Origin of the sequence: Micromonospora sp. CA-249363, from assembly GCF_050950185.1 — a bacterium.
Taxonomy (GTDB): domain Bacteria; phylum Actinomycetota; class Actinomycetes; order Mycobacteriales; family Micromonosporaceae; genus Micromonospora.
This window is the reverse complement of the sequence record NZ_CP192020.1, coordinates 1,189,449-1,418,938: the sequence shown is the minus strand read 5'-3', so window position 1 is coordinate 1,418,938 and position 229,490 is coordinate 1,189,449. Positions and strand designations below refer to the sequence as shown.

205 protein-coding genes, 7 tRNA genes and 3 pseudogenes (2 of these 215 cut by a window edge) are annotated in these 229,490 nt (G+C 71.8%); 89 read left to right on the top strand and 126 right to left on the bottom strand.

What is annotated here, in order from left to right; all coding sequences use genetic code 11:
* Both smc and ACQPZK_RS06695 read right to left on the bottom strand, forming a co-directional pair.
* A protein-coding gene (gene smc / locus ACQPZK_RS06700) for a chromosome segregation protein SMC (protein WP_433537452.1) crosses the window boundary here: on the bottom strand, positions 1–497 show its 5' portion. The gene continues 3,118 nt to the left of window position 1, outside the view; the window shows 497 of its 3,615 coding nt (coding positions 1–497); the start codon lies at positions 495–497; its stop codon lies off the left edge, out of view.
* A 373-nt stretch (positions 498–870) separates the two neighbouring features.
* Positions 871–1,065 (bottom strand): hypothetical protein, encoded by a 195-nt coding sequence (locus ACQPZK_RS06695; protein WP_007456482.1) that lies wholly within the window; start codon positions 1,063–1,065, stop codon positions 871–873.
* A 373-nt stretch (positions 1,066–1,438) separates the two neighbouring features.
* Here ACQPZK_RS06695 and ACQPZK_RS06690 point away from each other — a divergent pair, with 373 nt between their 5' ends.
* Complete coding sequence (locus ACQPZK_RS06690) at positions 1,439–2,530, top strand: CAP domain-containing protein (RefSeq protein ID WP_433537451.1); 1,092 nt, start codon at positions 1,439–1,441, stop codon at positions 2,528–2,530.
* Between the two features lie 109 nt (positions 2,531–2,639).
* The gene (locus ACQPZK_RS06685; protein ID WP_433537450.1) at positions 2,640–3,482 is read left to right on the top strand and encodes an endo alpha-1,4 polygalactosaminidase; all 843 of its coding nucleotides are present in this window, start codon (positions 2,640–2,642) and stop codon (positions 3,480–3,482) included.
* A gap of 78 nt (positions 3,483–3,560) precedes the next feature.
* Here the strand turns inward: ACQPZK_RS06685 and ACQPZK_RS06680 are convergent, their stop codons facing one another.
* The 9 genes from ACQPZK_RS06680 to rsmD form a co-directional block, all read right to left on the bottom strand.
* The gene (locus ACQPZK_RS06680; protein ID WP_433537449.1) at positions 3,561–5,780 is read right to left on the bottom strand and encodes an MMPL family transporter; all 2,220 of its coding nucleotides are present in this window, start codon (positions 5,778–5,780) and stop codon (positions 3,561–3,563) included.
* 221 nt (positions 5,781–6,001) lie between these two features.
* Complete coding sequence (gene mutM, locus ACQPZK_RS06675) at positions 6,002–6,859, bottom strand: bifunctional DNA-formamidopyrimidine glycosylase/DNA-(apurinic or apyrimidinic site) lyase (protein ID WP_433537448.1); 858 nt, start codon at positions 6,857–6,859, stop codon at positions 6,002–6,004.
* Positions 6,852–7,751, bottom strand: coding sequence for a ribonuclease III (gene rnc / locus ACQPZK_RS06670; protein ID WP_433537447.1), 900 nt, complete (start codon positions 7,749–7,751; stop codon positions 6,852–6,854). The genes mutM and rnc overlap by 8 nt, the downstream gene beginning before the upstream one ends.
* Positions 7,748–8,734, bottom strand: a complete 987-nt coding sequence (locus ACQPZK_RS06665) for a phosphate acyltransferase PlsX (protein WP_433537446.1) — start codon at positions 8,732–8,734, stop codon at positions 7,748–7,750. The genes rnc and ACQPZK_RS06665 overlap by 4 nt, the downstream gene beginning before the upstream one ends.
* A gap of 114 nt (positions 8,735–8,848) precedes the next feature.
* Entirely contained in the window at positions 8,849–9,022 is a 174-nt protein-coding gene (gene rpmF, locus ACQPZK_RS06660; protein ID WP_030335284.1) for a 50S ribosomal protein L32, read from the bottom strand.
* 5 nt (positions 9,023–9,027) lie between these two features.
* Positions 9,028–9,591, bottom strand: a complete 564-nt coding sequence (locus tag ACQPZK_RS06655) for a YceD family protein (protein WP_433537445.1) — start codon at positions 9,589–9,591, stop codon at positions 9,028–9,030.
* A 110-nt stretch (positions 9,592–9,701) separates the two neighbouring features.
* Positions 9,702–10,199 (bottom strand): hypothetical protein, encoded by a 498-nt coding sequence (locus ACQPZK_RS06650; RefSeq protein ID WP_234590503.1) that lies wholly within the window; start codon positions 10,197–10,199, stop codon positions 9,702–9,704.
* Between the two features lie 292 nt (positions 10,200–10,491).
* Positions 10,492–10,968, bottom strand: coding sequence for a pantetheine-phosphate adenylyltransferase (coaD, locus tag ACQPZK_RS06645; RefSeq protein ID WP_433537444.1), 477 nt, complete (start codon positions 10,966–10,968; stop codon positions 10,492–10,494).
* Positions 10,965–11,528 carry a 16S rRNA (guanine(966)-N(2))-methyltransferase RsmD gene (rsmD, locus tag ACQPZK_RS06640; protein ID WP_433537443.1) on the bottom strand — a complete coding sequence of 188 codons (564 nt, stop codon included), beginning with the start codon at positions 11,526–11,528 and terminating at the stop codon, positions 10,965–10,967. Before rsmD ends, coaD begins: the two co-directional genes overlap by 4 nt.
* A 305-nt stretch (positions 11,529–11,833) precedes the next feature.
* On the opposite strand from rsmD, the gene ACQPZK_RS06635 reads away from it, so the two are divergent.
* Positions 11,834–13,357, top strand: coding sequence for a cell wall anchor protein (locus ACQPZK_RS06635; RefSeq protein WP_433537442.1), 1,524 nt, complete (start codon positions 11,834–11,836; stop codon positions 13,355–13,357).
* A gap of 223 nt (positions 13,358–13,580) precedes the next feature.
* Here ACQPZK_RS06635 and recG read toward each other — a convergent pair whose 3' ends face one another.
* On the bottom strand, positions 13,581–15,779 hold the full coding sequence (gene recG, locus ACQPZK_RS06630) for an ATP-dependent DNA helicase RecG (RefSeq protein ID WP_433537441.1): 2,199 nt from the start codon (positions 15,777–15,779) through the stop codon (positions 13,581–13,583).
* Entirely contained in the window at positions 15,776–17,389 is a 1,614-nt protein-coding gene (locus ACQPZK_RS06625; RefSeq protein ID WP_433537440.1) for a DAK2 domain-containing protein, read from the bottom strand. Before ACQPZK_RS06625 ends, recG begins: the two co-directional genes overlap by 4 nt.
* A 248-nt stretch (positions 17,390–17,637) precedes the next feature.
* Between ACQPZK_RS06625 and rpmB the strand changes: the two genes are divergently transcribed.
* Positions 17,638–17,829, top strand: a complete 192-nt coding sequence (rpmB, locus tag ACQPZK_RS06620; RefSeq protein ID WP_091671657.1) for a 50S ribosomal protein L28 — start codon at positions 17,638–17,640, stop codon at positions 17,827–17,829.
* A gap of 93 nt (positions 17,830–17,922) precedes the next feature.
* Here the strand turns inward: rpmB and ACQPZK_RS06615 are convergent, their stop codons facing one another.
* Together ACQPZK_RS06615 and ACQPZK_RS06610 are read right to left on the bottom strand one after the other, a co-directional pair.
* Positions 17,923–18,384, bottom strand: coding sequence for a GNAT family N-acetyltransferase (locus tag ACQPZK_RS06615; protein WP_433537439.1), 462 nt, complete (start codon positions 18,382–18,384; stop codon positions 17,923–17,925).
* Between the two features lie 29 nt (positions 18,385–18,413).
* Positions 18,414–19,346, bottom strand: a complete 933-nt coding sequence (locus ACQPZK_RS06610) for a thiamine-phosphate kinase (protein ID WP_433539126.1) — start codon at positions 19,344–19,346, stop codon at positions 18,414–18,416.
* 153 nt (positions 19,347–19,499) lie between these two features.
* Between ACQPZK_RS06610 and ACQPZK_RS06605 the strand changes: the two genes are divergently transcribed.
* A complete protein-coding gene (locus ACQPZK_RS06605; protein ID WP_007456453.1) occupies positions 19,500–19,733 on the top strand; it encodes an Lrp/AsnC ligand binding domain-containing protein in 234 nt (77 codons plus the stop codon).
* A gap of 9 nt (positions 19,734–19,742) precedes the next feature.
* Positions 19,743–20,426, top strand: coding sequence for a DUF3515 family protein (locus ACQPZK_RS06600; RefSeq protein ID WP_433537438.1), 684 nt, complete (start codon positions 19,743–19,745; stop codon positions 20,424–20,426).
* A gap of 52 nt (positions 20,427–20,478) precedes the next feature.
* On the opposite strand, the gene ACQPZK_RS06595 is transcribed toward ACQPZK_RS06600, so the two are convergent.
* Positions 20,479–21,579 carry a D-alanine--D-alanine ligase family protein gene (locus tag ACQPZK_RS06595; protein WP_433537437.1) on the bottom strand — a complete coding sequence of 367 codons (1,101 nt, stop codon included), beginning with the start codon at positions 21,577–21,579 and terminating at the stop codon, positions 20,479–20,481.
* A gap of 175 nt (positions 21,580–21,754) precedes the next feature.
* Positions 21,755–21,973 carry a hypothetical protein gene (locus tag ACQPZK_RS06590; RefSeq protein WP_433537436.1) on the bottom strand — a complete coding sequence of 73 codons (219 nt, stop codon included), beginning with the start codon at positions 21,971–21,973 and terminating at the stop codon, positions 21,755–21,757.
* Between the two features lie 274 nt (positions 21,974–22,247).
* On the opposite strand from ACQPZK_RS06590, the gene ACQPZK_RS06585 reads away from it, so the two are divergent.
* Together ACQPZK_RS06585 and ACQPZK_RS06580 are read left to right on the top strand one after the other, a co-directional pair.
* A complete protein-coding gene (locus tag ACQPZK_RS06585; RefSeq protein WP_433537435.1) occupies positions 22,248–23,093 on the top strand; it encodes a helix-turn-helix domain-containing protein in 846 nt (281 codons plus the stop codon).
* Between the two features lie 7 nt (positions 23,094–23,100).
* Positions 23,101–23,301: a DUF397 domain-containing protein gene (locus ACQPZK_RS06580; protein WP_433537434.1), complete on the top strand. Its 201-nt coding sequence runs from the start codon at positions 23,101–23,103 to the stop codon at positions 23,299–23,301.
* Positions 23,302–23,384: 83 nt separating this feature from the next.
* Here ACQPZK_RS06580 and ACQPZK_RS06575 read toward each other — a convergent pair whose 3' ends face one another.
* From ACQPZK_RS06575 to ACQPZK_RS06555, 5 genes are all read right to left on the bottom strand, one after another.
* On the bottom strand, positions 23,385–24,434 hold the full coding sequence (locus tag ACQPZK_RS06575; protein WP_433537433.1) for an ROK family protein: 1,050 nt from the start codon (positions 24,432–24,434) through the stop codon (positions 23,385–23,387).
* Positions 24,435–24,784: 350 nt separating this feature from the next.
* Positions 24,785–25,570, bottom strand: a complete 786-nt coding sequence (locus ACQPZK_RS06570; RefSeq protein ID WP_433537432.1) for a putative protein N(5)-glutamine methyltransferase — start codon at positions 25,568–25,570, stop codon at positions 24,785–24,787.
* Entirely contained in the window at positions 25,571–26,689 is a 1,119-nt protein-coding gene (locus tag ACQPZK_RS06565; protein ID WP_433537431.1) for a cystathionine gamma-lyase, read from the bottom strand.
* Between the two features lie 7 nt (positions 26,690–26,696).
* Complete coding sequence (locus ACQPZK_RS06560; RefSeq protein ID WP_433537430.1) at positions 26,697–27,704, bottom strand: NAD(P)H-dependent glycerol-3-phosphate dehydrogenase; 1,008 nt, start codon at positions 27,702–27,704, stop codon at positions 26,697–26,699.
* Complete coding sequence (locus ACQPZK_RS06555; RefSeq protein WP_433537429.1) at positions 27,701–28,435, bottom strand: lysophospholipid acyltransferase family protein; 735 nt, start codon at positions 28,433–28,435, stop codon at positions 27,701–27,703. The genes ACQPZK_RS06560 and ACQPZK_RS06555 overlap by 4 nt, the downstream gene beginning before the upstream one ends.
* Positions 28,436–28,564: 129 nt before the next feature.
* On the opposite strand from ACQPZK_RS06555, the gene cofC reads away from it, so the two are divergent.
* Genes cofC through ACQPZK_RS06530 form a run of 5 tightly spaced genes read left to right on the top strand, consistent with a single transcriptional unit; the run spans position 28,565 to position 34,267 of the window.
* Positions 28,565–29,212, top strand: coding sequence for a 2-phospho-L-lactate guanylyltransferase (cofC, locus tag ACQPZK_RS06550; RefSeq protein WP_433537428.1), 648 nt, complete (start codon positions 28,565–28,567; stop codon positions 29,210–29,212).
* Positions 29,213–29,264: 52 nt separating this feature from the next.
* The gene (locus ACQPZK_RS06545; protein WP_433537427.1) at positions 29,265–29,462 is read left to right on the top strand and encodes a cold-shock protein; all 198 of its coding nucleotides are present in this window, start codon (positions 29,265–29,267) and stop codon (positions 29,460–29,462) included.
* 54 nt (positions 29,463–29,516) lie between these two features.
* Positions 29,517–31,856 (top strand): RNA degradosome polyphosphate kinase, encoded by a 2,340-nt coding sequence (locus ACQPZK_RS06540; protein WP_433537426.1) that lies wholly within the window; start codon positions 29,517–29,519, stop codon positions 31,854–31,856.
* Positions 31,857–31,880: 24 nt separating this feature from the next.
* Positions 31,881–33,401: a CHAD domain-containing protein gene (locus ACQPZK_RS06535; protein ID WP_433537425.1), complete on the top strand. Its 1,521-nt coding sequence runs from the start codon at positions 31,881–31,883 to the stop codon at positions 33,399–33,401.
* On the top strand, positions 33,389–34,267 hold the full coding sequence (locus tag ACQPZK_RS06530) for an NUDIX hydrolase (RefSeq protein ID WP_433537424.1): 879 nt from the start codon (positions 33,389–33,391) through the stop codon (positions 34,265–34,267). Before ACQPZK_RS06535 ends, ACQPZK_RS06530 begins: the two co-directional genes overlap by 13 nt.
* 25 nt (positions 34,268–34,292) lie before the next feature.
* Here the strand turns inward: ACQPZK_RS06530 and ACQPZK_RS06525 are convergent, their stop codons facing one another.
* The 4 genes from ACQPZK_RS06525 to leuC form a co-directional block, all read right to left on the bottom strand.
* Positions 34,293–36,353 carry an endonuclease/exonuclease/phosphatase family protein gene (locus ACQPZK_RS06525; protein ID WP_433537423.1) on the bottom strand — a complete coding sequence of 687 codons (2,061 nt, stop codon included), beginning with the start codon at positions 36,351–36,353 and terminating at the stop codon, positions 34,293–34,295.
* 146 nt (positions 36,354–36,499) lie between these two features.
* On the bottom strand, positions 36,500–37,159 hold the full coding sequence (locus ACQPZK_RS06520) for an HU family DNA-binding protein (RefSeq protein WP_433537422.1): 660 nt from the start codon (positions 37,157–37,159) through the stop codon (positions 36,500–36,502).
* A gap of 171 nt (positions 37,160–37,330) precedes the next feature.
* The gene (leuD, locus tag ACQPZK_RS06515; RefSeq protein ID WP_433537421.1) at positions 37,331–37,918 is read right to left on the bottom strand and encodes a 3-isopropylmalate dehydratase small subunit; all 588 of its coding nucleotides are present in this window, start codon (positions 37,916–37,918) and stop codon (positions 37,331–37,333) included.
* Positions 37,919–37,932: 14 nt separating this feature from the next.
* Positions 37,933–39,378 (bottom strand): 3-isopropylmalate dehydratase large subunit, encoded by a 1,446-nt coding sequence (gene leuC, locus ACQPZK_RS06510; RefSeq protein ID WP_433537420.1) that lies wholly within the window; start codon positions 39,376–39,378, stop codon positions 37,933–37,935.
* A gap of 49 nt (positions 39,379–39,427) precedes the next feature.
* On the opposite strand from leuC, the gene ACQPZK_RS06505 reads away from it, so the two are divergent.
* Positions 39,428–40,114, top strand: coding sequence for an IclR family transcriptional regulator (locus tag ACQPZK_RS06505; protein WP_091671614.1), 687 nt, complete (start codon positions 39,428–39,430; stop codon positions 40,112–40,114).
* Between the two features lie 396 nt (positions 40,115–40,510).
* Here the strand turns inward: ACQPZK_RS06505 and ACQPZK_RS06500 are convergent.
* The 4 genes from ACQPZK_RS06500 to ACQPZK_RS06485 all read right to left on the bottom strand — a co-directional run bounded on the left by ACQPZK_RS06500 (position 40,511) and on the right by ACQPZK_RS06485 (position 42,146).
* Positions 40,511–40,583 (bottom strand) — tRNA-Glu (locus ACQPZK_RS06500).
* 372 nt (positions 40,584–40,955) lie between these two features.
* A tRNA-Glu gene (locus tag ACQPZK_RS06495) sits at positions 40,956–41,028 on the bottom strand.
* 134 nt (positions 41,029–41,162) lie between these two features.
* Positions 41,163–41,234, bottom strand: a tRNA-Gln gene (locus ACQPZK_RS06490).
* Positions 41,235–41,342: 108 nt separating this feature from the next.
* A complete protein-coding gene (locus ACQPZK_RS06485) occupies positions 41,343–42,146 on the bottom strand; it encodes a fumarylacetoacetate hydrolase family protein (protein ID WP_357131201.1) in 804 nt (267 codons plus the stop codon).
* 174 nt (positions 42,147–42,320) lie between these two features.
* Here ACQPZK_RS06485 and ACQPZK_RS06480 point away from each other — a divergent pair, with 174 nt between their 5' ends.
* Together ACQPZK_RS06480 and ACQPZK_RS06475 are read left to right on the top strand one after the other, a co-directional pair.
* Entirely contained in the window at positions 42,321–43,787 is a 1,467-nt protein-coding gene (locus tag ACQPZK_RS06480; protein WP_433537419.1) for a hypothetical protein, read from the top strand.
* 34 nt (positions 43,788–43,821) lie between these two features.
* A complete protein-coding gene (locus ACQPZK_RS06475; protein WP_433537418.1) occupies positions 43,822–44,685 on the top strand; it encodes a 3-methyladenine DNA glycosylase in 864 nt (287 codons plus the stop codon).
* A 24-nt stretch (positions 44,686–44,709) separates the two neighbouring features.
* On the opposite strand, the gene ACQPZK_RS06470 is transcribed toward ACQPZK_RS06475, so the two are convergent.
* The 9 genes from ACQPZK_RS06470 to ACQPZK_RS06430 form a co-directional block, all read right to left on the bottom strand.
* Positions 44,710–45,303 carry a TetR family transcriptional regulator gene (locus ACQPZK_RS06470; RefSeq protein WP_433537417.1) on the bottom strand — a complete coding sequence of 198 codons (594 nt, stop codon included), beginning with the start codon at positions 45,301–45,303 and terminating at the stop codon, positions 44,710–44,712.
* Positions 45,304–45,376: 73 nt separating this feature from the next.
* Positions 45,377–46,375, bottom strand: a complete 999-nt coding sequence (locus ACQPZK_RS06465) for an aldo/keto reductase (protein WP_433537416.1) — start codon at positions 46,373–46,375, stop codon at positions 45,377–45,379.
* Between the two features lie 110 nt (positions 46,376–46,485).
* A complete protein-coding gene (arfB, locus tag ACQPZK_RS06460) occupies positions 46,486–46,911 on the bottom strand; it encodes an alternative ribosome rescue aminoacyl-tRNA hydrolase ArfB (RefSeq protein ID WP_433537415.1) in 426 nt (141 codons plus the stop codon).
* A 34-nt stretch (positions 46,912–46,945) separates the two neighbouring features.
* Positions 46,946–47,242, bottom strand: a complete 297-nt coding sequence (locus ACQPZK_RS06455) for a hypothetical protein (RefSeq protein ID WP_433537414.1) — start codon at positions 47,240–47,242, stop codon at positions 46,946–46,948.
* 99 nt (positions 47,243–47,341) lie between these two features.
* Positions 47,342–48,202, bottom strand: coding sequence for a S1C family serine protease (locus ACQPZK_RS06450; protein ID WP_433537413.1), 861 nt, complete (start codon positions 48,200–48,202; stop codon positions 47,342–47,344).
* A 34-nt stretch (positions 48,203–48,236) separates the two neighbouring features.
* Positions 48,237–49,196, bottom strand: a complete 960-nt coding sequence (locus ACQPZK_RS06445) for a VWA domain-containing protein (protein WP_433537412.1) — start codon at positions 49,194–49,196, stop codon at positions 48,237–48,239.
* On the bottom strand, positions 49,193–50,218 hold the full coding sequence (locus ACQPZK_RS06440) for a DUF58 domain-containing protein (RefSeq protein ID WP_433537411.1): 1,026 nt from the start codon (positions 50,216–50,218) through the stop codon (positions 49,193–49,195). Before ACQPZK_RS06440 ends, ACQPZK_RS06445 begins: the two co-directional genes overlap by 4 nt.
* Complete coding sequence (locus ACQPZK_RS06435) at positions 50,215–51,264, bottom strand: AAA family ATPase (protein ID WP_433537410.1); 1,050 nt, start codon at positions 51,262–51,264, stop codon at positions 50,215–50,217. Before ACQPZK_RS06435 ends, ACQPZK_RS06440 begins: the two co-directional genes overlap by 4 nt.
* 230 nt (positions 51,265–51,494) lie before the next feature.
* Entirely contained in the window at positions 51,495–52,004 is a 510-nt protein-coding gene (locus ACQPZK_RS06430) for a hypothetical protein (protein WP_433537409.1), read from the bottom strand.
* Between the two features lie 293 nt (positions 52,005–52,297).
* On the opposite strand from ACQPZK_RS06430, the gene ACQPZK_RS06425 reads away from it, so the two are divergent.
* A complete protein-coding gene (locus tag ACQPZK_RS06425; protein ID WP_433537408.1) occupies positions 52,298–53,299 on the top strand; it encodes an endonuclease/exonuclease/phosphatase family protein in 1,002 nt (333 codons plus the stop codon).
* Positions 53,300–53,366: 67 nt separating this feature from the next.
* Here ACQPZK_RS06425 and ACQPZK_RS06420 read toward each other — a convergent pair whose 3' ends face one another.
* The 4 genes from ACQPZK_RS06420 to cimA all read right to left on the bottom strand — a co-directional run bounded on the left by ACQPZK_RS06420 (position 53,367) and on the right by cimA (position 59,400).
* Positions 53,367–55,115: an ABC transporter ATP-binding protein gene (locus ACQPZK_RS06420; RefSeq protein ID WP_433537407.1), complete on the bottom strand. Its 1,749-nt coding sequence runs from the start codon at positions 55,113–55,115 to the stop codon at positions 53,367–53,369.
* Complete coding sequence (locus tag ACQPZK_RS06415) at positions 55,112–56,635, bottom strand: ABC transporter transmembrane domain-containing protein (protein ID WP_433537406.1); 1,524 nt, start codon at positions 56,633–56,635, stop codon at positions 55,112–55,114. Before ACQPZK_RS06415 ends, ACQPZK_RS06420 begins: the two co-directional genes overlap by 4 nt.
* Positions 56,636–56,646: 11 nt before the next feature.
* A complete protein-coding gene (locus tag ACQPZK_RS06410; RefSeq protein ID WP_433537405.1) occupies positions 56,647–57,696 on the bottom strand; it encodes an ArsR/SmtB family transcription factor in 1,050 nt (349 codons plus the stop codon).
* Between the two features lie 120 nt (positions 57,697–57,816).
* Entirely contained in the window at positions 57,817–59,400 is a 1,584-nt protein-coding gene (gene cimA, locus ACQPZK_RS06405) for a citramalate synthase (RefSeq protein ID WP_433537404.1), read from the bottom strand.
* Positions 59,401–59,646: 246 nt separating this feature from the next.
* Between cimA and ACQPZK_RS06400 the strand changes: the two genes are divergently transcribed.
* The 3 genes from ACQPZK_RS06400 (at position 59,647) to ACQPZK_RS06390 (ending at position 61,589) form a co-directional block, all read left to right on the top strand.
* Positions 59,647–60,177, top strand: a complete 531-nt coding sequence (locus tag ACQPZK_RS06400) for a carboxymuconolactone decarboxylase family protein (protein WP_433537403.1) — start codon at positions 59,647–59,649, stop codon at positions 60,175–60,177.
* 144 nt (positions 60,178–60,321) lie between these two features.
* Positions 60,322–60,780, top strand: a complete 459-nt coding sequence (locus ACQPZK_RS06395) for a PRC-barrel domain containing protein (protein ID WP_433537402.1) — start codon at positions 60,322–60,324, stop codon at positions 60,778–60,780.
* 50 nt (positions 60,781–60,830) lie between these two features.
* The gene (locus ACQPZK_RS06390; RefSeq protein WP_433539125.1) at positions 60,831–61,589 is read left to right on the top strand and encodes a tyrosine-protein phosphatase; all 759 of its coding nucleotides are present in this window, start codon (positions 60,831–60,833) and stop codon (positions 61,587–61,589) included.
* A 36-nt stretch (positions 61,590–61,625) separates the two neighbouring features.
* On the opposite strand, the gene ACQPZK_RS06385 is transcribed toward ACQPZK_RS06390, so the two are convergent.
* Complete coding sequence (locus tag ACQPZK_RS06385; RefSeq protein WP_433537401.1) at positions 61,626–62,723, bottom strand: branched-chain amino acid aminotransferase; 1,098 nt, start codon at positions 62,721–62,723, stop codon at positions 61,626–61,628.
* A gap of 165 nt (positions 62,724–62,888) precedes the next feature.
* Positions 62,889–63,920, bottom strand: coding sequence for a 3-isopropylmalate dehydrogenase (locus ACQPZK_RS06380; protein ID WP_433537400.1), 1,032 nt, complete (start codon positions 63,918–63,920; stop codon positions 62,889–62,891).
* A gap of 225 nt (positions 63,921–64,145) precedes the next feature.
* On the opposite strand from ACQPZK_RS06380, the gene ACQPZK_RS06375 reads away from it, so the two are divergent.
* Positions 64,146–64,988: an FAD:protein FMN transferase gene (locus ACQPZK_RS06375; protein WP_433537399.1), complete on the top strand. Its 843-nt coding sequence runs from the start codon at positions 64,146–64,148 to the stop codon at positions 64,986–64,988.
* 13 nt (positions 64,989–65,001) lie between these two features.
* On the opposite strand, the gene ACQPZK_RS06370 is transcribed toward ACQPZK_RS06375, so the two are convergent.
* A complete protein-coding gene (locus ACQPZK_RS06370) occupies positions 65,002–65,949 on the bottom strand; it encodes a hypothetical protein (protein ID WP_433537398.1) in 948 nt (315 codons plus the stop codon).
* Between the two features lie 455 nt (positions 65,950–66,404).
* Between ACQPZK_RS06370 and ACQPZK_RS06365 the strand changes: the two genes are divergently transcribed.
* The gene (locus ACQPZK_RS06365) at positions 66,405–66,761 is read left to right on the top strand and encodes a hypothetical protein (protein WP_355052173.1); all 357 of its coding nucleotides are present in this window, start codon (positions 66,405–66,407) and stop codon (positions 66,759–66,761) included.
* Between the two features lie 115 nt (positions 66,762–66,876).
* On the opposite strand, the gene serA is transcribed toward ACQPZK_RS06365, so the two are convergent.
* The 5 genes from serA to ACQPZK_RS06340 form a co-directional block, all read right to left on the bottom strand.
* Positions 66,877–68,475 (bottom strand): phosphoglycerate dehydrogenase, encoded by a 1,599-nt coding sequence (gene serA, locus ACQPZK_RS06360; protein ID WP_433537397.1) that lies wholly within the window; start codon positions 68,473–68,475, stop codon positions 66,877–66,879.
* Between the two features lie 398 nt (positions 68,476–68,873).
* On the bottom strand, positions 68,874–69,887 hold the full coding sequence (gene ilvC, locus ACQPZK_RS06355; RefSeq protein ID WP_433537396.1) for a ketol-acid reductoisomerase: 1,014 nt from the start codon (positions 69,885–69,887) through the stop codon (positions 68,874–68,876).
* Positions 69,888–69,943: 56 nt separating this feature from the next.
* The gene (gene ilvN / locus ACQPZK_RS06350; RefSeq protein ID WP_030337232.1) at positions 69,944–70,459 is read right to left on the bottom strand and encodes an acetolactate synthase small subunit; all 516 of its coding nucleotides are present in this window, start codon (positions 70,457–70,459) and stop codon (positions 69,944–69,946) included.
* A gap of 82 nt (positions 70,460–70,541) precedes the next feature.
* On the bottom strand, positions 70,542–72,422 hold the full coding sequence (locus ACQPZK_RS06345) for an acetolactate synthase large subunit (RefSeq protein ID WP_433537395.1): 1,881 nt from the start codon (positions 72,420–72,422) through the stop codon (positions 70,542–70,544).
* 188 nt (positions 72,423–72,610) lie between these two features.
* Entirely contained in the window at positions 72,611–74,965 is a 2,355-nt protein-coding gene (locus ACQPZK_RS06340) for a putative bifunctional diguanylate cyclase/phosphodiesterase (RefSeq protein WP_433539124.1), read from the bottom strand.
* 130 nt (positions 74,966–75,095) lie between these two features.
* Here ACQPZK_RS06340 and ilvD point away from each other — a divergent pair, with 130 nt between their 5' ends.
* Positions 75,096–76,943, top strand: a complete 1,848-nt coding sequence (gene ilvD, locus ACQPZK_RS06335; protein ID WP_433537394.1) for a dihydroxy-acid dehydratase — start codon at positions 75,096–75,098, stop codon at positions 76,941–76,943.
* A 538-nt stretch (positions 76,944–77,481) separates the two neighbouring features.
* On the opposite strand, the gene ACQPZK_RS06330 is transcribed toward ilvD, so the two are convergent.
* The 4 genes from ACQPZK_RS06330 to ACQPZK_RS06315 form a co-directional block, all read right to left on the bottom strand.
* Positions 77,482–78,672 (bottom strand): tetratricopeptide repeat protein, encoded by a 1,191-nt coding sequence (locus tag ACQPZK_RS06330; RefSeq protein WP_433537393.1) that lies wholly within the window; start codon positions 78,670–78,672, stop codon positions 77,482–77,484.
* Positions 78,669–80,933 carry a CHAT domain-containing protein gene (locus ACQPZK_RS06325; protein WP_433537392.1) on the bottom strand — a complete coding sequence of 755 codons (2,265 nt, stop codon included), beginning with the start codon at positions 80,931–80,933 and terminating at the stop codon, positions 78,669–78,671. The genes ACQPZK_RS06330 and ACQPZK_RS06325 overlap by 4 nt, the downstream gene beginning before the upstream one ends.
* Positions 80,934–80,960: 27 nt before the next feature.
* Complete coding sequence (locus ACQPZK_RS06320) at positions 80,961–82,166, bottom strand: tetratricopeptide repeat protein (RefSeq protein WP_433537391.1); 1,206 nt, start codon at positions 82,164–82,166, stop codon at positions 80,961–80,963.
* Positions 82,167–82,520: 354 nt separating this feature from the next.
* A complete protein-coding gene (locus ACQPZK_RS06315) occupies positions 82,521–85,001 on the bottom strand; it encodes a glycoside hydrolase family 2 protein (protein ID WP_433537390.1) in 2,481 nt (826 codons plus the stop codon).
* 110 nt (positions 85,002–85,111) lie between these two features.
* Between ACQPZK_RS06315 and ACQPZK_RS06310 the strand changes: the two genes are divergently transcribed.
* Positions 85,112–86,131 carry a LacI family DNA-binding transcriptional regulator gene (locus ACQPZK_RS06310; RefSeq protein WP_433537389.1) on the top strand — a complete coding sequence of 340 codons (1,020 nt, stop codon included), beginning with the start codon at positions 85,112–85,114 and terminating at the stop codon, positions 86,129–86,131.
* Between the two features lie 9 nt (positions 86,132–86,140).
* Here ACQPZK_RS06310 and ACQPZK_RS06305 read toward each other — a convergent pair whose 3' ends face one another.
* Positions 86,141–88,489, bottom strand: a complete 2,349-nt coding sequence (locus tag ACQPZK_RS06305; RefSeq protein ID WP_433537388.1) for an EAL domain-containing protein — start codon at positions 88,487–88,489, stop codon at positions 86,141–86,143.
* Positions 88,490–88,745: 256 nt separating this feature from the next.
* Here ACQPZK_RS06305 and ACQPZK_RS06300 point away from each other — a divergent pair, with 256 nt between their 5' ends.
* Entirely contained in the window at positions 88,746–89,138 is a 393-nt protein-coding gene (locus ACQPZK_RS06300) for a PH domain-containing protein (protein ID WP_433537387.1), read from the top strand.
* Positions 89,139–89,167: 29 nt separating this feature from the next.
* On the opposite strand, the gene ACQPZK_RS06295 is transcribed toward ACQPZK_RS06300, so the two are convergent.
* Complete coding sequence (locus ACQPZK_RS06295) at positions 89,168–90,094, bottom strand: 2-hydroxyacid dehydrogenase (RefSeq protein WP_433537386.1); 927 nt, start codon at positions 90,092–90,094, stop codon at positions 89,168–89,170.
* Between the two features lie 159 nt (positions 90,095–90,253).
* Here ACQPZK_RS06295 and ACQPZK_RS06290 point away from each other — a divergent pair, with 159 nt between their 5' ends.
* The 3 genes from ACQPZK_RS06290 (at position 90,254) to ACQPZK_RS06280 (ending at position 94,924) form a co-directional block, all read left to right on the top strand.
* Positions 90,254–92,071, top strand: coding sequence for a SpoIIE family protein phosphatase (locus ACQPZK_RS06290; protein WP_433537385.1), 1,818 nt, complete (start codon positions 90,254–90,256; stop codon positions 92,069–92,071).
* A gap of 47 nt (positions 92,072–92,118) precedes the next feature.
* Positions 92,119–93,291 (top strand): PQQ-dependent sugar dehydrogenase, encoded by a 1,173-nt coding sequence (locus tag ACQPZK_RS06285; RefSeq protein ID WP_433537384.1) that lies wholly within the window; start codon positions 92,119–92,121, stop codon positions 93,289–93,291.
* Between the two features lie 61 nt (positions 93,292–93,352).
* Positions 93,353–94,924: a metallophosphoesterase gene (locus ACQPZK_RS06280; RefSeq protein ID WP_433537383.1), complete on the top strand. Its 1,572-nt coding sequence runs from the start codon at positions 93,353–93,355 to the stop codon at positions 94,922–94,924.
* A 436-nt stretch (positions 94,925–95,360) separates the two neighbouring features.
* Here the strand turns inward: ACQPZK_RS06280 and ACQPZK_RS06275 are convergent, their stop codons facing one another.
* From ACQPZK_RS06275 to ligA, 6 genes are all read right to left on the bottom strand, one after another.
* Positions 95,361–97,718, bottom strand: a complete 2,358-nt coding sequence (locus ACQPZK_RS06275) for a transketolase-like TK C-terminal-containing protein (protein WP_433537382.1) — start codon at positions 97,716–97,718, stop codon at positions 95,361–95,363.
* A 123-nt stretch (positions 97,719–97,841) separates the two neighbouring features.
* Positions 97,842–99,341 (bottom strand): Asp-tRNA(Asn)/Glu-tRNA(Gln) amidotransferase subunit GatB, encoded by a 1,500-nt coding sequence (gene gatB, locus ACQPZK_RS06270; protein WP_433537381.1) that lies wholly within the window; start codon positions 99,339–99,341, stop codon positions 97,842–97,844.
* Positions 99,342–99,354: 13 nt separating this feature from the next.
* Positions 99,355–100,830: an Asp-tRNA(Asn)/Glu-tRNA(Gln) amidotransferase subunit GatA gene (gene gatA / locus ACQPZK_RS06265; RefSeq protein WP_433537380.1), complete on the bottom strand. Its 1,476-nt coding sequence runs from the start codon at positions 100,828–100,830 to the stop codon at positions 99,355–99,357.
* Between the two features lie 76 nt (positions 100,831–100,906).
* Positions 100,907–101,212, bottom strand: coding sequence for an Asp-tRNA(Asn)/Glu-tRNA(Gln) amidotransferase subunit GatC (gatC, locus tag ACQPZK_RS06260; protein ID WP_088991147.1), 306 nt, complete (start codon positions 101,210–101,212; stop codon positions 100,907–100,909).
* Between the two features lie 123 nt (positions 101,213–101,335).
* Positions 101,336–104,002, bottom strand: coding sequence for a putative bifunctional diguanylate cyclase/phosphodiesterase (locus ACQPZK_RS06255; protein ID WP_433537379.1), 2,667 nt, complete (start codon positions 104,000–104,002; stop codon positions 101,336–101,338).
* A 153-nt stretch (positions 104,003–104,155) separates the two neighbouring features.
* Positions 104,156–106,291, bottom strand: a complete 2,136-nt coding sequence (ligA, locus tag ACQPZK_RS06250) for an NAD-dependent DNA ligase LigA (protein WP_433537378.1) — start codon at positions 106,289–106,291, stop codon at positions 104,156–104,158.
* Between the two features lie 300 nt (positions 106,292–106,591).
* Between ligA and ACQPZK_RS06245 the strand changes: the two genes are divergently transcribed.
* Positions 106,592–107,164, top strand: coding sequence for a type II toxin-antitoxin system PemK/MazF family toxin (locus tag ACQPZK_RS06245; RefSeq protein ID WP_433537377.1), 573 nt, complete (start codon positions 106,592–106,594; stop codon positions 107,162–107,164).
* Between the two features lie 264 nt (positions 107,165–107,428).
* Here ACQPZK_RS06245 and ACQPZK_RS06240 read toward each other — a convergent pair whose 3' ends face one another.
* The 7 genes from ACQPZK_RS06240 to ACQPZK_RS06210 all read right to left on the bottom strand — a co-directional run bounded on the left by ACQPZK_RS06240 (position 107,429) and on the right by ACQPZK_RS06210 (position 114,318).
* The gene (locus tag ACQPZK_RS06240; RefSeq protein WP_433537376.1) at positions 107,429–108,442 is read right to left on the bottom strand and encodes an ADP-ribosylglycohydrolase family protein; all 1,014 of its coding nucleotides are present in this window, start codon (positions 108,440–108,442) and stop codon (positions 107,429–107,431) included.
* A 28-nt stretch (positions 108,443–108,470) separates the two neighbouring features.
* Positions 108,471–108,836 (bottom strand): VOC family protein, encoded by a 366-nt coding sequence (locus tag ACQPZK_RS06235; protein WP_433537375.1) that lies wholly within the window; start codon positions 108,834–108,836, stop codon positions 108,471–108,473.
* 37 nt (positions 108,837–108,873) lie between these two features.
* Positions 108,874–109,878, bottom strand: coding sequence for a methionine synthase (locus ACQPZK_RS06230; protein ID WP_433537374.1), 1,005 nt, complete (start codon positions 109,876–109,878; stop codon positions 108,874–108,876).
* A gap of 284 nt (positions 109,879–110,162) precedes the next feature.
* On the bottom strand, positions 110,163–111,236 hold the full coding sequence (gene mnmA, locus ACQPZK_RS06225; RefSeq protein ID WP_433537373.1) for a tRNA 2-thiouridine(34) synthase MnmA: 1,074 nt from the start codon (positions 111,234–111,236) through the stop codon (positions 110,163–110,165).
* A gap of 321 nt (positions 111,237–111,557) precedes the next feature.
* A complete protein-coding gene (locus ACQPZK_RS06220; RefSeq protein ID WP_433537372.1) occupies positions 111,558–112,733 on the bottom strand; it encodes a cysteine desulfurase family protein in 1,176 nt (391 codons plus the stop codon).
* Positions 112,734–112,840: 107 nt separating this feature from the next.
* On the bottom strand, positions 112,841–113,491 hold the full coding sequence (locus tag ACQPZK_RS06215; protein ID WP_433537371.1) for a class F sortase: 651 nt from the start codon (positions 113,489–113,491) through the stop codon (positions 112,841–112,843).
* Complete coding sequence (locus ACQPZK_RS06210; protein WP_433537370.1) at positions 113,488–114,318, bottom strand: DUF4397 domain-containing protein; 831 nt, start codon at positions 114,316–114,318, stop codon at positions 113,488–113,490. The genes ACQPZK_RS06215 and ACQPZK_RS06210 overlap by 4 nt, the downstream gene beginning before the upstream one ends.
* Positions 114,319–114,548: 230 nt before the next feature.
* Here ACQPZK_RS06210 and ACQPZK_RS06205 point away from each other — a divergent pair, with 230 nt between their 5' ends.
* Both ACQPZK_RS06205 and ACQPZK_RS06200 read left to right on the top strand, forming a co-directional pair.
* Positions 114,549–115,151, top strand: a complete 603-nt coding sequence (locus tag ACQPZK_RS06205) for an RNA polymerase sigma factor (RefSeq protein ID WP_433537369.1) — start codon at positions 114,549–114,551, stop codon at positions 115,149–115,151.
* Positions 115,105–115,905 carry an anti-sigma factor gene (locus ACQPZK_RS06200; protein ID WP_433539123.1) on the top strand — a complete coding sequence of 267 codons (801 nt, stop codon included), beginning with the start codon at positions 115,105–115,107 and terminating at the stop codon, positions 115,903–115,905. The genes ACQPZK_RS06205 and ACQPZK_RS06200 overlap by 47 nt, the downstream gene beginning before the upstream one ends.
* Positions 115,906–116,000: 95 nt before the next feature.
* Here ACQPZK_RS06200 and ACQPZK_RS06195 read toward each other — a convergent pair whose 3' ends face one another.
* From ACQPZK_RS06195 to ACQPZK_RS06180, 4 genes are all read right to left on the bottom strand, one after another.
* Positions 116,001–116,960: an electron transfer flavoprotein subunit alpha/FixB family protein gene (locus ACQPZK_RS06195; protein WP_433537368.1), complete on the bottom strand. Its 960-nt coding sequence runs from the start codon at positions 116,958–116,960 to the stop codon at positions 116,001–116,003.
* 14 nt (positions 116,961–116,974) lie between these two features.
* Positions 116,975–117,754: an electron transfer flavoprotein subunit beta/FixA family protein gene (locus ACQPZK_RS06190; protein WP_433537367.1), complete on the bottom strand. Its 780-nt coding sequence runs from the start codon at positions 117,752–117,754 to the stop codon at positions 116,975–116,977.
* 188 nt (positions 117,755–117,942) lie between these two features.
* Positions 117,943–118,350, bottom strand: coding sequence for a hypothetical protein (locus ACQPZK_RS06185; protein ID WP_433537366.1), 408 nt, complete (start codon positions 118,348–118,350; stop codon positions 117,943–117,945).
* Between the two features lie 2 nt (positions 118,351–118,352).
* Complete coding sequence (locus ACQPZK_RS06180; protein WP_433537365.1) at positions 118,353–119,150, bottom strand: GNAT family N-acetyltransferase; 798 nt, start codon at positions 119,148–119,150, stop codon at positions 118,353–118,355.
* Between the two features lie 42 nt (positions 119,151–119,192).
* On the opposite strand from ACQPZK_RS06180, the gene ACQPZK_RS06175 reads away from it, so the two are divergent.
* The 3 genes from ACQPZK_RS06175 to ACQPZK_RS06165 are packed head-to-tail and all read left to right on the top strand — an operon-like array spanning position 119,193 to position 120,331.
* Positions 119,193–119,585, top strand: coding sequence for a YidH family protein (locus ACQPZK_RS06175; RefSeq protein WP_433537364.1), 393 nt, complete (start codon positions 119,193–119,195; stop codon positions 119,583–119,585).
* Positions 119,582–119,887, top strand: coding sequence for a DUF202 domain-containing protein (locus ACQPZK_RS06170; RefSeq protein ID WP_433537363.1), 306 nt, complete (start codon positions 119,582–119,584; stop codon positions 119,885–119,887). The genes ACQPZK_RS06175 and ACQPZK_RS06170 overlap by 4 nt, the downstream gene beginning before the upstream one ends.
* Before the next feature lie 27 nt (positions 119,888–119,914).
* Entirely contained in the window at positions 119,915–120,331 is a 417-nt protein-coding gene (locus tag ACQPZK_RS06165) for a PLD nuclease N-terminal domain-containing protein (RefSeq protein WP_433537362.1), read from the top strand.
* A 48-nt stretch (positions 120,332–120,379) separates the two neighbouring features.
* Here the strand turns inward: ACQPZK_RS06165 and ACQPZK_RS06160 are convergent, their stop codons facing one another.
* Positions 120,380–122,002 (bottom strand): acetolactate synthase, encoded by a 1,623-nt coding sequence (locus ACQPZK_RS06160; RefSeq protein WP_433537361.1) that lies wholly within the window; start codon positions 122,000–122,002, stop codon positions 120,380–120,382.
* A gap of 93 nt (positions 122,003–122,095) precedes the next feature.
* On the bottom strand, positions 122,096–122,869 hold the full coding sequence (locus ACQPZK_RS06155; protein ID WP_433537360.1) for an enoyl-CoA hydratase/isomerase family protein: 774 nt from the start codon (positions 122,867–122,869) through the stop codon (positions 122,096–122,098).
* A gap of 98 nt (positions 122,870–122,967) precedes the next feature.
* Between ACQPZK_RS06155 and ACQPZK_RS06150 the strand changes: the two genes are divergently transcribed.
* From ACQPZK_RS06150 to ACQPZK_RS06140, 3 genes are all read left to right on the top strand, one after another.
* Complete coding sequence (locus ACQPZK_RS06150; protein ID WP_433537359.1) at positions 122,968–123,447, top strand: DUF6232 family protein; 480 nt, start codon at positions 122,968–122,970, stop codon at positions 123,445–123,447.
* A 224-nt stretch (positions 123,448–123,671) separates the two neighbouring features.
* Positions 123,672–124,154 carry a DUF6232 family protein gene (locus ACQPZK_RS06145; RefSeq protein WP_433537358.1) on the top strand — a complete coding sequence of 161 codons (483 nt, stop codon included), beginning with the start codon at positions 123,672–123,674 and terminating at the stop codon, positions 124,152–124,154.
* Positions 124,151–124,522, top strand: a complete 372-nt coding sequence (locus ACQPZK_RS06140) for a hypothetical protein (RefSeq protein ID WP_433537357.1) — start codon at positions 124,151–124,153, stop codon at positions 124,520–124,522. The genes ACQPZK_RS06145 and ACQPZK_RS06140 overlap by 4 nt, the downstream gene beginning before the upstream one ends.
* Positions 124,523–124,551: 29 nt before the next feature.
* Here the strand turns inward: ACQPZK_RS06140 and ACQPZK_RS06135 are convergent, their stop codons facing one another.
* Complete coding sequence (locus tag ACQPZK_RS06135) at positions 124,552–126,084, bottom strand: alpha/beta hydrolase (protein WP_433537356.1); 1,533 nt, start codon at positions 126,082–126,084, stop codon at positions 124,552–124,554.
* Positions 126,085–126,174: 90 nt separating this feature from the next.
* On the opposite strand from ACQPZK_RS06135, the gene ACQPZK_RS06130 reads away from it, so the two are divergent.
* Entirely contained in the window at positions 126,175–126,903 is a 729-nt protein-coding gene (locus ACQPZK_RS06130) for a hypothetical protein (protein ID WP_433537355.1), read from the top strand.
* A 17-nt stretch (positions 126,904–126,920) separates the two neighbouring features.
* Here ACQPZK_RS06130 and ACQPZK_RS06125 read toward each other — a convergent pair whose 3' ends face one another.
* Entirely contained in the window at positions 126,921–127,376 is a 456-nt protein-coding gene (locus tag ACQPZK_RS06125; RefSeq protein WP_433537354.1) for a rhodanese-like domain-containing protein, read from the bottom strand.
* A 167-nt stretch (positions 127,377–127,543) separates the two neighbouring features.
* On the opposite strand from ACQPZK_RS06125, the gene ACQPZK_RS06120 reads away from it, so the two are divergent.
* On the top strand, positions 127,544–128,476 hold the full coding sequence (locus tag ACQPZK_RS06120; RefSeq protein WP_433539122.1) for a helix-turn-helix domain-containing protein: 933 nt from the start codon (positions 127,544–127,546) through the stop codon (positions 128,474–128,476).
* Positions 128,477–128,501: 25 nt separating this feature from the next.
* Here ACQPZK_RS06120 and ACQPZK_RS06115 read toward each other — a convergent pair whose 3' ends face one another.
* Together ACQPZK_RS06115 and ACQPZK_RS06110 are read right to left on the bottom strand one after the other, a co-directional pair.
* A complete protein-coding gene (locus ACQPZK_RS06115; RefSeq protein WP_433537353.1) occupies positions 128,502–129,398 on the bottom strand; it encodes a ribokinase in 897 nt (298 codons plus the stop codon).
* Between the two features lie 10 nt (positions 129,399–129,408).
* Positions 129,409–130,251, bottom strand: a complete 843-nt coding sequence (locus ACQPZK_RS06110; RefSeq protein ID WP_433537352.1) for an ABC transporter ATP-binding protein — start codon at positions 130,249–130,251, stop codon at positions 129,409–129,411.
* 131 nt (positions 130,252–130,382) lie between these two features.
* On the opposite strand from ACQPZK_RS06110, the gene ACQPZK_RS06105 reads away from it, so the two are divergent.
* Positions 130,383–131,393 (top strand): ABC transporter ATP-binding protein, encoded by a 1,011-nt coding sequence (locus tag ACQPZK_RS06105; RefSeq protein WP_433537351.1) that lies wholly within the window; start codon positions 130,383–130,385, stop codon positions 131,391–131,393.
* The gene (locus ACQPZK_RS06100) at positions 131,390–132,403 is read left to right on the top strand and encodes an ABC transporter permease subunit (RefSeq protein WP_433537350.1); all 1,014 of its coding nucleotides are present in this window, start codon (positions 131,390–131,392) and stop codon (positions 132,401–132,403) included. Before ACQPZK_RS06105 ends, ACQPZK_RS06100 begins: the two co-directional genes overlap by 4 nt.
* An 81-nt stretch (positions 132,404–132,484) precedes the next feature.
* On the opposite strand, the gene ACQPZK_RS06095 is transcribed toward ACQPZK_RS06100, so the two are convergent.
* Positions 132,485–133,660 (bottom strand): ROK family transcriptional regulator, encoded by a 1,176-nt coding sequence (locus tag ACQPZK_RS06095; RefSeq protein WP_433537349.1) that lies wholly within the window; start codon positions 133,658–133,660, stop codon positions 132,485–132,487.
* A gap of 165 nt (positions 133,661–133,825) precedes the next feature.
* On the opposite strand from ACQPZK_RS06095, the gene ACQPZK_RS06090 reads away from it, so the two are divergent.
* From ACQPZK_RS06090 to ACQPZK_RS06075, 4 genes are all read left to right on the top strand, one after another.
* On the top strand, positions 133,826–135,280 hold the full coding sequence (locus ACQPZK_RS06090) for a glycoside hydrolase family 3 protein (RefSeq protein WP_433537348.1): 1,455 nt from the start codon (positions 133,826–133,828) through the stop codon (positions 135,278–135,280).
* Between the two features lie 104 nt (positions 135,281–135,384).
* On the top strand, positions 135,385–135,915 hold the full coding sequence (locus ACQPZK_RS06085) for a hypothetical protein (protein ID WP_433537347.1): 531 nt from the start codon (positions 135,385–135,387) through the stop codon (positions 135,913–135,915).
* Entirely contained in the window at positions 135,912–136,406 is a 495-nt protein-coding gene (locus tag ACQPZK_RS06080; protein ID WP_433537346.1) for a thiol-disulfide oxidoreductase DCC family protein, read from the top strand. Before ACQPZK_RS06085 ends, ACQPZK_RS06080 begins: the two co-directional genes overlap by 4 nt.
* Positions 136,369–137,067, top strand: a complete 699-nt coding sequence (locus ACQPZK_RS06075) for a TetR family transcriptional regulator (protein WP_433537345.1) — start codon at positions 136,369–136,371, stop codon at positions 137,065–137,067. Before ACQPZK_RS06080 ends, ACQPZK_RS06075 begins: the two co-directional genes overlap by 38 nt.
* A gap of 222 nt (positions 137,068–137,289) precedes the next feature.
* Here ACQPZK_RS06075 and ACQPZK_RS06070 read toward each other — a convergent pair whose 3' ends face one another.
* Positions 137,290–137,952: a GNAT family N-acetyltransferase gene (locus ACQPZK_RS06070; RefSeq protein WP_433537344.1), complete on the bottom strand. Its 663-nt coding sequence runs from the start codon at positions 137,950–137,952 to the stop codon at positions 137,290–137,292.
* A gap of 169 nt (positions 137,953–138,121) precedes the next feature.
* On the opposite strand from ACQPZK_RS06070, the gene ACQPZK_RS06065 reads away from it, so the two are divergent.
* The gene (locus ACQPZK_RS06065) at positions 138,122–138,307 is read left to right on the top strand and encodes a DNA repair protein (protein ID WP_433537343.1); all 186 of its coding nucleotides are present in this window, start codon (positions 138,122–138,124) and stop codon (positions 138,305–138,307) included.
* A gap of 136 nt (positions 138,308–138,443) precedes the next feature.
* Positions 138,444–138,962, top strand: a complete 519-nt coding sequence (locus ACQPZK_RS06060; protein ID WP_030331132.1) for a hypothetical protein — start codon at positions 138,444–138,446, stop codon at positions 138,960–138,962.
* A 9-nt stretch (positions 138,963–138,971) separates the two neighbouring features.
* Here the strand turns inward: ACQPZK_RS06060 and ACQPZK_RS06055 are convergent, their stop codons facing one another.
* Together ACQPZK_RS06055 and ACQPZK_RS06050 are read right to left on the bottom strand one after the other, a co-directional pair.
* Positions 138,972–139,433: a hypothetical protein gene (locus tag ACQPZK_RS06055; protein ID WP_433537342.1), complete on the bottom strand. Its 462-nt coding sequence runs from the start codon at positions 139,431–139,433 to the stop codon at positions 138,972–138,974.
* A gap of 188 nt (positions 139,434–139,621) precedes the next feature.
* Complete coding sequence (locus tag ACQPZK_RS06050) at positions 139,622–140,374, bottom strand: Clp protease N-terminal domain-containing protein (protein WP_433537341.1); 753 nt, start codon at positions 140,372–140,374, stop codon at positions 139,622–139,624.
* Positions 140,375–140,508: 134 nt separating this feature from the next.
* Between ACQPZK_RS06050 and ACQPZK_RS06045 the strand changes: the two genes are divergently transcribed.
* Positions 140,509–141,324, top strand: a complete 816-nt coding sequence (locus ACQPZK_RS06045) for a DUF72 domain-containing protein (protein ID WP_433539121.1) — start codon at positions 140,509–140,511, stop codon at positions 141,322–141,324.
* Between the two features lie 10 nt (positions 141,325–141,334).
* Here the strand turns inward: ACQPZK_RS06045 and ACQPZK_RS06040 are convergent, their stop codons facing one another.
* On the bottom strand, positions 141,335–143,167 hold the full coding sequence (locus ACQPZK_RS06040; protein ID WP_433537340.1) for a glycoside hydrolase family 15 protein: 1,833 nt from the start codon (positions 143,165–143,167) through the stop codon (positions 141,335–141,337).
* Positions 143,168–143,308: 141 nt separating this feature from the next.
* On the opposite strand from ACQPZK_RS06040, the gene ACQPZK_RS06035 reads away from it, so the two are divergent.
* Positions 143,309–143,734, top strand: coding sequence for a VOC family protein (locus ACQPZK_RS06035; protein WP_433537339.1), 426 nt, complete (start codon positions 143,309–143,311; stop codon positions 143,732–143,734).
* On the opposite strand, the gene ACQPZK_RS06030 is transcribed toward ACQPZK_RS06035, so the two are convergent.
* Positions 143,717–144,865 carry an FUSC family protein gene (locus tag ACQPZK_RS06030; RefSeq protein ID WP_433537338.1) on the bottom strand — a complete coding sequence of 383 codons (1,149 nt, stop codon included), beginning with the start codon at positions 144,863–144,865 and terminating at the stop codon, positions 143,717–143,719. The genes ACQPZK_RS06035 and ACQPZK_RS06030 overlap by 18 nt on opposite strands.
* Before the next feature lie 216 nt (positions 144,866–145,081).
* On the opposite strand from ACQPZK_RS06030, the gene ACQPZK_RS06025 reads away from it, so the two are divergent.
* On the top strand, positions 145,082–145,531 hold the full coding sequence (locus ACQPZK_RS06025; protein WP_433537337.1) for a hypothetical protein: 450 nt from the start codon (positions 145,082–145,084) through the stop codon (positions 145,529–145,531).
* A 20-nt stretch (positions 145,532–145,551) separates the two neighbouring features.
* Here the strand turns inward: ACQPZK_RS06025 and ACQPZK_RS06020 are convergent, their stop codons facing one another.
* From ACQPZK_RS06020 to ACQPZK_RS06010, 3 genes are all read right to left on the bottom strand, one after another.
* Complete coding sequence (locus ACQPZK_RS06020; RefSeq protein ID WP_433539120.1) at positions 145,552–146,076, bottom strand: kinase; 525 nt, start codon at positions 146,074–146,076, stop codon at positions 145,552–145,554.
* 67 nt (positions 146,077–146,143) lie between these two features.
* Positions 146,144–146,494: a nuclear transport factor 2 family protein gene (locus ACQPZK_RS06015; protein WP_433537336.1), complete on the bottom strand. Its 351-nt coding sequence runs from the start codon at positions 146,492–146,494 to the stop codon at positions 146,144–146,146.
* 106 nt (positions 146,495–146,600) lie between these two features.
* Positions 146,601–147,209 carry a CGNR zinc finger domain-containing protein gene (locus ACQPZK_RS06010; RefSeq protein ID WP_433537335.1) on the bottom strand — a complete coding sequence of 203 codons (609 nt, stop codon included), beginning with the start codon at positions 147,207–147,209 and terminating at the stop codon, positions 146,601–146,603.
* Between the two features lie 51 nt (positions 147,210–147,260).
* Between ACQPZK_RS06010 and ACQPZK_RS06005 the strand changes: the two genes are divergently transcribed.
* Entirely contained in the window at positions 147,261–147,986 is a 726-nt protein-coding gene (locus tag ACQPZK_RS06005; RefSeq protein ID WP_433537334.1) for an AzlC family ABC transporter permease, read from the top strand.
* Positions 147,983–148,291, top strand: a complete 309-nt coding sequence (locus ACQPZK_RS06000; RefSeq protein WP_433537333.1) for an AzlD domain-containing protein — start codon at positions 147,983–147,985, stop codon at positions 148,289–148,291. Before ACQPZK_RS06005 ends, ACQPZK_RS06000 begins: the two co-directional genes overlap by 4 nt.
* A 398-nt stretch (positions 148,292–148,689) precedes the next feature.
* Here the strand turns inward: ACQPZK_RS06000 and ACQPZK_RS05995 are convergent, their stop codons facing one another.
* The gene (locus ACQPZK_RS05995) at positions 148,690–149,370 is read right to left on the bottom strand and encodes a YdcF family protein (RefSeq protein WP_433537332.1); all 681 of its coding nucleotides are present in this window, start codon (positions 149,368–149,370) and stop codon (positions 148,690–148,692) included.
* A 143-nt stretch (positions 149,371–149,513) separates the two neighbouring features.
* Complete coding sequence (locus ACQPZK_RS05990) at positions 149,514–149,744, bottom strand: hypothetical protein (RefSeq protein WP_433537331.1); 231 nt, start codon at positions 149,742–149,744, stop codon at positions 149,514–149,516.
* Positions 149,745–149,804: 60 nt separating this feature from the next.
* Between ACQPZK_RS05990 and ACQPZK_RS05985 the strand changes: the two genes are divergently transcribed.
* The 5 genes from ACQPZK_RS05985 (at position 149,805) to ACQPZK_RS05965 (ending at position 153,186) form a co-directional block, all read left to right on the top strand.
* A complete protein-coding gene (locus ACQPZK_RS05985) occupies positions 149,805–149,990 on the top strand; it encodes a hypothetical protein (protein WP_433537330.1) in 186 nt (61 codons plus the stop codon).
* 22 nt (positions 149,991–150,012) lie between these two features.
* Positions 150,013–150,354, top strand: a complete 342-nt coding sequence (locus tag ACQPZK_RS05980) for a hypothetical protein (protein WP_433537329.1) — start codon at positions 150,013–150,015, stop codon at positions 150,352–150,354.
* Between the two features lie 1,109 nt (positions 150,355–151,463).
* Positions 151,464–151,862, top strand: a complete 399-nt coding sequence (locus ACQPZK_RS05975) for a hypothetical protein (protein ID WP_433537328.1) — start codon at positions 151,464–151,466, stop codon at positions 151,860–151,862.
* A gap of 213 nt (positions 151,863–152,075) precedes the next feature.
* Positions 152,076–152,828 (top strand): DUF429 domain-containing protein, encoded by a 753-nt coding sequence (locus ACQPZK_RS05970; RefSeq protein ID WP_433537327.1) that lies wholly within the window; start codon positions 152,076–152,078, stop codon positions 152,826–152,828.
* A 13-nt stretch (positions 152,829–152,841) separates the two neighbouring features.
* Positions 152,842–153,186, top strand: coding sequence for a DUF6361 family protein (locus tag ACQPZK_RS05965; protein WP_433537326.1), 345 nt, complete (start codon positions 152,842–152,844; stop codon positions 153,184–153,186).
* Positions 153,187–153,314: 128 nt separating this feature from the next.
* Here the strand turns inward: ACQPZK_RS05965 and ACQPZK_RS05960 are convergent.
* A pseudogene (locus ACQPZK_RS05960) lies at positions 153,315–153,686 on the bottom strand (hypothetical protein); the annotation flags it as partial.
* 410 nt (positions 153,687–154,096) lie between these two features.
* Between ACQPZK_RS05960 and ACQPZK_RS05955 the strand changes: the two are divergent.
* A pseudogene (locus ACQPZK_RS05955) lies at positions 154,097–154,462 on the top strand (phosphotransferase family protein); the annotation flags it as partial.
* A 45-nt stretch (positions 154,463–154,507) separates the two neighbouring features.
* Here ACQPZK_RS05955 and ACQPZK_RS05950 read toward each other — a convergent pair.
* The 6 genes from ACQPZK_RS05950 to ACQPZK_RS05925 are packed head-to-tail and all read right to left on the bottom strand — an operon-like array spanning position 154,508 to position 161,677.
* Positions 154,508–155,188: a hypothetical protein gene (locus ACQPZK_RS05950; RefSeq protein WP_433537325.1), complete on the bottom strand. Its 681-nt coding sequence runs from the start codon at positions 155,186–155,188 to the stop codon at positions 154,508–154,510.
* Positions 155,189–155,228: 40 nt separating this feature from the next.
* Positions 155,229–157,877 carry a M48 family metalloprotease gene (locus ACQPZK_RS05945; protein WP_433537324.1) on the bottom strand — a complete coding sequence of 883 codons (2,649 nt, stop codon included), beginning with the start codon at positions 157,875–157,877 and terminating at the stop codon, positions 155,229–155,231.
* Positions 157,867–158,406: a hypothetical protein gene (locus ACQPZK_RS05940; RefSeq protein ID WP_433537323.1), complete on the bottom strand. Its 540-nt coding sequence runs from the start codon at positions 158,404–158,406 to the stop codon at positions 157,867–157,869. Before ACQPZK_RS05940 ends, ACQPZK_RS05945 begins: the two co-directional genes overlap by 11 nt.
* An 18-nt stretch (positions 158,407–158,424) precedes the next feature.
* Positions 158,425–159,219, bottom strand: a complete 795-nt coding sequence (locus ACQPZK_RS05935; RefSeq protein ID WP_433537322.1) for a hypothetical protein — start codon at positions 159,217–159,219, stop codon at positions 158,425–158,427.
* Positions 159,216–160,556 (bottom strand): hypothetical protein, encoded by a 1,341-nt coding sequence (locus tag ACQPZK_RS05930; protein WP_433537321.1) that lies wholly within the window; start codon positions 160,554–160,556, stop codon positions 159,216–159,218. The genes ACQPZK_RS05935 and ACQPZK_RS05930 overlap by 4 nt, the downstream gene beginning before the upstream one ends.
* A 32-nt stretch (positions 160,557–160,588) precedes the next feature.
* On the bottom strand, positions 160,589–161,677 hold the full coding sequence (locus ACQPZK_RS05925; protein WP_433537320.1) for an OmpA family protein: 1,089 nt from the start codon (positions 161,675–161,677) through the stop codon (positions 160,589–160,591).
* Positions 161,678–162,090: 413 nt separating this feature from the next.
* On the opposite strand from ACQPZK_RS05925, the gene ACQPZK_RS05920 reads away from it, so the two are divergent.
* The 3 genes and pseudogenes from ACQPZK_RS05920 to ACQPZK_RS05910 all read left to right on the top strand — a co-directional run bounded on the left by ACQPZK_RS05920 (position 162,091) and on the right by ACQPZK_RS05910 (position 167,060).
* On the top strand, positions 162,091–164,211 hold the full coding sequence (locus ACQPZK_RS05920) for a tetratricopeptide repeat protein (RefSeq protein WP_433537319.1): 2,121 nt from the start codon (positions 162,091–162,093) through the stop codon (positions 164,209–164,211).
* A pseudogene (locus tag ACQPZK_RS05915) lies at positions 164,193–164,471 on the top strand (toll/interleukin-1 receptor domain-containing protein); the annotation flags it as partial. The gene ACQPZK_RS05920 and the pseudogene ACQPZK_RS05915, both read left to right, overlap by 19 nt.
* A 30-nt stretch (positions 164,472–164,501) precedes the next feature.
* Positions 164,502–167,060, top strand: coding sequence for a tetratricopeptide repeat protein (locus ACQPZK_RS05910; protein WP_433539119.1), 2,559 nt, complete (start codon positions 164,502–164,504; stop codon positions 167,058–167,060).
* On the opposite strand, the gene ACQPZK_RS05905 is transcribed toward ACQPZK_RS05910, so the two are convergent.
* Entirely contained in the window at positions 167,045–169,930 is a 2,886-nt protein-coding gene (locus ACQPZK_RS05905; RefSeq protein ID WP_433537318.1) for a TIR domain-containing protein, read from the bottom strand. The two genes, ACQPZK_RS05910 and ACQPZK_RS05905, sit on opposite strands and share 16 nt — an antisense overlap.
* A 139-nt stretch (positions 169,931–170,069) precedes the next feature.
* Between ACQPZK_RS05905 and ACQPZK_RS05900 the strand changes: the two genes are divergently transcribed.
* Genes ACQPZK_RS05900 through ACQPZK_RS05885 form a run of 4 tightly spaced genes read left to right on the top strand, consistent with a single transcriptional unit; the run spans position 170,070 to position 174,524 of the window.
* Complete coding sequence (locus ACQPZK_RS05900; RefSeq protein WP_433537317.1) at positions 170,070–170,249, top strand: hypothetical protein; 180 nt, start codon at positions 170,070–170,072, stop codon at positions 170,247–170,249.
* Positions 170,249–170,941, top strand: a complete 693-nt coding sequence (locus tag ACQPZK_RS05895; protein WP_433537316.1) for a TauD/TfdA family dioxygenase — start codon at positions 170,249–170,251, stop codon at positions 170,939–170,941. Before ACQPZK_RS05900 ends, ACQPZK_RS05895 begins: the two co-directional genes overlap by 1 nt.
* Entirely contained in the window at positions 170,935–172,074 is a 1,140-nt protein-coding gene (locus tag ACQPZK_RS05890; RefSeq protein WP_433537315.1) for a hypothetical protein, read from the top strand. Before ACQPZK_RS05895 ends, ACQPZK_RS05890 begins: the two co-directional genes overlap by 7 nt.
* Positions 172,075–172,076: 2 nt before the next feature.
* Positions 172,077–174,524, top strand: a complete 2,448-nt coding sequence (locus ACQPZK_RS05885; protein ID WP_433537314.1) for an ATP-binding protein — start codon at positions 172,077–172,079, stop codon at positions 174,522–174,524.
* Positions 174,525–174,754: 230 nt separating this feature from the next.
* Here the strand turns inward: ACQPZK_RS05885 and ACQPZK_RS05880 are convergent.
* Positions 174,755–174,830 (bottom strand) — tRNA-Lys (locus ACQPZK_RS05880).
* Positions 174,831–174,897: 67 nt separating this feature from the next.
* On the bottom strand, positions 174,898–175,194 hold the full coding sequence (locus ACQPZK_RS05875; RefSeq protein WP_433537313.1) for a DUF6582 domain-containing protein: 297 nt from the start codon (positions 175,192–175,194) through the stop codon (positions 174,898–174,900).
* A 156-nt stretch (positions 175,195–175,350) separates the two neighbouring features.
* Here ACQPZK_RS05875 and ACQPZK_RS05870 point away from each other — a divergent pair, with 156 nt between their 5' ends.
* Positions 175,351–176,541 carry a DUF1996 domain-containing protein gene (locus tag ACQPZK_RS05870; RefSeq protein WP_433537312.1) on the top strand — a complete coding sequence of 397 codons (1,191 nt, stop codon included), beginning with the start codon at positions 175,351–175,353 and terminating at the stop codon, positions 176,539–176,541.
* A 44-nt stretch (positions 176,542–176,585) separates the two neighbouring features.
* On the opposite strand, the gene ACQPZK_RS05865 is transcribed toward ACQPZK_RS05870, so the two are convergent.
* The 3 genes from ACQPZK_RS05865 to ACQPZK_RS05855 all read right to left on the bottom strand — a co-directional run bounded on the left by ACQPZK_RS05865 (position 176,586) and on the right by ACQPZK_RS05855 (position 183,253).
* Positions 176,586–179,276 (bottom strand): RICIN domain-containing protein, encoded by a 2,691-nt coding sequence (locus ACQPZK_RS05865; RefSeq protein ID WP_433537311.1) that lies wholly within the window; start codon positions 179,274–179,276, stop codon positions 176,586–176,588.
* 323 nt (positions 179,277–179,599) lie between these two features.
* Positions 179,600–182,584, bottom strand: a complete 2,985-nt coding sequence (locus ACQPZK_RS05860; RefSeq protein WP_433537310.1) for a glycoside hydrolase family 3 C-terminal domain-containing protein — start codon at positions 182,582–182,584, stop codon at positions 179,600–179,602.
* 198 nt (positions 182,585–182,782) lie between these two features.
* Positions 182,783–183,253 (bottom strand): S26 family signal peptidase, encoded by a 471-nt coding sequence (locus ACQPZK_RS05855; RefSeq protein ID WP_433537309.1) that lies wholly within the window; start codon positions 183,251–183,253, stop codon positions 182,783–182,785.
* 162 nt (positions 183,254–183,415) lie between these two features.
* On the opposite strand from ACQPZK_RS05855, the gene ACQPZK_RS05850 reads away from it, so the two are divergent.
* The 6 genes from ACQPZK_RS05850 (at position 183,416) to ACQPZK_RS05825 (ending at position 188,403) form a co-directional block, all read left to right on the top strand.
* Complete coding sequence (locus ACQPZK_RS05850) at positions 183,416–183,961, top strand: MauE/DoxX family redox-associated membrane protein (RefSeq protein ID WP_433537308.1); 546 nt, start codon at positions 183,416–183,418, stop codon at positions 183,959–183,961.
* A 66-nt stretch (positions 183,962–184,027) separates the two neighbouring features.
* On the top strand, positions 184,028–184,552 hold the full coding sequence (locus ACQPZK_RS05845) for a TlpA disulfide reductase family protein (protein WP_433537307.1): 525 nt from the start codon (positions 184,028–184,030) through the stop codon (positions 184,550–184,552).
* Complete coding sequence (locus ACQPZK_RS05840) at positions 184,549–186,363, top strand: ABC transporter ATP-binding protein (RefSeq protein ID WP_433537306.1); 1,815 nt, start codon at positions 184,549–184,551, stop codon at positions 186,361–186,363. Before ACQPZK_RS05845 ends, ACQPZK_RS05840 begins: the two co-directional genes overlap by 4 nt.
* Before the next feature lie 20 nt (positions 186,364–186,383).
* Positions 186,384–187,130, top strand: a complete 747-nt coding sequence (locus tag ACQPZK_RS05835; RefSeq protein ID WP_433537305.1) for an AfsR/SARP family transcriptional regulator — start codon at positions 186,384–186,386, stop codon at positions 187,128–187,130.
* Between the two features lie 175 nt (positions 187,131–187,305).
* A complete protein-coding gene (locus ACQPZK_RS05830; protein WP_355052094.1) occupies positions 187,306–187,524 on the top strand; it encodes a hypothetical protein in 219 nt (72 codons plus the stop codon).
* 135 nt (positions 187,525–187,659) lie between these two features.
* Positions 187,660–188,403, top strand: coding sequence for an SDR family NAD(P)-dependent oxidoreductase (locus tag ACQPZK_RS05825; protein ID WP_433539118.1), 744 nt, complete (start codon positions 187,660–187,662; stop codon positions 188,401–188,403).
* A 124-nt stretch (positions 188,404–188,527) separates the two neighbouring features.
* Here ACQPZK_RS05825 and ACQPZK_RS05820 read toward each other — a convergent pair whose 3' ends face one another.
* Complete coding sequence (locus ACQPZK_RS05820) at positions 188,528–191,596, bottom strand: VWD domain-containing protein (protein ID WP_433537304.1); 3,069 nt, start codon at positions 191,594–191,596, stop codon at positions 188,528–188,530.
* Between the two features lie 168 nt (positions 191,597–191,764).
* Between ACQPZK_RS05820 and ACQPZK_RS05815 the strand changes: the two genes are divergently transcribed.
* The gene (locus ACQPZK_RS05815; protein WP_433537303.1) at positions 191,765–192,970 is read left to right on the top strand and encodes a DUF418 domain-containing protein; all 1,206 of its coding nucleotides are present in this window, start codon (positions 191,765–191,767) and stop codon (positions 192,968–192,970) included.
* 47 nt (positions 192,971–193,017) lie between these two features.
* Here ACQPZK_RS05815 and ACQPZK_RS05810 read toward each other — a convergent pair whose 3' ends face one another.
* The 3 genes from ACQPZK_RS05810 to ACQPZK_RS05800 form a co-directional block, all read right to left on the bottom strand.
* Positions 193,018–193,677: a PIN domain-containing protein gene (locus tag ACQPZK_RS05810; RefSeq protein ID WP_433537302.1), complete on the bottom strand. Its 660-nt coding sequence runs from the start codon at positions 193,675–193,677 to the stop codon at positions 193,018–193,020.
* Between the two features lie 4 nt (positions 193,678–193,681).
* Positions 193,682–194,212 (bottom strand): helix-turn-helix domain-containing protein, encoded by a 531-nt coding sequence (locus ACQPZK_RS05805; protein ID WP_433537301.1) that lies wholly within the window; start codon positions 194,210–194,212, stop codon positions 193,682–193,684.
* Positions 194,213–194,478: 266 nt separating this feature from the next.
* Positions 194,479–194,554 (bottom strand) — tRNA-Lys (locus ACQPZK_RS05800).
* A 187-nt stretch (positions 194,555–194,741) separates the two neighbouring features.
* Here ACQPZK_RS05800 and ACQPZK_RS05795 point away from each other — a divergent pair.
* Positions 194,742–196,013: an Ig-like domain-containing protein gene (locus ACQPZK_RS05795; protein WP_433537300.1), complete on the top strand. Its 1,272-nt coding sequence runs from the start codon at positions 194,742–194,744 to the stop codon at positions 196,011–196,013.
* A gap of 253 nt (positions 196,014–196,266) precedes the next feature.
* Positions 196,267–197,544: an Ig-like domain-containing protein gene (locus ACQPZK_RS05790; RefSeq protein ID WP_433537299.1), complete on the top strand. Its 1,278-nt coding sequence runs from the start codon at positions 196,267–196,269 to the stop codon at positions 197,542–197,544.
* A 116-nt stretch (positions 197,545–197,660) separates the two neighbouring features.
* Here ACQPZK_RS05790 and ACQPZK_RS05785 read toward each other — a convergent pair.
* Positions 197,661–197,736, bottom strand: a tRNA-His gene (locus ACQPZK_RS05785).
* A gap of 108 nt (positions 197,737–197,844) precedes the next feature.
* Entirely contained in the window at positions 197,845–198,402 is a 558-nt protein-coding gene (orn, locus tag ACQPZK_RS05780; protein WP_433539117.1) for an oligoribonuclease, read from the bottom strand.
* Positions 198,403–198,508: 106 nt separating this feature from the next.
* On the opposite strand from orn, the gene ACQPZK_RS05775 reads away from it, so the two are divergent.
* Positions 198,509–199,786, top strand: coding sequence for a glycosyltransferase 87 family protein (locus ACQPZK_RS05775; RefSeq protein WP_433537298.1), 1,278 nt, complete (start codon positions 198,509–198,511; stop codon positions 199,784–199,786).
* Between the two features lie 165 nt (positions 199,787–199,951).
* On the opposite strand, the gene ACQPZK_RS05770 is transcribed toward ACQPZK_RS05775, so the two are convergent.
* From ACQPZK_RS05770 to ACQPZK_RS05760, 3 genes are all read right to left on the bottom strand, one after another.
* Positions 199,952–200,956: a hypothetical protein gene (locus ACQPZK_RS05770; protein WP_433539116.1), complete on the bottom strand. Its 1,005-nt coding sequence runs from the start codon at positions 200,954–200,956 to the stop codon at positions 199,952–199,954.
* Positions 200,957–201,107: 151 nt separating this feature from the next.
* On the bottom strand, positions 201,108–201,842 hold the full coding sequence (locus ACQPZK_RS05765; RefSeq protein WP_433537297.1) for a YcnI family copper-binding membrane protein: 735 nt from the start codon (positions 201,840–201,842) through the stop codon (positions 201,108–201,110).
* A gap of 17 nt (positions 201,843–201,859) precedes the next feature.
* Entirely contained in the window at positions 201,860–203,524 is a 1,665-nt protein-coding gene (locus ACQPZK_RS05760; protein ID WP_433537296.1) for a copper resistance CopC/CopD family protein, read from the bottom strand.
* Between the two features lie 201 nt (positions 203,525–203,725).
* Between ACQPZK_RS05760 and ACQPZK_RS05755 the strand changes: the two genes are divergently transcribed.
* From ACQPZK_RS05755 to ACQPZK_RS05740, 4 genes are read left to right on the top strand one after another with little or no spacing between them, the layout of a single operon-like run.
* Complete coding sequence (locus ACQPZK_RS05755) at positions 203,726–204,316, top strand: sigma-70 family RNA polymerase sigma factor (RefSeq protein ID WP_433537295.1); 591 nt, start codon at positions 203,726–203,728, stop codon at positions 204,314–204,316.
* A 32-nt stretch (positions 204,317–204,348) separates the two neighbouring features.
* The gene (locus tag ACQPZK_RS05750) at positions 204,349–204,873 is read left to right on the top strand and encodes a MauE/DoxX family redox-associated membrane protein (protein WP_433537294.1); all 525 of its coding nucleotides are present in this window, start codon (positions 204,349–204,351) and stop codon (positions 204,871–204,873) included.
* Entirely contained in the window at positions 204,866–205,582 is a 717-nt protein-coding gene (locus tag ACQPZK_RS05745) for a DsbA family protein (RefSeq protein ID WP_433537293.1), read from the top strand. The genes ACQPZK_RS05750 and ACQPZK_RS05745 overlap by 8 nt, the downstream gene beginning before the upstream one ends.
* Complete coding sequence (locus ACQPZK_RS05740; protein ID WP_433537292.1) at positions 205,579–206,658, top strand: hypothetical protein; 1,080 nt, start codon at positions 205,579–205,581, stop codon at positions 206,656–206,658. The genes ACQPZK_RS05745 and ACQPZK_RS05740 overlap by 4 nt, the downstream gene beginning before the upstream one ends.
* A 96-nt stretch (positions 206,659–206,754) precedes the next feature.
* On the opposite strand, the gene ACQPZK_RS05735 is transcribed toward ACQPZK_RS05740, so the two are convergent.
* Genes ACQPZK_RS05735 through ACQPZK_RS05720 form a run of 4 tightly spaced genes read right to left on the bottom strand, consistent with a single transcriptional unit; the run spans position 206,755 to position 209,433 of the window.
* Positions 206,755–207,513: an energy-coupling factor ABC transporter ATP-binding protein gene (locus ACQPZK_RS05735; RefSeq protein ID WP_433537291.1), complete on the bottom strand. Its 759-nt coding sequence runs from the start codon at positions 207,511–207,513 to the stop codon at positions 206,755–206,757.
* Positions 207,510–208,280, bottom strand: coding sequence for a cobalt ECF transporter T component CbiQ (gene cbiQ / locus ACQPZK_RS05730; protein ID WP_433537290.1), 771 nt, complete (start codon positions 208,278–208,280; stop codon positions 207,510–207,512). The genes ACQPZK_RS05735 and cbiQ overlap by 4 nt, the downstream gene beginning before the upstream one ends.
* 14 nt (positions 208,281–208,294) lie before the next feature.
* Positions 208,295–208,714, bottom strand: coding sequence for a PDGLE domain-containing protein (locus ACQPZK_RS05725; RefSeq protein ID WP_433537289.1), 420 nt, complete (start codon positions 208,712–208,714; stop codon positions 208,295–208,297).
* Positions 208,711–209,433: an energy-coupling factor ABC transporter permease gene (locus tag ACQPZK_RS05720; protein ID WP_433537288.1), complete on the bottom strand. Its 723-nt coding sequence runs from the start codon at positions 209,431–209,433 to the stop codon at positions 208,711–208,713. Before ACQPZK_RS05720 ends, ACQPZK_RS05725 begins: the two co-directional genes overlap by 4 nt.
* A 217-nt stretch (positions 209,434–209,650) precedes the next feature.
* On the opposite strand from ACQPZK_RS05720, the gene bcp reads away from it, so the two are divergent.
* From bcp to ACQPZK_RS05700, 4 genes are all read left to right on the top strand, one after another.
* Positions 209,651–210,127 (top strand): thioredoxin-dependent thiol peroxidase, encoded by a 477-nt coding sequence (bcp, locus tag ACQPZK_RS05715; protein WP_433537287.1) that lies wholly within the window; start codon positions 209,651–209,653, stop codon positions 210,125–210,127.
* Between the two features lie 31 nt (positions 210,128–210,158).
* Positions 210,159–210,755, top strand: a complete 597-nt coding sequence (locus ACQPZK_RS05710) for a hypothetical protein (RefSeq protein WP_433537286.1) — start codon at positions 210,159–210,161, stop codon at positions 210,753–210,755.
* Positions 210,746–210,819 (top strand) — tRNA-Leu (locus tag ACQPZK_RS05705). The genes ACQPZK_RS05710 and ACQPZK_RS05705 overlap by 10 nt, the downstream gene beginning before the upstream one ends.
* 69 nt (positions 210,820–210,888) lie before the next feature.
* On the top strand, positions 210,889–211,416 hold the full coding sequence (locus ACQPZK_RS05700) for an N-acetyltransferase family protein (protein WP_433537285.1): 528 nt from the start codon (positions 210,889–210,891) through the stop codon (positions 211,414–211,416).
* A 20-nt stretch (positions 211,417–211,436) separates the two neighbouring features.
* Here the strand turns inward: ACQPZK_RS05700 and ACQPZK_RS05695 are convergent, their stop codons facing one another.
* Positions 211,437–212,471, bottom strand: coding sequence for an expansin EXLX1 family cellulose-binding protein (locus ACQPZK_RS05695; protein ID WP_433537284.1), 1,035 nt, complete (start codon positions 212,469–212,471; stop codon positions 211,437–211,439).
* Positions 212,472–212,567: 96 nt separating this feature from the next.
* Positions 212,568–213,386, bottom strand: coding sequence for an MOSC domain-containing protein (locus ACQPZK_RS05690; protein ID WP_433537283.1), 819 nt, complete (start codon positions 213,384–213,386; stop codon positions 212,568–212,570).
* A 146-nt stretch (positions 213,387–213,532) separates the two neighbouring features.
* Between ACQPZK_RS05690 and ACQPZK_RS05685 the strand changes: the two genes are divergently transcribed.
* On the top strand, positions 213,533–214,612 hold the full coding sequence (locus tag ACQPZK_RS05685; RefSeq protein WP_433537282.1) for an LCP family protein: 1,080 nt from the start codon (positions 213,533–213,535) through the stop codon (positions 214,610–214,612).
* Between the two features lie 79 nt (positions 214,613–214,691).
* Here the strand turns inward: ACQPZK_RS05685 and ACQPZK_RS05680 are convergent, their stop codons facing one another.
* The 6 genes from ACQPZK_RS05680 to ACQPZK_RS05655 form a co-directional block, all read right to left on the bottom strand.
* Complete coding sequence (locus ACQPZK_RS05680) at positions 214,692–216,146, bottom strand: sugar transferase (protein ID WP_433539115.1); 1,455 nt, start codon at positions 216,144–216,146, stop codon at positions 214,692–214,694.
* Between the two features lie 174 nt (positions 216,147–216,320).
* Positions 216,321–217,547, bottom strand: coding sequence for an endo-1,4-beta-xylanase (locus ACQPZK_RS05675; RefSeq protein ID WP_433537281.1), 1,227 nt, complete (start codon positions 217,545–217,547; stop codon positions 216,321–216,323).
* Complete coding sequence (locus tag ACQPZK_RS05670; protein ID WP_433537280.1) at positions 217,544–218,722, bottom strand: polysaccharide pyruvyl transferase family protein; 1,179 nt, start codon at positions 218,720–218,722, stop codon at positions 217,544–217,546. The genes ACQPZK_RS05675 and ACQPZK_RS05670 overlap by 4 nt, the downstream gene beginning before the upstream one ends.
* Positions 218,712–220,034, bottom strand: a complete 1,323-nt coding sequence (locus ACQPZK_RS05665) for a lipopolysaccharide biosynthesis protein (protein ID WP_433537279.1) — start codon at positions 220,032–220,034, stop codon at positions 218,712–218,714. The genes ACQPZK_RS05670 and ACQPZK_RS05665 overlap by 11 nt, the downstream gene beginning before the upstream one ends.
* A gap of 40 nt (positions 220,035–220,074) precedes the next feature.
* Positions 220,075–220,977, bottom strand: a complete 903-nt coding sequence (locus tag ACQPZK_RS05660) for a glycosyltransferase family 2 protein (protein WP_433537278.1) — start codon at positions 220,975–220,977, stop codon at positions 220,075–220,077.
* Complete coding sequence (locus ACQPZK_RS05655) at positions 220,974–222,446, bottom strand: hypothetical protein (RefSeq protein WP_433537277.1); 1,473 nt, start codon at positions 222,444–222,446, stop codon at positions 220,974–220,976. The genes ACQPZK_RS05660 and ACQPZK_RS05655 overlap by 4 nt, the downstream gene beginning before the upstream one ends.
* A gap of 450 nt (positions 222,447–222,896) precedes the next feature.
* Between ACQPZK_RS05655 and ACQPZK_RS05650 the strand changes: the two genes are divergently transcribed.
* The gene (locus ACQPZK_RS05650) at positions 222,897–223,718 is read left to right on the top strand and encodes a glycosyltransferase family 2 protein (RefSeq protein WP_433537276.1); all 822 of its coding nucleotides are present in this window, start codon (positions 222,897–222,899) and stop codon (positions 223,716–223,718) included.
* A 20-nt stretch (positions 223,719–223,738) separates the two neighbouring features.
* Here the strand turns inward: ACQPZK_RS05650 and ACQPZK_RS05645 are convergent, their stop codons facing one another.
* Positions 223,739–225,736 (bottom strand): trypsin-like peptidase domain-containing protein, encoded by a 1,998-nt coding sequence (locus ACQPZK_RS05645; RefSeq protein ID WP_433537275.1) that lies wholly within the window; start codon positions 225,734–225,736, stop codon positions 223,739–223,741.
* 126 nt (positions 225,737–225,862) lie between these two features.
* Here ACQPZK_RS05645 and ACQPZK_RS05640 point away from each other — a divergent pair, with 126 nt between their 5' ends.
* The 3 genes in view from ACQPZK_RS05640 to ACQPZK_RS05630 are tightly spaced (at most 14 nt apart) and all read left to right on the top strand, a layout consistent with a single transcriptional unit that may run on beyond the window.
* The gene (locus ACQPZK_RS05640) at positions 225,863–226,714 is read left to right on the top strand and encodes a MurR/RpiR family transcriptional regulator (protein WP_433537274.1); all 852 of its coding nucleotides are present in this window, start codon (positions 225,863–225,865) and stop codon (positions 226,712–226,714) included.
* Between the two features lie 14 nt (positions 226,715–226,728).
* Entirely contained in the window at positions 226,729–228,387 is a 1,659-nt protein-coding gene (gene hutU / locus ACQPZK_RS05635; RefSeq protein ID WP_433537273.1) for a urocanate hydratase, read from the top strand.
* Positions 228,384–229,490: the 5' portion of an allantoate amidohydrolase gene (locus tag ACQPZK_RS05630; RefSeq protein WP_433537272.1), read on the top strand. 96 nt of this gene lie beyond the right edge of the window; 1,107 of the gene's 1,203 nt are visible here — the first part of the coding sequence; the start codon lies at positions 228,384–228,386; the stop codon falls past the right edge of the window. The genes hutU and ACQPZK_RS05630 overlap by 4 nt, the downstream gene beginning before the upstream one ends.

The following is a 229,490-nucleotide window of genomic DNA, read 5'->3' as shown; positions in this document are numbered from 1 at the left end:
CCGGCGGCCTCCTCGATGAACGAGCGGCGGTCCTCCGGCTTGGCGTGCAGCATCCCGTCCAGGCGGCCCTGCCCGACGATGATGTGCATCTCCCGGCCGATGCCGGAGTCGGACAGCAGCTCCTGGATGTCGAGCAGCCGGCAGGTGTTGCCGTTGATCTCGTACTCGCTCTCGCCGGAGCGGAACATCCGGCGGGTGATGGAGACCTCGGTGTACTCGATCGGCAGCGCGCCGTCGGTGTTGTCGATGGTGAGGGTGACCTCGGCGCGGCCCAGCGGGGCACGGCCGGCGGTGCCGGCGAAGATGACGTCCTCCATCTTGCCGCCGCGCAGCGCCTTGGCGCCCTGTTCGCCGAGCACCCAGGCGATGGCGTCGACGACGTTGGACTTGCCGGAGCCGTTCGGGCCCACCACGCAGGTGATCCCGGGCTCCAGCTTCAACGTCGTGGCGGAGGCGAAGGACTTGAAGCCCTTCACCGTCAGGCTCTTGAGATACACCTTCTCGATCCTCGTCCGGTGGCCGCCGTACCGTCGCCGGCTGCGGGGACCTGGGTGAACCCGCAGACTAACCCGGTGACGGCACCCGCCCGGCACGCGACCCGCCCCGGGCCGTGCCGACGGCCCGCGCCCGCCCGTGGTCGAGGTGGCAACGCGCTGTCGTCACGGTGGTGACGGAAAGGCAAGCACCCTTCATGATCGGAATGCGGTTCGGCGCGTTCCGCGAAAACTGCGGGAGCGCCGAAACGCGAATCCAGTTACAAGATCATAAATCGTCGGCCGCGAAAGGGGCCGGACAGCGTTGCGCGCCGGCACACGGGTGTCGGCGCGCATTTTTGCGGTGGTGCTGCGATTCAGTTTTCCGACCCGAAGATCAGGTCAGCGCCGGCTCGGCGAGACGGAGCAGGTCGTCCGCTTCCGCCGCAGCCGCCGCGAGCCGATCATTGTCGGCACGCAGACGCGTGATCTCGAACTCCAGTGCCTGAACCCTGGCACGCAGTCGGGTGACCTCGTCGAGCAGACGCCGGTCGGGCGCTGCACCTACGTGGCCGTAGAGGGCCTTCGCCATGCTGACTCCTTGATATGCGCTGCCGGAAAGGCCGGCCAAGCGCGCGCCCATTAAGTACGCGGCTGTCATTCCAGTTGTATCTGGGCATGACCGGGCGCGACTGGCGACACCTATATATTGAGCCGCAAACCCCTCCTTCGTCAAGTTCTCGCAGGCCGTAGATCATCTCCACGTCGACCTGTCCACTTGTCGGGGGGCTGCCGCAAGGCACGGACACGCTCTGTCCGGACGCCTTTACTGTACGCCCGTATTCCCGGAAGTCACCGCCTTGGCGTCCGACTTGCTCTTAACTCTTCCTTAGCCACGTTGCCGCAGGTCGCGGGCGAGTCGTAGCGTCACCCGGGCCAACAACCGACCCCGTGGAGGCAGAGGCGTGTACGGCTGGACCGACCCGATGGACCCGAACGGCGCCTCCCGGCGCGCCGAGCGGCCGACCGACGAGCCGGACTGGCTGAGAGACCGCCCGGAGCCCCGCTCGGCGTACCTGTTCGGGGACGACCCCGACCAGCCCGGCGACGAGTGGCACCGCGCCGAGCCCTCTCCCCGCTGGCAACCCGCCCCGGTGGACGCGTCGACCACAGGCCGGCCGGGCCAGGAGTGGGGCGACGAACCGAACGCCGACACGCGGCCGACAGAGGTCACGGACGGGTGGCGCGCCGAGACCGACGCGTACACCACCGGAGGCAGGAACGCGGCGGAGACCGCCGCCGACGGGCGGACCGGCACCGGCCGGCACCGCTCCCCGCGGAACTGGCGTCGCCCGCTCATGATCGGCGGCGCGGCTGCGGCGGCCACCCTCGTGGTCAGCGTCGGCGTCGGCGCGCTCGCGATGCCCGGCGGCAACGGCCCGGCCGACGAGCCGACCGCCGTCGACGACACCGTCGCCGCCGCGCCCGCGGTCCCCACCGAGCAGGAGACGGCTGCCCCCTCCCCGACCAGCTCGCCCAGCCCGGCCCGGCCCAGCCCGTCGCCGAGCAGGGTCGCCAAGCCCACCCCGGCCGCGTCACGGACCACCGCCACGTCGCGCCGCAGTGTCGAACGCAGCAAGGCCCCCAGCACGGCCAGCAGTGCCAGCGGCAGCGTCAGCGCGCAGGCCCGCGAGGTGGTGGACCTGGTCAACGCGGAGCGGGCCAAGGCCGGCTGCAAGGCGCTGAGCATCGACGACAAGTTGATGACCGCCGCGCAGCGGCACAGCCAGGACCAGGCCGACCACAGCAAGATGTCGCACACCGGCAGCGACGGCAGCGACACCGGCGTCCGGCTGGACCGCGTCGGCTACGCGTGGCGCACCTACGGCGAGAACGTGGCGTGGAACCAGAAGACGCCGGCCGCCGTGATGGACGCCTGGATGAACAGCTCCGGGCACCGCGCCAACATCCTGAACTGCGCGTTCACCGAGATCGGCGTCGGCATCGCCAGCAGCAACGGGCCGTACTGGACGCAGGTCTTCGCGGCGCCGCGCTGACCGCGCGTCGTCCGTGCCCCCGCGCTCGTTGACCCGGGTGGGCACGCCGGGGTAACGGCGGCGTGCCGGTGGGGGCGGCGACGGGCCGCCCGGGACCCGGGAGCTGCCGATGCGGATCCGGCCACGGCGACGTCGCGCCGCACGCGCGCTGCGCCGGATCGTGTCGGCCGGCGTCGCGCTCGTCCTGGTGGTGCCGGTGTACGGCTGCCGGCGCGAGCTGACCCCGCCCGGCGCGCCCACCCCGTGGCCGGCCGCCCAGTCCCGCCACTGGCAGTGGCAGTGGCAACTCGACGGCCCGCTCGACGAGACGGTCGAGGCGGACGTCTTCCTCCTCGACCCGGTGGCGACCACGGCGGCGCAGACGGCCGAGCTGCGCGCACGGGACCGACGGTTGATCTGCCAGGTGGCGGTCGGCTCGGTGCGCCCGACCGACCCGGACGCCAGCCGGCTGCCCGCCGTCGTGCTCGGCGCTCCCGGTCGACAGCCCGGCAGCCGGTGGCTGGACGTACGGGCCTGGGACGCGCTGGAGCCGGTGCTGGCCGACCGGTTCCGGCTGTGCCGGGGCAAGGGCTTCGGCGCGGTGGCGCTGGCCGACGCCGACGGGTACGCGCACCGCAGCGGCTTCCCCCTGGGCTTCGACGACCAACTGCTGTTCAACCGCCGGCTGTCCCGCCTGGCCCGGTCACTGGAACTCTCCCCCGGGCTGGTCAACGACGTGCCGCAGCTCGCGGCCCTGGCACCGGACTTCGACTTCGTGGTCAACGAGGAGTGCGTCCGCCTGGACCAGTGCGCCAAGCTGCTGCCGTTCGCGGACGCCGGCAAACCGGTCTTCCACGTCGAGTACGTCGGCACGACCGACGACTTCTGCGTCACCACGGTCGGCTACGGCTTCGCGTCGATCCGCAAGGACCGGGAGTTGGACGCCTGGCGGGAGCCCTGCCCGCTGCCGTGACCGCCCGGCGTCCCGGCGTTTCCTGGACGGCCGTGCCGGGCCGCTGTTCGCGGCCCGGCACGCAATGCGGTCGGCTGCTCAGGAGACGGGCACCAGCTCCGGGGCGGGCGTCGGCGGATCGGTGGGAGCGGGCGTCGGGCGTCGGCGCAGGAACCGCGGCGCCCACCAGTTCGCGTCACCGAGCATGGTCATGAGGGCCGGCAGCACCACGCCCCGGATGATCGTGGCGTCCAGCAGGATCGCCGCCGCCAGACCGATGCCGAGCTGCTTCATGTCGATCGTGCTCAGCGTGGCGAAGATCGAGAACACCCCGACCATCACGATCGCCGCACTGGTCACCACCCCGGCCGACGACGTGATGCCGTACGACACCGCGTCGCGGTTGGACATGCCGGCCCGGACCCCCTCGCGGATCCGGCTCACCACGAACACGTGGTAGTCCATCGAGAGGCCGAACAGCACCACGAACAGGAACAGCGGCAGCCAGGAGACGATCGCCCCCATCGACGTGAAGCCGAGCAGGCCCTCCGCCCAGTCACCCTGAAAGACCAGCACCAGCAGCCCGTACGCGGCGCCGGCCGAGAGCAGGTTCAGCACGATCGAGCTGGCCGCCACCACGACCGAGCGGAAGGTGAGCGTCATGACGAGGAACGTGAGCACCAGCACGAAGCCCATCACCAGCGGCAGCTTCTCGCGGACGTGCGCCGCGTAGTCCTCGCTGTCGGCCACGCCCCCGCCCACCGCGTACTCGATGCCGGGGATGCCCCGCAGCTCGGCCGGCACCAGGTCGGTGCGCAGCTTCTCCAGCGACTTCACCGACCGGTCGTCGCGGCTGGCGTACGGGGTGGCGACATCCAGCACCGACACCCGCCGGTCGGCCGACACCTTGATCTTCGGGCCATCCGCCTCGGTGGGGGCGAACAGCGGATCGGCGGAGGCGCGGGCGGCCAGGTCGGTGAGGGCCGCGCCCACCCGGTCGGCCTGGTCGGCCGGCGCGCGGACGGCCACCACGTGATTGGTGCCGGTGCTCGGGAAGGCGGCGGTGAGCCGGTCGTACGCCTGCATGGCCGGTGTCGTGCGCGGCAGGTCCTCCATGCCGGGGAACTTCAGCTTCATGCCGAGCGCCGGCGCGGCCAACGCGAGCAGCAGGCCGACCGAGATGACGAGCGTCGCCACCGGCGCCCGCAGCGCGGGCCGCAGCACCGCCGGCCAGAGCCGGGGGGTACGCGCCTCGCCGTGCCGTCCCGTGCGCGGCGCGGTGAGGCGCCACAGCAGCGGCACCCGGGGACGGTCGACCCAGCGGCCCAGCCGGGCCAGCAGGGCGGGCAGCACGGTCAGCGAGCCGGTCACCGCGACCGCCACCACCAGGATCGAACCCACGGCCAGGGACGAGAAGACCACGTCACCGGCGAGGAACAGCCCGGCCATCGCAATGATCACCGCGACCCCGGAGACCACCACGGCGTGCCCGGAGGTCTCCGCGGCGATCTCCACGGCGTCCAGGCCGGAGCGGCCCTTGGCGCGTTCCTCCCGCTCCCGGCGGATGTAGAACAGCGAGTAGTCGACCCCCACCGCCATGCCGATCAGCAGGATCACCGGTGACGTGGTGTCGGTGGCCGGCACCAGGTGCGAGGCGAGCGTGGACAGACCCATCGCCGCGGCGACCGAGGAGAGCGCCAGCAGCACCGGCACGCTGGCCGCGATCAACGCGCCGAACGCGATGATCAGGATGGCCAGGGTCACCGGCAGGCTCAGCAGCTCGGCCCGCTCGAAGTCCTTGCCGAGGGTGTCGTCGAGCGCCTGACCGATCGACGGCCCGCCAACCTGCTCGACGCGGACCTGGGGGTGCGCGCTCTGCACCCCGGCGGTGGCGTCCCGCAACGGCTGCACCCGGTCGGACGCCGTCTCCGGGTCACCGGACATCGTGATGGGCAGCAACAGCGCCGACCCGTCGCGCGCGGTGACCGGCGGGCCGATCTCGGCAACCCCGGTGACCGTACGCAGCCGGGCGGCGGCATCGTCGGCGGCCGCCTTCGCCGCGGCGGGATCCAGGGCGCCGCCCCGGGAGGTGATGAGGACGTTCTCCACGGCCGGGTCGTCGAAGGCCCCTCCGTCCACGATGAGGCTGGCCCGTCCGGCCTCGCCGATCGCCTGGTCGCCACTGGTGGCCTCGTTGAGACCGGCGGCGTTGCCCCCGACGAAGCACACCGCCACGAACACGACCCACAACGCGATCGCCCGCCACGGATGCTCGGCGCTCCACCGCGCCATCCGCACCGTCACCGGTCTGCTGCCCATCAGTGCCCCCCTGTCACGTCGACCCCCTGCCGACCGTGCTGACGTTAGGGGCGTGACGAGGCGGTCACATCGGGGAACGGCCCCGGCCCACCCCGGAGTCGTCCGACCGGGGGCGGTGGGTCCGCCGGGCGGGCATCAACCCGCGATTCGGACGTACGCCGGGGAACTGCCCGGAGCGTCCGACCGCGACCCGCCGGTGCCGCCCCGGAGCCGACTCCGGGTCATCCCCGAAGGGCACCCCGAGGCCGGGGCTGGCAACGCGGGCAGCTGTACGAGGACCGGTTCATGAAGGACTCGCGCCGGATCGGCGTACCGCAGCGCCGACACGGCTCGCCCTCGCGGCCGTACGCGTTCAGCGCGCGGTCGAAGTACCCACTCTCGCCGTTGACGTTGACGTAGAGGGCGTCGAAGCTGGTGCCGCCCTCCTTGGTGGCCTCGGCGAGCACGTCACGGACGTGGCCGAGCAGGCGCTGGGCGGCCGGGCCGGTGAGCGCGTCGGTGGGACGGGCGCCGTGCAACCGCGCGCGCCAGAGCGCCTCGTCAGCGTAGATGTTGCCCACGCCGGAGATCAGCGTCTGGTCGAGCAGGGCCCGCTTCACCTCGGTCCGCCGGCGGCGCAGCGCAGCGACGAACGCCGCATCGGAGAACTCCGGGTCCATCGGGTCACGAGCGATGTGCGCGATCTCGGCTGGCAGGTCGGCGCCGCCCTCGCTCACCGCGAGCCCACCGAACGTGCGCTGGTCGACGAAGCGCAGCTCGGGCCCGTCGTCGTCGAACCGGAACCGGACCCGCAGGTGGGTCTCGTCGGGGGTGCCGGGCGGCTGGAGCAGCAACTGGCCGGACATGCCGAGGTGCCCGACCACCGCGTCGCCGCTGTCCAGCGGGAGCCACAGGTACTTGCCGCGCCGCCGGACGTCCAGGATCGTCCGGCCGGCGAGCACGTCGGCGAAGTGCGCGCCACCGGGTACGTGCCGCCGGACGGCACGCGGGTGCCGGACCTCGACCGAGGCGATCCGCCGGCCGGTGACCCACTGGGCCAGCCCCTGCCGGACGGTCTCCACCTCGGGCAGCTCAGGCACGACGGGACCCCTGCTCCTGCGCCACGTCGGCCGGCATGACCTGCGCCAGGTGGTCGGCCACCTCGGCCTGGGCCGCCTGCTCGGCGCGCTCCAGCGGCCCGGCCGCGTCGCCCTGGTCGGCCGTCGTGTTCTGGTCGGCCGAGTCACCCCGGTCGGCCGTGGTGTTCTGGTCGGCCTGCTCGTGCTGGTCGGAGAGCATCCGCCAGGCCGCCTCGGCGGCGCGCTGCTCGGCCTCCTTCTTGCTGCGCCCCTCCGCGCCGCCGTACCGGTTGCCGGCCACCACGACCCAGGCCGTGAACGTCTTGAGATGGTCCGGCCCGGTGCCCTCGATCCGGTACTCGGGCACGCCGAGGCCGAGCGCGGCGGTCAACTCCTGCAGGCTGGTCTTCCAGTCCAGGGCGGCGCCCCGGCCGGCCGACTCGGCCATCAGCGGGTCGAAGAGGCGGTGGATCACGATCCCGGCGGTGTCCAGCCCGTACTGGAGGTAGATCGCGCCGAGCAGCGCCTCCAGGGTGTCGGCGAGGATGCTCGCCTTGTCCCGGCCACCGGTGGTCTCCTCGCCCTTGCCGAGCAGCAGGTACGCCCCGAGGCCGTCCGGGCCGAGGCCACGGGCCACGTCGGCGAGCGCCCGCATGTTGACCACGCTCGCCCGGAGCTTCGCCAGCTGCCCCTCGGGCAGGTCCGGGTGGTTGTGGAACAGGGCGGTGGTGATCACGACGCCGAGCACCGAGTCGCCGAGGAACTCCAGTCGCTCGTTCGTCGGCAGGCCGCCGTTCTCGTACGCGTACGAGCGGTGGGTCAACGCGCGTTGCAGCAGGTCCGGTTCCAGGCTGACGCCGAACGCGGCTTCCAGGTGACCGACGGACGCCCGCCGCCGCTTGTCATTGCTCATGATGTGCGTACCTCGGTGTCGGTGGAGCGGTCGGTGCGGTCCGTCCCGGCGTCGCCGTCGAGCAACGCGGAGACCAGATCGGTGGCACGCCGTCGCCACAGGTGGGCGGCGAGGGCGATGCCGGAGGCCACGTCGGCGGCGCGGGCGGAGCCGTGACAGACGACGACGGTCCCCGCGACGCCCAGCAGGGCCGCCGCGCGGGGCGCGCCACCCTCGGCGGGTGGACCGCCGGCCATGGCGTACGCGCCCTCGATGGCCTTGAGCAGCACGTTACCGGTGAAGCCGTCGGTGACGACCACGTCGGCACGCGCGCCGACGGCCACGTCGTACCCCTCGACCAGGCCGACGTAGCGTGCCCCGGCGGGCAGCGGTTCGACGGCGAGCAGGGGGTCGGTGGCCCGGCGTACCCGATCGCCCTTGCCGGCCTCGGTGCCCACCGAGAGCAGGCCGACCCGCGGCGCGGCGATCGAGTGGGCCACCGCGGCGTACGCGGCGCCGAGCACGGCGTGCCGGGCGAGGGTGGCGGGGCGGGGTTCCAGGGAGCCGCCCACGTCGAGCAGGATCACCGGCCCGGCGACCGCGGGCAGGGTGGCGACCAGGGCGGGTTGGCGGATCTCCGACCAACGCCCGAGTCCGAGCACGGCGGCCGTGACCGTGGCGCCGGTCGCGCCGGCGGAGACGAGTGCGTCGGCGGTGCCGTCGCGGACGGCGGTGACGGCGGCCCGGACGGTGCTTTCCGAGCGGGCGGCGCTGGGATGGTCGGCCATGCCGACGGCGGCGCGGACCGGCCGGACCGTGATGCGGCTTCGTTCGGCCGGGGCGAGGGCAGCGATCAGCGCGTCGGCGACTTCGGTCGGGCCGACGAGCAGCAGGTGCAGATCGGGGTCGGCGCGCATGGCCCGCAGAGCGCCGTCAACCACGACGGCGGGAGCGTCGTCCCCGCCGAGGAGGTCAACGGCGATCCGCGCGGTGCCCGGCTCCACCGGAACACCGGCCGGGTTGGGCCGGCCGGTGTCGGAGGGAGCCGGGGCACCGGGCGAATGCCAGGGTGCGCGCGCCGCCCGACCCGGGGTCGGGGGCGTCACTCGGCGTCCAGGTCAGACCTCGAGAACCTGGCGGCCGTTGTAGGTGCCGCAGACGGAGCAGGCGGCGTGCGGCAGCTTCGGGGACTTGCACTGCGGGCACGCGACGGTCGCGACCACGGTCGCCTTCCAGTTCGCCCGGCGGGACCGGGTGTTGCTGCGCGACATCTTGCGCTTGGGGACGGCCACGGTTCTTACTCCTCTGTACGGGTCAGTTGCGACAGGCCCGCCCAACGCGGGTCGATCTGCTGGTGACTGTGGTCGGCCGGCAGATCGTCCCAGTGCGCCCCGCAGTCGGGGCACAGTCCTGGGCAGTCCTCCCGGCAGAGCGGGTTGGTCGGCAGCGTGAGCACCAACGCGTCCCGCAGCGCCGGCTCCAGGTCGATCAGATCGCCCTGCATCCGGCCCACCTCGTCCTCGTCGGTCGTGGCGTCCGTGGTGCTGTTCTCGTACGCGTACAGCTCCTGGATCGTCACGGCCATCGATTCGTTGATCTCGCGCAGGCAGCGCCCGCACTCGCCCCGGACGGGACCGGTGATGGTCCCCGAGACGAGCACGCCCTCGGACACCGACTGCAACCTCAGGTCGAGGTCGAGGTCCGCGCCCTCCGGCACGCCGATCAACTCCACACCGAGGTCCACCGGTGCCGGCACGACCCGCTGGACCTCACGCAACGCACCAGGGCGGCGCGGCAGGTCTCTCGTGTCGAGGACCAGCGGCGACCTGGGGTCGAGTGTCGATGGCGAGTGCTTGGGCATAGTAAGACTCCGGCCGGTGAGAGGCCGACAAAAAAGGTTACCTGGGCGACCCCCGGACCGTCGAACCGGGGGCGACGCCCTCCCGCGAATGTCGGCTGGTGAGGTGCCGCTCAGAAGGGTAGCGGGCGTTCGGCCTCATCCCCACCGAAGGTGCCGATCTCCCGCAGCGCGTGCATCTTGTCGCGGCCACGCTCTATCGAGGCGAGGGCCCGGGTGAGGAACTGCTCGAAGTTGGCCAGCGCCGTGTCGACGTAGTCGTCGACCTCCTCACGAAGGCGCTGCGCCTCGGCGCGGGCCTCGGCGATGATCCGGGCGCCCTCGTGCTCGGCCGACACGGTGATCTCGTTCACCGACACGAGGCGGGCGTGTTCTGCCTCACCCTCGCTGATGATCCGGTCCGCCTCGCGCTTGCCCGCGTCCATGATCTTGTCACGTTCCTCCAGGAGCGCGGCGGCGCGGCGCAGGTCGGCGGGGAGGTCCGCGCGCATCTCGTCCAGGGCGGCGATCATCTCGCCCCGGTCGACCATGCAGTTGTTCCGCGACATCGGGACGGAGCGCGCCTGCTCCACCATGGCGATCAGTTCGTCGATGCGATCGAGCGGGTCCACCGGTACCTCACTCCTGTCGTTCGTCGGCCGACCTCCATGATGCGGGTTACGGCCGGTTCCCCGCTGTGCTCATCATGGCGTGCCCGCCCCACACGATCCCCCACCACCCCAACCCGGCGAGTCGCGACCCCGTCACTCCCGGCTCCCCCTCGCCGTCCCCTCGCCTCCCTGCCCCGCCTCCCCCTCGCCGATCTTGCAGTTTCTGTCGCGACAAACCGCCATGAAAGGAGCAATACGTCGACAGAAAGTGCAAGATCGCGGGGAGGTGGGGTGGCCTGGGGTGCGGGGGGGGTCAGGGGCGCAGGCGGGCCTGGAGGGCCTCGCGGACCGGGTCTGGGACGTGCGCCGAGATGTCGCCGCCCCACTTGGCCACGTCCTTGACGAGGCTGGAGGAGAGGAACGAGTAGAGCGGATTGGTCGGCATGAAGAGCGTCTCGACGCCGGCCAGCCCGATGTTCATCTGGGCCATCTGCAACTCGTAGTCGAAGTCGCTGACCGCCCGCAGCCCCTTGATCAGGACGCTCGCCTGCTGCGCCCGGCAGAAGTCGACGAGCAACCCGCGGAACGACTCGACCCGCACGTTGCCGTACGAGGAGGTCACCTCGCGGAGCATCTCGATCCGCTCGTCGACGGTGAACAGGCCGCTCTTCGACTGGTTGACCAGAACGCCGACGATCACCTCGTCGAACAGCCGACTCGCGCGGCCGATGATGTCGAGGTGTCCGTTGGTGACCGGGTCGAACGAGCCGGGACAGACCGCACGTCTCATGATCGGCGACCGTACCAAAGGGTGGTCTCGCCGTACCGGCGACTGCGCTCCGGGGTGATCCCCTCCACCCACTCGAAGTCCCTGGTCCGGCGCGACCGCTCCACCACCACGAGGGCGTCGGGCGCCAGCCAGCCGCCCTCGACGAGCGTCGTCAGCAGCGCGGTGATCTCCGCGTCCGGCACGGCGTAGGGCGGGTCGGCGAAGACCACGTCGTAACCGCCACCGTCCGGACCGGCGGCCAGCACCGTCGCCACCTTGCCAACCACCAGGCGTACGGCGGCGCCGGCCCGCAGGGTCGCCACGTTCTCCCGGATCACCCGAGCCGCCCGCGGGTCGGATTCCACCAGGAGGACGTGCCCGGCACCCCGGGACAGCGCCTCCAGCCCGACCGCGCCGGAACCGGCGTACAGGTCGGCGAAGCGCGCGCCGTCGAGGTCGACCTCGGATTCGACGGCACTGAACAGCGCCTCCCGGACCCGGTCGGACGTGGGTCGGGTGCCGGCCCCGGGCGGTGCGGCGATCCGCCGACCCCCGAGCGTCCCGGCCACGATCCGGGTCACCGTCTCCTCCTGCTCATGACCACGACGCTACGCGACCGGCTGGACCAGCCCGTCGACACGGTCGGTACCGCCCCGCCAACCATGTGATCACTTCTCGTATATCAATGATCTCAAGTTCATAACATCAGTCTTAGCAAATCCTGAGCGCTGTATCACGACGGGCGATATCGCTAGGGTCTGCCGGGTGCCGGCGACAACCCGCCGGCCCACGGCTCGGGAGGGCGCCTCTCCGATCGGACGTGCGGTGACCGTCCACTGTCGCTCCCGTGCCACACCCCTGACGCTTCAGCACTCCAGGAGTACCCGTGATCCGTCCCAAGCTGTCGCTCCGGCGACCGCTGGCCATCCTGGGAGCCGCCATCGTCGGCCTCACCGGGGTCGTCGCGGTGGCCGCCCCAGCCAGCGCACACCACACCACGATCAGCGCCACCGCCGAGTGTGACCGGCTCACCGGCGAGCGTGTGATCACGTGGAAGGTGGTGAACAGCGAAGCCAACAAGGACGCGACCATCCAGAAGGTGACCACCGACCCTGGCACCCCGGTGACCTCGCTGGTCGAGGGGGTGAAGGAGGCGCAGCCGCTGCAGGGGCTGATCGTCCCCATGGCCTCCTACAAGCTGGCCACTCAGCGCGTGCCCGGCAACACCACCAAGGCCCACCTTCAGGTGTACGCGGAGTGGATCAAGGAGGGGAAGGTCACGGCGAATCACACTGCCGACGGTGACATCAACCTCGCCGCGGACAGGTCCTGCACCCCGGCCCCGAAGTGCGTCGAGCTCGACAAGGCCAAGTACAGCCACACGTTCGACGGTCCGAAGGGCACCGCCACCGTCAAGCTCGACGGTGACCTGCCGCTCTGCGGTGACGGCAAGCAGTACTTCACGCTGGTGTCGTACTTCGCGCCCCGGCCGCAGTTCGCCACCCCGCAGTACGTCTACGGCACGCCGGACAGCGACTGGATCGGTGGCACGCAGACCGAGATCACGCTGAACGTCGAGATCCCGGACTGCCACACCCAGGTCGACCTCATCTGGGGCGACAAGGACCAGGTCATCGATGAGATCGTCGACGGCGGCAAGCGCTACGACAACAAGAAGCTCGGCTCGCCGGGCGCTCCGGGCAACCGGTCCAAGGGCCCGCAGGGCTGGTACAACGGCGGCAGCAAGAGCTGCGTCACCCCGGCCTCGACCTTCGCGTCCAACTGCGACGGTTCGGTCGCCGTGTCGCTGAGCAACGACGGAAAGATCAGCAAGTACGCCGTCGAGTTCGAGGTCAAGGGCGAGAACGGCTTCACCAAGAAGGTCTCCGTCGCCCCGGGCAAGGCCGACACCAGCATCGTGGTGCCCGCCGCCGACGCCGGCAAGATCGAGGTCCTGGTCGACGGCAAGGTCATCGAGAACGGCACGTACTCCTGGACGCGCCCCGAGGACTGCCCGCTGCCGGCCGTCACCACCAAGGCCGACTGCAAGGAGTTCGCCCTCACCGTCACCAACCCCGAGGGTGGCCTGCCGGTGAAGACCACCTTCACCTACGGCGACAAGACCGAGACCCGTACGGTCGCGGCCGGCGCGTCGGAGACGGTGACCTTCAAGGCTGGCAAGGACAAGACGGCGATCGTCGCCCTGCCGGACATGGACCTGGAGCTCGAAGCCATCTACACCCCGGAGGGCAACTGTGGCGGTGGCGGTGGCGGCGGCGAGGACGAGCCGGGCCTCCCGGTCACCGGTGCGGCGGCGGGCGGCATCGCCGCCGGCGCGATCGCCCTGCTGATCGCGGGCGCGGTGCTCTTCGTCATCGCCCGTCGGCGTCGGGTGACCTTCACCGCCTGAGCTGACCTGCGCTGAAGCCCGAGGGCGCGTCGACCATCCGGTCGGCGCGCCCTCGGCGCGTCGGTGCCCGGCGCCGGAGGACCCGGCGCGCTCGCAGCCCGGCATGATCGACTCGGCTTTCCGGAAACCGGGCGGTCAACCCGCCAGGACACCACGCCTTCCGGAAACCCGAGTGGATCAGCGCCACGCCAAGCCAGCACCGCCGCGAGCAGCCGCGATGAGGTCAGCCCTTCTCCAGGTACTCCGCGCGGTCCTCGTCGACCAGCGCCGCCACCGATGCGGCCAGCGCCGGGTTGCGGGTCAGCTCCGGATCGTCCTCGATCAGGGTGATGGCCTCGACGCGGGCGTCGCGGATCAGGTCGGCGTCGCGGCGCAGGGACAGCAGCCGCAGGTGCGAGCGGTGACCGGACTGGGTAGCCCCGAGCACGTCGCCCTCGCGGCGCTGCTCCAGATCCAGTTCGGCGAGCTTGAAGCCGTCGCTGGTGGAGGCCACCGCGTCCAGACGCTCCCGCGCCGACGAGCCCTCGGCGGCCTCGCTGACCAGCAGGCAGAGCCCGGCGGCGGCACCCCGGCCGACCCGGCCCCGGAGCTGGTGCAGTTGCGAGACGCCGAAGCGGTCGGCGTCCAGCACGATCATCACGGTGGCGTTGGGCACGTCCACACCGACCTCGATCACCGTGGTCGCCACCAGCACGTCCAGGTCACCGGCGGCGAAGGTACGCATCACCGCGTCCTTCTCGTCGGCCGGCAGGCGGCCGTGCAGCACCCCGATCCGCAGCCCGTGCAGCGGCCCCTCGGCCAGCAGCGGCGCCACCTCGGTCACCGCCAGCGGAGGCCGCCGGCCGTTGTCGTCCTCGGGCGGCGGCTCGTCGTCCGACGTCGGGCCGTCGCCGATCCGCGGGCACACCACGTACGCCTGGTGACCGGATGCCACCTCCTCGCGCAGCCGACGCCACGCCCGGTCCAAAAAGGCCGGCTTCTCGGCGGCCGGGACCACGTGCGAGGCGATCGGCGACCGGCCCCGGGGCAACTGCGAGAGGGTCGACACCTCCAGGTCGCCGTAGACGGTCATGGCCACCGTGCGCGGGATCGGCGTCGCCGTCATCACCAGCGTGTGCGGCGGCTGGTCGGCCTTGGCGCGCAGCGCGTCCCGCTGCTCCACGCCGAAGCGGTGCTGCTCGTCGACCACCACGAGACCCAGGTCGGCGAAATCGACACCCTCGTAGAGCAGCGCGTGGGTGCCCAGCACGATCCCGGCGGCGCCGCTGGCCACCTCGCCGAGCGCTCGTCGGCGGGCCGCCGCGCCCAGCGAGCCGGTCACCAGCTCGACCCGGGTGGCGTGCTCGGCGGAGTCCAGCTCGCCGGCCCGGCCCAGCGGCCCGAGCAGGTCGAGCATGCCGCGGTGGTGCTGCGCGGCCAGTACCTCGGTGGGTGCCAGCAGCGCGGCCTGCCCGCCCGCGTCGACCACCTGCAACATGGCCCGCAGGGCCACCACCGTCTTGCCCGAGCCCACCTCGCCCTGCAGCAGGCGGTGCATCGGGTGCGCGGCGGCCAGGTCCTCGGCGATCTCCGCGCCCACCTCGCGCTGGCCGGCGGTCAGCTCGTACGGCAGACGGGCGTCGAACGCGTCCAGCAGCCCACCGGCGCGCGGCGGGCGGGGCCGGGCCGGCCAGTCGGCGGCCCGGTGCTTGCGCTGCACCAGCGTCAACTGGACGGCGAACGCCTCGTCCCACTTGAGCCGCCGTCGCGCCCGGTGCAGGGCCTCCTTCGTGGACGGCCGGTGGATCTCCCGCAGCGCCGGGCCCAGGTCGACGAGGTTGCGGCTGGCCCGGACGGCGGCCGGCAGCGGGTCGTCCGGCGGGGTGAACGTGTCCAGGACGACCCGTACGCAGCGGGCGATGACCCAGGTCGGTACGGCGGCGGCGGCCGGGTACACGGGGATCAGCGCGCCCGCGAACTCCTCGATCTCGTCGTTGACCGCCGCCTCGCCCTCGCCCCCCTCGCCGAGCAGGACGTACTCCGGGCCGTTGAGCTGCCGTTTGCCCCGGAACTCGGTGACCTTGCCGGCGAACAGCCCCCACCGGCCGGGCCGCAGCTCGCGTTCGCGCCACGCCTGGTTGCCGAAGAACGTCAGCGTCAGCACACCGCCGGAGCCGTCGCCGACGGTCACCTCGAGCAGGTTGCCCCGACGTTGGCGCATCGGCCGTACGGCGGTGCGCTGCACCTGGGCCAGCACGGTGACCTGCTCGCCGACGTCCAGCGAACGGATGTCGGTGTGCTCGCCGCGCTCGTCGTAGCGGCGCGGGAAGTGGTAGATCAGGTCACCCGCCGTGTGCAGATCGAGCTGGGCGGCGAGCGCCTTGGCCGTCTTGTCGCCGACGAGCTTCTTCAGGGGCGTGTCCACCGTGGCCGGCTCACTCATTCGACCCCCACCAGGAGCGGATAGAACGGCTGACCGCCCGGGTACGCCTGCACCTCGACGAACGGCCAGCGTCGCGCGACGTGCGCGCGGACGGCATCGGTGAGCCCGTCGGGGGCGTCCACCCCGGCGAGCAGGGTGACCAGTTCCCCGCCACCGCCGAGCATCCGGTCGACCACGGCGGCGCAGGTGTCGGTGAGGTCGGTGCCGATCAGGTGCACCTCCCCCTCGACCAGCGCCAGCACGTCACCGGGACGGCAGGGGCCGGCGACCGTGAGCGCCTCGCGGCTGGCGTGGCAGACCTCGGCGTAGCGGCAGGCGCCGGCCGCCTCGGCCATCGCGATCACGTCGTCCTCGAACCGGCGGGTGCCGTCGCGGACCGCGAGGGCCGCGAGCGCCTGCACCGGGGAACGGGTGGGCACCACGCTCACCTTGACACCGTGCCGGTGCGCCTCGCGGGCCGCCGCGCTGGCGACCGCCTCGGTGTTGGGATCGTTCGGCAGGACGACCACCCGGGTCGCCCCCGTGCTGCGCACCGCGGCCAGCAGTTCACCCGTGGACGGGTTGCCGGGCACCACCGTCGCGCCCTCGGCGGCGAACAGCGCGGCGATCCCGGCGCCGGTGGCCACCACCACGGCGGCACGACCGTCCTCGGTCGGGCCGCCGGACGGCTCCGGCTGGTCGGCGAAGCGGGTCACCGAGATCCGGTACGGGCGGCCGGCGGCGATCCCGGCCTCGACCGCCGCGCCCACGTCGTTGACGTGCACGTGCACGGTCCAGGTGCCGTCCGGCTCGCGCCCGTCACCGACGACGACCAGCGAGTCGCCCAGCGCGGCCAGGGTGCGGCGCAGCTCGGCCACCGCATCGGGACGCGCGTCGAGCAGGTACTGCACCTCGTAGGCGTACTCCTCGGAACCGGTCTCGCGCGCGACGGCGGCCGCCGGACGGGCGGTGCGCGGCGGCGGCGCGGGCGGGGTTGCGCTCTCCCCCGTGAGGACTTCGACCAGGGCGTCGAGCAGGACGCAGAGCCCTCGCCCGCCGGCGTCGACGACGCCCGCGCGGGCCAGGGCCGGCAGTTGCTCGGGCGTACGGGCCAGGGCCTCGGCCGCCGCCCGCGCCGCGTCCCGGGCCACCACCGCGAGGTCGTCGCTGGCCGCCCGCTCGGCTCCCGTGGCCGCGGCGGCGACGACGGTCAGCAGGGTGCCTTCGACGGGACGACCGACCGCGGTGTACGCGGCGGTGGTCGCCGCCCGCAGCGCGACGGCCAGGGCCCGCCCCCGTACCGCCGGCACGGCGACGACCGCGTCGGCGAACCCGCGCAGGATCTGCGAGAGGATGACCCCGGAGTTGCCCCGCGCGCCCAGCAGCGCGCCCTGCGCCATCAGTCGCAGCGCGTGCCCGTGGGCGGTCGAGCCGCTGTCGGGAAGGGTGTCCAGGTCCATCGACAGGGCCTGCTGCGCCGACGTGAGGGTGAGCACCAGATTGGTGCCGGTGTCGCCGTCGGGCACCGGGTAGACGTTGAGCTGGTCGATCTCGCCCTGGTTGCGCTTGAGCGCGACCAGGCCGCTCGCGCACCAGCGGCGGACCGTGGCGGCGTCGAGGGTGTCCAGCACGGGCAGAAGCCTACTGGCGCGCACCGACACGCGTCGGACTCGTCCGGCGTGTCCGGTTGACGGCGTCTGACGGGCCCGCCCTGCCGGCCCGACCGGGCGGGCTCCGCCTGCCAGGTACAGTGGCCGCCGGAGCCAACCCCCCGGTCAGGGCGGTTGGTCACCTCGGCGGGGCATCGGGTAGGCTGACGCGGTTGCCCGGGCAGCACCTGCCGGCGACCTCATGAACGTTTCAATCCCAGGAGTATCCCGTGGCTAGCGTGTGCGACGTCTGTGGCAAGGGACCGGGCTTCGGCCACAACGTGCCCTGGTCCAAGAAGAAGACCAACCGCCGCTGGAACCCGAACATCCAGTCGGTGCGCACCCCGGCCGGTGGTGGCAACACCAAGAAGCTGCAGGTCTGCACCTCGTGCATCAAGGCCGGCAAGGTCACCCGCGCCTGACGCGGCGGCACCAACTCTTCTCGTTCGGCTCAGCCGGCGGGCCTTTCGGCCCGCCGGCTCTGTCGTGTCCGCAGCCGGCGTGACGCTCGTCGCTCAGAGCGTGCGGCCGAAGGAGACGCAGCCCTCCGCGTCCTTGTAGAAGCCGAAGTTGGGGATCCGGTCATAACCGGCGGACGCGTACATGGCGATCGCCTCGGGCTGTTTGTCCCCGCACTCCAGGACCATCCGCTTGCGGCCGTGCTCCCGGGCCGAGCGCTCGACGGCGGCGAGGACCGTGCGGGCCACGCCGCGCCCCCGGGCCGCCGGGGCCGTGTACATCCGCTTCAGCTCGGCGGTGTCCGTTCCGTGGCTGCGCCAGCCGCCGCAGCCGACCGGCTCACCGGCCAGGTAGGCGACGAGGAACGCGCCGTCCGGCGGCTCGAACTCGGTCGCCGCCACCGGGGTCTCGTCGCCGGTGCCTCCGTACCGGGTGGCCAGGTCGGCCAGGGTTGCCTTGATCAACTGCTGCGCCACCGGCGCGTCGAACCGCACCAGCCGGATCTCGATCTCACTCACGGTGTCCAGAGTACGGCCGCCGAGTGGCCTCAACGGAAGTGGTCCCAGCCCCGGGGGCCTTCGTAGACGCCGCCGTCGACCGTCACCCCGACACCGTCCGTCACCGTGCCGATGGGACGCCACTGCGGCGGCAACGCCACCGTCGGGGGAAAGGTCGCGGCCAGCGCGTGGTCCTCGCCACCCGCCAGGATCCAGGTGTACGGGTCGACGCCGAGCGCCTGCGCGGCGTCGGCCATCTGCCGGGGCACCTCGAAGGCGTCGCGGCGCACGTCGATCGCCACACCGCTGGCCCGCGACACGTGCCCCAGATCGGCGAGGAGCCCGTCCGAGACGTCGATCATCGAGGTCGCGCCGAGCTGGGCGGCCTGCGGACCGGCCGGGTAGGGAACCTGCGGCCGGCGGTACGCCTCGACCAGCAGCCGAGGAGTGCGGAAGCCCCGGCTGAGCACGGTCAGCCCGGCCGCCGCGTGCCCGATACGACCGGCCAGGGCCAGCACGTCGCCGGGACGGGCGCCGGAGCGCACCACGGGCGCCCGGCCGCCGAGGTCGCCCAGCGCGGTGACCGCGATGGTCAGGGTGGGGCTCGACGACATGTCCCCGCCCACCACGCTCGCGCCGACCGTGGCGGCCTCCGCGGCCAACCCGTCGGCCAGCTCCTCCGCCCAGCTCGTCTCCAGGTCGGCGGGCATGCACAGGGCGACCAGCAGGGCGGTCGGGACGGCGCCCATCGCCGCGACGTCGGCCAGGTTGGCCGCGGCAGCCCGGTGGCCGACGTCGCGCGCCGAACCCCAGTCCCGCCGGAAGTGCCGCCCGTCGACGAGTACGTCCGTGCAGGCGACCACCCGGCCGTCCGGCGCGGCGACCACCGCGGCGTCGTCACCGGGCCCGAGCACCGTCGTCGGGCCCATCGACAGGCGAGCGGTGACCCGCCCGATCAGCCCGAACTCGCCGATCCCGGCCACGCTGGCGGCACTGCCGGCGTTCGACCCGTTCTGCCCGGCACCGCCGCGCTCGCTCACCGCTGCTCCTTGACCACCGATAGGGATCAGACCTGGTCCGTAAGGTAGTTTCACCCTTCGGGCCGCCTCCGGGCGGCGACGGACGGAGGTCGAGTCGTGGTACAGGCGTACATCCTCATCCAGACCGAGGTCGGCCGCGCACGGGACGTGGCGGGTCTCATCGCGGACATCGCCGGCGTGGTACGCGTCGACGCCGTCACCGGGCCGTACGACGTGGTCGTCCTCACCGAGGCGAACACCGTCGACGAGCTCGGGAAACTCATCGTCAGCAAGGTGCAGATGGTGCCCGGCATCACCCGCACCCTCACGTGTTCGGTGGTGCGGCTGTAAGTGGACGAGATGACGACCCCCTCGGCGGTGCGGGACGACGACGGCGAGCGGAAGCCGGCGGACACGTCGCCCGAGCCGGCTGACGGTACCCGCGCGGACGCCGATCCGGCCGCCGACGCGCCGGCCGGCCGGGACCGGACCGTCCGCGGAGCGGCCCTGCTCGCCACGGTGATCGCCCTGCCCGTCACGCTGCTGGTGGCCGTGCTGGCCTTCACCAAACTCGCCCCGGACACGCCGGCCGCAGCGCCGAGCCCGTCGGCGAGCACCGCGCGGACGCAGTCCAGCGCGCCGGTCGAGATGCCCGCGCCGGCACTGGCCGACCGCCCGGCCACGGTGTGCCGGGCGCTGCTCTCCCAGCTCCCGCAGACCATCCGTGACCTGACCCAGCGTCCGGTGACGGCCGGCCCGGAGCAGAACGCCGCGTACGGCGACCCCGCGCTGACCGTGGCCTGCGGAGGCGCCGAGGCGACCGTTCCGGCCACCGACGAGGTCTGGATGGTCAACCGGGTCTGCTGGCACCCCGTCGAGGGGACCGACGCGACGGTGCTCACCACCGTCGACCGGGAGACGCCGGTGACGGTCAGCATCCCGCGCTCCTACCCGCAGCCGTTGCAGTGGGCCGCCCCGATCTCCAGCGCGATCGTGGCGTCGGTGCCCTCGGGCGGGGCCGTCCCCGCCGGCTGCAAGGGCTGAACGCGCCGACGCGTGGCCCGTGCGGCGGGCCACGCGTCGCGGACGCGTCGGTTCAGTGCAGGCCGACGCCGCGCCGCTGGGCGGTACGGATCAGCCGGTTGACCAGCTTGGGGTACTCCAGGCCGGAGGCCGCCCACATCCGGGGGAACATCGACGTCGGAGTGAACCCGGGCATCGTGTTGATCTCGTTGAGGTAGACGTCCAGCTCGGGGGTGACGAAGAAGTCGGCCCGGGCCAGGCCGGCGCAGTCCAGCGCGGTGAACGCGCGGATCGCGTACTCCTGCACCTGGCGGGTCACCTTGTCGGGCAGGCCGGCCGGGATGTCGTACTCGCAGGAGTCGTCGAGGTACTTGGCCTCGAAGTCGTAGAAGTCGTGACCGGTCACGACACGCACCTCGGCCAGCACGGACGCCTCGGGGGTGCCACCGGCCTCGCCCTCCAGCACACCGCACTCGATCTCGCGGCCGACGATCGCGGCCTCGATGATGACCTTGGGATCGAACTGCCGGGCGGTGGCGACCGCCTCGTCCAGTTGCGCCCAGTCGGTGACCCGCGTGATGCCGAACGAGGACCCGGCGCGGGACGGCTTCACGAAGACCGGCAGGCCGAGCCGCTTCTTGTCCTGCTCGCTGAGCGTCATCCCGTTGCGCAGCACCGCGTACGGGCCGACCGGGATGCCCTCGATCGCGCAGAGCTTCTTGGTGAACTCCTTGTCCATCGCCGCCGCGGAGGCGAAGACGTTCGCCCCCACGTAGGGGATGCCGGCCATCTCGAGCATGCCCTGGATGGTGCCGTCCTCGCCGTACGTGCCGTGCAGGACGGGGAAGACCACGTCCACGTCGGCCAGCGCGCGAGGGCCTTCGGTCGGGTCGAGGACCATCAGCCCGTTGCCGGTGGGGTCGGCGCGCAGCACGATGTCCGCGCCGGAATCGGCGGTGATCTCCGGGAGCTGGCGGGCGTCGATGGCGAGCTGGGCGGGATCGCCACTGGTCAGCACCCACTGGCCGGCGCGGGTGATGCCGACCGGCACCACCTCGTACTCGTCCGGGTCGAGAGCGCCGAACACACTGCCGGCACTGACGCAGGAGATGCCGTGCTCCGGGCTGCGGCCGCCGAAGACGATCGCCACGCGGGTCTTGCCTGGGGTGGTCACTCCGGTCACCTCTTCGTACGCGACTGCGGCTGGTCGTGCTCGCCGGTGGCGCTCACCCGGTTGACCTTACTGTGCGTGGCGATCAGGCGCGGCGATACCCGGCGAGCCACGGAGCGACACGGCAATCGGTCAGCAGAGCATATACGGTGCGTGACGGAATGGTGAGGGTCGAATCTCAGTCCCGGGCGTGCCGGCGACCGACCGCGATCACCTTGACCCGCTGCCGGCCGGCCCGGACCATGCCCAGCGCCATGAAGGCGCCCGCGATCCGGTCGGCGGCCTCCCTGCTGCTCGCGCCCACGACCTGGCGGCGACGCTCGGGGGCGACCCGCTCGTTGCGGTCGATGCCCTCGACGGGACGCACGTCGGTGAGCACGACCAGGAAGCGGGTCATCGCCGGCCCCCGCGGCGCGGGGGCGGAGACTTCGGACCGGTACGCACGTCGTCCCCTTCCGGCGGGCGGGCACGGGCGGCACGCGGCGATCGGGTACGGGGGAGAAACCCGATCGCCGCGCGCCCTATCCCCTCCGGTCGCTCACCACCACCGTCGCCACGACAACCGGCGGTGAGGACGCGATAACAGATTGACACGTCTACAGCCATGAATGCAACTCTCATCGGCCATCTCTCATGTACCCGTTCCCGTAAATGTGTGCGACCATCGATGCATGGCCCCCAAGACCGCCCGTGCCCGCCGACTCGGCATCGCCCTACGCCAGTTCCGGGAAGCCGCCGGGCTGACACTGGAGTCCGCCGCAGACGAGATCAACAGCACTCGCAGCACGCTCTCGCGCTACGAGAACGCCCAGACACTGATCAGCCCGGCCACCGTGCGCGCCCTGCTCACCTCGTACGGGGTGACGTCCGAGGAGGTGGCCGCCGCGGTGCAACTCGCCAAGGACGCGCGCAAACCGGGCTGGTGGGTGTCGTACTCGTACCTGCTCGACCCGCGCACCATCGACTTCATCGCCCTGGAGGCGGAGGCCACTGCGATCTCCAACTTCGAGCCGTCGGTGGTGCCCGGCCTGTTGCAGACCGCCGACTACATCCGCGGAGTGATGCGCGGCGGCCCGCACACCCTCGGCGACGAGCTGGTGGAGCAACGGGTCAAGATCCGGCTCGACCGCCAGCAGCGGCTCACCGCCGAGACCCCACCCATCCTCGACGCGATCATCGACGAGGGCGCGCTGCTCCGCCCGGTCGGCGACGAGTCGGTGATGGAGGGCCAGCTCCGGCACCTCGTCAAGATGGCCGAGCTGCCGAACATCACCGTCCAGGTGATCCCGCTCTCCGCCGGTTACCACCGGGGCACCCGTGGCTCGCTGCACATCCTGGAGTTCGCCGATCCGGAGGACCCGATCATCGCGTCGGTGGAGACCGTCGCCGGTCAGATGATCCTCGACCGGGCGGGCGAGACGCGTACCTGCACCAAGATCATGGAGCATCTGCGCAGCGTGGCGCTCAGCCCGGCGGACAGCCGGGCGATGCTCCTGTCAGTCCTGAAGGGACGGTAGGAGACCGATGACACCGACGATCACAGCGGCGTTGGCCGCGGCGGCGTGGCGCAAGAGCAGCCGCAGCGGCGACGAGGGAGCCTGCGTGGAGGTGGCCGCGATCCCCCGACTGGTGGCCGTCCGCGACTCCAAGGACCCGGCCGGCCCGGCCCTGCTGTTCCCCCCGGCGGCCTGGGCCGCCTTCGCTCAGGCCCCACCACGCCGCTGACCACTACGCCCGCCGTACGACCCGCGCCCCGCCGACCGGGCTGACACAGCCCGGAACGCGGGGCGCGGCCAGGTGGGAGAGGGTCAGGCGACCAGGGGGCGGGGCTCCGGCGCGGCACGTACGGCTTCCAGAGCGGCGATCGCCACGCCACGGGCGCCGGCCATGTCGCGCTCCGGCACGAGCGCGAAGGTGGCGACGGCGGCCTGCTCCGCACGGAGCACGGTGTGCTCGCGGACCGTCGCCAGGAACCAGTCCCGGAACGCCGGCGCGGCCTCCACCACGCCGCCACCGACGAAGTACGCGTGCGGATCGGTGAAGTTCGCCGCCAGGGTGAACAGGCGGCCCAACGCCATCGCCTGCTGGGTGAAGAGGTCCCGGGCCAGCGCGTCACCTCGCTCGCCGTAGCCCCGTACGAGCTTTGCCGCCCGCGCCAACGGCTCGGCCGCGAGGGGGTGGCCGGGATACCGGGTCAGCCAGTACGGCAGCAGGTTGCGCTCGATGCCGGTCAGCGACGCGATGCTCTCGACGTCGCCGATGAAGCCACAGGCGCAGGTCGGTTCCGACTGCTCCGGGCCGAGCAGGCCGCCGAGCGGGATGTGCACGTGACCCAGCTCGCCGGCCATGCCGGCGGCGCCGGCGATCACCCTGCCGCCCTCGACCACCCCGCCGCCGAGGCCCGTGCCGACGATCGCGGAGACCGACGACCGGGTCATCGCCTCGTCACCGAAGTACACGTGGTGGGCGTAGAGCGCCGCCGCGTTGCCGTCGTTGTGGTAGATCACCGGCAGGCCGAGCCGCCGCTCCAACGCGCCTCGGACGTCGAAGCCACGCCAGGCCGGTTGCGAGAAGTTGGTCGAGCCGCGCGATGAGATCACGCCGGTGGCGCTGGCGGGACCGGGGGTGTCGAGCCCGACCGCCCGGACCAGCTCACGGGGAACACCGGTCTGCGCCAACGCCCCGTCGAGCGCCCGCGCCAGCGCCTCGATCGCCGCCTCCGGGCCGGCCTGCACCTCGCTGGGGATCTCCAGCAGGCCGTCGACCAGGAAGTGGCCGTCCACCGTCAGCACGGTGGCGTTGTTGCTGGTGCCACCGTTGTCCAGGCCGACGACCACCGGCACCCCTGCGCTGCCCACCGCAACCGCCTCCCGCCCTCATGAGTGTGAGCCGAGGCTAGTGCCAACCCCGCTCCCCCGCCACGCCCACTCCCCACCCCGTGCCTCACGGCACCCCTACGGCAGGGAGCAAGGGTGCCCGTTCCGCCCTTTGCTCTGCTTCAACCCAGGAGACACCCGGCGTCCGATAATCGGACAGCAGGTGTCTCCTCCGCTGAAGCAGAGCAAAGGGCGCGATGCAGCAGGTGTGCCCGGAGCCGGCACCACCGGCACTACCGGCACCACCGGCACTACCGGCAGCACCGGTTCCACCGGCAGCACCGCAGACAGCCCGGTCCGCGCCCCACGATGACGCTGGCGGGGCGGGCAGCTCAGCTCGGGCGGCGAGCCGTCACCGCAGTGGCGTCGAGGTCCTCGTCCGTCCGGACGGTCGGTCGCAGGCCTGCGGCCTCGAACGAGCGGCACAGATCGTCCACCTGCGTCTCGCCGGCCTCGACCACCAGGTTGCCGCCCGGAGCCAGCCAGCTCACCGCCTCGACGCCCACCCGGCGCAGCACGGCCAGCCCGTCCGGCCCGCCGTCGAGCGCCACCGGAGCCTCGTGCAGCCGTGCCTCCGGCGGCATCAGGGCCACCGCGTCGGTCGGCACGTACGGTGCGTTGGCGACCACCAGGTCGAGCCGCCCCCGCCAACGCTTTGGCAGCGGGGCGAAGAGGTCACCCTCGTACACCTCGGCGGCCAGCCCGGCGAGGTTGCGCCGGGCGCACGCCACTGCCACCGGATCGATGTCGGCGGCCGCCAGCCAGCGCGGCGCGAGCCGGTGGGCCAGCGCCACGGCGGCAGCCCCGGAGCCGCAGCAGAGGTCGACCACGGCCGGGGCGGGACCGGTCAGCTCGACCGCCACCTCGACCAGCAGGGCCGTCCGGCCGCGCGGCACGAAGACGCCCGGGTCGACGGCGATCCGCAGGCCGCAGAACTCCGCCCAGCCGAGCAGGTACTCCAGCGGCTCACCGGCCACCCGGCGGTCGGTCAGCTCGGCCAGCGTCACCGGATCGTCGGTGGCGGCGAGCAGCAGCTCCGCCTCGTCCTCGGCGTACACACAGCCGGCGGCCCGCAGCCGGCCCACCAGGGCGGACCGCTCGATCGGCGGTGACTGCACTCAGGCCCCTGCGCTGGCGTCCAGCGCGGCGGCGATGTCGGCCACCAGGTCGGCCGTGTCCTCGGCGCCGCAGGAGAGCCGGACGAAGCCGGGGGCCGTGTCGTCGCCCCACTGGGCGCGCCGGTCCGCCGTGGTGTGCAGACCGCCGAAGGAGGTGGCGGCCGCCACCAGCTGGGCGGCCTCGACGAAGCGGGCGACCCGATCCGCATCGCCCAGGTCGAACGACAGCACCCCGGGCACCCGGCGCATCTGCGTCGAGGCCACCGCGTACGCGGGATCGTCGGGCAACCCCGGCCAGCGCACCCCGGTCACGTCCGGACGGGCCGCCAGCAGGTCGGCGACGGCGGCGGCGTTCGCGCTCTGCCGGGCCAGCCGCAGGTCGAGGGTCGCCAGCGACCGGTGGGCCAGCCAGGCGTCGAACGCCCCCGGCACCGAACCGGTGCTGGTACGCCAGAGCGTCGCCGCCTCCACCACCTCGACGGACCGGCTGGCCAGGTAGCCGAGCAGCAGGTCGGAGTGGCCGGTGAGCGCCTTCGTGCCGGACGCCACCACCAGGTCGGCGCCGAGGTCCAGCGGACGCTGCCCGAGCGGGGTGGCCGTGGTGTTGTCGACCGCGAGCAGGGCACCGGCGGCGTGCGCCCGCTCCGCCAGGGCGGCCACGTCGACCACGTCCAGGCCCGGGTTGGCCGGGGTCTCCACCAACACCAGCCGTACGCCCTCGAACGACGGGTACGGGCCGACGGTCGGCACGAGGAGCACCCGTACGCCGATCGTCTCCAGTACGTCGGTGGCGAACGCCCGCACCGGAAAGTACCCGTCGGAGGGCAGCACCACGGTGTCCCCCGGGCGCAGCAGGGTGAACAGCGCCGCCGTGATGGCGGCCTGCCCGCTGGCGAAGACCAGAGACTCCCCGCCCTCCAACTCGCCCACCGCGGCCTCCAGCAGCCGCCGGGTCGGGTTGTCGGGGCGGCCGTAGCCGTTCGGCGACGCGTCCGGCCCCTGCCGCGGATCGAGGTGGTACGGCGCGGCGAACACCGGCCCCGGCAGGAACGGGTCGCCCGGCGCCGGCTTCGGCAGGCCCGCGCGTACGCAGCGGGTGCCGTCTCCCCACTCGCTCATCAGGTCCTCACTCGTACGACTCGGGCTTGGCGGTGCGGCTCATCAGCGCCTGGACGGCGAGGCGCGGGTCCATCCCCTCGTGACAGATCCGTTCCACGTGCTCGGTGATCGGCATCTCGACGCCGTGGGCCCGGGCCAGGTCGCGGATCGCGAGGCAGCTCTTGACGCCCTCGGCCGTCTGTCGCGTGGCGGCCTGGGCCTGTTCCAGCGTCTCGCCCCGGCCCAGGTGCTCGCCGAAGGTGCGATTACGGGCCAGCGGGGACGAGCAGGAGGCGACGAGGTCGCCCATGCCCGCCAGGCCGGCGAAGGTGATCGGGTCCGCGCCGAGCGCCACGCCCAGGCGGGCCGTCTCGGCCAGCCCCCGGGTCATCAGCATGGCCCGGGTGTTGTCGCCGAAGCCCATCGCGGTGGCGATGCCGTACGACAGCGCGATCACGTTCTTGACCGCGCCGCCCAACTCGCAGCCGATCACGTCGTCGTTGGTGTACGGGCGCAGGTACGGCGTCCGGATCGACGACTGCACGAGCGTGGCCCGGTGGGCGTTCGTGCCGGCCACCACCGTGGCGGCCGGCTGCTCGGCGGCGATCTCGGGGGCCAGGTTCGGGCCGGAGACCACCACCACCCGGTCCGCCGCCACCCCGGCGGTCTCCACGATGACCTCGCTCATCCGCCTGGTGGTGCCGAGTTCGATGCCCTTCATCAGCGACACCAGCGTCGAGTCGGGGTGCAGGTGCCGGGCCCACTCGGCGAGGTTGCCGCGCAGGGTCTGCGACGGCACGGACAGCACCACCACCTCGGCGTCGGTGATCGCCTCGGCGGCGTCGGTGGTGGCGGTGACCCGGGACGGCAGCAGCAGGTCCGGCAGGTACTCCGGGTTGCGACGCTCGGTGCGGATGCTCTCGGCCACCGGGGCCCGGCGGGCCCACACCGTCACGTCCCGACCGGCGTCGGCCAGGATCTTGGCGAAGGCGGTGCCCCAGGAGCCGGCGCCGAGCACCGCGACGTGGCCGCTCATGCCGCTTCGCCCTGTCGCCGCTCGACGGACGGTCGGGCCGGTCGTTCCCACAGCGGCGGCGGGGTGCCGCCCCGGATCTCGGCGAGCATGTCCCGCAGCCGCAGCATGATGGCGTCCGTCATCTCTTCGAGGGTTTCCCGGGTCGGCGGCGCGTCCGCCCAGCGGCTGAGGTCGACCGGTTCGCCGGCCACCACGGTGACCGGAATCCGGGGGCGCGGGTCGAGGCGGGTGGTCCGCGGGTCGAAGATCCGCTCCGGCCCCCACATGACCAGCGGCACCACGGGCGCGCCGGTCGCCAGCGCCAGCCGGGCGGCGCCGGTCTTGGCCTTCATCGGCCACAGCTCCGGCTGCCGCGTGGTGGTGCCCTCCGGGTAGATCACGACGGCGCCGCCCTCGTCGAGCGCGGCGACCAGCTTGTCCAGCGAGCGGACCGCCTCGACGCTGCCCCGCTCCACCGGGATCTGTCGGCACCGATGCAGGATCCAGCCGACCACCGGTACCCGGAACACGCTGGCCTTGCCCAGGTACTGCGGCCACCGGCCGGAGTCGTAGATGAAGTGCGCGGAGACCAGCGGGTCGGCGTGCGAGATGTGGTTCGCCACGATGATCACGCCGCCGTCCCGGGCGAGGTGCTCCTGGCCCCGCCAGGTCCGCCGGGTCCAGACGGTCATCACCGGCTTGACCAGCCCCACGGCGAACCATTGCCAGAACCCCAGCCTCCGCCGTGCCACTGTGCCTCCTCGTCGCGCCCCGACCCCACCGCGCGCGCCCCACCCGCGACACCCGCAGCGGAAATCATGCCTGCTCGCCCCCGGTACGGCCAGCGAGGGTCCCGTCGTCCGGCTGGCAGGATTGCGGACGTGAGTCAGCCGAGGTGGGCCGTCGTGGTGCCGGTGAAGCGTCTGACCGTGGCCAAGAGCCGGCTGCGGGGCGCGCTGCCCGGCGTACCCCACGAGGAGCTGGCGCTGGCCCTGGCGGCCGACACCCTGCGCGCGGTGCTGGCCTGCCCGGCGGTCGCCGAGGCTCTGGTGGTGACCGACGACCACCGGGTGGCGCAGGCGGCGCGTGCCCTCGGCGCGCGTACCGTCGCCGACCTGCCGGACGCCGGCCTGAACGCGGCGTTTCGGCACGGCGCGGCACAGAGCCCGGCGCGGTGGGTGGCCGGGCTCACCGCCGACCTGCCGGCGCTGCGCCCGGATGACCTGGCCGCCGCGCTGCTCGCGGCGCAGCACGGCCCCGAGGGGGTACGCCGGTTCGTGGCGGACGCGCCCGGCACGGGGACCGTGCTGCTCGCCACTCCGCCGGGCGTGGACCTCGACCCGCGGTTCGGGATCGACTCGGCGGTGGCGCACGAGGCGAGCGGAGCGCTGCCGCTGACCGGCGCCTGGCCGAGCCTGCGTCGTGACGTGGACACCGCGGACGATCTGGTCGAGGCCGCCCGCCTGGGTCTGGGACCGCGCACGGCCGCGCTGTTCGCCACGGTCCGCCCGGCGCGCTCCACCAGCTGAGGGCGCCGGCCGCGCAGCGCCGAGGTGACCCCCGCCGGTGTACGGTGCCAGCATGCAGGGCACGGTGGCCAGCTACGACGCGACGACACGCAGCGGTGTCCTGCTGCTCGACGACGGCACCGAACTGCGCTTTCCCACCCGGGCGTTCGACGCCTCCGGCCTGCGGCTGCTCCGGCTCGGCCAGCGGGTCCGCATCGACACCGATCCCGACGGCGAGGTCGTCCGGGTGACATTGCCGACGATGAACTGAGCTGGCGGGGCCAAGTTCATTTTGCGTTAACTCGAATCGGGTGATTATGAGCGGGTGAGCACCCCTCGCGAGCACCCGGTCACCCCACCCGCCACCGACCCCCGCAACGGCGCCCGCATCCGCGGCACCGATGGCCGTTTCCGCCCGTCCCGGGCCGAACGGGCCGGCGCCGCCCGCGCCGACACGCTCGCCGACGACCCGGGCGGAGCCTCCTCCGGGCTGGACGAGGTCCTCGACCCCGCCGTCGCGACCACCGAGGCGGACGGCCCGGCGGCCGGCGGCGTCCAGCCCGCCCCGCCCTTCGCCAGGGATGACGACGAGCCGCCGGCCCCCCTTCCGGAGGACCGCTTCCTCAACCGGGAGCTGTCCTGGCTCGACTTCAACGCGCGGGTGCTCGCCCTCGCCGAGGACCGGAGCACTCCCCTGCTGGAGCGGGCCAAGTTCCTGGCGATCTTCGCGAGCAACCTGGACGAGTTCTACATGGTGCGGATCGCCGGCCTGAAGCGGCGGCTCTCCGCCGGCCTGCCGGTACGCGGAGGCGACCGCCTCCCCCTGCGTACGCAGCTCGAACTGATCTCCGAGCGGACCGCCGAGCTGGTCGCCCGGCACGCCGCCTGTTTCGTCGACGACGTCCTGCCCCGGCTGGCCGAGGAGGACGTCCGCATCCTGCGCTGGGGTGACCTCGGCGACCCCGAGCGGGAACGGCTGCGCACCTACTTCCGGGAGCACATCTTCCCGGTGCTCACCCCGCTCGCGGTGGACCCGGCGCACCCGTTCCCGTACATCTCGGGACGGTCGCTGAACCTGGCGGTGGCCGTCCGCGACCCGGACGGCGGTTCCGAGCTGTTCGCGCGGGTGAAGGTGCCCAACAACGTCCCGCGTTTCGTTCGCGTCGACCGGGACCAGCCGGGCGTACGGATGCTGCCGGTCGAGGATCTGATCTCGGTGCACCTGGGTCAGCTCTTCAGCGGCATGCAGGTGGTCGAGTGCCACCTGTTCCGAGTGACCCGCAATGCCGAGGTGGAGGTCGACGAGGACCGCGACGAGGACCTGCTCCAGGCCTTGGAGCGGGAGCTGGCCCGACGCCGGTTCGGGCCGCCGGTACGCCTGGAGGTCGCGGCGTCCATCTCCGACCACATGCTGGAACTGCTCGTCCGCGAGTTGGACATGGACGACCAGGACGTGCTGCGGGTGCCCGGCCTGCTGGACCTGTCCGCGCTGTGGCAGGTGTACGGCGAGGCCGATCGCCCGGACCTGAAGGACCCGCCGTTCGTACCGGCCACGCACCCCCGGCTCACCGAGGGTGAGGTGCCGCGCAGCGTCTTCGCCACGTTGCGGGACGGGGACATCCTGGTGCACCACCCGTACCACTCGTTCGCGACGAGCGTGCAGCGCTTCATCGAGCAGGCCGCCGCCGACCCGAACGTGCTCGCCATCAAGCAGACCCTCTACCGCACCAGCGGTGACTCGCCGATCGTGGACGCGCTCGTCGACGCGGCCGCCGCCGGCAAGCAGGTGGTGGTGCTGGTCGAGGTGAAGGCCCGCTTCGACGAGGTGGCCAACATCGGTTGGGCCCGCACGCTGGAACGCGCCGGCTGCCACGTGGTGTACGGGCTGGTGGGGCTCAAGACGCACTGCAAGACCGCGTTGGTGGTCCGGCAGGAGGGCAACCAGATCCGCCGGTACTGCCACATCGGCACCGGCAACTACCACCCGAAGACCGCGCGGCTGTACGAGGACTTCGGCATGCTCACCGCCGACCCGGAGATCGGAGCGGACCTCACCGACCTGTTCAACGTGCTGACCGGGTACAGCCGGCAGACCGCGTACCGACGGCTGCTGGTCGCCCCGCAGGGCATCCGCAGCGGATTGATCGAACGGATCGAGCGGGAGATCGCGCACGTCCGCCTCGGCATGCCCGGCCTGGTCCAGTTCAAGGTCAACTCACTGGTCGACGAGGGCGTGACCGACGCGCTGTACCGGGCCTCCCAGGCCGGCGTCCACGTCGACCTGCTCATCCGGGGCATGTGCACGCTGCGTCCGGGGGTGCCGGGACTGTCGGACAACATCCGGGTCCGCTCGATCCTGGGCCGCTTCCTGGAGCACTCCCGCGTCTTCCGCTTCGGCAACAACGGCGAGGCCGAGTTCTGGATGGGCTCGGCGGACCTGATGCACCGCAACCTGGACCGGCGGGTGGAGGCGCTGGTGCAGGTGAGCGATCCGGTCGCCCGTGCCGAACTGGACTACGTGCTGACGGCCGCCATGAGCCCGGACGTCGACGCGTTCGAGCTGGCCGGCGACGGCACCTGGACCCGGCGTACCGGCGACGACGACGGGGCCCGTGTGCATCTCCAGGAACTGTTGCTGCGCCGCGTCGGTGGCACGGCCGGCTGAGCGATCACCGCCTAGGCTGAGCTGATGGTCGAGGAGGAGCAGAAGTACGAGGTGGACGACACCTTCGTGCTGCCCGACCTGTCCGCCACCGCACCGGCCGGCGGTCGGGTGCGGGCGCTGCCGCCGGTGACGCTCGTCGCCCGCTACCTCGACACGGTCGACCTGCGGCTGGCCCGCGCCGGGGCGTCCCTGCGCCACCGGGACGGGGACGAGCCGCCGTGGACGGTGAAGCTGCCCACCGGCACGCCCGGCGTCCGACACGAGATATCCCGTCCCGGACCGGACGGGCAGCCGCCGGCGGACCTGGTCGAGCTGGTCACGGCCCTGCACCGGGACGCGCCGCTCACGCCGCTGACGGTGGTACGCACCGTTCGGCACGCCCACGAGGTGTGCGCCGGGGACGGCACGGTGCTCGCCGAGGTGGTGGACGACCGGGTGAGCGTCCTCGACGACACCGGCGCCGTCACGAGCTCCTTCCGCGAGGTGGAGGTCGAGCGGAAGGCCGGCGACCGCGACCTGCTGGACCGTGTCGGCGCGGCGCTGCGCGACGCCGGGGCCCGGTCCGGGGCGTTCACCCCGAAACACGTGCGGGCGCTGGGGACGATGGCACAGGGTGAACCCGACCTGGTCGCGCCGGGCGAGCTGGCCGACGACCCGAGCGCCGGGGACGTGGTCACCGAGGCGGTCCGCAAGGAGGTACGCCGGCTGCTGGCGAACGATCCCCTCGTACGCCTCCGTGATACGACGGGCGACGGAGACAGCGCCGTACACCAGATGCGGGTGGCCTGCCGACGGCTGCGCAGCGACCTGCGGACCTTCCGTCCACTGGTGCGCCGGAGCTGGGCCCGTCCCCTGCGCGACGAGTTGCGCTGGCTGGCCGGGGTGCTCGGCGGGGCGCGCGACGCCGAGGTGCTGCGCGAGCGGTTGCGACGCACCGCCACCGCCGATCCGCTCGGCCCGCTCGACGCCGGCGCGGTCGACCGGCTGGACGACGCCCTCGCGCAGCGGCAGCGGCAGGCGCTCGCCGCCATCGACGAGGCGCTGCGCTCCCCGCGCTACCTGGCCCTGGTGGACGCCCTGGTGCTGGCCGCCCGGGCGCCCCGGCTCACCCGACGGGCGGCCACCCCGGCGGCCCGGACGCTACCGAAGCTGGTGGCCCGCCCGTGGCGGCAGCTCACCGGCCCGGACGGCGTCGACAGGCTCGACCCGCTCGCCCCCGACGATCGCTGGCACGCCGTCCGCAAGCAGGGCAAGCAGGCCCGGTACGCGGTCACCGCCGTCCTCCCGGCGGTCGGCAGGGACGCGCGACGGCTGGCCCGTGCGCTGGCCCGGGTCCAGGACGTGCTCGGTGAGCACCAGGACGCCGCGGTGGCCGCCGAGACCTGGCTCGCCCTCGCCGCCCAGCGGCCGGACGACCACGAGCTGGCCGTCACCGCCGGGCGGCTGGCCGAGCGGGAACGCGACACGGTCCGGCGGATGCGGGCCCGGTTCCCCGACGCGTGGCACCGGGCGACCCGGCGACGGCGGACCCGATGGCTACCGTGACGGGCATCCGGGCCGCCGGCGGAGTCTGCTGGCGACCGACCGACGACGGCGTACGGGTCTGCGTCGTGCACCGCCCGCGCTACGGGGACTGGACGCTGCCCAAGGGCAAGCTGGAACCGGGCGAACACCCGCTCGTCGCGGCGGTCCGCGAGGTGGCCGAGGAGGCCGACGTGCGGGGCGTACCGCAGGTGCGGCTGCCGTCGGTGCGGTACCGCAGTGAGGGGCAGGCCAAGCTCGTCGACTACTGGTCGATGCTCGCCGTCGCCGAGGGTGGTTTCCAGCCGGGCACCGAGGTCGACGACATCCGGTGGCTGACCGTCGACGACGCGATCCGACTGGTCAGCTATCCACACGACGCCGAGGTGCTGGCCGCGTTCGCCGCGCTGCCGCCGGTGACCGCGACGATCGCGCTGGTCCGGCACGGGCACGCCGGCAAGCGGGCCACGTGGACCGGGCCGGACACCGCCCGTCCGCTCGACGACGAGGGGTGGGCCCAGGCGTACGCGCTGGCGCCGTTGATCGCCCTGGTCCGGCCCGCCCGGCTGCTGTCGGCGTCGGCACGCCGCTGCGTGCAGACCCTGGACCCGGCCGCCGCGCTGCTCGACCTGCCCATCGAGGTGCGCGGCGACCTGAACGAGCCGCAGCCCGGCCAGCAGCACGACGAGCGGGTGCTGGCCACCGCCGCGCAGGTGCTGGAGCTGGCCTGCGCCGGCGGGCAGGTGGCCGTGTGCAGCCAGGGCAAGGTGCTGCCCGGCGCGTTGGAACGGCTGACCGGCCGCGCCGACGAGGACTTCACCACTCCCAAGGGCGGCGGCTGGCTGCTCGCCTTCGCCGGCGACCGGCTGCTCGCCACCGACCGCCTCTGACGCGGGCCGTCCGAGTCGATCGGCGTCAGCGAGGCGGCAGCGTGACGGTCACCGCCACCGGCAGGTGGTCGCTGGCCTCGCCGCGTGGCGCGACCGGGTCCGCGGCCGTCAGACCGGGTGAGACGAAGACGTGGTCGATCTGCTGCCGGGGGTCGTCGGCAGGGCTGGTCGCCAGCGGTCGGCCAGCCGCCAACGCGTCCACCAGACCGGCCAGCGTGAACTGCCCGAACGCCTCGTCACCCGGCTCGGTGTTGAGGTCACCGGCAACGACGAGCGGCCGGCCCGCCGCGTACCGGATGGCGAAGTCGGCGACCGCGCGGGCCTGGACCACCGGGTCCCGGCCCGGCGGCGGCTGGAGGTGGGTGCTCACCACGGCGGTACGCACGTCGTCACCGAGGTCAAGGGTCACGGCGAGCGCCTGCGCGCCGGTCGGCGCCCCGACGGCCGGCAACGGCAGGGATTCCGGCGCGGTCATCGGCCAGCGGCTGAGCACCGCGTCGCCCCACACCGGGTCGGCGGCCGGCCCGAAGACGTACGGCATGCCGAGCCGGTCGGACAACAGATCCAGCGTGTCGTGGCCACCGTTGAGCAGCCAGCCCCGGTCCACCTCGCTGAGCAGCACCACGTCCGGCCGCTGCCGGTCGATCGCGGCAGCCAACCCGGCGAGGTCGAACCGGCCGTCCAGGCCGAAGCCCATCCGGATGTTGTAGGCCACCACCCGCAACCGCTCCGGCGGGCCTTCCCGGTTGCTGGCCACCGGAAGTTCCTCGGCCACGAGCGGCGCCAGCAGGGCCAGCGCGGTCACCGCGGCCGTGGTCCGCAGGGGCGGCAACGGTCCGGGGAGCCGGAGGCGGATGGGACGGGCCGTCAGGGCCACCACCGCGACAACCCCGGCCACCACCACCGGCACGGCGGCGTTGGGGTAGCCGAGGTCGTAGGCGGAGTAGTAGCCGATCGAGCCGACCACAAAGACGAGCATGCCGGCGGCCACCGCGTACCCCCGTCGGGCCGCCGCTCGCCATCCATCGCCCGCCTCACCCGCCCCGACCCGGTCGGGGCCGGCGTTCTCGGTCGGGTCGGCGCTGTCAGTCGGGCCAGCGTTGTCGGCCCAGCCGGCGTTCTCAGTCGGGCCGGCGCTGTCGGTCCGACCGGCGCTGTCGGTCCGACCGGCGCTGTCGGTCCGACCGGCGTACTCGGTCCGGCTGACGTTGTCGGTCGGGCCGGCGCTGTCGGTGAGGGCCAGGCAGGCGCCGAGGCCGACGGCGCTGAGCAGCATGGCCGCGACCAGCAGATCGCCACGGTCGAGGGCGAAGAGCACCGCGCCCGCCAGCAGGGCCGCCGGCCCGAGTGGACGGGCCCAGCGCCGGTTCGGGCCCGTCAGCGCGGCCAGCAGGAATCCGGCGACCGCCACCGGCACCGGCGCCAGGCCGAGCAACGGCGAACGGGCGACGGAGCCCTCCGCTTGCAGGTACGACATCCCAGCCTGCGCCAGAGCCGGCGCGAGAGCCACCATGCCGGACAGCAGCAGGGCCGGCCCGAACAGCAACCACGAGCGGGCGCCGGCGGGGCCGGGAGGCGCGGCGGGCAGGGCCGCGTCGAGCAGGAACAGCGCCACCGCGACGGCGCTGAGCAGCCACGCCACCCAGCCGCCCCGCCAGACGAGGTCGTAGGTGTCCAACAGCGCGTGCCCGACCGCGTTGACCGCCAGCCCGAGCGCCAGCCCCGGCACCGGGCGGTCGGTGCCGGCGGCGACGCCGACCAGCCACACCAGCCCGGCCAGGAGACCAGCGGTGGCCAACCAGAGCTGCGGACGGCCGCCGGGGGTCGCGGTGAGCGCGAGACGGGCCACGGCCAGCACGACGGCCGCCGCGACGGTCACCGGGCGGGTACCGATTCGGCGGACCAGCGCCGGCGCGGCCAGCGCCAGAACGAACCAGCCGAGCGCGAACGCGCCCATCAGCTCGGCCGGAGTGGAGGCGGCCTGCCCGAAGATGGTGATGATGCCGGGCAGCCAGACGCGCAGCACGTCGATGAGCAGGATGACGCCCAGAGCGAGCGATGAGGTGGTGAGCTGGCGGTAGCGCACCGGCGCCCCACTTCCCGTCGACGGACCGGCCCGAAGGGGGAGCCGGCACGGCGATTCTGCGCGTACCGCCCGGTCGGGTCAACGCTTCCGACACGGACGAGGGGCGTCCACCACCGGTGGACGCCCCTCGCAGCTCGGTCAGTCGGTCAGCGCTTGCTGGCCGCCTTCTTGGCCGGAGCCTTCTTCGCCGGAGCCTTCTTGGCCGCCGTGCTCTTGCTCACCGCCGCGGTGGTCTTCTTCGCCGTGGCGGACTTGGTGGCCGCGGCGCTCTTCTTCGCCGGGGCGGTCTTCTTGCTGGCGGCCGTCTTGGTCGCCGTGGTGGTCTTGCTCGCCTTGGCCGGGGCGGTCTTCTTGCTGGCCGCCTTGGTGGCCGTGGCGGTCTTGCTCGCCTTGGCCGGGGCCGTCTTCTTGCTGGCCGCCTTGGTGGCGGTGGCCTTCGTGCCCGTCGCCTTGGTGCCGGCCGCCTTGGTACCGGCCGCCTTGGCCGTGGTGGTCGCCGTCTTCTTCGCCGCCACCGTGGCCTTCGGCACCTTGCCGCTGGCCACCATCTCCTTGAACCCGGCGCCGGGACGGAAGGTCGGGACGGACGTCTTCTTGACCTTCACCGCCTCGCCGGTACGCGGGTTGCGCGCTGTTCGTGCGCCACGGACACGCTTTTCGAATGCTCCGAATCCGGTGATCGCCACCTTCTCGCCCTTGGTGACCGCCGCCTGGACCTCAGTGAGGACCGCGTCGAGCGCGGCCGTCGCCGTTTTCCGGTCCCCCAGGCGAACGGCGAGCGCCTCGATGAGCTCGGCCTTGTTCACGACTTCCTCCCGATTGTGCAACTGACTCGACGCGAGCCATTCTGCGCGCACCGTATGCCCTGTAGTGCCTGGACACAAACATTCGGCGGAAAAAAGCCCTTGTGTCGTAACGGATTCGCCCCCACCGGTTGGACCGGTGAGGGCGAAATCCGATGTGGGGTACGCGTACGGCTATGCCACCGAGGGCAGGAACGGCAGTCGGGAGGCCTCGTACGAGTCGATGTCGGCGGCGTGTCGAAGGGTGAGTCCAATGTCGTCCAGGCCCTCGATCAGCCGCCAACGGCTGAAGTCGTCCAGCGGGAACGACCAGGTGGCATCCCCCGCCCGGAGCTGTCGGGCGGTCAGGTCGACAGTCACCGGCGTGGTCGGATCGGCCTCGACGAGATCCCACAACTCCTCGACGGCTTTCAATTCCAACTCGACCGGCAGCAGGCCCTCCTTGAGTGCGTTGCCGCGGAAGATGTCACCGAAGCGCGGGGCCACCACCGCGCGGAAGCCCCAGTCCCGCAGCGCCCAGACGGCGTGCTCACGCGAGGATCCGGTGCCGAACTCCGGCCCGGCGACGAGGATCGACGCCCCGGAATAGGATTCATCGTTGAGCACGAATGCCGGGTCTTCCCGCCAGGCGTTGAACAGCCCGTCGGCGAAGCCGGTACGGGTCACCCGCTTGAGGTACACGGCCGGGATGATCTGATCCGTGTCCACATTGGACCGGCGCAGTGGCACGGCCGTACCGGTGTGGGTGGTGAACTTGTCCATCTCGTCGGTCCCTTCTACAGGTCGGCGGGGGCGGCCAGCCGGCCGACCACGGCGGTGGCGGCGGCGACCGGCGGGGACACCAGATGCGTACGCCCGCCCCGGCCCTGCCGGCCCTCGAAGTTGCGGTTGGAGGTGGAGGCGGAGCGCTCGCCCGGCTTGAGCGTGTCCGGGTTCATGCCCAGGCACATCGAGCAGCCGGCGAACCGCCATTCGGCGCCCGCGTCGGCGAAGACCTTGTCCAGCCCCTCCGCCTCGGCGGCCTCCCGTACGGCGGCGGAGCCGGGCACCACGAGCATCCGCACCCCGTCGGCGACCCGGTGGCCGCGCAGCACGTCGGCGGCGGCCCGCAGGTCCTCCAGGCGGCCGTTCGTGCAGGAGCCCACGAAGACCACGTCGATCGGCAGTTCCCGCAGCGGGGTGCCGGGGCGCAGATCCATGTACTCCAGGGCCCGGCGGGCGGCAGCGCGCTCCGCGTCGGTGGTGAACTCCTCCGGGTCGGGCACCGGTGCGCTCAGCGGCGCGCCCTGCCCCGGGTTGGTGCCCCAGGTGACGAACGGCGTGATCCGGCTGGCGTCCAGCGTCACCTCGGCGTCGAAGCGCGCGCCCTCGTCGGTGGGCAGCGTCCGCCACCAGTTGAGCGCCGCGTCCCAGTCGGCGCCCTGGGGCGCGTTCGGTCGACCCTTGAGGTACGCGAAAGTCGTCTCGTCCGGCGCGATCATGCCGGCCTTGGCGCCCCACTCGATGGACATGTTGGCGATGGTCATGCGCCCCTCCATGGAGAGGGCGCGGATGGCCTCACCGCGGTACTCCACGATGTGCCCCCGACCGCCGCCGGTGCCGACCTGGGTGATCAGCGCCAGCACCAGGTCCTTCGCGGTGACGCCCGGCGCGAGCTGGCCGACGACGTTCACGGCCATCGTCTTCGGCCGGCTCTGCGGCAGCGTCTGGGTGGCGAGCACGTGCTCGACCTCGCTGGTGCCGATGCCGAAGGCGAGCGCGCCGAACGCGCCGTGGGTGGCGGTGTGCGAGTCGCCGCAGACGATCGTCATGCCCGGCTGGGTGAGCCCGAGCTGCGGGCCGATGACGTGCACGATGCCCTGGTTGTCGTCGCCGAGCGGGTGCAGCCGCACCCCGAACTCGGCGCAGTTGCGGCGCAGCGTCTCGATCTGCGTACGCGACGTCGGGTCCGCGATGGTGAGCAGGTCACCACGGCGGGACCGGAACGCCGGATCGGCGTACCCGGTCGGGGTGTTGTGGTCCTCGGTCGCGAGGGTCAGGTCGGTACGACGCACCCGACGCCCGGCGAGCCGGAGCCCGTCGAACGCCTGCGGGCTGGTCACCTCGTGCAGCAGGTGCAGGTCGATGAAGAGCAGGTCCGGCTCACCAGCGGCGGACCGTACGACGTGCGCGTCCCAGACCTTCTCGGCCAGGGTCCTCGGCTCAGGAGTGACTCCCACCATCTGGACATCCTAAATTCTGGGAGGTAAGTTTCGGCTTGTGGGACACAGTATGAGCGGTGTCGGCGTTCTCGACAAGGCGGTGGTCATCCTGGCCGCCTGTGTCGACGGCGCCAGCCTTGCCGAACTCGTTGAACGCACCAAGCTGCCCCGGGCCACCGCGCACCGGCTGGCGCAGGCCCTGGAGATCCACCGGATGCTGGTCCGGGACACACAGGGCCGTTGGCGCCCCGGGCCTCGGCTCGGCGAGCTGGCCAACGCCGCACCGGACGTGCTGCTGACCGCCGCCGAGCCCCTGCTCGCCGCGCTGCGGGACGCCACCGGTGAGAGCGCCCAGCTCTACCTCCGCCGCGCCGACGAGCGCATCTGCGTGGCCGCCGCGGAGCGCGCCAGCGGCCTGCGGGACACCGTCCCGGTCGGCTCGGTGCTGCCCATGACAGCCGGCTCGGCGGCGCAGATCCTGCTCGCCTGGGAGCCGCCGGAGGCGGTCATGCCGCTGCTGCCGCGCAGCAAGTTCACCGGCCGCACCCTGGCCGAGGTACGCCGCCGGGGCTGGGCGCAGAGCGTCGCCGAGCGGGAGGCCGGTGTGGCGAGCGTCTCCGCGCCGATCCGTGATCGCACCGGCCGCGTGATCGCCTCGATCAGCATCTCCGGCCCGATCGAACGCCTCGGCCGCCGCCCCGGCGAACGCCACGCCATGGCAGTGGTCCGAGCCGGCCAACGCCTATCCGGCCTCTAACCCCACCCCCACCCGCCCTCGCCCTCGCCCCGCCCTCGCTCCGCCCTCGCCCCGCCCCCGCCCCGCCCCGCCCTCGTCCCGTTGATCATGAAGTTGTTGTCCCGACACGCCGATGCAGGTGGCAATAACTTCATGATCAACAGCACGAGAGGAAGCCGGGCCGGGGGCGGCCGGGCACCCAGATCGGGTCGCGCCGGCTTCCTCGCTCGTCCCCCGTGATCAAGAGGTTTGCGTCACGACACGCCGGTTCCGGTGACGCAAACCTCTTGATCACCGGGGGCGGGCCGGACCGGGGGCTGAGTGGGGCCGGGGCCGGATGGAGCACGGGCGGGGCCGGGAGGGCCGGGTGGGATATGGAGAAGGCTCACCCCGCTGGGCGAGGTGAGCCTTTGGTTGTAGCCCCGACCGGATTCGAACCGGCGCTACCGCCTTGAGAGGGCGGCGTCCTGGGCCGCTAGACGACGGGGCCAGAACTTTCCTGTTCACCACCCTCGCGGGCGGTGCGGCTTGTAGTCTAGCGGCACCGTTGGCGAGGGCGAGAACCGGGTACGGGCGACGGCCGCACCGGCGGCGGCCCAGATCGACTCGGGTTCCGTGAACTCGGCCTGTCGGCCGGCTCAGGACACCACGGTTTCCTGCAAGCCGAGTCGATCAAGCCGGGCCACGACCGGGCAGACCACGACCCGCAAGCCACGACCGGCAGACCACGACCCGCAAGCCGCGACCGGCAGGCCACGACCCGCAAGCCACGACCGGCAGGCGACGACCGACAGGCCAGGCAGGCAGGCAGGCGGACGCGAAACAGCCCGCCTCACCGTAGTGAGACGGGCTGTACACGATGTAGCCCCGACCGGATTCGAACCGGCGCTACCGCCTTGAGAGGGCGGCGTCCTGGGCCGCTAGACGACGGGGCCAGAACAACTTTCGCTCCCCCACCCATACGGATGGAGGAGCTGCACTCTACCGAAGACCACTCTCCGCCCCCGCAGGGACGGAGTCGAACTCCGTCAGAATCCAGCGTCCGGGATTCTCGCGAATCCCAGCTGCGCTGGGGTACCAGGACTCGAACCTAGACTAACTGAACCAGAATCAGTCGGGCTGCCAATTACCCCATACCCCATCGGCCCCTTGCGGCGCCGGGAGTGAACATTACCCTCCCGGTGCCGGCAGGCCAAATCCGATCCCCCCGAAACACCCTTGAGCTGCGGAAACAGGGGCATCAGACCGATCAGGCGACGGGGACCACCGGGTTGCTGAGCTCGCCGATGCCCTCGATCCGCACGCTGACCGTATCCCCCTCGACGAGCGGACTAACCCCCGCCGGGGTACCGGTGAGCACCACGTCGCCGGGCAGCAACGTCATCACGTGCGAGATGTACGACACCAGGCCGGGCACGTCGAAGACCATGTCCTTCGTCCGGCCGAGCTGGCGTACCTCCATCTCGTCGGGGTTGCGACCGACCTCACACCGGATCTCCAGGTCGGACACGTCCAGCCCGGTGGTGATCCACGGCCCGATGGGGCAGAACGAGTCGAAGCCCTTGGCGCGGGTCCACTGCCCGTCCGAGCGCTGGAGGTCCCGGGCGGTCACGTCGTTGGCGCAGGTGTAGCCGAAGATGGCGCGTTCGGCGGCGGCGCGGTCGGCCCGCCGGGCGCCCGGTGCGCCGATCACGACGGCCAACTCCGCCTCGTGCTCGACCTGCTTGGAGAAGATCGGCAGCCGGATCGCGTCGCGCGGACCGATCACCGAGGTGGACGGCTTGAGGAAGAGCAACGGCTCCTTGGGTACGTCGTTGCCGAGTTCGGCGGCGTGGTCGGCGTAGTTGCGGCCCACGCAGACCACCTTGCTGGGCAGGATCGGCGAGAGCAGCCGGACGTCGGACAGGGCCCAGCGGGCCCCGCTGAAGGAGAGCTGACCGAACGGGTGACCCTCGATCTCGGCGATGGTCAGGCCCTGCGGCCCGGCCTCCGGCTCGCCTTCGACGGCTCCGAACGACATTCCCTTGGCATGAGCGAAACGAGCGATACGCACCCGGCCAATCTAGCGCCGCCGACGTGCCCACCGGCCACAACGCCCGCCGGGTGTGCGCAACCCGTCAGTGGCGCGGCACCCTAGCGCAGGTCGGGACGACCGAGGCGGGTTTCCGCACTTCGTACCCGCACGGAGGCCGGGCAGCCCTAGCGTCGGTTCCGGAGGTTCGTTCGTATGCCTGCATCGACACGACACCACAGAGCCCTCGCGGTGTTCGTACACTGCCTCGGCATCCTCGCCGCCGTGCCGGCCCTGCCCGCGGCGGCCCCGGAGGCGGCGGCCGCGCCACGACCGGCGGCCGGCACGCCATCGCCAGCCGTGCCACCTCCGGTGGACGGCATGCCACGACCAGCCGCGCCGCCGCCCACAGCCGCGCCGCCGCGCACGACCGGGCCGACGGCGGTCGGACCGGCGGTGCCGGTGGCCGCGCGGGCGACCAGCGCGGAGCCCACACCGCCCTCGGCGCCACCGGCGGTGGCGACGCCCACGCGGGCGGTCGTGCCGGCGCCCCCGCCTCCGGTCACGGTGGCGGTCGCGCCGGAGAGCAGTCCGGCGCCGCGTTACCGGATCCACGTCCGCAACGTGGGCAACTCACCTGTCGACACCACGGTTCGTCAGGAACTGCCCTCGGGTTCGTCGGCGACCGCGATCAGCGCGGGCGGACGGTCCAGCCGCTCCGGCGGGTCGACGTCAGAGGTGACGTGGCGGTTGCGACTGCCGGCCCACAGCAGCACGACGCTGGGCACGGCCCTGACCGCGACCGCGCCGGGCCAGCCACTGACCGCGCCGGCCTGCGCCTTCACCAGTGACGGCAGCCGGCCGTACGACTGCGCCACCGCCACCTGGCAGGCGGCAGTGGCGGCCCCGGCGGCGGAGGTCACCGAGGCGCCGCCGTGGCGGCGGTACCCGGTGCTGCTGGCCGGGGTGGGGATCCTGCTGCTGATCAGCGCCGCCGTGGTCTGGGTGTGGCGGCGACGACGTGGACGGCGGGTGACCGCCGCCGCCCTGGCCGACGGAGCGGCGAATGGTGGACGCGGAACGGTCTACCCCCGCCCGGCGACGCCGAGTCCGAGCCGACGTCGGCGTACCCCGCCGGTCTGGCTGCTGGTCAGCGGCGCGGTGGTGGTCCTGGCGGGGGTGATCGGCACGGCCGGCTGGACGGCGACCCGGCAGGTCTCGTCGATCGACACCCAGAAGCAGCCGACCAGTGGCGCGTGGCGGGGCACCGGGGTCGCCGGACCGATGGGCGTGCCGCTGCGGGAGTCCGCGTTCGAGTTCACCGTCTACCGGATGACGTGCGGTGCGGCGGGCAGCGCGGCCACCGCCCCGGGGGCGAGCGCGCCGCCGCCGGGCGCACGCAGCTGTCAGGCCACCGTGGGCGTGCGCAACCTGAGCGGCGCCCAGCAGCCCTGGCACGGCGAGTTGCAACGCGCCTACCTGCCCGGCAACCGATGGGTGAGCACGGACGAGTCGGCGACCCGGGCGGCCAACCTGGGGCGGGATGTCTTCGCCAACCCGGTGGCCGCGGGCAGCCGGGTGGTACTCCCGCTGGTCTTCACCGTCGACGGGCGGGACCCGCCCCGGCAGCTGGAGCTGCGCAGCGGGGTGTTCTCCGCCGGCGTCCGGGTGCAGATGCCCTGACCGGGCAGCGGGCGGCGGTCGTACCCTGGGTGCCGTGACCGCCGCCCTCGCCCCCGCCGTGCTCGACGTGGCGACCTGGCAGGCCCGTCGCCGGGCCCACGAGGAGCGGGCGGACGCCTGGCTGACGCCGCACCTGGCGCGGCGGCGTCGGGGTGAGCGGCATCCGGTGGAGGACTTCCTCTTCACCTACTACTCGCACCGGCCGGCACAGCTCCGCCGCTGGCATCCGGGCGCGGGGGTCGAGCTGCGCGACGCCGACCCGGCCGAGTTCGGCCGGGACTACCGCGCCACGTCCGTCGGGGTCACCGTCGACACCGAGGGGGTACGCGTCAGACGCGGCGATTCGATCGCGTGGATCCGTTCGCTGCTGGCGTCCACGGCGGGTCGGACGCCGCACTTCGGCTGCTTCGGGATGCACGAGTGGGCGATGGTGTACCGGCAGACCCGCGAGGAGCTGCGCCACAACGCCTGGCCGCTGCGGTTGGCCCCGGAGCGGACCGCCGAGGTCGTCGAGGAGCGCGGTGTGCGGTGCAGCCACTTCGACGCGTACCGGTTCTTCACCCCGCCGGCCCGGCCCCTGAACCTGCTCAACCCGACGCGCGAAACCCAGCACGCGAACGAGCAGCCGGGCTGTCTGCACGCCAACATGGACCTCTACAAGTGGGCGTACAAGCTGTCGCCGCTGGTCCCGTCCGAGCTGGTGGCGGACTGTTTCGAGTTGGCCCGCGAGATCCGCACGCTGGACATGCGGGCCAGCCCGTACGACCTGGCGGCGCTCGGTCACCCGCCGGTGCGGGTGGAGACTCCGGAGGGTCGGGCCGAGTACGCGACGGCCCAGCGGGGGTTCGCCGACCGCGCGGCCGTGCTCCGCGACCGGCTGCTCGCCGCCGTCCCCTAGACGCTCCGCGGCCCATGGGCGGCGTCAGCGCGGGCGGGCCCGCAGGCCGTCGAGGAGCAGCGCGACCACCGCGGCCAGGTCGTCGTCGAGGCCCGGCTCGTCCCACTCCGTCCGGTGCGACGGGTGGTGAAAGCGTGCGGTGGCCTGGAGCAGCGCGCGGCCGGCCACCGCCGGGTCGGGCACGGTGAACTCGCCGGCGGCCACCCCGTCGGCGACGATCAGGCTGAGCTGACCGGCGAGGACCTCCAGGTGGTTGGCGACGGCCCCCTCGGAGAGCGTGGCGAGCTGGTGGAAGTTGTCGAACAACTCCGGGTCCTCGCGGGCCATCCGCCGCTTGGTGCCGCTCAGTTCGGCCAGCCACCGGCGTAGCCGCTCGGCGGCCGGATCGGAGCCCGTGGCGACCTCGATCAGCGGGGTGGAGACCCGGGCCAGCCAGCGTTCGGCGACCGCCTCGCGCAGGGCGGCCTTGCTGGCGAAGTGCCGGTAGACGCTGCCGTGGCTGACGCTCAACGCGCGGGCCACGTCGAGCACGGTGGCCTTCGCCGGGCCGTACCGGCGCAGCACCTCCTCGGCGGTGTCGAGGATGCGGTCGGCCGTCAGGGCGGTGGCGTCGCTCATCGTCCCAGCCTCCCTGACGACGTCGCCGGTCGTGGCGCGACCCCCGGCCCGGCGTCGCGCCACGACGGGACGGTCATGCCCGCTCGCTGTCCAGCATGGCCATCTGCGCCTCGCCGTAGCGGCTGCCGGCCACCGCGCCGGACGGTACGGCGGCCTCGATCGCCGCCAGGTCCGCCTCGGTCAGGGTGACCGTGGCCGCGCCGAGCGCCTCGGTCAGCCGCTCCCGGCGACGCGCGCCGATCAGGGGCACGATGCTCTCGCCCCGGGACAGCACCCAGGCGATGGCGATCTGCGCCACGGTGACGCCCCGCGCCTCGGCGACGGCGCGCAGCGCGTCCACCAGGGCGAGGTTGCGGTCCAGGTTCGCGCCCGTGAACCGGGGCAGGTCGGTGCGGAAGTCGCGGGCGGTGGTCTGGCGCTGCGGCGTCCAGTGACCGCTGATCAGGCCCCGCGACAGCACCCCGTACGCGGTGATGCCGACCCCCAGTTCGCGGGCCGTGGGCAGGATCGCGGCCTCGGGGTCGCGGGAGATCAACGAGTACTCGATCTGGAGGTCGGCGACGGGGTGTACGGCGTGCGCGCGCCGCAGCGTCTCGGCGTTCACCTCGGACAGGCCGATGTGCCGGATGTGGCCCGCCTTGACCAGGTCGGCCAGGGTGCCCATCACGTCCTCGACCGGCACGTCCGACGCGAGCCGAGCGGGGCGGTAGATGTCGACGTGGTCGGTGCCGAGTCGGCGCAGCGTGTACGCCAGGAAGTTCTTGATCGCAGCGGGTCGCAGGTCGTGGCCGATCCAGTTGCCGTCGACGTCGCGCAGGGCGCCGAACTTGACGCTGATCACCGCGTTGTCGCGGTTGCGGCCGCGCAGGGCGTCGCGCAGCAGCATCTCGTTGTGGCCCATGCCGTAGAAGTCGCCGGTGTCGAGCAGGGTGATGCCGGCGTCCAGGGCGGCGTGGACGGTGGCGATGCTCTCGGCCTCGTCGGCGGGGCCGTAGAGGTCCGACATGCCCATCAGGCCGAGCCCGAGGGCGGAGACGGTGGGGCCGTTGCTGCCGAAGGTGCGGGTGTCCATCGGTCTTCCTCTCACGCGGGGTACGCGAGTGACAGTACACCGATCGGCTGACAGATTCCAGATTCTGTCATTCAAAGGCAGGAGGGTCCGGGAAAGCGATCCCGGTTCCGCTACTCGCCGTCGACGCGGCGGTCGCGCTTGCGCTGCGACTGGCGTTTCTTCTCCGCCAACCGGCGCTCCTTCGCGCCCCGCGACGGTCTCGTGGCACGGCGCGGAGGTGGCGGCGGGGCTGCCGCCTCGCGCAGCAGCGCGGCCATCCGCTCGCGGGCCGCCTCCCGGTTGGCGAGCTGCGCCCGGTGCTCGCTGGCCGCGATCGTCAACACGCCGTCCACCAGGCGGTTGGCGAGGCGCGCCATCGCCCGCGCCCGCAGCGACTCGGGCACGGCCGGGGAGTTCGCCAGGTCGTAGCTCAGCTCGACCCGGGAGTCAGCGGTGTTCACACCCTGCCCGCCGGGGCCCGACGAGCGGGAGAAACGCTCCCGCAGCTCCCCGGCGGGGACGACCCACCGGTCGGTCACCCGCAGTCCGTCGTCCACGCCCCGAGGCTAGCCCGCCGGAGGTCGCGCCGGGTCACCGGCGCGAAGGCTCACCCTGCGTCGTGGACGAGGTGGGCGCCGGGCCGGCGGTCTCGTCGTCGGAACCCACAGCGGCGTACGCCACCGCGCCGAACAGCAGCAGTCCCACGACCGCGGCCTTCACGGCGACACCGCGGATCAGCAACCACGCGCCCCGGCGAGCGCCGGGCACCGATTTCTTCGCGGTCTGGTAGTCGGTCCACCCGCGCCGTGCCCGGGCGTACGCCGACCCCACCGCCCATCCGATGAACAGGCCCACCAGCAGGAGGACCGTGAGAAGAGGACGCTCCACCTCAGCCAGTATCCATACCGAGCGTCATATTTCCATCCTCCGATGACCTCGGGCCGGATATCCGACACTGGAGGCGGCCGGCAGGGCCGTTCATGCAGGTCAGCCGCCCTTGCCGATGATCGTGTCGGCGGTCTGCTGGACCTGCTCGATGGGGATGGCGAAGCCGATTCCAATCGAGCCGTTGCCGTCGATGGTGGCGATGGCGGTGTTCACCCCGACCACCTCACCCCGGGCGTTGACCAACGGGCCGCCCGAGTTGCCGGGGTTGATGGACGCGTCCGTCTGCACCGCGCGGTGCCGGTTGTTGCCCAACCGCACCTGGCGGTCCAGGGCGCTGACGATGCCCGCGGTGACGGTCCCGGACAGGCCCAACGGTGAGCCGACCGCGAGCACCGGCTCACCGACCCGGGTGGCGCCCGGCTTGGCCAACGGCAACGGGGCGAGTCCGGCCGACGGTGGCACCTTCAGCACCGCAAGGTCGCTGCGGGCCTCCCGGCCGACCACCTCGGCCTCGTACCGGCGGCCGTCGGGCAGCTCCACCGTCACCGGCCCGCCACCGCCCTTGGCCAGGATGTGGTCGTTGGTGACCAGGTGCTGCTGGTCGTCGATGGCGAATCCCGAGCCCGTCGCGGACGCGCCGTTCGCGCCGCCGGCGAGCACCGACACCACACCGGGCACGGTCCGCTCGGCGGCGGTGACCAACTCCGCCGGCACCGGAGCGGCGGACGCCGCGGCCGGCCCGCCGGCGCCGTCCCGGCTGGCCACCACACCCCCGGCCAGCGCGCCCGAGACGGCCGAGACCGCCACGATCGCCAGCGCGGCGAGCAACCGACCCGGCCGTCCCCCGCCGGGGTCACGGCCCGAGCCGGGAGCGTCCCACCACCCGCGCCCGTCCGGGTCCAGGTCCGGCGAGATGAACCAGGGACCGCGCGGTTCGCCCAGTCCGGTCTGCACTGCCATGCGTACTCCTCACGGTCGACGTCGGCGCTGCGGGTCAGGGCAGTCGGGAGAACCAGCGCATCGATCCGGCGGCGGCCCCCATCGCGAACACCAGTCCGAGGCCGATGAACCGCGCCGACACGTCCTGGCGTTCCGTGCGGTAGCCGACCGAGCTGCCGATGTCGTCGTAGACGGCGCGCAGTTCGTCGACGGTGCTGGCCTCGTGGAACATCCCGCCGGTCTCGTCGGCGACGGCCCTGAGCGTCTGCCCGTCGACCGGCACCTGGATCGGCCGTCCGCCCCGGTCCACGAAGCCGGACGGGGTGCCGAAGGAGATCGCGTGCACCGGCACCTTCGCCGCGACGGCCTCCGCCGCCGCCTCCATCGGATCCATGCCCGAGGTGTTGGCCCCGTCGGAGAGCAGGATGATCCGGGCCGGCGGTGGTTCCTTCGCGGCCTCGCTGTCCAGGCTCTTGACCGCTCCGAGCGAGGTGTTGATGGCCTCACCGATAGCGGTGCCCTGGACCCCGGTCACCCCCTCGGCCAGGCGGCCGATGCCCTCGTCCAGGGCGTTCCGGTCGGTGCCCGGCGGCACCAGGACGGCGGCGCTGCCGGCGAACGCGACGAGCCCCACGTTGAACTCGTCGGGCAGGCCGTCGACGAATCGTCGGGCCGCCTGCTTGGCCGCCGCCAGCCGGTCCGGCTCGACGTCGGTGGCGAGCATCGAGGTGGACACGTCGACGGCCACCATCACGGTGGCGCGCTCGCGGGGTACCCGGACCTCGGCGGAGGGCCGGGCGAAACCGACCACCAGCAACGCCAGCATGGCCAGGAACAGCCCGGCGGGTACGTGCCGTCGCCAGGCCGGCCGTTCGGGCGCCACCCGGTCCAGCAGCCGCAGGTTGGTGAAGCGGACGGCGTAGCGGGCGCGTCCGCGCTGCATCACCAGGTACGCGACGACAAGCGCGAGCACGCCCACCAGCAGCCAGAGCCGCAGCGGGGACTCCCAGTTCACGCGGCACCTCCCCGGGCGGCCCCGGCCGGCGCGGTGGCCATCCGTCGCTGGGCGTGCACGTGGCGGACGATGTCCGCGCTGACGTCGCGGTCGGTACGGAGCCCCAGGTGTGTCGCCCCGCTCCGACGCAGCGCCGCTCGGACCTGATCCCGCTGGGCGGCGGCTGCCGCGGCGTAGCGCTCCCGCAGGCGACGGTCCGATGTGCACACCTCGCGGCGACGGCCGGTCTCCGGGTCGACGAGCGTGATCAGGCCGACGTCGGGCAGTTCCAGCTCGCGGGGGTCGGTCACCTCGATCGCCAGCACCTGGTGGCGCGCGGACAGCCGACGCAGGGTCCGCTCCCAGGGCGGCGGCTCGGCGGGGTCGTCCGGGAGGCCGTCGAGGAAGTCGGAGACCACCACGACGAGTCCACGCTGGTTGGCCACCCGTTGCAACGCGTCGAGCCCGTCGGCCAGCTCCGGAGCCGGCGGGGTCGAGGGACGCCCCGGCCGATGGCTGGGCGCGCTGGCACGCGGGGCCGCGAGCAGCGCCCGCAGCAGACCGAGCAGATGGGTACGCCCGCGGCGGGCCGGGAAACGGCGCATCCCGTCGGCGCTCAGCACCTGGGCGCCCAACCGGTTGCCCACGCCCGCGGTCAGGAAACCGACGGCCGCCACCGCGGTCACCGCTAGCTCCCGCTTGTCCAGCTCGGCGGTGCCGAACTCCATGCTGGCGCTGGAGTCGACGAGCAACCAGGTCGTCAGCTCCCGATCGGCGTCGACCTGCCGGACGTGCGGTACGGCGGTCCTGGCCGTCACCGCCCAGTCCATCCGCCGGACCTCGTCCTCCCCGGGCCGGTACTCCCTGCTGCCGGCGGGTTCGCTACCCGGCCCGGGCAGCAGGCCACGGTACTGGCCGTGCAGCAGACCGTCGAGTCGCCGGGTGACGGTCAGTTCGAGTCGGCGCAGTCGCTGGTCGGGAGTCAACTCGGCCAGGCCGGGGTCGGGTGCCGTGGTCACCGACGTACGGCCGGCGCGTCTCATGCCGCCGCCAGGTCGGGTGTCTGCTGTGGATGCCCGGTGGCCACCCGGGGCGGGGGCACCGCCTCCACGAGCCGCCGGACGATGCTCTCGGCCGAGACCCCGTCGGCCACGGCGTCGAAGGAGAGCACCAGTCGGTGGGACAGGACGTCCACCGCCAACTCCCGGACGTCCTCGGGCAGCACGTACTCCCGCCCGCGCAACAACGCCTGCGCCCGGGCGGCGGCGACCAGGCCCAGCGTGGCCCGGGGGCTGGCGCCGTACGCGAGCAGCGGCGCGATCTCCGACAGGCCGAAACGGCTCGGGTCGCGGGTGGCGAGGATCAGCCGGACCACGTACTCGGCCAGGGCGTGGTGGACGAAGATCCGCTCGGCGAGCCCCTGGAGGTGTTGCAGTCGTTGCGGGTCGAGCACCTGGCGCGCGCTGGGCCGGTCGCTGCTCATCCGGTAGAGGATCGCCAGCTCGTCGGCGTCGCTGGGGTAGTCGACGACCACCTTCATGAGGAACCGGTCGCGCTGCGCCTCGGGGAGCTGGTAGACCCCCTCGGACTCGATCGGGTTCTGGGTGGCCAACACCAGGAACGGCGCCGGTACGGGCCACGTGCGCCCGCCGATGGAGACCTGCCGTTCGGCCATCGCCTCCAGCAACGCCGACTGGACCTTGGCGGGCGCCCGGTTGATCTCGTCGGCCAGCACCAGGTTGGCCATGATCGGACCCAGCTCGATGTCGAAGGTCTCCTTCGAGGCCCGGTAGATCCGCGTGCCGACGATGTCGGAGGGGACCAGGTCCGGGGTGAACTGGATCCGGGAGAAGGTGCCGCCGACCACGGTGGCGAGGGTCTGCGCGGCGAGGGTCTTGGCCACGCCGGGCACGCCCTCCAGGAGGCAGTGACCGTTGGCGAGCAGTGCGGTGAGCAGACGCTCGACGAGCCGATCCTGCCCGACGATCACGCGTTTGACCTCGAAGAGGGTCTGTTCCAGCTCGGCGCCGGTCGGCTCGGGATCGACCGAGGTGGGCATGCTGGCCAGGGTGTCCGAGATGTCCGTCACGGTGCTTGCTTCCCGGGCGGACCCCCCGGCAAACGTCGGATTGTGCGGGCCGGACCGGCCCGGAGCGCCCGCAACGGGCACGGGCCGCGCGAAAGAGTGACGAGCCACGCGAGTCGGCCGCTGGGCACCCAATCACCCCGGGCGGACCGGGAGGACGCCCGGTCGACCTTCTCGAGAGCGCGATCCGGCCCCCGCGCGGGATGCGCGGGGGCCGGGCCTTCTCAGGTCGCTCAGAAGGTGTGCGTCAGCAGTGTGAAGCCCAGGTCGGCCGGCACTCCGGACGAGTTGTAGGTCTGGACGAAGACCGCGTTCGGGGTGCCCAGCCGTGGGGCGACCGTGGCCTCACCGGCGGGCGGGATGCAGCAGGAGTTGGCGCTCGAGATGGTCGCCAGGTAGGCGCCGGTCGAGACGTTCACGCCGAACTGCACCTCGTACTGGCCGGCGCCGTACTTGATGACGGTGCCGGTGCCCCGGACCTTGGTGCCGTTGGCGTTGACGACGGTGAAGTAGGTGGCCGTGGCCAGGGTGCTGGCGTCGCCGGCCTTCAGCGCCGCCTTGGCCTTGCGGGCCGACTCCGCCGTCACCGGTGGCTGGGTGTTCGTGGCGCGGGACGCCGGCTGGACGGCCGCCTGCGGCGCCTTCGCCGACGGCTGGGCGACGGCGATGCCCCCACCCGCCAGGGTGAGTGCCGCGACCGCGAACCCGATCGCTGCCGCCTTACGTCGGAAGGATGTACTCATGACAGGTCCCCCTTGTGTGACCGTGCGAATTCGGCCGACCCGCGGGGCGGGACGGATAACTGCCGACAAATGAATCAGACGGTTGATTCCTCGATGATTGACACCCGCTCTGAGCTGCGATTACTACTCAGAGTTGCGTCGTTTCAACCAGGTGGAACGTAGCACCGGCAAAAGCCGCAGGTCAATAGTTGATCTCGCATTATCGGCCCTGTCATCCAACTGTCAGATAATTATGAAAGGTGAACGAAGAACCATTCACAAATTGTTGGGGAGGGCGCCGCTAGGCTGACGTCATGATCGTCACCGACGACCCGCCCGCGCCGACCCGCAGCCGGACGCTGGTCGGCACCGCCCTCTGCTGGGTGCTCGTCGGGCCCACGGCCGCCTGGGCCGCCGTACGTCTGGCCGGGCTGGACCGGGGACCGTTGGTGCAGGCGCTCGCCTTCACCCCGTACGTCGCGGCAGGAAGCGTGCTGGTGCTCGGGCTCAGCGTCGCCCTGCGGCGCTGGTGGCCGGCGGCGGTCGCGGCCCTGGCCGTGGTGGCGCTACTCGGCGTGGTCACGCCCCGGGCGCTGGCCGCGCCGCAGCCGACGGCGACCGGCCCGACGATCCGGCTGCTCACCGCGAACCTGCTCGCCGGCTCCGCCGACGCGTCGGCACTCGTCGAACTGGCCCGGCGGCACCGGGTCGACGTGCTCACCGTGCAGGAGTTCACGCCCGACGCGCAGGCCGCGCTGGACCGGCTCGGCCTCGACCGGCTGCTCCCCCACCGGCAGCTCAACCCGCAGATCGGCACGCCCGGCTCTGGGCTCTACTCGCGCTGGCCGCTCAGCGACGTCGGCATCCGGCACAACCGGGGCCAGGGCGGCTGGGGGTTCACCCAGGCGTACGGCACCGTGGCCGTCCCCGGGGCGCCACCGGTCCGTGTCGAGTCGGCCCACCCGTCGGCGCCGTCCGCGCTGGACCAGGTCGACGCGTGGCGTACCGACCTGACCGCCCAACCACCCGCCATGCCCGACGGTGAGCTGCGGATCCTCGCCGGGGACTTCAACGCCACCCTCGACCACGGTCCACTGCGGGCACTGCTGCGCACCGGCTATGTCGACGCCGCCGACGCCACCGGCAAGGGGCTGACCGGCACGTGGGGCCCGTACGACGGCGACCTCATCCCCCCAGTCACGATCGACCACGTGCTCGTCGACCGCCGCATCGCCGTCGACGAGGTCACGGTGCTGCCACTTCCCAAGTCCGACCACCGCCCGGTCCTGGCGACCCTCCGTCTTCCCAGCCCCTGACCCTGCCTGACGCGGGCCGCCGTCCGGTGGACGGCGGCCCGCTGCCGCCCAGAGGGTGCGGGCAGGGTCAGGTCGTTGACGTCGCCGAGTGCGACCACGCCGACCACAGAGCGGTGTAGGGGCCACCGCGCGCGATGAGGTCGTCATGCGTACCGATCTCGACGATGGTTCCGCCTTCCAGGAGAGCGATGCGGTCGCAGGAACGGGCCTGGGTCAGCCGGTGCGCGATCACCACGGCCGTACGGCCCTCGATCAGCGCCGCGGCCGCCCGGTCCAGGTCACCGGCACCCGTGCTGCCGGCTTCGGCGGTCGCCTCGTCGAGCACGACGACGGGCGGGTCGCGCAGGAGCAGCCGGGCCAGCGCGAGGTGCTGCGCCCGCGCGGGTGGCAACGGGCCGGCTGCCGTGTCCAGCAGGTCGCGCGACGCCCAGTCGCGCGCGCCGACCGCCGCCAGGGCGCTGAGGAGGCGGTCGTCGTCGGCGTCCGGCGCGGCGTAGGTGAGGTTGTCGCGCAGGGTGCCGGTGAAGACGTGTGTCTCCTGCGACACGAGGCCGACCCAGTGGCGCAGTACGGCGGGGTCCAGGTCGGCGACGTCGACCGTGGTGTCCGGGCCGGTCAGCGTGATCCGGCCGGCGCGGGCGGGGAAGGTGCCGGCGATCAGGTTCGCCACTGTCGTCTTGCCGGCGCCGCTGCCGCCGACCAGCGCCAGCGAGGTGCCCGCCGGCACGTCGAGGTCGATGCCGGCCAGGACGTCGGGTTCCCCGCCGTACGCGTGTCGCAAGCCGCGGACCGTGACCGCGACCGTTCCCGGCGTGCCCGGTCGCTCCCGCCTGCCAGCGGCGGGCGGAGGCACCAGCAGAACTCCGGCGGTACGCGCCAGCGAGGCCTGGGCGCGCTGCACGTCGTCGAAGGAGAGAAGCAGGGTGCCCAGCGGTGTGAACAGGCGGTGGAACAGCAGGGCGGCTGCCGTCACCGCGCCGACGGTGACCAGGTCGGCGCGGACCAGCCAGTAACCGGTCAGCAGGACGGCGGAGAGCCCGATCGCCTCGGCCGCGTTCATGCTCTTGCTGAACCACAGGAAGCTGCGGGCGGCGCGCAGGGATGCCGCCAGGTTGTCCCCCGACGCCGTGGCCAGCCGCCGGGTCTGGAGCGCGGCCATCCGGTACGCCGACACGGTGTCCCGTCCGGCTAGTGACTCCAGCAGAACCCGTCCGCGCTCGGCGGCGAGGGATCGCTCCTGTGCGTAGAGGCGGGCTGCGCGCGGCAGGTAGGCACGCAGGCTGAGTGCGTAGATCGGAAAGACCACCAGGAAGGCGAGCGCCAGCCGCCAGTCCAGGGTCAGGAAGCCCGCGACGGACAGCAGGACGGTGATCAGCGCGCGCAGGACCTCGGCCACCAACGGGACCGAGGTGACGACGTTCTCCAGGTCCTCGGTCACCCGGGACGCCACCTCGCCGCGGCCGGCGTTCTCCAGTACGGCCGGCGGCAGCTCGAGGGTGCGGTGGACCGCCTGGGCGCGCAGGTCCGCCGCGACATGCGCGCCGAGGTGTTCGGTGGCGCGTAGTGCCAGCGCGGTGGTGGCGGCACCGGCCAGGACGACCGCGCCGAGCCCGGCTGTCAGACCGGTCGCGTGCGGTGCCCGGCCGGCGCGGACCGCGTCGACCAGCCAGCCCAGGAGCAGCGGGGCGGAGACGGTGGCGGCGGCGCTCAGCGCGGTCCAGAGCAGGGCGGCGACGACCGCGGCTCGATGCGAGCTCAGGACCCTGGCAAGCAGAGTCAGGCTCTGCCGGCCGGTGGCGATCGGCAGCGCCGTCATCGCAGGACCGCCGCGGCGTATTCGGCGTCGGTGACGAGTTGGTCATGGGTGGACACCCGCGAGGTCCCGAGGCCGGGCAGAAAGGCGACGCGGTCGCATCGGGCGAGCAACGTGGGGGACGTGGTCACGACGACGGTGCTGCCGCGACCGTCGCGTCGCATGGCGGCCAGGCCCGCGCCGACCCGGTCCTCGGTGACCGCGTCGACAGCGGTGAGGGGATCGCGCAGGATCAGCAGCGACGGCTGGGCTGCCAGGGCGCGGGCGAGCGCCACCCGCTGGCGCTGTCCGCCGGAGAGGTTGGCGCCGCCGTCGAGCAGCGCCGCGCTCACGTCGGTAGCCTGTGCCGCGCCGACAGCCCGACGCAGCGTCGCTGGGTCGGTGTCGTGGCCGGTGTCGAGGGCATCGGCCAGCGTGCGGCCGAGGAGGTGCACCAGGTGCGGCTCCACCAGCACGTCCGGGTGCGTCGCCGCCAGTGTGGCGATCAGGGTGTCGGCAGAGTCGGGGTCGGTGGCGACGACGCCGAGCAGTTCACCCTCTCGTACGGCGAGATCCGCGTCCGTGGGTGCCGGGTCAGCGCTGCGCGGCCGCACACCGTCGAGCAGGACGGCGATGCGGACGGCGCTGGCCCTGGAGATCGCCAACTGCTTGATGCCGGCGGCGATCCGGTCGACCGGCTCGCCGGCGAACGCGACCATGGCCACGACCGTGACGAAGCCGCCAACGCCGATGCGCCCGGAGAGCGTCATGGCGGCCGCTACGGCGGTGGTGCCGACCAGCACAAGGCCGCTGGCCACCGCGCCGATGCCCTCGGCGGCCGCCGACGCCGTCGCGCTTCGCAGCGCGGCGTCACGGGAGGTCAGGTTCACCCCACGGTAGCGGCGGATCGCCTCTCCGACGCCGCCGAAGCCGCGCAGCGGTCGTAGGGCCTGGACCAGCTCGGCGGCGAGGGCGGCGGCGGATCCGGCGGTGTGCTGGCGATCGGCGATCCTGCGCTCGAGCAAGGGGCTGATCCGGTTGACGGCCAGCCCGAGCGCGGGCACCCCGGCGGCGACGCCGAGGCCGAGCCAGGGGTCGATCGACAGCAGCACGGCCACCGTGACGAGCAGACCAGCGGTCCCCGAGATCAGCAGTACGGCCGCCCGCAGCACCTCGGCGACGGCTCTGGTGTCGGAGACCAGGACCGTCGACAGGTCCCCGGGCCGTCGCTGGGCGCCGACGCCGTCGGTCAGGATGCGGCTGGCCGCGCGGATGCGCAGATCGTGGGCTTCCCGGGTGGTGGCGGAGGTCAGCCGCCAGTAGTTGACCCCACCGCCGGCGGCCAGCACAGCGAACAGAGCCAGCACTCCCCCGACAGCCAACACGATCGACATCGGCGAGCCACCGTCGACGGCGTGGTCGACGGACAGTCCGATGGCCAGCGGGATCAGGGCCTCGCAGATCTGATGACCGGCCGAGGCGACACAGGCAAGCGCGAGCGAACGCGCCCTGCGATGCAGAACGCCCGCGAGTACGGGATGCATGACTCCGGACGCTAGGAGTCGCCCGCGGCCGCTTCCAACTGCTCGGCAGATGCCGAATCCTCGAACGTCGCCAGGAGCATGTCACCCTCCGGCCGGCGCGCGTAGAAGACCTGCCGCCCGAACCGCGCCCGGCTGACGGCACCGGCCTCCCGCAGGGCACTGAGGTGCTCGGAAACCGTGCCGGACGACAGGCCGAGGGCCGCGGCCAGGCTCGTCGTGGTCGTGGGCCGGGTCAGGGCCCGCAGCACGGCGGCGCGCCCCGACCCGATCAGCCGGGCCAGCCGGTCGCGCTCGCCATCGGGTGGCGCCGGATGCTCGGCCAGCGCCGCCGCACCCCGGGCCTGATAGGTCACCATCAGGATCTCGGGGTGATCGGTCGAGCAGGTCATCCTGTCCTGCAGGAGCAGCACGGGCACGAGCACCAGACGCCGCCCACGCGCATCGAGCACCGACTCGTGCTGCCTCGACAGCGACAACACGGGCCGCTCCCACCACGCGGCCCCGCGCAGGCCGCTCAGCAGAGCCTCGGGGCCGGCCACGGCAAGCGTACGGGCGCGCAGAAGCACCTCCTCGTCGAGTGCGGCCCGCATGGCCGGCCAGTGCGCGGCGGTCGTGAGCTCCCAGAACGCGGCGAGGGCATCGCCGAGCCGGCCGAAAGCGCGATCCGGGTCGTCCCGGTAGGGCGCGAGAAAGCCGGGCAGCTCCTGCGGATAGTGCTTCGCGAACTGCTCCCGCACCACGACGGGCGGCGTACGGCGCAGCTCGTCGAGCTGCCCACCGAGAGTCGGGGTCGCCGCCGACGGCACCGGCGTGAAGACATCCGGGGTCGGTCGGTTGTGACTCTCGCCGTACAGCTGCGCGTAGAGCCTCAGCGGAGCCGTCTCGGGGACCGTCCGCAGCACCTCACGGGCCCGCTGGACCCACGCCGTGTACGGCCACGGCGCGGCCCGCCGAACCCGCTCCCGATGCACCATCTCCAAGCCGCCGACCAGCTCGGTAATCGGGCTGACGGCGATCCGGGTACGGTCGATCGAGGAGTCGTCGAACCGGATCCGGATCACGCCGAAAGCCTAGCCCCGCACCACCACCCCGTCGATCTTGCACTTTCTGTCGCCGCATCAGCGACAAAAGCCGCGTTTCGTCGACACAAAGTGCAAGATCGCGGAGATGGGGTGGAGGGGTCAGACCGGGGTCTTGGCCAGGCCGTAGGTCAGGGCGTCCACCAGGGCGTGCCAGCTCGCCTCTACGACGTTGGGGTGGACACCTACCGTCGTGAAGTCCCGGCCGGTGCCGTTGGCGGTTTCCAGGAGCACGCGCGTCACCGCTCCGGTGCCGTGGCTGCCCTCCAGGATGCGCACCTTGTAGTCGGCCAACTCGAACTCGCGCAACTGCGGATAGTGCCGGGTCAGCCCCACCCGCAGCGCCTCGTCCAGCGCGTTGACCGGGCCGTTGCCCTCGGCCGTGGCGATGACCCGCTCGCCGCGTACCCGGATCTTGACGGTCGCCTCGGAGACGACCGCGCCGTCCTCGCGGTGCTCGACCAGCACCCGGTACGACTCGAGGGTGAACGGCCGCGCCGGGCCGCCCTCCGGGAGTTCGGAGCGGACGAGCAGCTCGAACGAGGCGTCGGCGGCCTCGAAGGACCAGCCTCCGGCCTCCAACTCCTTGACACGCTTGGTGACCCGGGTCAGCGCCTCCGGACGGTCGGCCAGGTCCAGGCCGAGCTCTCGACTCTTGAGCTCGACGCTGGCCCGGCCGGCCATCTCGGTCACCAGGATCCGCATGTCGTTGCCCACCACCGACGGGTCCACGTGGTTGTAGAGCAACGGGTCGACCTTGATCGCGCTCGCGTGCAGCCCCGCCTTGTGGGCGAAGGCGGCGGCCCCGGCGTACGCCTGGTGGGTGTCGGGGGCGATGTTGGCGATCTCGGCGATGGCGTGCGAGACCCGCACCATCTGCGCCAGGCAGCCCTCCGGTAGGACGGGCATGCCGAGCTTGAGTTGGAGGTTGGCGACGACCGCGAAGATGTCGGCGTTGCCGGGGCGTTCGCCGTACCCGTTGGCGGTGCCCTGCACGTGGCGGACGCCCGCCTCGACGGCGGCGATCGTGTTGGCGACCGCGCAGGAGGTGTCGTTCTGGGCATGCATGCCGAACAGCGCGGCGTCGACCCCGAGCCGGTCGGTCAGGTCGTTGATCGCGGCGGTCACCTGGGACGGCAGCATCCCGCCGTTGGTGTCACAGAGGACCATCCGCTCGGCGCCCGCGGCGAGCGCGGTCTGCACCACGGCGGCGCCGTACGCGGGATCGTGGCGGTAGCCGTCGAAGAAGTGCTCACCGTCGACGAACACCCGGCGTCCCTCGGCGACCAGGTGGGCGACGGTGTCGTGGATCATCGCCAGGTTCTCCGCGCCGGTGGTGCGCAGGGCGCGCTCGACATGGCGGATGTCGGCCTTGGCGACCAGGGCGACCGCCGGGGTCTGCGCGTCCAGCAGGCCGCGCACCTGCGGGTCCTCGGCGACCGCCACGCCGGCCTTGCGGGTGGCCCCGAACGCCACCAGCACGGCGTGGCGCAGGGTCAGCTCGGTGCGGGCGCGACGGAAGAACTCGGTGTCCTTGGGCACGGCGCCCGGCCAGCCGCCCTCGATGAACCCGACGCCGAACTCGTCGAGCAGCCGGGCCACCGCCAGCTTGTCGACCACCGAGTAGGTGAGCCCCTCGCGCTGGGCGCCGTCTCGCAACGTCGTGTCGTAGACCTGGAACGTCATCAGGATCCTTTCTCGGAGCAACAAAAAGACCCCCCGCGGGATGCGGGAGGTCTGCGCGCTCGGCGGAGGGGAGAGCCGGCGCGCTAGGTCGCAATAATCAGGGCGGTGCTGGTCACGATCGCCACTCTGCCACCCGCTCCCGCTTTTGGGAGGGACAATCCATATGGTGGGACATCCCGCCCGCAAGGAGGTTCCGTGCTCACCGTGTCGCGCGACACCGACGCTCCGCCCGCCGAGGGCTGACCCGTGGGACTGGACACGATCCGGGCGGCCCTGCCCGCGTACGCCGCGGACATCGCCCACAACCTCGACTCCACGCTCGGCGCGTCGACACTGACCCCGGCGCAGACGTGGGGCACGGCGCTGGCCTGCGCGGTGGCCGCGCGCAACCCACTGGTGCTGCGCGAGATCGCCGCCGAGGCGCTCGACCGTCTCGGGCCGAACGGCGTCGAGGCGGCCAAGGGCGCGGCGGCCATCATGGCGATGACCAACATCTACTACCGCGCCACGCATCTCGTGGGCGACGAAGAGTACGCCTCGATACCGGCCCGCCTCCGCATGCAGATCATCGGCCGACCGGGCGTGGACAAGGGTGACTTCAAGCTGTGGTGCCTCGGCGTCTCCGCGATCACCGGCTGCGAGATCTGCCTCCAGACGCAGGAGAAGGCACTGCGACGCCGTGACTTCACCCGCGAACAGGTGCACGAGGCGCTGCGCATCTCCGCGGTCGTCCACGCGGCGGCGGTCACGCTGGACGCCGAGGCCGCCCTGGCCTGAGGTGCCTCGTGCGGTCACGCGCGCCCGGACCGGCGCCCCCGTTTCGGCCCGGCCGTCGTTTCCGGGCCCCCGGAGCCGGGTAGCTCCTCAACGGGACGCGGGCACGCGAGCCCGGACGATCGGCGACAGTCAGGAGCGAACGGCATGGACAGGATCGACCCGCACGCCGCCCACGCCGGGCCGGACCCGCTGCGCGGCGGAGACCAGGGCGCCGTGCCCGGCGGGGCGCCGGCCGGCACGTTCGACCCGTGGCGCTACCGCGACACCGCCGGCGTGGCCGACGCCGACCTGGTCGGCTACAAGGTCGAGGCCAGCGACGGCGGTGTCGGCAAGATCGACAGCGCCAGCCACGAGGTCGGCGGCAGCTACCTGGTCGTGGACACCGGGCCGTGGATCTTCGGCAAGAAGGTGATGCTGCCCGCCGGCACGGTCAACCTGGTCGACCACGACCAGCGCACCGTCTCGGTCGACCGCACCCGCGACCAGATCAAGGCCGCCCCGGAGTACGACGAGGCCAGCCACAGCGACCCGACGTACCGGGACCAGCTCGGCGGTTACTACGACGAGACGTACGGCGCGCTCCCCCCGGGCACCGCGCGCTGACCGATCCGATCCGACGGCCGGTGGGACACGAGCCCGCCGGCCGTTACCGTGTGCACGTGGACGCCATCGACGACGAACGTCACATCACGCTGCCCGCGACCTTCAACTTCCGCGACGTCGGCGGCTACCTCGGCCACGACGGCCGCACCGTACGCCGTGGTCGCCTCTACCGCTCCGACTCCCTGCACCGGCTCGACGAGCAGGACCGCGACGCGTTCGCCGCGATCGGCATCCGCACCGTCGTCGACCTGCGCCGCCCCAGCGAGGTGGAGCGCGACGGTCGGGTGCCGGCGTACCAGGGGCTGACGTACCGGCACATCCACCCGGAGCACGAGGACTGGTCGCTGACGCCGCACGAGAAGGGCACCGACCTGGCGCGCTACCTCGCCGACCGCTACGCCGCCCTGGCCCAGACCGGCACCGCGGGTCTGGGCGAGGCGATCGGGCTGATCGCCGACTCGGCGAACGCCCCGGTCGTCGTGCACTGTGTGGCCGGCAAGGACCGCACCGGCATCGTGTGCGCCCTGACGCTCGCCGTTCTGGGCGTCGACGACGCGGACATCACCGCCGACTACGCCTTGAGCACCGAGGCGTCCGCCCGGTTCAGCGCCTGGCTGGCCGCCACCATGCCGGACGCCGCAGAGGTGCCGGCGCCGTTCCTCGCGTCGCCCGTCGAAGCCATGCAGATCTTCCTGGACGAGCTGCGCGAGGGGTACGGCTCGATCGAGGCGTACCTGCGGCATGGCGGGGTGACCGACGCGCAGCTCGCGGCCCTGCGCGACCACCTGCTCGACGAGGACCGGGGCTGACCGGCCCGTCTCGACGGGCCGGCCAGCCGACGGACGTCACAGAACCTGGTGCACCCAGCCGTGCGGGTCGGCGGCCTTGCCGCGCTGGATGTCGACCAACTGCTGGCGCAGCGACATGGTGACCCGACCAGGCTCGCCGCCACCGATCAGGAACTCGCCGTCGGGGAAGCGCACCCCGCCGATCGGGGTGATCACCGCGGCGGTGCCGCAGGCGAAGACCTCGCGGAGCCGGCCGCTGGCCGCGTCGGCCTGCCAGTCGGCGAACGACACCGGGCGCTCCTGCACCTGGTGCCCGGCCTTGCCGGCCAGCGTCATGACCGCGTCCCGGGTGATGCCGGGCAGGATCGTGCCGGTCAACGGCGGGGTGACCACCGAGTCGTCGTCGTAGACGAAGAAGACGTTCATGCCGCCCAGCTCGTCGACGAACCGGCGCTCCACGGCGTCGAGGAAGACGACCTGGTCGCAGCCGGCGTCGATGGCCTCGGCCTGGGCCGCCAGCGACGCGGCGTAGTTGCCACCGCACTTGGCCGCGCCGGTGCCGCCGGGCGCCGCCCGCGTGTAGTCCGGGGAGACCCAGACCGTGACCGGCTTGACGCCGCCGGTGAAGTACGCGCCGACCGGCGAGGCGATCACCATGTAGAGGTACTCATTGGCCGGACGGACGCCGAGGAAGACCTCACTGGCGAACATGAACGGCCGCAGGTAGAGGCTGCCGTCCTCGCCGGTCGGGATCCACTCCCGGTCGATCTCGATGAGCCGGTGCAACGAGTCGACGAACACCTCGGGCGGCAACGCCGGCATCGCCATTCGCCGCGCCGAGTCGACGAAGCGGGCGGCGTTGGCGTCCGGCCGGAACATGGTCACGCCGCCGTCGGCCGTCCGGTACGCCTTCAGCCCTTCGAAGATCTCCTGCGCGTAGTGCAGCACCGCGCTGGCCGGGTCCATCGGGATCGGCCCCCGCGCCTCCACCCGGGCGTCGTACCAGCCCTTGCCGTCGGCGTACCGGACGGTGACCATGTGGTCGGTGAAGACTCGGCCGAACCCCGGGTTGGCCAGCAGGGCAGCCCGGTCGGCGGCGGATACCGGCGCGGGATTCGGACGGATCTCGAAGTCGAGCTTGTCACCACCGCTCATCGCGCTGACCTCCCTGCGGGACAACGGCATGCGGGATCGCACACCGACATGGCTGTGCCAGAAACTTACCCCGAACGACCGTTCAGAAGGTAGCGCCGCTCGGGACCGGGTGGGCTGCCCGGACAGGCGGATACCGCCCCGGCCGCGGTGCGCGGCCCGGGACGGTCAGGCTACGGCGTGGGCGGCGAGCCGGTCGCCGACCTCGGCGGTGCGCAGCGCCGTGCCCGGGGTACGGCCGGCCAACTCGGCGGCGACCGCCGCGTTGACCCGGGCCGCCGCCTCGGCGTGCCCGAGCTGCTCCAGCAGGAGCGCCACCGAGAGCACCGCGGCCACCGGGTCGGCGATGCCCTGCCCGGCGATGTCCGGCGCCGAGCCGTGCACCGGCTCGAACATCGAGGGGTACGCGCCCTCGGGGTTGATGCAGCCGCTGGCGGCCAGCCCGATACCGCCGGTGACGGCGGCGGCGATGTCGGTGAGGATGTCGCCGAAGAGGTTGTCGGTGACCACCACGTCGTAGCGCTGCGGCTGGGTCACCAGGAACATCGCGGCGGCATCGACGTGCTGGTACTCCGTCGCGACGTCCGGGTGCTCGGCGGCGACGGCCGCGAAGGCACGCGACCACAGCGACCCCGCGTGGGTCAGCACGTTGGTCTTGTGCACCAGCGTGACCTTGCGCCGCTCCCGGCGACCGGCCCGCGCGAACGCGTCGCGGATCACCCGCTCCACGCCGTGCCGGGTGTTGAGGCTCTCCTCGGTGGCGACCTCGGCGGGCGTGTCGCGGTGCAACGTACCGCCCGCGCCGGCGTACAGCCCCTCGGTGCCCTCGCGGACCACCACCAGGTCGACCTCGCCCGGCTTCACGTTGCCCAACGGCCCGGCGACGCCGGGCCAGAGGCGCGAGGGACGCAGGTTGACGTACTGGTCGAAGGCGAACCGGAGCTTGAGCAGCAGGCCGCGCTCCAGGACACCCGGCGGCACCGTGGGGTCGCCCACCGCGCCGAGCAGGATCGCGTCATGCCCGGCCAGCTCGGTCAGCACCGAGTCGGGCAGAACCTCGCCGGTGCGGTGCCAGCGGGCGGCGCCGAGGTCGTACTCGGTGGCCTGCACGCCGGGAAGCACCGCGTCGAGGACCTTGCGAGCCTGCGCGACCACCTCGGGCCCGATGCCGTCTCCGGCCACCACCGCGATCCGCGCCACGCCCGCTCTCCCCACGCTCGACTGCCCTGTTCGGCAACGGTACGTCGCCGTCCCGCCCCCCGGTACGATGCTTCCAGCATTCGGGATTACCGGATGCACAGCACCCTCTCAGGCGGGACTCATGTAGCGATCATGTGCGCTGCCTACGGTAGGGGTCAGCGGGTCAGGGGGGCCCGCGCACGGTGATCGTGACGACGTGACGTCAACTGCGAGGGGGCAGGCGCGATGCGCATCGACGAGCAGCCACGGACCCGCTGGCCGGAGCTGTCGACGTTCCGGCACCGCAGGCCGGACCTCCGCCTCGGCAGCCGCCGTCGCCGGTTCGACCCGGCCAGCGCGACCCAGGGCCGCATCGCGGTGCAGCACACCGTCCGCACCGCCACGGCGGAGTACACGCTGCTGCTCAACGCCCCCGAGTCGCTCGGTCGTCGGGGGGTCGGCGAGGCGCTGCGGGACGCCGTCGCCGAGCTGCGCGCCGTCGACCTGACCTACGGCCCGAACCGCCCGGAGAGCCTGGTCTCCCGCCTGCGTCGGGGCGAGATCAGCCCGGAGTCGTACCCCCCGCTGGCCGACCTGGTGGACCGCTGCGCGGCGATGCGCGCCGCCACCGACGGCTGGTTCGACGCCTGGGCGGTGCCCGGCGGCTTCGACCCGGGCGGCCTGCTGGGCGGCTGGGCCGTCGAGCGGGCCGCCGCCCGGCTGCGCGCGGCGGGCGTGCACGACTACGCCGTACTCGCCGGCGCCGACCTCGTGGTCCGGGGCCGCGCGCCGCACGGCGGACCGTGGCGGGTCGCGATCCACCACCCGACGGCGCCGGACCGCGCGCCACTGGTGCTGGAGATGACCTCTGGGGCGGTCGGCACCTCCGGGGTGTCCGGACGGCAGGGGCACGTGGTCGACCCGCACACCGGTGAGCCGGCCCACCACCTGCTCGCCGCGACCGTCGTCGGCCCGGACCTGACGGTCGCCGACGCGTACGCCACCGCGCTCTACGCCGCCGGCCCCACCGGCCTGACCTGGTTCCGGGGTGGCTCCGAGTACCGCGCGCTCTTCGCCCACCGACGCTGAGCCCTTACCGCCATCAGCGTCCCGTGCTGGGGTCCGGCACGGTCACCCGTGCCGGGGTCCGTGCCCCGAAGACGGTGGCGACCAGGTCGCTCACGGCATGCACTCCCACGTCGATCCCCTTGCCGGGTGGGAGTTGGTACATGATGGCGACGACGTAGCGCTGGTCGTCGCCGGCGAACCCCACGGTGTTGGTGACCCAGTGCTCTCCGCCCGGGTCCGGCTCGATCGACCAACCGTCCTTGGTGCCGGGGTGCATGTCGCTGCCGGCCGCCCAGACACCCCACCGCTGGATCGAGCCGACCGACCGCATCGCGCCGACGAGATAGGCCCGGTCGGTCGGATCGAGGTCGTCCAGCACGTACGACATCAACCGCTGGAGATCCTCGGCCGTGCACTTGAGGTGCCCCCAGAAGCGCGCGTAGCCGGCGACGGTGGTCAGCCCGGTCATGCCGTAGCGCCCCCGGAAGCGCTTGAGCTGTCCGTCGCGCCCATAGCGGTTCCACAGCGCGGTGGCCGCGTCGTCGGAGGAGAAGTTCAGCATGTCGGCGATCTGTCGACGCGCGGTGGTGTCGAGCGTGATCTCGCCCGCCCACGAGCGCTCCAGCAGCCCGACGGCCATCGCCAGTTTGATGGTGGAGGCCGTCCAGATCGGACGGTCGGTCGTCCCCGCCCGCCAGGACCTGCCGGTGCGCCGGTCCCGTACCAGGATTCCGAGGACTCCCGGCTTGCTCCTGAGAAGGGTGGCCGCCGCCGCGAAACGGCGGCGTTGGGCCTCGTCCGCGCCGACCGTACCGGGTTGCCGGCCCCCGGCCGGGCCCAGCCCACTCGTCGACCTCGGCTCGACGCTCCCCGTGGCCGACGAGGAGTCGCGCCCAGTGGGCGAGCCGGTCGGATCGGTCGAGCAGGCGGCCAGCACGAGCACCGCCACCAGGGCCGCGAGGAGCCGCGTCGAGCCCGGCACTCGTCGTGGCGGCGCAGGTCGCCGCCGCCGGGCGGCCCAGCGACCACCCCGACGGCCATCGCCATTCGACAACTGGGCGCTTGTCACGGCGGCCGATCATAGCCGCGTGGCGAGCGTCTGGTCGCACGTCAGAAGGGCGACCCCGGAGCGCCTGGATTGCGATCGGCCCCCACGGCCTCGGCAACGGCTGTGGGGGCCAATCAGCGACGAGTGCGCGTGGCTCGCACAATCGAGGGGTGCGGACCGGTCGGGCCGGACGTCGGCCACGCCACCCGAAGACGGGCCGGCGTCACGGCCTGGCGGCCAGTAACCGCAGTCGTACGCTAGCGAATCGACGCAACTCGACGCAAGAGTCTCCACAGCGGACTCCTTCCGACGCCTCCGCAGAGGTTCGGCGATTGGCCTGCGGCGAGGCAATTTCGACATGGTGAACGACGGATGGCACGCTGTCCGCCGTGAGTTTCGATCTGAGTGTGTGGGCCCTGGAGGACGGGGCGACGCCCGAGGACGTGCGGGCAGCGGTCGAGGGTTGCCGGCAAGGGCGGCACGTGGACCGATACCCGGACCCGCGCGTCGTCGGCTTCTACCGGGCGATCACCGCGTCCTATCCGGACCGGCACCCCGGCCCGGACAGCCCCTGGGCTGTCGCGCCGCTGCACGCCGCCCACGATCACGTCGAGCTGAACCTGCACCCGACCTGCCCGGACCAGGTACTGCTGGACATCGAGCGGCTGGCCGGCGAGCACGGGCTGATGCTCTTCGACCCCCAGGACGGCTCGGTCTATCCGCCTCCGGCCCGGTTGCCGAACTGACCACTTCCGGGGCGAACCACCTCCCGGCGTACGACGAAGGGGCCCGGCGCAGTCGCCGGGCCCCCCGTGGTGCTGTCGTCCGTGCCGCCACCGCCCGTCGGGCGGCGGCCGTTCACTACTCGTCGCGCAGGTCAGCCGCGCTGGCCGCGGTCGCGCCGATCGAGTCGGCCGCCGAGGTGAGCAGGTCGGCGCCGAGCGCCTGGTCGACGGTGAGGGTCATCAGCGTCTCGCCGCCCGCCTCGCGCCGAGCCACCTGCATCGCGGCGATGTTGATGCCCGACTCGCCGAGCAGCGTACCGACGGTGCCGACGACGCCCGGGCGGTCGGCGTACCGCAGGAACAGCAGGATGCCCTCGGCGGCGATCTCCACGTCGAAGCCGTCCACCTCGGTCAGCCGCGGGACGTCGCGGCTGCCCGCGTGGGTGACCGTCCCGGAGACGCTGACCGCCCGGCCGTCCGGCAGGGCGCCACGCACCGTGACGAGCAGCGGCTGGTCGGCCGACTCGACCTGACTGTCCAGAGTGACCTCGACGCCGCGCTCGGCGGCGAGGTGCGGGGCGTTGACGTAGGTGACCTGCTCCTCGACCACCGAGCTGAACAAGCCCTTCGTGGCGGCCAGCTTGAGCACCGACACGTCGTGGCCGACGACCTCGCCACGCACCTCGACGGTGACGCTGGCCGCGATCCCGCCGGCGACGGCGGTGAAGGCCCGACCCAGCTTCTCGGCCAACGGCAGCAGCGGGCGGACGTCCTCGGCGACCACGCCGCCGGCCTGGACGTTGACCGCGTCCGGCACGAACTCGCCCTGCAGCGCCAGCTTCACGCTCTTGGCGACCGCCAGACCGGCCTTGTCCTGTGCCTCGTGCGTCGAGGCGCCCAGGTGCGGGGTGGCCACCACGTTGTCGAAGGCGAACAGCGGCGAGGAGGTGCACGGCTCCTTCGAGTACACGTCGACGCCGGCGCCGGCGACCCGCCCCTCGGCAATCGCGTCGGCGAGCGCCTGCTCGTCGACCAGACCACCGCGGGCGGCGTTCACGATGCGGACGCCGGGCTTGACGAGCGCCAACTCCTTCTCGCCGATCAGGCCGACCGTCTCCGGGGTCTTCGGCAGGTGGATCGAGATGAAGTCGCTCTCGCGCAGCAACTCCTCGAGCCCGACCAGGCGTACGCCGAGCTGCGCCGCCCGAGCCGGCTGGATGTACGGGTCGTACGCGATCAGTCGGGTGCCGAACGCGGCGATGCGCTGCGCGAACAGCACCCCGATGCGGCCGAGCCCGACCACGCCGACAGTCTTGCCCTGTACCTCGACGCCGGTGTACTTGGACCGCTTCCACTCGCCCGCCTTGAGCGCCGCGCTGGCGCTGGCGGTGTTGCGGGCGACGGCGAGCAGCAGTGCGACGGCCTGCTCGGCGGCGGAGACGATGTTCGAGGTGGGCGCGTTGACGACCATCACACCCCGCGCGGTGGCTGCCGGCACCTCGACGTTGTCGAGCCCGACGCCCGCGCGGGCGACCACCTTGAGTCGCGGCGCGGCGGCGACCGCCTCGGCGTCGATCTGGGTCGCGCTGCGCACGATGACGGCGTCGGCCTCGGAGAGCGCCGAGAGCAGGGCCGGACGGTCGGTGCCGTCGACGTGACGGACGTCGAAGTCGTGAGCTAGCACCTCGATGGCGGCGGGGGCGAGTTCTTCGGCGATCAGTACGACAGGATTCATCGGTCCTCGTAGAGGTCGTGTTTGCGATCGGCGCGGGTGGCGGGGCGCCGCACTGCACCCCGTGCTGATCCGCGCCGTGGCCGTCAGGTGCCGGCTCAGCGCACCTACCCGCGATCGTAGGGGCCGCGCTGGCCGGCGTGTTCCGGTCTACGGGGTGAGTGCCCTCACACGCCCGGACACCAGTAGTTCACCGCCCCGAAACGCACCCCACCCCCGCCCCGCGCACTCCAGCCTGCGCGATCTTGCACTTTCTGTGGCGACGTAAGGGGTAGAGGCCCACAAATCGACATCCGAAAGTGCAAGATCGACGTGGGGCGAGGGGCGAGGGCGGGGCGGGGCGGGGTTGCCCCGGGACGCGCTGGGGAGAGCGCGGCCCGGGGCCCGAGGACGTGGGTGGGTCAGGCGGTTTCGGTGATCGGGCGGTCGACCCAGCTCATCATGCCGCGCAGCTTCCTACCGGTCTCCTCGATCGGGTGCGCTGCACCCTCGGCCTGCCACTTGGTGAAGTTGGGGCGGCCGGCCTCGTCCTCGGCGACCCACTCGCGGGCGAACTCGCCGGACTGGATCTCGCCGAGGATCTTGCGCATCTCCTCCTTGACCCGGGAGTCGATGATGCGCGAGCCCCGGGAGAGGTCGCCGTACTCGGCGGTGTCGGAGATGCTGTACCGCATCTTGGCGATGCCGCCCTCGTACATCAGGTCGACGATCAGCTTCAGCTCGTGCAGGCACTCGAAGTAGGCCACCTCCGGGGCGTAGCCGGCCTCGGTGAGCACCTCGAAACCGGTCTGCACCAGCGCCGAGGCGCCGCCGCAGAGCACCGCCTGCTCGCCGAAGAGGTCGGTCTCGGTCTCCTCGGTGAAGGTGGTCTTGATCGCGCCGGCCCGGGTGCCGCCGATCCCCTTGGCGTACGCGAGGGCGAGCGCGAACGCGGTGCCGGTGGCGTCCTGCTCGACGGCGACCAGACAGGGCACGCCCTTGCCGTCGACGTACTGGCGACGCACCAGGTGACCGGGGCCCTTGGGGGCGACCATGGCGACGTCCACCTCGGCCGGCGGCTTGATCAGGCCGTACCGGATGTTGAAACCGTGGCCGAAGAAGATGGCCTTGCCGGGGGCCAGGTGCGGCTCGATCGACTCGGCGTAGATCTTGCGCTGGGCGGTGTCCGGCGCAAGCACCATGATCACGTCCGCCTCGGCCGAGGCCTCTGCCGGCGTGACCACCCGCAGGCCCTGCTCCTCGGCCTTGGGACGGCTCTTCGAGCCCTCCGGCAGACCGATCACCACGTCGACGCCGGAGTCGCGCAGCGACAGCGCGTGGGCGTGGCCCTGGCTGCCGTAGCCGATCACCGCGACCTTCTTGGCCTGGATCAGGCCGAGGTCGGCATCGTCGTCGTAGTACACCTCAACGCTCATGAGAACTTCCCTTTCGTACGACGGCCTGAGTGCCCGTCGTGGTCTGTGCGGATGGGTCAGGCGGCCCGCAGCGCGGGACCGGCGGTGATCGAACGCGAACCGCGCCCGATGGCCACCAGCCCGGACTGGACCATTTCCTTGATGCCGAAGGACTCGAGGTCGCGCAGCAGCGCGTCGAGCTTGTCCGGCGTGCCGGTGGCCTCGATGGTCAGCGTGTCCGGTGCGACATCCACCACCCGGGCGCGGAACAGGTTGACGGTCTCCAGCACCTGGGACCGGGCGGCCCGGTCGGCGCGGACCTTGACCAGCAGCAACTCCCGGGCGACCGAGACCTGCGGGTCCAGCTCAACGATCTTGAGCACGTTGACCAGCTTGTTGAGCTGCTTCGTGACCTGTTCCAGAGGGGACGACTCCGCGTTGACCACGATCGTGATCCGGGAGACGTCCGGGTTCTCGGTCTCGCCGACGGCGAGGCTGTCGATGTTGAACCCGCGCCGGGAGAACAGGCCGGACACCCGGGCGAGCACGCCGGGCTTGTTCTCCACGAGCACGGACAGCGTGTGCATCGTCATGCCACGACCTCGCTTCGCTCGGTCGCGCCCTGACGACCCGCATCACTGAGCTTGATGATTCGTTCGCTTTGCTCACTCATGGTCAGATGTCATCCTCGTCGAAGACCGGGCGGACGCCACGGGCGAACATGATCTCGTCATTGCTGGTGCCGGCGGCCACCATCGGCCAGACCATGGCGTCCTTGCCGACCACGAAGTCGATCACGACCGGGGCGTCGTTGATCTCCATGGCGGCGGCGATGGTCTTGTCCACGTCCTCGGCGGTCTCGCAGCGCAACCCGACGCAGCCCAGCGCCTCGGCGAGCTTGACGAAGTCGGGGATGCGGTGCTTGTGCGTGCCCAGCTCTGTGTTGGAGTAGCGCTCGTTGTAGAAGAGCGTCTGCCACTGCCGGACCATGCCGAGGTTGCCGTTGTTGATGACGGCGATCTTGACCGGGATGCCCTCCAGCGCGCAGGTCGCCAACTCCTGGTTGGTCATCTGGAAGCAACCGTCACCGTCGATCGCCCACACCACGGCGTCCGGCTTGCCGACCTTCGCGCCCATGGCCGCCGGCACCGCGTAGCCCATGGTGCCGAGACCGCCGGAATTCAACCAGGTGTACGGCTTCTCGTAGGAGATGAACTGGGACGCCCACATCTGGTGCTGCCCCACCCCGGCCACGAAGATCGTGTCGGGACCGACGATCTCTCCCAACCGCTTGATCACGTACTGCGGGGAGAGCGTGCCGTCGGCCGGCTCGTCGTAGCCCAGCGGATAACGGTTGCGCAGGTCGTCGAGCTGGGTCCACCAGTCGGCCAGATCGGTGACGCGCCCCGCCGCGCGCTCGACGGTGACCGCCGCGATCAACTCGTCGATGACGTGCTTGGCGTCACCGACGATCGGCACGTCCGCGTGCCGGTTCTTGCCGATCTCGGCGGGGTCGATGTCGGCGTGCACCACCGCCGCGTCCGGAGCGAACGAGTCGAGCTTGCCGGTGACCCGGTCGTCGAACCGCGCGCCCAGCGCCACGATCAGATCGGCCTTCTGGAGGCCGTACACGGCGGCGACCGTGCCGTGCATGCCGGGCATGCCCAGGTGCTGCGGGTGCGAGTCGGGGAACGCGCCGAGCGCCATCAGGGTCGTGATGACCGGAATGCCGGTCAGGTCGGCGAGCCGACGCAGCCCCTCGGTGGCGCCGGCCTTGAGCACGCCGCCGCCCACGTAGAGCACCGGCCGCCGGGCGCTGGCCAGCAGGCGGGCCGCCTCGCGGATCTGCTTGCCGTGCGGGTGCAGGGTGGGCCGGTAGCCGGGCAGGTCCAGCGTGGGCGGCCAGGTGAAGGTGGTCGACGCCTGGAGCACGTCCTTGGGGATGTCGACGAGCACCGGGCCGGGCCGGCCGGTGCTGGCCAGGTGGAACGCCTCGGCCAGCACCTGCGGGATCTCCTCGGCGGTCTGCACGAGGAAGTTGTGCTTGGTGATCGGCAGCGTGATGCCCTGGATGTCCGCCTCCTGGAAGGCGTCGGTGCCGATCGACGGACGGGCCACCTGGCCGGTGATCGCCACCATCGCGACCGAGTCCATGTACGCGTCGGCGATCGGCGTCACCAGGTTGGTCGCGCCCGGGCCGGAGGTGGCGATGCAGACGCCGACCTTGCCGGTGGCCTGCGCGTAGCCGGTCGCCGCGTGACCGGCGCCCTGCTCGTGGCGGACCAGGATGTGCCGGACGGTGGAGTCGTAGAGCGGGTCGTACGCCGGCAGGATCGCGCCGCCCGGGATGCCGAAGACGACGTCGACGCCGAGCGCCTCGAGGGACCGCACCAGCGAGCCGGCGCCGGAGACCTGGGCCGGGGCGGTTGTCCGTACGGCCGGGACTGCCGGCGTGGCCGCGGCGCGGGCGGCGGGGTCGGCGGCGCCGGCCGGGTCGGCGGTCGCGCGGGCCCGCCGGGCGGTGTGGGCGAGGGTCTCGGGCGTTGGTCTCGTCATGGTGGTTCTGGCCTTCGGCTGGAGTGGCTGGGGCTTGTTCAGCGATGCGACGCGGGCGTGGGCCCGTCGCGACAGGTTCCGACGGCAATAAAAACGGCCCTCGTGCAGATGCACGGGGCCAGCGCACTCTCGACGGAGGAGAGTGCGCTCAGATAAGTACTCGCAGCGACCGGTACGACGACATGCGGCTAAGCCTGACGCATCTCACGCGATGAGTCAACTGATCCCACATGTTGGTTAACGGACGGCGGCGTTTCGGACGACGCCGCGCCGCCGCCAGGCGGCATGACCTGCCCCGACCCACTCGCTGGCCGGCGCTGGGCGGGCACCGCACCGGGCCGCGCGCCCGGCGAGGTGGCCGCCTCCAGCATCGCCTCCAGGTGCTCCGCGGGCACCCCCCAGCCGAACAGCGCTCCCTGACCGAACCGACAGCCCGCCGCGACCACCGCCGCCAGCTCCGTCGGCGTGGTGACGCCCTCGGCGATGACCTCCATGCCCAACTGGTGGCCCAGCCGCATGACGATGTCGACCATGGGCGCGAACGCCGGACCGTCCCGGCCCACCGGCCGGACCGGCTCGTGCTCGGCCACCAGGCTGTGATCGATCTTGAGAATGTCGATGGGGAGCCGGCGTAGCTGCCCCAGGGACGAGTACCCGGCGCCGAAGTCGTCCAACGCGATCCGTACGCCGGTCAGCCGCAGCGCGGTCAACCGCCGGATCAGCTCGTCCAGGTCGGTGGCGACCGCGTGCTCGGTGACCTCCAGCACCAGCCGCTGCGGCGGTACGTGGTGGGCGCGCAGGGCGTCGGCGACCTGGACCACGTACTCCGGGGCGTGCAGCTCACGCGGCGAGACGTTCACCGAGACCCAGACGTCGTGCCCGTCGGCCAGCCAACGGGAGAGCTGGTAGCAGGCCTGGTGCAGCACCCAGGCGCCGAGCGCGGAGATCATCCCGCCCTCCTCGGCGAGGGGGATGAACTCGTCCGGGCGGACGTTGCCCAGCTCGGGGTGGTGCCAGCGCAGCAACGCCTCGGCGCCGACGGGCCGTACGGACGGCAGCGACGCCACCGGTTGGAAGGCGAGCCGCAGCTCGTCGCGGTCGATCGCGCCCCGCAGCTCGTGCTCGACGGTGGTACGGCGGCGCAGCAACTGGTCGTACGCCGCGTCGTAGCGCTCGATCCGGTTCTTGCCGCGTTGCTTGGCGTAGCGCAGCGCCAGGTCGGCGTGGCGCAGCAGCAACTCCACGTCCGGCTCGGCGGCCCACCCGGCCACGCCGATGCTCACGGACAGGAAGACCGGGCCCTCCGGCTGGTCGTACGGGCGGTTCAGCACCCCGAGCAGCCGCTCGGCCACGCGGTCCGCCTCGGCGGGCCGGGCCGGCATGAGCACGGCGAACTCGTCGCCGCCGAGCCGGGCCGCCACATCGCCCGGACGCAGATTGCCACGCAGCCGGCGGCCGACCTCGGCCAGCACCGCGTCACCCACGTCGTGGCCCCGCATGTCGTTGACGTTCTTGAAGCCGTCCAGGTCCAGACCGAGCAGGACGCACGGCGTGCCCGCCGCCGCGCTGTCGTGCAACGCCCGCAGCAGCCCGCGCCGGTTGGCCAACGACGTCAACGGGTCGGTGTGCGCCAGTTCACGGAAGTGCGCCTCCCGCTCGACCAGGCGGCCCGCGTAGTCCCGGACGTCCTTGAGGGTGAGGTACTGCCGGGCCACCAGGGCGAAGCCCTCCACGCTGCCGGCGAGAATGCCCGGCGCGGTGAAGCGGCCGTCCTGGAGCAGGTGGTACATCGCCGAGGCCGCCATCGCCAGCATCGGGGCGAGGGCGTACTCACCGTCCCGACCGATGAGATCCAGCGCGACCTCGCCCGGCTGGTCGGCCCGGCGCACCTCGAGCGCGACGGTCAGCAGTCCGGCCGACAGCAGCGCCGCGCCGGTGAGCGCCATGGTCGGCCCGGACTGACAGAGCCCCGCGCTGAGGCCCAACCCGCCGCAGCTCACCGCGGTGATTCCGGTCGCGAGCACGGCCAGCCGGCGACGCGGGGCGGCGGCCCGGAAGACGACGATCACGGCGAGGCCGGCGCCGAGCGCCGCGCTCACCGTCGTCACCAGGATCGCCGGGCAGGCCATCGGGGTGGCGGCGCCGAGCAGGCGGGTCGGCTCGGAGAAGAGCACCCAGCCGACGAACCACAGCGCCGCCGCCACGGTGACGCCGTCCAGAGCGAGCCGGGCGGTCCCCGCGGCGGTGGCGGCGACCCCCGGCAGCCGGAGCAGACCGGCCGCGAAGGCCAGCCCGGCCAGCGCCGTACCGATCGCCGCCGCGGTGGCCCATCCGGTCCGCTGCCCCTGCTCGTGAGCCCAGTGGTCGCTCGCCGACAGCACCGCCGCCACCCCGGCCAGCAGGCTGACCAGGGACACCCCGGCGGCTGCCGCGAGCAGCAGGTGCGCCGGACGACGCGGCCCGGTCCGCTGCCGGGCGACCACGGTCAGCAGCGCGGTGGCCACGGTCGCGACCAGCCCGCTCAGCGCCGCGACGGCGACCATGCCCGGGGGGAGATGCACGACAACAAGAGTGCCGGATGAGCGCACATCGCGGGAGACCGCATGTGCATCTGTTGGGACACGGCCCCTCTACCGCAGGCTGCTTCGCGGCGGCGGTGTCATGCTGGTACGCATGCCTGAGCTGCGATCGAGGACGTCCACACACGGTCGGACGATGGCCGGCGCCCGGGCCCTCTGGCGGGCCACCGGGATGACCGATGACGATTTCGGCAAGCCGATCGTCGCCATCGCCAACAGTTTCACCCAGTTCGTGCCGGGTCACGTACACCTGAAGGACATGGGCGGCCTGGTCGCGGACGCGGTGGCCGAGGCCGGCGGCGTCGGTCGGGAGTTCAACACGATCGCGGTCGACGACGGCATCGCGATGGGGCACGGCGGCATGCTCTACTCCCTGCCGAGCCGGGAGCTGATCGCCGACGCGGTGGAGTACATGGTCAACGCGCACTGCGCGGACGCCCTGGTCTGCATCTCGAACTGCGACAAGATCACCCCGGGGATGCTGCTGGCCGCGCTGCGCCTCAACATCCCGACCGTCTTCGTCTCCGGCGGCCCGATGGAGGCCGGCAAGACGGCGGCGATCGAGGGCATCGTGCACAGCAAGATCGACCTGATCGACGCCATGATCGCCTCGTCGAACGAGGCGGTCACCGACGACCAGCTCGGCGAGATCGAGCGCTCCGCCTGCCCCACCTGCGGCTCCTGCTCCGGCATGTTCACCGCCAACTCGATGAACTGCCTCACCGAGGCCATCGGGCTCGCGCTCCCCGGCAACGGCTCCACGCTGGCGACCCACGCCGCGCGCCGGTCGCTGTTCGTCGAGGCCGGCCGGACCGTCGTCGACATCGCCAAGCGGTGGTACGACGGCGACGACGACTCGGTGCTCCCCCGCACCGTCGCGTCCAAGGCCGCCTTCGAGAACGCGGTCGCCCTCGACGTCGCCATGGGCGGCTCCACCAACACGGTGCTGCACCTGCTCGCCGCCGCCCGCGAGGCGGAACTGGACTTCGGCGTCGCCGACATCGACGCCATCTCCCGGCGGGTGCCCTGTCTGGCCAAGGTCGCCCCGAACTCCCCCAAGTACCACATGGAGGACGTGCACCGCGCCGGCGGCATCCCCGCGATCCTCGGTGAACTGGACCGGGCCGGGCAACTCAACCGGGACGTGCACGCCGTGCACTCCCCCTCCCTGGCCCAGTGGCTGACCGACTGGGATGTGCGCGGCGGCTCGCCGAGGCCCGAGGCGGTCGAGCTGTTCCACGCCGCGCCGGGCGGGGTGCGTACCGTCGAGCCCTTCTCCACCACCAACCGCTGGTCGACGCTGGACACCGACGCCGCCGAGGGCTGCATCCGCGACCGCGAGCACGCGTACTCCGCCGACGGCGGCCTGGCCATCCTGCACGGCAACCTGGCCCCGGACGGTTGCGTCGTGAAGACCGCCGGAGTGCCGGACGACTGCCTGACGTTCCGCGGCCCGGCGAAGGTGTACGAGTCGCAGGACGACGCCGTCACCGCGATCCTGGCCAAGGAGGTCGTCGCCGGGGACGTCGTGGTGATCCGCTACGAGGGCCCCAGGGGCGGCCCCGGCATGCAGGAGATGCTCTACCCCACCTCGTTCCTCAAGGGTCGCGGGCTGGGCCGGTCCTGCGCGCTGCTCACCGACGGTCGCTTCTCCGGCGGCACGTCCGGCCTCTCCATCGGGCACGCCTCCCCCGAGGCCGCCTCCGGCGGTCTGATCGCCCTGGTCCGCGAAGGCGACGAGATCGTCATCGACATCCCGGCCCGGTCGATCGAGCTGAACGTGCCCGCCGACGAGTTGGAGGCACGTCGGGTGGCGGAGGAGAAGCGCGACAAGCCGTACACCCCGGCCGACCGGCAGCGACCGTTGTCGGCGGCGCTGCGCGCGTACGCCTCAATGGCCACCTCGGCCAGCGACGGCGCCTACCGCCGCGTCCCCGAGTAGGCCGGTCTCGATCGGCGCGACGTCGCCGATGGCGCGGTATCCGCTCGACGGGATGCCACGACATCGGCGATCTCGTGTCGATCAGAGCCACGGGTACGCCGCACGCCCCACCACAGCCCCGCGTAGCTCGGGCCGGCACCCCGGCGCTCCGGCGCTCCGGCGCTCCGGCGCCAAGATCTGAGCAACTTCCCTGTTGTTGCTGCTTACGGCGCACGGAAGGCAGCAACAACAGGGAAGTTGCGCGAATCTTGGGGTGGGCGTTCGCCACCTGAGGAAGGTGCGGCCGCAAGATCGCGCAACAACCTGGATGTAGTGGCCTCGCGTTCGTCTCGAAGCACCTACATCCAGTTTCGAGCGCGATCATGCTTGCGCCCGCATGGCGGCCCCGAGCTGATCGTCATAGGACAGGCCGCAGGCCCGGCGGTCGCGGCCTGGTCGTGAGGCATCACGCCCATTTTCGGACCGGTTGTCGGCGCGAGTCCACGCGGTGGGCCCACCGACCAGACGCTCGGCAGGCGCGAGCCCGGGCGCGGGCAGGTCAGGTCGCGTCCTGCGCCCTTCTGCGTTCTTCGCGCAGCTGTTCGAGCATGGCGGTGTCGGATGCCAGGTCCGGGTGATCGACCTGGCGATCGAGATCGACGACGATTTCCAGCTCACGGATCGCCTCGTCGAGATCGCCCGCCACCCGGTGGAGCATCCCGATGTTGTAGCGGATGACCGCTTCGGCGGAGCGGTCACCCACCTCCCGTTGGACGGGTAGGGCCTGCGTGTAGTAGGCCATCGACCGCTCCGCATCCCGGAGGGTGGCGTACGTCAGGCCGATGTGATTCAGCGTGAGAGCCTCGCCCGCGCGATCACCCACCTCCCGGTAGATGTGCAGAGCCTGCCCAAAGTAGACCAGGGCCTGCTCCGGATCGCCGAGCAGCTTCTCGGCGGCACCTACCCTGCTCAGGGTGACCGCCTCGCCCGCGCGATCACCCACCTCGCGCTGGATGGGAAGCGCTTGCCCGTAATAGGCCAACGCCTGCTCACCGTCGCCGAGCCTCTCGTACACGGCACCGATGTTGCTCAGGGTGGTCGCCTCGCCCGCACGGTCACCCACCTCCCGGTGGATGGGAAGCGCCTGCCCGTAATAGGCCAACGCCCGCTCCCCGTCGCCGAGCCTCTCGTACACGGCACCGATATTGCTCAGGGTGATCGCCTCGCCGGCGCGGTTGCCCACCTCGCGGCGGATGGGAAGAGCCTGATCGAAGTAGGCCAGCGCCTGCTCACCATCTTGCAGCCTGTCGTACTCGACGCCGATGTTGTTCAGGGCGGTCGCCTCGCCGGCGCGATCACCCACCTCACGGTGCAGAGGAAGAGCCTGATTGAAGTAGTCCAGCGCCCGCTCGCTGTACCCGAACCGGCCGTACACCACGCCGATGCTGTTCAGCGTGGCCGCTTCGTTGCCGGGGTGGGCGGCTTCGCGATACAGGTGCAAAGCCTTCTCGTAGCTGGCCAGGGCCTGCCGAGCCTGCCCCGTCGAGGACTGCGCGCGCCCCAGGTCGTAGAACGCGCCGGCGTCGGGACCGAGAGTCAGCGTCGCGCGCGAAAGGGCGGCCACATCCGCGAACCGCGACCGGGGCAGCCACACCCTCGACACCAGGTCTCCGACGTGCTGGGCGATGCCCGACTCCCGGCCCGCCACCGCCAACCGGTGCACCTCCACCCACCGGGCCTGGGTGTTCACGACGTGGACCCGGGCGCCGCGTCGACGACCCAGATGCCGTAGAGGCTGCGGGCGGCCGCGGCGCAGGCCTGCGTGTGTTCGTCGTCGCTGAGTAGCGGACGGATCAGCGGGCGCAGGACGTTGGAGACGAAGTACCGGGGTTGGCCGCTCTCCGGGTCGGTGCCTTCTTCGAGCAGGCCGAGTTGGACGGCACGCTCGATGTGCCGGCCGGCGTCGGGGTGATCGTGGACGGCCCGGACGGTCTCGGCGGGTACGGGCAGTTCGATGACGTTGACCTTGGCGAGCATCCGTTGCAGTTCCGGGTCCTGCGAGCCGAGCAGGTTCTTGGCGAGGATGGTTTCGCGGCGGAACTTGTCGGTCTCCCGTTCGATGGCGCCGATGAGACCGTCGACGTCGAGGGTGCCGTCGCCGACGATCAGGTCGAGCCAGTCGAGCAGGCGGGGGTTGCCGGCCGCGGCTTGGACGGCGCGCTCGCGGATGTCCGGGTCGACGGAGGATCGCGGACGCAGGTTCGGCAGGTTGGCGAGCTTCTTGGCCTGCTCGGTCGGGTTGAGGGTTTCGAGCGACTCGACCACGACGGTTCCGGCCGGGGTGGGGAAGCGGTAGCGGCTGGTGATCACCACTCGACTGGGGCTGCCCGTCTCGCGAATGGCCTTGAGCAGGGCCGGGAGGATCTCCGCCATCTCCGCGGAGAGCACATGCCCGCCGTCGCGTTCGTCGAGGTTGCCGTCCTCGAAGTCGTCGAAGACGAACAGGCAGGCGGTCTGCCCGAGTGACCCGTCGACGTCGAGCAGGTGCCGGAGGCGTACGACGAGGGGCGCCTCGTCGTTGGCCAGCAGCCGGTCCGCCTCGACCTGTTGTTCCAGGGTGGGGAAGGACACCTTGGTGGCGAGGTCGCGGAAGCTGGTCAGGTCGACGCGGCCGTACCAGACGGCGCGCTGGTGGTTGGGCATCCGTTCCAGCAGCCGGGAGGCGAGGCTGCTCTTACCGAGGCCGCCCATCCCCTGCAGGACAAGGGCCTGGGCCGCGTCGGCGCTGCCCGCAGGCCTTCTGAGCGTACGCAGACAGCGCTGGATGACGCGCCGTCGTCCGACGAAGGCGGCGCGGGGGGCAACCCGGGACAGATGGGTCTGCGGGTCCAGGAAGTCCTGGTCGGCGGGGCGGACGCGGGTCCGCGCACGTCCCCTGGTGAGCAGAGGCGTGACCATGGGGGCGAGCGGCGATGAGTCGGCGTAGACGCGCAGCAGGTGCCAGTTGCCGTGCTGGCGTGCGTACAGGTGCTGCCGAGCCTCGACGATGGCCCGGTCGAGGGACACCCCGTCGGCCAGGGACCGGTAGAGCTCGGCGGCGAACTCGGTGGCGGCGAGGTCGCTCACCGGCAGCGCCCATCCCAGGACGGCGGGTGCGCCGGCGTTGACCAGGCTCTCGCTCATGGAGGGGAACGCGCCGGCATGGGGAGCGTTGCCGGTGAGGCAGCCGGAGACGAAGATCAGGCGCGGCCAGTGCCCGGCCATCGCCTGGACGATCTGGTCGGCGGTGGCGTCGACGCGTCCGCCGAACTCGTCCTCCATCAGGAAGACGGGTTGGTCGTCCGCGTCGATCGTGGCGTGGCCACTCAGGTGCAGGACGTCGAAGTATCCCGGGCCGTAGTCGCGGCTGAGCAGGCGCAACCCGTTCAGGGTGCCACTCTCCTCGACGACCAGTTCGGCGCCGGTGCGGGCGGTGGCCTCCAGGATGGCGGCCTCCTCGGCCTCGTACCTGAGCTCGGGTTCGACGCCCTCGGGAGAGGTGGCCATGAACAGCACCCGCAGCGGCCGGTTTCCCGGAGCGACCGGCCCTCTGCGGGCGGTGTCGTCGCCCGCGGCCCGTACCGGCAGCAGCGGCGCCGCGCCGGAGACGGCGAGGTGTGCGCCGTCCGCGGCGAGCAGTTCCCAGGGCAGGTGCCGTAGCCGCCCCGCGCCGGTGATCCGGAGTGTGGCGCCGGGCGGCTGATGCAGGATCGGGGTCAGCCACCGCTCGTCGCCGTCGAGGAAGGCGGCCAGCCGTGTCCCGAGGTCGCGTAGGTGCGGGGAGCCGAAGACCTGTTGAACCACGGAGTGCGGGCTGTAGTGGCGCTCCACCCGTTCGATGAGCTGGTCGATGGCGGTCTGGTCCAGGGCACGGGTCTTCGGCCGTCCCCCGCCTGGCGACAGGCGCAGCTCGGAGTGGTCCGAGGTCCGTTCGAAGATCTCCAGCTCGTACGTGTTCAGGTCACCCGCCACAGTGGTCTCCTCCCCCAGCCACAGTGCTCACCGCTCACCCCCGCCGGCATCGAGCATCTGGGCGAGGATCGCTCGCATCTGATCCAGCTCCGGATGGTTCGTCTGCTCGGCCAGGCGCACCGCGCGACGCTGGTACTCGACGGCCTGGTCCATCTGCGTCATGGTGAAGAGCAGGACCGCCATGTTGGCGCTGGCCGCCGCCTCGGACCTGCGATCGCCGACGGCACGCAGGGCCTCGAGCGCCCTGTCGAACGCGTCCTTCGCGCCGACGAGGTCACCCTGGTGGAATCGGACCGTCGCGGAGTTGCTGAGGGTGATCGCTTCACCCACGCGGTCGCCGACCTCCCGCTGGATGGCCAGGGCCCGCGCGTAGTGCGCCAGCGCCTGCTCCGGCTCGCCGAGGCGGTCGTACACCATGCCGATGTTGCTGACGGTGGTCGCCTCGCCGTTGGGGTCACCAACCTCGCGTGCGATCGGCAGCGCCTGCTCGTAATAGGTCAGGGCCCGCTGCACGTCCCCGAGCCGCTCGTACGCCATGCCGATGTTGTTGAGGGTGGCCGCCTCACCGCCCCGGTCACCGACCTCACGTCGAATGGGAAGGGCCTGCGCGTAGTGCGCCAGCGCCTGTTCCTGGTCCCCGAAGCGGCCGTACATGCGACCGATGTTGTTGAGGGTGATCGCCTCGCCGGCGCGATCACCGATCTCCCGTTGGATGGGGAGACTCTGTGCATAGTGGGCCAGCGCCTGCTCCCGATCTCCCCAGTTGGCGTACGTGATGCCGATGTTGCTCAGGGTGGCTGCCTCGCCCTCTCGGTCGCCGACCTCGCGTGCGATGGGGAGCGCCTGCTGGTAGTAGGTCAGCGCCCGATCCCAGTCCCCGAGCCGGCGGTACGCAGCGCCGATGTTGTTGAGCGCTGTCGCCTCGCCCACGCGGTCGCCGACCTCGCGGGTGATGGACAGCGCCTGCCCGAAGTACGTCAACGCCCGCTCCCGATCCCCGAGTCGGTCGTAGGCGGCGCCGATGTCGTTGAGCGTCGCCCCCTCGTTGCCGCGGTCGCCCTCCTCGCGGTACAGGTGCAGGGCCTGCTGGTAATTGCCCAGGGCCTGCCGGGGCTGACCGGTCGCCGACTGCGCACGCGCCAGGTCGAAGAGGGCTCCCGGGTACGGACCGAGGGTCAACGTCGCGTTGGCCACCGCCGCGACGTCCGCGAACCGCGACCGGGGCAGCCACACCGCCGATACCAGATCCCCAAGCTGTCGGGCGATGGCCGGCTCCCGGCCCGCCACCGCAAGGCGATGCACCTCCACCCAACGGGCGACCGTGGTAGCCGCCCCTTGGCGCACCGCCGGGCTTGGTCCTTCCGTCAACCCAGCACCTCCCCGGGCCGATCCGCCCTGGACGGTCACCATTCTTGGCCCCGGACGCCAACCTCGCTGCCGCCGGGAGAGTCCGGGATCCGACACCACGCGGAAAGGGTCGGAACCTCGCCATTCTCGCGATCTTGCACTTTCTGTGCCGACACAACGGGTATTTCACCCGTATCGACGACAGAAACTGCAAGATCGGCGGGAACGTGAGGCGGGGAGTCAGGTCAGGTCGTTGACGGCGCGCATCACCGGTCGGGTGGTCAGGGCCGCCGGGTCCAGCGGGGCGCCGGACCGCACGGTGAACGTGGTCGACTCGCCGGGCAGCAGCGTGACCAGCGCGTCGTCCACAGTGGCCCCCGGGTCCAGCCGGTCCGGGAAGAGGGTCAGGTCGCGCAGCACCGTGCGCGCCGTCACCCGGACCCGCTGGCCACCGTCGACCGGCTCGACCGTCGCGTCCCAGGCGGCCGTCGGCCACGGCACGTCCCGGTCCTCGGCGAAGAACCACAGCGCCCGTTCCGCCGTGTCGCCGGCCTCCGCGACCAGCAGCTCACGACGGCTCTCGTCCGGCCGCGCCAGCTCCGCCGGCAGCGCCAGCGTCACCGAGGAGTACGGCGGGGCGTCGAGGTCGACCGAGGTCTTCGCCCTCGGCTCCCCGGTGAGGGTGACCCGCGTAACCGTGACCGGCACGGTCCACGGCTCGCCGGTCTCGTTCACCGCGACGAGGGCCAGCCCAGCACCGGCGGGACCGCCACCGCCGGCGGGTCCACCGCCGTCGCGGGGTTGCACGGTCAACAGACGGTCGGCGTACGCGTGGCGCAGCGCGTACCACAGGGGTTTGCGGCGGCCGTCGCCGTCGACGGCCGACCAGGACGTCACCGGCCAGCAGTCGTTGAGCTGCCAGACGATCGTGCCGGCGCAGACGCTGCGATGGGAGCGGAAGTGCTCCACCCCGAGCTGGATGGCCCGCGCCTGGTTGAGCTGCGTGAGGTAGTGCCAGTCGTCGAAGTCGGCCGGAGGGGGCAGGTGGGCGTCGAGGCCGCGCTGGAGTTTGGCGTCCCCGCCGACGGCCTTCTGGTGGTGGGCCATGCCCGGCGAGTCGGGGGCCAGGGGTTCGTCGCTGAGCGCCCGCCGCAGGGTGGCGTACGTGGGCGGGCCCTGGTAGCCGAACTCGGCCACGAAGCGCGGCACGTACTCGCGGTACTTCGTGTAGTCGTCGGTGTTCCACACGTCCCAGATGTGGGTGGTGCCGTGCGCCGGGTCGTTGGGGTGGATCGCCTCGGTGCCCGACCAAGGGCTGCCCGGCCAGTACGGACGGGTCGGGTCCAGCTCGCCGACGACGCGGGGCAGCACGTCGAGGTAGTAGCCGCGCCCCCAGGTGCGCCCGGCCAGCGGTTCCTGCCAGTCCCAGTCGTGCCAGCCCCAGATGTTCTCGTTGTTGCCGGTCCAGAGGACCAGCGACGGGTGTGGCGTCAGGCGGGTGACCTGCTCGGCGGCCTCGGCGGCCACCTCGGTGGCGAACGGCTCCTCCTCGGGGTACGCGGCGCAGGCGAAGAGGAAGTCCTGTTGGACGAGCAGGCCGCGCTCGTCGGCGAGGTCGTAGAAGTCCTCCGACTCGTACCGGCCGCCGCCCCAGACGCGCAGCAGGTTGACGTTGGCGTCGGCGGCCTGGGCGAACCGCTCGGCGAGCCGCTCGCGGGTGATCCGGGTGGGGAACGCGTCGTCGGGGATCCAGTTGACGCCCCGGACGAAGACCGGCACGTCGTTGACCGAGAGCGCGAACGGGGTGCCGTGCTCGTCGGGGGTGGTGTCCAGCCGGACGGTGCGGAAGCCGATCCGCCGCGACCAGGCGTCCAGTGTCTCGCCATCCGGCGCGTGCAGGGTCACGTCCAGCAGGTGGCGGGCCTGCTCGCCGTACCCCCGGGGCCACCAGAGCGCGGGCTCGCGGACGGCGAGGGTCAGCACGGCCGTGCGCTGCCCGGCCTCGACGACCGCCTCGGCGCGGACACCGCCGACGGCGGCCCGGACGGTCAGTGGGACGTCCGAGGCCCGCTCGACCTCGACGTGCACCTCGACCCGGCCGTCGCGGCCGTCGAGGGTGACCAGCGGGCGGACGGTGGCCAGCCGGGCGGTGGACCAGGCGTGCAGGCCGATGTCCTGCCAGATGCCGGCGGTGACCAGCGTCGGCCCCCAGTCCCAGCCGAAGTTGCAGGCCATCTTGCGGACGAACTGGAAGGGCTCCGGGTACGCGTTGGGCCGGTCGCCGAGTCGGTCCCGTTGCGCCTCGGCGTAGCGGTACACGGAGTCGAACGCGACGGTCAGCTCGTTGTCGCCGTCGCGCAGCAGCGCGCGGACGTCGAACCGGTAGCTCCGATGCATGTTCTCGGTACGGCCGACCTCGACGCCGTTGACGCTGACGGTGGCAACGGTGTCCAGGCCGCCGCAGACCAGGTCGACGCGGTCATGGTCGCCCGCCGGCGGTTGGAAGGTCGTCCGGTAGCGCCAGTCGGCGCGGCCGATCCAGGCGAGGGACAGCTCGTTGTCGTCGAGGTACGGGTCGGGGATCAGCCCGGCGTCGAGCAGGTCGGTGTGGACACACCCGGGCACGGTCGCCGGCACGGGCCGGTCGGCGATCTCCGGGGGTACGTCCACCCCGGATGCCGCCCGCAGCGTCCAGCCGTCGTGCAGGGCCTGTCGGCTCACGATTCACCGCACCTTCGTGATCGAGACGTTAGCTGAACCGGATAAGCTCAGCCACCGTACGATCCGACCTCCGGGCTGTCAAAACCCCTGAACCGCTAAGGAGCACGCCGGTGAAGCGGCCGACCATCGCGGACGTCGCCCGACGCGCGGGGGTGTCCAAGGGCGCCGTGTCGTACGCGTTGAACGGGCAACCCGGCGTCTCCGAGGCCACCCGGCAGCGCATCCTCGCCATCGCCACCGAGATCGGCTTCAGCCCCAGCAGCGCCGCGCGGGCACTGTCCGCCGCCACCGCCCGGGCCGTCGGCCTGGCCCTGTGCCGGCCGGCGCGCACGCTCGGCGTCGAACCGTTCTTCATGGCGCTGATCAGTGGCGTGGAGGCCGAACTCTCGGCCCGCTCGTACGCGCTGACGTTGCAGGTGGTGGCCGACCACGACGCCGAGATCGCCGTCTACCGGCGGTGGTGGGGCGAGCGCCGGGTGGACGGGGTCCTCGTCTGCGACCTGCGCACCGACGACGAGCGCATCCCCGCGCTGGAAGAGTTGCGCCTACCGGCCGTGGTCATCGGCGGGCCGGACGGCACCGGGGAGCTGGCCAGCCTCTGGTCGGACGACGCGGCGGCGCTGACCGAGGCGGTGGAGTACCTGGTCGCGCTCGGGCACCGCCGGATCGCCCGGGTCGGTGGCCTGCCCGACCTGCGGCACACCGAGATCCGTACCGACGCCTTCGCGGCGGTGTGCCGACGACTCGGGCTGACCGAGACCGTCACCGTCTTCTCCGACTACACCGGCGAGGAGGGCGGGCGGGCCACCCGACGACTGCTCAGCGCGACCGCGCGCCCCACCGCGGTCGTCTACGACAACGACGTGATGGCCATCGCGGGGCTCTCGGTGGCCCAGGAGATGGGCCTGAGCGTGCCGGCCGACCTGTCCATCGTGGCCTGGGACGACTCGCCGCTGTGCCGGCTGGTGCACCCACCGTTGACGGCGCTGGGCCGCGACATCTCCGCGTACGGCGCGCACGCGGCCCGGCACCTGCTCGGCGTCATCGCGGGCGAGCCGGCGAGCCGGTTGCGGGACGAGACGCCGCAGTTGACGGCGCGCGGCAGCACCGCACCGCCGCAGCGGAGGTGAACCGGTTCATCACCGGTACGCCGAGGGAAACTCCTCGAAGTACGCCTCGACGCGCTCGGCGGTCGCCGGGCGGGACAGCGCGAAGCCCTGCCCGTAACGGCAGCCGGCCCGGTGGGCCCCCTCGACCTGGGTGGGCGACTCCAACCCCTCGGCAACGATCTCCACGCCCAACCGCTCACCGACGTTGACCACCACGTCGATCAGCGGCGGCTGCCCGGTCGGCTCCGCCCCGACCAGGTCAGGCCCCACCTTCAGCAGGTCGATCGGCAGCCGGCGCAGGTGGGCCAGGGAGGCGTGTTCGGGCCGGAAGTCGTCGAGCGCGGTGCGTACGCCCAGCGACCGCAGACCCGCCAGCCGCGCGACCACCGTCGACAGGTCGGCGGCGATCCTCGGCTCGGCCACCTCGACCACCAGGCGCTCAGGCGGCACCCCGTACGCGGCCATGATCGCTGCGGTGCGCTGCACGAAGTCGGGCGTGGCAAGCTCGCGGGTGGTCACGTTGACGGCCATCCACAGCTCCCGGGAGCCCGCCGACCAGGCGGCCAACTGCCGGCAGGCCCGGTCCAGCACCCACCACTCCAACTCGCCGACCAGATCCAGATCCTCGGCGACCGGCAGCAGCTCGGCCGGGAGCACCGTGCCGAGCACCGGGCTACGCCACCGCAGCAGCGCCTCGGCGCCCACCGGCTGCCGGTCGGTCAGGTCGAGCACCGGTTGGTAGACCAGGTCCAGCTCGCCCCGAGCGACCGCGCCCGGCAGCTCGCGTTCCAGGTCGAGCCGACGGACCAGCTGCTCCTCCAGGAACGCGTCGTACCACTCGACCCGGTCCCGGCCCAGCTGCACCGCCCGCCGCCGGGCCAGCTCGGCCTGACGGAGCACGTCGGCCGGCCCGGACCCACCCACCTCGGCCAGCCCGATGCTCGCCTGCACGCGCAGCACCGAACCGGCCAACCGGTACGGCGAGGTGAGCGTGGCCAGCAGCCGGGTGCCCAGCGCGTACGCCAACACAGGCCCCGCGCCGGTGACCACCGCGAAACCGGCGCCGGCGCAGGCGGTCACCAGGTCGCCGGGCCCGACGACCGCCCGCGCCCGCAGGGCGGCCTCGGCAAGTGCGTCCTCGCGGGCCACCGGGCCCAGCCCCTCGATGCCGTGCAGCTCCACCAGCAGCAGCGCACCGGCCGGCGCGGACACGTCACCGATCGCGGCGAGGGCGGCGAGCAGGGCCGCCCGGTCCCCCGGCCCGTCGCCGGCCGGGCCGAGACCATGGCGCGACCAGGAGACACCCGTGTCGGGCCAGGTGGCGTCGGCGTCGGCCGCCGGAGTCCACGAATCAGGTGTCGTGGCCTGCCACGGCGGTTGCGGCTCCGGGTGGCGGACCGGGTGGGCGGCGACCCGGCGGTGCGCGGCGGGCCGCTCGGGTACGCCCGCGTCACCGCCGCGCAGCAGCTCCCGCAGGACCAGAGGCGGCACCGCCGCCAGGGCGAGCAGCAGACTCACTCGGTCCGGAGTGCGACCGGAGCCGAGGTGCAGGCCCGCCGCGAGCAGCAGCACCGACGCCGGGAGCACCGCCCGCGGCCAGGTCGTGGTGGGTGAAGCGGCCGGCGGCGTCGAGCTGGCCGACGTCACCGCCGTTGTCGCGCCCAGGGCGGTCAGCAGCATGCCGAGCACCAGCGGCGGCACCGCGAGAAGCGACGCGCGCCCCGAGGACACCGGCGGCAGGATCGTCAACAGCGCCAGGCCGATCAGGGTGAGCAGGAGGCCTCCCCGGCAGATCGCGTGGCCCGAGCGCCGTCCGACACCCGTGAACGCGCTGAGCGCGGCGATGCCCAACCCCGCCAGCACCAGCGCCGCGAGCAGCCGGGCCGGCGCGGGGAGAGTGCCGACGGGCAGGAGCAACCACCCGGCGAGGGTCAGACCGACCGTCGGGCCGGTCGCCTCGACCAACGCCCGCAGTCGGGTCGGCGCGGGCGTCCGTGCCGGGAGCCGACGTACCCCGCTCACGGACAGGGCCGCGACGGTGAGCGACCCGAGCAGCGCGACCGCGCGCTGCCGGGCGTCGACAAGCGGCAGCGCCGCCGCGACCCAGCCGGCCGCCACCACCGCCGCGTCGAGCAGGACCGCCCCCACCCGCCCCGACGGGCCGGTCGACGGCGGTGCGGTGGACCGCTGGGCGGCGAGCCGGGAGAGTCGTACGCCGGCCAGGGTGGCGCCCGCGCCACCGGCCAACGCGATCACCACCGGGGTCGGGACCACCCCGGCCACGCCGGCGAGGACGAGCAGCGCCACGGCCGTGGACACGGCGGCCTCCGGGGCCGCCCGGCGGGGGGCGAGGAAACGGAACGGGTACGCGAGGAGCACGGCGGTCGCCTTCGTGAGGGGGCACGGGGCGGTGCGGCGGCGCGGGTGGAGCGGTGTGTGTTGCGGTGGTGTCGCGGTGGCGCAGGGCGGCGGATGTTGCGAGTCCGCTGCCCAACACTGGGAAACGACCGGCGACCGGATTGGTTACGCGTCGGCCATCGGCACGAAGCAGTGACTCGTGTCACTGTACGGCGTGCGGGCCCCGGTGACACCGCCCGCCGCGACCCCCGCCGACCAGGGGTGGGATCATCGCGGAGTGAGTACGCCCGACACGGTCCGCTTCCGTTTCAACCAAGCCATCCTGGTCGCCGCGGTCATCGCCTTCATCGGCGCGCTGCCGCTGGCGAACGCCCGGGCGTACCTGCTGCCGGTGCTGCTCGTGCCGCTCGGCGTCGGGGTGTGGGCCTGGCGGGCCGGCACCGACGCCGATCCCCGCGAGCTGCGCCTTCGGGCGCTGTTCGGGCAGCGCCGGATCGGTTGGGACCGCGTGGTCGAGTTCGTCACCGACGCACGGGGGCGGGCCGTCGCCCGACTTGACGACGGCCAGCAGGTCCTCCTACCGGCGGTACGCGGCACGGACCTGCCCCGCCTGGTCTCGGCCACCGGCCAGACCCTGCCGGACGACTCCGCCGAAACGCCCGGCGCCTGAGCCCGTGCGGTTCGACCACCGGCCCCGGCTCAGTAGCCGTCGACCACCGTGTTGGTGAGCGGCTCACCGGCGGCGAACCGCCGCACCTGCTCACCGACCAGCCGGTACGCACGCGGCAGCAGACCCCGCACCGACCCCGCAACGTGCGGCGTGAGCAGCACGTTCGGCATCGTCCACAGGGGAGACTCGGCGGGCAACGGCTCCGGGTCGGTGACGTCCAGCGCGGCCGAGATCCGGCCGGTGGCCAGTTCGGTGACGAGCGCGTCGGTACGGGCCACCGGACCTCGGGCCGCGTTGACCAACAGCGCCCCGTCGGGCATCGCGGCCAGGAAGTCCTTGTCGACCAGACCGCGGGTCTCGTCGGTGAGCGGCACCAGCACCACCACCACGTCGGCGGCGGGCAGCAGTCGCGGCAGCTCCGCGACGGCGTGCACCGACTGCTCCGGCCGGGCACTGCGGGCGACCAGGGTGAAGCTCACCCCGAACGGCGCGAGCCGATCGCGCACCGCCGCGCCGATCGAGCCGGCACCGACGATCAACACCCGCTTGCCGCTCAGCTCGTCGGTCGGCACGTTGCCGTCGTACGCCCATTGCCGCTGCGCCTGCGCGCGGGCGAAGGCGGGAAACGCCCGGAGCTGAGCCAGGATCGCGGTGACCACCCACTCGGCGGTGGACGGATCGTGCACCCCCCGGGCGTCGCAGAGCGTGACACCCTCGGGCATCCGGTTGACCCAGGCGTCCGCCCCGGCGGAGAGCAGTTGCACCACCTCCAGGTCGGGCAGCTCATCCAGCAGAGCGGTGGCGTCCGAACCGCTCAGGAACGGCGGCACCCAGAAGCGGACGTCGGCCACGGTCGACGGCAGGCGGTCGGCGCGTTCGGCGACCTCCACCGTCACGCCCGGAGGCAGCTCGCCGACGAGGTCCAGGCCGGCCTGGTGCGGAATCCATACCTTCACGTCCGCCGACGATAGCCGTCGCCACGAGGGCCGGCGCGCGCACGGCGGGAACCCGCGCCCCGGGCGAGACACGACACACCGGTGTCCGACCCGTCCGTGACGAGGTATAACCGAGAGTCGGAGGGCGGGTCCGCCTCCGTCCCGGCAGACAGGTGTTCGATGACCGACGGCTCCCCCGCCCACGCGCGACGTTCGCCCGCCCCACCTCCGGCGCTCGGCGACGCGGCGCGACTGCGTGCGCTCGCCGACACGGGCCTGGACGCCGCCCCGGACGAGGCGTTCGACCGCTTCGCCCGACTGGTCAGCGACCTGCTGGAGGTACCGGTCGCGCTGGTCTCACTGGTCTCCGCCGACCGGCAGTTCTTCCCGGGCGCGGTCGGTCTGCCGGAGCCGTGGTCGCAGCGGCGGCAGACCCCGCTGAGCCATTCGTTCTGCCAGCACGTGGTGGACATCGAGGTGCCGATGGTGCTGCCGGACGCCCGGCTCTACCCCCGCGTACGCGACAATCTGGCCATCGACGACCTCGGCGTCGTCGCGTACGCCGGAATGCCGTTGACCGACCTCTCCGGCCGGGTGCTCGGGTCGCTGTGCGCCATCGACAACAAGCCCCGGGCGTGGACCGCCGGACAACTGCGGACCCTGTCCGACCTGGCGGCGGCCTGCTCGTCGGAGTTGCGCCTGCGGATCGCGCTGGACGGGGCCGAGGAGGCGCGTCGTCGAGTGGTGCAGGCGCACGAGCGCCTGGAACTGCTGGCCGGGGTGAGCGAGACGCTGGCCGGCACGTTGGACGTGGGCACGTCGCTGCGCCGGCTCGCCGCCGCGATGGTGCCAGTGCTCGCCGACTGGTGCGTGCTCATCCTCGCCGGGCCCACGGGACAGCCCCGGGAGGTCGTCGCGGCGCACGAGGACCAGGCCCGGACGCCGGACGTCGACCGCTTCGCCGCGCTGCTGCGGACCGGCCTGAACCAGGAGTCGGTGATTCGCGCGGTGATGCGGACCGGCCAGCCCCGGCTCGGTCCGATGGCGTCGCCTGCCGACGTGGCCCGGGGCACCACGGATCCGGAGCTGCCGGTGATCGCCGAGCGGTTGGGCATCGCCTCGTACCTCAGCGTGCCGGTGCGGGCTGCCGGGGGCACCGTGCTCGGCGCCATCACCCTGGTCAACGCCCCGGGCCGCCAGCAGTTCGACGACCGCGACCTGCTCACCGCCGTGGACATCGGCCGCCGCGCCGGGCAGGCCATCGGCAACAGTTCGATGTACGGCGAGCAGCGGCACGTCGCCGAAGTCCTGCAACACAGCATGCTGCCGCGGCTGCCGCTCGTACCGGAGCTGGAGCTGGCGGCCCGTTACCAGCCGGCCGCCGACCGGGTGGAGGTCGGTGGCGACTGGTACGACGCCTTCGTGCAGCCCGACGGCGACCTGATCGCGGCGATCGGGGACGTGGCCGGGCACGACATCGAGGCCGCCGCGACCATGGGTCAGCTCCGCAACCTGGTACGCGGCAACGCGTTCGGACGGCGGGACGACGTCGGGGCGCTGGTGAGCCATCTGGACGACGCCATCCGTGGTCTGCGGCTGCCCATCGCGGCCACCGCCACGCTGGTGCGCATCCGCCCTGAGCGCTCCGGAATCCGCGAGGTGACCTGGTGCAACGCCGGGCACCCGCCGGCCCTGGTGGTCCGTGCGGGCGGCACGGTGGAGGTGCTCGAGGCGGCGCCGGAGCCGCTGCTCGGTCTGGCCCGGCCAACGCCACGGACCAGCCGGTCGACGAGCCTCGCCCCCGGAGACACGCTGCTGCTCTACACCGACGGGCTGATCGAGCGTCGGGACCGGTCCATCGACGACGGGCTCGCCGAGTTGGTGGACAGGTTGAGCCGGTCCGACACGCTGCCCCTGGATGAGCTGTGCGACCTGCTGCTCGCCTCGATCCACCGCCGCGAGGACGACACGGCGCTGCTGGCGGTCCGAGCCCGCTGAGAGCGGTGGACCCCGGCCGGGCCGTTCGGCGGGCTACCCTGGGCCGAGTGAGAGCCGGTCACTCGTACCCTCGCGTCCGCCGCCTCCGGGTGGTCCTCGCGGCGTCCTGCGCGGCGCTGCTGTTCGCCTCGGGTTGCAGCTTCGGCGAGCCGGAGCCCGATCCGGCGGGCGAGCCACCCAACCTGCCGACCCCGTCGGCGTCGGCGAACCCCGGCGGCGCGGGCCAGCAGGCGGTGACCACCGTGCTGGCCAAGGGACTACGGGTGCCGTGGGCCATCGCGTTCCTGCCCGACGGCGGCGCGCTGGTCACCGAGCGGGACACTGGCCGCATCCTTCAGGTGGGCCCGGAGTCCGGCCCGGACGGGCTGCGGGTCCGGGCCGTGCAGACGATCGACGATGTGGCGGCGGCGGGTGAGGGTGGCCTGCTCGGCATCGCCGTCTCCCCCGGCTACGCCCAGGACCGGACGGTCTTCGTCTACTACACCGCCGAGCAGGACAACCGGGTCGCCCGCCTGCAACTCGGCCGGCAGCCCACCCCGATCCTCACCGGCATTCCGAAGGCGAACGTGCACAACGGCGGCGGATTGGGCTTCGGGCCGGACGGGCAGCTCTACGTCAGCACCGGTGACGCGGGTGAGCGGCCCAACGCGCAGGACACCAAGAGCCTCGGCGGCAAGATCCTGCGGATCACTCCCGACGGCAAGCCGTCGCCGGGCAACCCGTTCCCGAACTCGCCGGTGTGGTCGTTCGGCCACCGCAACGTGCAGGGTTTCGCCTGGGACGCGGCCAAGCGCATGTACGCCGTCGAGTTCGGCCAGAACACCTGGGACGAGATCAACCAGATCACCAAGGGCGGCAACTACGGCTGGCCGGAGGTCGAGGGGCGGGCCGGCGACAAGCGCTACACCGACCCGATCACGCAGTGGGCGACGTCCGACGCGTCCTGCTCCGGGCTGGCCGCGACGGACCGGCTGCTGGTCACCGGCTGCCTGCGCGGGAAGCGACTCTGGGTGATGGAGCTGACCGACACCGGCACACTGCTCGGGCAGCCGAGCGAGCTGCTGACCAACCGGTACGGGCGGCTACGCGCCGTGGCCGCCGCGCCCGACGGCTCGCTCTGGGTGAGCACCTCCAACCACGACGGGCGGGGCGATCCGGCAGCCGACGACGACCGTCTCCTGCGGGTGGTCTTCGCCGGCGGCGACGGCGGCCGCAGCTGACCTGCGTCACCTTCCGCCCAGGTTTGCCAAGATCCCCCGACGGGCAGGTCAGAATCTCAGCATGGACGGGCAACGCGACGAGCAGCACGACGACGCCGAGGGCCGGGACGACCCGGTGACCGGTGGCGAGCCGTCGCGCCCGACCCGCCGACGGATCGGTCGCCCCGGCGGGCCGGTGCGGCGCACGGGCATGATCCTCGCCGTGCTGGTGGTGGCCCTGGCCGGGGCGGCGCTCGGCGTGCTGGCCGGCGGTCGGGTGAACACCGACATCGGGCCGTTCCGGGCCAACCTCACCCTGTCGCCGGCCAGTGACGGCGGGACGACCATCGACGTGCCACCGCTGGGCGCGCTGCTGATCGACAGTCACAGCGGGCCGACGCACCTCACGGTACGACTCGGCGCGCTCGATCAGGGGCGCACCGAGGCGCTGCTCGACGACCCGGCGAGCATCAGTCGGGCCAGCCAGAGCGCCGTGGAGGACGTGCGCTCGGGGGTGATGCGGCTCGGTCTGCGTACCCTCGCCTCGGCGGTGCTGGTCACCCTCATCCTGGCCGCGTTGGTCTTCCGGGACGTGCGGCGTACGGCCTGGGCGGGCGGCCTGGCGCTGCTGGTCACCGCCGGCAGCCTCGGCACGGCCGCCGCGACGCTGCGCCCGCAGGCGATCGAGGAGCCGCGCTACGAGGGTCTGCTGGTCAACGCGCCGGCGATCGTCGGTGACGCACGCCGCATCGCCAACGACTACACCAAGTACGCCGAGCAGCTACAACGCATCGTCGGCAACGTCAGTCAGCTCTACACGACCGTGTCGGCGTTGCCGGTGCTGGACCCCGCGCCGGGCACCACCCGCGTCCTGCACGTCTCCGACATGCACCTCAACCCGACGGGCTGGCAACTGATCCGCACGGTGGTGGAGCAGTTCGGCATCGACGTCGTCATCGACACCGGCGACATCACCGACTGGGGCAGCGAGCCGGAGGCGTCGTTCGTCGGCTCGATCAGCCTGCTCAAGAAGCCGTACGTGTTCATCCGCGGCAACCACGACTCGGGCAAGACCGGCGCCGCCGTGGCGCGCCAACCGAACGCGATCGTGCTGAACAACACGACGACCACGGTCGCGGGGCTGACCATCGCCGGCATCGGCGACCCGCGTTTCACCCCGGACAAGAACACCTCACCGGCCGGCAGCGGGCTGACCCAGGAGGTCGCCGACCAGGTGATCGGGGCGGGTGAGCAGCTCGCCGCGACGATCCGCAGCTCACCCCGGCCGGTCAACATCGCCCTCGTGCACGACCCGGCGTCGGCCGGGCCGCTCGCCGGCACCTGCCCGCTGGTGCTGGCCGGCCACACGCACGCCCGGCAGGTCTCCAAGCTGCCGCAGGCACCCGGTCAGCAGCCAACCACCCTGTTCGTGGAGGGGTCCACCGGCGGGGCGGGGCTGCGCGGCCTGGAGGGTGAGAAGCCCACGCCGCTGTCGATGAGCGTGCTCTACTTCGACCAGCAGAAGATGCTCCAGGCGTACGACGACATCACCGTGGGCGGCACCGGCCAGGCCCAGGTCAACCTGGAACGCCACATCGTGCAGGACCCGAGCGCCGGCGCGCCCGCCTCGGTCACCCCCACCCCGACCCGCTGAGCGCGAGTTCCCGCTGGTCACCCGCCGACTTCGGCGGTACCCGCCCGCCTGCCCTGCCGAGCCCCAGCCCCAGCCCCAGCCCGAGCCACGAGCCGCGAGCCGCGAGCCGCGAGCCGCGAGCCGCGAGCCGCGAGCCGCGAGCCGCGAGCCGCGAGCCGCGAGCCGACGGTGCGTCCGCAGCCTTTGCTCTGCTTCAACGGAGGCAACAGTTACGTCGGGTTACCCCGCTCCCGCTGTGCGCATCGAATTTCTGCAGCTCAGCATGGTGTTGCGTATATTGAAGCAGAGCAAAGGGCGAAGAGAGCACGACGGGCAGGCCGGCGTTCCTTACTTTCAGTGGCGGCGGCAGTGCGACACGAAGACCGGAGCACGCGAACCGGCACACGCGGACCGGAGCACGCGGGAGGGCGAGCGCAGCCACCCCTTTAGGGCCCGGTCAGCGCAGGGCGAGGGCGGCCAGGGCGGCGTTGACGATGCTGCCGGGCAGCAGGTCGTGCAGCTCGTACAGGTCGGCGACGCTGCCGGACTGACCGAACTCGTCCACCCCGAGCGGCACCGCCGGGGCGCCGACCGCCGACCCGAGCCACGCCATCGCGTGTGACGCCGCGTCGTGCACGGTCACCACCGGCACCCGGTCGGCGAACGCGGAGCGCAGCGCGCCGGGCACGCTGGGCACGGTGGCCGTCCGTACGCCCTGGCGCAGGGTGCGCTGCCAGGCCCGGTAGAGCCGGTCCAGGCTGGTCACGTCCACCACGTGCGCCGCGATGCCCTCCTCGGCCAGTTCGGCGGCGGCGGCCAACGCCTCCGGCAACACGGCACCGGAGGCGGCGAGCTGCACCACCGGCGCATCGGCCAGGTGCGGGTACGCCTGGTGCGCGTCGACGAGCCGGTACGCCCCGGCGACCACCTGCCGGCGCAGCACCGCGTCACCGAGCCGGGCCCGGGCCGCCTCGAAGGGCGCCTGGTCCAGCGGACGCGTGCTGAGGCGGAAGTAGTACGCGCCGTCCTCGGCGGGGGCGGCGGTCGCGGCCGGGGTCGCCCCGCCGGCGATCTGCCCCAGCGCGTCGCAGAGCAGCCAGTCGAGGCTACCCGCGTACGCCGGCTCGACGAACGTCACCCCGGGCAGCTCCAGGCCGACCGACGCGGTGATCGTGGACTGGTGCGCGCCGCCCTCCGGGGCCAGGGTGATGCCGGACGGGGTGCCGGCCACCACGAACCGCGAGCCGGAGTACGTGCCGTAGAGGAACGCGTCGAGGCCCCGCAGCACGAACGGGTCGTAGACCGTGCCCACCGGCAGCAGCGGCTGCCCCGACAGGTCCCAGGAGAGGCCGAGCTGACCGAGCAGCAGGAACAGGTTCATCTCCGAGATGCCGAGTTCGATGTGCTGCCCGGTCGGGCTCTCGGTCCAGCGCAGCATCCGGTCCTCGGTCCAGGAACGCTGCTCGGTGGGGGCGAACACGCCGGTCTTGTTGATGAACCCGGCGAGGTTGGTGGAGGTGGCCACGTCCGGGGCGGTGGTGACCAGGTAGCGGCCGACCTCCCGGTCCCGCGCCAGGTCCACCAGCACCCGACCGAACACCTCCTGCGTGGAGATGGGCTTGTTGGCGCGTACTCCCGTGCTCTCCGGAACGGTGACCGCGAGCGCGCGCTCGCGCGGCGCGCGGGACAGCGCCTCCCGGCGGGCGCCGGCCCGGATGCCGGCCGGGGACGCCGGCTCGAGGCGGTCCCACTCGGTGTCGCGGGTCAACCCGTGCGCGTCGCGCAGCGTGTCGACCTGCTCGGTGCTGAGCAGCGCGGAATGGTTGCGCGGATTGCCGGCGATGGGCAACCCCCAACCCTTGACGGTGTACGCGAAGACGACGCTGGGCCGGTCGGTCACCGCGTCGCACTGGGCGTACGCGTCGAGCATCGCGGACAGGTCGTGCCCGCCCAGGTCGGTGACGAGCGGGCCGAGGTCGTCGTCGCTCACGCCCTCGATCAGTTCGGCGATGCCGGCCGGCGCGCCGTCCAGGAACTGCTTGCGCAGCGTGTCGCCGGCCAGCCCGAACAGCGACTGGTACTGCTCGTTCGGCATCGCGTCGATCCAGTCGCGCAGCGCCTCACCACCCGGCCGGGCGTACGCCTCGGCGAGCTTACGGCCGTACTTGACCTCCACGACGTGCCAGCCGGCGGCCTCGAACTGCCCTCGCCACTGGTTGATCCGGATGCCGGGCACCACCCGGTCCAGCGACTGCCGGTTGAAGTCGACGAGCCACATCACGTTGCCCAGGCCGGTGGTCGCGGGGTCGGCCACCGCCTCCCAGATGTTGCCCTCGTCCAGCTCGGCGTCGCCGATCAGCGCCACGAACCGGGAGTGCGGCCGGGCCCCGAAGTGCGCGTCGACGTACCGGCGGGTGGCGGCGGCGAACAGCGGGGCCGCCGCGCCCAGACCGACCGACCCGGTGGAAAAGTCCACCTCGTCGGGGTCCTTGGTGCGCGACGGGTACGACTGGAGGCCACCCCGTGCCCGTAGCCGGGGCAGGTAGGACCGGTCCAGGTTGCCCAGCAGGTACTGGATGGCGTGGAACACCGGCGAGGCGTGCGGCTTCACCGCGACCCGGTCCTCGGCGTCCAGGTGCGCGAACCACAGCGCGGTCATCGCCGTCACGAGGGACGCGCTGGACGCCTGGTGACCGCCGACCTTCACGCCGTCGCCGGTGGCCCGGTCGTGGTTGGCGGCGTCCACGATCCGGGTGGCGAGCCAGAGCACCCGCCGCTGGATCTCGTCGAGGACGTCAAGGTCGTGCTGGGTCACGGTGGCTCCATTCGGGCGTCGACGATGACGCCCTCGACGAGGGGTGCGGGGTGGCCGCGTGGTCGACAGGGGTGAGGAGAAGGCCGCCGCCGGGTCACGGCGGCGGCCTTTTCCGGGTCGTTCTCAGCCCTGGACGCCCAGGCGCTCCAGGATCAGCGTGCGGACGGCGGCGGCGTCGGCCTGACCACGGGTCGACTTCATGACCGCGCCGACCAGGGCGCCGGCCGCCGCGACCTTGCCACTGCGGATCTTGTCGGCGATGCCCGGGTTCGCGGCGATGGCCTCGTCCACGGCCGCGGTGAGCGCGCCGGTGTCCGAGACGACCTCCAGGCCCCGGCTGGTCATGATCTCGGTGGGCGAGCCCTGACCGTCGACCACGCCCTCCAGCACCGTACGGGCCAGCTTGTCGTTGAGCTTGCCGGCGTCGACCAGGCCCTGCAACTCGGCGACCTGCGCCGGCGTGGCACCCACGTCGGCCAGCTCCACGCCGGTCTCGTTGGCACGGCGGGACAGCTCACCCAGCCACCACTTGCGGGCTGCGGCCGGCGTGGTGCCGGCGGCCACGGTGGCCTCGATCAGCTCGACCGCGCCGGCGTTGAGCACCGACTGCATGTCCAGGTCGGACAGGCCCCACTGCTGCTGAAGCCGACGACGGTGCACCCGGGGCAGCTCCGGAAGGGCGGCCTTCAGCTCGGCAACCCAGGCCGGGTCCGGTGCGACCGGCACCAGGTCCGGCTCCGGGAAGTACCGGTAGTCGGTCGCCGTCTCCTTCGACCGACCCGGCGTGGTGTCGCCGGTGTCCTCGTGGAAGTGCCGGGTCTCCTGGGTGATCCGACCACCCGCGTCGAGCACCGCGGCCTGCCGCAGCATCTCCGAGCGGACCGCCCGCTCCACCGAGCGCAGCGAGTTGACGTTCTTGGTCTCGGTGCGCGTGCCCCACTCCTGCCCCGGCAGGTTGAGCGAGGTGTTCACGTCGCAGCGCAGCGAACCCTCCTCCATCCGCACGTCCGAGACGCCGAGGGTACGGATCACGTCGCGCAGCTCGGCGACGTACGCCCGGGCCACGTCGGGGGCGAGCGCGGCGGTGCCCACGACCGGCTTGGTGACGATCTCGACCAGCGGAATGCCGGCGCGGTTGTAGTCGACGAGGGACTCCGTCGCGCCGTGGATGCGCCCGGTCGCGCCGCCGACGTGCAGCGTCTTGCCGGTGTCCTCCTCCAGGTGCACCCGCTCGATCTCGATCCGGACGGTCTCGCCGTTCACCTCGACGTCCAGGTAACCGTCGACGCAGATCGGCTCGTCGTACTGGCTGATCTGGAAGTTCTTCGGCATGTCCGGGTAGAAGTAGTTCTTCCGGGCGAACCGGCACCACTCGGCGATCGAGCAGTTCAACGCCAGGCCGATCCGGATGATCGCCTCGATGGCGGCCTTGTTGGCCACCGGCAGCGACCCGGGCAGGCCCAGACACACCGGGCAGACCCGGGTGTTCGGCTCGCCACCGAAGTCGGTCGGGCAGCCGCACCACATCTTGGTGTTCGTGCCCAACTCGACGTGGGTCTCCAGGCCGATCACCGGTTCGTAGCGCGCGACGACCTCGTCGTACGCGGGCAGCGTCGTCGTCATCTGGGCTCCTGCCTCACAGTGCCGGTGGGGTGAACGTGCCGACCGCGGACTCCAGCGCGGCCGCGACCCGGTACATCCGATCGTCGGCCATCGTCGGGGCCATCACCTGCAGACCCACCGGCAGCCCCTCGGAGAGACCGCAGGGCACCGAGATGCCCGGACCGCCGTACAGGTTGGTCGGGATGGTGAACAGGTCGGCCAGGTACATCTGGTACGGGTCGGCGGTGCGCGCGCCGATCGGGAAGGCCGTGAACGGGGTGGTCGGCGAGATCAGCGCGTCGACCCGCTCGAACGCGGTCGTGAAGTCCCGCGTGATGAGCGTACGAACCTTCTGCGCCTGCCCGTAGTACGCGTCGTAGTAGCCCGACGACAGCGCGTACGTGCCGATCATGATGCGGCGCTTGACCTCGGGGCCGAAGCCGGCCTCGCGGGTCAGCGACATGACCTCCTCCAGCGACCGGTTGCCGTCGTCGCCGACCCGTAGGCCGAACCGGACACCGTCGAACCGGGCCAGGTTGGACGAGCACTCGCTCGGAGCGATGAGGTAGTACGCCGGCAGGGCGTACGCGAACGTCGGGCAGGAGATCTCGACGACCTCGGCGCCCATCTTGGTCAGCGCGTCGACCGACTCGCGGAACGCCGTCATCACGCCCGGCTCGGCGCCCTCGCCGACGAACTCGCTGACGATGCCGAGCCGTACGCCGGTCAGGTCGCCGGTCGCGCCGAGCCTCGCCGCCGCCACCACGTCCGGCACGGGCTGCGGGATCGACGTCGAGTCCATCGGGTCGTGCCCGCCGATGACCTGGTGCAGCAGGGCCGCGTCGAGCACGTTGCGGGCGCACGGGCCGGGGGTGTCCAGCGACGAGGAGAACGCCACCAGGCCGTACCGGGAGGTGCCGCCGTACGTGGGCTTCGCCCCGACGGTACCGGTGACCGCGCCGGGCTGGCGGATCGAGCCGCCGGTGTCCGAGCCGATCGCCAACGGCGCCTCGTACGCGGCCAGCGCGGCGGCGCTGCCACCACCCGAGCCGCCCGGGATGCGGCTCAGGTCCCACGGGTTGTGGGTCGGGCCGTACGCCGAGTACTCGGTGGAGGAGCCCATCGCGAACTCGTCCATGTTCGTCTTGCCCAGCATCACCGTGCCGGCGTCACGCAGCCGCTGCACGATCGTCGCGTCGTACGGCGGGCGCCAGCCCTCGAGGATCTTCGAGCCCACGGTGGTCGGCACGCCACGGGTGGCGAGCACATCCTTCACCGCGACCGGCACGCCCGCGAGCGGGCCCAGCTCCTCGCCGGCGGCCCGGCGCTCGTCCACGGCCCGGGCTGCCGCGAGCGCGCCGTCGGTGTCCACGTGCAGGAACGCGTGCACCTGGTCGTCGACCGCGCCGATCCGGTCCAGGTGCGCCTGCGTCACCTCAACGGCGGAGATCTCCCCGCCGGCGACCAGGGCGGCGATCTCCGTCGCGGTCATCTTGATCAGATCGCTCATGCCGTCACTCCGCTTCGCTCCGCGACGCCATGAGGCACCACAGCGCTGCACTGTTGATTCGCTCGCTGGCGCTCGCTCATGACGCAACGTCCTCGCTCAGAATCCGGGGTACGCGGAACCGCTGGTCCTCGGCGTCCGGCGCGCCCGACAGCGCCTCCTGCGGGGTCAGGCACGGCGTGACGACGTCCTCGCGGAAGACGTTGGTCAGCGGCACCGAGTGCGAGGTCGGCGGGATGTCCGCGGCGGCGACCTCGCCGACCTGGGCGACCGCCTGGAGGATCACGTCGAGCTGGCCGGCGAACGTGTCCAGCTCCTCCTCGGTGACGGCGAGCCGCGACAGGCGCGCCAGGTGCGCGACCTCCTCGCGGGAGATGGCGGCCATCCGTGCCCCCTTCTGATGTCCTGCTGGTCGGGCGGTGTGCCGGCCGCGCGGCGGATGCAGCGTGACGCGCGGTGACCGGAGCGAGTCTATTGTTCCGCGCCCCGCGCCGGCTGCTCGGGTGGGTCAGCGCGTCAACCGGCGGCCGGCGTCCGTCTCCGGGCCGCCGCTGGGACGCACCGGCCGGTACCGGGCCAGCCAGGTGACCAGCTCCTCGGCGGGCATCGGACGGGCGTAGAACCACCCCTGGGCCGCGTCGCAGCCGGCCGCGTGCAACATCCGCCAGGTCCGCTCGTCCTCCACACCCTCCGCGACCACCCGCAGACCCAACGCGCCCGCCAGCTCGATCGTCGAGCGGACGATCGCCGCGTCGTCGGCGTCCTCGGCCATGCCCAGCACGAACGACCGGTCCACCTTCACCTCGGACAGCGGCAGCCGGCGCAGGTGCTGCAGGGACGAGTAGCCGGTGCCGAAGTCGTCGAGCGCGATGGCCACTCCGATCTGGTGCAACCGGGTGATGGTCGCCAGCACCCGGCGCGGATCGGCCATCAGGGCGCCCTCGGTGATCTCCAGTTGCAGCCGCTCGGCCGGCACCCCGTAGCGGGCCAGCCGGTCGGCGATCTGGTCGGCGATCTCGCCGGTGTGCAGGTCGCGCACGCTGACGTTGAGTGCCGCGCGCAGCCCGATGCCGGCCGCCGACCACTTGGCGAGCTGCTCCACCACGTCGTCCACGACCCGACGGGTGAGCAGCCGCATCACCGCGCTCTGCTCGGCGACCCGGATCAGCTCCTCCGGGTCGACCATGCCCCGGCGGGGATGCCGCCAGCGCAGCAGCGCCTCGACGCCGACCACCTCGCCCGTCGCGATGGCGATCTGCGGCTGGTAGTACATGGTGATCTCACCGGCGTCGTCGACCGGCTCGCCGTCGCGTACCCACCCGGTCGGCTCGACGGCCCGCCCACCCACGGCGGAGCCGCCGTCGCGCGCCGGACGGCGGTCGCCCGCCAGCGGCGACGCGCCGCCGTTCGGCGAGCGTCGCCCGTGACCGCCGGCACGCCGGTCCCGGCTCGGACCGGGACGGGTACCGGGAATCGTCGCGCGGCTGTTGCGGCCCCGGATCGGATCGGCCCCGAGGGCGATCCGATTGATCAACTCATCGGCGTGTGCCACCTCGTCGGCCGCACGCCGACGGCGACCCCACCGCCGACCGCCGGTCACCGGCGGCGCGGCGATCACCGGCGCGGCCCCGGCCGGCAGCGCGGCGCCGTCACCGCCGCGCACCTCGGCCTCCACCGCGAGGGGTACGTCTCCCGTCCGCTCCGGTCCACCCGGCTCGGACTGCTCCGCCCCGGCGGCATGGCTCGCCTCGCCCGAGTGCTCCGCCCCGGCGGCGTGATCCGCCCCCGCGGCGTGGCTCGCCTCGTCGGCGTGATCCGTCCCCGCGGCATGGCTCGCCTCGGCGGCGCGGCTCGCCTCGGCGGCCGGCGAGCCGGATTCGAGCACCCGGCGGAGGTCGGCGAGCAGCCCGAGACGCTCGGCCGAGTTGTGGTCGGACTCCGGCGCGTACACGGCGACCGTGTCGTTGCGGTGCTTGGCGTCGTACATCGCCACGTCGGCGTGCCGCATCAGGGTGGCGAAGTCCTCGCCATGCTCGGGGAAGAGCGCGATCCCGATGGAGCCGCCGACGTCGAGCGGCAACCCGTCCAACGGCACCGGCTCGGCCAACGCCCCGACCACCCGGTCGGCCAGCTCACGCGCCTGGCTGACGTCGGACAGCCCGGTCATCACGATGGCGAACTCGTCCCCACCCAGCCGGGCGATCATCTGCGGCCGGGGCTCCACGTCCGCGAGTCGGGCGCTGACCTCGACCAGCAGCCGGTCACCCACCGCGTGCCCGAGCGCGTCGTTGACGTTCTTGAAGCGGTCCAGGTCGATCAGCAGCAGCGCCAGATGTCCGTCGGGCTCGCCCCGGGCGGTCCGCTCGGAGTGCAGGTGGACCTGCTCCGCGACCTCGGCCAGCAGCGCCTTGCGGTTGGGCAGACCGGTCAGCGGGTCGGCGGCGGCGAGGTGCTGCTGCTCGACGGTCAGCCGGGCCATCCGGTACACGGCGAAGAGCGGCACCAGCACCAGCGGGATCAGCGCCGCACTGAGCCGGGCAGCGGCGACGAGCACCGGCGCGAGCAGCAGCAGCGAGCCGGTGGAGAGCAGTTCGAAACCGACGCCCTGGCGGACGGTGGGCCACCAGCGGCCACCGAAGCGCAGCCGTACGGCCCAGCTCACCAGCCCGTAGTTCACGACGAACCAGGCCAGCGTCGCGCCGCCGACAGCCACCACGCCGGGCCAGTGCAGGCGCCCCCCGGAGAAGATGGTGCCCGGCCCGAGCTGGACGACCCCGTACGCGGCGGCGAGCGCACAGGCGTACTGGCCGACGTTGAACGCCGTCCGCCAGGCGGCGTTGCCCATCCGCCAGCCGGAGACGACCACCCCGAGGGCCTGCACCGCGACCGCCGGGCCGAGCCCCCAACCGAGCAGGATCGCGAAGGTGAAACAGGTGGACGGGAAGACCGCCGAGGTCTGCCGTCGACCGGGCGGGACGAACGGGCGCGCGTCGCAGATCACCGCGAGCGCGGCCATCGTCCAGAACGCCGCCGGCAGCCGGGACAGCTCCCCGGGAAGCGTCGTGAGTGGACCGGCGGCGGTCAGCGCCGCCACCACCAGGATGCCCACGACGAAGGTGGCGAACTGCGCCACCCGCCCAGGTGGGAGGGAGTTACGCGGGTCGGCGACCTCCATCACACCTCCCGAGGAACGGTCGACGTGTCGGTGAGCACGTCGTGACCCAATGAAACGCCCTCAGCCCCGGGTTTCCCGGTATGACAGTCACGAATCGGTAGTAGTCGTAATTAAGTTGGTATACGCGGCGGCCACCTCGGCGGCGCGCCAACGTCAGCCCTCGACTCGGGCGACCTCCCGCGCGGCGTCCGGACCCGCGTCCAGCAGCAGCCGGAACCCGTCCTCGTCCAGCACCGGCACCTTGAGGCTGGCCGCCTTGTCGGCCTTGGAACCCGGATTGTCCCCCACGACGACGAAGCTCGTCCGCTTGGAGACCGAGCCGCTGACCTTGCCGCCCCGGCTCTGCACCGCCTCGGCGGCCTGGTCCCGGGAGAAGCCGGCAAGGGTGCCGGTCACCACGACGGTCAGCCCCTCCAGCGGACGCGGGCCCTCGTCGACCGCCTCCTCGGCCATCCGTACGCCCGCGTCGGCCCACTTACGGACCACCTCGCGGTGCCAGTCCACGGCGAACCACTCCCGGATGCTGGCCGCGATGGTCGGCCCGACGCCGTCGACGGAGGACAGCTCCTCCTCGCTGGCCGCGTCGATGGCCTCCATGGAACGGAAGTGCCGGGCCAGCGCCTGGGCAGCCGTGGGACCGACGTGCCGGATGGAGAGCGCCACCAGCACCCGCCACAGGTCGCGTTCCCGGGCGACGGCCAGGTTGTCGAGCAGCTTGACCGCGTTGGTGCCGAGGCTGCCGTCCTTGTTGACGAAGAACGGCGACCGGGACAGCTGGTCCGCGTCGAGCTGGAAGAGGTCACCCTCGTCGGCGATGATCTCGGCGTCCAGCAGCGCCGACGCGCCCTTGTAACCGAGCACCTCGATGTCGAACGCGCCCCGGCCTGCGAGGTGGAACACCCGCTCGCGGAGCTGGGCCGGGCAGCTGCGGGTGTTGGGGCACCGGATGTCGACGTCGCCCTCCTTGGAGGGCGCGAGCGGGGTGCCGCAGGACGGGCAGTTCGTCGGCATGACGAACGGGCGGGCGTCGGCGGGCCGCAGGTCGACCACCGGGCCGAGCACCTCGGGAATCACGTCGCCGGCCTTGCGCAGCACCACCGTGTCACCGATCAGCACACCCTTACGCTCCACCTCGCGGGCGTTGTGCAGGGTGGCGAGCGCGACGGTGGAGCCGGCCACCCGCACCGGCTCGAGCACGGCGAACGGGGTGACCCGACCGGTACGCCCCACGTTGACGTCGATGTCGAGGAGTTTGGTGGTGACCTCCTCCGGCGGGTACTTGAAGGCGATCGCCCAGCGCGGGGCACGACTGGTCGAGCCGAGACGGCCCTGGATGGAGACCGAGTCGACCTTGACCACCACACCGTCGATCTCGTGCTCGACGTCGTGCCGGTGCTCGGCGTAGTAGGCGATGTACTCCGCAACGCCGGACAGGTCCGGAACGACCCGCCACCGGTCGCTCGTCGGCAGCCCCCACGCCTTCAGCGCCGCGTACGACTCGGACTGCGCGGTGGGCTGGAACCCGCGGCGGGCGCCGATGCCGTGCACCACGAGACGCAGCGGTCGGGAGGCGGTGACCCGGGGGTCCTTCTGCCGCAGGCTGCCGGCGGCGGCGTTGCGCGGGTTGGCGAACGGAGCGCGCCCCTGCTCGACCAGGCCCGCGTTGAGATCGGCGAACGCGGCGACCGGGAAGTAGATCTCGCCCCGGACCTCCAGCAGCTCGGGGATCGTCGAGAACTCGGCGGACGGCGTGAGCTGGCCGGGCACGTCCCGGATGCTGCGCACGTTGGCGGTGACGTCCTCGCCGGTGCGGCCGTCGCCCCGGGTGGCCGCCCGGACCAGCCGACCGGCCTCGTAGGTCAGGTTGATCGCCAGCCCGTCGACCTTCAACTCGCAGAGGTAGGGCACCGGGCCGCCGGCGTCCCGTTCGACCCGCTCGGCCCAGGCCGCCAGCTCCTCGTCGGCGAACGCGTTGTCGAGCGAGAGCATGCGCTCGGCGTGCGTGACCGGGGTGAAGTCGGTGGAGAACGTGCCACCGACCCGTTGGGTCGGCGAATCCGGCGTACGCAGCGCGGGAAACTCCTGCTCCAACGCCTCCAGCTCGCGCAGCTGCTTGTCGAACTCCGCGTCGGTGATGATCGGCGAATCCAGCACGTAGTAGCGGTACTGATGCTCGGTCAGCTCACCGCTCAGCGTGGCGTGCCGCTCCCGCGCCTGCGGCGTCGGCTCCGCCCCGGCCGCCGCCTCCTGAGCCGGGCTGACCTGCTGACCGATCTGCTCCTCGGACACCCCGCCACCTTCGGACACGCCTGCGACCTCCCTGATCACGCTACTAGGGCACGGTATCGGTCCGGACCGACAATCCGCCGCCCACCCGCCCGGTCCCGAGCTCGAGGCAGACCCGTCCCCAGGCTCCCCGCGATCTTGCACTTTCGGTTGTCGATAGGGGATGGAATGCCCGGGATGTCGCAGCAGAAAGTGCAAGATCGGCGCGGGGTGTCGCTCGGGCGGCACGGGTGCGGGGGCCTGGGGTGTTGTCGGCGGGCGGGAGGGGTTGTGACGTGCGAGGATCGCCGCACGGAGCGGCCGGTGGGCCGACCTGACACGGAGGTGGCGATGACCGAGGCGCTGCTCTGGGCGATGGTGATCCTGCTCGCGGTGGCCGCCGGTTGGGCGTGGAACAGTTGGCGACACCGGTCGGCCACACGACGCCCGACCGACCGACCCGGTCGGGGCGCCACGACCCGCGCGGGTGGCGATCGTCCCGCGCCGCCGAGACCGCGCGGCACCGATCGGCCGGGCGCGACGCCCCGCTCCCGGAACACCGATCAGGCGGCCGGGACACCGGCGGCGGGCGAGATCTGGTGGGCCGACGTGCCGTACGCCGACGGCAGCGGCTCGAAGGTCCGCCCCTGTCTGGTGCTCCGAGCCGACTCGCGGGGCGCCGACGTACTGAAGATCACGAGTCAGGACAAGAGTGACCGCGACGACCACGTCCGGATCCCCACCCGGGACTGGGACCCGGATGCCGAGCACGACAGCTACCTCAGCCTGACCGAACCGGTCCGGATCAGCTCGGCCGACTTCGCCGACCGGGCCGGCCGCTGCGACGCCGACCTGTGGCGCAAGGTCCGCAGCCTGCGCCACCTGCCGACCAGCTGATCACTGGGCCGGGCGAAGGCCACGCCGACCCACCCCTTGATCGACTCGACTTCCAGGAAGCCGGGCTGTCTACCCGTCAACAACACCCCGACTTGCAGAATCCCGAGTCGATCACCGCACTGAGGCCGCGCCAGGCCGAGCCACGCCGATCAGGCCGAGCCACGCCGGCCAGGCCGAGCCCGCGCCGACCAGGCCGAGCCCTGCCGGCCAGGCCGAGCCACGCCGATCAGGCCGAGCCACGCTGATCAGGCCGAGCCGCGCCGGTCAGTCCCAGCTCTTGCCGAGGGTGGCGAGCTGGTCGGCGTACTCGATGCGCTCGGCCCATCCGGACGGCCAGGCGGCCATGCCCGCCGCCGCGCCCACGAAGGCGCCGGCCAGGGCGGCGATCGAGTCGGAGTCGCCGGCGGTGGTCGCGCCCCGGGCCAGCGCCGACAACGGGTCGTCGGCGTGGCGTACGGCGCAGAACAGCGCGGTGACCAGCGCCTCCTCGGCCACCCAACCCTCTCCGGTGACCCGGCACGGGTCGCCGCCGTCGTCCGGCCGTACGAGCGCGTCCGTCAGTCGGCCCAGCGCCACCAGGCACTCGTCCCAGCCCCGGGCGATGAACTCCTGCGGGGTGTCGACCCCCGGGCGCTGCCACAGGTCACCCAGCCACTGTTCCCGGTAGACCAGTCGCTCGGACCGTGCCCGGTCGACGAGCAGCGCGGGCAGCTCGGGCAGCGTGGCGCCCGCGCGCAGCGCGAAGACCGCGTACGCGGTGAGTTCACTGGCGGCCAGACCGGTCGGGTGGCCGTGGGTCAGCCCGGCCTGCAACTGGGCCAGACCGGCCATCGTGTCGAGGTCGACGTCCACCAGCCCCACCGGCGTGACGCGCATGTTCGCGCCGCAGCCCTTCGAACCGGCGACTGTCGCCTCCTGCCAGCGCAGCCCCCGATCCAGGTCGGCGCAGGCGCGCAGGCAGGTCATCCCGGGGGCGCGGTTGTTGTCCGGGCTGACCGCCCAGGCCAGGAAGCGGCGTCGGAGCAGCGGCTCCACCGCCTCCGGCGTGAGCGTCGACGCCTCGTGCAACGCCCAGCCCACCGCCAGCGCCATCTGCGTGTCGTCCGTGACCAGCGCCGGATCGCCGGTCAACTCACGTGGGCCGGCCGGACCGTAGCGGCGTTCGATCTCGGCGACGGTCAGGAACTCGGTGGGCTTGCCCAGCGCGTCGCCGTAGGCGAGGCCGAAGAGCGAACCCGAGGCGCGCAGCACGGCGGTGGGGGTCACGGCGGCCATCATGCCCGGCCGCCGCAACCCCGTCGCGCGGTCAGTCCCAGCAGAGGCAGAACGGGTGGCCGACCGGATCCGCGTAGACCCGGAAGTCCCCGCCACCGCCGGGCAACCGACGGGCACCGAGCGCGAGCGCCGCCTTCTCGGCGGTCTCGATGTCGTCCACCGTCACGTCGATGTGGAACTGCTGCGGGCGCTCCGGGTCCGGCCAGGCCGGTTTACGCAGGCCGAGCGCCTGCTGGAAGGCCAGCCGCGGCTGGTGACCGGGCGGACCGCCGAGCACCACCCAGTCGTCCTCGGTGTTGCCCTCGACGAAGGGAATGCCCAGCAGCTCGGAGTAGAACGCGGCCAGCGCCCGCGGGTCGGGGCAGTCGATCACCACTGAACGTAGCTGTCCAATCATGACGGTCATCCTGCCCGCGGGGTACGACAGGAAAACCTCACTCCTCGGCGAACCGGCGGCCGGCGTCCCGGCAGGCCGCCAGCACCGCCCGGACGTACTCCGGGGTGGCGCCGGCCAGGCCACACGCCGGGGTGACCACCACCTGCTGGGCGAGCTGGCGGCGGGGAAAGCCGAGGCGGTCCCAGAGCCGGCGTACCCGGTCGGCGACCTGCCCGGAGGTCGGTGCGCCACCGGCCGACGGCGGCCGGGTCGGCGCGGCGCCGGCCAACAGTCCGAGGCCGGCGTCGATCGCCTCGCCCAGCGGATCCAGGTCGGTGACAAGGTCGAGGTCGAGGGCGACCGCGACGGCCCCGGTGGAGCGGATCAGCTCCAACGGCACGTCCGGGGCGCAGCAGTGCACGACCGTGGGTACGGCCACCGCGTCGACGACCGTGCGGAGCAGGGCTGCCGCATCGGCCGACTCCACCGCCCGGTACGCGCCCAGCCCGCTCTCGGTCGGCACCCGCCCGGCGAGCACGGTCGGCAGCGACGGCTCGTCCAGTTGCAGGAGCACCGACGCCCGGGGCAGCCGTCGCGCGACCGCCGCCACGTGGTCGCGCAGGCCTTCGGCGAGCGAGCCGGTCAGGTCGCGCACGGCGCCGGGGTCACGCAGCAGCCGGCCGCCGATCGGCAACTCCAGCGAGGCGGCCAGGGTGAACGGGCCGCCGGCCTGCACCTTGATCGGACCGGCGTACCCCTCGGCCTGCTCGGCGAGCTGGTCCAGGTCACGCTCCATCAGGTCCCGGGCTCGGCGCAGGTCACGGCCGGGGCGGGGGGCGACCCGCCAACGCCCGGTGTACAACTCGACGGGCAGCTCGACCAGCAGTCCGGCGCTGCGGCCGATCAGGTCGGCCCCCGGGCCTCGGGCCGGCAGTTCGGGCAGGTGCGGCAGGTCGGGAAGCTCGCCGAGAACCACCCGCTGGGCCTCGGCGATGTCGGTGCCGGGCAGCGAACCGATGCCGGTCGCCGCGCCGGCCGGCCAGGGCCACGCCTGATCTGTCACGGCCGAAGGCTATCCCGGCGTCCGTGCCGGCCGTGCGACGACCGTCCGACAGCCACGCCACGCCAACGACCAGCCGACGTCCACGCCGGTCACCCCGGCGCCGTACCGATCCCGCAGCCGGTCGCCGGCCAGGCCTCGTGCCGAATCCCGCAGCCAGCCGCCGGCCAGGCCTCGTGCCGATCCCCCAGCCGGTCACCGGCCAGGCCTGGTGCCGATCCCCCAGCCAGTCGCCGGCCAGGCCTCGTGCCGATCCCCCAGCCGGTCGCCGGTCTCGAGCCGCCCGCTCAGCCGGCGATCGTGGCCGAGCCGAGGACGATGTCGCCGGCCGGGTCCGGCCGGTACGCCACCAGGGCCTGACCGGCCGCGACGCCCCGGACCGGCCGGCGCAGCTCGGCCTGCAGCGCGTCGCCGTCGAGGTCGACGGTCGCCGGTACCACGTCGCCGTGCGCGCGGAGCTGCACCTCGCACTCGACCGGCGCGTCGGGGCGGGGGCCGCCGGTCCAGACCGGGCGGATGGCCCGGACCTGGGACACCTCCAGCGCCTCGGCCGGGCCGACCGTCACGGTGTTGGTCTTGGGCGTGATGGAGAGCACGTAACGCGGCCGCCCGTCGGGGGCGGGCCGGTCCAGGTGCAGGCCGCGACGCTGGCCCACCGTGTACGCGTACGCCCCGGTGTGGCTGCCGACCACCGCGCCGGTGCTCGCGTCGACGACGTCGCCGGGCGTCTCGCCGAGCCGGCCGGCGAGGAAGCCACGGGTGTCGCCGTCGGCGATGAAGCAGATGTCGTGGGAGTCCGGCTTGTCAGCCACCGCCAGGCCACGCTCGGCGGCCTCCGCGCGGACCTGCGCCTTGGTCGAGTCGCCGAGCGGGAACATCGAGCGGTCCAGCTGCTCGCGGGTGAGGACCGCCAGCACGTACGACTGGTCCTTGGCGATGTCCACGCTGCGACGCAGCAGCCCGTCGGGGCCGAGCCGGGCGTGGTGGCCGGTGACCACCGCGTCGAAGCCCAGCGCGATCGCCCGGTCCAGCACCGCCGTGAACTTGATCTTCTCGTTGCAACGGAGACACGGATTCGGCGTACGACCGGCGGCGTACTCGGCCACGAAGTCGTCCACGACGTCCTCGTGGAACCGGTCCGCCATGTCCCACACGTAGAACGGGATGCCGATCACGTCGGCGGCCCGGCGAGCGTCCCGGGAGTCCTCCAGCGTGCAGCAGCCGCGCGCCCCGGTCCGGTACGTCTGCGGGTTACGGGCCAACGCCAGGTGCACGCCGGTCACGTCGTGCCCGGCCGCCACCGCCCGCGCCGCCGCCACCGCCGAGTCAACCCCGCCCGACATCGCCGCCAGAACTCTCACCAGCCGACCCCCTTCCCCACCCACCAACCCTAACCACCACCCCGGACCGCTCCCAGCCCCCAACCCGCCCCACCGCCGCACCCCGCCCACGCCCGCCCCACTCACCCCGCCCCACTCACCCCGCTGATCATGAAGTTGTTGTCACGACACGCCGATCCGCAGGGCAACAACTTCATGATCAACACGGCCCAGCCCAGCCCGGCCCAACCCAACCCGGCCCGGCCCGGCCCGACCCGGCGCGGGCGCGGGCGCGGCGCGGCCCGGCCCGACCCGGCGCGGGCGCGGGCGCGGCGCGGCCCGGGGGCCGCGGGCGGGTACGGGTCAGCGGGGGGTACGGGGGGCGGCGGCTCGGCGGGCTCTCTCCACCGCTGCGGGGAGGGCCGCCACCAGGGCGTCGATGTCGGCCTGGGTGCTGGTGTGGCCGAGGGTGAAACGCAGCGATGAACGGGCGCGGTCGTCGTCGGCGCCCATCGCCAACAGCACGTGCGACGGCTGGGCGACGCCGGCCGAGCAGGCCGAGCCCGTCGAGCAGGCGATGCCCTGCGCGTCGAGCAGGAGCAGCAGGGCGTCGCCCTCGCAGCCGGGGAAGGAGAAGTGCGCGTTGCCGGGGAGCCGGTCGGTCGGGTCGCCGTTGTAGATCACCTCGGGCACCGCCCGGCGGACCCGCTCGATCAGGTCGTCGCGCAGGGCGGCCACCCGGGCCGCGTACTCCTGCTGGCCCTTGACCGCCGCCTCGACGGCGACCGCGAAGGCGACGATGCCGGCGGTGTCCAGCGTGCCGGAGCGGACGTCGCGCTCCTGGCCGCCGCCGTGCAGCAGGGGTACGGCTGCCACGTCCCGGCCGAGCAGGAGGGCGCCCACCCCGATCGGGCCGCCCAGCTTGTGACCGGTGACGGTCAGCGCGGAGGCCCCGCTGGCGGCGAAGTCGACCGGCACCTGGCCGACGGCCTGGATGGCGTCGGTGTGGAACGGCACACCGTGCTCGGCGGCGACGGCGGCCAGTTCGGCCACCGGCTGCACGGTACCGACCTCGTTGTTGGCCCACATCGCGGTGACCAGGGCCACCCGATCGGCGTGCGTGCGGAGCTCGGCGCGCAGGTCCTCCGGGTCGAGCCGGCCCGTGGAGTCCACCGGCAACGAGCCGACCTCGGCGTCCTCGTGCGCGGCCAGCCAGTCGACCGAGTCGAGCACGGCGTGGTGTTCGACAGCGCTGGAGATCACCCGCCGACGGTCGGCGACGGCGTCCCGGCGGGCCCAGAAGATGCCCTTGACCGCCAGGTTGTCGCTCTCCGTGCCACCGCCCGTGAAGATCACTTCGGACGGCCGCGCGCCCAGCACCGCGGCGACCCGCTCACGCGACTCCTCGACCCGACGACGGGCACGACGACCGGCCGCGTGCAGGGAGGACGCGTTGCCGACCTCGCGGGCGGTAGCGACGTACGCCTCCAGTGCCTCGTCCAGCATGGGGGTGGTAGCCGCGTGATCCAGGTAAGCCATCACCCTTCAGCGTACGGCCGACCGGCCAGCGACCTGAGGGCGGAGTGGACTCCGCGCGACGTGCCGGGGTGTGACGGCCACCCCGGCACGAAGCGGACCCGGCCCGCTCAGGCGGGCACCGCCGTGACGACGATGTTGTCGCGGTACTTGCGGGCTTTGGCGTCGAACGGCCCACCGCAGGTGATCAGGGTCAGGCGCGGCTTGCCGTCCCGGGCGAAGTAGCGGTCCAACGGAATCTTGGTCTTGGCGTACTCCTCCCGGGCGACGACCCGGTACCGCCGTGCCGTGCCGTCGCTGCCGGTCGCGGTCAGGGTGTCGCCCTGGTCCAGCTCGCGCAGCCGGTAGAACGCGCCCCTGCCCTGCGCGGCGCTGTCGACGTGCCCGGCGATGACCACCGATCCGGCGTCGGCCTCCAGCCCGGGGCCGTAGCGGTACCAGCCGATCTCGTCGACGCTCGGCGGGACCTCGAACTCGTTGGTGCGCTCGTTGATGCCGACCGCGTTGACCGTGGCGGTGACGCCGATCTCCGGGATGACGAGCCGGACCGGCGGGACGGCCTGGGCGCCGGCGGGCAGGTCACCGACCGTCACCGGCACCGACGGGACGGCCGCGGTCGGCGTGGGGCTGGCCAGCGCGGTCGCCTCCTCGGTACCGACGTTCTCGGCCGACTGCGAGTTACACGCCACCAGGGTGGCGACGGTGAGCGCGGCAGCGCCGGCGGCCAGGGCCGCCAGCGCGCCACGGTTGCGCACTGTCACCTGCGGCCGGTCCGCGCGGTCGCCATCCGCGCCCCACCACCGACCAGCAGGAGTACGCCGGCGCCGGTGAGCGCGTACCACCAGGCGCCCACGCCGGTACCCGCCTGACCACCGTCACCGCTCGGCACACCACCCGGCGCGGAGTGCAGGCCGGTGATCGTCTGGGCCACCACGTCGAGGTTCTTGCCCTCGGCGGAGCCGATCGCGTACACGATCGTCGCGGTGCCCTCGGAGAGGTTCAGGTCCGCCGGGCCGATGGCCACGGTGTCGGTGCCGGCCAGCACCACGTCCGCCTTCACCGTGCCGGCGTCCACGTCGCCCTTGGCCTCGTTCGGGTTGGTCAGACCCTTGAAGACCGGGGTTCCGCCGGCCCGTACGTCGACCTCCGGGGCGGCCGCCGTGTGCCGGACGATCAGGCGGGCCTTGCCGGCGTCGACCCTGGAGACGTCGTTCACGAACGGCGTGATCTTCGGCTTGCCGGCGGCGTCGAGGTGTGCGGCGATGCTGATGTTCGCCCCGCCCGGCACCTTGGCGTCGTCGGCCTTGAGGATCGCGCTGCCGACCGGCTCGCCGGGCTTGGTGAGGGCGATGTCGTACTCCCCCTCGGCCAGGTTCAGCGGACCGGCGACGTCGCCCGGCTTGAAGTTGTCGAGCGTCTTCCTGCCGTTGACGTAGACGTCGACCGGGGTGTCCGGGATGCCGTGCACGACGGAGACCTTCGACGTGGCGGCGTACGCGGGGGTGGCGGTGAACGCGCCGACACCGGCGAAGGCGAGCGCGGCGACCGCGCCGCCCGCGGCGGCCCGACGGAAGTACGAGAGCTGCATGTCTGCCTCCTGGTGATTGGTACTGATTCGTCAGGCTTGGCTTGCAGAACGGGTTACGCCGGCTCCGCGACGGGCGGATGCGCTCTCGATTCGTTTTCTTTTCTCGGCTCCGACCGCATCCAGGTCCCCGTCGGCGGACGAAGAGCAGGTGAGATGACTTTGACCGGGAGAGTGGGGCGAGGGCTGTGGCAGCTACAGTCGGGCATGCCCCAGCGAAGGTGGGCCGCCCCGTGACGGCGCTGCCACCGCAACCGGACCCACCGGCGGACGACCTCGCGGCCCGCTTCCGGGCCGGCGACGAGGCGGCGCTGCGTGCGGCGTACGACCGTTACGGCCGCGCCGTCCTGCACCTGGCGACCACAATGCTCGCCAACCGGGCCGACGCCGAGGACGTGACCCAGGCGACCTTCGTGGGGGCGTGGCTGGGCAGGGAGACCTTCGACCCGGCCAAGGGCTCGTTGGTCGGCTGGCTGCTCGGCATCGGCCGACGCAAGGTGATCGACCGTCTGCGCGCCTCGGCGCGGGAGACACGGGTGGTGGAGACGGTCCGGCAACTGCCCGAGCCGGCACAGACCGGGCCGGACCCGGACCGGGTGGTGGATCGGCTGGTGATCGCGGACGAGCTGGCACGCCTCCCGGACGACCAGCGACGCATGCTGGAGCTGGCCTTCTACGACGACCTGACACACCAGCAGATCGCCGCGGTGACCGGGGTGCCGCTGGGCACCGTGAAGAGTCACATCCGACGCGGCATGGCGAGCTTGAAGCGCAGATGGGAGGTGGATGGTGCAGCACCTGGAGCACGAGAGGCTGGTCTTTCTGGCGCTCGGTGAGGGCGAGACGGACGACGGGGAGCGCACCCACCTCGACACCTGCGCGCACTGCCGGTCGGAGCTGACGGCCCTGCGGCAGGTCGCGGGGCTCGGCGCGGAGACGCAGGGCCTCGGTGACCTGCCCGATCCGCCGGAGCACCTCTGGCAGGGCATCGAAGCCGAGATCCGGGCGGCCAAGGGCGGCGCGGTCAACGCGCCCGTAGCCGTGCTGACCAGCGCCGATCGGCAGCAGGTGCCGGGGCAGACCCGCGGGACGGCGACCGACACCGTCACCCGGCTGGACCCGACGCGCCGGCCGCGCCGGGGGCGCGGCTGGTCCCGTTGGGCGGCAACGGCGGTGACCGCCGTCGCCGCGGCGGCGATCGGTGTCGTGGGCACGGTCACGGTGCTGCGGCCGACGGAACCGACGCCCGCGAAGACGCCGACGGTGCTGGCCAGCGCGCCACTGGCGGCGTTCGGCTCGACGCCGAAATCGGCCCAGGGCGACGCCCGCGTCCTCCAGGGCGGCCAACTGCATCTGCATGTGGCGAATCTCCCGCGCGTGCCGGGGTACTACGAGGTCTGGCTCATCAACCCGACGACCATGGAGATGTTCTCGATCGGCACCCTCGGTGGCGACGCGGACGCTCTGCTACCCCTGCCCCCGAATGTCGACCTCAAGAGCTATTCGGTGGTCGACGTGTCCGCCGAGCAGTACGACAACAACACCCGTCACTCCGGCGACAGCCTCCTGAGGGGCACCCTGACGGGCTGATCGGCGGGCCGGCTCAGCTCCCCGGCCCGCCGATCAGCTCCCCACAGAGAAGTGGCCGCCCGTCACGACGGGCGGCCACTTTCTGCGTCACACGGTCACTTGCGCTTGCGGATCTCCTCGGCGGCCTGCGGGACGATCTTGAACAGGTCGCCCACCACACCGAAGTCGGCCAGCTCGAAGATCGGCGCCTCGCCGTCCTTGTTGACGGCGACGATCGTCTTCGAGGTCTGCATGCCGGCCCGGTGCTGGATGGCGCCGGAGATGCCCAGCGCCACGTAGAGCTGCGGGGAGACCGTCTTGCCGGTCTGGCCCACCTGGAACTGGTGCGGGTAGAAGCCGGAGTCGACGGCCGCGCGGGACGCGCCGACGGCGCCACCGAGCAGGTCGGCCAGCTCCTCGACCAGCTTGAAGTTGTCGGCGTTGCCGACGCCACGACCGCCGGAGACGACCACGCCGGCCTCGGTCAGCTCGGGGCGGGAGCCCTTCTGCTCGGCGACCCGCTCGACGACCTTGGCCAGCTTGTCGGTGTCGGTGACCGACACGGCGAGCTGCTCGATCGCCGGGGTGGCCGCCGCCGGGGCGGGGGTTACCGAGTTCGGCCGTACGGTGACCAGCGGCAGGCCCTTGGTGACCTTGGACTTGACGATGGTGGAGCCCGCGAAGGCGACCTGGGTGGCGGTGCCGTCGGCGTCCAGGCCGACCACATCGGTCAGGATGCCGTTGTCGAGCTTGACGGCGAGCCGGGCGGCGATCTCCTTGCCCTCCTGGGCGGAGGCCAGCAGCACGGCGGCCGGCTGCACCCGCTGGACCAGCTCGGCCAGCACGGTCGCCTTGGGGGCCACCAGGTAGCCGTCGATGTCGTCACCCTCGGCGGCGTAGATCTTCTCCGCGCCGTACTCGCCGAGCTTGGCGCTCAGCGCCTCGGCGGCGCCGGGGCCGCCGAGCACCACCGCGCTCGGGGTACCCAGCTCGCGGGCGAGGGTGAGCATCTCGAGAGTGACCTTCTTGACGCCGAATTCCTTGGTGGCTTCGACGACGACGAGAACCTCAGACATGTCCAGACCCGCTCTCAGACGAACTTCTCGGTGGCGAGGAACTCGACCAGCTTGACGCCGCCCTCGCCCTCATCGGTGACCTTGGCGCCGCCGGAGCGCGGCGGACGCTTGGTGTGCTCGACGACGGCGCTGGTCGCGCCGTCGAAGCCCACCTCGGTCGACGCGACGCCGAGGTCGGCCAGGGAGAACGTCTGCACCGGCTTCTTCTTCGCGGCCATGATGCCCTTGAAGGAGGGGTAGCGCGGCTCGTTGATGGTGTCCCACACGGAGACCACGGCCGGGGTGGAGGCCGTGACGACCTCGTAGCCCTCCTCGGTCTGCCGCTCGACGGTCAGCGTCGCGCCGTCGACGGTGAGCTTGCGCGCGCCGGTGAGCGCCGCGACGCCGAGTCGCTCGGCGATCATGTGCGGCATGACCTGCACCCGGCCGTCGGTGGACTCCGCACCGCAGATCACCAGGTCGGCGTTGAGCTGCCCGAGGGCGGCGGCGAGCACCTTGGACGTCGCCACCGCGCAGGAACCGTGCAGGGCGTCGTCCACCACGTGCACGGCCTTGTCCGGGCCCATGGAGAGCGCCTTGCGGATCGACTCGGTCGCCCGGTCCGGACCCATGGTCAGGATGGTGACCTCGCCGCCGTGCGCCTCCTTGATCTTCAGCGCCTCCTCGATGGCGTACTCGTCCATCTCGTTGATCACGTTGTTCGCCGAACCGCGGTCGACGGTGTTGTCGTCATTGCGCAGGTTGCGGTCCGCGCCCGAATCAGGCACCTGCTTGACGAGTACGACGATATTCATCGCGCTTCGACGACCCTCCTGTGTGGTGTTGCGATTGGCTCGCCCGGTCTGGGCCGCAGCCTCGCGTGTCGGTCGACGCCCGGTCAACCGCGGGCTGCTGTGCAGTTGCCCACGCGGCCAATGTTACCTGCCAGTAGGTTACCGCCGACGGGCACACAGAGTGACACAGGTCACCGGCGCGGCGCAGGTCAGACGGACTCGGCCAGCGCGCCGCGGATCTGCTCGATGGCGGCGGCCTCGGCCGGGGCCACCCCGTCGTGCGCGCGGGCCACCCGGTCCGCCGCGGTCAGCACCACCGACCGGTACGCCTCGACGTCGGCCGGCGACTTCTCCCGCAGGATCCGTACCGCCCGGCCCAGCGCCGGCAGCACCACCGACTCGATCTCCAACTGGGAGTCCCGGGGCAGGCGGGGCAGCGGGCCGGTGGTCAGCGCCTCCTTGACCACGCCGCTCGCGACGGCCAGCGCGCCCGAGGCGGCCACGCTCTCGCGGATCACGCCCAGCATCCCCGGGTCGGCGTTCGAGACCAGGAAGACCGCGCCGAACGCGCCCGTCTTGAGGGTCAGGCGCTCCTCGTCCGTCAACCGCTGCTCCATGATCACGGAGTGTAGACGTACGGCGTGGTGGTGGTGACGGCTACGAGTCCGAGTCGCTGGAGGATCGGCCTGCTGTCCTCGGAACAGTCGACCTGCACGAGCGTCCGACCCCGCTGCTCGGCCAGCCGCGCCCGGTAGTTGACCAACGCTCGGTAGATGCCCTTGCGACGCCACTGCGGCAGGGTCGAGCCGCCCCAGAGGGTGGCGAAGCCGGTGTTCGCCGGGAACCGTACCCAGCCGGCGCTCACCACCGTCCCGTCCGCCTCGGCCACCACCACCGTGATCGAGGTCGGGTCGGCGTCGATCTCCTTGGCCAGGCCCGTCACCAGGTGCGAGCGGTCGGCCTGCCAGACCTCCTCCTCCATGGCGGCGATCCGCTCCAGATCCGCGCGGGAGGTCACCTCACGCAGGCGTACCTCCTCGGGGGTCACCGGCAGCGCGGCGGCCAGCGGCGCGACCGGCCCGACCACGACGGTCTCCCGGTCCTCGGGCACGAAGCCGGCGGCCCGCAGCCGGTCCGCCAGGTCGGCCGGCTCGTCGTGCTCGTTGAGCTTCCACTCCACCGACTGGCCGCGCTCGCGGAACAGCTCCACCTGCCGGGCGATCAGCTCGTCCAGCGCGTCGCCGGTCAGCCCGCCCAGGTCGCGGTAGGTGAGGAAGCCGCCCGCGTCGAGCCCGGTGATCCGCACGAGCGGACCGTCGCGTTCGACGGTCACGCCGGCCGGGACCGGGTCGGGGATCTCCGGGCGGAGCTGGTTGTCGTACGCGGCGCGCAGGATGTTCACATCAAGATCGGTCACCGGACCAGGCTAAGGCTCCGGGGAAGCGGATAATCTCCCAGCGTGTGGGAAGCGATCAGGCGCTGGTTCGATCCGGCGGAGGCGCGCGCCGTCGGTGAGACGCCGGACTACCGGTTCTCCCTCGCCAACGAGCGGACCTTCCTCGCCTGGCTGCGCACCGGTCTCGCGCTGGTCGGTGGCGGGCTGGCCGCCGCGCAGTTCCTGCCGCCCCTGCCGATGAGCCATCTGCGGGAGGTCATCGCGGTCGCGCTGCTGCTGCTCGGCGGCACCGTCGCCATCCGCGCCGTGGACCACTGGGCGCGTACCGAACGCGCCATCCGGCTCGGCCAGGAGCTGCCCGCCTCCCGCTTCCCCGCCGTCCTCGCCCTCGCCGTGGGCGCGGGGGCCGTCCTGCTGGTGCTCGCGGTCCTGGCCCGAGCTGTCGGGGAACGGTGAGCGACGGACGCGATCCGGGTCTGCAACCGGAACGGACCCGCCTGGCCTGGCGGCGCACCCTGCTCACGGCGACGGTGGTGACCGTGCTCGCCGTCCGTCTCGCGTCGACCGGAGACCGCGCCGGGGTGCTGGTCGCCGGCGTCACGGTGCTGGTGTGGGGCGCCCTGCTGACGCTCTGCTGGCCGCGTGCCACCGGCACCGGGCCGGCCCGTACCGGCGGCCGGACGCTGCCGCTGGTCGCGCTGGGCACGGTCGGGCTCGCGCTGCTGGGAGTGCTGCTGGTGCTTCGCGGACTGGGGTGAGAGGAAACGGTGCGCCATGATGGGTGCATGGCCCGGCTTGGCGTACTCCTCTTCCTGGTGCAGATCGTTCTCGCCGTCTGCGCGCTGATCAGCTGTCTCTCCGCCGAGGAGGGTCAGATCCGTTCCCTGCCCCGGATCGTCTGGGTGCTGATCATCTTGTTCTTCCCGCTGATCGGCTCGATCGGCTGGTTCGTCGCCGGCCGGGAGGCCAGCCCCGGCGCCCGCAAGGGTTGGCCGGGTGGCGTCGGCTCGCCCGAGCGGCAGCGCCCCCGGCCCGTCGCTCCCGACGACGACCCGGAGTTCCTGCGCTCCGTGCAGGAGCGCGCCAAGCAGCACGACGAGGAGCTCTTCCGCCGCTGGGAGGAGGACCTGCGCCGGCGCGAGGACGATCTGCGCCGCCGCGACGGCGAGCCGCCCCGTGAGGGCGACCGCCCGGAGGTGTGACAGCGCCGCCGTCGCTCCCTGGGGAGCGACGGCGGCGGCAGGTGCGAGTCAGGCCAGGTTCGACGAGCGGGGGTACGCGTCGGTCGGGTCGGTGAGCACGTTGACCAGGTACGGCACACCGGAGTCGAAGGCCCGTTGCAGTGCCGGCGCGAGGTCGGCTGCCTTCGCGACCGTCTCCCCCGCGCCGCCCAGGGCGCTGACCACCCTGTCGTAGCGCAGCTCCGGCTGGAGGTCGGCGGCGACGTCGTAGCCGTACATGGCCCGCATCGGGTGCTTCTCCAGGCCCCAGATGCCGTTGTTGCCGACGACGATCACGACGGGCAGCTTCTGGCGGACCAGCGACTCGACGTCCATCAGCGAGAATCCGGCCGCGCCGTCGCCCATCAGCACGCAGATCTGCCGGTCCGGGTGGCTGACCCGGGCGCCCATCGCGTAGCCCATGCCGGTGCCCAGGCAGCCGTACGGGCCCGGGTCGAGCCAGGTGCCGGGCTGCGACGGCTCCAGGTAGCGCCCGGCGTACGACACGAAGTCACCACCGTCACCGATGGTGATGGCGTCCGGGGCCAGCGCCCGGCGCAGCTCGCCGTAGATCCGGGCCGGCCGGATCGGGTCGGTCTCGGCGGCCATCTCGGCGGCGTCCCGGGCCTTCGCGGCGTCCTCGGCGACCCGCAGGTCGGCGATCCAGTCGGTGTGGTCGGTACGGTCGCCGGCGTGATCGGCCAGGGCCGAGAGGATCAGGCGCAGGTCGCCGGCGGAAGCCACGGCCGGTTGCACGTGCGTGGCGCGCTGGCTGGGCGCGTCGACGATGTGCACCACCTTGGCGTCACCGAAGTCGCCGAAGCTGAGCCGGAAGTCCAACGGCGTGCCGACCACCACGACGACGTCGGCGCCGGAGAGCGCGGCGCGGCGGGCCTTGGCGAAGGCGAGCGGATGCTCCGGCGGCAGCGAGCCACGGCCCATCCCGTTGGTGAACACCGGCACCTGCAACGCCTCGGCGGCCTCGCGCAGCGCGGCCACCGCGTCACCGGCGTACACGTCCGAGCCGGCGATGATGACCGGGCGTTGCGCGCCGGCGATCAGCGTGGCGGCCCGGCTGACCTCGTCCGGGTCCGGTTCGACGGCGTCCACGCCGGCCGGCGCGGGCAGGTCCGCGTCGGCGACCGAGAAGACCGTCTCCAGCGGGAAGTCGAGGAAAACCGGGCCGCGGTGCGGGGTCAGCGCGGCCGTGAGGGCGGCGCCCACCGCGCGCGGGATGTCGTCGGTGCTGAACACCGTCTCGGCGTGCTTGGTGACCGGGGCGACCAGCGGCAGGTGGTCCATCTCCTGGAGGCTGCCCGAACCCCACCGAAAGGCGGGCGCGCGGCCACCGAGCACCAGCACCGGGGAAGCGTTGAAGAAGGCGCTGGTCATGCCGGAGATGCCGTTGGTGACACCGGGCCCGGCGGTGAGCACGGCGAGGCCGGGACGGCGCTGGAGCTTCGCCACCGCCTCGGCCGCGAAGACCGCCGACTGCTCGTGCCGGACGTCGTAGATCGGGAAGTCGGTCTTGTGGGCGGCGTCGTAGAGCGGAAAGACGTGGCCACCGGAGAGGGTGAACATCTCCCGCACCCCGTGCGCCCGCAACACCGCGAGTGCCAGTTCCCCGCCGTGACCTTCGATCCGCTCCGTCATCGCCGCTCCTTCTCGTCGCCCATGGCCGACGTCACACGTTACTGGCCGGTAGGCAGAATGTGAACCGTCCTCGGGTCGCCGTCGGCCCGGCCGTCAGCGGCCGGTGAAGTCCGGCTTGCGCTTCTCGACGAACGCGGTCATGCCCTCGCGCCGGTCGTCGGTCGCGAACAGTGCCGCGAAGAGCTGACTCTCCCAGGCCAGGCCCGAGTTGAGGTCCATGTCCAGGCCGCCGTCGACCGCCAGCTTCGCGGCGCGCAGGGCCTGCACAGGCCCCGTGAGGTACGGCGTGACGAGCGCGACGGCCGCGTCGTACACCTCCGCGGCCGGTACGACCCGGTCGGCGAGACCGATCCGCAGCGCCTCCTGGGCGTCCACCATCCGCCCGGACATGATCAGATCCTTTGCCCGCGCCGGACCCACGAGACGGGCCAGCCGCTGCGTACCGCCCGCGCCGGGAATGATGCCCAGCTTGATCTCCGGCTGGCCGAGCTTGGCGTCCTCGGCGACCACCCGCCAGTCACAGGCCAGCGCCAGCTCGCAGCCGCCGCCGAGCGCGTACCCGGTGATCGCCGCCACCACCGGCTTCGGGATGCGGGCGATCGCGCCGAGCGCGCTGGACAGGGCAGCAGCCCGGTCCGCCATGTCCACGTAGGACATGTCGGCCATCTGCTTGATGTCCGCCCCGGCGGCGAAGACCTTCTCCCCGCCGTACACGATGACGGCACGGACCTCGGGATCGACGGTGGCCGCCGTGGCCGCGGCGCGCAACTCCTCCTGCACCTGGGTGTTGAGCGCGTTCATCGGTGGCCGCTCCAGCCGGATGGTGCCGATGCCGTCAGTGGTCTCCAGCCGAACGAACTCGCCCACGCTGCCCTCACTTCCTCGTCGAAGTCGCGTGCCAACCTTACGACCCGGCTCGTTGGGGTAAGTACTGTGGTGTCAGCCCCTCGGGCGGGAGTCCAGCCATGATCACTTTCTACGACGACAGGTCGGTACGGGTCACCTCCAGCGCCGTCCAGGTCGACGGGCGCACCTACCCGCTGACCGAGATCACCATGGTCTGGCACCGCCGTGGCAGCCGCTCCTGGCGGGTGCTCGCCGGGCGGGGCGCGATCGGCGCCGCCCTGGCCGGTCCGCTGGTCGCTGCGGTGATCGGCATCGGCGTGGCCGTCTGGCTGCACCGCTCACCCACCGTCACGATCGCGATCGTGGGCGCCTCGGTGCTGGTCGGGCTGGCCGTCGGCCCGGTCGCCGACTTCCTCTTCGAACACCTGGACCGTTCGTACGCCAGGGGCAGCCGCCAACTGGAGATCTGGGCCCGCTGGCGGGGGCAGCCGGTACGGCTGCTGCGCACCGGCGACGCGCTGCGCTTCGGCCAGATCTACCGGGCGGTCCAACGCGCCATGGAGGCGACGCAACCCGCCCGCCCCGCCGCCCGCCGCTAACCGCAGCCCCACCCCTCCCGCTCCCGCCCCGCCCCCGCCCCCCATCCCGCGCCCGCCGCGGCCCCGCCCCCCATCCCGCCGATCTTGCAGTTTCTGTTGTCAATACGGGCTGCTATGCCCCTTATGTCGCAGCAGAAAGTGCAAGATCGGCGGGGTGGGGGTGGGGTGGGGCCGGGGCGGGGCGGGCTCGGGGTGGGGTTGCCTTGCGGTGGTTAGGCTTAGTGATGACCCTCTATTACCGGGACGACGCGGTGCAGGTGACCTCCGAGTCGATCCGGGCGGGCGGTCAGGTGATCGCCCTGCCCGACGTGACGTTCGTCTGGCACGAACGGGGGCCGAAGACCCTCGCCGTACGCGGCCGGGTGCTGGGTCGCGGCGTGCTGGTCCTGCTGCTGTCGCTGCCGCCCCTCGTGGCGCTGGTCTGTGTGGTGTCGCTGGCGTGGTCGGCACAGGACCGGGGCAACTGGCAGCTGGCGTTGATCATTCTCGCGGCCTGCGCGGTGGGGGCGGTGGCGCTGGCTCCTTTCCTGGAGATTCCCCTCGGCTGGCTGGACCGTTCGTACGAGCGGGGCAGCCACGTGCACGAGCTCTGGGTGCAGCACCACGGTCAGGAGCACATGCTCCTGCGCACGCCGGACGCGCTACGGTTCGGGCAGATCTACCGGGCCGTGCAGCGCGCCGTCGAACAGCAGGGGGACCATCGATGACCACCCGACACGGCGAGGCCGTCGGCTTGGCCGGGCTGCTCGCCGCGGCCGGCGTCACCCATCTGCTGCGTCCCGGCTACTACGACCCGATCGTGCCTCGTACGCTGCCCGGTCCGGCCCGCTTCTGGACGTACGCCAGTGGGGTCGCCGAACTGGCGGTGGCTGCGGCGGTGGCGCACCCCGCCACCCGGCGGACCGGTGGGCGAGCCGCCGCCGCGCTGTTCGTCGCCGTACTGCCGGCCAACGTGAAGATGGCGGTCGACTGGCGGCACCGGCGGCCGGCGAGGCGGGCGATCGCCTACGGCCGGGTGCCGATGCAGGTGCCACTTATCTGGTGGGCGCTGCGCGTCGCCCGCGCCACCCGCTAGAGCCCAGCCCCAGGGCAGGTCAGGTCAGGTCAGGTCAACGGCAGGGTGGTGGCGATCGGCCAGCCCAGCAGGGCTGCGCCGACGACTGCCGGCAGCCAACGCGGGGGCGCGTACCGGCGCAGCACGGCGGCCCACAGCACGTGCCAGCCGAGCAGTACGGCGAACAGCGGCACCACCAGCAGCACGAATCCCGGCGCCAGGCCCACCACCGCTGCCGTGCTCAGCACGACCACGGTGACCGCGACGACCAGCAGCCGACGCCACGTCCGGCCGGCCGCGACCAGCTCCACGCCCAGCAGGAACAGCAGGCACGCACCCAGCACCAGCGGAAGCAGCCACCAGCGGGCGCCGACCGGCCACGCCGAGGTCAGTCCGAGGTGGATCGGAAGCGCCACGGCCAGGATGGCGTACGCCGTCAGCGCCAGCGCCGCGCCGGTGGTCCGTGCCGCTGTCCGCCTGCCGACCGGCTCGTCGGTCATTCCCGGCGCACGTGTCACGGCGGGCAGCCAGCGGTGACCGCCCATCGTCAGGAGGCCGGTGACCAGCAGGAAGCCGGTGACGTAGCCACCGACCGCGAGCGGAAGCCGACTGGTCGGCAGGATCGCCGCGGCGGCCGTGGCGAGACCGCTCGCGACGACGGCCAACCCGAGCAGGACGGGACCCCGCAGCGCCGGTCCCCCGGGGACGCGTCGGCGGGCAGCGGGCACGGCGGCGGCCCGCCGGCCCAGGAGCAGCGCCGCCAGCGGGACCAGTCCGACGGCGAACGCGACCACGAGCAGAGCCGCGCCGGTGAGACGGGCGAGCGGGCGGGGCGGGGCGTCCCCGTCCACGCTGGGCAGCCAGCGGGCGATCTCCTCGTGGGTACGCGGGGCGAAGAGCACCGAGATGTGCTCCACCCCCGGCACCACGACAGCGGGCCGGCGACCCACCGTCGCGCCCCGCCGTACGGCGTCGTCGGCTGCTCGCCGGAACCCGGGGAACTCCGCGCCGCCCACGATCAGCAGCAGTTCGGTCGGCCGCCCCGGGGGCAGTTCGCCGGCCTCGGGCAGCGATATCGCCACCGTCCGGGCGATCTCGGGATGCCCGGCCGCGTACCGGGTGACCGCGCCCGCGCCCATCGAGTGGCCGACCAGCATGATCTGGGTCGGGTCCACGTCCGGCTGGGCACGTAGGTGTCCGACGGCGATGTCCAGCTCGGCGGCGAGCGTCGGGGACGACGTATCGGTACCCAGTCCGGCCGGGTTCGCGCCGTGCCCCGCGAAGTCGAACAGCAGCGCGACCGCTCCGCGACGGGCGACGGTGTCGGCGATCGGGCGCATCAGCCGGGCCGAGCCGGCGAAGCCGTGTGCGATCACCACGCCGGGTCGCCGGGCGTCCGGGGTCGGCGGGCCGACGCGTACCTCGGTCATCGGCACACCGTCGACGGTGAGGTGCCGCACGCTGAGGCCTGCGTCGGCGCGTACCAGCACCGCGCTGCCGAGTGCGGCGGTGACCGCCGCGAGCACGGCGAGCAGGACGGCGATCCGGGTGCTCGGTGGGTGGCGCGGCGGTGCGGCCGACATGCCGGCACCCTACCGCCGAGCGCCCCGCATCGGACCGGGCCGGCGGCCGCGAACGAGCGGTTGTGGCAGGACCGACGCACACTTGGTCCCATGGCACTTCCCCTCCCCACCCCCACCGCGATGGTCGGCCTGACCCGCTCCGCCCTCGACCAGGCGCTCGGCTCGGCCGCCTCGTTCGCCGCAGTCCCCGCCCGCGCGTTCGCGGTGCTGGACGGGGTGGAGGCGCTGCTGACCAGGATCAACGGCGTGGTCGACCGGATCGGGACGACGCTGGACCGGACCGATGAGGTGCTCACCGACGCCGAGGCGGCAGTCCGTGAGGTGGCGGTGATCAGCGCCGCCGCGACCACCGCCGTCGACACGGCCACCGAGGTTGCCGCGGCCGCCGCCGTGGTGGTGAACGAGGCCGACAAGGTCGCGCGCCTCGCGGGCGCGCTGGTCACCGAGGCCGACGCGGTGGCCGGCAACGCCGCGGTCACCGTGGAGACGGCCGCGCAGGCCGCGGCCACCGCTGCCGAACTGCTGGCGGCGTATGAGCCGGCGCTGCGGCGGGCCGCGCCGATGACCGGCAGGTTCGTGGAGGAGTTGAGCCACGAGGAGATCACGGCGGCGATCCACCTGATCGACGAGTTGCCCAAGCTCAAGGAGCACCTGACCGCCGACATCCTGCCGATCCTCGCGACGCTGGACCGGGTGGGTCCCGACCTGCACGACCTGCTGGACGTCACCCGTGATCTGAAACTCGCCGTGGCCGGCATCCCCGGCCTCGGGATGCTGCGGCGACGGGGCGAGAAGCTGAGCGACGAGACCGCCGACTGACCCGCGCCGCGACCGGCTCAGCAGTCGCAGGTTGCCGTCGTCGGTGCGGTGAGGTCGTCCACGGGGCGTCGGGTCAGGCCGCTGTCGGTCTCCACCGGCAGCCCCTCCCGTACCCAGTACTCGAATCCGCCGAGCATCTCCTTGACCGGAATGCCGAGCCGGGCGAACTCCAGCGCCGCCCGGGTCGCGCCGTTGCAGCCCGGCCCCCAGCAGTAGGTGACCACCGCCGCGCCGGCCGGGATCTTCTCGGGTGCCCGGGCGGCGATCTCGGCGGTGGGCAGGTGCACCGCTCCCGGCAGGCGGCCCTGCGCCCACGCGGCCACCCCCCGGGAGTCGACCACCACGAGTCCGGGCGTACGGGCGGCCAGGTCGGCGTGCACGTCGCTGACATCGGTCTGGAAGCTGAGTCGGGCGAGGAAGTGGGCGGCTGCGGCATCCGGAGCGGCCGGCGGGACAGCGAAGGTGAAGGTCATGCCACTGATCGTGGCCGGGCCGGGCGGGCCGGGCGAGTGGCGGAAACGACGTCCTGCGCTAACATCCCGCCATGTCGAACAGTGGGGTGAGCGCCCGTCCGCGCCCGCTGCCGGCACCCCGACAGCCGGCCGCCGGTCACCGCGTCGCGGTGCTCGCGTACCCGGGGATGTCGGTGTTCGAGACCGGCATCGTCACCGAGGTCTTCGGGCTGCCCCGCCCCGAGTTCGACGTCGACTGGTACGACCTGGTGATCTGCGCCGAGGAGCCGGGGCCGGTGCCGGTGGTCGGCGGAGTCAGCCTGCACACCCCGTACAGCCTGGCGGAGCTCGCGGCGGCGCGGACGGTGATCGTGCCCGGCGTGCCGGACGTGGCGGCCGACCCATCGCCCGCGCTGGTGGCCGCGCTGCGGACGGCGCACGCTCGCGGCGCCCGGATCATGTCGATCTGTTCGGGCGCGTTCGCGCTGGCCGGCGCCGGGCTGCTGGACGGGCGACGGGCCACCACCCACTGGCGGTACGCGGAGCTGCTGGCACGGCGGTACCCGCGCGTCGAGGTGGACCCGAACGTGCTCTACCTCGACGACGGCGACCTGCTCACCAGCGCCGGCAGTGCCGCCGGGCTCGATCTCAGCGTGCACGTGGTGCGGCGCGACCACGGCGCGGCGATCGCCAACGCGGTCGCCCGCCGGTTGGTCATCCCTCCGCACCGCGACGGCGGACAGGCCCAGTTCGTCGAGGCGCCGGTGACCGCTGACCCGGACGACGACCGGATCACCGCCAGCATCGACTGGGCGCTCGCACACCTCGCCGAGCCGCTGAGCATCGCCCGCCTCGCCAAGCGGGCACACATGTCACCGCGCACCTATCTGCGGCACTTCACCCGAGCCACCGGGACCAGCCCGATCCGGTGGATCATCGACCAGCGGGTTCGGGCCAGTCTGGCGCTGCTGGAGGAGACCGACGCCGCGATCGAACAGGTTGCCGGCGCGGTGGGCTTCGACACCCCGGTCACCTACCGCCACCACTTCGGACGGATCATGCTGACGTCGCCGTCGGCGTACCGGCGGGCCTTTCGGACCGGCACCGGCCGGCCGGCCTGACGTGGCCGGGCAGGTCGACGACGGGTCAGCCCGGCGCGTACAACGCGTCGATCTCGGCCCGCTGCGGCAGTGCCACCGAGGCGCCGAGCTTGCGTACGCAGGCCGCGCCGGCCGCCGCCGCCCAGCGTACGGCGTCGACGACGTCCCGCCCCTCGCCCCAGCCGACCGCCAGCGCGGCGGTGAACGCGTCGCCGGCCGCCGTGGAGTCGACCACGTCGACTCCGACGGCGGGCACGTGCACCTCGGCGCCCTCCCGGTCGACGTACCAGGCGCCGGCGGCGCCGAGGGTGAGCACCGCGCGGGGCACCAGGTCGAGCAGCGCCCTCGGCTCCTCCCGGCCCCGGCCGGTGTACGCCTGCGCCTCGCCCTCGTTGACGACGAGCAGGTCCACCGCGTCGAACAGTTCCGGTGGGAGTTCCCGGGCGGGTGCGGCGTTGAGGATGACCCGGGTGCCGGCGGCGCGGGCGGCCAGCGCCGCGGCGGTCACCGTCTGCACCGGGATCTCCAACTGGGCGACCAGGACGTCCGCCCCGGCCACCGTGGCCAACTCCTCGTCGGTGAGGCCCACCAGCGCGTCGTTCGCACCCGGGGTGACCACGATGGCGTTCTCCCCCTGCCCGTTGACCATCACGAGCGCCACGCCGGACGTGCCGTACACCACCCGAAGGTGATCGGTATCCACGCCGGCCGCCGTGATGCGCGCGCGGAGCGTCACGCCGAACGCGTCGGAGCCGATCGCGCCCAGGAAGGTGCAGGTGGCGCCGGCCCGGACGGCGGCGATGGCCTGGTTGGCGCCCTTGCCGCCGGGCACCATCACGAAGTCGGTGCCGAGCATGGTCTGGCCCGGCCTGGGCAGCGAGGGGGCCATCGCGACCAGGTCCATGTTGGCGCTGCCCACCACCACCACGCGGGTCTGCGACATGGTCAGCCGTTCAGGCGGCGCGCGCGGTGTAGCGGTCGCCGGAGCGTTCGACCACCAGCGGCAGACCGAAGGTCTTGGAGAGGTTGTCGCCGGTCAGCGTCTCGGCGAGCAGGCCCTGGGCGACGACCGCGCCCTCGCGCAGCAGCAGCGCGTGGGTGAACCCGGGCGGGATCTCCTCCACGTGGTGGGTGACGAGCACCATGGCGGGGGCGTCCGGGTCGTACGCCAGCTCGGCCAGCCGGCCGACCAGGTCCTCGCGGCCGCCGAGATCGAGACCGGCGGTGGGCTCGTCGAGCAGCAGCAGCTCCGGGTCGGTCATCAGCGCCCGGGCGATCTGCACGCGCTTGCGTTCGCCGTCGGAGAGGGTGCCGTAGCGGCGCTCGGCGAGGTTGCCGACACCGAGTTGGCTGAGCAGCGCACGCGCCCGCGCCACATCGCCGTGCTCGTAGCTCTCCCGCCAGCGGCCGACCACCGACCAGGCTGCGGTGACCACGACGTCGCTGACCTGCTCGTCGGCCGGCACCCGGGCGGCGAGCGCGGCCGTGGCGAGCCCGATGCGGGTCTGCAACTCGTTGACGTCGGTGCGGCCGATCCGCTCACCGAGGACGTACGCGACGCCGGTGGTGGGGTGCAGCCGGCCGGCGGCCAAATTGAGCAGGGTCGTCTTGCCCGCACCGTTGGGGCCGAGCACCACCCAGCGCTCATCCAGCTCGACGCGCCAGGTCAGGTCCTGCAACAGGGCGTTGTCGGAGCGGCGTACGCCCACGCTGTCGAGGCTGACCACCAGATCCGGGTCCACGGGTGCGGCGGCAGGCGCGGCGCCGGCAGCGCCGGGGATCAGGTCACCAGTCACCTGCCCATCCAACCACGCAGGAGTGGCGTGCCCCCCATGGGCGGCGCTCTGGCCATAGGGTGGGGCACCGTGTCGTTGATCACCACACCCCAGGGACGGCCCATGCCCGGTCGAGGTTTGGCGCCGCGCGGATGAGCGCGGTCATCGAGATCGAGGGTCTGCGCAAGACCTTCCGCAGTGTGCGCAACGGTAAGAGGGTGGCGGTCGACGGCTTCGACCTGCTGGTCGAGGCCGGGCAGATCCACGGCTTCCTGGGGCCCAACGGCTCCGGCAAGACCACCACGCTGCGCGCCCTGCTGGGGCTGGTCCGCGCCGACAGCGGGCGGATGGCCGTGCTCGGCGAGCCGTCTCCGCAGCTGCTGCCCCGGGTGGCGGGGCAGGTCGGCGCCATCGTGGAGAGTCCGCAGTTCTTCGGCAACTTCACCGGTCGTCGTACGCTGCGGCTGCTGGCCCGCGCCGGCGGGGTGCCGATCTCGCGGGTGGACGAGGCGCTGGATCTGGTGGGCCTGCGCGACCGGGGCGACGATCGGGTGAAGAGCTACTCGCTGGGCATGAAGCAGCGCCTCGCGGTGGCGTCCGCGCTGCTGAAGGACCCGCGGCTGCTCATCCTCGACGAGCCGGCGAACGGCCTCGATCCGGCCGGCATCCGGGAGATGCGCGACCTGATGCGGTCACTCGCCGCGGCGGGGGTGACGGTGCTGGTGTCCAGCCACATCCTGGGCGAGATCCAACTGATCTGCGACCACGTCACGATCATCTCGCGAGGGCGGCGGGTGGCGGCCGGTCGGGTGGACGAGGTGCTGGCGGGTCACGACCGGCACGAGTTCCTGGTCCGGGTGGCCGAACCGGAGCGCGCCGCCGATCTGCTGCGCGCGGCGGAGCTGACGACCGCCGTCGAGGGCGAGTCGCTGGTGGTGAGCGGGACGACCGACCCGACGGTCATCAGCCGCGTCCTCGGCGAGCAGGATCTGTGGGTCGCCGAGCTGACGCCGCTGCGACCCGACCTGGAGAGCGTCTTCCTGGAGTTGACCGGGGCCGGCGAGCATCCCTCGGTGCCCCGCCAGGTCGACGAGGCGGCGCGACCGGTGGGCGCCGACGGCGCGCCGGTGATCGATCTCGACGTACGGGGAGTGGACGCGTGAACCTGGTCCGGGCCGAGTTGGAGCGCCTCGCCGCACGCCGCTTCGTGCAGCTCATGGTCGTCCTGCTGGTGTTGGCGTTCGGCGTCACGGCCGCGACCGCCCTGGCCGGGTCGCACCGGCCGAGCGCCCACGAGCTCTCCTCGGCGCGCCAGGAGGCCATCGAGGCGCGGCGGAGCATGGAGGTCAACTACCAGGAGTGCCTGGCGCGGCAGGACAGGATCTCGACGCCCGACATGCGCGACAAACTGTCCGCCGACTGTTCCGACATGGACCCGGCCCAGCAGGACCGGCTGCCGATCGCGTCCGACTACCTGTCGGGGGTGTTCACCTTCGCCGACCAGGCCCGCCCGCTGCTGTTCTTCCTCATCACGTTCCTGGTGCTGTTCGGGTTCCTGGTCGGCGCCTCGTACATCGGGGCGGACCTGAACTCCGGTGGGGTGGTGAACCTGCTGCTGTGGCGGCCACGTCGGCTGACGGTGCTGGGCACGAAGCTGGGCACCCTGCTGGGCGGCGTGTTGGCGCTGGCGGTGGTGGCCTCGGTGGTCTATCTGGCCACCTTCTGGGTGATCGGGCAGACCGCCGGCCTGGCCGGTCAGCTCGACGGTGACTTCTGGCGCTCGCTGGGCGCGGTCCACGGTCGCGGCCTGGTGCTGGTGCTGCTGGCCACCGCGACGGGCTTCGCCATCGCGACGTTGGGTCGGCACACGTCGGCGGCGCTCGGCGCGGTGGCGGCGTACGCGGTGGTGTGGGAGCTGGGTGCCCGGCTGGTGCTGGCGATCGTGGACGCCCGGCGACCGGAACAGATGATGCTCTCGACGTACCTCGGGGCGTGGCTCAACGGCGAGGCGCGGATCTGGGATGCCCAGCTCTGTCGGGACAACTTCAGCGACATGTCCTGCCAGGGTTTCTACATCCTCACCTGGCGACCGTCGTTGGCGGTGCTGCTCGTGGTCGCCGGCGGGTTGACCGTGCTGGCGTTCGCCGCCTTCCGCCGCCGCGACCTGAACTGAGGGGCCGACACCTAGGCGGCAAGAGCTTGCAGCCGGGCGGTCAGCGGTGAAATATTCCTTCACATGACCGCCCGGGCGGGCTCAGCCGACGGTGGAGCCGAACACCTCGTCACGGACGGCGTTCAACGCGGTACGCAGGGCACCGCGCAGGATCGGCTCCTCGGTGAGGCCGGTGGGCACCACCCGCGGCCGGACCAGGGTGATCGCCGCGACCTCCCGCTGCACCCGGTCGGCGAGCGCCGTACCACCGGCCTGGCCGACCTCGCCGGCCAGCACGACCAACGGCGGGTCGAGCACCACGCAGGTGCTGGCCACCCCGAGCGCGAGCCGACGAGCCAACTCGTCGAGCATCGGGCCACCGGCCGCACCGCCCGCGACCGCCGCACGCACCGCGCTGGCGGCATCCGGTGCGGAGAAACCGTGCTCACGGGCCACCGCGCGTACCGAGTCACCGCCGACCACCTGCTGGAAGGCGGGCTTGGCGCGCCGCGAGACATCGCGCGGGATGGGCGCGCCGGGCACCGGCAGGTAGCCGATCTCGCCCGCCGCTCCGCTGCTGCCGTGGTGCAGCCGCCCGCCCAACATGATCGCCAGGCCGACACCGGCGCCCACCCAGACCAGGACGAAGTCCGCCACGCCCTGCGCGGCGCCGGACTGCGCCTCGGCCACTGCCGCCAGGTTGACGTCGTTCTCGAAGACCACCGGGGTGTGCAGGTCGTCCCGCAGCGCGGCCAGCAGACCGCTGTGCCAACGCGGCAGGTTGAACGCGAAGGTGATGTCGCCGCTCTGCGGATCGACGAGGCCGGGCGTACCGAGCACGATCCGTCGTACGCTGCTGAGCTGCGCCTGGGCGCTGCTCGCGGCCTGCACCACGGCGTTGTGCACCACTCCCACCGGATCGTCGGTGTCCCGCGTCGACTGCTCCACCCGGCCGATGACGGCGCCGGTGATGTCGGCGCAGGCGGCCACCACCCGGTCCGGCCCGACGTCCACCCCGACGACGTGCGCGCTGCTCGCGCGTACGGCGTAGAGCTGGGCGTTCGGCCCCCGCCCGCCGGCCTGCTCGCCGACCCGGCTGACCAGGCCACGCTCCTCCAGGCGCTCGACGAGCTGCGAGGCGGTGACCTTGGACAGGCCGGTCAGCTCGCCGAGCCGGGCCCGGGTGAGCGGCCCACGCTCGAGGAGCAGTTCCAGCGCCGCTCGGTCGTTGAGCGCCCGCAACAGGCGGGGGGTACCGGGCAGCCGGGTCGCACTCATGCCACGTCCTCTAGTTTTAGTAAACTTTGCTAACTGTAAACCGACCTGCGAACGGGTAGCCGTAGCGTAACGGCCACCCGGAGGCAGAGTGCTCCGCCAACCCGGCAGGGCGACGACCACCGCGGGTACACGTTCGTATCCACGGGAAGTGAAGGGGGAGATCTCGTGGGGCTCGATCCAGGACTGCGCCGGCTCGCGCTGGGCACGTTGCTCGCCGCGTATCCGGGAGCGGTCCCACCCGAGTGGGCGGTCGCCCTGGTGGCCGACGGGCTGGCCGGGCACACCCTGTTCGGCACGAACGTGCACGACCCCGCGCAGGTGGCGGCGAGCACGGCGGCGCTGCGCGCCGGCCGGTCGGACGTGCTGATCGCCATCGACGAGGAGGGGGGCGACGTGACCCGGCTGGCCCACGCCACCGGCAGCCCGTACCCCGGTAACGCCGCCCTCGGCGCGGTCGGCGACGTGGCGCTCACCCGCCGGGTCTACCAGTCGATCGGCGCCGAACTGGCCGCGCTGGGCGTCACCGTCAACCTGGCCCCCACGGTCGACGTGAACACCGCCGACGACAACCCGGTGATCGGCACCCGCTCGTTCGGCGCCGACCCGCTGCGGGTGGCCTCGCACTCGGCCGCCGCCGTCAGCGGCCTCCAGGCCGCCGGTGTGGCCGCCTGCGCCAAGCACTTCCCCGGACACGGCGCGACAGTCACCGACTCCCACCACGAGCTGCCCACGGTGGACGTACCGCTGGAACTGCTCCGCCAGCGCGACCTGCCGCCGTTCGCCGCGGTCGTCGCGGCCGGCACGCAGGCCGTGATGACCGCGCACATCCGGGTGCCGGCGCTGACCGGCGACGGCCCGGCCACCTTCAGCCGGGCCGTCCTGGTCGATCTGCTGCGCGCCGAGTACGGCTTCACCGGCACCGTGATCACCGACGCCCTGGAGATGAAGGGCGCGGCGGTGGCCGCCGGAGGCGTGGGGCCGGCCGCCGTGCGGGCGCTGTCGGCCGGCGCCGACCTGCTCTGCATCGGCGCACAGGTCGACGCCGCCCTGGTCGAGCGGGTCGCGGCCGAGATCGTCGAGGCGACCGCCGACGGTTGGCTGCCGATCGCCCGGGTGGAGGAGGCGGCCGGCCGCGCCGCCGCGCTCGCCGCCTGGACCCGGGCCGCCGGCCGGTCGTCGGCCACCCCCGACCCCGATCTGGGGTACGCGGCGGCGCGCCGGGCGGTGCGGGTGGAGGGGCTGCTCACCGGCCTGGACCAGCCGCTGGTGGTGCAGTTGCACACCGAGTCCACGATGGCCGAGGGTCGGGTGCCGTGGGGTCTCGGCCCGCACCTCGACGGTGGACGCGAGATCCGCGTCGTGGCCGCCGAGACCGATCAGGCGGCCGTCCGCGAGTTGGCCGGGGATCGGCCGATCGTGCTGGTCGGGCGGCATCTGCATCGGCTGGCCGGCGGCCCGGAACTGATCGACGCGCTGGCCGCCGCCCATCCGGTGACCGTCGTGGAGATGGGTTGGCCGGGGACGTGGCGACCGTCCGGCGCACGGGCGTTCGTCACCACGTACGGCGCGAGCCACGCCAACGGCCGGGCGGCGGCCGAGGCGCTGGGCCTGGCGGGCTGAGCGACAGCGACCACAGTCGAGCGTCACCCCTATCTTGAACACGTTCAATTACTCGCCTACGCTGAGACCGCCAGCAGTTGAACATGTTCAAGGGAGGCGTCCGCATGGACATGAAGGTCTGGATGTACCTGGTCTATCTGGCGGTCAGCATCGGCCTCACCATCTGGGTGGCGCGAGCGCTGTCCCGCAACGGGCTGGTCTTTCTCGAGGAGGTGTTCGCCGACGAACGGCTCGCCGCAGCGGTGAACAGCCTCCTCGTGGTGGGGTTCTACCTGCTCAACCTCGGCTACGTCACGGTCGCCATGAAGCATGGCGAGTCGGTCGGCTCGACGAGCCAGGCGATGGAGGAACTGTCGCTCAAGATCGGCCTGGTGCTACTGGTGCTCGGCGCGCTGCACTTCTTCAACGTGTTCGCACTGGGCCGCTACCGCCGCAACCGGCTCCGCCAGCTCGCCACGCACCCGCCCATCGCGCCGATCGGCCGGCTCCCCGTGCCACCCGCACCCCACGGCCCACACCCCGCCGGACCCCAGCCGACCGTCGCCTACCCGGCCACCCCCTACCCGACCGGGCCACAACCACCCGCCCCGCAGCCCGGCGTGGACGGGCCGGGCCCCGGATCCGCCAGCCGATGACCGCCGTACCGGCCGCCGGGTCCCCCCAGACTCCGGATCCCACCGCGTTCGGGGGTGGTGGGATCCGGGCATTCACCGTCCTGTTCGACGCGAGCTGCCCGCTCTGTCGGGCCGCGCGTCGGTGGCTCGCGTCGCGCGCCCAACTCGTACCCCTGGAGTTCGTGCCGGCCGGATCGGCCGAGGCCCGGCGGCGCTTCCCCGGCCTGGACCACGACGCGACGCTGCGTGACCTGACCGTCGTGGCCGATGACGGCGCCGTGTACGCGGGCGACGGCGCGTGGTTCGCCTGCCTCTGGGCGCTGGCCGACCACCGGTCGGCGGCGGAGCGGCTGTCGCAGCCGCACCTGTTGCCGCTGGCCCGGCGGGTGGTGACGGCCGCCTCCGCCATCCGGGAGCGGGTCCGCGATCCGTGGGCCGAGCCGTTCGACGAGCCGTCGGGATACCGTGACCTCGATGACCGAGCAACCTGCGCCGACGACCACTGCGGGTGAACCTGCGACCGCCCGGGGCGAGCAGACCCGGCAGCTCATCCGGGACACCGCGATGCGCCTGTTCCGCGAGCGCGGCTACGCCCAGACGACCATGCGGGCGATCGCGCAGGAGGCCGGCGTGGCAGTGGGCAACGCCTACTACTACTTCGGCTCGAAGGATCACCTGATCCAGGAGTTCTACGCGCAGTCCCAGGCCGAGCACCGGGCCAGGGCCCAGCCGGTGCTCGACCGGGAGGAGGCATTCGGGGCGCGGCTGGCCGGGGTGCTGCACGCCGGCGTTGACGTGCTGACCCCGTCGCACGAGTTCGCGGCGACCTTCTTCAAGACCGCGGCGGAGCCGACCTCTCCCCTCAGCCCGTTCTCCGCGGAGTCGTCCGGGCCTCGGCTGGCGGCGATCGACCTGTTCGCCGAGGCGCTGACCGGCTCGACCGCCAAGGTGGACGCGGAGTTGCGTCCTCAGCTGCCGGAGTTGCTCTGGCTGGCATACATGGGCGTCATCCTCTACTGGGTGCACGACCGCTCACCCGGCCAGGTCAAGACCCGGCAGTTGATCGACGGCGCGGTGCCGCTGATCGACCGGCTGGTGGCGTTGTCGCGGCTACGGGTACTCCGCCCGGTGACGCGACAGGTTGTCGACCTCATCCGCACGCTGCGTCACTGATCGGATCACCAGCGATCCCGTGCTTCTTCGCAGGTCAAGTCCACAATTCGACACTCCGACTCGACACCTCGCATCTTGCAGCTTGCAGTTTCGATACGTAGCGTGATCGATATCGGGTCGGCGCGTCGGTGACGCGGCCGACCACCCGAGAACCGGGGCCTGGGGGCAGGTTGCGGACCGTGGATCCGGCCCGGGATCCACGGTCCGCGCACTGAATCCACCTCAGCGCGGATAGACCCCGTACGCCCGCCAACCCCGGTCCGGAAAGCCCGCCGCCTCCGCGACCCGGGCCGAGGCGTGGTTGTCCCTCTCGTGCAGGTACGTCGGCACCGCGCCCTCGTCGAGGACCCGCCGCGCCGCCTGCGCCACCAGCCGACGCGCGAGACCCCGACCGCGAGCCGCCGGCACCGTACCGACGGCCAACTCGTGCCCGAACGCGTCGTGGCGCTTGATGGCGGCGCCGGCCAGGTAGGCGCCGTCGGCATCGCGTACCACGAGCACCGGCCGGTCGAACAGCCGAAGCCAGGGCGGCAGCCCGGGCGTCGTCGGCGTGATCCACTCCCCCACGTCGGGCAGGGGCGCGGGCGAGAGAGTCCAGCGGAAGGGGCCGTCGTGCAGGCAGAAGGCGGGGTGTCCGACGGCCTCCGGCAGCGCCGCGAGCATCCGCTGCGGCGCTCGCTCGGCCAACGCCCGGATCGCGGCGACACGGTCCGGCGCGACGGAGAGCACCGCGCTCTGACCGGTGTCCACGGCGAGGGCCGGACGCAGTCGGCCGTCCCAGGCCGGCAGGGCCCGCCGATGCGAGGCGACGACGTGCAGCCCGGACGCGGCCGGCCACTGGCCGAGCCAGGAGGCGAGGTGCAGTTGCAGCCGCCGGTCGAGCATGCGCACCTCCCCGTCACCCCACACGTCGTGATCACCGTACGCCTGGGCGGCCCGACCGGGCGGGCCATCGCGAGCGTGGGACGCTGCCCGAGATCCGGGAATCAGCTCGCCACATCGACCGTCATAGGTATTTCCATACCTCGACACCTTTCTCTGCGACGGTATTCGCATGTCGATTCCGCCGAAGGACCGCTTCCACCAGCACCCCGCCCGACTCTGGCGCACGGAGGGGGCCGTCGCGGACGCTCCGACGCAGGCGCGGTACCGGGCGATCCGGGCGACGGGCGGGCTGCCCTGGGCGGCGCTGAACGAGTTGCCGGCCGGCTCCGGCCGACACGGCCTCAACCGGCGCTGAACGCACCGGCGCGGCACCGGCCGGGAACGGCGTCGGCGACGACACACCGCAGGAGGACCAGCGCCGGCTTTCGCACACCTGTCGGGTAATTTCTTCCAGGTCCGGCACCCGGCCTACGACAGGAGAAGCTCCGCGCATGGGCAAGAAGACGATCCACGTCTCCGACTTCACCGGAACCGTTCTGCAGCAGGACGACGAGGTGGTTCGTGTCGTCGTCCTGGAGCACCCGGACCTGGTCGCCGGGCCCGTGCAGCTCGACGCCACCCCGGGCGAGGTGGAGAACATCGACGACGCGGCGCTCGACGTGGCGGTGGTCGAGATCCACGACCGGCACGGCGGCGGCGAGCCTCGACGGGTCGTCCTCACGGCGAGCGAGTTCGACGCGATGGCCACCGACGTCCCGATGGCGCAGTTGTTGAAGACGGCCGAGCGGGTCCGCCCGCCCAAGGCCCGCAAGAGCGCCGAGAAGATCGACTACGGCACGCTGGAGCACGCCGGCAAGCCGCACCGGGGCCGCGTCACCGAGGAGGAGGCCCGACTGGTCCGCGAGCAGCTCGACGAGGTCAACAAGCGGCTCGCCGACGCGGGCGTACGCCAGATCGACCCGACCGATCCGGAGCACGCCCTGCGCTACGGCTTCCCCGACGTCTCCTGAGCGAGGGCGTCAGCAGGTCTTCTCCGCCCGCTTGCGGAAGGCGGTCTCGGTGACCGCCTTCCGCTTGCCGGCCGCCTCGCCGACCAGGACGTCTCCGGGCCCGAGCGCGGTCAGCTCGTTCAGCGTGAAGTGGACGGGGATGGCGTCGCGCTGCGTGCCGTAGGCAGCGGCCGAGTATTCGGCGGCGGGATCGAAGGCGACCAGCGTCTGCTCGTCGACCGTCCAACCCGACGGCAGTTCGAAGACGGTCACACTCGTCACCTCGGCGCCGCCTTCGCGGTCGATGGTCCAACTCGCGGCCGGCGTGGGCTCGATGGTGAAGACGCTGATCCGCTCCATTTCGAACACGGCGCACTCGGCGAACAGCAGCACCGGCCGACCGTCGACGGCCCGGACCGCCAGCACCTCCTTGTCCGCCGGGCTGCAGGCCGACATCCCGGCCAGGGCGGCGACCAGCACGAGGATGCCCACCGCCCCCCGATTGCCAGCTCTCCGGCAGGACATCCGTTCGTCGGCACGTCGCATTCCGGTGTCTCCCGTTCCGCCGGCCTGTCGCCCTTCGGCAACCCGAGGTTAGGCGAGGGGTCGGCGACGCGCGGTCCGGCGAGGACATGCACGACTTTTCCGCACTGTCGCGCGCCCCTTCGGTCCTGTTGCCGCTACCGGGCCTCGTCGTCGGCCGCGGACGCCTTGACGGCGGCCGCGAGGGCGGCGGACAGGTCCCCTTCGACGGACTCCTTGGTCAGGCCGAGGTTGGTGAGCACGCCGGCCCCGTCCTCCTGCTCCAGCAGGGCGAGCAGGATGTGCTCGGTGCCGATGTAGTTGTGCCCGAGGCGCAGCGCTTCCCGGAAGGTCAGCTCCAACGCCTTCTTGCCGGCGGCGTCGTAGGGGATCAGGTCGGGGACGTCGTCAGCCCTCGGCGGGAGGACGGCCGCGACGGCCTCGCGCACCGCCTCGGGAGTGGCGCCCCGACCGACCAACACCCGGGCGGCCAGCCCGTCGGGCTCCGCCAGCAGCCCGAGCACCAGGTGCGCGGGGCCGATCTCGGGATTCCCGGCGGCGCGGGCCTCCTCCTGTGAGGCCATGACCACGTTGCGGGCGCGCGGGGTGAACCTCCCGAAGCCGGCGTTCGGGTCGAGCGCCGCCGTGTCGGCGGACCCCTTCGCCACGAAGCGCTTCTGGGCGGCCTGCTTGCTGACCCCCATGCTGCGGCCGATGTCGGTCCAGGAGGCGCCCGAGCGCCGGGCCTGGTCGACGAAGTGCCCGATCAGGTGGTCGGCGACCTCACCGAGATGGTCGGCGGCGATCACCGCGTCGGTGAGCTGGTCGAGCGCGTCGGTGTGCGCCTTCTTGATCGCCTGGATCAGGTCGTCGAGCTTGACGGAGTTGCTCATCTGGAATGGCTCGGTCATGTCGTCAACCATAGGTTGACGGTCGCACCTCGTCAACCTGTGGTTGACGGTTTCGGGCGCACAGATGCCGGATATGGTGGGCGCGGCCGCACAGCTGAGGAGGGGCCGGCATGCGTCTGCACGTGGGATGCGCCATGTGGAGTCATCGGTCGTGGCCGGGGCACTCGCTGCCGTCCGGCGAGCGCCTACGGCACTACGCGAGCTGGTGCGACGCCGTGGAGGGCAACACCACCTTCTACGCGACCCCGACCAGGGACACCGTCGCATCCTGGGCGGCGCAGACCGAGGCCGACTTCCGGTTCGTCCTCAAGCTGCCCAAGGTGGTCACGCACGAACGTCGGCTCACCGACGCCGGCGAGCCGCTGCGCGCCTTCCTCGACGCGATCGAGCCGCTCGGCCCGCGCGTGCACGCCCTCTGGATCCAACTACCGGGTTCGTTCGCGCCGGCCGACGTACCCACGCTTGGCCGGTTCCTCGCGCAACTCCCGGGTGCGCACCGGTACGCCGTGGAGGTCCGCCATCCCGCGTTCTTCACCGAGCCCCGCGCGAGCCGGCTGCTTGAGGAGATCCTCACCGCAGCGTCGGCCGAGTGGATCCCCTTCGACACCACCGCGTTCTTCAACCGGCCGCCGACGAGCGACGCCGAGCGCGACGCCTGGATGAAGAAGCCCCGGGTGCCGCTGCGGTCCGTCGCACTGACCGACCGTCCGATCGTGCGTTACCTGGGCCGCGACGACGACACCCGGACCGTCGAGGGGTGGCAGCGTTGGGTCGAGGTCACCGCCGGCTGGCTGCGCGAGGGGCGCTCCCCCACCATGTTCGTCCACACGCCGGACAACGCCGACGCGCCGCGGCTCGCCCGCCGGTTCCACGACGAGGTACGCGCCCGCGTGCCGGCCCTCGACGCGCTGCCCGAGCCGGTGTCCGTCGAACCCCTGACTCTCTTCTGACCACCGGCGATCACGGCTGACGCTCGAGGAGCGCGTTCAGGTGGTGCGCCGTGCTGATCAGCGAGAGATGGCTGAATGCCTGCGGGAAGTTGCCGATCTGCTCCCCGGTGGGGGCGATCTCCTCCGAGTAGAGCCCCAGCGGCGTGCTGTACGTCAGCATCTTCTCGAACGTCAGCTGGGCGTCGTCGAGCCGCCCGGCCTGGGCGAGGGCCTGGACGTACCAGAAGGTGCACATGCTGAAAGTGCCCTCGGAGCCGGCGAGCCCGTCGGGTGAGGCCTTCGGGTCGTAGCGGTAGACGAGGCTGTCCGAGACCAGTTCGTTGTCCATCGCCCGCAACGTCGACAGCCACATCGGATCGCTCGGCGCGATGAAGCCGACACCGGGCATCGCGAGCAGCGAGGCGTCGGTGATGTCGGTGCGGTAGTGCTGCACGAACGCCTTCCGCCCCGGATGGAATCCCCGAGTCATGACCTGCTCGTAGATGGCGCTACGTTCGGCCGCCCAGCGGGTGGTGTCGGCGGGACGGCCCCGTGCCCGCGCGAGGCGGATGGCGCGGTCCAGCGCCAGCCAGCACATCATCCGCCCGTAGGTGAAGTCCTGCCTCCCGGAGCGCGTCTCCCAGATGCCGTCCTCGGGCTGGTCCCAGTGGTCGCAGAGCCAGTCCATCAGGCTGGCGGTCTTGCGCCACCCGTCGTACGACGCCATCAGCCCGCTCCGGTCGGCGAGGTGCAGCGAGTTGAGCGCCTCGCCGTAGATGTCCAGTTGCAACTGGCCCGCCGCGCCGTTGCCGATCCGTACCGGCGCCGAACGGCGGTAACCCTCCAGGTGACCCAACACCTCCTCGGGGAGGTCCGGCGAGCCGTCCACGCGGTACATGATCTGCAGCGGCACGTCGCCGTCGCCGGCCTCCTGGATGCGCGCTTCGAGCCAGGACAGATACTGCTGCGCCTCGTCGGTGAAACCGACGCTGAGCAGCGCGTGCACCGAGAACGAGGCATCCCGGATCCAGGTGTAGCGGTAGTCCCAGTTCCGTGGTCCGCCGATCTGCTCCGGCAGTCCCGCCGTCGGCGCGGCGACCAGGGCGCCCGTCGGGGCGTACGTCATGAGCTTGAGGGTCATCGCCGACCGGTCGACCATCTCCCGCCAGCGTCCCCGGTACGAGGAACGGCCGATCCACCGACGCCAGTAGTCGCGGGTCTCGGCGAGCAGTTCGCAGGCCTCCTCGGTGGTGAGGGCCCGGGGTGCGTGCGGGCAGGCCGTCTCCAGCACGACCCCGCCGATGTCACCGGCGTGCAGCTCGTTGCGGAAGCAGACACCCTCCGTGTCCCGCTGAATCGTCCGCCTGTCGACGAGGTGTTCCGCGTCCTTGAACGGGGTCAGGGTGAGGTTGAGGGTGGGGCTGCGGAAGACGTCGCCCTCCGGGTGCACCTCCAACTCGTACGGGTCCCGGCCGTAGTTGAACCGCGGCCGGCAGTCGAAGCGGAACGGCATCCGTCCCCGCACCATCCGGACCAGCCGGACCAGCCGGTGCCGGTCGGTGGCCTGCTCGCCCGTGACGGGCATGAAGTCGAGCAGTTCACCCACCCCGTCGGCGCTGTGGAACCGGGTGATCAGGATCGGCGTACCCGGTAGGTAGAGCTGTTTGCTCGAGTACTCGATGCCGTCCGGCGAGAGCTGGAAGTGGCCACCCCGGCGACGGTCCAGCAGGGCGGCGAAGACGCTCGGCGAGTCGAAGCGCGGCGCGCAGAACCAGTCGACCGTGCCGTCCTTGCTGATCAGCGCGGCGGTCTGGAGGTCACCGATCAGCCCATGCTCCTCCACACCCGGGTACGTCGTCTCCACGCTGACCCCCCTCGTCAGGCTGACGGCGGCGACTACCCGGGAAACCGCGCGCTACACGAACGCCGTCCCGACGGGCCGGGCGAGGGTGTCGGTGGGCGCCGCTAGCGTGAGCGCTGGACGACATCGACGGGAGGACACCCGATGAGCCTGCGCGGATTCGCCACCCTGAACATCTGGGCCGACGACGTGGCGGCTGCCACCGACTGGTACGCCCGGTTCCTGGGCCAGGAGGCGTACTTCTCGCGGCCCGGCCCCGACGGGCGTCCGGCCTACACCGAGTTCCGCCTCGGCGACTACCAGGCGGAGCTGGGCATCATCGACCGCCGGTACGCGCCCCCGGGCGCGACGAGCGGGCCCGGGGGCGCGGTCATGCACTGGCACGTCGACGACCTCGACGCCACCGTGGATCGGCTCCTGGCTCTGGGCGCCACGGAGTACCAGCCGATCACGCCCCACGGAGACGAGGGTTTCGTGACGGCGGCGGTGGTGGACCCCTTCGGTAACGTGCTGGGCGTCATGACCAACCCGCACTACCTCGACATCCTCGCGTCACTCCGGCCGCTCTGAGCCGGGCGTACCTGTTTCCGCCGCTCGGTCCTGACGGTTCCGATCCACCGCCCGCCGCACCAGCGCAGCCGCCTCTTGGGTCTCCAACCCGCTGGCGATCAGCAGATCGTGCGCGGCCGTCCGGAACTCCCCCACCGCGATCATCCCGGAATAACCGAGGTGATGGGTGTGCGGGCGGGTCGGATCTCGGACGACGCCCTGCGCGCGCCCGACCAGCTCGACGCCCGCCAGGATCTGGTCACGGCCCTCCCGTGGTTCCCGACCGACCTGGACCGCTCGGCGCAGCGTTGGCAGCGCGTCGGCCAGCAGGTCGATGGCCTGCGGAAACTCCTCGGGAATCGGCTCGTCGTCCTTCAGGGCTGTCGTCAGCCGCCGGCACAGTGATCGGCAACTGTGCAGGCTCCTTTCCAGGTGGCGGATCGCCGTCGTGTGGAAGTCCAGGGAGTCGCGCTCGCGCCACCGCAGGGGCGCCAGCCGCGTCACCTCCTGCGCGGCCCCGAGCCCGTCGTTCAGAGCGGCCAGGCGGGGATCGAGTTCCCGCAACCCGCGCAGGCTCCGCTCGGCGTCCCCCAGATTTCGCGTCCGCAGCGCCGTCGCCAGGTCATGCATGATGTCGGCCGCCGGCCCGACCACGGGCTCGGACAGCCGCAGCAGCGTCCGCTGCGGGTGAATGGGCACGAGCAGCAGACCGACAGCCAACCCCACCAGCCCGCCGACCGCCGCGTCCACGAACCGGGGAACGGACAGTTCGCGTACCGGTGGCTCGAGCGTGGCGATGAGGACCGCGGTGCCGCCGGCCTGGGTGAGCAGGGAACCACCACCCTTGAACAGGATGGCGACCAGGATCGCCAACACGACGACCACGCCGGTCTGCCAGGGTCCGATGCCGAAGAACGGCATCAGCGTGTCACCGACCGCCAGCCCCAGGGTCACACCGACCAGCAGCTCGATGGTGCGCCGCAGGCGCGACCCCATCGAGGCCGCCACGATGCCGACCGCCGTGGTCGGCGCCAGGACCGGGGAGGAATTGTCCAGGAATTGGTACGCCACGAACCAGGCGATCGTCGCGGCGATGCCGGCCTGCACCGCGAGCAGACCGAACAGGCGCAGCCGCCAGGCACGCGAACGCAACCCCTCGCGTGCCCGCGCCCGTACACGGTCGATCCGGGATTCGCGGTGGCGCAACGACTCGCCGGCAACCTCCGACCCCTGGTGGGCACACATCCGCGCCGCTTACCCGGCCAGCGAGAACCTATCCGGCGTAACCACGCCTGCTCCGAATCAACGGTTGTCGACGTCTGCTGTACTCGACAGCGAGGATTCCCTCGGCGAAGGAGGCTCCGTGCCATGTCCAGCTCCGAGTTCAGCCCCGACAGCCTGCGTACGCTGGTCCGCGCCGGCGCCTGGGTCGGCCGTGCCGACACCGAGAAGGCCGCCGTACACCTGTTGACCTTCACCAAGCTCCCGGACCAGCCCGGCTTCGCCGACCTGGTCGAGGTCGTACAGATCCCCGAGTACGACGACGGCCACGACATCCAGGTCGCGGTGATCCGCGACTGGCTGGCGCTGCTCGCGCTACCGGCGGTCGAGCAGCTGTCCGCCGACGACCAACGGCTGCTCGCCCTGGCCGGCAGCCTCGCCACCGGGCAACCCGTCGACCTGGCCGCCAACGCCGCCGTCAAGGGCCACGAGCACGCGGCGAAGGCCGCCGAGGCGATGGTTATCGCCGCCGGCTACCACATGAAGTACGAGGTCAAGGCGACCGAGCGACTCACCACGAGGTTCGCCAAGGCCTGAAAGGGCCCGGAGGGGCACCTTCACGAGTACGGCGTGCCGGACAGCAGGTCGTCGTCGCGTCCGGTCTGGGGTAGCCCGGCCGCAGCGGCGATGGCCTCGACGGCCTCGTCCAGTCCGCTCGTCTCGGGAAGGACGAGTTCGTCAGGCCAGCCCAGGACGTCGTGTGCGGCGTACCAGCCGCTCATCTGCTCGGCGGTGAACTCACTGACCTGCGGTCGGGTGAGGTGCCGACGCAGGGTCTCGGCCAGCGACACGTCCAGGTAGCAGAACAGCGACCGACCGCGGTGGCCGTCCCGCAGCGCGGTCAGCATGCCTCGGTAGCGACTGGTGTGCATGATGCCTTCCATGACCACGTGGTAGCCGTGGTTCAGCGTGAACCGCACGGTCTGCCCGATCAACGCCGGCGCTGCCCCGCCGGGCTTGTCCCGCTCGCGCAGCAGGATGCGGCGCAGGTAGTCCTGCTCGACGAGGGCGCAGCCCCGGCCGTGCCGGCGTCGTAGCTCGCGGGCGACGCTGCTCTTGCCCGAGCCGGAGTTGCCCCGGATGCAGACGAGGATCGTGTCCGGGCTGCCGATGGGCTCATCGATCACAATGCCTCCTCGGCTCCTTACGTCACTCGCGGATCTCCATCTCGGTCACCAGCCCTCTGTCGAAGCGGTACACATGCGTGACGGTGCGGTCGGCGAGTTTTGCTCCGGCCTTGTCGTGTACCACCTGATGAACGGTGACGGCAATACGGTCGTCGGGCTCCGTACTGAACGCGGTCGGCGTGACCGTGGGTTCGATCTGCCCCCACTGTCGATGCCAGTAGGCGCTCACCATCTCCTGCCCGTGGAGCACGCCTCCCTCCCAACCGTTCGGCCAGGAGACGTCCGGCGTCATGAAGGTCAGCAGCGTGGGGATGTCACGCTCGTTGAAGGCCGCGTAGAGCTTGGTGAGCAGGGCCTGTGTTGGCGAGTCCATCGCACCAGCATGGCCCGTGGCCGGGGCCTGCCGACACCTTCTTCGCTGTCAGCAGATCGACCTATCGGCGGCGGAAGGGCTCAGGCTCGGCGGCGGCCGCGACCGTTCAGCCGGTACGGCGCTGGCGCTGCACGTAGTTGCGTACTCGGGCGCGGTTGCCGCAGTCGAGCGGATCGCACCAGCGTCGGCTGCGGTTGCGGGTGCTGTCCAGGAACAGCCAGCCGCAGCCCTCGCCGTCGCACCGACGCAATCTGGACGGGTCGGGGTGATTTACCAGGTCGACGACCGACAGCGCCAGGTAGGACACGAGCGCCGGCACGGTCGTCGGGTCGACCACCGCTGCCAGCGGTAGCCGGGCCGGAAACGTCGCGACGCCGAGCGCCCGCCGCCAGGCGGTCGTGATCGAGGCGAGGTCGGCGGGGTCGGCGGGGTCGCCGTCGACCTGGGCGTCCACCACCCGGACCGTGGTGTCGCGCAGTCGCCGGACCGCTTCCAGCGCCCGGTCGGCCTCTGCGGGCCGGTCCACCAGGTCGTTCATCAGCGGGCCTCGATCGGCCTCGCCCACGACGGTGGCGAACCAGTTCACCAGGTCCGCCGGATCGGCGAGCCGGTCGATTCTCCGGGCGGCGTCGAGGCGCCAGGACATCGTGTTGCACAGGTCCAATGCGAGGTGGCCGCCGATCCGGCTCCACACGTACGCCCCCGCTTCCACCATGCCAACGACTCTACATGAGCTAAATAGCTTTAGAGCATGTATGGTCCGGCCATGACGCCTTCCATCAAGGGCGGCTGGCGTGCCGGGTTGAGAGTCGGTGCCGGCCTGGCGGCCGGTTCGTTCCTGCTGGCCGTGAGCTTCGGCGCGTACGCCGTCACACACGGCTGGCCGGCGGCCCTGACGATCGCCCTGTCGCTGCTGGTCTTCTCGGGCTCGGCGCAGTTCGCGCTGGTGACGGCGCTCGCCGGCGGCGGGCTGCCCGCCGCGTTGGCCTCCGCGGCACTGATCAACCTTCGGTTCGTACCCATGGCGGCGGCGACCGCGCGGCACCTGCGCGGCGGCCGATGGCGGCGAGCCGTCGAGGGGCAGGCAGTCGTCGACGGTTCCTGGGTCGCCGCCCAGCGACCCGACGGCGGGTTCGACCGGCGGGTACTCATCGGCGCCACCCTGGTGCAGTGGCCGGCCTGGGTCTGCGGCACCGCCATCGGCGCCCTGGCCGTCCCCGACACGTCGCTGATCCGCACCTGGGGGATCGACATCGTGTTTCCCGGCTTCTTCATCGTCCTGCTGGTCGACGCGCTCACCGGTCGACCTCGCCTGGTGCCGGTCGCCCTGGCGGCCGCGGCCGTCGCCGGTGCCGCGGCCCGGTTCCTGCCAGTCGGCGTGGCGCTGCTGCTGGCAGCAACCGCCGTGCTGCTCGCCCTGTTCGGGCAACGGAACGCCACGTCGCCCGCCGCGAGTACGCCCAGTAGCACGGCCGCGGAGCAGGTCGCATGACCACCATGCTCATCGCGATCGTCGCCCTCGCCGCGATCAACATCAGCTTCAAGGGGATCGGGCCGGCGGTACTGGGAGACCGCCTGTTCCCCGCCCCGGTCCAGACCGCCGTCGACGCCCTGCCCGTCGCGCTGCTGGCCGGCCTGCTCGTGGTCGACCTGCTCGGACAGTACTGGCAGGCATTCGACTGGACGCTGCTGCCGGGACTCGGCCTGGCGGTCGCGCTGCGCATCTCCGGCCGACCGCATCTGGTCTGCATCGTCGCAGCGGTCGCGGCGACCGCCGCACTACGTGTCGTGGCCTGATGTGACGGCCGACCATCTCCGAAAACGAGCCCCAGCCTGATGTGAACCACCAGGTCGAGGCCTTGATAGTTGGTTCCATAGGACGCCGAACCTATTCACGGCGATGTGCAACGCGCCATCGCCATCGGCGCCCCACTCGACACCAGCACGGTGCCCGTCGAGCGGCAGGTTCGCCACGCCATCGAAACCGCCCGAGCCCTCGCCCGATGGAGCCGCATCGACGACGCGCTCGCTGCGCTCCTAGACGCCGAGACCCTCGGGCCCGACCAGGTGCGCTACCACCAGCTCAGCCCGGGACCTCGTCCGGGACATCCTCACCCGCCCCGGCCACCACGACTGGCCGTCGAACTCAGCGACCGAATGGCGTCCGGACGGGAGGACGCCGCTTCTAGCTGGGCTCAGATCAACCGGCTCGTGTAGCCGGCCGCCACCAGGCGCTCGAAGGCCGCCCGCACCTCGTCCGGCATCTCCTGCGGGATCGCGAACCCGCGCTCGGCGTACACCTCGATCCGCTGCGTGTCGCCGACCAGCATGTCCACCACCCGCCGCGGGTCCCCCATGCTGCGCACGTAGTCGTTCAGTTCAAGTGGATTCGAGGCGCACACCACATCGACCTCCGGCCAGGTCAGCCTGCAGGTGGCGTAGGCCCGACGCTGTTGGTAGGGCCGCGACATGATCAGCACTGACTTCACCGAAATCGGGTGTTCGGTCAGGAGCTGACGCGAGTACCCCAGGTTCTGGGCGGTGTTCGTGGCACGCGGCTCCACGAGAATCGCTTCCCCGGGTACGCCCTGCTCGATGGCGTACTCGCGGTAGTGCACAGCTTCTCCACGCGGAAAACGCTCGACGGTCGTCGGGGCGTTCGCACCGGTGAACACGATCCTGGGGAACAGGCTCCCGTGAAACAAGCGCGTCGCGATGACAGCCACCCCGAGGTCATGACTGCCCAATCCGATCCCCACGTCGCACGGGCGCAACTCGTGACGCATGTCGTGGTAGCGCCACAGCGTCTCCACATCAGCCCGGATCGCGTCAGGGATCGCCTCAGCAGATGCCTCTGCATGCCGGTTCATCAGCACCTACCAGTTCAGTCCGCCCTGGGTTCCCTCATGCCGCCAGCGTAGGGGTAGCAGGGCACACGATGCCGCTGACTCCAGCACCAGGCCGCTGGCCTCCAAGGAACAGGAGGTTGGCGCCGGTCCGGGCATCGTGACGTGTGCGGTCAGGTTCCAAGCTCGACGAGGCGATGCCTGCCAGTTTCACCCCGGACCTGCCATACCGGCTCGTCCGGCCAGTGGCGATACAACACCTGCCGTGTGGTCGTGGCGACAACGTTCGGCAACGGCCCACGAAACAGGTCGGCCTGCAGTCGTTCCTCCCGCTCGGCGTCCTGCGCGATCAGCAGAACCGCCCCCACCGGCACCAGCCCGTCCGCACGCCGGTAGCCGGCCAACAGTCCACCAAGCCCTGACGCCGATCTGGACCGCACCAGTGGAACCGTACATACGATGCGATGGGCGACTCCTCTGGAAAGAACCAGAAACTCGACGAGTTGCTCGCGTCACTCGACCACCACCTCACCAAGGGCAACACCTTCACGGTCGTCGACATGACGGGCAATCCGATGGAGTGGCCGATCGCGATGGCGAAGAGAGCCGACGCGTCGGGGCGGAAGGACGTCATCCGCATCGGCTTCTGATGTTCCAGTTCTGTTACTCGGCATGGGGGTCCTGGTGTTGGCGGTGCTGTTCGACGACGACCTGGAGTGGTGGATCCAGGGCAGGGTGCTGTCGCACGTCATGAGGCTGGTCCCCGCCGACGCGGCCGGGGTCGACGAGTTCGACGAGTGGCTCAGCCCTGGCCGGGCAATGGGATACCTGGACATCACGAAGATCGCAGATCCGGAGGCCGCCAAGCGGCTCGTGCGTGCGCTGTCCGTGGGCGCCCGCAGGGCCCTGGAGGAGACGCAGGAGCAGGAGCCGACAGACGAGAAGATGGTCGAGTTCTACCGTGGCCTCTGCCAAACGGTGGACAAGGCGGTTCGGCTTCCTCGTTTCTCGTGAATGTCATCGCGTCACATGGTCGGTCGTACCCAAAAAGGCCCCGACCTGGTGTGGAACACCAGGTCAGGGCCTTGATCGTTGGTGCGCCGCCAGGGACTCGAACCCCGAACCCGCGGATTAAGAGCCCCGTCGATGCCGTGCTCATCGGTCCCGCACGACGCTGACAGTCCCACGGCCCCTACCAGTCCATTGCCTGTGGGCCGCGTGTACCACCGGATCCCCGTCGGTCCACGGCCCGCGAGCACCCGGCGAGCACCCCGCATACCGCCTACCGGACGACCATAAGCCAGCTGAGCGGAACCGGTGCTTGCCCGGCCACGCTACTCAAAGCGGTGGACGTAGAGGTCCTTGTGCGTCGCTCGTGTCCGTCGTACGGTGCAGGAGTCGGGACGCCGGTCTATCCGTCTCCCTTGCTTGCCGCTTCCTCTCGCGGAGCCCACATCACGGCGTGAACGCCGAGGGCTACAGACCGCTTGCGGCTCTACCCATCTGGTTGCTGAGGACGTTCCGCCTATCCGGATGGGCCGCCTGCCTCGCACGTTCCATACCAGTCGGGCCCCACGCTGCCGCACCCGTGGTCAGCGTCGCTCCCGCCGTGAGAGGAGTACCACCATGATCGCCGGATCCCACGGCGTCTCGCAGGATCCCGCCGGCGCCTTGCTGGCCGAGACGTTTCCGTACCAGCATGTTCTGCGCGCCGAAATTGCGGCGGATCTTTGCCGCTGTCCAGTTCTGCTGATCGACCCGCCGAACAAGTCGTTCTTCGGCCACGTTGTGGAACTCGCGTTTGGTCTGGCCTTGTGCGATCAGAGCCCGTACCTTCGCTTGCTCGACTGCCTCGACCACGACCTTGCGGCCCGATTGCTCACCATGGCCGGCTACGGGCCCACCAGCAACGCCGCCACGCCATACGACGTCTGGCGCCGTAGCGGCTCAGCGCTGCACCCAGCGCGCATCTTCACCGTGGCCAGTCGGCTCGCTCACGTCCGTAGCTTGCTCAACGACCTCGACCGTCATCGCTCAGACTCCGTAGATGTCGCGCAGCATCTCCTTGAGCAGTACCCGCGCCTCCTCAGCGGTGGTGTCGAGAAGACGTATCACACGAGCGTGTGTTCCGTACCGTCTGGGCCAGCTACTCCAGTGGCTTCCACAGCGCTTTCCGCTCCTACGGACCAGCGACCGCGCAGCTGCCCCTGCTCGACGGACGCCGCCACGCCGACTTCCTCCTTGGTACCACCGTGCTGGAGGTGAAGAGCGGTCGACTCGACGAAGACCGCTACCTTGACGAGCTGATCCGCCGGATCCTGACGTACGCCCTGCTCGCCCATCACGATGACCACCTCGTCACTCATATCGCCGTCTACGCCGTTCGATATCAGCGGCTGCTGCGATATCGCATCGATGAGCTGGCCAATCAGCTCGCCGGCACGCCCATCGATCTGACTGCAACCGGCGCCGCCCTGGCCGCCGCCATAAGGGCCCGGCCACGTCGAAGGCCAGCCGCCTGACCGCGAAAAGCGAACCGGTTGCACCGCAATCGGCCGCTCGACCCAGTGGACGAACAAGTATCGGTGGGCTGCGGAACGTCGCGCCGTGGACGACGCGGCCGCACCGCACCCAGCCCTGGCTCAGCGCATCGGATCCCGGATACAGCTGAACGTCAGCTAACGACCGTCGGTCGAGCCATGTCTTACCGAGCTAACGACACCTAGAGTGGTGCGGTGCTGACCCTCGGCGTCGACCTCGCAGCGGCGAACAAGCGTACGGCGATGGCCGCGGTCGAATGGCTGCCGGACCGTGCCATAGTGCGGGACCTGGTCCTCGACGTCAGCGACACCCGCATCGTCGAGGCCAGCGAGCACGCTGACAAGGTCGGACTGGACTGCCCCCTCGGCTGGCCGGAGCCTTTCGTCGCGCTCGTGCAGGCTCATCGAATCGGCCACGTCGATGCCGATGCCGATGGTGCCCAGTGGCGGCGTCACCTGGCTTACCGGCTGACGGACGAGGTGGTCCGCGGGGAGACCAGCATCATCCCGCTCAGTGTGGCCGCGGACCGCATCGCTCACGCCGCCTTCCGTTGCGTCGGATTGCTGGCGATGTTCGCTGCCGCCGGACACGACGTCGACCGTTGCGGCGGCGGCAGGATCGTGGAGGTGTACCCGGCGGCGGCCCTGTGCCGCTGGGGATTGGCGTACCGCGGTTACAAGGGCCGGGGTCAGCACGTGCAGCATGCCGATCTGGTTACTGCGCTTCGCGAGGCCGCGCCCTGGCTGGAGTTGGGCGCGTTCGAGGGGCTGTGTCGGCGCAGCCATGACGCATTCGACTCGGTGATCGCTGCCTTGAACGCGCGCGCCGCAGCGATCGGCAAGGCAGTCCAGCCGAGCGACGAGCAACGGACGGCCGCACGTGTCGAGGGCTGGATCGCTCTGCCCACCGGTCCGCTCAGCGACCTCCTCGATGGTGCAGAAGGATGAGCGGAGGGTATTGATGGCCTCGGGATTGAGCTGGCTGGACAGTTCCCGCGACGACCAGAACCGGATGCGTGAGCTGCTCAAGCTGTTCAGCGACGCGGAGAGCCGGGACGAGTTGGGCGTCGGCCAGGTCCGCGACGCGTTCAGTGACCTGCTGTTTCCCGGGACCTCGGTGCTGCAGACCCGGGCGCGGTACCTGCTGATCGTGCCGTGGTGTTATCAGGAGGCGCAGCGGCGTGGGCTGCGCGGTGAGCGCCTCGCCGCGCAGGTCGACGGCAACGAGCGGAAGGTGATCGCTGCGCTGCTACGCGGGGACGACACCGAGGGTGTGATCGGCACGACCGGGTCGTCGCGCCGATAGCCAGCAAGGACACCGCCGAGGCCGGCAGTTGACTGCTCACCTTCGGCGATGGCATCACCGACCGGACCGGGATCGACGTGCACCAGGAACCGCACGCACCGGCCGTCCTCCAGCCATACCCCGTACCCGTCGGCGCGCAGATACGTCAGATCCCGCTCCCGCAGCCACACCGACGTGTCCATCGTCGTCAACCACTGGAACAGCCCACACCGGCCAGGATCCTGCCGTGACACCGCGAGCAGCGGCAGGAACAGCAGGTAGTGCGCCGCACCCCACTGCCGCTGCCCCAGATGCAACGGCACCGGCCGACCCGAGGCGACGAGATCCCGGCCGAGCAGCTCGGCCCCCTTCCCGATGACCCGATACCACCAGGCATGGGCTCGATCCTCCGCCGACCGTTCCCGGCTGACCAACCCGGCGGCGTGCAGCCACGCAAGCTCCCGGTGCGCGGTCAACCTGGGCACCCCCAGCACCACGGCGACGTCACTCGTGGTGGCCACACCATGCAACGCCAGGAACGACAGGATCCGCCACGGTCGAGGCGTCACCTGAGCACCGTCGGCCACTCATCGATGGTCCCCTACCCATCGGCAGCCGGCCATCCCAATCGAAGCCTTGGGCACCACGGTGGAGCTCCCACACCCTCAAAACAGGGCTTGTGAGACGTTTTCCATGATCACTGTTCACTGGTTCCGCCGAAAGGCCAATGACGGAAGCCGCATAGCCGGCATTCCGCCTTCGGGCGAGACCGGGCCATCTCCCGCGCCAGGCGACCCGATAACAACGGACAGCCGGAACCGCCGCCTGCCCCGCCACGCCCCCCCAGCTCCCCGAGGACCCCGCCGCGTCCCACCGACACCGGCCCGGTCCACCGGCTCCCGAGCACCCACCGAGCGACCGACCCAAATGCCAGACACGAATAAGGCCCCGACCCGGTGTAAACCACCAGGTCAGGGCCTTGCTGTTGGTGCGCCGCCAGGGACTCGAACCCCGAACCGCCCACATGCGAGCCCTCCAAAACCTCGCACCACTACCGACCGTGCCCTGCTACCTCGACTTCATGCCCCGCAACATGATCTACGGCGACGACGGCGTCATCGGCCTAATCGACTTCGAGCACAGCCGCTACGACCTGCCCGCCCGCGACCTCGTACGCCTCGCCACCCGCATCTGGCCCTCTGCCCCGACCTACGCGACAGCTTCCTTAAGAAGTACGGCCAGCTCAACGAAGCTGATCACGAGGTGTTGGAACACTGCACCCACCTCGACACACTGACTACGCTGTGCCGCTCTGGCACGGGCGATCCGCATTCCGCTGCGCCTATCGGCGCACGCGCTTCAGTTTGTCGACCGCCTTCGCAACGATCTCCGCCGTCGGCCCGACCTCAGGCGACCCGACCTGTATGAGCGTGATCAACACCAGCACGTCGCGGTGGCGGACTGCGACGACGTGACCGTACAGGGCGAGTCCGCCACCAGCAGCGGCAATCACCAGGTACGCGACTGTCTCGTCGCCCATTGTCGGAAAGCTGAGCTGTTCGAGCCGGATGGTGACACCCGAGAGATCACCGCTGCTAGTGAACTCGGCACACTCCTCTATTGCTCGTCGGAATGCGGCCATCGCCCGCTGCGCGTCCATTTGCGGCAGCGCCGTCAGCACCTCCGCGACAAACGGACCCAGTTGCCCGCCCTGAAATCCAGCCTCGGCCCGACGCCCGCCGGGAGTTGCGCCGCCGTCGCTCGCGGCCTCCCCACACTGGGTGACGCCGGCGCCCAGACCACCCGCAGCGTTCGCCTCGATCGGTATCGAACGGTAGCTGCCGCCGATCTCGGCCGCGGTCAACAGCGCCGCTGCCAACTCGGCGTCGGACGGCGGTGGCGCGGTGGGCACGCTCGTCGGTACCAGGTCGGGAACCGGCGATGTCGGCGGCGGAGTCGGCAGCGGCGGCGGAGCGGGAAGGCCGCACGCCGCCAGGAGCGCGGTTAGTAGGCCGGTCGTCAACAGCCCAATCGTACGTCTCATAGCACGCTCTCCTCGCCGGTCAGCGTCGGACGGTTTCCGCGACGGCGCAGTAGTGCAGCACCACCGCTGCCCCGTCGGCAGCCCGCTGCATTTCCCTGCGCCGCAACGCCTGGGCCGTGCCCTCACCGGCCCGGCGGAGTGTGGCGTCGTCGGACGACAGCGCCCAGTGGGCGAGGGTCGCCAGCCGCACGGCATACGCGGCGGTCAGTGTTTCGCCGACGCCTACCGGCCCCGCGGCCGCGCCGAAGGCCTGGGCGCACGCCGCGGACCGAGGTGCGCTACCAGGGCGGGCGTCGCCGAGCACGACGTTCACACCGGATAGGTCGAAGTCGCCGACGATCGATGTGGTCTGCGGCACTGACCACTCGTCGACGCTCAGATAGCCGAACAAAAGCGCGGCGGCCACTGCGGGCAGTGCGGACAGCAGCCAGCCCGGCCGCAGTCCTGACGGCCGGCGGGTGGGGTGGCTCTCCAGGCCGGCAGCCAGCGCCCGGACTCCGCTACCCAGCGCGGCGGCCGGCAGCGCCACCGCGGCCAGCAGGGCGTACAGGACCATGAGCATGAGGCCGAGGGCCGCGTAGGCCGGGCGATCGTCCGGCAGATCAGCACCCAGTCCATATCCGGACACACCTCGCAGGGTGGTCAGCACGGGGCGTGGCCGGTCCGAGACCGATCCAATGTGGACGAGCATCAGGACGAGCACACCGATGGTCGTCAGCACGAGACCGCTGCCGGCGGACGCCACCGCTGTCGCGGTGCGACCGCGGCCGCCGAGGACACCGCCGAGCCCGGCCGCTGCCGATAGGCAGACCGCGAGCGCCGGGATGGTCAGGGCGAGCGCCACCCGACCGGCGGCGGGCAGGTCTCCGCTGGACCAGAGCATCTGAAGGGCGCCGCGCAACTCAGGGTAGAACGGGCGCACGATCAACCAGTATCCCACCGCGACCACGACCGCGAAGGCAGCAGCACCGAGCCACGGCGGCCAGGCTGGTCGGGCAATTGGGAGCCGGATGACGGCGCCAGTGTCCCGGGACAGCGGTATCTCGGCTGCCCGGGCCGCCATGCTTTTGGTCTGCCACACGAGCAACGGGTAGCCACAGCCCCACACGATGGTGAGGACCAACACGGGGTTCAGACTGACCGAGAGTACGAGCATCGCGAACGTCTGCCAGCTGCGCCCCCCGGCCGGCAACAGCTCCACGATCTGAAACCAGAAGGCGACCCAGACGCCGACGACGACGGCCGACTGCACGACGCCGAACCGGTATGCCAGCCGCGGGCGACCCGACAGCGGCAGCCATTGACGTGCGGCAAAGCGGGTCCAGCGCAGATAGGCGACGCAGCCGGCGAAGAGTAGAACGGCGGTAACGGCCGCCAGCGAGGGCGAGCCGGTCGCCAGCGCTGCCCAGCCGCCAAGGCCGGGTAGCCGCGGTGTCAGCACCTGCCCCAGCAGCAGCCCGCCGACGAAGGACAGCGCCACCGGCGAGACTGCCGGCCGCCGGCCGCCGGCAAGTTCCCACAGAGCCGACCGCCAGACAGCGCCAGTGATGATCGTCGCGATCAACGCACCGAACATGGTGCCACAGATCCAGCCCCGCAGGTTCGCGCTGTTGGGCAGGGCAAGGGAAAGCAGGTAGTCGGCCGGCGGGTACGCCATTCCGACCAGCAGCCCCACTGCGGTGGCACCGGGCCGGTCGACCCGGAACAGGCGGTCGTCGCCGAGCAGGGTCCGGTGCCGGCTCGCCACGGCCGGGTGGTTCCACCTGCGCCGGGAGGCGGCGAGGCGGTGCCACCACGGCCCCGTGACAGGAACCGCCCGTAGCGACAGCGCGGCGACCAGTTCCGCCTCTTCGGCCGGGCTCCGCACCGATCCGACGTCGGCGTAGAACTCCCGGGTGCGCAGCACCATCGCCCTGACCAGATAGAGCATCCCGAGCAGGACACAGACGCGCCAGCTGAAGTCGCCGAGCAGCGCCGGCTGGCGCCAGGCCACCAGGACGAGCGGCAAGAGCGTGAACGGCACGAACGTCCACCACACCGCCACAGCCGCGTACGTGAGGTCGACGTCGCGGTTGTTGAGATGGACCATCTCGTGTGCCAGGTAGCGGCGCAGCGCCGTGGTGTCCTCCGTGGCGAGGACGGCGGAATCGACGACGATCCGATAGTCGCCGATCCGCCCGTACGCCTGGGCTCCGCCGGTCACCGGCGCGAGGTCCACGTAGAGCTTGGGGGCCAACCGGCCGGGTGGCAGCGCTGAGCGGTAGCGCGCCCACCACTCGGGCGGCACGTACGTGCTGGCGTCGTCCTCCGCCACGAGCCCACGACCGCTCAGCCAGGGCAGGGCGAGGTAGACGAGCACCGTAGCGGCGACGAAGAGGCCGGTGAACTCGGCGACGACGAGGGCCTCGCGGATGCCGAGCCAGCGCACGCAGTCGCCGTACCAGTCGATCATGAGTTCCGGCGGCACGGCGGGCGCGGCCTGTGCACCGCGCACGCAGTACAGCGGAGCGGAGCCGATGGTGTCATGCTGCTCGACCAGCCACGCGTAGAGGTAGCCGGCGCTTGCCAGCACGGTGACGACCAGCAGGACGAAACGACCTGTCGTCGCGTGCGGCAGTGCGTCGGGGCTCAGCCGGAGCGCCTGAAGGCTGCGGCGCTTAGACCGCACCGGCGGAGTCCTCCGGTAATGCGGCGGTGCCGTTCTCGGTCAGCACGGCGGCGAGCATGATCGCAAGAAGATCAGCCTGTTCGGTGGTCACGCCGGCGTTGAGCGCGATTCGCCGCGCACCCTCGCCCACCTGGCGAGCGTCGGTCGCGGTGAGCCGCGGCAGGCGGGTCTGCCCACCCGATGGTGGCCGGCATCGGGCGAGCCGGCGTTCGGCCCGCCAGCGCCGCCACCGAGCGACCGTCCCGCGACCGGCGCCCAGGACGCTCTCAGTCAACAATTCCGCCGTGACGCCGGTGAGCACCAGCAGGGTCACGTGGACGATGAGGGCTGTGGTGGCCTCCGGGTCGACCGAGTTGGGCGCCGCCCACCGGCGGGGCCGGAGAACAGCCTCGACGATTCGGCGGCGGATCACGTCGTTGCCAAAGTAGCCCGCGCTGACGATCGTCAGTGCGGCGCTGTGCTCTGGCGCGATTTCCCCGATGATCCAGCTGCTGGCCTGGTCGATCGTTGGTGAGCTGCGCTCCGGCACGATGCACTCCTCTGCTGGTCAGGTGGTCGTCGGCTCGGGACGGCGTTCCAGCCGCTGACCGGTCAGGGCTGCCACCGTGCGGCCAAGCGTGAGCGCGGTCTCGTCGGCATCGTTGCCGTCGAATCGGATCGGCGGGGCCGCCGGGAAGGCCACCTGCCACTGGTCGCTGATCTCCATGTCCTCGCCCGGCACCAGTAGGTGGATGCCGTGCATCCCGGTGGTGGTCAGGAACCGGCGGCCGTCGTCGGCGGTGTCCGGAAGGTCGGTGATCAACGCGTCGGAGATGAACATGAGCTCGACGTCGCAGTCGGTCGCTCCGAGCCGGGCCACCTCCGTGACCGGGGGTTGCAGCAGCGTGTCGACGCCGTCGACGACCCCGGCGGGACCGGTCAGACGGGCGGCCCGGTAGTCGGTCGCGGGCACCCGAGTAGCCGCCTCCGCCGCGAAGTCGACGACCGCGAGTTCGTCCCCCGTACGCAGGTTGGTGCCGAGCCAGGTGAACAGCCGCTCGAGCGCACGGTCCCGGGGCAGCGCGAATTCACTCATCGAGCCGGAGACGTCAACGACGATGACGATCCGGAGGCAGGCCGGCCCCCGTGGCCCGACCAGCTGATACTCCTCGATACGGCCGGACTGCTCCATCCCTTCCTGCACGGCATGCACGGTCTGCACAGCGAACCAGCCCAGCAAGACCAGTGGCACCATGACCAGGAGCAGCAGCGGAATGAGCCGCCGGGCGATACCGTGCGCCGGGTTCAGGCGGGCGCCCCGGACGAGCGAAGGGCCGGGCCGCAACAGGCCGGATGCCATCATGCCCCGCTCTCTCTGTGGTCGAGCATGCCAGCATCGGGCTCGGGGTAGGTGGGGCCCGTGCCGTTGGCAGTCGGGCCCGTGCCGTTGGCGGTGGGCGGCGCGGCTGCAGCGTCGGGCTTCGGCATACCGTGGAACTCGAAGCGGAGTTCGGTGATCAGGTCGTCGACCTCCTTCCCGGTCAGGGGGCGCCAGTAGGCGAGCGAGTTGATCGCGGAACTGATCGTCCGCAGTGGCGCGAGGGCGACCGGGGCCCCGAACAGGCGCTGCTGCGTCGGGTCGGGCAGGGCCAGGCCCGGTCCGACGGCGGTGGCGTGCGCGGCGCGTTCCGTCGCGCCGACTAGCGGCTGCCCGCCGCGTCCGCCCGCCGCCCGTTCATCGAGCACGAGGAGGCCGCCGACCGCGCCGACCCGCTCGCTCCGGTCAAGCGCCACATCGACGGCGCTGCGCAGGGCGACCCAGGCATCCTCCTGCGCCCTGTTCCGGGCGAGCAGGCGCTTGGCCTTCCGGTTGAAATGCCTCGCCCGCACGGTGCTCTGCGCCCAGATCTCCGAGGTGAGAAAGGTCCGCGCCACCATGTCGATGAGCAGCACCAGCACGAAGACCAAGGCCATCGGCACGGCGGGCACGGAGATGCTCGCGAAGGTCTGTTCGTCGGGTGAGAACCGCTCGTAGACCAACCACGCGATGGCGACGATCGCCAGTACGCCGGCCACGCCGCTGAGCACCGTGCCGGTGATGGCGGAACGTTGAACACCCCGATAACCGGCCACCCACCGGTGCCCGAGCTTGCCGACCGTGCGCGCGACCCAGACGCCTACCACTGGGATGAACACCGCGAGCAGGATCGCGCTCATCCGTTCGGCGTCGAACAGTCCGGCGTCCGGCTCCACGTCGTCGTTGAAGACCTGGTACCAGAAGACCACCTCGACGACGACAAACAGCACCTCGACCAGGCTGAGCACCCAGGCAGCGACGAGGGGCCAGTGGGGGTCGAAGTGTTTCCCGAACCTGGTGCCAGCACCGGCTTCGGGCTCCGACCGATCCGGCGACACGAGCAGATGCCTGGGGTACCCGGCCCGCCGCCGGTTAGAGCTGACCTCCTTGAGCTGCTGATACGCGACCTGCTGCATCTTCGCGGTGGAGATGAGCTTCTGCTCGGCCTTCAGCAACCTTCCGGCGTGCTTGGCGTCACGATCCGCGAGGGTCGAGCCGGTCTCCAGTGCGACGGCGACCTCGCCGGGGCTGAGCTGTTCCGGTGGAAGCTTCACAGCATGCGGGCGTTCGGCGCGCAGGATGCGCTCCCGCTCCCGTTCCACGGCACCGGACGGGAAGATCACGTCGAACAGTCGGCTAGCCCAACGAGGGGTGTTCACCACGCGCAGTCCTTCCGGCTCACGTCAATCTCGACCCGCCGGTTCTGTGCGGCACGGATCTTGTCGTGCCGACCACCGGGAAACTCGTCGACCAGCGGCCGGCGTGACCCGTATCCGGCGGCCTGCACGCGCTCGGCCGGCGCGCCCAGCCTGACCAGCTCCGCCCGGACGGCTCGGGCACGGTCCTCGGACAGGCGCTGCCGGTAGCCCTGCGACTGGTAGGCGGCGGTGTGCCCGGTGACCAGCGCGTGCTGGTCCGGGTTCGTGCGCAACTGCTCGACCACCGGGCGCAGGAGGTCTTCCACCTCCGGCCGCAACTTGTCGCTGCCCGGCTCAAACAGCACGGTGCCCGGCGCGATGATCCGCGAACCGCAGGGCAGCGGCGAGACGGTGGCTACCAGTGAGACCGGGTCGGGCGGGAGGTTGTCGTCGGAGCCGCCGGCTTCGCGGGGTTGATCATCGAAGGTCACCTTGGCCTCGGCCTGAGTGAGAATCTCCGACCACAGCTCCTGAAGTGCCGCGCGGACACTGCCGGCCAGCGGTTTAGCGGTGTCACCCAGCCCCGCCCAGACGATCGAGGAGTCCTCGATCGTCTGGGCGAGGATCCGCTCGTCCTGCAGGAGAGCCTGGGCCAGGGCCGTCGGGTCGGTGTCCAGTGCGTCGCCGTTGACGTCGAGCTCGCCGGCGTTGGCCACGCCGTCGGAGACGACGAGGATCTGCTCGGCCTGCTGCCGCGCAGCGAACGTGATCGCGGCGAGCACGTCGCTTCCCTTCGCCTGCGGGGCAGCCTCACGGGCCCACTGCCGAACGCAGGAGATCACGGCACCGCGAGCGTTGCGCGAGCTCTCCGCCTCACCCGGTTTCGGGTCTAGGGCGACCCGGCGGACCACACTGGGCTGCATCCCCGCACCGTTGACCGCGATGAGCACGACCTGTCCCGCGCTCTTGCGTTCGCGGGCCCGCCCCTGCGCCTCATTCAGGGCCCTGGTGGCAGCCGGTGGCAGTTCGCCCCGCGCCGCCGACGCCGTGTTGTCGACCACGAACGCGAGGTCGACCTTTTCGTTGTCCGACTTGAAGTGGGCCACCTCTGCACAGGACTTGTCGGAGACGCGGTCGGGCACAGGCTTTGGCCCGTCGCCGCCGTCGCCGCAGCCGCTCGACAAAGCCAGCAAGATCATGATCAAGAGTCCGGCGACGGGACGGAGAAGAGCAAGAGAAGGGGCGAGGGTGGGCGCGGCACTCATCGGCGCTCCATGAATCGGTCAGTTAGGGGACAACGCCCTACACCGGGACGGCAGGGCATGGACGTGACGACGAGGCCGAGCGTAACTCGACTTTTAACGCGACTACAACTTTATTCTCAACGTCAATATTTAACTTTGGTTAGGATTGTTCGGCTACCGTGACGTAAGATGCTCGGGTGCCGGACCCCGCCAATCACTTGACCGCCATCGCCGAAGCCGCCGAGAACGTCCTCTCCCGCACCACATATCGATCGATGAGGATGGATGAGGTCGCCGCTGAGCTCCGGATCGAATCCGGACGTGGCCGCCCCTCCGGCCACCGCGGCCGCAGCGGAGTCTGGCTGTATGGCGAGGTCAAGGCCAAGGGCGTGCTCGCCGCTCTGGCGGTCGCGCACGCCTGGCAACGATGGACGGCCGAACACCCACAGCAGATCGAGCCACCTGCCCTGCGGGGGGCCGAGGACGCTCGGGCCGCCGTCCGGCAGGCATTCGCCGACGTCGCCGCGTTCTGTCGGAAGCACGACTTCCTCCTCGGCCAGCTTCGGGCCGGTCTGGGCGACACCGCCGCCGATCGGGTCCGCGGCGCGGCTGCCGGCGGCTCGCACAGCACCGGGGAGCATGACTTCGGCGAAGGGCAACTGGCCGTGATCGCCAAGGAAGCCTGGCACGGACGGTCAGCGATCTTTGCCGACTACCTGGCCGAACACCTCGCGTCGGCGACCGCTGCTTTCGCGCCACCGCAGCTACCCAGGGGCGCAGCACTGCACCTATCCAGCGTCGCCACCGTGGCCTGCACCGACGACCGCGAGGCGACGTCCGAAGTGCTTGCCGCCGGGCTTGAGGGCTACTGGTTCGGGCGGTACGTGTCCAGCCGCGTGCCGTGGGCCCGCTCGCTAGAGAGCGCAGAGGCCGTGCTGTTGCGCGCCGAGACCAGCGGCCGAGCCGCCCGGCACCACATCGACGCGTACGGCGCGTTGGTCATGGAACTGCTCAGCACCAACGTCCTGCTGGTACGCGCCACAGAGGAAGCCAGCAAGGCCGAGCATCTGGTCGCCGCCGCCATCGAAGGTCCATATTCGACTGATCATCAGGAGGGCGGCCAGACCCGCCGCCAGCTGATCGAGGTACGGGCCGACCTCACCAGCCGGCTGAGCCTCGCGCTTCACCGGCTCGGCCGTTACCAGGAGTCACTCGCGCCGATCGAGACCTCGCTGCGGCTGGCGGACGAGGAACTCGCCGACCCGTCCCGCAAGGCCCGCGCCCTGACGAATCTCGCCGACACGCTCGCGGCGCTCGGTCGGCACGACGAGGCCGTCGAGCATGCCGAGCAGGCGGTCCGGATCCGCAGCGCACCGACCGGCCGATCCGACCCGACCAGCCGGGAACGGTTGTCGTTGAGCCGGAACGCGCTCATTCGCGCGTACGCCGCAGGCGGTCGCCTCGACGACGCCGTACGCGAGTCCCGGCTCCTGCTGGCGGACCGCGCGCTGCATCCACGCGGCATCCACCTGGCCCGGCTCGGCCTCGCCGACGTGTTGTTGCAGGCCGGTCATCCGACCCGCGCAGCGTTGGTGGCCCGCAAGACCCACCTCGCCGACACACCCGGCTACCTGCCATTCAGCTATGCCTACCAGCACACGCTGCTGATCATCGCTCGTTGCACGCTCGACCTGGAACGCCCTGCGGAGGCGGCGGCCCTGCTCGCCGAGTCGCCGGCTCTGGACGACTGGTTCCGGGCGACCGTCTCACCTCGGCTGGCGATCGAGATCCGGCTGTGCTGGGCGCAAGCCACCGGCGAGCCCGCAGAGCTGAACGCCGTGGCTCGGCTCGCCGATCAGTCACTCGGGCCTGCTCACCCGACGACCCTGGAGGTTCGCCGCACGGTCGCGCGCACCCTTTTCGCCAGTGGTGACGCAGAGGCCGCCCTACGCGACTGGAACGCGATCCTCGGCGACGAGGCCGCCCTGGCACCGCACCACCTCGCACGAGTGGGCACGCTGACCGGGCTCGCCGAGGCACAGGCCGCCCTGGGACACATCGCCCGGGCCCAGGCCCACTTCGCCGAGGCCCAGGCGATCACCGACGGCACCCCGGCGGATCGTCATCCGCTGGCCCTGGCGGCCCGGCTCGGCACCGCCCGGCTGGCCGCCCGCACCGGCCGGACCGACGAGGCCGTCGACCTGCTCGACCAGGTACGTGACCGTTCCCCGGCATACGACCGTCGCACCGGTGCCAGTACCGACGACGGCGCCTGGGAGCTACCCGCCCTGGAGGACAATCACCGGCTGCTACGCGACGCCAACACACTGCTAGCCCAGTTGCGTCCGGACGCGGTCAGTGATCTGGATATCGCCTGGTGGACCATCACGGAGTGACAGCGAGCCCCTTGCCCTACTACGACGTCTTCCTCAGCTACTCCTGGAGGGATTACGCCCTGGCGTGCCGACTCCAGGCCGCCTTGAAGGCCCGAGGGCTGTTGGTCTTCCGGGACGAGCGCGGCCTCCGGGACTACCAGCAGATCGATGAGGCGATCGCCGAGCACCTAGCCCGGTCGCGGTCCCTAGTCGCGCTCTACAGCCCCGCGTTCCCGGAGAGCCCGTACTGCCGTTGGGAACTCGCCACCGCGCTCGCCCAGGCCTTCCGCCTGGACCGGCACACCCGCCGGGTGCTCGCCGTGCGGCACGGCGTGGATTTCGCCGACCTGGTTCCGGCTCAGCTGGCCGATGTGAGGCTGCCGGCCGCGACGGCCTCCGTGGAGGCGACTGCGGCATCGGTCGCGACGCATCTCGGCCAAGAGGTGGACGACCGGGTCCTGGGCGATGCGCCGAGCACCATCCCGGGAAGGTGGCTGCCGCACGAGCCCCAGCCAGCGCCTGCCTTCCGCGGTCGGTGGGCCGAGCTGTGGCGGATCAAGGCAGTGCTGACCCCCGGACACACACCGACCCGCCCTGGGCGGGTGGTCGCCGTACTGCTCGGCCTGGGTGGACAGGGAAAGACCGCGCTGGCTGTCGAGTACGCGCGCCAGTTCGCTGAGGAGTACCCGGGCGGCATCTTCTTCCTACACGGCTTCGGCAGCCACCTGAATGCTGACGGCGACCATGCGTTCGCGCTCGACATACGGCGACGTCAGCTTGAGTGGATCACGCGGCAGCTCACCAAGGGCCAGGCAGCCGACGAACACGCACTCCGCGATCATCTAGAACGCGCCAGTCTGCCGTACCTCTGGATCGTCGATGACCTGCCGCGCGACACCGGCGACGAACTCTTCGACGCGTTGCTCGCCCCCACCGCCAATGGCCGCACGCTAATCACCACACGGTACGAGTCGGCGGCGCGGCGCGGCGAGCCGATCCGCCTGTCGGCCCTGGCCGACGAGGACGCGGTGGCGCTGCTCACCTCGGCCCGTCCCCCGGCAGCGGGCGAGCGGGCGGCCGCCCGCCAACTCGCCTGCGCCGAGCTCGGCGGGCATCCCCAGGCGCTGTCACTCGTCGCCGGACTGGCTGCCACGGATAACTTCGCCGGATACGCTGCGTTGCGAGCGGAACTGGCCACGCCCGGGCCGGACGCGATGGCCCTCGCCGACGAGTTGCATGGCGAGATCGCGGGCCGGCGACCGGCGAGCGTCGCGGCGACGCTGCTCCGAAGCATCCGCGAACTCCCTGCTCCAGCGCGCGAGGTGCTTCAGCTGGTCAGCGTGCTCGCAACGGCCCCGATCGCCGAGCCGCTGCTCGTCGAGATCATCGGCGCGGCCGACGACGTCAAGCCCACCCAACGCGCCGCTCTCGTCTCCGCTGGCCTTGACGTGGCCCGGCAACGGGGACTGGCCCAGCCGGTGCACGGTGACGATCAGCCGCTGTGGCTCGTACACGCTCTCGTGATCCGCACGCTGCGCTTCATCGATCTGGCGGACGAGCGACGCCAGCGGTTTCGCTGGGCCGCGTTGGAGATTCTCACCCGGCGGCTCGACGACAGCCGACCAAGGCTGCGCTATGCCCGGCTCGAACGGGACCTGCCTCACCTGCGCGAGGTGGCGCGGCCGGAGCAGGGCGCCGGTGACCGGTACGCCCTGAACGAAGCTGGCCGCGCCTATGTGGAGCTCGGCGACCTGGCCCGGGCCGAGGAGGTTTTCACCCGGCTCGCCGCTGCCTGCCGGGCGGCCCTGGGTGACGACGACCCGTCGACGCTCGCCGTGCTGGTGGGCCTCGCGGCAACGATGGATCTGCGCGGACGACACCGCCAGGCGATCGAGCTCAAGGTCAGGATCCACGCGGCCCTTGCTCGGGTCCTCGGCTCTCACGACCCGGCCACCCTGACCGCCCTGCACAATGTGGCGGTCGGGCACTTAAACCAGCGTGAGCCGGCTGCGGCTGCCGAGCTGTTCCGGACGGTCTACCGCGCCCGCCGTCGCCTGCTGAGCATCCACGACGCCGACACCCTCGTCTCGCTCGGTGACTACGCGACCGCCGTGGCGAGAGCCGGCCGGCCGCGGCTGGCCCATCGGCTGCGGAGCGTCGTACACGAGCGGATGCGGCGGCTCCGCGGCGACGACGACGTCCTGACGCTGGAGGCGCTCAACAACCTCGGCGCAAGCCAGCACAAAGCCGGCGAGCTCGCCGCTGCGGCGACGTTCGAAGCGGTGTACGCGGGGCGGGTGCGACTGCTGGGCCCTACCCATCCCGAGACGCTGAGTGCGGCGGAGAACGTCGCGATCGTCACCGACCCGGCCCGCCTCCATGCGGTCTACGCCGCGCGCGTCCTCGAACATGACCCCGCCGATCCACACGTCCTCGCGACCCTGCACAACCTGCTCGTCGACCTCGCACCGGAACTGCCGGCGATGGACGGTCCCGTGCCGGAACTGCCGGCGGATGGTTGGCCTGCGCCGGACGGACCGGCCGCACCACCGCCGGGGCTGCTGCGCGATCCGTTGGAGGACTTCGACGCGAACACGGACTACCGGGTGGCCGTTTTCACCCGGGCCCATGCCGTTCACGAGGAGCGGGTCCGCCGGTTGGGCGCGGAGGACGCTGAGACTCTGCTCGCCCTCTGCTACGTGGGGCATGCGTCCGCCCTGCTCGGGCAGGGCGGCCACCAACTCGAAGCCGCGCTGGACATCCTCACCGATGCGGCCGCCGGTCTGCGCGAGGCCCGCGGCGCCAATCATCCGCAGGCCCGCTTGGCCGACCGGCTGCGGGACTGGGTGAACGATCAACTCGACGGGTGACCAGCCGCCTCGGCAAGGACCCAGTCGTGCGGCGCGGCCACGGACTGCTCAGGCGGTCGGCGGGACGTCGTCGCCACCGTGCGCCACAACGCGCTCGGCAGCACGACCAGCGACATCGCCACCCAGCCCTGCGCGTAGAGGTCGGTCTTTCGACCGACGATCTGCGGCGCGAGACGGCGGACGTCGGCGAAGATCCGGCGGGCCCTCCCCCGCTGCCCGGTGAGCGCAAGCGCAACACCCAGCCCGTAGTGGGCATGCACGGTCTGCGGGTGCCGGGGCCCCAGGACCCGCTCCATCCCACGGTGGGCCCGCTCGTGCAACTCGAGCGCAGCGGCATGGTCGGCGCGCTGCGCCGCAGCCCGGCCGGCGAGCAGCAGCGCGTGCAGGTGCAGCGGATGTTCGGGGCCGAGCAGTTGTGCCACGCGTGCGCGGGTGCCGGCGAGCAGCGCGGTGGCGTGCCGGGCCAGGCCGTTGCACAGCAGCGCGTGCGCGTACTCGACCTCGGTGGCGAGTGTGGTCAGGTTGAGCGGCCCGATCTCATCGCGCTGGCTTCGCAACAGCTCACCGACGGACCGGCACGCCCGCCGCCAGTGCGCCGGGTCCGGGTTGAGCTCCCAGAGGCCGAGCGCCAGGTGCGCCCCGTCGAGCACCAGTCGCGCCTGGCGGGCGTGGACGTGGTCGGCGAGACCATGGGCGGCATAGTGGTCGACGACGAGTCGTGCGGTGTCCCGGGCATCCTGCTGCTCGTTGGTGGTCAACTGGATGCGGGCCAGCTCGATTCGTGCCTCCTGAAGGCGTTCGAGTGCCAATGAACCGCTGTCCGCGGCGAGATTCGTAACAAGCGTACGGATCCGAGCCGCAGCCGCAGCCATCTCGCCCCGGATCACCCGGCTCCGGACGTACGCGATCCGTGCGGCGGCGCTCTCCGCGCTATGCGGCGTGACGTGCAGGGCGGCGTCGAGAGCGGCCCAGACATCGTCTGCGGCGGCGAACTCGCCGAGCGCGTCGCGGGCCTGAGCGGTGATGAGCTCGACCCGTGGCGCGGACGACACCGCCGGCACCTTCGCCAGGTGGTGCAGGGCCCGCTCGGCCTGGCCGGCGTCGAGGCAGGCCCGGGCCGTGTCCACGAGGTCGGGGACGGTCGCCCACCCGCGGCCGACGATCTCCTCCAGGTAGGTCACCGCGACATGCGGCTGACCCCAAGTCGAGTAATGCGCCGCGAGCAACCGCAGCAACGCTTCCTGGTCTGCGGGACCGACGCGTGGGTCGGCACGCAGCCGGACGGCGTGGGCCATCAACTGCCCACGGGCGTCCGCCGGCATCTGTCTCGCGAGGTCCAGCACGGCCGACGCCGCGTGGCTCGACAGCGCAGACCGGTCGACGACCGCGGTGAGATGGCTGCTGACGGTCTCCCGAACGAGGGAATGCACCTGCCAGCTCGCACCGTCGGGGGTCGCTAGCCGGCGCTGCCGCAGCTCGACCAGGCCGTCACCGATGGCGGCGGACGGATCACGATGAGCGACTCCAGTCCGCTCAAGCACCTGGCGCAGCAGGGTCACCGGCACAGGCGCGGCGGCGCAGACCGTCGAGACGTCGAGAATCTGACGGGCGGCGGTACCGAGCCCGGTCATGACCTCCGCGAGGGCGGCGGTGACGGCGTCCAGCGGGGTCGGCCCGGCATCCAACCGACGTACGAAGTCCGCATAGGACTCGATTCCCTGCCGATCCTTCAGGTGTCGTCCGACCACCGTCAGCGCCAGGGCGTGACCGCCGAGCCGGGCGACAAGCTCGTCGAACGCGCGTCTGTCGACCGGATCGAGGACCGGCATGCGGTACGCCCGCAGGAGCTGGCCAGCATCACCGGGCGTCATCGCAGCGATGGAGACGTGCGGAAGACGCTCGTCCGCAGGACGCTCGTGACCGATCAAGACCGTCCGCAACAGCGGGCCGACCTTTGGTGCCAACCGCTGGGCCAATGTCGGATCCAAAGCCGCGGGCACATCGTCAACTACCCACAGCGCGGGCAGCTTGCCTACCGCGATCCGGTTGGCGAACGCGCCGCACAGTTGGTCGACTGTGCTGTCCGACGTGATCCTCAAATCGGTCCGGCCGGCCAACGTCCGCAACGCATCGCCGTACGCACCGAAAACGTCGTCGGGGCTGGCGCCGGAGAGGCTGATCCAGTAGACCCCGCCGGGGAATCGCGCACCGAACCGGCGGGCGTAGCCGGCGACAAGACTCGTCTTTCCGCTGCCGGGCAGGCCGTCGACGGTGACCAGACCGCCGGTGGGGATGTCCTGCGTGAGCGTGAAGTCGCCGCGGTGCAGCTTGGAGTGCAGCTCCCAGGTCTCGGCATAGCGTCCGACGAAGTTGGCGGTTCCCAGACCCGCGCTGCCGAACCAGACCAGCTGATCGGCGAGAACGGCTCCGCCGACGGTGCCCGTGGTGGCGTCGACCCGTTTCTTGATCCGTTTGGCGAGCGATCGCAGTGACCGCTCGTCGGTGTCCCCGGTCATCAGGGCGAAGCGCGCGTCGGCGAGTTCCACCGGGTGCAGGTGATCCACAGTCGGCTCCGGGTTGACCACCACCACCCGCCGGTTCGGATCGCCCTCGCGTTGCCCGGACAGGAACGCCGCGGTCAGCTCGACCTCGCAGGCCGGCCGGCCGGGAAAGCTACGCGAGAAGTAGGCCACGAGCACCTTCGACGCGTTGAGGGCGTCCTCGATCTCCGCTGTGATCGACTCGAACAGCGGGATTTCCTTGTCGTCGACGAACACCCGCAGGCTCTCGCGTTCAAGGGCTGCGGCAAGCCGGAAGGCGTCGTCCCGATCGGGCCCGGCCAGCGAGAGGAAGACGTCGTAGCCGCCCATCTGACCTCGCTTTCGCGCAGTGGTCCGGCTCTGCGGCAGGACATGCCCAGAAGGTACCCGGGCTACGCCGCTCGACGACCCAGATGTCACCCGGCCGGGCCGATTGGCTGGAGACACGGGCGACCTCAAGGAGATTCCGATGCTCTTTCCCCCCGGCCGGCTCTCCGGCCTCCAGCGCACCGGCCTGCGGCTGCAGCGGCCGCCGGCCACTGACGACCACCGCAACCGGTGGTGGCAGGCGGAGCAGGCAGGTTCGGCTGTCCGGTTCCTGCTGCGGGTACTGACCGGCCTGTTCGACGACCAGATCGGGGGCTGCTGATGTCCGGTCTCGAACTGGTCCGTGCCGCGCAGCTGCCGGCCGCCGGCTACTTGGTCCTGCGGGACCTTCCGCTGCTGACCGAGAGGGGCGAGGTCGACGCCGACGGCATCTTGCGTCTCGCCCTTGCCGTCGGCTCCCCGTCAGCCCGTGACGGAGGACGGGCGCTGTGGCCGGTGACGCCCCGAGCCGGCGATCCGGAATCGACATTCTCCGTGCGGGCCGGGGCGGCTGCCCTGCACACCGATGCCCAGTACCGGCCTGACCCCGAGGATCTGGTCCTGCTCTTCGTCGTACGGCCGGCCCGGGACGGGGGCGACACCCTGCTCCTGGCCGCGACGGACGCCGAAGCCGCTGTGGCGCGGGCCAGCGACCTGCGGGCGCTGCGGGCAGCGCGGTGGAGCTGGTCGGTGCCCGCCCAGTTCGCCGCCCAGCCGCCCTTCCGCGCGCCGGTCCTGCCGGGTGACGGCACTATCCGCTGGCGGCGGGACAACCTCGTCGCGTGCGACCGGCGGGAGCACGAGGTCGCCGAGCGGTTCGCGGCGGCGATCGCGGCCTCCGAGGAGATCGTCCAGCTACGGCTCGCTGCGGGCGACGCAGTGATCTTCGACAACCGGCGCATGCTGCATGGCCGTACCGCGTTCACCGACCCGCGGCGGCTGCTCTACCGCGTACGGGTGCGTGCGGCGTGCTGACCCGGGCCGCACCGCTCGCCACCACGCCGCCGGACCTCGATCGCGACTACCGCTGGGCGGTCGCTGCCGCGCGGGCCGCCGCCGACGTGCCGACGTTCGGCGCCGAGGCGGAACTCTGGATCGTGCGGGGCTGGGTTGACGTAGCCGTCGGGTGTGCGGTCGCGGGATCCGCAGTGACCGTGGTAGGCCTGGATGACGTCGTACGGGAGACGGACGTCTCGTATGGATGGCGCTTCGCCCAGCGGTTGCGACTGCTTCGCGAACAGTGGGGACCGGTGCCCAGGTGGTATCCGGAATGCGGGTCGGCTCCGGTCGAGGCCGACGGTGTCGACCGGTGCAAGACGGTGCGGGCCAGCCGAATCCTCGCGGACTTCTGCGATGCGCTCGCGGCCGTCGAAGGGCCATGCAGTTACGCGCCCGGGCCGGCCACGACCGGCGAACTCATCCGCCACGCCAGCCGCTACCGGCCGTCCCCGGCGGACGCGATCCGGGTAATTGACTGCGATCTCGATCCAGGTCTGCCCGGCCGGATGTGGATGCGGCTGCCGCAGGGGGCCGCCGCCCTCCACCTGACCCGGCGGCCCGTCGACCGGGCCGCGATCGTGCGTACGGGCATTCATGAGGGGGCCCACCTGGACCACCTACTGGCCGCCCCGAACCCGATCGAGTGCGGTGTCGGCCTGCTGGCGGCGGAGAGTTACGCGATGGCGGTCGAGATCCTCGCGGCGGCCGAGTGCGCCGCGCGCTGCGAGGCCGAGCTGACCGCGATGCTCCGCGCCGGCCTGGTCGAGCGGGTCGGTCGCCTGCCGGGCGGGATCGCGGAGCGGGCCGCTCGCGGCTGGCCGTCCGCCTCGCTGCGAGCCATGCTCGCCACCGGATCGTCGCGTTTCGCTGGCCTCCCGACGCTGGCCGACAACTACGTCGTGGGGCCGCTGCGCCTGCTCGCCGGGCGTACCACCATGCTGCCGCCCCAACTCCAGCACGACCTCGGGCGTCGGTGGCACGCAGCCACCACCGCCTTCCCGGCCGCGCTCGCACTCGCCGAGGCCGCCGCCGCGGGTAGCTGGGGCTCGGATACTGAAACCGCTTCGGGGGACGCAGACCCCTCCACCCCGAACGAAGGGAGCCGTTGAACATGTCCCAGGTGGGTGAACGTCAGCCCAGCGACGATGAACTGGCCGAAGAGCTCCGCCTGGTGCGGCAGGCCGGGCTGGTGAACCTCCGTGGCATGGAGTTGACCGGCCTACGGCACTGTGCCGCCAGGTGCGGCTTCGGCGAGGACACACGATCGTCGGCACCGGTCGTGGCGCTGTTGACCGCCGTGCTGGCCGAGATCGAGGAGGGCCGCCTGGGCACGGCCGCGCGCTACACATTCGGGCTCATCCCCGGCACCCGGGACTGGCCCGGCCAGGACCGCCGCCGCCGGGCGGCCGAAGCGTACGGCGTCACCGTCGACCGCTTCCGCAAGAGTCACGAACACATGATCGTGAACCATGTGACGGAGCTGATCCTGGACCGCGTCAACCAGGCGGACGTCGGGCCGGCTGCGGTCCGGTCGACGCCAATGCAGAACCAGCCCCGGATGCCCCACCCACCCGCGATCCTCGGGTTGCCGCCGGAGATCGCCCACCTGGAGGGCCGCTCGGGGGAGCTCGCCGACATCGTGGCCGCGCTCTCCGTCGTTCTCGCGGACAACGTCCCCGTGGTCTGCGCACTGCACGGGATGGCCGGGATCGGCAAGACCGCACTGGCGGTCCGGGCGGCACGAATCGTCGCCGACCGATATAACGACGGGTGCATGTTCCTTGATCTCCACGGGTTCACGCCAGGCACCAACCCGCTCGACGTCGGCGAGGTGCTCGACCGGCTGCTGCGCCGGCTCGGCGTACCCGGGGACCAGATCCCACACTCCACCGACGACCGTGTGGCGCTCTACCGCGACCAGATGGCAGCCCGTCGGCTGCTGCTGATCCTCGACAATGCGCGAGATGCGGCGCAGGTCCGGCCACTGATTCCGGCAAACGCCCGGTGCGCGATGCTGGTCACCAGCCGGCACCGGTTGGTCGCGCTGGACGAGGCCCGGCTGGTACGGCTGGACGTGCTGGGCCAGGTCGACGCGCGACGGCTGTTCCGGTCGGTCATCGGACAACGTGCGCCCGGCACCGACGAGGCTGTCAACCGAATCGCAGATGCATGCGGCGGCCTGCCACTGGCGCTGCGCATCCTGGCCGCACGTTGGCGGGCGGATGACACGTTCACGCCCGATGAGTTGGCCGCTCGACTCTCGGCCTGGCCAGCCGGTGTCGACGAGTTCGACGACGGGGAGCGCAGCATCGCTGCGGCGTTGGCTATGTCGCATGAGGCGCTAACCGACGACGATCGTAGCCTGTTCACCGTGTTGGGCGTGGATCCTCAGGCCGAGATCGACGTCTACGCAGTTGCCGCCATGGTCGGCCGTTCGCTGGCCGAGACGCGTGCGACGCTCGACCGGCTCACCACCCGGCATCTGCTCAGCCGGGTGGGCCGTGGCAAGTACCGGATGCACGACCTCGTGGTGGCCTACTGCCAACGGTCCGCAGCGCGCGAGATCACCGCACCGCAGCGCGGCGTTCTGGTGCGCCGGCTGCTCGACTATCACCTCGCGAGCGCGGACAGCGCAGACCGGACGATCACCCCGCACCGCCACCGTGAGCCGCTCAAGCTGGCCCATCCACCAGCGGAACTGCCCGATTTCTCCGCGTACGAGAGTGCACTGGCCTGGCTGTCCGAGATGGAGTCAAGGCTGGTACGGCTCTGCACAGTAAGTTTCGCTGCCGGCCACGACGCCACGTGCTGGCAGCTGGCGTATACCCTTCGCGGCTATTTCTTCATCACCAAACGTTGGGCACCGTGGGAGTCAACCCACCGGACCGCCCTCGATGCGGCACGGCGGTCGGGCAACGTGCGGGCAGCTGCCATGATCGTCAACAACCTAGGCCTCGCCGAACTCGAACAGGGCAACGTCGAGGCGGCGACGAGGCACTACGAGGAAGCGCTGACGCTGTTCCGCACAGTCGGCGACGAGCACGGCGTACACACGGCGCTGGCCAATCGGGCTTGGCTGAGTTTCTACGAAGGCGACTACGCCGAGTTCCTGTCGGCCAGCCTGACGGCGCTGGCCTTCTACCGCGCCGTCGGCGCTGACCGCAACGCTGCCATCACCGAACGCGGCATCGCACTGGCACAGGTCCGGCTGGGCGAGTCGGTGGAGGCAATCGCCCACCTGATCGCGGCGCGCGCCACCTTCGCGCGGCTCGGCCTACGTCTAGACGAGGTGATGACCCTCAACTGCCTCGGCGAGGCCTTCCAGGCGGCCGGTCGGCTCGCCGAAGCGCGGGACGCGCTGCTGCAGGCCGTCGACCGGGCAACGCCAGCCGGCACCGAGTATGAGCGCGGTCAGGCGCACCAACGCCTGGGAAACATCACGGCGTTGACAGGGGACGTGCGCGGCGCGCGCGGACACTGGTCGACCGCACTCGAAATCTTCGAGGCGCTGGACGCGCCTCAGGCGGCTCAGTTGCGGGACCGGCTAGCGGATGCCTGAAGGGTTGACGATAGCCCTTCAACAGGCGCCCGGAGCGTTCCCGATGCTTGATGAACCTCGCAAGGAGTAGGCTCCGCTTCCATCGCAGTCTTTCACGGGCGTCCCACCGCGTCCCACCGACGCCGGGTCGGTCCAACGGCTCTCGAGCACCCACCGAGTGACCACCCACCACCGCCGTACGCGAGAAGGCCCCGACCCGGCGTGAACCACCAGGTCAGGGCCTCGATCGTTGGTGCGCCGCCAGGGACTCGAACCCCGAACCCGCGGATTAAGAGTCCGCTGCTCTGCCAGTTGAGCTAGCGGCGCTCGCTGACAACGACGAGCACGCTAACACGCCCGCGAACGCGCCTCGGAACCCGTCCCCGGGCCGCGCTCAGTGCGCGGGGTTCGGCGTGTGCGGCAGCTTGCCGAGTTGCTGCCAGTTCGTCTCCGCGACGTCCACGCCGTAGTGCTTGGCGGCGGCGAGGATGTTCTGGAAGGCCAGGTCGCGGTCCGCGTCGGTGACGCCCTGCACCTGGTCGAAGCGGGCGATGGCGTTGCGGACGTGACTCGCGTCGGTCATCGGCTCCTTGCGCTTGCCGGGGAAGGCAAAGACGGTCTCCGGCAGCTCGCGCTTGTCCTTGTCGGTCAGGCCGCCGTGCTTCTCGTGGGGCTTCCAGGTCGACTTCATCGCCCACCATTACCCATTTTTCGTCCAGACGTACGCCCCGGACCGGCTTGATTAAGAGTGTTTAAAGACCCTGTCCGGCACGCGCGGCGAATGCCTACCATACGGCGGCCCGTGACCGTTTGGGTCAGCCTGTCGTCTGTTCGTTGGGAGTGACCCGTGTCGTACGAAGGCCCGCCGCCGTCGCGTCATCGTCCCCCGGGGTGGGCCACCCACAAGAGACTGAGCGTCGCCGCGGGCGCGGCCGTCGTGCTCGTCGTCGCGGCCGGGGCCGTGTATCTGGGCAACGGCGCAGCACGGCCCGAGCCGTCCAACGCGGCCAACGCCCTCGACTACCCGTCGCCGTCGGCTGGGCAGGCGGAGTCGACCGGGCCGGCGGCGTCGGTCCCCGCGACACCTTCGGCCTCCGCATCCTCGTCGGCCGGCGCGACGCCGTCGACCGCTGCCGCACCGAAGGTCCCCACCACCGGCTGGATCCCCGTGGACCGTGCGGCCTGGAAGGCGCAGGCCGACGCGTACAAGGCGCTGAAGATCGACCCCGTCCCGGCCGGTGTCGGCGATCTCCCGGAGTTCCGGGCGGACTGCCAGTACAGCCACCGACTGCCGGACGACCCGATTGTCGCTCCCGGCCTCCCGGGCGCGTCACACATGCACTCCTTCGTGGGCAACAAGGCCGTGGACGCGAACACCGTCGCCGGAGATCTGACGAAGTTCACGGCAACGTCCTGCAAACCGATCCAGGATCACTCCGCGTACTGGGTGCCCACGCTCTATGACAACGCGACCGGTAAGCCGGTCGAGACCACGGGCTTCCGGGTCTACTACCGCTCGCTCGCGAAGAACTCGACCGGCCAGATGCCCATGCCCAACGGCCTGCGCATGATCTCCGGGGACGCCAAGAAGAAGCAACCGACACCGCGCGGCGCGACCGGCCAGTTCTACTGCGCCTTCTACGGTCCCGGCGACCTCGACGGCATCGCCCGCAGCACCAACGGCAACTGGCCGATCTGCGGCGGGACCGCCACGCTGCATTTCATGCTGCAGTTCCCCGACTGCTGGGACGGCAAGCACCTGGACAGTCCCAACCACAAGGACCATGTGGCGTACGGCAGCGGAGGTACCTGCCCGCCCGGCCACCCGGTTCGGATCCCGGCGATCACCTTCGACATCCAGTACCCGGCCAAGGGCACCCCGGCGGGCTACTACCTCTCCTCCGACAAGGCGGGCAAGAGCGCCTCGTCGATGCACGGCGACGCGTTCGTGATGTGGGACGTCAACACCATGAACAAGCGCACCAAGAACTGTGTCCAGGGACGCCGGACCTGCGACAACTACGGCTATCAGAAGTAGCCGGGACCGGACCGCAAAACGGCCCGGCCCCGGCTGACGGCCGCCTAGCTACGCAGCGTCCACTGCTGGTTGGCGCCACCGTTGCACGACCAGAGGATGATCTTCGTGCCGTTGGCGCTGGCCGCGCCGTTGGCATCGAGACAGAGCCCGGACTGGCCGTTCGTGATGGTGCCGTTGGCGTTGATGTTCCACTGCTGGTTGGCGGCGCCGTGGCAGTCCCAGATGATGACCTGGGTGCCGTTTGCCGTGCCCGCCCCGGAGGCGTCCAGGCACTTGTTGCCGTACACCATCAGTTGCTTGCTGGAGGTGGAGGTCCACCGCTGGTTGGTACCGCTGCCGCAGTCCCAGAGCTGCGCCTGGGTGCCGTTGGTGGTGGAGGAGTTGGGGACCTCGACGCAGCGGCCGGACTGGCCGCCCACGAGCTGCCCGCCCTGCTGACTGCCACCGCCGCTCTGCTGCCGGACGATGGAGGTCGACTCGGCCGACCGGTTGCCCTGGGCGTCGACGACGTAGAGCCGGTACTCGCCCTGGGTCGCCGGCACGGCGATGGACGTGGCGTTACCGGCCGCCCTGGTCATCGTCGCCCCGGTGGTGAAGGTGGTCGTGCCGTACGGTGCCAGCCAGACCGACTTGGTGGCGTCGCCGGTGCTCCGGATCGGGATCGTCGCCGTGGCGCTGGTGACGTACGTGCTGGCCGGCAGCACGTAGTTCGGCGCGGAGAACCTGCTGGCCGGGATGATGTCCCGGTAGGCGTCCTCCAGGCCGGAGTTCGCCGCGATGCCGTACGCCGCCGCCGGCCACACGTAGTCGGAGGAGACGAGGATGTCGGCGACCGTGCTGTTCGGCAGGTTCTTGTTCGACACCTTGTTGATCGGGCCGTAGATCTGCGTGATGCTCAGGTCGTGCTTCCGACCGAAGTCGTCGGAGTTGATCATCCAGGTGACGTTCTTGTCGATGCTCAGGACGTTGTCCCGGAAGGTGATGTACGCCGAGCCCTCGTCGGGGTGCAGGCCGTACTTGTGACCCGAGGGCACGCCCTGGAGGTAGTTGTTGGTGATCGTGGTCCCCGGCTGGCTGCCCAGTGTGTAGATGGGCGCGGTGTCGCTGAGGCGCTGGACCGTGTCGATGATGTGGTTGTAGCTGATGGTGTTGTTCCGCGCCGTCGTGGTCGGCCGGTTGGGCACGATCGAGCCCGATGACCCGTCGAAGTTCCACCAGCCCCAGCCCATCGTGATGCCCGACCAGGGGGCCTTCTCGATCCGGTTGCGCTGGATCGTCAGGGTGTCGACGAAGTACGCCGAGATGGGGCTGTGCCCGTTGAACAGGACCGCGCTGTCGTACAGATAGTTGTTCTTGATCTCGATGTTCTTCGGCAGCCCCTCGACCTGCGGGAGGTACTTCTCCCGGTTGCTCGACGTGCCGTCTCCGATGTAGACGTGCTGGGGATGGCCGACATCGATGGCGGACCCGGCGATGTCGTTGGTGTAGTTCCCGATCAACTGCGAATTCTGCACGTCGTTGACCATGCTGATGCCGTCGGCGCCGGTGTGCTGGACCCGGTTGCGTTGCAGGAGGATTCCGTCGGCGTTCTGCACCTGGACGATGCCGGGCGTGACGTCGACGTTGCGGTAGTAGTAGACGTGGAAGTTGCCCTTCGCGTACGCCTGCGCGCCGAGGTTGCCCTGCTGCGCCTGCTTGAACGACGAGCCGGCGACGTTGAAGAGGTTCCAGTCGGAGTGCTGCACGGTCAGGCCGGAGAACGTGATGTTGCGGGCGTGGCTGCTGGTCGAGGTGCCGGCGACCCGCAGCACGGTGGTGACGTTGTTCGGCGCGTAGACCGACGCGCTCGTCATGTCCTCGGAGCTGGCCTTGTAGTAGTAGACGGTCTTGCTGCCCTTGTCGAAGTAGAACTCGCCGGGCGCGTCCAGGAACTCGTACGCGTTCATGAGTTTGTGGCTGCCGTTGATCTGGGCGTTGCCGTTGAACGCACCCTGCGCGATGGCCGCGCCCGGCTGCTGGAACAGGGCGACCCGGCTCGTGCCGTCGGTGGTCACCTGACGGACCCCCACGATGGCCGTGGTCCAGGTCGTGCCCGTCTCGATCTCGATGTCGTCCTGGTTGCGGGGGATGGCGGGGAAGTCGTTCTGGCTGTACTTCGCGCCGTCGCACTGGGAGCCCGACTCCCACGCCCAGGACGCCTGACCGGCGGTGACGTTGTACGTCCCGTAGCACCCCGCCGAGCTGATGGTCTTGGTCGCCATCTGCGCCCGCTTGTCGTTGACGTAGAGCGTGCGCAGCTTGGTGCTGCGATCCAGCGGGGCCTTCCAGATGTTGCCGCTGTGCTGGGTCCACCCGGTGACCGGAACGCCACCGTCGAGGACGGGGGTTTCGCCGGGGTAGGCGGCGTAGCTGATCCGGTACCCGTTGGTGCCGGAGTCGCTGGCGCCGAACTCGACGGTGCTGGTGACCGGATATCTGCCGCCGCGGAGGTAGACGTCGATGTCGCCGGACATGTTCGCGTTAACAGTACGGACGACGTCCCGCGCGCGTTGCACCGTCCTGAACGGGGCCGCGAGCGTGCCCGCGTTGGAGTCGTTACCGTCGGGGGCGACGTAGTACGTCGCCTGGACCGCGGCCGAGGCCGGCGATTGACTGATCACCACGGCCGGCAGCGTGGCGGCGACGAGCGCCGCCGCGAGCAGTGCCGTTCGGGTGGTGGTTACGGCTGATCTCACGTGCTGTCCTTTCTCACTTGTCGTCGACGTGGTGCCTGGGACGTGCATCGAGCGACAAGCAGGGAACAGCGACGCCACCAAGGTTCGGCGGGGGGCGCGTGGTGCCGCCCGACCGCACTCTTTTGCCAATCGCTACGAAGTCTTGGGCGGAGCGTATGTCAGACGTGTGACGAATGCAATACGAGATTGGGTCCCATCTATGTCTAAATGCCTATCAAAGCCGCGAAACAGACGAGTGACAACTGGCTTGATCGTCGATCATCGGATGAATCTGGAACAGGCTCGGGCCGGGACGCACCTGCGTCCGGCCCGAGCCGTCCGGATCACCGCAGCGAGAAGTCCACCAGCCGCAGCGGAGAGTCGAACACCAGGTAGACATCGTGGGTACCGGCGGCGCGAGCCAGCTCGGCACTGACGCTGACGTACCGGTAGTCGTCGCCGGTGCTCGGCACGGTGGCCGTACCGAGCAGCCGGCCGGTGGGCGAGCCCAGCCGAACCTGGATCGTGCCGGTGCCCGCCGTGGCCCTGGCGACCCGCGCCGTGAAGGTGTGGCTGCCCGGCCGCAGGGCGGACTTCGTGAACGAGATCCACTGGCCGGAGGCGGTCGCGCCCACGGCCGTACCTCGTACCTTCGTCTCATCCACGAGCCGGACCCCCGCGTACCCGTCGAAGTTCTCGGCGCGGGTCGTCCGGGACAGGTCCCGGGCCGGGATCGTCTCACCGCGCACCGTGACCGCCGTGCGGGCCCGGACGTCCGTGGCGCTCGCGCCGACCATCAGGTCGTACACGGACGACTCGACCACCCACCGGCTCCGGGTGACGTCCCAGTTCGCGAGGTCGGCGGCCCGCACCCGCAGCGTCACGGTGCGGGTCTGACCGGGAGCGAGTTCCACCCGCTGGAACGATTTGAGCGCCCGGATCGGCGTCTTCACCCGCGACGAGCGTTGGTGGCTGTAGAGCTGGACGACCTCGGAGCCGGCCCGGCTGCCGGTGTTGGTCACGTCGACGCGGGCCGTGATGGTGCCGTCCGCCGCGACCGACCGGGCGTCGGCGCGGAGCTGGCCGTACCGGAACCCGGTGTACGACAGCCCGTGGCCGAACGGGTAGAGCGGCTTCGTGGTGCTGTACAGGTAGGTCTGCCCGGACGAGATGATGTCGTACTCCAGCAGGTCCGGCGGGAGTTGCCGGTCCGAGCGGTACCAGGTCTGGGTGAGCTTGCCGGACGGGTTGCGGTCGCCGAACAGGACGTCGGCGACGGCGTGGCCCGTCTCCGCGCCCGCGTGGGTGGTCCACACGATCGCCGGCACGTGCTCCTGCTCCCACCCGATCGTGACCGGGTAGCTGGTCTGCAGCACCAGCACCGTTCGCGGGTTGGCCTTGGTCACGGCCTTGACCAGCGCCTCCTGGCCGGCGCTCAACGCCATCGAGGTGCGGTCGTGCGCCTCGCGCCCGTTGATGAACGGGTTGCTGCCGACGACCAGGACGGCGGTGTCGGCCGCCCTGGCCGCCGCGACGGCACGATCGACCCCGCTGCTGATCACCTCACGCTGGAAGTGGGTCGCGTCCGCGGCCGTGGACGCGCCAAGCTTCAGCGCGCCGTCGTCGCCGACCGTCACGTAGGTGTTGACGCCGAACCAGCTCTCCTTCGTCTCGTAGCCGGCGTAGCGCAACGCGACCGTCCCGTCGGCCTGCGGCTCCAGCGTGAACTGCTGCTGGACGTACCAACCGTTCGGCTGCTCGTCGCGGGTGACGAACGGCCCCCAGTTGTATCCGAGGTAGCGGCCGTTGGCGGCGTTGCGCAGCGTCACCACGTTCTGTCCCCAGTCGACGCTGTCGAACTGGGCCGCGAGCGAGGCGTCGGTGCCCGTCACGGCGACCGGGTCCGCGTCGGTGGTGCCGGTGGCCGTCACGTACCGGCCGGTGGACGGGTCCTTCAGGGCGATCCGGTCGGCCCCGTCGAGGCCGTCGACGCTGGCCGAGCCGCCCAGCCGCTCGCGGATGCCGTCCAGCGCGGTCACCCGGTACGGCAGGTCGGCGCCGTACCAGTCGGTGTACAGGGTGTCGGCGAGTGGGCCGAGCACGGCCACCTTGCGAGTCCGGGCCGGGTTGAGCGGAAGGGCCTGCCGCGAGTTCTTGAGCAGCACCATCGCCTCGCCGGCGGCCTGACGCGCCAGCCGTTGGTGTTCCGGGCTGTTGATGACGTCCGGGGTGACGCCCCCGTACCGGCCGCCGCCCGGATCGAACTCGCCGAGGCGGAAACGCAGGTTCAGGATCTCGGCGATCCGGGCGTCGATGTCCGCCTCGGTGAGCAGACCGCCGGCGAGGGCCTGCCTGATGGCGGTGACGGTCGGCTGGGCGTTGGTGTCGTCGGTGATGAAGCTGTTCAGGCCGGCCTTGATGATCGCGGCGTTCCCCTCGGCCTGCGTCGGGTAGTACCCCTGGGAGGCGACGAGGTTGTTCGGCGCCCAGGCGTCCGTGACGTTCATCAACGGCTGGTCGGTCCAGCTCCGTACCACCGTCGCCAGGTCCGGATCCACGGTCGCGGGACGGCCGTTGACCAGGTTGTACGAGGCCATCACGCCGGTCGCCGCGTCGGCGGCGATGGCCGGCTCGAAGGCGGCCCGGTCGTACTCGTTGAGCACCCTCGGCGGGACGTTCGACGAGGTGACGTCACGTCGGACCTCGTTGTTGTAGGCCAGGTAGTGCTTGAGGGTCGGCGCGCTCTTGAGGTGGTCCGGGTCGCCGCCGGTCATCCCCGAGCCGTACGCGGTGGAGATCTTCGCGGTGAGCAGCGGGTCCTCCGAGTAACCCTCCTCGTTGCGTCCCCATCGCGGGTCCCGGAGCAGGTTGACCACCGGCGCCCACAGGTTGAGACCCCAGACCCGCGGGTTCTGCGCGTGGTAGCCGCGCGCCTCGTCACCCACGGCCGATCCGACCCGCTGGATCAGGTCGGGGTTCCAGGTGCTCGCCATGCCCACCGGCTGCGGAAAGGACGTGCCACGGGCCTTGACCACCGCGCCGCTGTTGTCGATGTCCGTCGACCAGGCGACCCCGTGCAACGCCTCGGTGCCGGTCTTGAACAGGCCGATGCCCAACCGGGGAACGGCCGGTTGGTACTGGTGCAGCCAGGAGATCTTCTCGTCCAGGGTGAGCCGACCGAGCAGGTCGTCGACCCGGACCTGCACGGGCAGGCGGGGATCACGGAACGGGTAGGTGGGGTCGGCGTGTGCCGTGCCGGGGACGGTCGGCAGGGCGAGCAGGGCGAGCGCGAGCGCGGTGATTCCGCGCCGAAGGCGCCACTTCCGCATGCGGTTCTCCTCATGTCGTACGACAGGCGCGATTCAGCGCCAAGACCGGCGTGGCCAGGCTCGACACCCGGCTGACGGGCCTGAACGACGAATCGTCGAAGCGCTTCGACGACCTGGCCGCGCAACCACGGCCATGAATGTGGTGATCGGCCAGACTATAGAGGTGCGCCTATGTCGTCGCAACACCGTCGGCACACCTCAGGTGCCGGTCGCCCCCAGCCGCCGGACCATCACGCCCTCGATGTCGCGCAGCGGAACGAAGCCGAACCGGCGCGAGTCGACGCTCTCCGCGTGATCACCGAGTAGCACGGCCATGCCGGCCGGGACCTGGCCCGCCCGACCGCCGACCGCCGCAACGACGGCTGGCGGAACCCGATCGCCGGGCAGCGCGGCGACCCGCTTGACGAGCCAGGCGGACGCCTCCGACCCCGCGACGGCCTCCCGGCGCCCGCCCTCCTGGTGGTGTGCGACGACGATGTCGCCGGCCCGGAACCGGCGCGTTCGACGTACCAGCAGGCGGTCACCGTGGGCGAGACTCGGGACCATGCTGTCGCCCGCGACGCTGACGACAAGGAAGCGTCGCCGCGCCACAAGGGCCGCGCCGACGAGCGCCAGAAGCGCCACGAGGACGCCCGAGACGGCGAGCAGGAATTGTGATTCGTCGGTCATGCACACCCTCCCGCTGTATTGCTCTCATCTTTACGCCGCCGAAGCAAGTCGTTGACAACATCGTCACACGCCGATATCCTCGGGATTCCCAGCGGAGGTTTGTGGGGCCCGCGCGAGTCGCGCCCCCTCGATCAACGAGCGCTACGGGAAACGGGGGAAATCGTGAGTGTCGCTGTTGTCGCGGCAATTTTGACGCTGGCCGGGGCTCTTGCGATATCCATCGTCGGCAAGGTCCGCAACCGGGCGAGCTTCGAGACCTTCGCCCATGCCGTCAGCGAACTGCGGGTCACCTCCACCCGCCGGTCCCGCCCGGTCGCCGCTGCCTCGATCGCGGCCGAGGCCGGCGTCCTCGCTCTCGTCCTGTGGCCGGAGACGGCGACCATCGGTCTGGCAGCAGCGGTGCTGCTCTTCGGTGCTTTCGCCGTCGCGCTCACGCATGCCGTCCGGCAGGGGTCCACGTCCGGATGCCACTGTTTCGGCCCGACGAGCGCGCCCGTCGCGTGGCGGCACGTCGTTCGCACCGGCCTCCTCGCCGCCGCCGCGGCAGGCGCCCTCTGGGGGGCCACGACCCTGCCCACCGTGTCACTCGGCATGCTGACGCCAGCGCAATTCCTGGTGGCATTCACGATTGCGGCTTTCGTCACCACGACCCTGGTCAGACTCGACGACCTGGCCTGGCTCATAAATGGAGTGCCACATACTCGCTGACACTCTCACAATCGCATGCGCACCAACGCCCACCGGGCTTCCGGTGCGCCGATTAAAGGAGCCCTTGTGGTATTTCTGTCCACCGCTGTCGCCATTCTCGCGGCACTCGTCCTCGCCGATCTCGCGCTGACCGCCGCAGTTGTCCGGCGGCTGCGGGAGACGGAGATGAAACTGATCGACATGAACTCACCGCCCGCTTCGGGGCTGCCGCTCGGCGCGGCCATTCCCGAGTTCACGGCACCCAGCGGCCAGATCTCCCGTGCCGACCTCGCGGGCAGCCCGACCTTGATCGGCTTCTTCTCCGCCGGCTGCCGGCACTGCCCCGGCCAGGCCGCGAAGCTGGCCGACCGGGCAGAGGAGATCGCCAGCGGCGGCGTACGGGTGGTCAGCTTCCTCACCGCGCCCGAGGAGTCGACCGAGGACCTCGGCCCGACGCTGCGCAAGGCCGGTCTCCTCGTCATGGACGACACTCCCAGCGCGGTGATGGCCGCCTTCCAGGTACAGGGCACCCCGACGTTCGTGATGTTCGGCGCGGACGGTCGGCTCGCCGCGCGCAGTCATGACCTGGGCGAGGTGTTGAGCAGCCGATGAGGCGCTCGGCGACGTTGTTGCGGCGCGCCTTCGGGATCTACTTCGGCGCGGCGCCCTGGGCCGCGGCGGTGGGGGTCGTGATCATGGTGGTCGGCGGCCTCACGGCGGTCGCCACCGCCTGGTTCACCCGAGCGGTCATCGACGGGCTCTCGGCCGGCGAGCGGCAGACGATCTGGCTCGGCGTCGTCGGGTTCGGCGCGCTGGCCATCGTGACACCCGTCGTCCTGCACGTCTCCGAGTACGCGCAGCGGGACGCGGAACGTCGCGTCACGATACGAACTCAGCAGGAACTGTTCAGCGCGGTGTCGGCGCACCCGCGCCTGACCGAACTGGAGGACAGCCGGTTCCACGACCGACTCCGGCTCGCCCACGAGGCGAGCCGCTTCGCACCGACCCAGCTCAACAGCATGATCCTGGGCATCGGGCAGGCATTGATCACCATCGCGGCCTTCGGCGTGACGCTGGTGCGCTGGTCCCCGATGGTGAGCGCGCTGGTCATGCTGGCCGTACTGCCCACGTTGGTGGCCCAGATCCGGTTGGCCCGGATGCGGGGCGCGATGCTGGAACGCACCGTCCCGATGTTCCGCCGGCAGACGTTCTACGCGTCGCTCCTGCTGGACATGCGCGCCGCGAAGGAGATCCGACTGTTCGGGCTCGGCGCGTTCTTCCAGGGGCGCCTCCTGCGTGAACTCCGGGCGGCCCAGGCACAGGAGCGCCATCAGGACCGGCTGGCCCTGTGGGTCGACAGCGCTCTCGCGGCACTGACCGGCATCGTGTCCCTGGTCGCGCTTGCTGTCTTCGTCGCCCGGGTCGCCGACGGACACGGTTCCGTCGGTGACCTGGTGGTCGTGATCGCGGCGCTGGCCGCGTTGCAGACATCGGCGTCGAGCCTGGTCCGGCAGATCGCCATGCTCGGCGAGACCATGATCGTCTTCGGCCACTACGTCGACATCACCGCGGTCATCGGCGAGGCCCGGCGCGCCGTCGCGCTGCCCACCGTGCCGCCGCTGAGGCAGGGCGTGGAATTCGACGACGTCTGGTTCCGGTACGCCCCCGACCACGACTGGGTCCTGCGCGGCCTCACGATGCGGATCCCCCGCGGCTCGTCCCTCGCGCTGGTCGGCGACAACGGAGCCGGCAAATCCACGGTGGTCAAGCTGCTGTGCGGCTTCTACGTGCCGGTTCGAGGTGTCATCCGCTGGGACGGCGTCGACATCAGCACCATCGACCCCGCATCGTTGCGCGCCCGCCTCGGGGCGACCTTCCAGGACTTCATGACGTACGAGTTCTCGGCCCACGACAACATCGCGGTCGGCGACCTCAGCGCGCTCGACGACCGGGCGCGGGTACGGGCGGCGGCCTCGACCGCAGACCTCGACTCCACACTGGATGCCCTGCCCAACGGGTACGACACCATGCTGACCCGGGCCTACAGCGACGGCGACGTGCCCGGTGTGGGGGTCGTGCTCTCGGGGGGACAGTGGCAGAGATTGGCTCTGGCCCGAGCCGCGCTCAGGGAGGGCGCTGACATGCTGATCCTCGACGAACCGTCGTCAGGACTCGACGTGGCGACCGAACACGAGATCAACCGGCGGCTGATGGCGCTGCGCCGCACCCACACCAGCCTGCTCATCTCGCACCGCCTCAACACCGTCCGCGAGGCGGACAGCATCGCGGTCCTGTCCGGCGGGCGCATCCTCGAACAGGGCAGCCACGACGAGCTGATGGCATCGGGAGGCCGCTACGCGGACCTGTTCCACCTCCAAGCGTCGGGCTACCACGACACGGTCACCACGCGGACCTCGATGTGAACGCTCACACCCTGCTCCGCGTGTCGTTGCTGGGCCCCATCGAGACGACCGTCGGCAACCAGCCGATGCCCATCGGCAGCCCGGGACGACGCGCGATGCTGGCGGCCCTCGCCTTCAACCTGGGCGCCGTCGTCGGAGTAAATCGTCTCGTCGAGGTCATCTGGGACGAGCAACCGCCGATGACGGCGACGACGAAGCTCCAGGGGCACGTCTCCGCCCTGCGGCGAAGCCTCGTCCGGCTCGGCGGCGCGGAGGCCGTGAACATCTTGCAGACCCGTCCGCCGGGCTACCTTCTCTGCGCTCGCCTCACCTCGACCGACCTCGCTCGCTTCGACGACCTGACGCAGCGTGCCGCCGCCGCGCGCCTCCCCGCCCGAGCCATCGACCGGGTCACGGCTCTCACCTCGGCACTGCGCCTCTGGCGTGGCGACGCCTGCGTCGACGCTCGGACCGCCGGGGTGGCGGCCCTGGCCGCGCCACTGGACGAGCGCCGATGGCGGGCGATGGAGGACCTGGCCGAGGCGCAGCTCGTCATCGGTGACCACAACTCGGTCATCGACGCGATGGAACCTCTGGTGCGGCAGTGGCCGTATCGGGAACGGGCCTGGGAGCACCTGATCGAGGCGCACATGAGGCGCGGCGACGTCGCATCCGCCCTGGCCACCCATGATCACCTTTGCCAGATCCTGGCCACGGACCTCGGCGTCCAGCCCGGTCGACGAATCAGCCGATTGATCGACATAATTCGTACGCCGAGCCAGCACTGACAGCCCACTATTGCGTACCGGCAGCCGCCTACCCGACTGCCGTCGTATTGCGCGCAGGAACAGGCACTACCGGGCCGCACACGCATTAGCGCGCCGTTAGTGCATCGTAAGTCGTCGATGAAATTCTGGACCCCGTCGATGAACCGCCGCACGGGCGGAGAAGGAGAGAGGTCCGATGATTATCAATCGACTGAGCGACAAACTGCTGGCCGCGTTGCTGCCGAAGGCCACGGCGTCGGCGTGCAACGTCTGCTCCCTCGCCTACACGGGGTGTGGCGGCCCCTTCTGTTACTACTACTACAACAAGGTGGTCGCGGGGCAGGTCCGCTGCTACGCCAACACGTCCCGGGACTGCAATGCGTCCTACGTCAGCTACACCACCGGCTGCTGCTGATCGTCGACGGGCCGTCGCCGGCCGGATCACGCCATCCGGCCGGCGGCGTCGACGCCTGGTCGCCCGGAGCAGGTGGGGAACGCGGCGTCCGATCACCGCCAGACACGCTGGCTGATCTCGGCCAGGCTTCCCGGCATGAACAAAGCACTTCGTGACAAGGTGGCTCTGGTGACCGGCGGCGGTCGTGGCATCGGCGCCGCCGTGGCTCTGCGCCTGGCCGAGGAGGGCGCCGATGTGGCGCTGACGTACCAGCACAACCAGCAACGCGCCGGCGAGGTGGTGGACCAGATCAGGTCCGCCGGACGGCGGGCGATCGCGGTGCAGGCGGACAGCGTTGATCCCGCGGCAGTTGTCGCCGCGGTCGATCGGGCCGCCGACGAATTGGGCCGCTTGGACATCCTGGTCAACAACGCCGGCGCGTTCCTGCTCGGACCGATCGAGGACCTGGGTCTGAAAGAGTTCGAACAGACGGTCGCGGTCAACGTTCGCGCGCCATTCGTCGCCTCGCAGGCCGCGGTGCAGCACATGGCGGCCGGTGGGCGAATCATCAACATCGGCAGCAACGTGGCCGAGCGGACGGTCTTCCCGGGCTTCTCGCTGTACGCCATGAGCAAGACCGCGCTGATCGGCATGACCAAAGCTCTCGGACGCGAACTCGGCGGTCGGGCGATCACCGTGAACCTGGTGAACCCAGGAGCCACCGACACCGAGCTGAACCCAGCCGACGGCCCGAACGCGCACACTATCAACGGGTTCACCGCCCTCGGCCACTACGCGGCCCCGGGCGACGTGGCGGCGGCGGTGGCGTTCCTCGCCAGCCCGGACGGGCGCTACATCACCGGGGCGACGGTCAACGTCGACGGCGGCTTCACCATCTGACCCTCATGGCGCGGAGTCGACGCGGCATCTCGCCGAGCGCTGAGCCGTAGCGCGTGGGTCCCGGCGACGGTTGCGCAATCGTCGAGGCTCGTCGGCCCGTCACCCCGAACGGACCGGGTCCACCTCACCGCAGCGTCAACGTGACCTGGCCGGTCGCGACCCCGGACGGGTCCACCACCACGGTGTACGCCCCGGCGGCCGGCAGCGTCGTCGGCCCGATGTCACCAGCCCCGTTGATCACGCATCCGCTGGTGATCGGGCTGCCGTCGGGGGCGCGCAGCTCCAGCACACCGCACTGGTCGGGCAGGTCGGAGGCGGTCGCGGTCAGCGTCACCGACGTGCCGGCGCCGGCGGTGAACCGGTAGCTCGTCACTGCCCCGGGCCGGTCGACGGTGGCGACGACCGGCGGACCGCCGACGGCGATCGTCCCCGCCCGGTCGCGGCTGCTGACCAGACGCAGTGTGGTCGTGCCGGTGGTGCGTCCGGTCGGATCGACCACCACTGTGTACGTCCCGTCGGCGGGCAACAGCGTGCCGTCGATCTCACCGACGCCGTTGATCACGCAGCCGCTGCTCAACAGGCGGTCTTCGGTGTCGCGCAGTTCGAGCGGCGTGCACTGGTTGGGAAGTGTGCTCGTGGGCACCTCGACGAAGACGCGCTCACCCTGCTGTCCGGCGAACCGGTACCGGGCCCGCGCGCCGGGCTGCTCCAGGGTCGCGGTGACCTCCGGGCCGTTCGCCTGCAGCGTGCCGTCGACGTTCCCGGCCGCGTACACCCGGACGGCGGCTCGTCCGGTGTCGCCGGGGGCGGCGGTGACTCGCACGGCGTACGTGCCGGTGGTGGTGAGGTCGACGCGGTCGATGTACCCGACGCCGTCGATGGCGCAGCCGGCTCCGACCAGCCGGTCGGTCGGGTCGGTGAGCACGTACGGCGAGCAGCGGTCGGCCATGCCCGGCGCGGTGACGTCGACGAAGACGGCGTCTCCGGCGCGACCGGCGAACGTCAGCGGCTCGCCGCCGGGCGTGAGGCTGGCTGTCGCCAACGGTACGGCGGTGATCGACGCGCCGGTCGGCGGAGCGATCCGTTCGGTGGTGGCCCCGGCGACGGCGAACTCACCGCGCCCGCTGACGGCGACGTCGAAGATGCAGTCGGCGAGCGGACCTGCGGCGGTGACGCCGGCCCATCGGCAGATCCGCTCGGCGGCGGCACGCCGGGCCGGGTCGAGGTCGGCGACGGTCACCTCCCGTTCGGGGAAGGTCCGGTCGGTGAACGTGCCGGTGTTCTCCCCGTCGCCGTACGCGAACAGCGAGCGGTCCGGGGTGATCCGCCAACTGTCCGCGTAGGACGGATAGAGCGTGGCGAACGGCACGGGCTGGGCGAGGGCCGCGCCTCCGGCGGGCGCGATGTCGTCGGCCGGGTCGCCGTCGAAGTCGCCGAGCAGGCCGCGTACCTTCCCGGCCCGGCCATCGGCGAGCCGGACGAGCACCCGGTAGCCGTAGCGGCCGATCTGGTCCACCGCCGCCGCCGAGCCGTCCGGCCACGTCACGTCGTACCCGTCGGTCTCTCCGGTGTCGGACGGACGGCGGGTGAGGTTGCCGCCGGCCAGGGCGGTCCGCTCCGGCGGCGCGGCGACGGGCGTGCCGTCGACGTGCACCCGGGTGGCGCCGTCGGTGAGGGTGAGCGCGACCCGGTGGACGCCGACCCGGAACGCGACCGCCGAGTTGACCGAGGCGGAGCGGGAGCCGGTCATCGGCGACTGCCGGACCTGGATCTCCAGCGGGTCACCGCCGGTCGCGGCGACCAGGGTGAACTCGCCGACGGCCTGGAAGTCGTAGGCGACCCGGTCGAACGTGACCAGGTGCGGGTCGCCGTTGCTGCCGCCGCAGTCGGCGCCGTCCTCGCACATCTTCACCGGCCCCTTCGGCGGGGGCGTCTTCTTCGGCGGCTTCTTGCACTCGTCGAGGTTCTTGGGCAGCTTCTTGCCCTTGTACTCCTTACGCGGCGGCAGCCCCTTCGCCGCCCGGTAACGGTTCTCCGCCAATGTCGCCCGCACCTCGGCGGTGGGAATGCCCGTGCTCCCGCACTCACCCGGTGGCACCGCGTCGCGGGAGATGTCGTCGGCGTGGTTCAGCTCGTGGTACAGCGCGGCGCAGGGGTCCCGGGCCACCCCGTCCTCGTACGGGTCGGTGGAGGTCGGGTTCCAGGTGACGGTGGACGAGCCCTTGCCGTCGGGGCTGTCCGGCGTCTCGAACGCGCCGGAGCCACCCGGGGTGGGGATGATCCGCACCTTCGGGCTCTTCTTGTCCTTGAGCCGGGGCAGGATGCCGGACGGGTCCCCGCCCGGCGCGGCGAACCCGCTCAGGCAGCCGTCCACGACAGCCTGGAAGTCGACGCCCGGGATCGGCACGCCGGAGGTCGGGTCGACCGCGTAGTCGGCCCGGGCCGGGCGGGCACCGCCGCCGACCAGCGCGCCGACGGCCACCAGCAGCAGGGCGACGGTCGCGGCCGTCGGCCGGCGACGGCGTACCCGCAGCAGGATCACCACCGCGGCCACAAGCAGCACCAGCAGCAACGCGCCGGCGACCGGCCAGAGCCAGCGGCGGCCGGACGCGCCGCCGTCGCCGACCGTGAACGTGGCGGTCCGCAGGGCCGTGGCGCCCGGGCAGGGGTCCAGCGCGCCGGCGACCGGCAGTGGCACGTAGCCGGCCGTCACCTCGTACCGGCCGGGAGCGCCGACCGACCAGAGCGAGTCGAGACCACCGCCGTCGCCGGTGGCGGCCACCGAACGGAGGACGACGTCGCCGGGTGCGTCACCCAGCCGGATCCCGGTGAGCGCCACGGTCGCGGTCGCGCCGGGCTCGACAGTGGTCAGACCGGCGGTTGCCGCTGCGGCGATCCCGTCGTCGTGGAAGCTGCGGGCGAGCGTGGGCGTGAGGTCGCGCCCGTCCCGGCGTACCCCGGTTATCTGGACGGTGCCGACGGCCGTGGTGGGCAGCGCGCAGGCCGACCCCGTGGAGTTCGTGACGGTGAGGTCCAGGCGGACCTGGTCACCGGCGCGGTAGTCCGCCTGCCCGGGCCGCAGGGCCAGGCCGAGGCCGCCGTCGTCGGGCGCCGCGGCGGCGCTCGCCGCCCCGGCCACCAGGGCCGTCACGAGTACGGCGAGTCCGGTGACCGATCGCAGCGTCCACATCATGGTGGGGACTGTAGGGGCGCGCGGACGGGATTCCCGTGCTCTGTCGGGGACCGGTCGCTCCGACGGTAGTGCCTGCCCCACCTCCGACTGTCCCGCTCACCGGCTGTCACCTGGACGGGCCGCTTCATAGCCTGCGAATACGGTTTTCTGTCGCTTACGGGGGTAGTCGTGAAGTTCTCCAGCAAAGATCCGCCCGTCGTGATCGAAGAGCTGCCCGGGACGTCCTCCCGGATCGCCGACGTCGACGCCCTGCGCGCCGTGGCACTGCTCCTCATCCTGGTCGTCAACATCGCCTTCTTCGCCTCCGGCTATCCCTTCCACCTGGTTGCCGATCCCGCACATGACTCGTGGGGTGACCAGGCGGTCGGTTGGACGGTCGAGCTGCTCTTCGCAATGAAGGCGTACCTGCTCTTCGCCTTCCTGTTCGGCTACAGCTTCACCCTTCAGCTCGACTCCGCCGCCCGGCGCGGCGTCGACATCGTCCCCCGGTTCCGGCGACGGCTGGCCGGGCTCTTCGTCCTCGGCGTCCTGCACGCGGTGCTGCTGTTCCAAGGCGACATCCTGACCACGTACGCACTGCTCGGCCTGGTCCTGCTCGCCATGCGGAGAGTCCGCGTCGGGACCGCCGTCCGCGTCGCCGTCCTGCTGACCGGTGCGATCGGCTTCGTCCTCGCGCTCGCCGCCACGAGCGGGACCCAACTGGTCACCGACCCGCTGGCGGCGCTCGCGGCGGGGCAACGGTCCACCGAGGCGCTACAGGGTGGGCTCGGATCGTTGATCGCCGAGCACGTACGCCAACTGCCGGCGATGGTCGGCACGCTCCTCGTACAGGGGCCGCTCGCGCTCTCGGCCTTCCTCTTCGGGTACGCGGCGGGGCGTCGCCGGCTCCTCACCGACGTCGTGGGGAACCGCCAGCTCCTGCGCCGGGCGCAGCGGGTGGGCTATCCGGTCGGCCTGGCCGGCGCGGTGGTCTTCGCCTTCGGTGGAGGCACCGCCAACCTGACCGGGCTGACGATCGGTCTGCTCACCGCGCCGCTGCTCGCGGCCGCGTACGCCGCCACGCTTCTTGAGTTCTTCGAGACCGACCGGGGGCGGCGGGTCGTCGCCGTGCTCGCGCCGGCCGGACGGATGTCCCTGTCCAACTACCTCGGGCAGTCGCTGCTCTGCGTCCTGGTCTTCACCGGAGTCGGCCTGGGCCTCGCCGGCAGCGTCGCGCCCACGGTCGTGCTCCTCATCGCGGTCGCCATCTACGGCATGCAGCTCGCGGCCAGCGCAGTGTGGATGGCACGGTTCCGATACGGGCCGGTGGAGTGGCTGTTGCGGGCCTGGACCGAGCAGCGATGGCCACGGCTACGAGCCGCCGACCCCGTCTGACGGAGGTCACTGCTGCGGACAACACTCGCGCCTTGCGCGGAACTCCGTCACTTCACAGCGGATCCGTGGGCATCAGAGTGCGTCGCCGACTCACCGACCCGAGGTTGCGGAGGAGGCACCAGCAAATCAACCGCCGCCTGTCGCATCATCTCGACCGCAGACGCCATTCCGTAGCGGCGGTCGAGGATTTCCAAGATGTCCTCTTCGGTCTGAACCCGACCCAGTCTGCCGGAGCGTTTGGCTATGGCAGCCACGGCAGCACAAGCCCTAACCGGATCAAGGGAGACGGTATTGGCTGCGAACTCTTTGGGCGAGAGCACTTGCAACCCGCGAGGCAACCTGTCCGGAGGCAGGTCTCGCGTGTTCAGCGTGATGATAGCGCCGGCGTTGGCGACAACCGCAGCAGCGACGAGATGCTCATCGTCGGGGTCGGGCAGGCCGTACGTACCTTCCAAGCCCTCCCACCCGCCGACCTCCGCATCGTCAAAATGCTGTCTGATCTGCTCGACCAGGTGCTGTGCTCGCTTGGCAGCCTCGTCAGCCTCCTGGCCTCGCTCGATCAACTTTGCTCTCTGCTCGTATTCCAACTCCTCGAGCACGACCGAACTCCACACAGGCCGATACACGCCCTCGATCGCAAGGGACAGAAGGAAGTCGCGTTGCAGGTCTGGCCAGAGAACACAGGTGTCGAGAAGGGCCGTGAACACTGGCCTATTCTGTCAGGCCTTTGCGGCGTCGTGCGACTGCACGACGCGTTTCGCGCAGTCGCCGCATCAACGCGTCGAGGTCTTCCTCATCATCAATGTCCACTGAGGTTGCTTCAAGCGCGGCGTACTGGTCAGCCCTGCGCTGCGCCCGGTACGCAAGCAGGTCCGGCAGAAGAATACGTCGGTGAGTCCCCAGTCGCTCAAACGGAATTTTGCCCTCGTCGAGCAACTTGACGACCGTGGGTCGACTGACTCCGAGCAGGTCGGCGGCTTGCTGGGTTGTCAGCTTCAACGTCCGCGGAGCCACGGTCACCGCAAACCCCTGCTGAAGCGCCTCGACAACCTGGCGAAGCACCCCGTAGACCTCGGCTGGAAGCTCGACACGGTCACCTGGGGTGGCTCCGGCCAGGAAGTAGCGTGGTGCCACCGGCCCTCGCCCCGTCCGCTCATGGGCCTGGATGAAGTCGTGGACCTGGGCGACCTGCCCATCAGCCTCTGGCAGGTACGTCTCTTCCTTCAGAGCAGCTGCAGTCATGACGCCTCCTAGTCGAAATCATCGTAACCACCTTCGTTTCTTTCGTCCACGAAACGGTTGCGGCAGGTCGCGGGCATCCCGCCGGTGGACCAGCGCCAGATCCACCAAACATGAGGCCGTCCAGGTATCGCCGACACCCGGCCTCGCGAGAATGCTCGAAGGAAGACGGTCACCCCGGTTCATCGGCTGCCGAGTCGCACCCATCGCCCGCGTACGCGAAAAAGGCCCCGGCCTGGTAGTGATCACCAGATCAGGGCCTTGCTCGTTGGTGCGCCGCCAGGGACTCGAACCCCGAACCCGCGGATTAAGAGTCCGCTGCTCTGCCAGTTGAGCTAGCGGCGCTCGTCGGCAACGGAGAGAACATTAGCACCCCGCCAACCGGGGCTCCAATCCGGTTACCGGACTCCCCCCTTCGGTCGAGCTTAACGGGCATACAGCCACAAATCAGCCGTCACGCCTGGGACGGGGGCATGGGTCCGGGCACTGATACGGCACGATGTCCGCCAGGTACGCGAGAACAGAGGTGGGGATGGCACGGTTCACGCGAGCCGGGGCGGTGGTGGGCGCTCTGACCCTGGCGGCGTCGCTGGCACTGACCGGGTGCGGCGACGAGCAGAAGAAGCCGGAATTCGTCGGCGGAACGTCGGCGGATGCGAGTACCGCACCCGACCCGGGCGCGCCGTCGACGAGCGGCGAGCCCAGCGCGCCCAGCGGGCCGGCGCTGACGCTGAGCCCGGCCGACGGCACGAAGAACAAGCCCGTGAGTACGGAGATCAGCGCCAAGCTGCCGAGCGGCGGGAAGGTGTCCGCGGTCACCCTGACCACGGCCAGCGGTGGGACCGTCGAGGGCAAGCTCCGCGCCGACGGCTCGGCCTGGGTGCCGTCCGCACCCCTGAAGTGGGGTACGAAGTACACGGCCACGGTGACGGCCAGCGGGCCGGACGGCACGAGCAGCCAGGGCACCAGTTCCTTCACCACGATGGCCAAGCCGAAGTCGACCATCGGGTCCGGCCTGTACCTCTTCGACGACAAGAGCTACGGCGTCGCCATGCCGGTGGTCACCGAGTTCCACCCGGGCATCCCCAAGAAGGACCGGGCGGCGGTGCAGAAGCGGATGTTCGTCAAGACCGACCCGCCGCAGCCGGGCGCCTGGCACTGGGTCGACAACGGGACGCAGGCGTACTACCGGGCGCCGGAGTACTGGAAGCCGGGCACCACCATCAGCGTACGGATCGCGCTGGCCGGGGTGCCCCTGAGCAACGGCAAGTACGGCGACATGGACCGCAAGGCCACCGTCAAGATCGGCCGGTCGTTGGTGATGAAGGTCGACAACGCCACGAAGAAGATGTCGGTGTACGAGAACGGCGCGCTGACGCGCACGATCCCGGTGAGCCTGGGCAAGAAGAGCACCCCGTCGTCCAGCGGCACGATGGTCGTGATGGAGAAGAAGGAAGCCACCGTCTTCGACACCCGTGACGATCCGGACCCGGCCAACCGCTACGTCACCGACATCCAGTTCGCCCAGCGACTCACCTGGGGCGGCGAGTACATCCACGCCGCGCCCTGGTCGGAGCACGTGCAGGGACGGCAGAACGTCTCGCACGGCTGCGTGAACGTGTCGATGACCAACGCCAAGTGGTTGTTCGAGAAGACCCGGGTCGGTGACCCGATCACGATCAAGGGCACCGAGCGCAAGATCGCCGCCGGCAACGGCTGGACGGCGTGGAGTCTGAGCTGGTCGGAGTTCATCAAGGGCAGCGCGCTGCCGGTACCCAAGGGTGGATCCGGCCCGGCGCTCTGAGCGTCCGAGGTCGTCGCGCCGGCCCTGCCGATGGCACGGGCCGGCGCGTACCCTTGCACTGCCCGGGACGTGACGACGGTGGCCGCGACCCCCTCGGCTCCCACAGGAAGACGAACCCCCATCACGAAACGCCGGATAGTAACAAAAATCTGACATCGCGATCGGCGTGTTCCTGCCCACCCTCGGCAACCAGGACCGGTTCTGACACGTCTTTAGGAGACGATGGGTCAGCGACCACGACTGTGAGGACATCATGCGAGCTAGCCAGGACCAGCTGATCCGGCCCCGCGGTCGACGCCGCGCGCTCGCGGCGGGGCTCCTCGCCGTGGCACTGGCCCTCACCTCCGCCTGCACCGACAGCGACGGCGGCAAGCCGTCCTCGTGGCAGGGCGGCGCCGAGACCCCCGCGCCCAAGGCGTCGGCGACCATCAGCGAACCGGCGGCCGACGCCAAGGACGTCCCCGCCTCCACCGGCATCACCTTCGCCGCGAAGGACGCCGAGGAGACCACCGTCGAGCTCAAGGACGCGGCCGGCAAGGCGGTCGAGGGGACCCTCGCGGCGGACGGCAGGTCCTGGCAGCCGAGTGGGGCCCTGGCGTACGGCACCAGCTACACCGCCACGGTCACGGCCACCGGCGACGACGGTCGGCCGGCCACCGCGACCAGCACCTTCACCACGATGGCCAAGCCCGACAAGCAGATCCGGGTCAGCAGCTTCCTCGGCGACAACCAGCAGGTCGGCGTCGGGATGCCGCTGATCGTGAAGTTCAGCCGGGAAGTCCCGGAGGACTACCGCGACGACGTGCAGCGCCGGATGACGGTGACCTCGACGCCCGCCCAGGAGGGCATCTGGCACTGGGTCAGCCCCACCGAGATCCGGTACCGGCCGAAGGAGTTCTGGAAGGCGAACAGCAAGGTCTCGTACCGGGTGCAGGCGGGTGGTCTGCCGATGGGCGACGGCTACTACGGCCGCGCGGACCTGTCGGTGGACATCAAGATCGGCCCGAAGCTGATCATGACGGTCGACAACAAGACCAAGCGGATGACGGTGACCCGCGACGGCAAGGTGATCAAGACGATCCCGGTCAGCCTGGGCAAGAAGAGCACCCCCTCGTCCAGCGGCACGATGGTCGTGATCGAGAAGCTGCGCAAGACCGTCTTCGACACGTTCGAGGAGCTGGGCCCCGAGGAGGGCTACCGCACCAAGATTGACTTCGCGCAGCGCCTCACCTGGGGCGGCGAGTTCATCCACGCGGCACCCTGGTCCGAGGGCCAGCAGGGCAGCGTCAACGTCTCACACGGCTGCGTCAACGTGTCGATGGCGAACGGCGACTGGCTGTTCAAGAACACCGAGGTCGGCGACCCGATCACCGTCAAGGGCACCGAGCGCAAGCTCCAGAACGGCAACGGCTGGACCGACTGGAACATGAGCTGGGACGAGTACGTCAAGGGCAGCGCCCTCCCGTACGACCCGGACGCCCCGGCGAGCCCGGACGACGCGGCCACCCCGACGCCCACGCCGACCGCCTGATCCAGCTTTCACGAATCCGGGTGTCCCGTCAGCGGGGACACCCCGGATTCCTGGAAACGGGGGTGGATCGACCCCTGCGACGACTCAGGCCCCCTCCGAGGAGGGGGCCTGAGTATTGGGGTGACTGATGGGAATTGAACCCACGACAACCGGGACCACAACCCGGTGCTCTGCCAACTGAGCTACAGCCACCATGCCTCCGACACCCGGTCTGTCGCCCCGGGCGTCGTGCGGACCAATAATAGCCCCACCACCGCGCACGGCGTCCAGCGGGTTCCCCGCCGGCCGGGCAACCCCCGGTCAGAGCTCGGCGGCGATGCCCTTGGCGGTCTCGACGTCCGGGCCGGGCAGCGGCACGAAGATGGTGCGCCGGTAGTACTCCAGCTCGCGGACGCTCTCGCGGATGTCGGCGAGCGCCCGGTGCGCCAGGCCCTTCTGCGGCTGACCGAAGTACACGCGGGGGTACCAGCGGCGGCACAGTTCCTTGATCGACGACACGTCGATCATGCGGTAGTGCAGGTGCGCGTCGAGGCGGGGCATGTCCCGGGCGATGAAGCCACGGTCGGTGGCGATCGAGTTGCCGCACAGCGGCGCGGTGCGCGGGTCCTTGACGAAGGTGCTCACGTACTCCAGCACCCGGTCCTCGGCCTCGGCCAGGGTGACCGCCGACCGACGGACCTCCTCGGTGAGGCCGGACTTGGCGTGCATCGTCTGGACGATCTCCGGCATCGCCTCCAACGCCGCCTCGTCGGCGTGGATCACCACGTCGACGCCATCACCGAGCACGTTGAGGTCGGGGTCGGTGACCAGTGCCGCGACCTCGATCAGCTTGTCACTGCCGAGGTCCAACCCGGTCATCTCACAGTCGATCCAGACGAGGAGGTCAGCCACCGGGACAGCCTACGCGCAGCCCACGCCCGGCGGCTGCGCGCTCCGGAGCGGGTGGACCGCTAGGGTTTCTCAAGTGCCAGCCGAACCCATCGCACCGCCCGCCGTCAGCGACGACGATCCCGGCGGCCGTACGGTCCGTCGGCTGGTCGCGATCGTGGCGCTGCTCGCCGTGCTGCCGGCGCTCTACCTGCCCGGTCTGGTGCACAACTTCTTCGACCTGAAGATCTACATGTCGGCGATGGACTGGTGGACGGCCGGGCATCCGCTCTACGACTACGTCCAGCCGGACCGGGTGCAGGGTGAGTTGTACTTCACGTACCCGCCGTTCAGCGCGCTGCTGCTGTGGCCGTTCGGCCTGCTCCGGCTCGGCGTCACCGTGGCGATCTTCACGGTGCTCACGGTCGCGGCCGTGGTGCTGACCACCCGGTGGCTGGTGACGCCGGTGATCGCCCGCCACGACCTGCCCCGGACGTTCACCCTGACCGTCGCCGTACTGCTGGTGCTCGCGGTGGAGAGCACCCGCGAGACGATCACGTTCGGGCAGATCAACATGCTGCTGGTCGTGCTGATCCTGGCCGACCTGCTGTTCGCCGTACCGCAGGCGCGGCGCTGGGCCGGGGTCGGCGTGGGACTCGCGACGGCGCTGAAGCTCTTTCCGGGCATCTTCATCGTGTACCTGCTGGCGACGCGCCGGTGGCGGGCGGCCGCGGTGGCGAGCGCGACCGCGGCGGCGGCGACCCTGCTGGCGGCAGCGGTCGCGCCCGACGACTCGTGGCGGTTCTGGACGCAGGAACTGTGGGACAACGATCGGGTGGGGCGCACCGACTACACCGGCAACCAGTCGCTGTTCGGGCTGCTCAGCCGGTTCACCGCGCCGGAGAAGCCGGACCGGCTGCTGTGGCTGCTGGTGGTCGCGGTGGTGGCCGGCTACGGCCTCTGGCGGGCGGTGCGGGCGGCGCGCGCCGGTGACGCGCTGACCGGCCTGACCCTGACCGGCCTGGTCGGCGCGTTGGTCAGCCCGATCACGTGGACACACCACATCTACTGGTTCGTGCCGGCGGTCGTGCTGCTGACGGACGCGGCGTTGAGCGCGAACCAGCCGGCCGAGTTCCGCCGACGGCGGTGGCTCGCCGGGCTCGCCATCGGCACCGCCGCGCTGATCATCTACGGCGTGGTGTCGTTCCACGACTGGGGTGTGGCCCCGGTCCGCACCGACGATCCGGTCGACTTCGTGCTGCGCAACGGCTACGTGCTGCTCAGCCTGCTGCTGCTGGTGGTCCTGCCGATCCGGGTCACCCAGCCGACCCGCACCCTGGAGAAGTCGCACCAAATGGACAGAACTCCCCAGTAGCGACCATCGCCGCTAATCTGGACCCACTTACCTCAAGCGTCGCTCTGGTAGCACCGCTCCCCCGGTGAGAGTGGCCCTCCTCGTCGGCAGCGCGGAGGGCCACTCGCCGCATCAGCTCCCCGACACCGGCCGTCCCGCTCAGCTCCCCGACACCGGCCGTCCCGCTCAGCTCCCCGACACCGGCCGTCCCGTGGGCTCGGCGTCGGTCGGCGGCCATGCCAGGCTCAACGCCACCTCCGGCGGCGGGGCGAGCGGGGCGGCGTCCGCCGGCCGGGGCACCGCGCCGGGGGCCTCCAGGTCGGCGAGGGTGACCGGCCGGGACGGCTCCGCGCCGATCGCCGACCGGGACCACTCGGACACGCCCGAGCCGACCGGGGCGAGTTGCCGCACGGCCGGTACCGACCTGGCGGGACGGGGATCGCGGGCGCCCAGGCCGCTGAGCGAGGTGACCCCGAGCCGGCCCGCCAGGACCGGCACCTGGTCCGGCTCGACCACGAAGACCACTTCACGCGGACGCGGTGGGCGCAGCAGGAGCAGCACCGCGCACGCCACCAGCAGCACACCCGCCACCAGCAGTCCCCAGGCGACCGGGCCGACCCAGCCCGCGCGCAGTTCGGCGCGCAGATCCAGCGTCACGTCGGCACGGCCGTCCGGGCGCATCACCACGAGGCTCATCGGCTCGCCCGTGAGGTCGTCGGCGCTCCACTCGAGAGTGCCGACGCCCTCGCGTACCCAGAACGGAAGGCCCAGCGGCGGGCGGACCGCGTCGGCGGCCGGGGCCGCGGGTGGGACCGCCGCGTCCGTGCGGACCGGTAGTGGACCCCGGGACAGCGCCACCCGGCGGACCGAGGCGTACGGCACGGGTTCCAGCCAGCGGCGCACCTCGGCGGTCGGCGCGAGCCCCACGAAGGCGGGGCCGTCGGGCGTCCGGGCGTCGAGCCGCAGACGGGTCTGCGTGCCACGGGCGAAGGGCGCCTCCCGCCGCAGCAGCCGGTCGAGGTCGGTGACCACGACCGCGTGACCGGGTGTGCGGACGGTTTCGAACCGGGCGGCGAAGGCCCCACCGGGATCGGCGTGCCGGGCGACCAGCCACAGCCCGCCACCGGCGAGCAGCGCCGGAATTCCGATGACCAACAGCAGCATTCCGGCGATCACCCGCACGAACCGCATTCGCACCGTCCCCCTCCGTAGCCAGATACCCGGCCGACCTTACCGACGTACGCCCGCTGATCAGGGGATATCCACGGCACGGACGTCTTCGGTCCCGGAAGGCACGCTGGCCCGCCGGATTTTCCGGCGGGCCAGCGGGTGGGCGAGGGGATCAGGCCTTGGCGGCCGGCTCCCGGCGGGTCCGGGCGAACGCCAACCCGCCCAGTACGAGGCCCGCCAGGCCGGCGACGAGACCCGCGACGCCGAGGCCGATCGCGGCGCCGTCGCTCTCGTCGTCGTCATCGTCCTTGTCGGCGACGGCCGCGGCGGCCGGGGCGGCGGCCGACGCCGACGGCGCGGCAGCGGTGAGGGTGAGCACCGGGGCCGGCTTCTCCGGCTCCTCGCCGCCCGGCTGCGGCTCGTCGATCCAGCGCGAGACGTTGCCGTCGGAGTACGTCTGGAGGGTCTTGAAGACCATCTTGTCGACCTTCGGCAGCGGCCCCATCGAGACGCCGAACTCCTGGAACTGCCCCGGCTTGACGGCCGCGTCACCGGTGGCCGTCCAGGTGAGCTTGGAGACCGCCTCGGTGATCTGGCTGCCGTGGACCTCGATCGGCGGCTCCACCTTGCGCTTCTCCACCGCCACCGTCCAGCCGGGCACCGGAATGGTCGACACCGAGCCGACCGGGGCGTTCTCCGGCAGCACCACTTCGAGCTTGGTGGTCGAGGCGGTGTCGCTCTCGTTGGGCACCCGGAACGCCACCCGGGCGTAGCCGCCCTGGGTCGCCTCCTTCGGGTTCACCGTGACGTGGGCGGAGGCCGGCCCGGCGAAGCCGAGCACGGCGGTGGCGACGGCGGTGAACGCCAGGGCGGCAGCGGCGGATGCGGTACGCCGGAGTCGGGTCATGGGTGTCGTGGGCCTCTCTAACGGATGGGCACGGTGGCGGTCACCGTGGCCTGGTCGATGTCGGTCGTGCGAGCGGTGATCTTCAGCTGCCACTCGCCGGCGGCCGGCAGGCTGATGTCGCCGTACGCGTGGTTGTCGGTCAACGGCAGCAACGGCACGTCGATCGGCTCGATACCGGCCGACGGCAGCGCGGCGGTCGCCCGCCACTCCACCACCGGCAGCGGCAGGTTGTCCTTGCTGTAGGCGTACAGGTGCACCGAGTTGTTGCCCCGCTCGGCCGGGCTCAGCTCGACCTGCATCGAGAAGAGCGGGCTGTTCAGGGTGGTGGTGAAGAGTCCGGCCGAGACGCCGGACGACTCGGCCGCCGCCGTACGGGCGGGCGTGGTCTGCACCAGGGTCGCGGACACGGCCAGCACCACGGCGGTGACGGCCAGCTCCACCAGGACCGCCCGGCGCACCGGCACCGGTCGCTGCGCGGCCACCCGCCGACGGACCAACTGCCGGGAGTACGCGGCCACGGCGATCACGATCGCGAAGAGTCCGATCTTGGCGAGCAGCAGCCGCCCGTAGGTGGTGCTGAACAGCGCGTCCGGGGTCGCCACCTCGATCAACGCCTGCACGGTGCCGGCCAGCAGCAGCGCCGAGACGGCGAGCGCCGCCCAGCGCGACCAGATGGGCAGGATCGCGCTCAACTCCCGCTCGTCGGCCTGGCGCAGCAGGAAGACGGCGAGCATGAGCAGGCCGCCCAGCCAGACGGCCATGCTGCCCAGGTGGACCGCGTCGACCACGACGGACACCGCCGGCGCCGGGGAGGCCGCCGGGTGCCCGGCCAGCGGCCAGGTCAGCAGGGCCGCCCCGCCGAGTACCGCCAGGATGATCGCGTCGGTACGGCCGGCCGGACGTTCCAGCAGCGGCCGCAGCAGGAACGCCGCCGCGGCCAGCAGCCCGAGCCGGACGAGGTGGGCCGCGCCGAAGGTACTGCCGAAGACGCTGCCGAACCCCGCGCCGGACACGTCGAAGAGGCCACCGCCGGCGGTGTAGGGCACCTGCAACCACAGGTCGGCGAGAGTGGCCAGCGCCGTCAGGCCGAGACCGGCCCAGGCCAGCCGGGAGGGTCCCCGCCGGGAGAGCCGCTGCGGCCAGAGCGCGGCGAGCACCAGGACCGGCCCGACCAGCAGCACCAGACCGGCGTACCCGAGGAACCGGGCCACCTTCACGGCCGTGCCCACCACCGGGTTGGCGCGGCTGTCGTTGCCGGAGTCAACCGGCGGCGTCGAGGGCGCGCCGACCGAGTAGGTGAACGCGCCGGAGACCGGGTGGCTGTCGGCGGAGATCACCCGGAAGCTCACCAGGTAGGTGCCGCGCCCGGCGGCCGGATCCACCGGGATGGTCACCACCGCGCCCGCGAACGACGGCTCACCCCGGTCGGCCCGGGAGCCGTCCGGAGCGATCACCCGGACCTTGTCGGGGACCTTGCGGACCGACTCGCTGAAGGTGAGCACCACCTCGGACGGGCCGTTCGGCACCACCGAGGAGGCGGCCGGGCTGCTGCTCGACAGCACCGCGTGGGCGCTGGCCGGGGTGGCTGGCGCGATCAACAGGGCGACGACGGTGACCAGGAGGCCGGCGGCGGCAGCCAACCGGCCGGCCCAGCGGCGGGGGGCGACAGTCATGCCTGCCATGGTCGCCGACCCCAGTGGATCTCGGCGAGCCGAGTCGGGCGAACAGCTCAATTCCGCTCAGCCGCCAGCGCCGCGCGGGAGAGGTCGCGTGTCATGAGCAGGTAGTCGGCTGACGACGACGAAAAGTTCCCGACGTGTCGCAGACCATCCCGGGCCGAAGGACCCTGACGCCACACCTGACACCGCGTAACCTGGTTTGTCGTGATCCCCGTCCCGCGTGACACCGGCCCCGCCGGCCCCAGCGGTCCGTCCGGTGACGCCGCCCCGGACCCGGCGACCGAGTCCGCCCTGACCGCGCGCGACGGCGACCCCACCGCCCAGGCGATGTTTGTGCGGTTGACCCAGGCCGAGGTCTGGCGCTTCACCGCCGCCCTGGTGGGCCCGGACAGCGCCGACGACCTCGCCCAGGAGACGTACCTGCGGGCGTTCAAGGCACTGCCGGCGTTCGAGGGCCGGTCCAGCGCCCGTACGTGGCTGCTCGGCATCGCCCGGCGTGCCTGCGCCGACCACCTGCGCACGGTGATCCGCCGACGTCGCCTCGACGAGCGGCTGGCCGCGAACGCGTACACCGACCGTCCGCACCCCGACCACGCCGGACAGCTCGGCGCCGACGACCTCGTACGGCGGCTGAGCCCCGAGCGACGTGCGGCGTTCGTCCTCACCCAACTGCTCGGTCTCTCGTACGCCGAGGCCGCCGCCGTCGAGGGAGTGCCCGTGGGCACCATCCGGTCCCGGGTCGCCCGCGCCCGCGACGAGCTGGTCGAGGCGGTCGACGACGCCCGCACCGGCTGAGCCGGGAACTTCCGGCGAGGACGGGACGACAAATGAGCGTGACTGCACCCCCCGCGCGGGTCGGCCGTTGGGCGGCCGTCCGGCCCTGGCTCGGCACGGCGGCCCGCCTCGGCCTCGCCGCCGTCTGGCTCGTCGCCGGGGCGTCGAAGGTCGGTGACCTGGCCGCCTCGGGTCGGGCCGTGAACGCGTACCAGGTGCTGCCGTACGACGCCGCCACGGTGATCGGCGCGGCGCTGCCCTTCGTCGAGCTGGCCCTGGGCGTGCTCCTGCTGCTCGGCCTGGCCACCCGGCTCACCGCGGCGATCTCGACGGCCCTGCTGCTGGTCTTCATCGCTGGAATCTCCTCGGCCTGGGCGCGTGGCCTGGCCATCGACTGCGGCTGCTTCGGCAGCGGCGGCCAGCTCGCCGAGGGGCAGGCACCGAGTTACCTCCCGGAGATCCTGCGGGACCTGGGATTCTTGGTACTGGCCGGATTTCTGATGTTCTGGCCCCGTACGCCCGTCTCGGTGGATGGCTGGCTGTCCGCCGAGCCCGTCGTGGAGGACGAGGATGAGTAGTCGCAAGGGTCAGCGGGACGCGGCCCGGGTGGTCCGCGAGCAACTGGCCCGCGAACGACGCCGCCGCCGCACGATCTGGGTGTCCGCCGCCGCCGTCGCCGTACTGGTCATCGCCGGCCTGATCGGCTGGGGTGTCTGGTCCAGCCAGCGCTCGGACACCTTCACCACGCCGCCCGGCGCCAACGAGCCCGGCACCGGCATCGTCACCGGCGGCGGGCCGGTCACCGTCGACGTCTACGAGGACTTCCTCTGCCCGGTCTGCAACCAGTTCGAGCAGAGCAGCGGCGCGACGCTGGAGCAGTTGGCGTCCGAGAACAAGGCGAAGGTGGTGTACCACCCGGTCGCGTACCTCAACCGCTTCTCCACCACCGAGTACTCCACCCGCTCGTCGGCCGCGTCCGGCTGCGCGGCGGCCGGCGGCAGGTTCCGCGAGTACGCCAAGGCGCTCTTCGCCAAGCAGCCCCCCGAGGGCAGCGCCGGGCTCAGCGACGACGAACTCGTCGACATCGGCGTCGGCGTGGGACTGGACCGGGGCTCGTTCGGCGGCTGCGTGAAGGAGGGCACGTACAAGACGTGGACCGAGCACGTCACCGAGGAGGCCAGCCGCAGCGACGTCACCGGCACGCCCACCATCCTGGTCAACGGTCAGCCGCTCGCCGACCGCACCCCGCAGGGCCTCACGGCAGCCGTGGCGGCGGCCGGCAAGTGATCCGTACCGTCCTGGCGCGCGCCGGCCTCATCGCCGCCGCCGCGTGCGCGGCGACGCTGCTCACCGCGGCGCCCGCCGCCGCACACGGCGCGGACGCCCCGGACGGCACCGACTACCGCGCCCGCGTCACCGGGGTGACACCGGCCCGGCCCGGCCTCACGGTACGGGTCATCGAGGCGGGCGCCCGCCTGGAACTGACCAACGACACCGGCCGGGCGGTCGAGGTGATCGGCTACTCCGGCGAGCCGTACCTGCGGATCGGTCCCGACGGCGTCTACGAGAACAGCCGCTCCCCCGCCACCTACCTGAACCGCACCTTCGCCGGTGACACCGCGCTCCCGGCCGAGGCCGACCCGGCCGCGCCACCGTCCTGGCGGCGCATCGACGACGGGTCCACGGCCCGCTGGCACGACCAACGCGCACTGTGGCCGGAGTCGACGCCACCGGCGCAGGTCCGCGCCGCGCCGGAGCGCGAGCACCGCGTCCGGGACTGGACGGTACCGCTGCGCGACGGCACCGACCCGCTGACGATCGGCGGCACCCTGGACTGGGTGCCGCCGCCGGACGCGTACACCTGGTGGGCGGTGAGCATCGTCGGCCTCCTCGCGGTCGGCGCGCTCGGCCTGTTCGCCGCCGCCGCGCCCGCCGGCGCGCGAGCCCTGGCGGCGCTCGGCGCGTTGCTCGTCGTCGGCGGCGCGGTCGCGGTCGTCTACCCGGTGGGACGGGAGATCGACGCGGGCGCCCACGGGATCGGCGGGGTGCTGTCCGGGCTGCTGTCCGGGCAGATCTGGTCGCTGCTCACCGGCCTCGGCGCGATCGCCGCCGGCTGGTACGCGCTGACCCGCCGCCCGGCCGCCGACTTCGCGGTGGCGCTGGCCGGGGCGTGCCTGGCGCTTTTCGCCGGTGTGGCGAACGCCGCCGTGTTCGCCCGGTCCGTCGCCCCGGTGCCCTGGTCGCCCGCGATCGCCCGGGTCATGGTGGCGGCGGTCCTGATCACCGGCGTCGGCGCGACGGCCGCCGGCGTCCTGCGTCTGCACGCGGCCTCCCGGACAGCAGCCCGAGCCCCCGCCCCCTGACCTCCCGCGATCTTGCACTTTGTGTTGTCGAAGTGCGGGGCTTTGCGTGATTTGCCAGGACAGAAAGTGCAAGATCGCGGGGATCTCCGGGGCTGGTCAGAGGTGCGGGGTGAAGCCGTAGGGGAGCTCCAGGCGGTGCTTCGCCAGCAGCGGGGCGTCGCCGAGCAGCGTGCGGGTCGGTGCGTCCGCTGCGATCCGGCCGCCGTCCAGGATCACCGAGCGCTCGCACAGCTCCGCCGCGTACGGCAGATCGTGGGTGACCATCAACAGGGTCACCGGCAGGTCCCGCAGGATCTCGGCCAGCTCACGGCGCGCCGCCGGGTCCAGGTTCGACGACGGCTCGTCCAGCACCAGGATCTCCGGGTGCATGGCCAGCACGGTCGCCACCGCCACCCGGCGGCGCTGCCCGAACGACAGGTGCTGCGGGGCCCGGTCCCGGTGCTCGCTCATCCCCACGGCCGCCAGCGCCTCGTCGACCCGGGCCGCCAACTCCGCCCCGCGCAACCCCAGGTTGGCCGGCCCGAACGCCACATCCTCCGCCACCGTGGGCAGGAAGAGCTGGTCGTCCGGGTCCTGAAAGACGATGCCCACCCGGCGACGCACCTCGGCCAGCGTCGCCCGGTCCGAACTGACCGTCAGGCCACCGACGCTCACGCTGCCCTCGGCCGGGGTGAGGATGCCGTTGAGGTGCAGCACCAGGGTGGTCTTGCCGGCCCCGTTCGGGCCCAGCAGCGCCACCCGGTCGCCGCGCGGCACCGCCAGGTCCACGCCGTGCAGGGCCACGTGCCCGTCCGGGTACGCGTACCGGAGGCCACGAACGTCCAGCGAGAGGGCGGTCTGCACGACTCCGATCATCTCAGCACGACAGCGGTCGCGGCGATGGAGGCCGCCACCACCGGCACGGTCGCCGCGACCAGCCACTGACCGGCGGTCGCAGCGCCGTCGCCCTGCCACACGGCGGGCATCCGCCCGGTGTAGCCCCGCGACAGCATCGCCAGATAGACCCGCTCACCGCGCTCGAAGGCGCGCAGGAACAGCGCCCCGATACCGGCGGCGAAGCCACGGAGCTGCCACAGGAAACGCGGGTCGTCGCCCCGGGAGATACGCGCCACCCGCATCCGCCGCGCCTCGCCCACCAACACGTCGAGGTAGCGCAGCATGAACGTGGCGATCTGCGTGAGGATCTGCGGGCAGCGCAGCCGGTCCAGCCCGACGATCAGATCCCGGGTGGTGGTGGTCGCCGCCAGCAGCAGCGACGCGAGGACGCCGAGAGTGCCCTTGGCCAGGATGTTCCACGCGCCGTGCAGACCGTCCTCGGACAACCGCAGACCCAGCACCTCGACCCGCTCGCCCGCGCCGAGGAACGGCAGCGCGACCGCGAACAGCACGAACGGCACCTCGATCAACGCGCGGCTGAGCAGCCAGCGCGGCCCCACCCGGGCCAGCGCCGCCACCATCGCCACCAGCAGGGCGTACGCCCCGAAGGCCCAGAACGCCTCGCGCGGAGTGGCCACCACGGCGACCGTGAAGACCACCATCGCCACGATCTTGACCTCGGGCGGGAGCCGGTGCACCGGCGAGGCCGACTCGCGGTACAGCACGTGCCCGTGACCGGCGCCCATCGCGTACCCCCTGCTCAGTCGCTCGTGCCGGTACGGCCGCCACCGGCGCCGACCGCCGCGCCCTCGGCGGACGTGCCGCCGTCGGCCGTGCCCGACCCGGTGTCCCGGCGGCGCAGCAGCCAGAAGCCGCCGAGGCCGATGGCGAAGGTCACCAACACGCCGAGCACACCGGAGAGGCCGGTCGAGAGGAAGCTGTTCTCCACACCCCGCACGCCGTAGTCGGCCAGCGGGCTGTCGCCCAACTCGTGGTCCTTGGCCTGCTGGGCCGGGCAACTACCACCGACGATGTTGTCGTCGGCGTCGACGGTGCACCCCTTGAGCAGGGAGGAATCGAGACCGTCCGGGTGCGACGAGGCGTAGTTGCTCACCACGCCCGCGAGCAGCAGGGCGACCAGCAGGCCGCCGGCCAGGAAAACCCAGGAACGGTTCTTCATCGGACACCTCCGGAGACCGGGACGGCGGGGGTGGTGGTGGTCGGGGTACGCAGGGACCGCAGCGCGTACACCAGGTCGGGGCGGACCTTCGCGACCGTGAGCACGGTGGTCGCGGTGATCAGGCCCTCGCCGATGCCGATCAGCACGTGGACGCCGGCCATCGTGCCGGCCAGGCCGGCCAGGTTGTTGCCCAGGTCGGTGGTGCCACCCAGCCAGTACTGCACGACGAAGCCCTGGGACGCGACCACCACGCTGACCAGGGCCGCGACGAACGCCGTCACCGCCAGGCCCGCCCGCGTCCGGGGCAGCACCCGCAGCAGCACCGCGATCAACAGGTACGCGGCGGCGGTGCCGAGCAGCGCCATGTTGGTGATGTTGAGGCCGAGCATCGCCACCCCACCGTCGCCGAAGATCAGGGCCTGTACGACGAGGACCACGGCCACGCAGAGCGCGCCGACCCAGGGCCCGACCAGCATCGCGGCGAGCGCGCCACCGAGCAGGTGACCGCTCACACCCGCCGTGAAGATCGGGAAGTTGAGCATCTGGACGGCGAAGATGAACGCCGCCACCAGGCCGGCCATCGGGGCGAGCCGATCGTCCAGGTCCCGCCGGCCGCGCAGGACGCAGTAGGTGAGCGCGACGAGAGCGAGCGCAGCGAAGACCGCTGCCACGGGACCGTCGATGATCCCGTTCGAGATGTGCATCGCCAGTGTTTCCACGCGACCTCCCACGCGTCAGCGGACCCGACCGGACCCGGCGGGGTCAGCCTATTTCCTGCGACTTGTTGTTGCCAGACTCTGGCAACAACGCATGGTCTTGATCACTTCGCCGGGGTGCTCTCCCTGATGTCGAGGGCTGGCGGACCCCGCTTGCGAGGAACACGGGCCGGCGCGCCGCCGACGCCGACACCGGCACGCCCGGCGGTAGGGTCGGGCCATGACCGCGCCCGATCGCCTCTCCCCCGGTGACCCCGCCCCCGAATGGACCCTGCCCACCGACACCGGCGACCAGCTCTCCCTCGCCGACCTGCACGGCCGCAAGGTGGTGCTGTACGCCTACCCGGCCGCGATGACCCCCGGCTGCACCAAGCAGGCCTGCGACTTCCGCGACTCCCTCGCCTCGCTCCAGGCGGCCGGCTACGAGGTGGTCGGCATCTCCCCCGACAAGCCGGAGAAGCTGGCCAAGTTCCGCGACCGCGACGCCATCACGTTCCCGCTCGTGTCGGACGTGGACAAGTCGGTGCTCACCGCCTACGGGGCGTACGGCGAGAAGCAGCTGTACGGCAAGACCGTCACCGGCGTGATCCGCTCCACGTTCGTCATCGACGGCGACGGCAAGATCGAGCGGGCGCTCTACAACGTCAAGGCCACCGGACACGTCGCCAAGCTCCGCCGCGACCTCGGACTCGACTGAGACTGTCGCACCGGGCCGCTACCGTCCGTCAATGGTCCGATACAAATACACACCGGAGCTGCTCGCCGAGGCGGCCGCCACCGCCCGCAACATCACCGAGGTGATGCGGATGCTCGGCGTACGCGTCAGCGGCGGCTCGCACGCGCACGTCAGCCGCCAGCTCAAGAAGTTCGGCATCGACACGTCCCACTTCACCGGCCAGGCACACAACCGGGGCGTACGGTGGCGCCGGCTGTCCCCCATCGAGCTGATGGTCGTACGACCCGAGGGCTCTCGCCGGATCCCGGGATTCCGGCTCAAGCGCGCCCTGGCGACAATCGGTCTTCCCGAAAGCTGCGAGGTGTGCGGGACAGGATCATCGTGGCAGGGACGACCACTGACGCTGCACGTCGACCACATCAACGGTGACTTCCTCGACAACCGGCCCTGCAACCTGCGGCTGCTGTGCCCGAACTGCCACAGTCAGACCTCCACTTACGCCGGCCAGCGACGGACTGCACCCGCCGCGCCCGAGGTGGTCTACGATCCTGAGGCGGTTACTCCAACGGGTTTCCGGATCGGCCGACGGCTGCCTGGTCGGCCGGAATGGCCGTGGAAGCTGGTGGAGTTCAGTTTTAAGGGGCCGTAGCCCAACGGCAGGAGGCATGCGGTTTAGGTCCGCACCAGTGCGGGTTCGAATCCCGTCGGCCCCACAACAGATCGGCTGTCGAACGCGTCACGGTCGTGGGCCGCCAGCCCGGTCGACCGGCCAGGATGGGCGCGTGAGTCTGCGCTTCGTCCTGGATCCCGAGCTGACCCCGCGGCTGCGCGCCGAGATCGTCGCCCTCTGGGTGGACGTCAGCAACGCCGGCGGCGCGGTGGGATTCGTCCCGCCCGTCACCGCGACCGACGTCCGTACGATCGCCGACCCGACGTTCGCGGGCATCGCCGACGGGCCGGACCGGCTTCTCGTCGGGTACGACGGTAACCGGCCCGTCGCGGTGCTGATCTTCTGCGACAACCGGTTCGGGCTCAAGGCGCACTGGTGTGTGCTGAAGCGGGTGATGGTCCACCCGGACACCCAGGGCACGGGCTACGGGTCGGCGCTGATGCGCGAGGCCGCCCGGCTGGGCCGCGAGATGGGTCACGAGGCGCTGCACGTGACGGTGCGCGACGGGCTGGGGTTGGACGGGTTCTACCGCCGCCTCGGGTACCGGGAGATCGGTCGTCTGCCGGGCGCGCTGCGGGTGGCGCCGGGCGACGACCGCGACGAGATCCTGATGTGGCTGGACCTGACGCCGACCGACTGAGTGACGGCACCGGGAGCGGTTCAGCCGCACCAGCGGGCGGTTGCTCCGGCCGGTCGGGTGGAGGGTCCGTCGGCGGCCGGGGTGGCGGGCGCGCTCGCCACGGCCACCTTGTCGGCGCGCCGGGCCGGTGTCGGGGTGCCGTTGGGTCGGGCGACCGGTGGGCGGGCCGTCGTGGGCGGACGCGTGGTCGTGGCGACGACGCCGCGCTCGTACATCCGCACCACGCTCGTCTGCACCTGGCCCGGTGTCATGCGGATGCCGGACACGGTGACCCGGTGGCCGTACACGTCGCTGACCCGCACGCTGTACGGGCCGGGACCCGCGCCGGAGGCCAGGAGCCAGTAGTTGTAGTCCTGGCGGGCGGTTGCGCGCCACGGGCCGCTGGTGCCCTGGCGCACCTCGACGGCGCGCAGGGGGTTGCCGTGGTTGCCGATCCGGACGGCGAACCAGAACTGCGACGCGCCCTCCTTGATGCGGAAGGTCAGCGGGCCGGGCAGCGGCGGGTTGACCACGGCGCGGTAGGTGACCTGGACGAGGCCCTGGACGGGGTCGGCGATCCGGGCGAACGCCTCCCGGGAGAGGTCGAGGTGTCCCGGCTCGCACTCCGGACACTGGTCCATGATCAGGACGCGGACGGTGCCCTTCGGGCCGGTGACGTCGAGGAATCCGCCGCAGGCGGCACCGGCGGCGTACTCGGTGGGGCCGAGGGCGACGTAGAGCCGGTTGGCCGGGGCGGCCGGGTTCGAGCAGTTGCCGCCGGTGCCCTTGGAGTCGTAGAAGGTGGCTTTGCCGCTGTGGGTGGCGGTGCCGGTGGGTGGCGCGGCGGCGAGCGTCCGTCCGGCGGCGCAGGCCGGGGTGGAGCCCGACCGCAGGGTCAGGGTGAGTCCGAGGGCCGCCGCGAGGACGGTGACGCCGGTGGCGACCAGCCAGGGCAACGGGCCGGACGAGGACGCGGGCCGGTCGTCCGGAGCACGGTCGAGGTCGAGTTCGATGTCGACGTCCTTGACGACGACGGCGGGACCCTCGACGTCGCCGGGAGCGCTTCCGTCGGTCACGTCGCGATGCTGCCGGAACGGCGTACGGCCGGACAAGGCCGCTAAGCGAAAGCTAAGGGAGCATCGACGGAGGGTGACGGTTCCACCGCTGGTCGGTCAGGGTTCGACGATGACCCCGTCGCCGATTCGTATCTCTCCACTGTCGACGGGCACCAGGTTCAGTCCGAACAGGAGTTTCTGGCGGACGTTGCGGTAGCGGCCGAGGGTGCGCAGGGGCTCCTTGGCGCGTACCCCGGTCTCCTGGTCCGTGGTGGTGACCACGCAGCGGTCGCACGGCCCGGCGGCGCGCATCCGCACGTCGCCGATGCGCAGCGACCGGCCCGCCCACTCGTCCTCGGCCCAGGCCGGCGCGCCGTCGACGACCAGGTTCGGCCGGAACCGTGTCATCGGCACCGGTTCCTCGCCCGCGTCGGCGAGCCAGCCGTTGAGGGCGTCGAGGGAGCTGGTGCTGGTCAGCAGCAGCGGGTAGGCGTCGGCGAAGCTGACCTGGTCGCCGGTGTCGTACTCGCGCTCGGCGGCGGGCACGTGTCGCGTCGGACTGGCCAACCAGACGAGCCGGACGGGCCGGCCGAGGAGCGCGCCGAGCCAGGCGTCGGCGGCCGGACCGGCGTGTAGCGCGGGGACCGGGGTCTTCCGACTGCGGAAGGTCCGCACCTGGACCGGGTCGCCGCCGGCCGGCTCCGGCACGTCGAGGTCGGGCCGCCCGTCGGCCCGCAGCACCAGGCCGCCCGGGCGCACGGTGGCACGCAGGCCGACCAGGCGGGTCGTCTCCCGCTGGGTGACGCCGACGCCGTCGGCGTCCACCACCATCCAGCGCCGGTCGCCGGCCAGGCCCCACGGCTGCACGAACGCGCCGTCGTGGTCGAGCCGGTGACAACCCTTGACGGGGTACGTGTGAATCGAGGTCAGCCGCACCCGATCACCATGACACGCCGACACCGTCGCCGGGGTACCCGACCGGTCGGTCGATCGGACCGATGGGGGCGGGCGCGTTTCGCACCGGGTGATACCAGACGCACGAGGGTACGCGGCGACGAATCGGCTTCAGTAGCATCGCGCCCATGCCACATCGCGAACGGGCCTCGGAGCCCGGGACGGAACCGACGATCGACGCCGCCGGTTCCGCTGAACCCACCGAGCAGACAACGCCGGAGGTTCCGCGGCGGCGTCGCCGGTGGCGGCGGGTCCTGCTGATCAGTCTGCTGGTGCTTGTGGTGCTGGGTGCTGGCGGTGTGGTGGCCGGCGGGCTCTACCTGCGGTCGGTCGAGTCGGACATCGAACGGGTCGACGCCTTCGACGGCGTGCCGGAGGAGTCGCGTCCCCAGCCGGTCGTCACGGGCGCCACGAACATCATGATCCTGGGCAGTGACTCGCGTGACCCGGAGCGGACGAGCGGGTCGCGCACCGACACGATCATCATCGCCCACCTGCCGAAGGACCGGTCGAGCGCACAACTGATCTCGATTCCGCGGGACACCTGGGTGCCGGTGCCCAAGTCGAAGGACGGCGAGCACGGCGGCCGGGACGCGAAGGTCAACGCGGCCTACGCGTGGGGTGGGATTCCGCTCATGGTGCAGACCGTGGAGTCGTTCACCGGCGTCCGGGTCGACCACGTGGCGGTGATCGACTTCGCCGGTTTCAAGGAGATCATCGACGCGCTGGGCGGCATCGAGATCGACTCGGAGAAGAGCTTCACCTCGATCCACGAACCGTTCCGCACCTTCAAGCAGGGCGTGCAGCGGATGGACGGTGAGACCGCGTTGGACTACTCACGTCAGCGCAAGCAGTTCGCGGACGGCGACTTCGCCCGGATCCGCCACCAGCAGCAGGTGATCCGCGCCATCATCGACAAGGCGTCGTCCGGTGGCATCATCACCAACCCCGTGAAGCTCAACGACTTCCTCAAGGCCACCTCGAGCTCCGTCTCGGTGGACAAGGACCTGTCCCTGCTGGACATGGCGACGCAGCTGCGTGGGGTCCGAGGCGGCAACATGACGTTCCTGACCAGTCCCACCAAGGGCACCGGGCAGGTCGGGTCGGAGAGCGTGGTGTTCGCCGACAAGGCACGGGTGAAGACGTTCTACGACGCGGTCCGGCGGGACTCCGTCGGCGAGATCGTCAGCCTCGGCACCAGGAAGTAGCGGGCGGCCGGACGGAAGGAAACGACGGGCGGCGGCCGCGAGGCCGCCGCCCGTCGTCGTAGGGCAGGTGGGACGGTCGTCAGTACGCGCCCCTGCGGGCCAGCACGACGCTGACCGTCTTCCAGAGGATCGCGAGGTCGTACACGAGCGACCAGTTGTCCACGTAGTGCAGGTCGAGGCGGACCGCGTCGTCCCAGGTGAGGTCCGAGCGGCCGGAGATCTGCCAGAGACCGGTGATGCCCGGCCGCACCAGCAGCCGCCGGCGTACGTCACCTCGGTAGTCGTCGTCCTCGGTGGGTAGTGGGCGTGGACCGACCAGGGACATCTGCCCCCGCAGCACGTTGATCAGCTGAGGCAGTTCGTCAAGTGAGAGCGCCCGCAGGTGCCGGCCGATCGGGGTGACCCGCGGATCGTCCTTCATCTTGAAGAGCAGTCCGTCGCTCTCGTTCCGGTCCCGCAGGGCCGCGAGCCGCTCCTCCGCGTCGATGTACATGGTCCGGAACTTCCAGACCTTGAACGCCCGGCCCTCGTGGCCGATCCGGGTCTGACGGAACATCACCGGCCCCGGGCCACTGGCCCTGATGGCCACGGCGATGGCGAGCAGCACCGGGCTCAGGACGACCAGACCGATCAGGGCGGTGACCCGGTCGAGCACGTTCTTGGTCAGCAGCGACAGGCCGGAGATGGTCGGCTCGTCCACGTTGAGCAGCGGAAGACCCTCGATCGGCCGGACGTGGATGCGGGGACCGGTGACGTCGGTGACCTGCGGGACCACCACCAGGTTCAGGCCCGTGCCCTCCAGCTGCCAGGCCAGTTTGCGCAGCTCGTACGACTCGAGGCTGGCGGGGCCGCAGACCGCGATGGTGTCCGCGCCGAGCTGCTGGACCAGCGGCACCAGGTCCCAGCCCACGTAGACGGGCACCGGGGCCGTCACCCGCGCGCCCGGACTCGGGTGACGGGGTAGGTGGATGGCGACCGGGTGCAGTCCGGCGCCGTAGTTGCGGGTCACCACTTCGTGCAGGGCGAGCGCGTCGGAGAGGCGACCGACAAGCAGTACCTTGTGCGCCGCCCGCCCGGTACGGCGGATCCGGCGCAGCACCACCCGCGCGAGGAACCGCGCCACAAGCGTGTACAGCAGCAGGCAGATGATGATGGCGGCGACCGTCGCCCGGGACAGATCCTTCTTGAATCCGAGCGCCAGGAACGACACCATGGCGGCCATCGCGAGGTTGGCCCGGGCGACCCGCTTCGGTTCCTCGGTGCCCAGCCCGAGCACACGCCGGTCGTACGCCCCGGCCGCGACGAGCAGGACCAGCCACCCGAGCGGCACCCCGACGTTCGCCACCAGGGTGAAGGAGCTGATGTCGCCCAGGACCCGCTGGTCCCAGAATCCGGCGTCGGCCTCGTCCAGCAGGGCTACCACCGTCCGGCTGGCGGCCAGCGCGGCGAGCGCGTCCAGCAGCACCAGCCAGGCCACGTACCGCCGACGCCAGTTGGCCCGCGGTGCGGGGCGCGCGAACACGGACCGGGCCATGCCGTTGGAGGGCGGCGTGATCACCCCCAGGTCGGGGTCGAACCTCGGTGCCTGCTGAGAGGTGACAGCCGTCAGGAACTCAGTCTGCGCGGACACGGTTTTCCTTTCACCGACGCATGTCGTCGACATCCGGAGGGCGGCACTGCGTCTTACGGCGGCAGCGAACAGGTGGGCTCAGCCCGGGCCGGGGCCGGCTCCGGTGGGGGATGGAATCCGGCGAAGTTCGTCGATGAGGGCGGCGTGGGCCGGTTTGGGAACCAGGGCCGCGTCGAAGATGCAAGCCGCACCGTAACCCGCGTGGTAGCTCGGGATCCAGCTCCGGGCGTCGGTGAAGCCCCAGACGGTGAACGAGACGCAGGCGGGGACCGCGAGGCAGGCCCGGAGCACCTGCCGGTAGAGCGCCGCCTGACGTTCCCGCTTGGCGGCGGTCTCGGGCAGAGCGACGCGTACGTCGAGTTCGGTGATCGCCACCGACACGCCCAGCTGCGCGAACCGCCGCAGGTTGCCCACCATGTCCCGGGGCTGCTCGTCCCAGCGCAGGTGGCTCTGGAACCCGACCCCGTCCACCGGTACGCCGGCGCGGCGCAGCTCGCGCACCAGGTCGAGGAGCGCATCGGCCTTACGCGTCCGACCCTCGACGCCGTAGTCGTTGATGAACAGGCGCGCGCCCGGGTCGGCCGCGTGTGCCCACCGGAACACCTCGGCCACGTAGCCGGGGCCCAGCTTGCGCAGCCACAGCGAGTCGCGCAGCGAGCCGTCCTCGTCGAGCGCCTCGTTGACCACGTCCCACGCCCACACCCGTCCGCGATAACGGGACACCACGGCGGTCACGTGATCCCGTAGCGCCGTCCGGAGCTGCTCCGCCGACCACCGCCCATCCACCCACTTCGGCACATCGGTCCGCCCGAGGAGGGTGTGGCCGTAGACCGCCTGGCCGCGTTGTTCGGCGAAGTCGACCAGCTGGTCCGCGCCGGCCCAGACGTACACGTCAGGCGACGGCTCGAGGTTTCCCCACTTCATCGCGTTCTCGGGCGTGATCGCGTCGAACTCCGAGCCGAGCAGCTCGCTGTACTCGGCGTCCAGACTCATCCAGCGGCCGTCCGCGGCCGAACCGACCCGGACCGTCGACGGCATCAGGTCGCGCAGGGCCGGCGCCCGGGACACCGTGGGCACCGGCACGGTCGGGACGGCGGGGACGGCGGCGTCCCGCGGCTTGCGCTCGATGCCGTACGCCACCGCGATACCGGTGGTCAGCAGCGCGACGACCACCAGCGCGAGCGCCACGGCCAGCACCGCCCGGCGCGGTCGCACCGGCGCGGGGGTCACCGGCACGACGGCAGGCGACCGGGGCGCGGCCGGTACGACCGGCTCGCGCTCCCGCATGAACACCCGCTCGGTCACCCTGCGGAGGTATCCGCTACCGCACGAAGCGCCCACGGCGCCTCGGTGAAGTTCCGACGCGCCCGCTCGGCGAATTCCGCCCGCGTGAGGCCGGGCACCGCGTCGTCGATGAGCATGCCGGCCAGCACGCGCGTGACCTCGGCAGGGTCCTCGGGGACCCGGGCGAGTCGCAGCGACGTGGGCTGGTCGATGTCGTCGAGGAAGTCGTCGCACTTCTGCTGGTACGGCACCAGCGCGAAGGGCACGCCGGCCAGATAGGCGAAGACCGCACCGTGCAATCGCATGTGCAACCCCAGGTCACACTGCTTCATCTCGTCCCAGCATGCCCGAACGCCGTCACGCGCCGTCACCACGCGCACGTCGCAGGCACCGGACACCGCCGCGCGGAGCCGCTCGCTGACCTGCTCGTCGCCGTGCTCGTCGTGGGTGTTGAAGACGAAGACGGTGACGTCCACCGGTTCCTTGAGCACCAGCGCCCGTACGCCCTCGATCAGGGCGTCCTCACGCCGCCGTACGTCCGGCGCGGCAGCCTCGTAGTCCACGCCGAGCAGGGTCACCCCGAGGCGGGCCCGGGCGCCCGGAGTCGGCCGGGGCCGGCGCGGTGGGATCGGCTCGCCGAGCGCCTCGGGCAGGAGGCCGGCGAGGTCGCCCGCCGGGATGAGCAGGCCCGGGTAGCCCGCGCGACGCAGGACCTCCGCGGACGCCGCGTCGCGGACCCCGATGACGTCGATGCGCTTCAGCACCTCGACCAGGCGACGCTCCGCGGCGGCGGACAGGAACGGGCCGATCGAGACACCCACCGCCGCCATCGGATGCCCGGAGAACCGGCTGAAGAGGGCGAACATCTTCTTCTCGCTCAGCGGGCCCATGTCCCGAAAGACCGAGCCGCCGCCGAAGAGCAGCATCGAGGAGCGGCTCAGCAGAGCTGCCTTGCTCAGCAGGGCCCCCGCCCGGTTCGTAGCCCCGTGGCCGCGGTACCACCGAGGGCTCAGGCCCGCGCTCGCCTCGGGCAGGTCGACCATCGGCGGTGCGGCGAAGACCGGATGGGTGGCCCCCCAGTAGGTGCGGGTCGCCCAGTCCAGGACGACACAGAAGGCGTTGTCCCCGACGTTCTCCATGCCGTAGTACCCGACCACGAGGGGACGCCGAGCGGCCGCACTCGGTTCAGGACGCACGCGAGGCCCCCCTTGTCAGACGCTGGCGCAGATCGTGCCACGACGGCAGATCGGCGTCGCCGACGACCCGACGGCGGACCGCGATCCAGAACAGAGCACAGAGGACGATCTCCGCCACGACGGTTGCCGCCGCCGCACCCATGATGCCCCAGAGTGGTGTGGCGACGGCCAGTGCCACCACGAACACCAGAGCGCCCACCCCCTGATAGACGACTTTGCGGCGGAGCAAGCCACCGCTGGTGAGAAGCGAGGCCACCGCCGCGCCGGCGAACCGGAACGGGATCGCGAGGGCGAGCACGGCCAGGACCGTCGCGGACTCCCGGTACTCGGGGCCGAGCAGGAACGGCAGACCCGGCAGCCCGCAGACCGCCACCAGCACCGCGATGACCGCGCCCAGCGCCAGCATCCCGCTGCCGCCGTAGCGGTAGGCCATCAGGATCGCGTCCCGGTCGGTCTGCGACCAACGGTGCAGCTTGGCCAGGAAGTACTGCTGGAACGCCACCCGGGGCACGAGGTACACGGCGGCCAGTACGGACATCGGCACGGACAGCACCGCCGCCGCCTCGGGACCGCGCACCTCGGCCACGGTCACCGTGCCCAGGTACATGCCGAGCAGATAGAACACGTTGCCCAGCACGAACGGAGTGGCGGCCCGGGCGACCCCGGCCACCGGCACCACCGGGCCGGGTGGCGCACCGCTGGACGTGTGCCCTTCCAGAGGCATCTCGCCCCGGACGAAGGGCCGCATGACGACGGCACAGGCCACGACGGTCAGCACCGCGACCACCGCGTACCCCGCCGCGGCCGCCAGCACCGACAGCCCGAACAGCCACACGGCGAGCACCACCAGGACGCGGCCCAGGTGCGGTGCCGCCTGCAACACCGACAGCCCGGCGTACGCGCCGCGCAGTTGCTGCACCGATGCGACGAGCGCGAGACCGGCCTGCGCGACGACCACACAGGCCAGCAGGGCGCGCACTCCTCCCTCGGCCGGATCACGCATCTCGGCGGCGGCCCACGCCAGCGTGGCGGCGACGATCAGCACACAGGTGACCAGCACCAGGCGCAGCGACGGACCCACCCAGCGGTAGGCCCGCTCCCCCTCCTGCCCGAACCGCTGCAACCACAGTTCGGAGACGCCGAAGACCGCCAACGGCGCGGTCAGCGACACCACCGCGAGGGCGGCGGTCATCGTTCCGAAGGCGGCCTGCGGGAGGCTGCGGGCCAGCAGGATCTGGGTGGCGAAGGCCGCGACGGTGACACCGATCTGACTCAGGCCCAGCATGCCCAGGTGGATCAGGACCCGCGTCACCCGCCCGCGCGACGGCGCGGGGCGCACCGGGTTGTCGAGGTCAACGGATGCGGGTGACAACCCACTTGCCCGTCTCGCTCAGTGTCCGTAGCGCCTTCATGCTCAGCCCGACCCCGGGAAACCGCCATGGTCGGTACATGTCGATCAGGCGGAACCAGAAGACCAGGCCACCGAGGCGGCCTCGCGTGACGTTGCCGTCGTGCCGCTGGAACCGCACGATCGGATGGCCCAGATGGCAGGGCTGCACGCCGGCACGCAGTGCCCGCAGGACCAGCTCGATGTCCTCGAAGAGCCGGAAGGTCTCATCGTACCCGCCGATGGTGTGCAGCACCTGTCGGTCGATCGTGGTGCCGGAGTGTTTGAAGGGAAGACGCGGACGGGTCAGCACCCCGAGCAACATGCGTTCCGCCGAGGCGTACTCGGGCAGCCGGATGGGACGCTGCGTGCCCTGGTTGATCTCGGTGTAGTCCGCGTACGCCCAGCGCCGCCCGGTCGCGGTGAGCAACTGGTGCAGCCGGGCCAACGCGTCCTCGGTGAGCTCGTCGTCGGAGTCGAGCACGGTCAGGTACCGGCCGACGGCGGCGCGCAGCCCACGGTTACGGGCTTCGGCGATGCCGGTGGGAGGCTGACTCACCACCCGGACGCGGCGGTCCGTGGCGAGCCCGGCCTCGGCGATCACCCGCCCGACCGGGATCTGCGAACCGTCGTCGACGATGACGAGTTCGAAATCCTGGTAGGTGTTGGCCAGCACGCTACGGACGGCGTTGACCAGCAGGGTGGCCCGGTCCCGTACGACGATGCAGACGGTGAAGGTGGGCCGGACGACAGGTGTGGTGGGCGTGTCCGTCTCGACCCGGTCGGTGGGTTCGACGACCGGACCACCCTGTCGGGGCGGGTGGGGGTGGTCCCCGCGAACGGGCGCGGGAGGCGAGGGATTGGTCACGTCGGCCCGCCCGCCGCCACCGGATCGCTGTCGTCGGCCCGCACCGGCAGCTCCGCCCGCGACCCGTCGTCGGTCGCGGCGTCGTCGGTCTCGGAGTCCACGGCGAGTACCGCCAGCATGCCGAGGAAGAACAGCCAGAGGAAGTACGGGTAGCCCAGGGGTTTCTGGGTGAGCCCGAAGATGAGGAGCGTGGCGAAGAGCACCAGCAGGGGCAGGCGACCGGACGGGCCCACCTGCACGCGGGCGAGCCGGTACACCCCGACGAGGATCGCGCCGATCAGGACGAGACCGGTGATCCCCCAGATGACCATGATGCGGATCAGGTCGTTGTGCATGTCCCACGGCTCGTAGCCGAAGCCGAACAGCCACACGTCGGCCGACGAGCGACCCAGGATGTCGGCGACGTCGTTCCAGATCGCGCCCCGCCCGTGCATGAAGGTGTCGGAGCGGACGTCCAGGGACCCCACCTCGGTGAGGGCCACCCGCACCCGCTCCCAGATGGCGCCGCCCCACAGCCCGCCGGCGACGGCGGCGACGGCCACCACGGCCCCGCCCCCCAGGAGCGCCGAGCGGCGGTCGACCCGACCACCGGCGCGACGGCCCGCGACCAGGCCACGGACCCGCCGCGCCTCGAAGGCGGCCACGATGACGATCAGGCAGAGGATCGTGAAGCGGTGCAGGGACACCGCGCCGGTGGCGACGAAGAGCCCGATGAGCGCGTACCGTACGGCCGCCGAGAGGCGGAGGCGGTCCCCCAGGACGTAGATCAGGAAGACCGAGAAGATGAGCAGCCGGCCGAGCGACATCGGGTGGTAGTAGCCCCCCGAGGCACGCCCGATCTTCTCCCAGTTGGCCAGCTCGAAGTAGAACGAGTAGGGGATGACGCCGGCGACCTGAAGCCACGCCAGGACACAGTGGACGATCGCGCCGAGCAGGATCACACCGGTGACGAGGACGAGCCGCCGCGAGGTGAGGAGAGACCGCCGCATCACCATCAGGCCGAGCAGCGCGATCGGGGCGAAGCCCACGATCAGGCGCAGCGCTTCGGCGGGGATTGCCGAGCGGGGCTCGAGGTGCGCGCCGTAGATCGGGTAGCGCCGCACATCGAAGAGGCTCAGCAGATCTCCGCGGCTGCCGACGAGGAGGAAGCTGACCGCCGAGCTGACCAGGAGCAGCACCACCGCACCCGCCACCAGCAGCAGCGGTCGGGGCGGCAGTCGCCGAGCGCCGAGGGCGACGAGCCCGTACGCGGCGATCATCAGGGCGGCGCCGATGGCGGTGAGCACCACGCCCAGGTCGAGCCCACTGCTGCCCTTCTCCTCGCCGATGTCGAACAGTGGCTTCACCGCGACGAGAGCCAGGGCGCCGATGGCCAGGTAGCCGGCGATCTGCTCGTGGCGGGGCGTCGGCCCGTCCCGGTGCCCCACCTCCGGCCGTGGTCCCGGGGCCGGAGTGGTCAAGATTCCCATCGCGGGTGTCTCTCCTCTATCAGGGTCCGCCGTGGGCGGCGGCCGGCGTCGTGGGCGCGCCGCCGCTGCGGCCGTACCGCCCGACCGTGAATCAGGGGCCGGCGGCAACTGCCGATAGGCGGAGACTGAGCCGGATGTCGGGAAAGGACATCCACTGTGCTCAACCGCCGCCCGGCCTCAGAATCAGGTGGACAATACCAGCGCGGTGCGTCATTTCGGGGCCCCGGTCGCCGGCCGGACAGCTCTGTGGAACCCGCGTCACGCCAGGTTGGACGGACATTTCCGATTCACTTGTTCGACCCCTTATTTCGCCCGTCTTGCACGGGGGACACCGTCTCCGGCAAGCTTGACGGCCGTGCGCCGACGGGTGGTCGTGGCACGACGTACGTCGTGAGCGGCTGCCGGCACGATCCGACCTCTACCCATGACTGTGAACGGTGTGACACTTCGATGATCTCCGTGGTGATGGCCGCCCACAACGAGGCGCGGGTCATCGGCGGCAGCCTCGACGCGCTGCTCGCCGACGGCGGCCCGGACGACCTGGAGATCGTGGTGGTGGCCAACGGCTGCACGGACGAGACGGCCCAGGTCGCCGCCCAGCGCCCGGGCGTACGGGTCATCGAGGTCGCCGAGCCGGGAAAGGCCAACGCGCTCAACGTGGGTGACGCGGCCGCACGCGGCTTCCCCCGGATCTACCTCGACGCCGACGTCGTGCTGAGCCCCGGGGCGCTGCGCCGGATGGCTGCGGTGCTGACCGAGGGCGACAATCCACCGATGGCGGTCATGCCCCGTCGGCAGATGGTGACCACTGGCCGTCCGGTGGCGGTGCACGCGTACTACGCCATCAACACGAGACTGCCGATCTTCGCGGACGCGTTGTTCGGCCGTGGCGCCGTCGGCATCTCGGAGGCCGGCCGCCGACGCTTCAGTCAATTCCCGGAGCAGATCGCCGACGATCTTTTCCTGGATTCGCAGTTCTCGTCGAACGAGAAGCAGGAGGTCGGCGACGCCACCTCCTATGTACAGGCGCCCCGCCGTACCCGGGATCTGCTGCGCACCCTGGCGCGGGTGCGCGCCGGCAACACGATGCTGCGAGCCACCCACGATGGGGTCCGGCCGTCGGTCCCGTCCTCCTGGCTGCGCGACGTCGTGCTGCCCCGACCGTGGCTCGCCCCCGCGGCCACGGTCTACGTGGCGATCACCGTCGCGGCCGCGCTGCGGGCCCGTCGACACCCGCGCGACGCGTGGGGGCGGGACGACTCGACGCGCTGAGCGCTCGTGGTCCGGACCGGTCAGTACCGGGGACGGCGGCGGAGGACCACCACCAGCACGACCAGCCCGACCAGGAGCAGACCGCCGAGCCCGGCGAGCGAGGCCCACAGCAGCCGGGGTGCGCCGTCCGACTCGCCGGCGAGCCGGGCGCGGTCGACGGCGTTCTGCCGGTACGCCTGGGCCAGGAGGTTGACCGGCGACGCCTGGGCGACGCGGTCGAAGCTGGCGATGGCGTCGTCGTTCCGGCCCGCGAAGAACGCGTCGAGCCCTTCCCGGTACACCCGGTCGGTGTCCGCACGGCTGCTGGTGGTGCCGCCCGCGCCGAGCAGTCCGGTGACCGCCGACACCGGCACCAGCGCGCGGTTGGCGCCACCGCTGGCGGCCCGGTCGGTGTCCAGTACGCCGACCACCCGACCGGCGGTGTCCAGGGCGACCCCGCCGGCGGAGTAGATGCCGACGTCGTCATTGAGGCGCGAGACGCTGATCGAGCCCTGGTTGGCCGTGCCGGCGATCTGCGCGGGCTTGCTCTCCACGGTGTAGGTCGCGGCCCGGAAGTCCGCGTCCGTGGTGCGGTAGCCCAGCACGAGCAGCGCGGCGCCCGGCGCGGGTACGCCACCGTCGGCCAACTCCACCGCCGGAAGGCCGGCCTGTGTCAGCTTGACCAGGGCGAGGTTGCCGGCATCGGGCTCCAGCACCCGGACGACCTGGCCCGGGATGGCCGGGCTGGCGGTGAGGTCGCCCCGGGCGACGTTGAACTGGCCGAACACCTGGCTGGTGGGTTCCGTGCCCGGTTCGGCGCCGGTGAACACGGTGCTGTTCAGCTTGCTCCGGACGTAGGCGTCCAGCTGGGGTGTGGTCAGTTTCTTCTGCTCGATCAGGATCCGGCCGAGCGTGTAGAGGGCGCGCTCGCGGGCCGCGTCGACCGCCGGCCGTACGCACTGACCGTTGGTGACGATGTGGCCGTCCGGATTGACCACGAAGCCGCTGCACCGCCGCTTGAAGGTGACCGGTGTCACGCTCAGCGGCACGTTGGACTTCGCCTCTCGCAGGGTGCCGGTGAAGACGGCCTCGACGAACACCAGGGACGGCCCGGCAATGGCGAGGGCGCGCTCCTCGGGACTGTACGGTGCCGCCTGCGCCCACGGCTTCAGCCCGGGGTTGATCGCCGGCGCGCTCGGGAACGCGCCGGACGCCGTGGGCAGGGTCTGCGGGACGGTCGGATCCTCGTCGCCGGTGACCGCCCAGACGATGGCGCCGACGGCCACAGCCACCGCCAGGGCTGCGGCGGCAACACCGACCCAGAGGCCCGTGCGGCGCGGCGGGGGCGCTGACGGCTTGATCCGCCGGACCGGGGCGGTGAACGGGTCGGGCGACGACCGGTCCGCGTCCGGGAGCACGGGGTCCACCGTGGACGCCTCGGCGCCGGCGCCGGACACCGGATGCGGCGAGGCGGAGACCGGTTGCACGGGAACGGGCCCACCGTGCATCGCCCACGGCGCGTACGGCGGAGCGGACGCCTGCGGCACACCCGAGACGGAGTGCGGCGGCCCGGAGACCTGCGGTGCGCCCGAGACGGGCTGCGGCACCCCGGAGACCTGCGGTGCGCCCGAGACGGGCTGCGGCACCCCGGAGACCGACGGCCCGGCCTGCTGGGGGATGCCGGAGACGGGCTGTGGCGGCGCGGAGACAGGTGGTCCGGCTTCGTCCGGAACCGGCTGGTACTCCACGCCCAGCGCGCGGAAGAGCTTCTCCGCGCCCGGCCCCGCCTCGGCCGGATAGGCGACCCATGGCTCGGCAGCGCCGAAGTCGGCGTAGACGAAGGTCTGGCCGCCCTGCGTCTGCGCGAGGGCGTTGGCGGTGGCGGAGAACGCCTCCCGCCAGGCCGGGGTGGCCGCCACGTTCCCGTCCAGGACAGCCACCGTCACCAGCCGGCCCTGCCCGTCGATGGCCGCCCACGCCTTCCCCACCTGGCTTGTGCCCAGGACGTGGGTGAACCTGTAGGGGCCATCCGGCTGCATCCGCACTCCTCCGCTCGACCGCCGTGCGGATACTACCGAGAGCGCGCCAGCCGGCTCACCTCGGTTCGAGGGCGAAGCCACACGGAGTGGTTGCCCTCTGAAAGTTTTCATGCATAGAGTCGCAGCGTGAATGACAGAGCTGCCGAGGCGACGGCCGAGCAGGTCCTCGACCTGTTCGACGGGGTGCGGCTCACCCCGACCCAGCGCCGGATCGCGCACTGTCTCGTGCAGCACGCGCCGACCGTCGCGTACCTCTCCGCCGCGGAGGTCGCCGAGTTGGCCGGTGTCAGCCAACCCTCGGTCACCCGGTTCGCCGTCGCGCTCGGCCACGACGGGTATCCGGCGCTGCGCCGCCGACTGCGGGACCTCACCGCCAGCACGACGGGCAGGCCGGCGGACAACGCCAACGAGCTCCAGCAGGCGGTACGCGCCGAGATGGGCAACCTGGACCGGTTGGCCGGACAGCTCGCCGACACCGACCGGATCGCCGAGACCGGGCGACTGCTCGCGTCCAGCCGGCCGCTGCCGGTGCTGGGCCTGCGGGCCGCCGCGCCGCTGGCCGCGTACTTCGCCTACTTCGCCGCGAAGGTCCACCCGGACGTGCGGGTGCTCAACGACGGCGGCAGCCTGCTCACCGACCGCCTGGAGCAGGCCGCCGAGGCCGGGGCGTCGGCCGTGCTCGCCTTCGTGCTGCCCCGCTACCCCCGGGAGACCCTGGACACCCTGCGCGACGCTCGTGCCGCCGGGCTCACCGTCGTGGCGATCACCGACTCGCCGGTCAGCCCGGCCACCGAACATGCCGACGTGGTGTTGCCGGCCGCCGTCGGCGCGCAACTCGTCTTCGATCTGCACACCGCCCCGATGACCCTGGCGATGGTCCTGTTGCAGGCGATCTGCGACGCCGCGCCGGCCGACACCCAGCGCCGCCTGGAGGCGTTCGAAGCCTCTGCGGCCCGCCGACAGTTGTTCCTCGGATGAGGAGGAGACCGGAGATGACCCAGCCCGTCCGTGCCGCACGGGGCAGCCAGCTCACCGCCCGTGGCTGGCAGCAGGAGGCCGCCCTGCGGATGCTGATGAACAACCTCGATCCGGAGGTGGCCGAACGCCCCGACGATCTGGTGGTCTACGGCGGAACCGGGAAGGCGGCGCGGGACTGGCCGTCGTACCACGCGTTGGTGCGTACGCTGACCGACCTGCGCGCGGACGAGACGATGCTGGTGCAGTCCGGGCGGCCGGTCGGCGTCATGCGGACGCACGAGTGGGCGCCCCGGGTGCTGCTGGCGAACTCCAACCTGGTCGGTGACTGGGCGACCTGGCCCGAGTTCCGTCGCCTCGAACAGCTCGGCCTGACCATGTACGGGCAGATGACGGCCGGCTCGTGGATCTACATCGGTACGCAGGGCATCCTCCAGGGCACCTACGAGACGTTCGCCGCCGTGGCCGCCAAACGGTTCGGTGGAAGTCTCGCCGGAACGCTGACGCTCACCGCCGGGTGCGGCGGAATGGGTGGGGCGCAGCCTCTCGCGGTCACCATGAACGACGGCGTCTGCCTGATCGTCGACGTGGACCGCACGCGGCTGGACCGCCGGGTGCACGACCGCTACCTGGACGAGGTGGCCGACTCCCTGGACGACGCGGTCGCGCGGGTCCGCGCGGCGAAGCGGGACCGGCGCGCGCTGAGCGTCGGGGTGGTCGGCAACGCCGCCGAGGTCTTTCCCGAGTTGCTGGGCCGGGGCGTCGAGATCGACATCGTGACCGACCAGACCAGCGCGCACGACCCTCTGGCGTACCTGCCGGTGGGTGTCGAGCTGGCCGACGCCCGGGACTACGCCGCGGCGAAGCCGGCCGAGTTCACCGACCGTGCCCGCGCATCGATGGCGAAGCACGTCGAGGCGATGGTCGGGTTCCTCGACGCCGGTGCCGAGGTGTTCGACTACGGCAACTCGATCCGGGGCGAGGCGCAGCTCGGCGGCTACCAGCGGGCGTTCGACTTCCCGGGCTTCGTGCCCGCGTACATCCGGCCGCTGTTCTGCGAGGGCAGGGGCCCGTTCCGGTGGGCGGCACTCTCCGGCGACCCGGCCGACATCGCCGCCACCGACCGGGCCATCCTGGACCTGTTCCCGGAGAACGAGTCCCTGGCCCGCTGGATCAAGCTGGCCGGCGAGCGGGTCGCGTTCCAGGGCCTGCCGGCCCGGATCTGCTGGCTCGGCCAGGGCGAGCGGGACCGGGCGGGCGTGCGCTTCAACGACATGGTGGCCTCCGGTGAGCTCTCCGCCCCGGTGGTGATCGGCCGGGACCACCTGGACACCGGCAGCGTGGCGAGCCCCTACCGGGAGACCGAGGGGATGGCCGACGGCTCGGACGCGATCGCGGACTGGCCGCTGCTGAACGCGCTCGTCAACACGGCCAGTGGGGCGTCCTGGGTGTCCATCCACCACGGCGGCGGGGTCGGCATCGGCCGGTCCATCCACGCCGGACAGGTCTGCGTGGCCGACGGCACCGCCCTGGCGGGACAGAAGATCGAGCGGGTGCTCACCAACGACCCGGCGATGGGCGTGATCCGGCACGTCGACGCCGGCTACGACAGTGCCCGCGAGGTGGCCGAGCGCACCGGCGTGCGGGTGCCGATGACCGAAGGCCAGACCGCGTGAGCGACGACCTGCCCGGCCGCTTCCGGGCGCTGTGGGACGAGATCGCGCCGGTCGGGCGGGACGCCGACAGCGGCGGCTACCTGCGGTACGCGTTGACCGAGCCGGAACTCGAGCTGCGGGCCTGGTTCCGGGCGCAGGCCGACGGTCGCGGCCTGCCGGTCACCGAGGACGGCAACGGCAACCTGTTCGCCCACTGGGGTGACCCCGAGGGCACGGACGCCGTGCTGACCGGCAGCCACTTCGACTCGGTGCCGCACGGCGGGGCGTACGACGGGCCGCTCGGCATCGTCAGCGCTTTCCTCGCCGTGGACGAGCTGCGCGCCGCCGGTGTCACCCCGGTCCGGCCGCTGGTGGTGGCCGCGTTCGTGGAGGAGGAGGGCGCGCGCTTCGGCGTACCCTGCCTGGGCTCGCGGCTGCTCACCGGCGTGCTGGCGGCCGACCGCGCGGCCGGCCTGCGCGACGCGGCCGGGGTCAGATTCGCCGACGCGCTCGGCGGCCGGCCGGCGGGCGCCCGGCCGGAGTTGCTGGGCCGGTTCGGCGCGTTCGTGGAGTTGCACGTCGAGCAGGGCCGCGCGCTGGTCGACGCGGACGCGCCGATCGGGGTGGCGAGCGCGATCTGGCCGCACGGCCGCTGGCGGTTCGACGTGGTCGGCGAGGGCAACCACGCGGGTACGACGCGGATGGCCGACCGCCGCGACCCGATGCTCACCTACGCGTTCGGGGTGCTGGCCGCCAACAAGGAGGCGCGGTTGCGCGGCGCGCACGCCACCGTGGGCCGGGTCGCCGTGGAGCCCAACGCCACGAACGCCATCCCGTCCAGGGTGACCGGCTGGCTGGACGCCCGTGCCGCCGACCCGGAGACCCTGACCGGGCTGGTCGACGCGGTCCGGGCCAAGCTGGCCGAGCGGGCCCGCCGCGACGGCACGGAGGTGACCGTCGCCGAGGAGTCGGTGACCCCGCTGGTCGCCTTCGACGACGACCTGGCCGCCCGACTGGCGAGCCTGCTCGACGCGCCGGTCCTGCCCACCGGCGCGGGCCACGACGCCGGGGTGCTGGCGGCGCACCTGCCCACGGCGATGCTGTTCGTGCGGAACCCGACCGGG

Bases quoted from the DNA above. Each gene is read 5' to 3' on its own strand.
- ACQPZK_RS06695 (WP_007456482.1), bottom strand. From the start codon at position 1,065: ATGGCGAAGGCCCTCTACGGCCACGTAGGTGCAGCGCCCGACCGGCGT.
- ACQPZK_RS06685 (WP_433537450.1), top strand. From the start codon at position 2,640: ATGCGGATCCGGCCACGGCGACGTCGCGCCGCACGCGCGCTGCGCCGG.
- ACQPZK_RS06680 (WP_433537449.1), bottom strand. From the start codon at position 5,780: ATGGGCAGCAGACCGGTGACGGTGCGGATGGCGCGGTGGAGCGCCGAG.
- rnc (WP_433537447.1), bottom strand. From the start codon at position 7,751: ATGAGCAATGACAAGCGGCGGCGGGCGTCCGTCGGTCACCTGGAAGCC.
- ACQPZK_RS06655 (WP_433537445.1), bottom strand. From the start codon at position 9,591: ATGCCCAAGCACTCGCCATCGACACTCGACCCCAGGTCGCCGCTGGTC.
- coaD (WP_433537444.1), bottom strand. From the start codon at position 10,968: ATGAGACGTGCGGTCTGTCCCGGCTCGTTCGACCCGGTCACCAACGGA.
- recG (WP_433537441.1), bottom strand. From the start codon at position 15,779: ATGAGTGAGCCGGCCACGGTGGACACGCCCCTGAAGAAGCTCGTCGGC.
- ACQPZK_RS06600 (WP_433537438.1), top strand. From the start codon at position 19,743: ATGACGACCCCCTCGGCGGTGCGGGACGACGACGGCGAGCGGAAGCCG.
- ACQPZK_RS06590 (WP_433537436.1), bottom strand. From the start codon at position 21,973: ATGACCCGCTTCCTGGTCGTGCTCACCGACGTGCGTCCCGTCGAGGGC.
- ACQPZK_RS06585 (WP_433537435.1), top strand. From the start codon at position 22,248: ATGGCCCCCAAGACCGCCCGTGCCCGCCGACTCGGCATCGCCCTACGC.
- ACQPZK_RS06580 (WP_433537434.1), top strand. From the start codon at position 23,101: ATGACACCGACGATCACAGCGGCGTTGGCCGCGGCGGCGTGGCGCAAG.
- ACQPZK_RS06565 (WP_433537431.1), bottom strand. From the start codon at position 26,689: ATGAGCGAGTGGGGAGACGGCACCCGCTGCGTACGCGCGGGCCTGCCG.
- ACQPZK_RS06560 (WP_433537430.1), bottom strand. From the start codon at position 27,704: ATGAGCGGCCACGTCGCGGTGCTCGGCGCCGGCTCCTGGGGCACCGCC.
- ACQPZK_RS06545 (WP_433537427.1), top strand. From the start codon at position 29,265: ATGCAGGGCACGGTGGCCAGCTACGACGCGACGACACGCAGCGGTGTC.
- ACQPZK_RS06535 (WP_433537425.1), top strand. From the start codon at position 31,881: ATGGTCGAGGAGGAGCAGAAGTACGAGGTGGACGACACCTTCGTGCTG.
- ACQPZK_RS06530 (WP_433537424.1), top strand. From the start codon at position 33,389: ATGGCTACCGTGACGGGCATCCGGGCCGCCGGCGGAGTCTGCTGGCGA.
- leuD (WP_433537421.1), bottom strand. From the start codon at position 37,918: ATGGACAAGTTCACCACCCACACCGGTACGGCCGTGCCACTGCGCCGG.
- leuC (WP_433537420.1), bottom strand. From the start codon at position 39,378: ATGGTGGGAGTCACTCCTGAGCCGAGGACCCTGGCCGAGAAGGTCTGG.
- ACQPZK_RS06505 (WP_091671614.1), top strand. From the start codon at position 39,428: ATGAGCGGTGTCGGCGTTCTCGACAAGGCGGTGGTCATCCTGGCCGCC.
- ACQPZK_RS06480 (WP_433537419.1), top strand. From the start codon at position 42,321: ATGCCTGCATCGACACGACACCACAGAGCCCTCGCGGTGTTCGTACAC.
- ACQPZK_RS06470 (WP_433537417.1), bottom strand. From the start codon at position 45,303: ATGAGCGACGCCACCGCCCTGACGGCCGACCGCATCCTCGACACCGCC.
- ACQPZK_RS06465 (WP_433537416.1), bottom strand. From the start codon at position 46,375: ATGGACACCCGCACCTTCGGCAGCAACGGCCCCACCGTCTCCGCCCTC.
- ACQPZK_RS06450 (WP_433537413.1), bottom strand. From the start codon at position 48,202: ATGGCAGTGCAGACCGGACTGGGCGAACCGCGCGGTCCCTGGTTCATC.
- ACQPZK_RS06440 (WP_433537411.1), bottom strand. From the start codon at position 50,218: ATGAGACGCGCCGGCCGTACGTCGGTGACCACGGCACCCGACCCCGGC.
- ACQPZK_RS06430 (WP_433537409.1), bottom strand. From the start codon at position 52,004: ATGAGTACATCCTTCCGACGTAAGGCGGCAGCGATCGGGTTCGCGGTC.
- ACQPZK_RS06425 (WP_433537408.1), top strand. From the start codon at position 52,298: ATGATCGTCACCGACGACCCGCCCGCGCCGACCCGCAGCCGGACGCTG.
- ACQPZK_RS06420 (WP_433537407.1), bottom strand. From the start codon at position 55,115: ATGACGGCGCTGCCGATCGCCACCGGCCGGCAGAGCCTGACTCTGCTT.
- ACQPZK_RS06415 (WP_433537406.1), bottom strand. From the start codon at position 56,635: ATGCATCCCGTACTCGCGGGCGTTCTGCATCGCAGGGCGCGTTCGCTC.
- cimA (WP_433537404.1), bottom strand. From the start codon at position 59,400: ATGACGTTCCAGGTCTACGACACGACGTTGCGAGACGGCGCCCAGCGC.
- ACQPZK_RS06395 (WP_433537402.1), top strand. From the start codon at position 60,322: ATGGACAGGATCGACCCGCACGCCGCCCACGCCGGGCCGGACCCGCTG.
- ACQPZK_RS06385 (WP_433537401.1), bottom strand. From the start codon at position 62,723: ATGAGCGGTGGTGACAAGCTCGACTTCGAGATCCGTCCGAATCCCGCG.
- ACQPZK_RS06375 (WP_433537399.1), top strand. From the start codon at position 64,146: ATGCGCATCGACGAGCAGCCACGGACCCGCTGGCCGGAGCTGTCGACG.
- serA (WP_433537397.1), bottom strand. From the start codon at position 68,475: ATGAATCCTGTCGTACTGATCGCCGAAGAACTCGCCCCCGCCGCCATC.
- ilvC (WP_433537396.1), bottom strand. From the start codon at position 69,887: ATGAGCGTTGAGGTGTACTACGACGACGATGCCGACCTCGGCCTGATC.
- ilvN (WP_030337232.1), bottom strand. From the start codon at position 70,459: ATGACGATGCACACGCTGTCCGTGCTCGTGGAGAACAAGCCCGGCGTG.
- ACQPZK_RS06345 (WP_433537395.1), bottom strand. From the start codon at position 72,422: ATGACGAGACCAACGCCCGAGACCCTCGCCCACACCGCCCGGCGGGCC.
- ACQPZK_RS06340 (WP_433539124.1), bottom strand. From the start codon at position 74,965: ATGGTCGCCGTCGCGGCGCTGAGCGGGCTGGTCGCGACCGTGGCCACC.
- ilvD (WP_433537394.1), top strand. From the start codon at position 75,096: ATGCCTGAGCTGCGATCGAGGACGTCCACACACGGTCGGACGATGGCC.
- ACQPZK_RS06290 (WP_433537385.1), top strand. From the start codon at position 90,254: ATGACCGACGGCTCCCCCGCCCACGCGCGACGTTCGCCCGCCCCACCT.
- ACQPZK_RS06280 (WP_433537383.1), top strand. From the start codon at position 93,353: ATGGACGGGCAACGCGACGAGCAGCACGACGACGCCGAGGGCCGGGAC.
- gatB (WP_433537381.1), bottom strand. From the start codon at position 99,341: ATGACGACGACGCTGCCCGCGTACGACGAGGTCGTCGCGCGCTACGAA.
- gatA (WP_433537380.1), bottom strand. From the start codon at position 100,830: ATGAGCGATCTGATCAAGATGACCGCGACGGAGATCGCCGCCCTGGTC.
- gatC (WP_088991147.1), bottom strand. From the start codon at position 101,212: ATGGCCGCCATCTCCCGCGAGGAGGTCGCGCACCTGGCGCGCCTGTCG.
- ACQPZK_RS06255 (WP_433537379.1), bottom strand. From the start codon at position 104,002: ATGGAGGTCGCCGACCCGCGTAACTCCCTCCCACCTGGGCGGGTGGCG.
- ACQPZK_RS06240 (WP_433537376.1), bottom strand. From the start codon at position 108,442: ATGATGGCCGCCGTGACCCCCACCGCCGTGCTGCGCGCCTCGGGTTCG.
- ACQPZK_RS06235 (WP_433537375.1), bottom strand. From the start codon at position 108,836: ATGATTGGACAGCTACGTTCAGTGGTGATCGACTGCCCCGACCCGCGG.
- ACQPZK_RS06220 (WP_433537372.1), bottom strand. From the start codon at position 112,733: ATGGCTTACCTGGATCACGCGGCTACCACCCCCATGCTGGACGAGGCA.
- ACQPZK_RS06210 (WP_433537370.1), bottom strand. From the start codon at position 114,318: ATGCAGCTCTCGTACTTCCGTCGGGCCGCCGCGGGCGGCGCGGTCGCC.
- ACQPZK_RS06195 (WP_433537368.1), bottom strand. From the start codon at position 116,960: ATGTCTGAGGTTCTCGTCGTCGTCGAAGCCACCAAGGAATTCGGCGTC.
- ACQPZK_RS06190 (WP_433537367.1), bottom strand. From the start codon at position 117,754: ATGAATATCGTCGTACTCGTCAAGCAGGTGCCTGATTCGGGCGCGGAC.
- ACQPZK_RS06185 (WP_433537366.1), bottom strand. From the start codon at position 118,350: ATGGAGCAGCGGTTGACGGACGAGGAGCGCCTGACCCTCAAGACGGGC.
- ACQPZK_RS06165 (WP_433537362.1), top strand. From the start codon at position 119,915: ATGGCCCGGCTTGGCGTACTCCTCTTCCTGGTGCAGATCGTTCTCGCC.
- ACQPZK_RS06160 (WP_433537361.1), bottom strand. From the start codon at position 122,002: ATGACGGAGCGGATCGAAGGTCACGGCGGGGAACTGGCACTCGCGGTG.
- ACQPZK_RS06150 (WP_433537359.1), top strand. From the start codon at position 122,968: ATGATCACTTTCTACGACGACAGGTCGGTACGGGTCACCTCCAGCGCC.
- ACQPZK_RS06145 (WP_433537358.1), top strand. From the start codon at position 123,672: ATGACCCTCTATTACCGGGACGACGCGGTGCAGGTGACCTCCGAGTCG.
- ACQPZK_RS06140 (WP_433537357.1), top strand. From the start codon at position 124,151: ATGACCACCCGACACGGCGAGGCCGTCGGCTTGGCCGGGCTGCTCGCC.
- ACQPZK_RS06135 (WP_433537356.1), bottom strand. From the start codon at position 126,084: ATGTCGGCCGCACCGCCGCGCCACCCACCGAGCACCCGGATCGCCGTC.
- ACQPZK_RS06130 (WP_433537355.1), top strand. From the start codon at position 126,175: ATGGCACTTCCCCTCCCCACCCCCACCGCGATGGTCGGCCTGACCCGC.
- ACQPZK_RS06125 (WP_433537354.1), bottom strand. From the start codon at position 127,376: ATGACCTTCACCTTCGCTGTCCCGCCGGCCGCTCCGGATGCCGCAGCC.
- ACQPZK_RS06120 (WP_433539122.1), top strand. From the start codon at position 127,544: ATGTCGGTGTTCGAGACCGGCATCGTCACCGAGGTCTTCGGGCTGCCC.
- ACQPZK_RS06115 (WP_433537353.1), bottom strand. From the start codon at position 129,398: ATGTCGCAGACCCGCGTGGTGGTGGTGGGCAGCGCCAACATGGACCTG.
- ACQPZK_RS06105 (WP_433537351.1), top strand. From the start codon at position 130,383: ATGAGCGCGGTCATCGAGATCGAGGGTCTGCGCAAGACCTTCCGCAGT.
- ACQPZK_RS06095 (WP_433537349.1), bottom strand. From the start codon at position 133,660: ATGAGTGCGACCCGGCTGCCCGGTACCCCCCGCCTGTTGCGGGCGCTC.
- ACQPZK_RS06085 (WP_433537347.1), top strand. From the start codon at position 135,385: ATGGACATGAAGGTCTGGATGTACCTGGTCTATCTGGCGGTCAGCATC.
- ACQPZK_RS06080 (WP_433537346.1), top strand. From the start codon at position 135,912: ATGACCGCCGTACCGGCCGCCGGGTCCCCCCAGACTCCGGATCCCACC.
- ACQPZK_RS06075 (WP_433537345.1), top strand. From the start codon at position 136,369: ATGACCGAGCAACCTGCGCCGACGACCACTGCGGGTGAACCTGCGACC.
- ACQPZK_RS06070 (WP_433537344.1), bottom strand. From the start codon at position 137,952: ATGCTCGACCGGCGGCTGCAACTGCACCTCGCCTCCTGGCTCGGCCAG.
- ACQPZK_RS06065 (WP_433537343.1), top strand. From the start codon at position 138,122: ATGTCGATTCCGCCGAAGGACCGCTTCCACCAGCACCCCGCCCGACTC.
- ACQPZK_RS06060 (WP_030331132.1), top strand. From the start codon at position 138,444: ATGGGCAAGAAGACGATCCACGTCTCCGACTTCACCGGAACCGTTCTG.
- ACQPZK_RS06050 (WP_433537341.1), bottom strand. From the start codon at position 140,374: ATGACCGAGCCATTCCAGATGAGCAACTCCGTCAAGCTCGACGACCTG.
- ACQPZK_RS06045 (WP_433539121.1), top strand. From the start codon at position 140,509: ATGTGGAGTCATCGGTCGTGGCCGGGGCACTCGCTGCCGTCCGGCGAG.
- ACQPZK_RS06035 (WP_433537339.1), top strand. From the start codon at position 143,309: ATGAGCCTGCGCGGATTCGCCACCCTGAACATCTGGGCCGACGACGTG.
- ACQPZK_RS06025 (WP_433537337.1), top strand. From the start codon at position 145,082: ATGTCCAGCTCCGAGTTCAGCCCCGACAGCCTGCGTACGCTGGTCCGC.
- ACQPZK_RS06015 (WP_433537336.1), bottom strand. From the start codon at position 146,494: ATGGACTCGCCAACACAGGCCCTGCTCACCAAGCTCTACGCGGCCTTC.
- ACQPZK_RS06010 (WP_433537335.1), bottom strand. From the start codon at position 147,209: ATGGTGGAAGCGGGGGCGTACGTGTGGAGCCGGATCGGCGGCCACCTC.
- ACQPZK_RS06005 (WP_433537334.1), top strand. From the start codon at position 147,261: ATGACGCCTTCCATCAAGGGCGGCTGGCGTGCCGGGTTGAGAGTCGGT.
- ACQPZK_RS06000 (WP_433537333.1), top strand. From the start codon at position 147,983: ATGACCACCATGCTCATCGCGATCGTCGCCCTCGCCGCGATCAACATC.
- ACQPZK_RS05985 (WP_433537330.1), top strand. From the start codon at position 149,805: ATGGGCGACTCCTCTGGAAAGAACCAGAAACTCGACGAGTTGCTCGCG.
- ACQPZK_RS05980 (WP_433537329.1), top strand. From the start codon at position 150,013: ATGGGGGTCCTGGTGTTGGCGGTGCTGTTCGACGACGACCTGGAGTGG.
- ACQPZK_RS05965 (WP_433537326.1), top strand. From the start codon at position 152,842: ATGGCCTCGGGATTGAGCTGGCTGGACAGTTCCCGCGACGACCAGAAC.
- ACQPZK_RS05935 (WP_433537322.1), bottom strand. From the start codon at position 159,219: ATGATGGCATCCGGCCTGTTGCGGCCCGGCCCTTCGCTCGTCCGGGGC.
- ACQPZK_RS05920 (WP_433537319.1), top strand. From the start codon at position 162,091: ATGAGGATGGATGAGGTCGCCGCTGAGCTCCGGATCGAATCCGGACGT.
- ACQPZK_RS05905 (WP_433537318.1), bottom strand. From the start codon at position 169,930: ATGGGCGGCTACGACGTCTTCCTCTCGCTGGCCGGGCCCGATCGGGAC.
- ACQPZK_RS05900 (WP_433537317.1), top strand. From the start codon at position 170,070: ATGCTCTTTCCCCCCGGCCGGCTCTCCGGCCTCCAGCGCACCGGCCTG.
- ACQPZK_RS05895 (WP_433537316.1), top strand. From the start codon at position 170,249: ATGTCCGGTCTCGAACTGGTCCGTGCCGCGCAGCTGCCGGCCGCCGGC.
- ACQPZK_RS05885 (WP_433537314.1), top strand. From the start codon at position 172,077: ATGTCCCAGGTGGGTGAACGTCAGCCCAGCGACGATGAACTGGCCGAA.
- ACQPZK_RS05875 (WP_433537313.1), bottom strand. From the start codon at position 175,194: ATGAAGTCGACCTGGAAGCCCCACGAGAAGCACGGCGGCCTGACCGAC.
- ACQPZK_RS05860 (WP_433537310.1), bottom strand. From the start codon at position 182,584: ATGCGGAAGTGGCGCCTTCGGCGCGGAATCACCGCGCTCGCGCTCGCC.
- ACQPZK_RS05855 (WP_433537309.1), bottom strand. From the start codon at position 183,253: ATGACCGACGAATCACAATTCCTGCTCGCCGTCTCGGGCGTCCTCGTG.
- ACQPZK_RS05840 (WP_433537306.1), top strand. From the start codon at position 184,549: ATGAGGCGCTCGGCGACGTTGTTGCGGCGCGCCTTCGGGATCTACTTC.
- ACQPZK_RS05830 (WP_355052094.1), top strand. From the start codon at position 187,306: ATGATTATCAATCGACTGAGCGACAAACTGCTGGCCGCGTTGCTGCCG.
- ACQPZK_RS05825 (WP_433539118.1), top strand. From the start codon at position 187,660: ATGAACAAAGCACTTCGTGACAAGGTGGCTCTGGTGACCGGCGGCGGT.
- ACQPZK_RS05820 (WP_433537304.1), bottom strand. From the start codon at position 191,596: ATGATGTGGACGCTGCGATCGGTCACCGGACTCGCCGTACTCGTGACG.
- ACQPZK_RS05805 (WP_433537301.1), bottom strand. From the start codon at position 194,212: ATGACTGCAGCTGCTCTGAAGGAAGAGACGTACCTGCCAGAGGCTGAT.
- ACQPZK_RS05795 (WP_433537300.1), top strand. From the start codon at position 194,742: ATGGCACGGTTCACGCGAGCCGGGGCGGTGGTGGGCGCTCTGACCCTG.
- ACQPZK_RS05790 (WP_433537299.1), top strand. From the start codon at position 196,267: ATGCGAGCTAGCCAGGACCAGCTGATCCGGCCCCGCGGTCGACGCCGC.
- orn (WP_433539117.1), bottom strand. From the start codon at position 198,402: ATGACCGGGTTGGACCTCGGCAGTGACAAGCTGATCGAGGTCGCGGCA.
- ACQPZK_RS05770 (WP_433539116.1), bottom strand. From the start codon at position 200,956: ATGCGGTTCGTGCGGGTGATCGCCGGAATGCTGCTGTTGGTCATCGGA.
- ACQPZK_RS05765 (WP_433537297.1), bottom strand. From the start codon at position 201,842: ATGACCCGACTCCGGCGTACCGCATCCGCCGCTGCCGCCCTGGCGTTC.
- ACQPZK_RS05760 (WP_433537296.1), bottom strand. From the start codon at position 203,524: ATGGCAGGCATGACTGTCGCCCCCCGCCGCTGGGCCGGCCGGTTGGCT.
- ACQPZK_RS05750 (WP_433537294.1), top strand. From the start codon at position 204,349: ATGAGCGTGACTGCACCCCCCGCGCGGGTCGGCCGTTGGGCGGCCGTC.
- ACQPZK_RS05745 (WP_433537293.1), top strand. From the start codon at position 204,866: ATGAGTAGTCGCAAGGGTCAGCGGGACGCGGCCCGGGTGGTCCGCGAG.
- ACQPZK_RS05735 (WP_433537291.1), bottom strand. From the start codon at position 207,513: ATGATCGGAGTCGTGCAGACCGCCCTCTCGCTGGACGTTCGTGGCCTC.
- cbiQ (WP_433537290.1), bottom strand. From the start codon at position 208,280: ATGGGCGCCGGTCACGGGCACGTGCTGTACCGCGAGTCGGCCTCGCCG.
- ACQPZK_RS05725 (WP_433537289.1), bottom strand. From the start codon at position 208,714: ATGAAGAACCGTTCCTGGGTTTTCCTGGCCGGCGGCCTGCTGGTCGCC.
- bcp (WP_433537287.1), top strand. From the start codon at position 209,651: ATGACCGCGCCCGATCGCCTCTCCCCCGGTGACCCCGCCCCCGAATGG.
- ACQPZK_RS05710 (WP_433537286.1), top strand. From the start codon at position 210,159: ATGGTCCGATACAAATACACACCGGAGCTGCTCGCCGAGGCGGCCGCC.
- ACQPZK_RS05685 (WP_433537282.1), top strand. From the start codon at position 213,533: ATGCCACATCGCGAACGGGCCTCGGAGCCCGGGACGGAACCGACGATC.
- ACQPZK_RS05680 (WP_433539115.1), bottom strand. From the start codon at position 216,146: ATGGCCCGGTCCGTGTTCGCGCGCCCCGCACCGCGGGCCAACTGGCGT.
- ACQPZK_RS05655 (WP_433537277.1), bottom strand. From the start codon at position 222,446: ATGGGAATCTTGACCACTCCGGCCCCGGGACCACGGCCGGAGGTGGGG.
- ACQPZK_RS05650 (WP_433537276.1), top strand. From the start codon at position 222,897: ATGATCTCCGTGGTGATGGCCGCCCACAACGAGGCGCGGGTCATCGGC.
- ACQPZK_RS05645 (WP_433537275.1), bottom strand. From the start codon at position 225,736: ATGCAGCCGGATGGCCCCTACAGGTTCACCCACGTCCTGGGCACAAGC.
- hutU (WP_433537273.1), top strand. From the start codon at position 226,729: ATGACCCAGCCCGTCCGTGCCGCACGGGGCAGCCAGCTCACCGCCCGT.